At 35.9% G+C, this 230686-nt stretch carries 215 protein-coding genes, 3 tRNA genes, 1 other RNA gene, 15 pseudogenes, 1 CRISPR repeat array and 3 other annotated features (1 of these 238 cut by a window edge); of the genes and pseudogenes, 197 read left to right on the top strand and 37 right to left on the bottom strand.

Annotated elements, in window-relative coordinates:
- Positions 1-232: 232 nt before the first annotated feature.
- Positions 233-544: a phosphoribosyl-ATP diphosphatase gene (gene hisE, locus V192_RS0111860; RefSeq protein ID WP_025872008.1), complete on the top strand. Its 312-nt coding sequence runs from the start codon at positions 233-235 to the stop codon at positions 542-544.
- 53 nt (positions 545-597) lie between these two features.
- Here the strand turns inward: hisE and V192_RS0111865 are convergent, their stop codons facing one another.
- Positions 598-1002 (bottom strand): DUF4828 domain-containing protein, encoded by a 405-nt coding sequence (locus tag V192_RS0111865; RefSeq protein WP_025872010.1) that lies wholly within the window; start codon positions 1000-1002, stop codon positions 598-600.
- A gap of 219 nt (positions 1003-1221) precedes the next feature.
- Between V192_RS0111865 and sfsA the strand changes: the two genes are divergently transcribed.
- The 14 genes and pseudogenes from sfsA (at position 1222) to V192_RS0111935 (ending at position 14322) form a co-directional block, all read left to right on the top strand.
- The gene (sfsA, locus tag V192_RS0111870; protein ID WP_025872012.1) at positions 1222-1959 is read left to right on the top strand and encodes a DNA/RNA nuclease SfsA; all 738 of its coding nucleotides are present in this window, start codon (positions 1222-1224) and stop codon (positions 1957-1959) included.
- 8 nt (positions 1960-1967) lie between these two features.
- Positions 1968-2967 (top strand): annotated as a pseudogene (locus V192_RS20100) (Gfo/Idh/MocA family protein).
- 26 nt (positions 2968-2993) lie between these two features.
- Positions 2994-4277: a DEAD/DEAH box helicase gene (locus V192_RS0111880; protein ID WP_025872014.1), complete on the top strand. Its 1284-nt coding sequence runs from the start codon at positions 2994-2996 to the stop codon at positions 4275-4277.
- A 39-nt stretch (positions 4278-4316) separates the two neighbouring features.
- A complete protein-coding gene (locus V192_RS0111885; protein WP_025872016.1) occupies positions 4317-7031 on the top strand; it encodes a sigma-54-dependent transcriptional regulator in 2715 nt (904 codons plus the stop codon).
- A gap of 149 nt (positions 7032-7180) precedes the next feature.
- A complete protein-coding gene (locus V192_RS0111890) occupies positions 7181-7489 on the top strand; it encodes a PTS sugar transporter subunit IIB (protein ID WP_025872018.1) in 309 nt (102 codons plus the stop codon).
- A gap of 47 nt (positions 7490-7536) precedes the next feature.
- A complete protein-coding gene (locus tag V192_RS0111895; RefSeq protein ID WP_025872020.1) occupies positions 7537-7857 on the top strand; it encodes a PTS lactose/cellobiose transporter subunit IIA in 321 nt (106 codons plus the stop codon).
- A gap of 195 nt (positions 7858-8052) precedes the next feature.
- Entirely contained in the window at positions 8053-8373 is a 321-nt protein-coding gene (locus tag V192_RS0111900; RefSeq protein ID WP_010764085.1) for a PTS sugar transporter subunit IIB, read from the top strand.
- A 28-nt stretch (positions 8374-8401) separates the two neighbouring features.
- Positions 8402-8722, top strand: a complete 321-nt coding sequence (locus V192_RS0111905; protein WP_010764086.1) for a PTS lactose/cellobiose transporter subunit IIA — start codon at positions 8402-8404, stop codon at positions 8720-8722.
- 133 nt (positions 8723-8855) lie between these two features.
- Positions 8856-10309, top strand: a pseudogene (locus tag V192_RS20105) (PTS sugar transporter subunit IIC).
- Between the two features lie 75 nt (positions 10310-10384).
- Positions 10385-10603 (top strand): hypothetical protein, encoded by a 219-nt coding sequence (locus tag V192_RS0111915; RefSeq protein ID WP_025872029.1) that lies wholly within the window; start codon positions 10385-10387, stop codon positions 10601-10603.
- 20 nt (positions 10604-10623) lie between these two features.
- Positions 10624-10821 carry a DUF3188 domain-containing protein gene (locus V192_RS0111920; RefSeq protein WP_025872032.1) on the top strand — a complete coding sequence of 66 codons (198 nt, stop codon included), beginning with the start codon at positions 10624-10626 and terminating at the stop codon, positions 10819-10821.
- Entirely contained in the window at positions 10821-11234 is a 414-nt protein-coding gene (locus V192_RS0111925; RefSeq protein WP_025872033.1) for a DUF3284 domain-containing protein, read from the top strand. Before V192_RS0111920 ends, V192_RS0111925 begins: the two co-directional genes overlap by 1 nt.
- A 271-nt stretch (positions 11235-11505) precedes the next feature.
- Entirely contained in the window at positions 11506-12909 is a 1404-nt protein-coding gene (locus V192_RS0111930; protein ID WP_025872036.1) for a PTS sugar transporter subunit IIC, read from the top strand.
- Positions 12910-13125: 216 nt separating this feature from the next.
- A complete protein-coding gene (locus V192_RS0111935; protein ID WP_025872038.1) occupies positions 13126-14322 on the top strand; it encodes a GNAT family N-acetyltransferase in 1197 nt (398 codons plus the stop codon).
- A gap of 53 nt (positions 14323-14375) precedes the next feature.
- Here the strand turns inward: V192_RS0111935 and V192_RS21650 are convergent, their stop codons facing one another.
- A complete protein-coding gene (locus V192_RS21650; RefSeq protein ID WP_167331079.1) occupies positions 14376-14522 on the bottom strand; it encodes a hypothetical protein in 147 nt (48 codons plus the stop codon).
- A gap of 181 nt (positions 14523-14703) precedes the next feature.
- Here V192_RS21650 and V192_RS22600 point away from each other — a divergent pair, with 181 nt between their 5' ends.
- On the top strand, positions 14704-14826 hold the full coding sequence (locus V192_RS22600; RefSeq protein ID WP_086346240.1) for a hypothetical protein: 123 nt from the start codon (positions 14704-14706) through the stop codon (positions 14824-14826).
- A 100-nt stretch (positions 14827-14926) separates the two neighbouring features.
- A tRNA-Arg gene (locus V192_RS0111950) sits at positions 14927-15000 on the top strand.
- 270 nt (positions 15001-15270) lie between these two features.
- On the opposite strand, the gene V192_RS0111955 is transcribed toward V192_RS0111950, so the two are convergent.
- Together V192_RS0111955 and V192_RS0111960 are read right to left on the bottom strand one after the other, a co-directional pair.
- Complete coding sequence (locus V192_RS0111955; RefSeq protein WP_025872040.1) at positions 15271-15921, bottom strand: uracil-DNA glycosylase; 651 nt, start codon at positions 15919-15921, stop codon at positions 15271-15273.
- A 61-nt stretch (positions 15922-15982) separates the two neighbouring features.
- Entirely contained in the window at positions 15983-17221 is a 1239-nt protein-coding gene (locus tag V192_RS0111960; protein ID WP_025872041.1) for an aminopeptidase, read from the bottom strand.
- A gap of 254 nt (positions 17222-17475) precedes the next feature.
- On the opposite strand from V192_RS0111960, the gene V192_RS0111965 reads away from it, so the two are divergent.
- A complete protein-coding gene (locus V192_RS0111965; RefSeq protein ID WP_025872042.1) occupies positions 17476-18048 on the top strand; it encodes a TetR/AcrR family transcriptional regulator in 573 nt (190 codons plus the stop codon).
- 68 nt (positions 18049-18116) lie between these two features.
- Here the strand turns inward: V192_RS0111965 and V192_RS0111970 are convergent, their stop codons facing one another.
- On the bottom strand, positions 18117-18560 hold the full coding sequence (locus V192_RS0111970) for a flavodoxin (protein WP_025872043.1): 444 nt from the start codon (positions 18558-18560) through the stop codon (positions 18117-18119).
- A 419-nt stretch (positions 18561-18979) separates the two neighbouring features.
- On the opposite strand from V192_RS0111970, the gene map reads away from it, so the two are divergent.
- From map to glmS, 53 genes and pseudogenes are all read left to right on the top strand, one after another.
- Complete coding sequence (gene map / locus V192_RS0111975; protein ID WP_025872044.1) at positions 18980-19744, top strand: type I methionyl aminopeptidase; 765 nt, start codon at positions 18980-18982, stop codon at positions 19742-19744.
- A gap of 117 nt (positions 19745-19861) precedes the next feature.
- The gene (locus V192_RS0111980) at positions 19862-20776 is read left to right on the top strand and encodes a YihY/virulence factor BrkB family protein (RefSeq protein ID WP_025872046.1); all 915 of its coding nucleotides are present in this window, start codon (positions 19862-19864) and stop codon (positions 20774-20776) included.
- A gap of 130 nt (positions 20777-20906) precedes the next feature.
- Positions 20907-22043 carry a glycosyltransferase family 4 protein gene (locus tag V192_RS0111985; RefSeq protein WP_025872048.1) on the top strand — a complete coding sequence of 379 codons (1137 nt, stop codon included), beginning with the start codon at positions 20907-20909 and terminating at the stop codon, positions 22041-22043.
- Positions 22044-22313: 270 nt separating this feature from the next.
- The gene (locus V192_RS0111990) at positions 22314-23096 is read left to right on the top strand and encodes a glycosyltransferase family 2 protein (RefSeq protein ID WP_025872050.1); all 783 of its coding nucleotides are present in this window, start codon (positions 22314-22316) and stop codon (positions 23094-23096) included.
- On the top strand, positions 23096-23929 hold the full coding sequence (locus tag V192_RS0111995) for a glycosyltransferase (RefSeq protein ID WP_025872052.1): 834 nt from the start codon (positions 23096-23098) through the stop codon (positions 23927-23929). The genes V192_RS0111990 and V192_RS0111995 overlap by 1 nt, the downstream gene beginning before the upstream one ends.
- Positions 23930-24642, top strand: a pseudogene (locus V192_RS20110) (glycosyltransferase family 2 protein).
- Between the two features lie 127 nt (positions 24643-24769).
- Positions 24770-25653: pseudogene (rfbA, locus tag V192_RS20115) on the top strand (glucose-1-phosphate thymidylyltransferase RfbA).
- A complete protein-coding gene (gene rfbC, locus V192_RS0112010) occupies positions 25653-26225 on the top strand; it encodes a dTDP-4-dehydrorhamnose 3,5-epimerase (protein ID WP_025872055.1) in 573 nt (190 codons plus the stop codon). Before rfbA ends, rfbC begins: the two are co-directional and overlap by 1 nt.
- A gap of 22 nt (positions 26226-26247) precedes the next feature.
- A complete protein-coding gene (gene rfbB / locus V192_RS0112015; protein ID WP_025872057.1) occupies positions 26248-27276 on the top strand; it encodes a dTDP-glucose 4,6-dehydratase in 1029 nt (342 codons plus the stop codon).
- A gap of 117 nt (positions 27277-27393) precedes the next feature.
- Positions 27394-28305, top strand: coding sequence for a dTDP-4-dehydrorhamnose reductase (rfbD, locus tag V192_RS0112020; RefSeq protein WP_256926352.1), 912 nt, complete (start codon positions 27394-27396; stop codon positions 28303-28305).
- Between the two features lie 13 nt (positions 28306-28318).
- Positions 28319-29842, top strand: coding sequence for a DUF2142 domain-containing protein (locus V192_RS0112025; protein WP_025872061.1), 1524 nt, complete (start codon positions 28319-28321; stop codon positions 29840-29842).
- 20 nt (positions 29843-29862) lie between these two features.
- Positions 29863-30591, top strand: a complete 729-nt coding sequence (locus V192_RS0112030) for a glycosyltransferase family 2 protein (RefSeq protein WP_025872063.1) — start codon at positions 29863-29865, stop codon at positions 30589-30591.
- The gene (locus V192_RS0112035) at positions 30591-30932 is read left to right on the top strand and encodes a DUF2304 domain-containing protein (RefSeq protein WP_025872065.1); all 342 of its coding nucleotides are present in this window, start codon (positions 30591-30593) and stop codon (positions 30930-30932) included. Before V192_RS0112030 ends, V192_RS0112035 begins: the two co-directional genes overlap by 1 nt.
- Entirely contained in the window at positions 30932-31276 is a 345-nt protein-coding gene (locus tag V192_RS0112040; RefSeq protein WP_025872068.1) for a hypothetical protein, read from the top strand. Before V192_RS0112035 ends, V192_RS0112040 begins: the two co-directional genes overlap by 1 nt.
- Before the next feature lie 151 nt (positions 31277-31427).
- Positions 31428-32222 carry an ABC transporter permease gene (locus tag V192_RS0112045; RefSeq protein ID WP_025872070.1) on the top strand — a complete coding sequence of 265 codons (795 nt, stop codon included), beginning with the start codon at positions 31428-31430 and terminating at the stop codon, positions 32220-32222.
- Positions 32223-32240: 18 nt separating this feature from the next.
- Positions 32241-33458 (top strand): ABC transporter ATP-binding protein, encoded by a 1218-nt coding sequence (locus V192_RS0112050; RefSeq protein ID WP_025872072.1) that lies wholly within the window; start codon positions 32241-32243, stop codon positions 33456-33458.
- On the top strand, positions 33448-36591 hold the full coding sequence (locus V192_RS0112055; RefSeq protein ID WP_025872075.1) for a glycosyltransferase: 3144 nt from the start codon (positions 33448-33450) through the stop codon (positions 36589-36591). The genes V192_RS0112050 and V192_RS0112055 overlap by 11 nt, the downstream gene beginning before the upstream one ends.
- A gap of 105 nt (positions 36592-36696) precedes the next feature.
- Positions 36697-38840 (top strand): annotated as a pseudogene (locus V192_RS20120) (glycosyltransferase family 2 protein).
- A gap of 44 nt (positions 38841-38884) precedes the next feature.
- Positions 38885-39865, top strand: coding sequence for a DUF7657 domain-containing protein (locus V192_RS22265; protein WP_239644668.1), 981 nt, complete (start codon positions 38885-38887; stop codon positions 39863-39865).
- A gap of 11 nt (positions 39866-39876) precedes the next feature.
- Positions 39877-40851, top strand: a complete 975-nt coding sequence (locus tag V192_RS22270) for a DUF7654 domain-containing protein (RefSeq protein ID WP_239644669.1) — start codon at positions 39877-39879, stop codon at positions 40849-40851.
- A gap of 31 nt (positions 40852-40882) precedes the next feature.
- A complete protein-coding gene (locus V192_RS0112070) occupies positions 40883-42076 on the top strand; it encodes an EpaQ family protein (RefSeq protein WP_025872076.1) in 1194 nt (397 codons plus the stop codon).
- A 107-nt stretch (positions 42077-42183) separates the two neighbouring features.
- A pseudogene (locus V192_RS20130) lies at positions 42184-43577 on the top strand (sugar transferase).
- Positions 43578-43674: 97 nt separating this feature from the next.
- On the top strand, positions 43675-44799 hold the full coding sequence (locus V192_RS0112080) for a glycosyltransferase family 1 protein (protein ID WP_025872078.1): 1125 nt from the start codon (positions 43675-43677) through the stop codon (positions 44797-44799).
- Positions 44800-44820: 21 nt separating this feature from the next.
- Positions 44821-45645, top strand: coding sequence for a glycosyltransferase (locus V192_RS0112085; RefSeq protein WP_025872080.1), 825 nt, complete (start codon positions 44821-44823; stop codon positions 45643-45645).
- A 54-nt stretch (positions 45646-45699) separates the two neighbouring features.
- A complete protein-coding gene (locus V192_RS0112090) occupies positions 45700-46614 on the top strand; it encodes a hypothetical protein (RefSeq protein ID WP_025872082.1) in 915 nt (304 codons plus the stop codon).
- Positions 46615-46627: 13 nt separating this feature from the next.
- Entirely contained in the window at positions 46628-47182 is a 555-nt protein-coding gene (locus tag V192_RS22605) for an EpsG family protein (RefSeq protein ID WP_275574538.1), read from the top strand.
- Positions 47183-47205: 23 nt separating this feature from the next.
- Positions 47206-47691 carry an EpsG family protein gene (locus V192_RS22610; protein WP_275574539.1) on the top strand — a complete coding sequence of 162 codons (486 nt, stop codon included), beginning with the start codon at positions 47206-47208 and terminating at the stop codon, positions 47689-47691.
- Between the two features lie 16 nt (positions 47692-47707).
- Positions 47708-48193: a hypothetical protein gene (locus V192_RS20950; RefSeq protein WP_025872085.1), complete on the top strand. Its 486-nt coding sequence runs from the start codon at positions 47708-47710 to the stop codon at positions 48191-48193.
- 8 nt (positions 48194-48201) lie between these two features.
- Positions 48202-49986: a DUF5776 domain-containing protein gene (locus tag V192_RS20955; RefSeq protein ID WP_025872087.1), complete on the top strand. Its 1785-nt coding sequence runs from the start codon at positions 48202-48204 to the stop codon at positions 49984-49986.
- Complete coding sequence (locus V192_RS22850; protein WP_420834558.1) at positions 49929-50105, top strand: DUF5776 domain-containing protein; 177 nt, start codon at positions 49929-49931, stop codon at positions 50103-50105. The genes V192_RS20955 and V192_RS22850 overlap by 58 nt, the downstream gene beginning before the upstream one ends.
- A gap of 43 nt (positions 50106-50148) precedes the next feature.
- Entirely contained in the window at positions 50149-51585 is a 1437-nt protein-coding gene (locus V192_RS0112105) for an oligosaccharide flippase family protein (protein ID WP_025872089.1), read from the top strand.
- A gap of 25 nt (positions 51586-51610) precedes the next feature.
- Complete coding sequence (locus V192_RS0112110) at positions 51611-52471, top strand: LicD family protein (protein ID WP_025872092.1); 861 nt, start codon at positions 51611-51613, stop codon at positions 52469-52471.
- A 31-nt stretch (positions 52472-52502) separates the two neighbouring features.
- A complete protein-coding gene (locus V192_RS0112115) occupies positions 52503-54320 on the top strand; it encodes an aminotransferase class I/II-fold pyridoxal phosphate-dependent enzyme (RefSeq protein WP_025872094.1) in 1818 nt (605 codons plus the stop codon).
- A gap of 30 nt (positions 54321-54350) precedes the next feature.
- Entirely contained in the window at positions 54351-55403 is a 1053-nt protein-coding gene (locus V192_RS0112120; protein ID WP_025872096.1) for a DUF1015 family protein, read from the top strand.
- Between the two features lie 16 nt (positions 55404-55419).
- Positions 55420-56538 (top strand): NAD/NADP octopine/nopaline dehydrogenase family protein, encoded by a 1119-nt coding sequence (locus V192_RS20960; RefSeq protein ID WP_025872098.1) that lies wholly within the window; start codon positions 55420-55422, stop codon positions 56536-56538.
- 68 nt (positions 56539-56606) lie between these two features.
- Positions 56607-57566: an NAD-dependent epimerase/dehydratase family protein gene (locus V192_RS0112130; RefSeq protein WP_025872100.1), complete on the top strand. Its 960-nt coding sequence runs from the start codon at positions 56607-56609 to the stop codon at positions 57564-57566.
- Positions 57567-57800: 234 nt separating this feature from the next.
- Entirely contained in the window at positions 57801-58541 is a 741-nt protein-coding gene (locus tag V192_RS0112135; RefSeq protein WP_025872103.1) for a glycerophosphodiester phosphodiesterase, read from the top strand.
- 5 nt (positions 58542-58546) lie between these two features.
- Positions 58547-59458, top strand: a complete 912-nt coding sequence (miaA, locus tag V192_RS0112140) for a tRNA (adenosine(37)-N6)-dimethylallyltransferase MiaA (protein WP_025872105.1) — start codon at positions 58547-58549, stop codon at positions 59456-59458.
- Between the two features lie 12 nt (positions 59459-59470).
- Positions 59471-60712, top strand: a complete 1242-nt coding sequence (gene hflX / locus V192_RS0112145; protein WP_025872107.1) for a GTPase HflX — start codon at positions 59471-59473, stop codon at positions 60710-60712.
- A 176-nt stretch (positions 60713-60888) separates the two neighbouring features.
- Entirely contained in the window at positions 60889-62202 is a 1314-nt protein-coding gene (locus V192_RS0112150) for a DUF6056 family protein (protein ID WP_025872109.1), read from the top strand.
- 319 nt (positions 62203-62521) lie between these two features.
- The gene (locus V192_RS0112155) at positions 62522-62905 is read left to right on the top strand and encodes a MerR family transcriptional regulator (RefSeq protein ID WP_010764139.1); all 384 of its coding nucleotides are present in this window, start codon (positions 62522-62524) and stop codon (positions 62903-62905) included.
- Between the two features lie 40 nt (positions 62906-62945).
- Positions 62946-64286 carry a type I glutamate--ammonia ligase gene (gene glnA / locus V192_RS0112160; protein WP_025872114.1) on the top strand — a complete coding sequence of 447 codons (1341 nt, stop codon included), beginning with the start codon at positions 62946-62948 and terminating at the stop codon, positions 64284-64286.
- A 397-nt stretch (positions 64287-64683) separates the two neighbouring features.
- Positions 64684-64992, top strand: coding sequence for an antibiotic biosynthesis monooxygenase family protein (locus V192_RS0112165; RefSeq protein ID WP_025872116.1), 309 nt, complete (start codon positions 64684-64686; stop codon positions 64990-64992).
- A 98-nt stretch (positions 64993-65090) separates the two neighbouring features.
- Positions 65091-66206: a DUF3114 domain-containing protein gene (locus V192_RS0112170; RefSeq protein WP_025872119.1), complete on the top strand. Its 1116-nt coding sequence runs from the start codon at positions 65091-65093 to the stop codon at positions 66204-66206.
- 226 nt (positions 66207-66432) lie between these two features.
- Positions 66433-70107 (top strand): pyruvate:ferredoxin (flavodoxin) oxidoreductase, encoded by a 3675-nt coding sequence (gene nifJ, locus V192_RS0112175; RefSeq protein ID WP_025872120.1) that lies wholly within the window; start codon positions 66433-66435, stop codon positions 70105-70107.
- Positions 70108-70390: 283 nt separating this feature from the next.
- Entirely contained in the window at positions 70391-71278 is an 888-nt protein-coding gene (gene cdaA / locus V192_RS0112180) for a diadenylate cyclase CdaA (RefSeq protein ID WP_025872123.1), read from the top strand.
- A complete protein-coding gene (locus V192_RS0112185) occupies positions 71275-72420 on the top strand; it encodes a CdaR family protein (protein WP_025872126.1) in 1146 nt (381 codons plus the stop codon). The genes cdaA and V192_RS0112185 overlap by 4 nt, the downstream gene beginning before the upstream one ends.
- Positions 72421-72508: 88 nt before the next feature.
- Positions 72509-73864: a phosphoglucosamine mutase gene (gene glmM / locus V192_RS0112190; RefSeq protein ID WP_025872128.1), complete on the top strand. Its 1356-nt coding sequence runs from the start codon at positions 72509-72511 to the stop codon at positions 73862-73864.
- Positions 73865-74094: 230 nt separating this feature from the next.
- Positions 74095-74952, top strand: a complete 858-nt coding sequence (locus V192_RS0112195) for an SAM hydrolase/SAM-dependent halogenase family protein (RefSeq protein ID WP_025872130.1) — start codon at positions 74095-74097, stop codon at positions 74950-74952.
- A gap of 11 nt (positions 74953-74963) precedes the next feature.
- Entirely contained in the window at positions 74964-75515 is a 552-nt protein-coding gene (locus V192_RS0112200; RefSeq protein WP_025872132.1) for an ECF-type riboflavin transporter substrate-binding protein, read from the top strand.
- Between the two features lie 197 nt (positions 75516-75712).
- Positions 75713-77422: an ABC transporter ATP-binding protein gene (locus V192_RS0112205; RefSeq protein ID WP_025872134.1), complete on the top strand. Its 1710-nt coding sequence runs from the start codon at positions 75713-75715 to the stop codon at positions 77420-77422.
- Positions 77419-78252 (top strand): energy-coupling factor transporter transmembrane component T family protein, encoded by an 834-nt coding sequence (locus tag V192_RS0112210; RefSeq protein WP_025872136.1) that lies wholly within the window; start codon positions 77419-77421, stop codon positions 78250-78252. The genes V192_RS0112205 and V192_RS0112210 overlap by 4 nt, the downstream gene beginning before the upstream one ends.
- A 478-nt stretch (positions 78253-78730) precedes the next feature.
- Complete coding sequence (gene glmS, locus V192_RS0112215; RefSeq protein ID WP_025872138.1) at positions 78731-80542, top strand: glutamine--fructose-6-phosphate transaminase (isomerizing); 1812 nt, start codon at positions 78731-78733, stop codon at positions 80540-80542.
- A 174-nt stretch (positions 80543-80716) separates the two neighbouring features.
- Here glmS and V192_RS22275 read toward each other — a convergent pair whose 3' ends face one another.
- The 4 genes from V192_RS22275 to V192_RS0112225 are packed head-to-tail and all read right to left on the bottom strand — an operon-like array spanning position 80717 to position 82905.
- A complete protein-coding gene (locus V192_RS22275) occupies positions 80717-81172 on the bottom strand; it encodes a sensor histidine kinase (protein WP_239644670.1) in 456 nt (151 codons plus the stop codon).
- Positions 81173-81195: 23 nt separating this feature from the next.
- Positions 81196-81858: a histidine kinase dimerization/phospho-acceptor domain-containing protein gene (locus V192_RS22280; RefSeq protein WP_239644671.1), complete on the bottom strand. Its 663-nt coding sequence runs from the start codon at positions 81856-81858 to the stop codon at positions 81196-81198.
- Positions 81816-82217, bottom strand: coding sequence for a hypothetical protein (locus V192_RS22285; protein ID WP_239644672.1), 402 nt, complete (start codon positions 82215-82217; stop codon positions 81816-81818). Before V192_RS22285 ends, V192_RS22280 begins: the two co-directional genes overlap by 43 nt.
- The gene (locus V192_RS0112225) at positions 82207-82905 is read right to left on the bottom strand and encodes a response regulator transcription factor (RefSeq protein WP_025872140.1); all 699 of its coding nucleotides are present in this window, start codon (positions 82903-82905) and stop codon (positions 82207-82209) included. Before V192_RS0112225 ends, V192_RS22285 begins: the two co-directional genes overlap by 11 nt.
- Before the next feature lie 122 nt (positions 82906-83027).
- On the opposite strand from V192_RS0112225, the gene V192_RS21550 reads away from it, so the two are divergent.
- Positions 83028-83180: a hypothetical protein gene (locus tag V192_RS21550; RefSeq protein WP_158001105.1), complete on the top strand. Its 153-nt coding sequence runs from the start codon at positions 83028-83030 to the stop codon at positions 83178-83180.
- On the top strand, positions 83177-83368 hold the full coding sequence (locus tag V192_RS0112235) for a hypothetical protein (protein WP_025872142.1): 192 nt from the start codon (positions 83177-83179) through the stop codon (positions 83366-83368). Before V192_RS21550 ends, V192_RS0112235 begins: the two co-directional genes overlap by 4 nt.
- A gap of 265 nt (positions 83369-83633) precedes the next feature.
- On the opposite strand, the gene V192_RS0112240 is transcribed toward V192_RS0112235, so the two are convergent.
- On the bottom strand, positions 83634-84527 hold the full coding sequence (locus V192_RS0112240; protein ID WP_025872144.1) for a C40 family peptidase: 894 nt from the start codon (positions 84525-84527) through the stop codon (positions 83634-83636).
- Between the two features lie 379 nt (positions 84528-84906).
- On the opposite strand from V192_RS0112240, the gene V192_RS0112245 reads away from it, so the two are divergent.
- The 5 genes from V192_RS0112245 (at position 84907) to V192_RS0112265 (ending at position 88965) form a co-directional block, all read left to right on the top strand.
- Positions 84907-85488: a TetR/AcrR family transcriptional regulator gene (locus V192_RS0112245; RefSeq protein WP_051581956.1), complete on the top strand. Its 582-nt coding sequence runs from the start codon at positions 84907-84909 to the stop codon at positions 85486-85488.
- Positions 85489-85628: 140 nt separating this feature from the next.
- Positions 85629-86720: an ABC transporter permease gene (locus V192_RS0112250; protein WP_025872148.1), complete on the top strand. Its 1092-nt coding sequence runs from the start codon at positions 85629-85631 to the stop codon at positions 86718-86720.
- 4 nt (positions 86721-86724) lie between these two features.
- Entirely contained in the window at positions 86725-87396 is a 672-nt protein-coding gene (locus V192_RS0112255; RefSeq protein WP_025872150.1) for an ABC transporter ATP-binding protein, read from the top strand.
- 181 nt (positions 87397-87577) lie between these two features.
- Positions 87578-87868 (top strand): hypothetical protein, encoded by a 291-nt coding sequence (locus tag V192_RS0112260; RefSeq protein WP_025872152.1) that lies wholly within the window; start codon positions 87578-87580, stop codon positions 87866-87868.
- 119 nt (positions 87869-87987) lie between these two features.
- Complete coding sequence (locus V192_RS0112265) at positions 87988-88965, top strand: tetratricopeptide repeat protein (RefSeq protein WP_239644673.1); 978 nt, start codon at positions 87988-87990, stop codon at positions 88963-88965.
- An 886-nt stretch (positions 88966-89851) separates the two neighbouring features.
- Here V192_RS0112265 and V192_RS0112270 read toward each other — a convergent pair.
- Positions 89852-89923, bottom strand: a tRNA-Arg gene (locus V192_RS0112270).
- A 59-nt stretch (positions 89924-89982) separates the two neighbouring features.
- Here V192_RS0112270 and rpoN point away from each other — a divergent pair.
- Positions 89983-91305 (top strand): RNA polymerase factor sigma-54, encoded by a 1323-nt coding sequence (gene rpoN / locus V192_RS0112275; RefSeq protein WP_025872157.1) that lies wholly within the window; start codon positions 89983-89985, stop codon positions 91303-91305.
- Between the two features lie 148 nt (positions 91306-91453).
- On the opposite strand, the gene V192_RS0112280 is transcribed toward rpoN, so the two are convergent.
- Entirely contained in the window at positions 91454-91996 is a 543-nt protein-coding gene (locus V192_RS0112280; protein WP_239644674.1) for a GNAT family N-acetyltransferase, read from the bottom strand.
- 109 nt (positions 91997-92105) lie between these two features.
- Positions 92106-92178, bottom strand: a tRNA-Thr gene (locus V192_RS0112285).
- Positions 92179-92368: 190 nt separating this feature from the next.
- Between V192_RS0112285 and V192_RS0112290 the strand changes: the two genes are divergently transcribed.
- From V192_RS0112290 to V192_RS22860, 9 genes and pseudogenes are all read left to right on the top strand, one after another.
- A complete protein-coding gene (locus tag V192_RS0112290) occupies positions 92369-92629 on the top strand; it encodes a hypothetical protein (protein ID WP_025872161.1) in 261 nt (86 codons plus the stop codon).
- A 68-nt stretch (positions 92630-92697) separates the two neighbouring features.
- Positions 92698-92932: a binding site (T-box leader), on the top strand.
- 77 nt (positions 92933-93009) lie between these two features.
- Positions 93010-93261 (top strand) — a binding site (T-box leader).
- Positions 93262-93327: 66 nt separating this feature from the next.
- Entirely contained in the window at positions 93328-94176 is an 849-nt protein-coding gene (locus V192_RS0112295) for a MetQ/NlpA family ABC transporter substrate-binding protein (protein ID WP_025872163.1), read from the top strand.
- Positions 94173-95243 carry a methionine ABC transporter ATP-binding protein gene (locus V192_RS0112300; protein WP_025872166.1) on the top strand — a complete coding sequence of 357 codons (1071 nt, stop codon included), beginning with the start codon at positions 94173-94175 and terminating at the stop codon, positions 95241-95243. Before V192_RS0112295 ends, V192_RS0112300 begins: the two co-directional genes overlap by 4 nt.
- A gap of 24 nt (positions 95244-95267) precedes the next feature.
- Positions 95268-95948 carry a methionine ABC transporter permease gene (locus V192_RS0112305; protein WP_025872168.1) on the top strand — a complete coding sequence of 227 codons (681 nt, stop codon included), beginning with the start codon at positions 95268-95270 and terminating at the stop codon, positions 95946-95948.
- A gap of 26 nt (positions 95949-95974) precedes the next feature.
- Complete coding sequence (locus tag V192_RS0112310) at positions 95975-96808, top strand: MetQ/NlpA family ABC transporter substrate-binding protein (RefSeq protein WP_025872171.1); 834 nt, start codon at positions 95975-95977, stop codon at positions 96806-96808.
- A gap of 15 nt (positions 96809-96823) precedes the next feature.
- Positions 96824-98020: an amidohydrolase gene (locus V192_RS0112315; RefSeq protein WP_025872173.1), complete on the top strand. Its 1197-nt coding sequence runs from the start codon at positions 96824-96826 to the stop codon at positions 98018-98020.
- Between the two features lie 124 nt (positions 98021-98144).
- Positions 98145-98609 carry an NUDIX hydrolase gene (locus V192_RS0112320; RefSeq protein ID WP_025872175.1) on the top strand — a complete coding sequence of 155 codons (465 nt, stop codon included), beginning with the start codon at positions 98145-98147 and terminating at the stop codon, positions 98607-98609.
- A gap of 471 nt (positions 98610-99080) precedes the next feature.
- Positions 99081-99677, top strand: a pseudogene (locus V192_RS22855) (ATP-binding cassette domain-containing protein); the annotation flags it as partial.
- 66 nt (positions 99678-99743) lie between these two features.
- Entirely contained in the window at positions 99744-100619 is an 876-nt protein-coding gene (locus tag V192_RS22860; protein WP_420834559.1) for an ATP-binding cassette domain-containing protein, read from the top strand.
- Positions 100620-100723: 104 nt separating this feature from the next.
- Here V192_RS22860 and efaA read toward each other — a convergent pair whose 3' ends face one another.
- From efaA to V192_RS0112345, 4 genes are all read right to left on the bottom strand, one after another.
- On the bottom strand, positions 100724-101653 hold the full coding sequence (gene efaA / locus V192_RS0112330; protein ID WP_025872180.1) for an Mn/Fe ABC transporter substrate-binding lipoprotein EfaA: 930 nt from the start codon (positions 101651-101653) through the stop codon (positions 100724-100726).
- Positions 101650-102507, bottom strand: coding sequence for a metal ABC transporter permease (locus V192_RS0112335; protein WP_025872182.1), 858 nt, complete (start codon positions 102505-102507; stop codon positions 101650-101652). Before V192_RS0112335 ends, efaA begins: the two co-directional genes overlap by 4 nt.
- Positions 102504-103259 (bottom strand): metal ABC transporter ATP-binding protein, encoded by a 756-nt coding sequence (locus V192_RS0112340; RefSeq protein WP_025872184.1) that lies wholly within the window; start codon positions 103257-103259, stop codon positions 102504-102506. The genes V192_RS0112335 and V192_RS0112340 overlap by 4 nt, the downstream gene beginning before the upstream one ends.
- A 189-nt stretch (positions 103260-103448) precedes the next feature.
- Positions 103449-104645, bottom strand: a complete 1197-nt coding sequence (locus V192_RS0112345; protein ID WP_025872187.1) for a serine hydrolase domain-containing protein — start codon at positions 104643-104645, stop codon at positions 103449-103451.
- 243 nt (positions 104646-104888) lie between these two features.
- Between V192_RS0112345 and V192_RS0112350 the strand changes: the two genes are divergently transcribed.
- From V192_RS0112350 to V192_RS0112380, 7 genes are all read left to right on the top strand, one after another.
- On the top strand, positions 104889-105854 hold the full coding sequence (locus V192_RS0112350) for a ribose-phosphate diphosphokinase (RefSeq protein WP_025872188.1): 966 nt from the start codon (positions 104889-104891) through the stop codon (positions 105852-105854).
- Positions 105855-105986: 132 nt separating this feature from the next.
- Positions 105987-106883, top strand: a complete 897-nt coding sequence (gene rarD, locus V192_RS0112355; RefSeq protein ID WP_025872191.1) for an EamA family transporter RarD — start codon at positions 105987-105989, stop codon at positions 106881-106883.
- A gap of 84 nt (positions 106884-106967) precedes the next feature.
- A complete protein-coding gene (locus V192_RS0112360; RefSeq protein WP_025872192.1) occupies positions 106968-108113 on the top strand; it encodes a cysteine desulfurase family protein in 1146 nt (381 codons plus the stop codon).
- Between the two features lie 82 nt (positions 108114-108195).
- Positions 108196-108537, top strand: coding sequence for a DUF1831 domain-containing protein (locus tag V192_RS0112365; RefSeq protein WP_025872194.1), 342 nt, complete (start codon positions 108196-108198; stop codon positions 108535-108537).
- An 80-nt stretch (positions 108538-108617) separates the two neighbouring features.
- Positions 108618-108806, top strand: coding sequence for a hypothetical protein (locus V192_RS0112370; RefSeq protein WP_025872197.1), 189 nt, complete (start codon positions 108618-108620; stop codon positions 108804-108806).
- Between the two features lie 166 nt (positions 108807-108972).
- Positions 108973-110097 (top strand): tRNA 2-thiouridine(34) synthase MnmA, encoded by a 1125-nt coding sequence (gene mnmA, locus V192_RS0112375; protein WP_025872199.1) that lies wholly within the window; start codon positions 108973-108975, stop codon positions 110095-110097.
- Between the two features lie 637 nt (positions 110098-110734).
- On the top strand, positions 110735-111100 hold the full coding sequence (locus tag V192_RS0112380) for a DUF1033 family protein (RefSeq protein ID WP_025872201.1): 366 nt from the start codon (positions 110735-110737) through the stop codon (positions 111098-111100).
- A 63-nt stretch (positions 111101-111163) separates the two neighbouring features.
- Here the strand turns inward: V192_RS0112380 and V192_RS0112385 are convergent, their stop codons facing one another.
- The 3 genes from V192_RS0112385 to V192_RS0112395 form a co-directional block, all read right to left on the bottom strand.
- Positions 111164-111541, bottom strand: a complete 378-nt coding sequence (locus V192_RS0112385; RefSeq protein ID WP_025872203.1) for a hypothetical protein — start codon at positions 111539-111541, stop codon at positions 111164-111166.
- Between the two features lie 3 nt (positions 111542-111544).
- Positions 111545-111748 (bottom strand): helix-turn-helix transcriptional regulator, encoded by a 204-nt coding sequence (locus V192_RS0112390; RefSeq protein ID WP_025872204.1) that lies wholly within the window; start codon positions 111746-111748, stop codon positions 111545-111547.
- 145 nt (positions 111749-111893) lie between these two features.
- On the bottom strand, positions 111894-112607 hold the full coding sequence (locus V192_RS0112395; RefSeq protein WP_128080822.1) for a DsbA family oxidoreductase: 714 nt from the start codon (positions 112605-112607) through the stop codon (positions 111894-111896).
- 187 nt (positions 112608-112794) lie between these two features.
- Between V192_RS0112395 and V192_RS20150 the strand changes: the two are divergent.
- The 9 genes and pseudogenes from V192_RS20150 to cydC all read left to right on the top strand — a co-directional run bounded on the left by V192_RS20150 (position 112795) and on the right by cydC (position 123812).
- Positions 112795-114875 (top strand): annotated as a pseudogene (locus V192_RS20150) (DNA topoisomerase III).
- A gap of 263 nt (positions 114876-115138) precedes the next feature.
- Complete coding sequence (locus V192_RS0112405) at positions 115139-115936, top strand: leucine-rich repeat domain-containing protein (RefSeq protein WP_025872206.1); 798 nt, start codon at positions 115139-115141, stop codon at positions 115934-115936.
- A 201-nt stretch (positions 115937-116137) separates the two neighbouring features.
- The gene (locus V192_RS0112410) at positions 116138-116632 is read left to right on the top strand and encodes a nucleoside deaminase (protein ID WP_275574540.1); all 495 of its coding nucleotides are present in this window, start codon (positions 116138-116140) and stop codon (positions 116630-116632) included.
- A gap of 13 nt (positions 116633-116645) precedes the next feature.
- A complete protein-coding gene (locus V192_RS0112415; protein ID WP_025872209.1) occupies positions 116646-116945 on the top strand; it encodes a nucleoside triphosphate pyrophosphohydrolase family protein in 300 nt (99 codons plus the stop codon).
- An 86-nt stretch (positions 116946-117031) separates the two neighbouring features.
- A complete protein-coding gene (locus V192_RS0112420) occupies positions 117032-117478 on the top strand; it encodes a hypothetical protein (RefSeq protein ID WP_025872211.1) in 447 nt (148 codons plus the stop codon).
- Between the two features lie 406 nt (positions 117479-117884).
- Complete coding sequence (locus V192_RS0112425; protein WP_025872213.1) at positions 117885-119303, top strand: cytochrome ubiquinol oxidase subunit I; 1419 nt, start codon at positions 117885-117887, stop codon at positions 119301-119303.
- Positions 119300-120325 carry a cytochrome d ubiquinol oxidase subunit II gene (gene cydB, locus V192_RS0112430; protein WP_025872215.1) on the top strand — a complete coding sequence of 342 codons (1026 nt, stop codon included), beginning with the start codon at positions 119300-119302 and terminating at the stop codon, positions 120323-120325. Before V192_RS0112425 ends, cydB begins: the two co-directional genes overlap by 4 nt.
- Positions 120322-122052 carry a thiol reductant ABC exporter subunit CydD gene (gene cydD / locus V192_RS0112435; RefSeq protein ID WP_025872218.1) on the top strand — a complete coding sequence of 577 codons (1731 nt, stop codon included), beginning with the start codon at positions 120322-120324 and terminating at the stop codon, positions 122050-122052. Before cydB ends, cydD begins: the two co-directional genes overlap by 4 nt.
- Positions 122052-123812 carry a thiol reductant ABC exporter subunit CydC gene (gene cydC, locus V192_RS0112440; protein ID WP_035011374.1) on the top strand — a complete coding sequence of 587 codons (1761 nt, stop codon included), beginning with the start codon at positions 122052-122054 and terminating at the stop codon, positions 123810-123812. Before cydD ends, cydC begins: the two co-directional genes overlap by 1 nt.
- A 163-nt stretch (positions 123813-123975) precedes the next feature.
- Here the strand turns inward: cydC and V192_RS0112445 are convergent, their stop codons facing one another.
- Positions 123976-124956: a polyprenyl synthetase family protein gene (locus tag V192_RS0112445; RefSeq protein WP_025872222.1), complete on the bottom strand. Its 981-nt coding sequence runs from the start codon at positions 124954-124956 to the stop codon at positions 123976-123978.
- Positions 124957-125074: 118 nt separating this feature from the next.
- Between V192_RS0112445 and V192_RS0112450 the strand changes: the two genes are divergently transcribed.
- The 7 genes and pseudogenes from V192_RS0112450 (at position 125075) to V192_RS20160 (ending at position 135055) form a co-directional block, all read left to right on the top strand.
- Positions 125075-125980 carry a prenyltransferase gene (locus V192_RS0112450; RefSeq protein WP_025872225.1) on the top strand — a complete coding sequence of 302 codons (906 nt, stop codon included), beginning with the start codon at positions 125075-125077 and terminating at the stop codon, positions 125978-125980.
- A 31-nt stretch (positions 125981-126011) separates the two neighbouring features.
- A complete protein-coding gene (locus V192_RS0112455) occupies positions 126012-127223 on the top strand; it encodes an NAD(P)/FAD-dependent oxidoreductase (RefSeq protein ID WP_025872227.1) in 1212 nt (403 codons plus the stop codon).
- 330 nt (positions 127224-127553) lie between these two features.
- The gene (gene nhaC / locus V192_RS0112460; protein WP_025872229.1) at positions 127554-128933 is read left to right on the top strand and encodes a Na+/H+ antiporter NhaC; all 1380 of its coding nucleotides are present in this window, start codon (positions 127554-127556) and stop codon (positions 128931-128933) included.
- A gap of 106 nt (positions 128934-129039) precedes the next feature.
- Positions 129040-131408 (top strand): annotated as a pseudogene (locus tag V192_RS22615) (FtsK/SpoIIIE family DNA translocase).
- A gap of 275 nt (positions 131409-131683) precedes the next feature.
- Positions 131684-132385, top strand: coding sequence for a GntR family transcriptional regulator (locus V192_RS0112470; protein ID WP_025872231.1), 702 nt, complete (start codon positions 131684-131686; stop codon positions 132383-132385).
- 108 nt (positions 132386-132493) lie between these two features.
- Positions 132494-133243: an ABC transporter ATP-binding protein gene (locus V192_RS0112475; protein ID WP_025872234.1), complete on the top strand. Its 750-nt coding sequence runs from the start codon at positions 132494-132496 to the stop codon at positions 133241-133243.
- Positions 133233-135055 (top strand): annotated as a pseudogene (locus V192_RS20160) (FtsX-like permease family protein). Before V192_RS0112475 ends, V192_RS20160 begins: the two are co-directional and overlap by 11 nt.
- A 284-nt stretch (positions 135056-135339) precedes the next feature.
- Here the strand turns inward: V192_RS20160 and V192_RS0112485 are convergent.
- Positions 135340-135843 (bottom strand): hypothetical protein, encoded by a 504-nt coding sequence (locus V192_RS0112485; protein WP_025872236.1) that lies wholly within the window; start codon positions 135841-135843, stop codon positions 135340-135342.
- Positions 135844-136044: 201 nt separating this feature from the next.
- Here V192_RS0112485 and rlmN point away from each other — a divergent pair, with 201 nt between their 5' ends.
- Positions 136045-137112 (top strand): dual-specificity RNA methyltransferase RlmN, encoded by a 1068-nt coding sequence (gene rlmN, locus V192_RS0112490; RefSeq protein WP_025872238.1) that lies wholly within the window; start codon positions 136045-136047, stop codon positions 137110-137112.
- 61 nt (positions 137113-137173) lie between these two features.
- On the opposite strand, the pseudogene V192_RS20165 reads toward rlmN, so the two are convergent.
- From V192_RS20165 to V192_RS20170, 3 genes and pseudogenes are all read right to left on the bottom strand, one after another.
- A pseudogene (locus tag V192_RS20165) lies at positions 137174-138102 on the bottom strand (LysR family transcriptional regulator).
- Positions 138103-138143: 41 nt separating this feature from the next.
- Complete coding sequence (locus tag V192_RS0112500; protein ID WP_025872240.1) at positions 138144-138911, bottom strand: DeoR/GlpR family DNA-binding transcription regulator; 768 nt, start codon at positions 138909-138911, stop codon at positions 138144-138146.
- Between the two features lie 221 nt (positions 138912-139132).
- Positions 139133-139690, bottom strand: a complete 558-nt coding sequence (locus V192_RS20170) for a hypothetical protein (RefSeq protein WP_239644677.1) — start codon at positions 139688-139690, stop codon at positions 139133-139135.
- Between the two features lie 197 nt (positions 139691-139887).
- On the opposite strand from V192_RS20170, the gene ulaG reads away from it, so the two are divergent.
- The 17 genes from ulaG (at position 139888) to V192_RS0112590 (ending at position 154228) form a co-directional block, all read left to right on the top strand.
- Entirely contained in the window at positions 139888-140952 is a 1065-nt protein-coding gene (gene ulaG / locus V192_RS0112510; RefSeq protein ID WP_025872242.1) for an L-ascorbate 6-phosphate lactonase, read from the top strand.
- 15 nt (positions 140953-140967) lie between these two features.
- Positions 140968-141426, top strand: a complete 459-nt coding sequence (locus tag V192_RS0112515) for a PTS sugar transporter subunit IIA (RefSeq protein ID WP_025872244.1) — start codon at positions 140968-140970, stop codon at positions 141424-141426.
- 15 nt (positions 141427-141441) lie between these two features.
- Complete coding sequence (locus tag V192_RS0112520; protein ID WP_025872246.1) at positions 141442-142920, top strand: PTS ascorbate transporter subunit IIC; 1479 nt, start codon at positions 141442-141444, stop codon at positions 142918-142920.
- Between the two features lie 140 nt (positions 142921-143060).
- A complete protein-coding gene (locus V192_RS0112525; RefSeq protein ID WP_010764215.1) occupies positions 143061-143360 on the top strand; it encodes a PTS sugar transporter subunit IIB in 300 nt (99 codons plus the stop codon).
- Positions 143361-143476: 116 nt separating this feature from the next.
- Positions 143477-144115 carry a 3-keto-L-gulonate-6-phosphate decarboxylase UlaD gene (locus V192_RS0112530; RefSeq protein WP_025872251.1) on the top strand — a complete coding sequence of 213 codons (639 nt, stop codon included), beginning with the start codon at positions 143477-143479 and terminating at the stop codon, positions 144113-144115.
- 4 nt (positions 144116-144119) lie between these two features.
- On the top strand, positions 144120-144980 hold the full coding sequence (locus V192_RS0112535) for an L-ribulose-5-phosphate 3-epimerase (RefSeq protein WP_025872253.1): 861 nt from the start codon (positions 144120-144122) through the stop codon (positions 144978-144980).
- Complete coding sequence (locus V192_RS0112540; protein WP_025872254.1) at positions 144970-145683, top strand: L-ribulose-5-phosphate 4-epimerase; 714 nt, start codon at positions 144970-144972, stop codon at positions 145681-145683. The genes V192_RS0112535 and V192_RS0112540 overlap by 11 nt, the downstream gene beginning before the upstream one ends.
- A gap of 382 nt (positions 145684-146065) precedes the next feature.
- On the top strand, positions 146066-147397 hold the full coding sequence (locus V192_RS0112545; protein WP_025872255.1) for an APC family permease: 1332 nt from the start codon (positions 146066-146068) through the stop codon (positions 147395-147397).
- Positions 147398-147978: 581 nt separating this feature from the next.
- Positions 147979-148941, top strand: a complete 963-nt coding sequence (comGA, locus tag V192_RS0112550; protein ID WP_025872256.1) for a competence type IV pilus ATPase ComGA — start codon at positions 147979-147981, stop codon at positions 148939-148941.
- A complete protein-coding gene (comGB, locus tag V192_RS0112555; protein ID WP_029948256.1) occupies positions 148895-149941 on the top strand; it encodes a competence type IV pilus assembly protein ComGB in 1047 nt (348 codons plus the stop codon). Before comGA ends, comGB begins: the two co-directional genes overlap by 47 nt.
- Positions 149938-150228: a competence type IV pilus major pilin ComGC gene (gene comGC / locus V192_RS0112560; protein ID WP_025872258.1), complete on the top strand. Its 291-nt coding sequence runs from the start codon at positions 149938-149940 to the stop codon at positions 150226-150228. The genes comGB and comGC overlap by 4 nt, the downstream gene beginning before the upstream one ends.
- Before the next feature lie 2 nt (positions 150229-150230).
- Positions 150231-150680 carry a competence type IV pilus minor pilin ComGD gene (gene comGD / locus V192_RS0112565; RefSeq protein WP_025872259.1) on the top strand — a complete coding sequence of 150 codons (450 nt, stop codon included), beginning with the start codon at positions 150231-150233 and terminating at the stop codon, positions 150678-150680.
- Complete coding sequence (gene comGE / locus V192_RS0112570) at positions 150655-150978, top strand: competence type IV pilus minor pilin ComGE (RefSeq protein WP_025872261.1); 324 nt, start codon at positions 150655-150657, stop codon at positions 150976-150978. Before comGD ends, comGE begins: the two co-directional genes overlap by 26 nt.
- Entirely contained in the window at positions 150944-151417 is a 474-nt protein-coding gene (gene comGF, locus V192_RS0112575) for a competence type IV pilus minor pilin ComGF (protein ID WP_025872263.1), read from the top strand. The genes comGE and comGF overlap by 35 nt, the downstream gene beginning before the upstream one ends.
- Positions 151410-151811, top strand: a complete 402-nt coding sequence (gene comGG, locus V192_RS0112580; RefSeq protein ID WP_025872265.1) for a competence type IV pilus minor pilin ComGG — start codon at positions 151410-151412, stop codon at positions 151809-151811. Before comGF ends, comGG begins: the two co-directional genes overlap by 8 nt.
- Before the next feature lie 195 nt (positions 151812-152006).
- Positions 152007-153014: a class I SAM-dependent methyltransferase gene (locus tag V192_RS0112585; protein ID WP_025872267.1), complete on the top strand. Its 1008-nt coding sequence runs from the start codon at positions 152007-152009 to the stop codon at positions 153012-153014.
- A gap of 26 nt (positions 153015-153040) precedes the next feature.
- Entirely contained in the window at positions 153041-154228 is a 1188-nt protein-coding gene (locus V192_RS0112590) for an acetate kinase (RefSeq protein WP_025872269.1), read from the top strand.
- A 608-nt stretch (positions 154229-154836) separates the two neighbouring features.
- Here the strand turns inward: V192_RS0112590 and V192_RS0112595 are convergent.
- From V192_RS0112595 to V192_RS0112605, 4 genes are all read right to left on the bottom strand, one after another.
- Entirely contained in the window at positions 154837-155313 is a 477-nt protein-coding gene (locus V192_RS0112595) for a universal stress protein (RefSeq protein ID WP_025872271.1), read from the bottom strand.
- Between the two features lie 97 nt (positions 155314-155410).
- Entirely contained in the window at positions 155411-155689 is a 279-nt protein-coding gene (locus tag V192_RS0112600) for a hypothetical protein (RefSeq protein ID WP_025872273.1), read from the bottom strand.
- Between the two features lie 67 nt (positions 155690-155756).
- Positions 155757-155950: non-coding RNA, 6S RNA (ssrS, locus tag V192_RS21280), on the bottom strand.
- Between the two features lie 61 nt (positions 155951-156011).
- A complete protein-coding gene (locus V192_RS0112605) occupies positions 156012-157301 on the bottom strand; it encodes a replication-associated recombination protein A (protein ID WP_025872274.1) in 1290 nt (429 codons plus the stop codon).
- Positions 157302-157599: 298 nt separating this feature from the next.
- Between V192_RS0112605 and V192_RS0112610 the strand changes: the two genes are divergently transcribed.
- From V192_RS0112610 to V192_RS0112660, 10 genes and pseudogenes are all read left to right on the top strand, one after another.
- Entirely contained in the window at positions 157600-158238 is a 639-nt protein-coding gene (locus V192_RS0112610) for a DNA-3-methyladenine glycosylase (protein WP_025872277.1), read from the top strand.
- Positions 158235-158720: a DUF3013 family protein gene (locus V192_RS0112615; RefSeq protein ID WP_025872279.1), complete on the top strand. Its 486-nt coding sequence runs from the start codon at positions 158235-158237 to the stop codon at positions 158718-158720. Before V192_RS0112610 ends, V192_RS0112615 begins: the two co-directional genes overlap by 4 nt.
- A gap of 13 nt (positions 158721-158733) precedes the next feature.
- Positions 158734-159680 (top strand): annotated as a pseudogene (gene prmA, locus V192_RS0112625) (50S ribosomal protein L11 methyltransferase).
- Position 159681: 1 nt separating this feature from the next.
- A pseudogene (locus tag V192_RS20175) lies at positions 159682-160430 on the top strand (16S rRNA (uracil(1498)-N(3))-methyltransferase).
- 17 nt (positions 160431-160447) lie between these two features.
- A complete protein-coding gene (locus V192_RS0112635) occupies positions 160448-161095 on the top strand; it encodes a beta/alpha barrel domain-containing protein (protein WP_025872282.1) in 648 nt (215 codons plus the stop codon).
- 232 nt (positions 161096-161327) lie between these two features.
- Entirely contained in the window at positions 161328-163541 is a 2214-nt protein-coding gene (locus V192_RS0112640; RefSeq protein ID WP_025872284.1) for a RelA/SpoT family protein, read from the top strand.
- Positions 163542-163553: 12 nt separating this feature from the next.
- Complete coding sequence (dtd, locus tag V192_RS0112645; protein ID WP_025872286.1) at positions 163554-164000, top strand: D-aminoacyl-tRNA deacylase; 447 nt, start codon at positions 163554-163556, stop codon at positions 163998-164000.
- Between the two features lie 124 nt (positions 164001-164124).
- Positions 164125-164268 carry a choline/carnitine O-acyltransferase gene (locus V192_RS22300; RefSeq protein ID WP_239644678.1) on the top strand — a complete coding sequence of 48 codons (144 nt, stop codon included), beginning with the start codon at positions 164125-164127 and terminating at the stop codon, positions 164266-164268.
- Between the two features lie 8 nt (positions 164269-164276).
- Positions 164277-165884, top strand: coding sequence for a choline/carnitine O-acyltransferase (locus V192_RS0112655; protein ID WP_025872288.1), 1608 nt, complete (start codon positions 164277-164279; stop codon positions 165882-165884).
- A 199-nt stretch (positions 165885-166083) separates the two neighbouring features.
- Positions 166084-166788: a metal-binding protein ZinT gene (locus V192_RS0112660; protein ID WP_025872290.1), complete on the top strand. Its 705-nt coding sequence runs from the start codon at positions 166084-166086 to the stop codon at positions 166786-166788.
- Positions 166789-166889: 101 nt separating this feature from the next.
- Here V192_RS0112660 and V192_RS0112665 read toward each other — a convergent pair whose 3' ends face one another.
- On the bottom strand, positions 166890-167822 hold the full coding sequence (locus V192_RS0112665; protein WP_025872292.1) for an aldo/keto reductase: 933 nt from the start codon (positions 167820-167822) through the stop codon (positions 166890-166892).
- 309 nt (positions 167823-168131) lie between these two features.
- Here V192_RS0112665 and V192_RS21285 point away from each other — a divergent pair, with 309 nt between their 5' ends.
- From V192_RS21285 to V192_RS0112730, 12 genes are all read left to right on the top strand, one after another.
- Positions 168132-168476, top strand: coding sequence for a dihydropteroate synthase (locus tag V192_RS21285; protein ID WP_275574543.1), 345 nt, complete (start codon positions 168132-168134; stop codon positions 168474-168476).
- A gap of 81 nt (positions 168477-168557) precedes the next feature.
- Positions 168558-168765 (top strand) — a binding site (T-box leader).
- 393 nt (positions 168766-169158) lie between these two features.
- Entirely contained in the window at positions 169159-170457 is a 1299-nt protein-coding gene (gene hisS, locus V192_RS0112675; protein ID WP_025872296.1) for a histidine--tRNA ligase, read from the top strand.
- Between the two features lie 33 nt (positions 170458-170490).
- Positions 170491-172260, top strand: coding sequence for an aspartate--tRNA ligase (gene aspS, locus V192_RS0112680; RefSeq protein ID WP_025872298.1), 1770 nt, complete (start codon positions 170491-170493; stop codon positions 172258-172260).
- A 412-nt stretch (positions 172261-172672) separates the two neighbouring features.
- Positions 172673-173470 carry an ankyrin repeat domain-containing protein gene (locus V192_RS0112685; RefSeq protein WP_025872300.1) on the top strand — a complete coding sequence of 266 codons (798 nt, stop codon included), beginning with the start codon at positions 172673-172675 and terminating at the stop codon, positions 173468-173470.
- Between the two features lie 245 nt (positions 173471-173715).
- Positions 173716-174591: a YitT family protein gene (locus V192_RS0112690; protein ID WP_025872302.1), complete on the top strand. Its 876-nt coding sequence runs from the start codon at positions 173716-173718 to the stop codon at positions 174589-174591.
- A 319-nt stretch (positions 174592-174910) separates the two neighbouring features.
- Positions 174911-175948 (top strand): sugar-binding transcriptional regulator, encoded by a 1038-nt coding sequence (locus V192_RS0112695; RefSeq protein WP_025872304.1) that lies wholly within the window; start codon positions 174911-174913, stop codon positions 175946-175948.
- A 40-nt stretch (positions 175949-175988) separates the two neighbouring features.
- Positions 175989-176990 carry a type I glyceraldehyde-3-phosphate dehydrogenase gene (gene gap / locus V192_RS0112700; protein ID WP_025872307.1) on the top strand — a complete coding sequence of 334 codons (1002 nt, stop codon included), beginning with the start codon at positions 175989-175991 and terminating at the stop codon, positions 176988-176990.
- A 137-nt stretch (positions 176991-177127) separates the two neighbouring features.
- Positions 177128-178318 carry a phosphoglycerate kinase gene (locus V192_RS0112705; protein ID WP_025872309.1) on the top strand — a complete coding sequence of 397 codons (1191 nt, stop codon included), beginning with the start codon at positions 177128-177130 and terminating at the stop codon, positions 178316-178318.
- Positions 178319-178383: 65 nt separating this feature from the next.
- Positions 178384-179139, top strand: a complete 756-nt coding sequence (gene tpiA, locus V192_RS0112710; RefSeq protein WP_010763067.1) for a triose-phosphate isomerase — start codon at positions 178384-178386, stop codon at positions 179137-179139.
- 248 nt (positions 179140-179387) lie between these two features.
- Positions 179388-180686, top strand: coding sequence for a phosphopyruvate hydratase (gene eno / locus V192_RS0112720; RefSeq protein WP_010771434.1), 1299 nt, complete (start codon positions 179388-179390; stop codon positions 180684-180686).
- A gap of 211 nt (positions 180687-180897) precedes the next feature.
- Positions 180898-181611, top strand: coding sequence for a hypothetical protein (locus V192_RS0112725; RefSeq protein WP_025872315.1), 714 nt, complete (start codon positions 180898-180900; stop codon positions 181609-181611).
- 126 nt (positions 181612-181737) lie between these two features.
- Positions 181738-183123, top strand: coding sequence for an aldehyde dehydrogenase family protein (locus tag V192_RS0112730; protein WP_025872317.1), 1386 nt, complete (start codon positions 181738-181740; stop codon positions 183121-183123).
- A 127-nt stretch (positions 183124-183250) separates the two neighbouring features.
- On the opposite strand, the gene V192_RS0112735 is transcribed toward V192_RS0112730, so the two are convergent.
- Positions 183251-183733, bottom strand: coding sequence for a DUF3955 domain-containing protein (locus tag V192_RS0112735; protein ID WP_025872319.1), 483 nt, complete (start codon positions 183731-183733; stop codon positions 183251-183253).
- Between the two features lie 315 nt (positions 183734-184048).
- Between V192_RS0112735 and V192_RS0112740 the strand changes: the two genes are divergently transcribed.
- The 6 genes from V192_RS0112740 (at position 184049) to V192_RS0112765 (ending at position 189574) form a co-directional block, all read left to right on the top strand.
- Positions 184049-184756, top strand: a complete 708-nt coding sequence (locus V192_RS0112740) for a DUF975 family protein (protein ID WP_025872321.1) — start codon at positions 184049-184051, stop codon at positions 184754-184756.
- 188 nt (positions 184757-184944) lie between these two features.
- Positions 184945-185904: a DUF4822 domain-containing protein gene (locus V192_RS0112745; RefSeq protein WP_025872323.1), complete on the top strand. Its 960-nt coding sequence runs from the start codon at positions 184945-184947 to the stop codon at positions 185902-185904.
- Between the two features lie 54 nt (positions 185905-185958).
- Positions 185959-187422 carry a sensor histidine kinase gene (locus V192_RS0112750; protein ID WP_025872325.1) on the top strand — a complete coding sequence of 488 codons (1464 nt, stop codon included), beginning with the start codon at positions 185959-185961 and terminating at the stop codon, positions 187420-187422.
- A gap of 13 nt (positions 187423-187435) precedes the next feature.
- Positions 187436-188137 (top strand): response regulator transcription factor, encoded by a 702-nt coding sequence (locus V192_RS0112755; RefSeq protein WP_029948259.1) that lies wholly within the window; start codon positions 187436-187438, stop codon positions 188135-188137.
- A gap of 21 nt (positions 188138-188158) precedes the next feature.
- Positions 188159-189205, top strand: a complete 1047-nt coding sequence (locus V192_RS0112760; protein ID WP_025872329.1) for a hypothetical protein — start codon at positions 188159-188161, stop codon at positions 189203-189205.
- Positions 189206-189325: 120 nt separating this feature from the next.
- Positions 189326-189574, top strand: a complete 249-nt coding sequence (locus V192_RS0112765; RefSeq protein WP_239644679.1) for an SHOCT domain-containing protein — start codon at positions 189326-189328, stop codon at positions 189572-189574.
- A gap of 60 nt (positions 189575-189634) precedes the next feature.
- Here V192_RS0112765 and V192_RS21760 read toward each other — a convergent pair whose 3' ends face one another.
- Together V192_RS21760 and V192_RS21765 are read right to left on the bottom strand one after the other, a co-directional pair.
- Positions 189635-190795: an ATP-binding cassette domain-containing protein gene (locus V192_RS21760; protein ID WP_204367688.1), complete on the bottom strand. Its 1161-nt coding sequence runs from the start codon at positions 190793-190795 to the stop codon at positions 189635-189637.
- A 32-nt stretch (positions 190796-190827) separates the two neighbouring features.
- Complete coding sequence (locus tag V192_RS21765) at positions 190828-191859, bottom strand: excinuclease ABC subunit UvrA (RefSeq protein WP_204367689.1); 1032 nt, start codon at positions 191857-191859, stop codon at positions 190828-190830.
- Between the two features lie 76 nt (positions 191860-191935).
- Between V192_RS21765 and V192_RS0112775 the strand changes: the two genes are divergently transcribed.
- The 10 genes from V192_RS0112775 (at position 191936) to V192_RS0112825 (ending at position 199302) form a co-directional block, all read left to right on the top strand.
- Complete coding sequence (locus V192_RS0112775; RefSeq protein ID WP_025872333.1) at positions 191936-192868, top strand: helix-turn-helix transcriptional regulator; 933 nt, start codon at positions 191936-191938, stop codon at positions 192866-192868.
- Between the two features lie 136 nt (positions 192869-193004).
- Positions 193005-193313 (top strand): hypothetical protein, encoded by a 309-nt coding sequence (locus V192_RS0112780; protein WP_025872335.1) that lies wholly within the window; start codon positions 193005-193007, stop codon positions 193311-193313.
- 50 nt (positions 193314-193363) lie between these two features.
- Complete coding sequence (locus tag V192_RS0112785; protein ID WP_051581958.1) at positions 193364-193600, top strand: hypothetical protein; 237 nt, start codon at positions 193364-193366, stop codon at positions 193598-193600.
- A 314-nt stretch (positions 193601-193914) separates the two neighbouring features.
- A complete protein-coding gene (locus tag V192_RS0112790) occupies positions 193915-195114 on the top strand; it encodes an MFS transporter (RefSeq protein ID WP_025872337.1) in 1200 nt (399 codons plus the stop codon).
- Between the two features lie 56 nt (positions 195115-195170).
- The gene (locus V192_RS0112795; RefSeq protein WP_025872338.1) at positions 195171-196340 is read left to right on the top strand and encodes a M20 metallopeptidase family protein; all 1170 of its coding nucleotides are present in this window, start codon (positions 195171-195173) and stop codon (positions 196338-196340) included.
- A gap of 329 nt (positions 196341-196669) precedes the next feature.
- A complete protein-coding gene (locus V192_RS0112805) occupies positions 196670-196924 on the top strand; it encodes a hypothetical protein (RefSeq protein WP_025872339.1) in 255 nt (84 codons plus the stop codon).
- A gap of 88 nt (positions 196925-197012) precedes the next feature.
- Positions 197013-197369 (top strand): DUF2200 domain-containing protein, encoded by a 357-nt coding sequence (locus V192_RS0112810; protein ID WP_025872341.1) that lies wholly within the window; start codon positions 197013-197015, stop codon positions 197367-197369.
- Between the two features lie 339 nt (positions 197370-197708).
- The gene (locus V192_RS0112815; RefSeq protein ID WP_025872343.1) at positions 197709-198155 is read left to right on the top strand and encodes a hypothetical protein; all 447 of its coding nucleotides are present in this window, start codon (positions 197709-197711) and stop codon (positions 198153-198155) included.
- 1 nt (position 198156) lies between these two features.
- Complete coding sequence (locus V192_RS0112820) at positions 198157-198405, top strand: helix-turn-helix transcriptional regulator (protein WP_025872345.1); 249 nt, start codon at positions 198157-198159, stop codon at positions 198403-198405.
- Positions 198406-199302, top strand: coding sequence for an NAD(P)-dependent alcohol dehydrogenase (locus V192_RS0112825; RefSeq protein ID WP_025872348.1), 897 nt, complete (start codon positions 198406-198408; stop codon positions 199300-199302).
- Between the two features lie 127 nt (positions 199303-199429).
- On the opposite strand, the gene V192_RS0112830 is transcribed toward V192_RS0112825, so the two are convergent.
- A complete protein-coding gene (locus V192_RS0112830; RefSeq protein ID WP_035011395.1) occupies positions 199430-199837 on the bottom strand; it encodes a GDP-mannose 4,6-dehydratase in 408 nt (135 codons plus the stop codon).
- Positions 199838-199966: 129 nt separating this feature from the next.
- Here V192_RS0112830 and V192_RS0112835 point away from each other — a divergent pair, with 129 nt between their 5' ends.
- The gene (locus V192_RS0112835; protein WP_025872352.1) at positions 199967-200200 is read left to right on the top strand and encodes a helix-turn-helix transcriptional regulator; all 234 of its coding nucleotides are present in this window, start codon (positions 199967-199969) and stop codon (positions 200198-200200) included.
- Positions 200201-200363: 163 nt separating this feature from the next.
- Here the strand turns inward: V192_RS0112835 and V192_RS0112840 are convergent, their stop codons facing one another.
- A complete protein-coding gene (locus tag V192_RS0112840; RefSeq protein WP_025872354.1) occupies positions 200364-201983 on the bottom strand; it encodes a WG repeat-containing protein in 1620 nt (539 codons plus the stop codon).
- Complete coding sequence (locus V192_RS0112845; RefSeq protein WP_025872356.1) at positions 201980-202699, bottom strand: hypothetical protein; 720 nt, start codon at positions 202697-202699, stop codon at positions 201980-201982. Before V192_RS0112845 ends, V192_RS0112840 begins: the two co-directional genes overlap by 4 nt.
- Before the next feature lie 149 nt (positions 202700-202848).
- Here V192_RS0112845 and V192_RS0112850 point away from each other — a divergent pair, with 149 nt between their 5' ends.
- The 5 genes and pseudogenes from V192_RS0112850 to V192_RS0112870 all read left to right on the top strand — a co-directional run bounded on the left by V192_RS0112850 (position 202849) and on the right by V192_RS0112870 (position 208302).
- Positions 202849-204363: a HEAT repeat domain-containing protein gene (locus V192_RS0112850; RefSeq protein ID WP_025872358.1), complete on the top strand. Its 1515-nt coding sequence runs from the start codon at positions 202849-202851 to the stop codon at positions 204361-204363.
- A gap of 20 nt (positions 204364-204383) precedes the next feature.
- Positions 204384-204737 (top strand): hypothetical protein, encoded by a 354-nt coding sequence (locus tag V192_RS0112855; RefSeq protein ID WP_025872360.1) that lies wholly within the window; start codon positions 204384-204386, stop codon positions 204735-204737.
- 172 nt (positions 204738-204909) lie between these two features.
- Positions 204910-206642 (top strand): annotated as a pseudogene (locus V192_RS20190) (DNA/RNA helicase domain-containing protein).
- Complete coding sequence (locus V192_RS0112865; RefSeq protein WP_025872362.1) at positions 206630-206959, top strand: nucleotide pyrophosphohydrolase; 330 nt, start codon at positions 206630-206632, stop codon at positions 206957-206959. The pseudogene V192_RS20190 and the gene V192_RS0112865 overlap by 13 nt, the downstream one beginning before the upstream one ends.
- 23 nt (positions 206960-206982) lie before the next feature.
- Positions 206983-208302: a hypothetical protein gene (locus tag V192_RS0112870; protein ID WP_025872364.1), complete on the top strand. Its 1320-nt coding sequence runs from the start codon at positions 206983-206985 to the stop codon at positions 208300-208302.
- Between the two features lie 107 nt (positions 208303-208409).
- On the opposite strand, the gene V192_RS0112875 is transcribed toward V192_RS0112870, so the two are convergent.
- On the bottom strand, positions 208410-208703 hold the full coding sequence (locus V192_RS0112875; RefSeq protein WP_025872366.1) for a hypothetical protein: 294 nt from the start codon (positions 208701-208703) through the stop codon (positions 208410-208412).
- 1351 nt (positions 208704-210054) lie between these two features.
- Between V192_RS0112875 and pepG1 the strand changes: the two genes are divergently transcribed.
- The 24 genes and pseudogenes from pepG1 to V192_RS20200 all read left to right on the top strand — a co-directional run.
- Entirely contained in the window at positions 210055-210198 is a 144-nt protein-coding gene (pepG1, locus tag V192_RS21290; RefSeq protein ID WP_082266032.1) for a type I toxin-antitoxin system toxin PepG1, read from the top strand.
- 285 nt (positions 210199-210483) lie between these two features.
- A complete protein-coding gene (locus V192_RS0112900; protein ID WP_025872370.1) occupies positions 210484-210837 on the top strand; it encodes an MmcQ/YjbR family DNA-binding protein in 354 nt (117 codons plus the stop codon).
- A gap of 168 nt (positions 210838-211005) precedes the next feature.
- A complete protein-coding gene (locus V192_RS0112905) occupies positions 211006-211428 on the top strand; it encodes an SRPBCC family protein (protein WP_025872373.1) in 423 nt (140 codons plus the stop codon).
- Positions 211429-211473: 45 nt separating this feature from the next.
- Positions 211474-211647 carry a hypothetical protein gene (locus tag V192_RS21555; protein ID WP_158001106.1) on the top strand — a complete coding sequence of 58 codons (174 nt, stop codon included), beginning with the start codon at positions 211474-211476 and terminating at the stop codon, positions 211645-211647.
- 324 nt (positions 211648-211971) lie between these two features.
- Positions 211972-212541, top strand: coding sequence for a TetR/AcrR family transcriptional regulator (locus V192_RS0112915; RefSeq protein WP_025872377.1), 570 nt, complete (start codon positions 211972-211974; stop codon positions 212539-212541).
- Position 212542: 1 nt separating this feature from the next.
- Positions 212543-213478 (top strand): NAD-dependent epimerase/dehydratase family protein, encoded by a 936-nt coding sequence (locus V192_RS0112920; RefSeq protein WP_025872378.1) that lies wholly within the window; start codon positions 212543-212545, stop codon positions 213476-213478.
- A 151-nt stretch (positions 213479-213629) separates the two neighbouring features.
- On the top strand, positions 213630-214034 hold the full coding sequence (locus V192_RS0112925) for a GFA family protein (RefSeq protein ID WP_025872379.1): 405 nt from the start codon (positions 213630-213632) through the stop codon (positions 214032-214034).
- A 104-nt stretch (positions 214035-214138) separates the two neighbouring features.
- Positions 214139-214462: a hypothetical protein gene (locus V192_RS0112930; protein WP_025872380.1), complete on the top strand. Its 324-nt coding sequence runs from the start codon at positions 214139-214141 to the stop codon at positions 214460-214462.
- A 36-nt stretch (positions 214463-214498) separates the two neighbouring features.
- Positions 214499-215014 carry a GNAT family N-acetyltransferase gene (locus V192_RS0112935; protein WP_025872381.1) on the top strand — a complete coding sequence of 172 codons (516 nt, stop codon included), beginning with the start codon at positions 214499-214501 and terminating at the stop codon, positions 215012-215014.
- A gap of 90 nt (positions 215015-215104) precedes the next feature.
- A pseudogene (locus V192_RS20195) lies at positions 215105-216564 on the top strand (amidase).
- A gap of 35 nt (positions 216565-216599) precedes the next feature.
- Positions 216600-217418, top strand: a complete 819-nt coding sequence (locus V192_RS0112945) for a transporter substrate-binding domain-containing protein (RefSeq protein WP_029948261.1) — start codon at positions 216600-216602, stop codon at positions 217416-217418.
- On the top strand, positions 217419-218099 hold the full coding sequence (locus tag V192_RS0112950; RefSeq protein ID WP_025872386.1) for an amino acid ABC transporter permease: 681 nt from the start codon (positions 217419-217421) through the stop codon (positions 218097-218099).
- Positions 218100-218251: 152 nt separating this feature from the next.
- Positions 218252-218443, top strand: coding sequence for a hypothetical protein (locus V192_RS0112955; protein WP_239644680.1), 192 nt, complete (start codon positions 218252-218254; stop codon positions 218441-218443).
- A gap of 31 nt (positions 218444-218474) precedes the next feature.
- A complete protein-coding gene (locus V192_RS0112960; RefSeq protein WP_025872390.1) occupies positions 218475-218855 on the top strand; it encodes a PTS sugar transporter subunit IIB in 381 nt (126 codons plus the stop codon).
- A gap of 115 nt (positions 218856-218970) precedes the next feature.
- On the top strand, positions 218971-219399 hold the full coding sequence (locus V192_RS0112965) for a GNAT family N-acetyltransferase (RefSeq protein ID WP_204367690.1): 429 nt from the start codon (positions 218971-218973) through the stop codon (positions 219397-219399).
- Between the two features lie 119 nt (positions 219400-219518).
- Positions 219519-219941, top strand: coding sequence for a helix-turn-helix domain-containing protein (locus V192_RS0112970; protein WP_025872393.1), 423 nt, complete (start codon positions 219519-219521; stop codon positions 219939-219941).
- 102 nt (positions 219942-220043) lie between these two features.
- Positions 220044-221042 carry a LacI family DNA-binding transcriptional regulator gene (locus V192_RS0112975; protein WP_025872395.1) on the top strand — a complete coding sequence of 333 codons (999 nt, stop codon included), beginning with the start codon at positions 220044-220046 and terminating at the stop codon, positions 221040-221042.
- Positions 221043-221104: 62 nt separating this feature from the next.
- Positions 221105-222796, top strand: coding sequence for an alpha-glucosidase (locus V192_RS0112980; protein ID WP_025872397.1), 1692 nt, complete (start codon positions 221105-221107; stop codon positions 222794-222796).
- Positions 222786-224222, top strand: coding sequence for a PTS transporter subunit EIIC (locus tag V192_RS0112985; RefSeq protein WP_025872399.1), 1437 nt, complete (start codon positions 222786-222788; stop codon positions 224220-224222). The genes V192_RS0112980 and V192_RS0112985 overlap by 11 nt, the downstream gene beginning before the upstream one ends.
- Entirely contained in the window at positions 224219-225694 is a 1476-nt protein-coding gene (locus V192_RS0112990; protein WP_025872401.1) for a glycoside hydrolase family 32 protein, read from the top strand. Before V192_RS0112985 ends, V192_RS0112990 begins: the two co-directional genes overlap by 4 nt.
- A gap of 147 nt (positions 225695-225841) precedes the next feature.
- Positions 225842-226258: a GNAT family N-acetyltransferase gene (locus V192_RS0112995; protein WP_025872403.1), complete on the top strand. Its 417-nt coding sequence runs from the start codon at positions 225842-225844 to the stop codon at positions 226256-226258.
- Between the two features lie 152 nt (positions 226259-226410).
- Positions 226411-227670: a zinc ribbon domain-containing protein gene (locus V192_RS0113000; RefSeq protein ID WP_025872405.1), complete on the top strand. Its 1260-nt coding sequence runs from the start codon at positions 226411-226413 to the stop codon at positions 227668-227670.
- Between the two features lie 378 nt (positions 227671-228048).
- A CRISPR array of direct repeats spans positions 228049-229225; the repeat unit is 33 nt; unit sequence GTCTCACTCTGTTTAGAGTGAGTGGATTGAAAT.
- Positions 229226-229440: 215 nt separating this feature from the next.
- Positions 229441-230367 carry a hypothetical protein gene (locus V192_RS0113005; RefSeq protein WP_025872407.1) on the top strand — a complete coding sequence of 309 codons (927 nt, stop codon included), beginning with the start codon at positions 229441-229443 and terminating at the stop codon, positions 230365-230367.
- 183 nt (positions 230368-230550) lie between these two features.
- A protein-coding gene (locus V192_RS20200; protein WP_239644681.1) for a DUF975 family protein crosses the window boundary here: on the top strand, positions 230551-230686 show its 5' portion. It continues 608 nt past the right edge of the window; the window shows 136 of its 744 coding nt (coding positions 1-136); its start codon is at positions 230551-230553; the stop codon falls past the right edge of the window.

Genomic DNA, 230686 nt, shown 5'->3' on the forward strand with positions numbered 1-230686 from the left:
CTATTTTCCTATTTTTCAGACAAGGCTGACCGACCCTGTTTCGCTTTAAAAATTATCTAGCGCCACAGGCTAGCCTTTCGGAAAAAAGATAAACTATGATGTTGGCCCAAAGCGCCACCCTCCTATTTTCCTAATTTTCAGACAAGGCTGATCGATCCTGTTTCGCTTTAAAAATTATCTAGCGCCACAGGCTAGTCTTTCGGAATAAAAATAAACCAAGGAGGGAAAAGATATGATCGAGACACTCTATGAGGAAATACGCGCACGCAAAGAAGAGCCCAAAGAAGGTTCTTATACAAATTATCTATTCAACCAAGGATTAGATAAAATCTTAAAAAAGGTTGGGGAAGAGGCAACAGAAGTAATCATTGCAGCAAAAAATAATCAATCAGAGCTGATTTGTGAAACCTCTGATTTGGTTTATCACATGTTGGTTTTGCTCGTTGAAACAGGGGTTTCTCTAGAAGAAATCAAGAATGAACTAAAAAAGCGTGAAGGAAAATTAAGTGAAATCAAAGAACGTAAACAAATCGATGACCTTTAAAATAACAGAAAAAAAGAAGCGTCCCGCATAAAAAAATACGGGAATCGCTTCTTTTAATTTTCTGTTGGGCAATCTAAATCGAATGAATCAGTCGCTTCTAGCACATAAGTCGCATCATCTGCTTCATCATATAATGAGGCTGGTTTGTCATTTAGACATTGCACGATCAAATGATAGCCGTATTCATCTTGAGCGACCAACCGTTTACTCGTTAGCTCAACGAGCATGTAATTTAGCTTTTTACCATCAATAATGATTTGTAAATCATCTTCGATCGTCAAGGTATGCTGAGTGGCTTTTTGTTTATTGACAAACCACCAGCTACCTAAGTAACTTTTATATAAATTAGGAATATCTGTATCTATCGGCTGTTTCCCTTGCTGCTTTTTCAAAAACAAGGAACCAGCAATACCCGTAATAAGTGATGCACCTAAAAATAATGACCAATGTTTTTTCATAGTATCCTTCTCCTCCAAATTAATCATAGCACGAAATTAAAAAACAAACTATTCGAAAATCTCTTCCTATAAAAAATCTTAATGAACTCATAACTTTTTTTAGATTGAACCGCTTTTTTATTAAACCGATCAGTAAATACATGAAGCATTGTTTGAAAAGTTTGACGATGCTTTTTCGTTCGAAATATGGTATTGTTTTGAAGAAAGGGTGTTACAATGATTACATATCCTAACGTGCATTTAGCACATTTTATTGATAGACCAAATCGTTTTATTGCGGAGTGCCGCTTGCAAGAAACAGGTGAAATGGTAACGGTTCACGTAAAGAACACGGGACGCTGTAAAGAACTATTCCATCCAGAAGTTGAAGTTGCGTTATCCTATCAGCCTTCTCCAAAAAGAAAAACGGACTACGATTTGATTGCTGTGAAAAAAGCAGCAGCCTGGTTCAATATAGACAGCCAAGTGCCGAATGCACTAGCTGCTCAAGCAATTGAAGAGGGGACGATTGTCCTGCCAGAATTAAAAGGAGCAGTTGTTTCAGTCAAGAGAGAGAAGCGTTTTGCTCAGTCTCAGTTTGATATATTGGTAGAAACAGATACAGGAAATCAGGCATTTGTTGAAGTGAAAGGGGTGACCTTGGAAAATAAAGGCCTAGGTGCCTTTCCTGACGCACCGACACTTCGCGGACTGAAGCATGTAACGGAATTGATCGAAGCAATGGAAGCAGGTTATCAAAGCTATGTATTGTTTGTGGTCCAATTTGAAAAAATTACAGGTGCAACGATCCATACAGCGATGCAACCAGCTTTAGCACAAATGATTGGATCAGGTCAAAACAAAGGGCTAAGCGTCATTGCTTACAATTGTTCGGTCACTCCTGATACAATAGCAATAGAACATCAGGTGCCATTCGATGTCACAAAAACGTTTGAAGATCCAAATTCAGAAAGGTGAGGGTAAACATGATTCACTTAGGTATTATTGGAACAAACTGGATTAGTCATCAATTTGTCAACGCAGCATTGGAAACAAATCGCTACGATCTGACAGCAGTCTATTCACGAAAGCTGGAAACAGCACAAAAATTTGGTGAAGAGTATGGTGATGTTGAATATGCAACGGATTTAAAAACATTTTTTCCATCGCTCATATGGATACAGTCTATATCGCTTCACCTAATTCCTTACACTTTGAACAAGCCAAGCAAGGGATTTTGGCAGGAAAAAATATTATTGTCGAAAAACCAGCCTTCTCGACGCAAGAAGAAATGGCTGAAATCATTGAGTTAGCGAATCAGAAAAAAGTCTTCTTTTTGAAGCTGCCCGTAATATCCATGAGAAGAGCTTCAAAAAAATTGGCGATTTACTGCCGTTAAAAAATCAAATCATAGGGGCTAACTTTACCTATATGAAATATTCTTCACGCTATGATCAAGTACTCGATGGTCAAGAGCCAAACATCTTTTCTCCGCATTTTTCAGGAGGTGCTATGGCGGATCTTGGTGTATATTTAGTCTATGCCGCAGTGGGCTGGTTTGGCATGCCGAATGAAAGCCATTATTTTGCAAGAAAAATTCCAACAGATGTGGATGGGATCGGCACTGCGATTTTAAGATATGACTTGTTTGATGTAACATTACAGACAGGGAAAAATGCGGATTCTTTCTTAGATTCTGAAATTTACTTTGATGGTGGAACCTTGGTTTTAGATAGTGTGAATGCTATCTCTAAAGCAGAATTTCATGATCGAAACCATCAAGAACGTGATATTATTGAACTTGTGACTGAAGAAAATCCAATGATCGAAGAAGCCCATGATTTCGCCGATGTACTTGAAAATCCTAACGACCCAACTATGGGTGTACGCTATGAAGAATGGGTAGAGTTGTCACGCAATGTGAATAAAGTAGTAACGACCTTAAGAAAAAGTGCCGGCATTGTTTTTGATGCGGATAAAGAATAAACAGTTTTAATGAGGAAAGGATTATTATGACATTTATCAAAAATCTACCAGAAGCTTTGCAAGAACAGTGGCAAGCTTCTGGTTTTAGCGAGCCATCAATGATTCAAGAAAAAAGTTTCCAACCCTTAAAAGACAAAAAAAATGTGTTGGGCATTTCTCCAACAGGCTCCGGCAAAACCTTGGCTTATGTTTTACCCTTACTTTTAAATGTAGAAAAAGATCAAGGGAGCCAATTATTGATTTTAGCACCATCGCAAGAATTAGCAGTGCAGATCAGCCAAGTTGTACGTGATTGGGCAGCACCTCTTCAATTGAAAACACATAGCCTGATTGGTGGGGCCAATGTTGGCCGTCAAATCGAAAAATTAAAAAAGAAACCAGAAATTTTAGTAGGAACGCCGGGACGCGTATTAGAATTGGTCAAAACAAAGAAAATCAAAAGTCATTTACTACAGACTATTGTAATGGATGAAGTTGATCAATTGTTCCATGAAAAAGAATTGAATTTAACCAAACAAATTTTGGCTAGCGCGCCAACTGATTTTCAGTTAGTCTTTTATTCAGCAACTGCCGATCGAGTGGCAGAAGAAGCACAAAAATTAACAGACGAATTGACGATCATTGATGTAACAGATGAGGATCAGTCAGGTGGTGTTGTGAAACATTACTTTATGGCGTTGTCTCCCAGAAAGAAAAGCGACTATTTAAGAAGCTTAGCATATACATCAGATTTTAGGGCGATGGTATTTTTTAATCAAGTTGCTGATCTTGGTTCAGTAGAAGAAAAATTGATTTATGAAGGTCTGACAGTGGTCGGACTGGCTTCTGATCAGAATAAAACATTACGTAAATTAGCGATTGACCAATTTACTAAAAAGAGAGCAGTAATGCTTTTGACAACGGATATTGCTGCAAGAGGATTAGATTTTGAGGCGATTCCATTTGTTGTGAATGCTGAGGTTCCTTTGTCAGAAGAAAGCTATATCCACCGAGCTGGACGTGTGGGACGAATGGGTGCGGCAGGTTCTGTCATTACGTTTGTCAATGATGCAACCAAGCGAGATTATCAACGATTGCTGAAAAAAATCGAGCTTCCTTCACAGGAAATCTTTTTATACGATGGGGCCATCCACTTGAATAGAAAAGAAAAAGGCTCTTTGGAAGAAAAAAAAGTAAGTCAAAATGCACCAGTCAAAAAAGAACACGCGCCAAAAAAAGAATCAGAAAAACCAATTGTAAAACCTAAAAAACGTTTAAAAAACAATAAAAATAAAGGGGCTAGACGCAAAGCGTCTAATCCAGAAGCATAAAGAATAAGCAAAAGACGTCATGATTGGAGGAAGTTATCCATGAAATCTAGAAAAGACGAGATTTTAGCAGTTTTGGAATCAAAAAAACAAGGCATGACAGCTGCAGATGTTGCAAAAGAGTTAGTGATCGATCGAAGCAATGCCAGTCGCTACTTAAGCGAATTGTTCAAAGAACAAAAGATCATTAAGAGTGATGGCCGTCCAGTCATCTATTCCGTTGTGACCGAGGAAGAAAAAGTGCATGTGGATAATTCCAGTGAGGTAACATTTGATAACTTAGTAGGAGCGCAAGATTCTTTAAAAGTCAGCATCCAACAGGCCAAAGCAGCGATTTTATATCCGCCGCGCGGCTTACATACTATTATTTTTGGGGAAACCGGTACGGGAAAATCGCTGTTTGCGGAATGTATGTATCATTTTGCAGTGGATTCTCAAACACTAGTATCCAACGCTCCGTTTATTTCTTTTAACTGTGCCGACTATGCGCAAAATCCGCAATTGTTGTTTGGACATATCTTTGGTGTGAAAAAAGGGGCGTATACAGGAGCTAATGAAGACAGTCCTGGCTTGATGTCAAAAGCAGATGGAGGGATTCTTTTTCTGGATGAAATTCATCGTTTACCACCTGAAGGGCAAGAAATGCTTTTCACGTTTATTGATAAAGGCGTCTATCGACCTCTCGGTGAAAGCGGGCAAACGTATGAAGCATCAGTTCAAATCATTGGTGCGACTACAGAGTCTTCGGAAAGTTTCTTGACAACGTTTAATCGTAGAATTCCAATGGCAATCACATTACCCTCTTTAGATTCTCGCTCACTTGATGAACGATATGATATTATTTCTTTGTTTATCAAACAAGAAGCAAATCGGTTAAATCAACGGATCGACATTAAAAGAGAAGCAATTTTAGCTTTTATGCTCTATGATGCAGAAGGCAATATCGGACAAGTCAAACGGGATTTGAAACTTGTGTGTGCGAAATCTTTTCTACATTACCGTACCCATAATGAGTCTAGTTTAGTCATCCGAAAAAGAGATCTACCACTTCAAGTCCAAAAAGGCTTGTTAAAAATCAAAGAAGTTTCTGATCGTTTAGATCGTTTTGTTGATAGCAAAAGTAATTACTTAAGCTTTGAACCAGGTACCAATGAAGTAGTCTGGTCACAAGATCCGGCTCGAGATATGCAAGTCTATAATGAGATTGAAGAAAAAGTTGCAACATTATCAGCGAACGAATTGGAAAATGTCAACTTAGAACAATTGATTTCCAGTGATATGGACGCTTATTTCCAAACGTATGTGGATGAATTGACACAAAACCCAGTCCATAAAGAGCTCTTGCCAGAGCCTATCTGGAAATTAACAGATCGTTTATATGACATTGCAGAAAAGAGATTGGAACGCACCTATAACGAAAAAGCCCGATTTGCTTTTGCACTACATTTACAAAGTACGATCGATCGCGTGAGAGAAGGTCATGTGATCGTTCATCCAAACTTAAATAATGTTCGCAAGAAAATGAAAAAAGAATTTCAAGTAGCCATGGACTTATCTGCGATCATCGAAGAGGAAAATAATATCGAAATTCCCTTTGACGAAATTGGGTTTATCAGTATGTTTTTATCGATCAATGTTGGCAATAAAGAAAAGGTTCATGAAAATAATGTAGGTGTGGTTGTTTTGATGCATGGTGATTCTACTGCGTCAAGTATGCTGAAAACGGCTCAAGAACTACTTGGGACAGAAACTGGTGTTGCAATGAACATGCCGCTGACAATGGAAGTCCAGACGATGTATGAACAGTTGAAAAGTTTTGTACTGGAGCATCGTGAAAAGCTAGTCAATGGCATGCTGCTTTTAACGGATATGGGGTCGCTGAATTCATTTGGAAATTTGATTTTTGAAGAAACAGGTATTCGTACAAAAGCGATCACTATGACTAGTACAATGATTGTTTTAGAAGCGATTCGGATGGCGAGTGTTGGTAGAAGTTTAGAAGACATTTATCAAAATATCCAAATGTCATTTGAAAGCATCATTAGAGAGCAGTTTAGAACAAGTCCGCAAAATCGAGATGAAGTGAAGAAAGCTGTTGTTGTTACTTGTTTTACAGGTGAAGGCGTTGCAGCAAAATTATATCAGAGAATTTTGCCCGTGATTGATGAAAATAAAGTGGAAATCATTCAAATGCAGTTTTTAGAACGTGAAGCATTCAAAAAACACATCGATAGTTTAATGGAAGAATATGAAATCAAGGCCATTGCAGGAACAGTCGATGTTGAATATCAAAATATTCCTTTCTTTTCAGCCTATGATATTTTTGACGATGAAAAACTAAATGTGCTAAAACGAATTGCCGGCGATGAAGTTCCAACTGAAAAAATCGTCAAATCATTAGGCGGAACAATCACTGCAGTAGATTCATTGCAAAAACTGATCGTTATGCTGCAAAAAACAATCCATCAAATTCAATCAGATATGCATATTATTGTAGAACCTGGTGTAGATGCAGGTATTGTAATCCACCTAGCGTTCTTGGTAGATGCGATATTAAAGGGTGAAAAATCAAAAGAATTTGATAACCTTGCTGAATTTATGAAGAAGAATCGCTTGGAAACAGATGTTGCCAGAACCAACTTAATGGTGATCGAAAAAGCATATCGTATCGCCTTTACTGAATCAGATATCGCGCATCTTACACAACTATTTTTGGAAAATAGAATCGAAGCAATCACAGAATACAAGCAAAATTAAGTAGTGTGTATTCTTGGAAAATAAAGTGTGTACAGTATAAAAATAGTCCGAAACCTTTATATCAAAGGGTTTTGGACTGTATTTTTTTTGGCACGCTTTTTGCTTTATATAAAAGTGTAAATACAACCAAATTCGAAGGAGTGTCAAAAATGGCTAAAAAAACAATTATGCTAGTATGTTCGGCAGGAATGAGTACAAGTTTATTAGTAACAAAAATGCAAAAAGCAGCAGAAGATCGTGGAATGGAAGCAGATATTTTTGCAGTATCCGCATCAGATGCAGATAATAACTTAGAAGCCAAAGATGTAAACGTATTACTTTTAGGCCCACAAGTTCGTTTCATGAAATCACAGTTCGAACAAAAATTAGCACCAAAAGGAATTCCATTTGATGTAATCAATATGTCAGATTATGGCATGATGAATGGTGAAAAAGTATTAGATCAAGCGATTGCTTGATGGATAAATAATATATGTAAATAAAAAATGAATGGAGCGTTAAACGTATGGAAGAGCAACAAAATTTAGAAGCGGTTATGGGATTGATCATGTACGGAGGCAATGCTAAAAGTGATGCAATGGAAGCAATCGCTGCAGCAAAAGCAGGAAACTTCGAATTGGCAGATCAAAAAATCGTTGATGCAGAGGAATCTTTAGTTCAAGCACATCATTCTCAAACTGGGATGTTAACACAAGAAGCACAAGGAAATCATATCCAAGTGACGTTACTGACAGTTCACAGCCAAGATCACTTGATGACAGCAATCGCCTTTACAGATTTAGCAAAAGAGATCATTGATTTATACCGCCGTATGGATAACGAATAAGGCAGTAAAAAAGTAAGCATATATTTAAAGAAAGCGCACACAAATTACAGTGTGTAACAAAGCGGTTAGCAGTGTGTACACAATCTGTATAGACCAAAACGCTATTATTACTAGGTTTGGTCTATACATCTTTTTGGCACACTTCTTGCTTTATATAAAAGTGTAAATACAACTAATTAGAAGGAGTGTATAAGAATGGCTAAAAAAACAATTATGTTAGTATGTTCGGCAGGAATGAGTACAAGTTTATTAGTAACAAAAATGCAAAAAGCAGCAGAAGATCGTGGAATGGAAGCAGATATTTTTGCAGTATCCGCATCAGATGCAGATAATAACTTAGAAGCCAAAGATGTAAACGTATTACTTTTAGGCCCACAAGTTCGTTTCATGAAATCACAATTYGAGCAAAAATTAGCACCAAAAGGAATTCCATTTGACGTAATCAACATGTCAGATTATGGCATGATGAATGGTGAAAAAGTATTAGATCAAGCCATTGCTTTGATGGATAAGTAAAAATAAAAAATGAACGGAGTTACAAATCGTGGAAGATCAACAAAATTTAGAAGCAGTTATGGGATTAATCATGTACGGAGGAAATGCTAAAAGCGACGCTATGGAAGCAATCGCTGCAGCGAAAGCAGGAGACTTCGAATTAGCAGATCAAAAAATCGCTGATGCAGAGGAATCTTTAGTCCAAGCACATCATTCTCAAACTGGAATGTTAACACAAGAAGCACAAGGAAATCATATCCAAGTGACGTTATTGACAGTTCATAGCCAAGATCATTTAATGACATCGATCGCTTTTACAGATTTAGCAAAAGAGATCATTGATTTATATCGCCGTATGGACAACGAGTAAGCTGTATCATTTTCTTTTTTGAACGGAAGAAAAGAGAAGTTAAAGTTTTTTGAACGGAGCTTTAACAACTACATTGTTTTTAAGGAGTTTAATCGCTCTTTGAATAAATATTATTTATAGGAGGAATTAAAAAATGGATGGATTAACAGCCTGGATGGAGAAGTACATCTTGCCAGTAGCCGGTAAAATCGGTGCTCAGAAACACTTAGTAGCATTACGTGATGCATTTATCGGAACAATGCCGGCAACAATGGCAGGATCGATCGCCGTAATGATCAACGCGATGATTCGTGACCTGCCGCAGCAGTTTTTCTCTGATTATGCAGCAAATCTTGCCGCAGATAAAGGTATCTTTGCAGTTATTAATGTTATTATTGGAATCAACGGATTTGTTTGGAATGGAACTTTGGCGATTGCCGGTTTGATTTTTGCCTTTTCTTGGGGGTATAATCTAGCAAGAGCGTATAAAGTAAACGACTTAGCTGGTGGTATCGTTGGTTTAGCAACATTGATTCAAGGGATTGCTTTTGCTTATTCTAATACATTAGAAACAGCTGTTCCAAAAGAATTGATGAATACAATCAATGAAAACTCAGCAACAAGTGGTTGGTCAGCAACAGCTGAAGGCTTAACAGCAGGCGGTTGGGGTTGGTTAAAACTAGATCACTTAAACGGAAATGCATACTTCACGGTTATGATCATGGGAGCTATTTCTGTTATCATCTTCTGTAAATTAATGTTGGCGAATATTACAATCAAAATGCCTGATTCAGTTCCGCCAGCAGTATCAAAAGCTTTCGCTGCGATTTTACCTGCAACGATCGCATTATATGTTATTGCAATTATTAACTTTGTAGTAGGAAAATTAACTGACGGACAATTGATCATCGATCTAGTTCAAAAATATATTGCAGAACCATTCTTGGGTCTATCTCAAGGTTTGGGTGCCGTATTGATCGTAACGATCTTCGTTCAAATTTTCTGGTTCTTCGGAATTCATGGTCCAAACGTATTGGCACCAGTTTTAGAAGGTATCTGGGGACAAGCACAATTAATCAATATCGATATTTTCCAAAAAGGCTACAAAGGCTTACTGGTACGCCAGCTGTCTTGAAAGCCATTGATGATGGAAAAGCATATATGTGGGTTCGTGGTTCATTTGATGCATTTGCATGGTTTGGTGGTTCAGGTGGTACGATCGTCTTGATCATCGCTATCTTACTATTCTCGAAACGTGCAGATTACCTAACTGTTGGTAAATTATCATTAGGACCTGGTATCTTCAACATCAACGAACCAATCATGTTTGGTTTACCGATCGTATTAAATGCAATCATGTTTGTACCATTCTTAGTAGCACCAGTTGTAGCAACAACAATTGGTTGGTTAGCAACATACTTCGGTTTAGTAGCACCAGTATCACAACAAGTAACTTGGGTTGTACCTCCAATCTTGCTATCATTCTTAGCAACAGGAGCGGACTGGAGAGCACCGATCGTAACAATTGTATGTATGGTTGTTACATTCCTGATCTGGACACCGTTTGTAATTGCGGCTAACAGAATGGAACCAACTGATTTTGAATAAAAAAAACTAAATAGTTTGTTGCTTTCACTTCAATTGAGGTGAAAGCAACAGCTTTATTGTTAAGGAGAGGTTAAAATGATCACAATCGCAAGTGCAATGCAACAAGAAGAAATCAAAAACTTATTAGAAAACTATGACGGTGGCGACTTCACGTACACGTTCAAAGAAAAAAAAGGGATCAAATTGGCATTTGACGTAACTGGAGACAAAGAAGAAGCAGCTAAAAAAGCAAAAGAAATAATCAAAGCACAACCTTGGGGCGGTGTCTTGTTCTTCCAAGCAGCTGCAGTTTAAAAAGATTGGATGGATGAAAGATGGTAAGAAACGGTTTATTCGTATGCAGTATTGGCTTAATTGTAATTTTATATGCGCTTAATCCTGCATCAATGCAGTATGATTTGTTAAGTATGACAACAGGTATTTTCTTAGTGGTTGTTGGAGGATATTTTTTCTTCAAAGGCAGAAAGAAAGAAGAACAAAATAAGAAAAATAACAACGAGGTGAAAAGATAATGGAAATTATCAAAAAAATGAATATTCCTGCATCTGTTTTTTATGACCAAGTCATGGATTCTGTTTTGTTTGATATACGAAAGCATACGGGCAAAAGTTTAACAAGAAAACAATTAAACAACTTTGAATATGTCAAACAATTTTCCAAAAATAGTCGGGCTCGTATCAAAGTGGAAAAACTTGTTGAAAATACATCTTACCATTTTCGCACATCTACCACAAAAAATGACTTCTTGGTTCAATATGATATCAAACCATTAGATGAAAAATCGTGTGAGATTCGTTACAATGAGAAAATGGAATCGTATGGATTTTTACAGAAAATGAACGATGCCGTACTTGGTACGATCCTTATGTTTTTTAAAAAGCGCCAATTTACTAAAATGTTAAAAATGATGGAAGAGTCATATTGATGAGAGTGTCATAGAGGCACTCTTTTTTTTGTCCTTTTTTACACACAAATTACACTGTGTATTTTGTGTGTAGCTTAGTGTGTTTGAGAAAGCGCTTTATAATTGCTTGGTTTTGGTCTAGATCAATTTGGCATGATTATTGCTTATTATAAGAATGTAAGATTATATTGATACAATATTTAAAGAAGTAGGTTGTTATTGCTTTGGTTGCATAACTCTGATTTAAAAGGTGAGAGCTTTTTAAATAAATAATTTTGTGGGAGGACAAAAAATGAATGGATTAACTGCGTGGATGGAAAGGTATATTTTACCTGTAGCTGCGAAGATCGGGGCGCAAAAGCATTTAGTTGCGTTGAGAGATGCGTTTATTGGTATGATGCCGGTTACGATGGCAGGAGCGATTGCGGTTTTACTAAATGCGTTTATGCGTGATTTTCCTAACACGTACTTAGGTGAAGGGAATGGGATTACTAGTTTCTTTACACCAGTGATTGCGATAAACGGGTTGGTTTGGACGGGAACCTTAGCAATCATGGCCGTTGTTTTTGCAGCATCCTTAGGGTATAACGTTGCAAGAGCGTATGATGTGGACGCGTTGTCAGGGATGTTGGTTTCATTGGCGGCATTCTTTATTGGTTTGCCGCAAAGTGCAACAGCGACAGTTACTTTAGCCGAAAAATTACCAAAGAATATTGCTCAACTTTTTACGGATGCAGGTGCGACTGTTAATACGGTTGATGGTGTTTCGGCTGTTGATGCTGGCGCTTGGGGTTATTTCCCATTTAGTAAATATATGGGTGGTACTGGCTTATTTACAGCAATGATTTTTGGGTTTATTTCTGTTATTATATTTGCTAAATTGATCAAGAAAAATATTGTTATTAAAATGCCTGATTCTGTACCACCAGCAGTTTCAAAAGCATTTGCTGCAATTATTCCAGGTGTGACAGCTTTATATGTTTCAGGATTAATTTATCATGTATTTGAACAATTAACTGGGAAATTATTGATTGACTGGATCTCTGAATCGATTCAAACGCCATTGCTTGGCTTATCTCAGGGGTATGGGGCTGTGCTTTTAATTGTGTTGTTAGTGCATGTTTTGTGGTTCTTCGGACTTCACGGAACAAATATCATGTCACCAGTTTTACAATCGATTTACGGTGTGGCCATGGTTGATAATACCAATGCTTACCAACAAGGAAAAGAAATTCCTTATAAATGGGTTGCTGGTTCTTTTGAAGCCTTTGTTTGGCCTGGTGGGGCTGGTGTGACACTGGTCTTGATCATCTCGATCTTACTTTTATCTAAACGTGCGGATTATAAAACAGTCGGAAAGCTTGGCATCGGACCTGGACTATTCAATATCAATGAACCTGTGATGTTTGGGATGCCAGTCGTACTGAATCCAATTATGTTGATTCCATTCATCTTAGCACCAATAGCAACCGCTACAATCGCTTATTTCGCTACAATGGCTGGATTAGTGAATCCTGTTGTAGTGAATGTGATTTGGGTCATGCCGACAATTATTAGTGGCTTCCTAGCAACCGCTGGTGATTGGCGAGCGATTGTCTTAACGATCGTTAACTTGGCTGTGGCGTTTGTGATTTGGGCACCATTTGTTATTGCTGCAAATAAAATGGATCCAAATCTAGGTGAGCCAGAAGAATAAGAAAAAAACATTTAGATTTATTTAATGAAGTGAATATGGATCTATTAGTAGACCAAGATAAAAGCGTTTACTCGGGTTTAGAGCGTATACCAACTAACCTTTAGTTTTGGTATACGCTTTTTTTTGTTCATTATCAGATTTCGCTTTTTTCTGGACATCGTTTTGCATTGGAGTACAATGAAAAGTAAATAGTTACTTTTAGTTAGGGTGGTCACAGTGGAAAAAGAAGTACGTCTTATGGGTGAAGAAAAAATTGATGAGATGTTTGGTTTAGCTGCATATGCGTTCAATGCTGCGTCAACGCAAGAACGCAAAGAACGTTTTAAAGTCATTGTTGCTCATTCTTTAAATTATGGGTATTTTTTAGAAGATATTTTGACAAGTCAAGTGATTTCTACACCATTTAAAGTAGCATTTCACGGAACAAGTTATCAAATGGCTGGTATCGGTTGTGTTTCATCTTATCCTGAATATCGCGGCCAAGGCGGTATTTCAACAATTATGAAACAGGTGCTGAAAGAATTAGCTGAAAACAAGGTCGAACTTGCTTACTTAGCTCCATTTTCCTATCCTTTTTATCGAAAATATGGTTTTGAACAGGTATTTGAACAAATTAGTTATACAGTCCAAGCAGCAAATTGGCCAAATGTGAAGGCAACATCAGGCAAGATGAAAAGAGTGACTTTTGAAGAAGCCGAAAGTGTTTGTCAAAAAATTTATTCTGAGTTGCCAAATAGCCAAAAAGGAGCCGTGATTCGGGAAGAATGGTGGTTTGACTATACCTTTGGTTTGGATGATAAGAATCGATTTGCACTCTATGAAGATGAGTTGGGAAATCCTCAAGGATACTTAATTTATCAATCTAGTGCAGAGCGTTTTGAGATTAAAGAATGGGGTTATTTAACAAATCAAGCATTTCAATCAATCGTTCGTTTTATTGGTTCACATAACGGATCATCACGAGAATTCCATTTAGAAACAGGCTTTGATGGTACAAATTTAAGTTATTTAATGGCGTCTCCTTTAGTAGAAATGAAAATCACTCCTTTTATGATGGCCAGAATCGTTGACTTAGAAAGTTTTCTTGGTAAATATCCTTTTACAAAAGGAGAGGAAGAGACCTATTATTTTAAAGTTGAAGATGAGTGTGGTCTGTGGAATCAAGGAATTTGGGAGTTGCAAATAACTGAAATGGGACAGAGTGTTGTAAGAAAGCTTGACCAAATCCCAGACTCATTGAGAGAAGATCGAGTGATTACAAGTACGATACAAACCTTGACTCAACTTTTTATGGGATATCGTCCAGGGAATGAATTACAGTTTTACGGAAAAATCACAGGAAAAGAAAAGTGGGTTCAATCATTGGGGCAACGCTTAGTAAAAGGTGTGCCAGTTTTAGCGGATTACTTTTAAAAAATAGGCTAAGTGAGTTAGTTATTTCAGTACTCACTTGGCCTATTTGAATTTTATACCTTGTTTTTGTCATCTTGCGTTATTTCTACTGAGGGTTCTTCATGATAGTCTTTTAAAGCTTCTTTAAAAATCTCTTCTTTTTCCTGTTTGTAATTGTCTTGGCGTTCAGCAAAAATTTTTTCTTTCGTTTTATCAGTCATACACGTTACCTCTACTTTCTTTTTATTTACCGTAAGTGGTATAGTTCAACCTTAACATCGGTAAGTCGACTTTGCGAATTTTTTGACTGTAAGCAGATGATTAGCGGAACTAGTTGGAAGTCCTTATAATATAAGATAAAGGTACGTATAAAACGTTTAAAATTGAAAGGTAGTGAATAGCATGAGTAAAACAAAAGAAGAAAAAGTTGCAAGAAATGGTAAAATTGGTAAAACATTAGCTGTTGTTGTAGGTGGACTTTATTTGGTCAAAATGCTAAAAGGCAAAAAGGACGCTAAGAAATAAAGCGTGTTGGGAAAGTGATCTTGATTTTTGTATCAGGATTGCTTTCTTTTTATTTTTCATTGACACTGACTGAAAAGACTTCTAAAATAAGTAAGTAAATGTTCTCGTAGCTCAGTAGGATAGAGCAATCGCCTCCTAAGCGATAGGCCGCTGGTTCGATTCCAGTCGGGAACGTAAAAAGAGTCCGAGACAAAAGCGTTTAGCTCCGAGAACCAAGTAGGTACTGTGCAGCATCAACTCGTACCTCGTTGTGTTTTACAGCAATAAGAGGGAATTTACGAAAATTTTTGTGAATTTCAGCTTATTTCTCGGAGCTGCTTTTTTCTCGCCGTTTATTCGGTTTTAGAGCGCACATCAAAACTGATTTTTAGTTTTGCCCCACACCCTTTATTTGTGCCAAATAAGTTGTTGAAAAATTCTTCTTCAGAGATCAATAGCAAAAAATTAATGAAGAGTCATATTTCGTAAATGAGAGCCTAGAAATGCCCAATCATTTTCAATAGTGGATTCAAGTTGTTGATTATAAAAAACAGCTGCAGGGTGATAAATTGGGAACAATGTATAAATATCATTTGTTTCAGTAAGTTTATTCGTTTCATTTGAATAGGTTAGAATTGGTGAACGGAGTAATTTTCCATGATAGCTTGAAATCTTAAAGTCATTTCCCAAAAGCCGTTGTAAACCAATATTGCCCATCGGTACAAGAATTTTAGGTTGAATCGTTTGGATCTCATAATCTAATAGTGGTGCATAGGCTAAGACTTCTGTTTTATTAGGCGTTCGATTAGGATGTTTTATTTCTGTGACTCCAGTTCTTTTATTGAGTTGCTTTTTTATACTGAAGGGTCTGCTTCTAACGGCGCTAGTGATGTAGATAGACTCTCGGGTCAATCCTGCTTTGGACAACCAGCCATCTAGTTTTTTTCCTGATTTACCGCTAAAAGGGACATTTGTTTTTATTTCGGTTTCACCCGGAGCTTCACCGATCAGCATTAATGTTGCACCTTTGGGACCTTTACCAGAAAGAAAACCTTCTAAATGATGTCCGTGCATTTTTTGTTCGACGGTTTCAACTAATTTTTTGGGATAGTCCATGATGAATGCCTTCTTTCTAAAAAAACGTACTGATTTATATAATCAGCACGTCTTTTTCTTTTTAAGCCCAATCACCATTACGGAAAATTGGTACATGAGTTCCGTCTTCTCTGATACCATCAATAGCCATTTTATCTGATCCTACCATAAAATCAACATGAGTATGACTGCGATTTAAACCCGCTTCGATCAATTCGTCTTCACTCATCTCAGTTCCACCTTGTAAATTGAAAGCATAAGCAGAGCCAAAAGCTAAATGATTTGAAGCATTTTCATCAAATAATGTATTGTAGAAAATGATTCCTGATTGAGAAATTGGTGATGGATCTGGTACTAAAGCAACTTCGCCTAAATGACGTGCACCTTCGTCTGTTTCAAGTAATTTAGCTAATACTTCTTCACCTTGTTCAGCAGAAAAATCAATGACTTTCCCGTCTTTAAATGTAAATTTCATTCCAGAGATCGTTGTCCCAGCATAACTTAAAGGTTTGGTACTGGAAACAACGCCATCAACATGTCGTCGGTCAGGAGCTGTAAAGACTTCTTCAGTTGGCATATTGGCCATAAACTTCTCACCACGAGCATTGTCGCTACCAGCGCCTTCCCATAAGTGATTCTTAGGCAAGCCAATCACTAAATCTGTACCTGGTGCTGTGTAATGCAAGGCCTTAAATTGTTCCTTGTTTAGTTGCTCAGCTTTTGTTGCAAGTTTATTGTCATGGGCTTGCCAAGCGGCAATTGGATCTGCTTCATAGACACGGGTCGTTTTGAATATTTGATCCCAAAGGGCGTCCACTTGTTGGTCACTATCTTTTAAGTCAGGGAAAACTTTAGCAGCCCATTCTTTGCCGGCTGCGGCTACGACTGTCCAGCTGACTTTGTTGGCTTGTGTTACTTTTCTTAAGTTAGCCATGGCTTTGCCAGAAGCAGACTGAAAAGTAGCCACTCGATCTGCATCTACACCAGCCAATGCATCAGGATTAGCTGATACTACGCTGATTCGACTGGCACCTTTTGCAATCCAGTCATCCGTTTGATCTATTTTATGTTGAGGAACCTCTTTTAAATATTTTTCATCAGCATGCAATAAAAACTCACGTTGCACGATATCGTCATTCCATTGGACGATGACCTCGCCTGCTCCTAATTTATAAGCTTCTTCTGTAATCAATCGGGCCAAAGGTGCTTGGTCAACACTGATTTGTAAAACAATGCTTTGTCCTTTTTGAACGTTAACGCCAGTTTCAACGATCAAGCGTGCATATTTTTTTAATATCTCGTCAAAATTTGGTAATGTCATAGAATAACCTCCTGATTTTTAATCATATAATCTTCCATATCATAACATGTAAGGAGCATCAACTCAATTAATCAAGCAGGAACAACTTCTTATTTAATTCAATGAAAAACCTCTGGAAAGTCCCGTATAATCAAATAAACAAAATAATATAAAACGAAGGACTAGTATTTTGCAGAATAAACAAATCGTGTTACAATAACTGTAGTATTTATATGGAAGCGTTGTAAAGGATAGGTAGAGGGGATTGAAAGATTATGGCAAGAAAAAAAACAATTACTAAAGATCAGATTTTAAATGCTGCATACGAAGTAGTGGCCACTGAAGGCTTTTCGAAATTCACCGCACGAAACATTGCAACCAAAATGAAATGCTCAACACAACCTATTTATTTAGAATTCAAAAATATGGACGATTTAAAAGAAGAATTATTTGAAAAGATCCATCAATATTTAGCTAAAGAAGTATTTCCAGTGACACATACAGGGAACACGATAGTGGATTTAGCGTTAAATTACATTCACTTTGCTAAAAATGAAAGTAAATTATATCGTGCTTTGTACTTAGAAGAATACGGCGGTGGAAAAAGAATGCAGGAATTTTCGTATAGTTATTTTTCAAATGCCGTCAAACAAGATCAAGATTATAAGAAGTTAAATGATACTGAGATCAATTCTCTTCATATGGGAACGTGGATTGTTGCAACCGGGATTGCAGCCTTGATGACTTCCGGTATCATTCATCCAAGTGATCAACAAATCGAGCGCTTGATGAAAGAGGCAATTGAACAAATATTAGAACGAAATGAACCAATCGATATTGATAGCTAAAGGAATCAGAAGAAGAGGCGGTAACATTACTCAACGAGTGATGTTACCGCCTCTAGCTATTCAAGCCATTATTTTGCAGCTTCTGCTATTTTTTTAGCAAAGGCTTCTAGGTTTTGAATATCTTCTTCTTCTGCAGCGAGATCGACTTTTACGCTATCTGCTCCTTTTGAAGCACCGATTTTTGTAAAAGCAGCGTCAAAGTCATCAACTGACTTACAAAATTCATCGTAAAACGTATCACCAGAACCACAGACGCCGTAAGTTTTTCCTGATAGATCGATCTCTTGTAATTCTTCATAGAAATCTACAATTTCATCAGGCAATTCGCCGTCACCATATGTATACGTTGCAATAACACAGATGTCAGCATCTTCAAAATCTTCTGGATCGACTTGCGTACATTCGTTGATTTCAACTTCAATATCTAAATTTTCAAAAGCTTCAGCAACAATATCTGCGATTTCTTCTGTATTTCCAGTCATGCTTGCATAAACGATTTTAGCTAAGGTCATTAGAGTTCCTCCTTCAAATTGTACAATCTTGATTATATCAGAAGAACAAAGGTCATGTAAAACACAAAATGAAGAGTAGAAAAGAAGTACAACTTCTCTTTTATTGCTATTATATCAGTGTTTATTTGGAGGAACTAGGCGGAAAATAGCATGGAATATATTTTTAACAGCTACTTTTCAGTGAAATTTTCATAAATTATGATAAAATACTCTTAGATAAAGATTAACTGGCTCAATGAGCTAGTTACTACGCACTGTTCTGATCGCATCCATTTCTAAGAGCGTAAGCTCTTAGGAGTGAGGGTCTATAAAAAAGATAAATATGTCTATGACAAAAATCGTTACAAACATATTGACCTATTTTTCTATGAGACTGAACGAGCCCACTGTGCTTTTAAATTTTAGGAGGACGATATTGAATGATTACATTAAAATCACCAAGAGAAATTGAAATGATGGATGAATCTGGAGAATTATTGGCAGATGTGCATCGTCATTTACGTACGTTTATCAAACCAGGTGTTACAAGTTGGGACATTGAAGTATTTGTGAGAGACTTTATTGAAAGCCATGGCGGAATTGCCGCACAGATTGGTTTTGAAGACTATAAATATGCAACTTGCTGTAGTATCAACGATGAAATTTGTCATGGTTTTCCTCGAAAAAAACCGTTGAAAGACGGCGATTTGATCAAAGTTGATATGTGTATTGACTTAAAAGGTGCAGTATCAGATTCTTGTTGGGCATATGTAGTAGGTAAATCAACGCCTGAATTGGATCATTTGATGGAAGTAACAAGAAAGGCCTTGTATCTAGGAATCGAGCAAGCCCAAGTCGGCAATCGAATTGGGGATATTGGGCATGCCATTCAAACCTATGTTGAAAGTGAAAATTTATCTGTTGTAAGAGATTTTGTAGGTCATGGCATTGGTCCAACGATTCATGAAAGTCCAGTCATTCCTCATTATGGCGAAGCAGGTAAAGGCTTACGTTTGAAAGAAGGTATGGTCATTACCATTGAACCCATGGTCAATACTGGAACTTGGCGGATGAAGATGGATCCAAACGGCTGGACAGCTTATACTTTAGATGGCGGCATTAGTTGTCAATTTGAACACACCTTGGCGATCACAAAAGAAGGTCCAAAGATCTTGACTTCTCAAGGGGAAGAACTGACCTATTAATTAAAGGTAAAAAAGCAGCTAACAGATTTAAAAGAAAACAATGCGGTAATATGTACTAGATCGACTAAATTGAATAGAGTGAAAGACTTGTATTAACTAAAGTTAGAGGAGAATGTTATGAAACTGGTGGACAAAGTAAAAAGCAATGAAAAATTAATGCGTTTCATTGAAACAACCCAAAATCGAATGATTGATTCAGAGATTGGAAATACGTCAGTCGTTGTAGCTTATTATTTACTTTTGTCCCTTTTTCCTCTACTGATTGCGGTAGGTAATATTCTACCGTACCTACATATTGATCCAAATGATGTTCTGCCTTATATTGCTGAGGCAATTCCAAAGGCGATTTTTAACGACTTAAAACCAGCGATCCAATCATTGTTAACGCAACGCTCTGGCAGTTTACTTTCAATTTCTGCACTAGCTGCCTTATGGAGTGCTAGCCAAAGTATCAACGCCTTACAAACCGCAATGAATAAAGCCTTTGGTGTGGAGCAGCGTAAAAATTTTATTATTGTGCGGCTGATGTCCTTGTTTGTGATTCTCTTGTTTTTGACAGCGATTGTAGGTGTGGTCGGTGTTTTAGGGTTAGGTAAAACGATTTTAGATTTGCTGCAGCCGATTTTCCATTTTTCAACGGATTTTATTGATACCTTTCAAGCGTTAAAATGGCCGATCACGTCATTGGTATTGCTAGTGATCATGTGTTTGATTTATCGAGTTGTTCCAAATGCGAAACTGACTTTTCGTTCAATTATTCCTGGTGCTATCTTTGCAACCATAGGCTGGATGTTATTGTCACAGGTTTTTGGACTTTATATCAAGTACTTCAGCTCAAAGATTGCCAGCTATCAAATTATAGGAAGTTTTATTGTGCTGATGTTGTGGCTTAATTTTGCTGCAACGGTCATTATTTTAGGTGGTATCATCAATGCTGTTGTTAAAGAATATATTTCAAATGAAAAAATTCAGCATCGTTACGGATTGCTCAATCGGTTAGTTGATAAAATAAAAGAAAAATTAAAGAAATAAGACGAATACTTATAGTTTAGTAAATGAGCGGATCTATTGTTGTGCTCCTTTGGTGGAAACACCTGTTCCAACTTGTAAATATGGAATGATTCGGTATAATATACGATGTACATTAAGAAAGTAGGTCATCATGTCGATGTTTATTTATGAAATTTTTATTCGTCTATTTTTGACGTTTATTTTATCGCTGATCGTAACGCCAATTGTTAAATTATTGGCTTTTAGAATAGGAGCCTATGATGCACCAGGCGAAAGAAGAGTAAATACGAAAAACATGCCTACAGCTGGTGGATTGGGTATTTATTTTGTCTTTTCATTTTCTTGTTTAGTCATGTTTCAATCGATTATACCGATCGATTACATTTGGCCAATTATTCTAGCAGCAGGAATCGTCGTTGTAACCGGCTTGATTGATGATATTTATGAATTGTCACCAAAGAAAAAAACATTAGGCATTTTGCTTGGAGCGTTAGTTATTTATTTTGTGGCTGGCATTCGGATCGATATGGTAACATTGCCATTTTTTGGTCATATTGATTTACGCTGGCTTAGTTTGCCTTTAACGTTATTTTGGATATTGGCTATTACGAATGCTATTAATTTGATCGATGGTTTGGATGGACTAGCTTCAGGTGTTTCCATTATTAGTCTAACAACGATCGGTGTCATCGGTTATTTTTTTCTTCATGCCAAAACGGTTTTTATTCCTATTGTGATTTTTGTCTTGGTTGCAAGTATTGCAGGATTCTTTCCATATAATTTTTATCCAGCTAAGATTTTTTTAGGAGATACTGGTGCCTTATTCTTAGGGTTTATGATTGCAGTGATGTCGCTGCAAGGGCTTAAAAATGCTACATTTATTACAGTGATCACACCGATGATTATTTTGGGTGTGCCGATTACAGATACTGTTTATGCAATCATTCGGCGTGTGATGAACAAACGTCCGATTTCATCAGCTGATAAAATGCATCTGCATCATCGCCTGTTGTCTCTTGGATTCACGCATAAAGGTGCAGTGATGACGATTTATGGACTGGCATTGGTCTTTTCATTTGTTGCATTGTTGTTTAGTTATGCAAGCAATGTTGCGTCGATTTTACTGATCGTTTTCAGCGCAATCGGACTAGAGCTATTTATTGAAATGATCGGGTTGGTCGGAGAAAATCATCAGCCGTTGACCTACATTTTACGTATGTTTGGGAACCGTGAATTTCGTCATCAACAATTGGAAAAACGGTTAGGGAAACACTCTAAAAAAAAGTAAATAATCAATTGAGAATCTTTGCTGGAATTTTAAGCTGTGTTATAATCTATTGATTGAGTAAAATGAGAGAGCGGGACAAAACTCAGTTAGTTTTGCTCCGCTCTCCTAGAATTCAAAGGAATCAATGTTAGAATTATAGTGTATGTTTTTTTACATAATGAAAGACTACCTAACTGAAGCGATTTTGCTTTACTTTAGATGAGAATAAGTTAGTTCAGAGAACTGCTGACTTGATTCTTCTTATTTTTTATTTTAATGAGGTGCAAAAATATGAATGATAGAATAACGATTTCCATTGTTACTCACAATAGCCGTCATATTTTTGATGTGCTTGATAATTTAAAAACTGAATTAGGTCTGACCTCAAATTATGATATACATATATTTGACAATGCTTCACAGACGCAGTATATAAAACAACTTGAAAGTTATGACTCATTTATTACTTTGCATACTTCTGCTGAAAATAAAGGCTTTGGCTATGGACACAATCAAGTACTGACAAAGGTTAATGCACGTTATGCGGTCATTTTTAATCCTGATGTTTTGATTACAAAAGAAGCGCTAGACAATGTGGTTCAACGAATGAAAGAAGACGAGCAGTTAGCTGCGGTCTGTCCAAAAGTCTTGAATTCAGATGGAACCACACAATATTTAGTGCGCCAAAAACTGGATGTATTTGATTACATGCTACGTTTCGTCCCTTTTCAAGCGGTCAAAAAGTTATTTGATAAGCGCTTAAGCTATTATGAGTGTCGAGACTTGCCAGAGAATCAAACAACCTACATCAAAATGGGTTCGGGTTGCTTTATGGTGATCGATATCGACAAATTCAACCAAATTGGCGGTTTTGATGAACGCTTTTTCATGTATTTTGAAGATAATGATTTGTGCTTAAGATTTGGAAAAGCCGGCTACAAGATTTTATATACACCTTTTGAAACCGTGATTCATTTGTATGAAAAAGGAGCACATAAAAACAAGAAATTATTTAAAATCTTCCTACAATCAATGATCAAATTTTTTAATAAATGGGGCTGGAGGTTTTTCTAGTGGAGAATAAGTTGGTTATCACGATCGTTATGTATCAAACTGCATTCTCGCAAACCCCCAGTTACGATCATCTAAAAAAAATAATGATGGATCAGCAGTCTGTCTATTTACTTGTTTATGATAACAGCAAAATAGCTCAGGAGGATGCGTTGTTTCAGCGAGAGAATGTTCGCTATATTCACGATGAGACGAATCCTGGATTGGCTGAAGCTTATAATACAGGCAGTCGATATCTTCAAGAGCTACAAGGTGACTTACTGCTATTGTTGGATCAAGATACACTACTTGATGAAGCCTATCTTAAGACGTTATTAGCACTGGAAATTGAGGGGGGAATCGGTGCGTATGTGCCGATTATCAACTCTCATGGCCGACAAATTTCTCCAGTGTTTGCAGACCGATACATCGGAGGGAAATCAGCACTGCCGAAACCAGGTGTTTACTCACAAAGAATCATGAGCATTAATTCTGGTACCGCGATTCCTCAAGAAACGATCAAAAGTATTGGTCAATTCAATCCTGATTTTCCGTTGGACTTTTTAGATCATTGGGTGTTTTGGCAAATCCATCAGCTCAATAAAAAAATCTGCGTGTTGGATCATCACGTGATGCATGATTTGTCTGTTTTGGACTATCGAACAATCAATAGTAAAAGATATGACTCGATCATTCAGGGAGAAACGTTGTTTTATCAAAAATATGATCAGGATAAATTTTATACTCACAGAAGGCACCTGCTGCTAAGAACGCTCAAACAATTTTTACGTGTCAAGAACCGGAAAATTTGGCGCCGAACGTTTTTAGAATACCGATTACTAATGAAAGGAAAATAAATGATTTCAGTTTGTCTTGCTACTTATAATGGAGAAAAGTATTTAGAAGAACAACTTGCGAGTATTTTACCTCAGCTGGGATCTGATGATGAGTTGATTATATCGGATGATGGGTCAACAGACGGAACACTGGCGATTCTTGGAGGCTATACGGCCCAAGATCAGCGAGTAAAAATCTTTACAGGTCCAGGTCAAGGCGTGATCGCTAATTTTGAATTTGCGGTCAATCAAAGTCAAGGGGAATATATTTTTTTAGCAGATCAAGATGACGTCTGGCTTCCCGAAAAAGTTCAAACAACCTTAGATTTTTTCAAATGCATCCGAAAATAGAGCTAGTGATCAGCGATCTCGTGATTGTAAATGAACAGCTAGAAGTGATCGAGCCTTCTTATTTTGCCTATCGAAATGTAAAAATCGGTTTTTTTCATAACATAGTAAAAAATAAATATATCGGTGCTGGCATGGCCTTTCGTAGTAGCCTAAAAACACGGATATTGCCGATTCCATCAAAAGTTCCGATGCACGACATGTGGATCGGTTTGATTGCAGCCTATCGGAACAAAAGTGCATTGATTACACAACCACTCACACTATACCGGAGACATGGCAACAATGCGAGTGAGATCAATACAAAAGCCAGTTTTTTTCAACAGTTAAAATGGCGTTGTGCGATCAGTTATGTACTTTTCAAAAGAATATTTTTCAAGGCGTGAGAAACAGTTACTTTACAGTTTTGTAAAATATTCTTAAAATGAATGACAATCATTGCTAATAATGCAATAATAACATTTAGTGATGTTGCAAATAACAATAAAATAAATTAGTATAAGGAGTTTTTTCATGAAAGGGATCATCTTAGCTGGAGGAAGTGGAACCAGACTATATCCGTTAACGAAAGCCACATCAAAACAATTAATGCCTATCTACGACAAACCAATGATCTATTATCCAATGTCTACTTTGATGTTGGCAGGAATCAAAGAAATTTTGATTATTTCTACACCCGATGATACGCCGCGCTTTGAAAATTTATTTGGCGATGGAAAAGATCTAGGTATTCATATTGAATATGCAGTTCAAGAAAGTCCTGATGGTCTTGCGCAAGCCTTTATCATAGGAGAGAAGTTTATCGGTGATGATAGTGTTTGTCTTGTTTTAGGTGATAATATTTATTATGGCGGCGGACTATCTAACATGTTGCAGCGCGCAGCTACAAAGGAAAGCGGAGCGACTGTTTTCGGTTATCATGTGAACGATCCGGAGCGTTTGGTGTAGTTGAGTTTGATGATCAAATGCGTGCTCTTTCAATTGAAGAAAAACCTGAACAACCAAAATCAAATTATGCTGTTACTGGCCTATATTTTTACGATAATGATGTAATTGAGATTGCCAAAAATATTAAACCATCCGACCGTGGTGAATTAGAGATCACCGATGTCAATAAAGTCTATTTGGAAAAGAATAAATTATCTGTTGAATTGATGGGACGTGGCTATGCGTGGTTAGATACTGGAACGCATGAATCGCTTTTGGAAGCTTCAACATTTATTGAAACGATTGAAAAACGACAAAATTTAAAAGTAGCTTGTTTGGAAGAAATTGCGTATCGAATGGGTTATATCACAAAAAATCAATTAGTTGAGTTAGCACAGCCATTGAAGAAAAATGGGTACGGACAATACTTACTAAGATTAGCAGACACAGAAGTAGGGGCGAAGGATTAATGAAAGTTATTGAGACGAAACTACAAGATGTAAAAATCATTGAGATGGATGTTTTTGGCGACCATCGCGGCTTTTTTACAGAGAGCTATTCCAAAGAAAAATTTGCTGAACATGGTTTGGATTTTGACTTTGTTCAAGATAACCATTCGCTTTCAAGTGAAGCTGGCGTTTTACGTGGCTTGCATTTTCAAAAAGGTGAGGCGGCTCAAACAAAATTGATTCGTGTCGTAACCGGTGCAGTGCTAGATGTGATCGTGGATATTCGTAAAGGCAGCCCCACTTATGGACAATGGGAAGGCTATATTTTGTCAGAGCGCAATCATCGCCAACTATTGGTACCTAAAGGCTATGCACATGGATTTGTAACGTTGACACCAAATGTCAACTTTATGTATAAGTGCGATAATTATTATAATGCACCGGCAGATGGCGGTATTGCCTTTGATGATCCAGGTCTAGCAATCGATTGGCCAATTGATATCCAAAAAGCAATTACCTCTGAAAAAGATAAAAATCACCCAACGTTAAAAGAATTTGAAGCTGAAAATCCTTTTGTTTATGGTGAAATCTAAAAAACTAGGAGAGATCTAGAAGATGAAAAACATCATTGTTACTGGTGGAGCGGGCTTCATCGGATCAAACTTTGTTCATTATGTGGTGAACAATCATCCAGAAGTCCATGTCACTGTATTAGATAAATTGACTTATGCAGGAAATAAGAAAAATCTTGAGGGACTACCGACAGATCGTGTTGAGTTAGTTGTGGGCGATATTGCTGATGCTGAATTAGTGGATCGCTTAGTCCAAAAGACTGATGCCGTTGTTCATTACGCAGCGGAATCACATAATGATAATTCATTGAATGATCCATTTCCATTTGTTCAAACCAATATCATTGGCACGTATACATTGATCGAAGCTTGCCGCAAACACGATGTCCGTTACCATCATGTTTCAACCGATGAAGTTTATGGAGATTTGCCTCTACGCGAAGATTTACCAGGACATGGGGACGGTGTAGGCGAGAAATTTACAGCTGAAACGCCTTATAACCCATCAAGCCCATACTCTTCGACCAAGGCAGGTTCTGACTTGTTAGTAAAAGCTTGGGGACGTTCATTTGGACTAAAAGCAACAATTTCTAATTGTTCTAACAATTATGGTCCATATCAACATATTGAAAAATTTATCCCGCGCCAAATTACGAATGTATTGAGTGGGATTACGCCTAAATTATATGGTGCAGGTAAAAATGTTAGAGATTGGATTCATACAAATGATCACTCGTCAGCTGTTTGGACAATCTTGACTAAAGGAAAACTTGGCGAAACTTACCTAATCGGTGCTGACGGAGAAGAAGATAATAAAGCGGTAATGGAATTGATTCTAGAGCTGATGGGTCAGCCCAAAGATGCATACGAGCACGTAAATGATCGTCCTGGTCATGACTTACGTTATGCGATTGATTCAACGAAATTGCGTGAGGAACTAGGTTGGAAGCCAGAATTCACTAATTTCCGTGATGGTTTAGCAGATACGATTGAATGGTACACAGAAAACTCAGGTTGGTGGGAAGCGGATAAAGCCGCGGTAGAAGCCAATTATGCGAAAAACGGTCAATAAATCGATATCGTTTTAATGATATCTTACAGCAGATTTTAACTGAGTATGATTAAAATAGCGAGTTATTGAGCGTGGAACAAAACTAAAAATTGGTTTTGCTCCACGCTCTAAATACGAATCGGCAGCAAAGAGAAGAAGTATGATGAGCTTTATCTTAGCTTCTTTTTCTTAGAGGAGGAAAAAAGAATGATACTTTTAACTGGTGGTAATGGACAACTAGGCACAGAGTTACGTCATTTGTTAGACGAGCAGGGAGTGGCATACACGTCCACAGATTCAAAAGAATTAGATATTACTGATGCGCAAAAGACACTGTCTTTTATCACGAATTTGAAGCCTGATGTGATTTATCATTGTGCAGCTTATACAGCTGTGGATAAAGCAGAAGACGAGGGCAAAGAATTAGATGAGAAGATCAATGTGGACGGCACACGTAATGTAGCTGTTGCGGCTAAAGCTGTTGATGCAACGTTGGTTTATATTAGTACAGATTATGTATTTGACGGAACGAAAAAAGACGAGATGTACAAGACGGATGATCAAACAAACCCTCAAAACGAATATGGCCGTACAAAATTATTAGGCGAACAAATCGTTCAGGAAGTCATGGAAAAATATTACATCATTCGTACTTCATGGGTATTTGGACAATATGGTCATAACTTTGTCTTCACTATGCAAAAATTAGCTGAAACCCGTGATCAATTGACGATTGTTGATGATCAATTTGGCCGCCCAACTTGGACGAGAACATTGGCTGAGTTTATGGTTTTTGTTATAAAGGAAAAGGTTCCTTATGGTATTTACCACCTATCAAATGATAATAGCTGCAACTGGTATGAGTTTGCAAAAGAAATTTTGAAAAATACTAAAGTAGATGTTTTACCAGTAGATTCAAGTAAGTTTCCACAAAAAGCGACTCGACCTAAGTATTCTGTGATGGATCTTAGTAAGACAAAAGAGCTAGGTTTTGAAATTCCAACTTGGGAGAAAGCGTTGGAAGAGATGTTGAATAGTAACAAAAAATAGGGGGAAAATAGTTTTGGTTGGGAGAGAAAAATTTATAGGGTGGTTCAAGGTAGCGTTTAAGCAAAGATGGAAGTATTTGCTAGCGCTGTTAATAATCTTTATGGTATTTACACTGTACTTTTTCCAATTTTCTGCAATGCCTAAAAAAATCATTTTATTGACGGGGATACTTAGTGGACTAGGTATTTTATTGATTGGGAAGAACCTAGCAAAAAGTACATTTTGGATTATTGTGCTGATGGGGACCCTGTTCGCGTTTATCACACCAGTTTTAGATACGCCTGATGAACATGCGCATTTTTCACGAGCAGTCTACTTATCAGAAGGTCATTTTGGAATGAGCGATAAGGCTGACGAGCTGAAAATTTCTAAAGACTTCAAAGTGGTATTAGATCGTGTCCATCATAATTATCACAACGATTTAAAGAAACAGCGTCATACAAAGAAGCAAAATGAAGAAACGGTTATTTCACTAACGGCAACCTATTCGTTTATTAGTTACGTACCACAAGCTATTGGCTGGACGTTAGGTAAGGTTTTGAATATGAACCTGTATTGGAGCTTTTATCTGGGGAGATTGGTCAATTTGATTGCTTATGCGATCTTGTCTTATTTCGCTATAAAAAATGTGAAAAAATTCAAAGTTCCAATGGCAGTTGTAACGACTTTGCCAATGGGAGTTTATCTAGCTGCATCCTATAACCAAGATGGTGTATCATTAGGGTTGATTTTCTTGACAATGTCCTTATTCATTAATTTTATTACAGATGAGTCAAAAATAGAGGCAAAAGAAATTGGTTTGTTTGTGCTATTATGTGGTATATTAGCCACCTGTAAGTTACCTTATGTGATGCTGGCAGGAATCTTGGTTTTTATTAAGCCAAGTCAATACAAAAACAAAAAAACATATCTATTTGCCTTTGGTGCTGTGATTTTAGCTGCGGTGATAGCGTTGCTTTGGTATTATTACTACACAACCTTTACACCAGCAAATAGAATGCCAGAAAAAGACCCAACTGAACAATTGAAATTCATGGTTCACAATGTACCGACAGCAATTAAGTTGATGTTTTCTGGAATAATGGATTCAATCAGTAAGTATCTGGAATTGTTTACATTTGGCTGGTTTTCTTATGGGTCACCACACATTGCATTTATGTACTTAGCTTATATAGGTGGGCTGTTTGTTTTTTATCCATTAGAGATCAAGGCTAAGAATTACTTGAACTCTTTAGGCGCTGCAGTGGTGATGGTGGGGATTATTTTCGCAGTCAATTTAAGCCAATATTTGACTTGGACACCTGTGGGATTGGGAACAGTAGAAGGTGTGCAAGGAAGATATTTTATAGGATTGCTCGTTTTATTACCAATCTTTGTGAATAGTTCAAAGCTTTTTTATCCTCAAGCAGAATTAAGCGAACAAAGAGAGTTAATGAAAAAGTCAGAGTATGCGCAAAATATTTGGGTTTTATCTATAGCAACGTATTTCTTAATGACAATGATATTACTCACTTTAGGAAATTATTATAGAGGCTAATTATAAAGGAGTAAGATGAATTGAAAATATTATTGATTATACCTGCATACAATGAAGAAGAAAATATTTTAAATACAATAATGTCTATTGAAAATTTCAAAAAAGAGAATAGTCAGAACTATTCTTACATCATTGATTACGTTGTAATCAATGATGGTTCAACAGACAAAACGCAAGCTATTTTAGATGAGAATGGAATCAACTCTGTGCAGTTGATCATGAATTTGGGAATCGGTGGCGCTGTTCAAACAGGCTACAGATATGCGGAAGAAAATAATTACGATATTGCTGTTCAGTTTGATGGAGATGGTCAACACGATATCAACAGTTTAGATTTCGTCGTACAGCCGATAATAAAAAAAGAAGCTGATTTTGTCATCGGTTCTAGGTTTTTACCAGAGGAAAAAGCCGATTTTCAAACTACATTCATGCGTCGCGTTGGAATCAAGATCCTGTCCTTTTTGATTTATTTGTCATCTGGGAAAAAGGTTTACGATGTGACTTCTGGATATCGTGCTTGTAATAAAGATATCATCGCTTATTTTTCAAAAAAATACCCAACGAGTTATCCTGAACCAGAATCAACGGTTCATTTACTTAAAAAGAAATTCAATATCAAGGAAGTTGCTGTGAATATGATGGAGCGATCTGGTGGGCAATCATCGATTCGTTCATTTACGTCAGTTAAGTATATGATCGAGGTAAGTATTGCAATTATTGTTTCAGGTTTTATGCGGGAGGGAGACTAATGAGTCCGATTTTAAGAATTGAAGTGCTGATCTTCTCATTACTTTTTTTTGTTTATATTATTCGTTCGATCAATAAGAATATTTTCTTGTTAAAAAATGCCATTAGATGGTTGTTTATATCTGCCGGACTAGTAATTTTTGCTATTTTTCCTAAATTACCAGAGTGGTTAGCAGAACATTTAGGTTTTGAAACGACATCTAATTTCTTATTGATCGCAGCAATCTTTGTTTTGTTGTTTATTGAAATTAAAAATTCCGCCTTGTTGTCAAAACAACAAACGCAAATCAAATTGTTAATCCAAGAACTTTCAATATTGAAAGATAAAAAGGAGAAAAAATAATGTTCTTATTCTTAATATATGTCGTTTTATCAACTTCAGGTTTGATTTTGGTAAAGTTAGGTTCCCAAGCAAATTCAATTCAGATCACAAATGCTATTTTTTCTTTTTCGATGTCTTTTACAACGATTATTGGTTTTTTATGCTACATGTTTAGCTTTGTTTTATGGATGGTCATTATTAGTAAGTCTGAAGTTTCTTATATTGTTCCAATGGGTGTTGCTTTTACAAACATAGCTGTTCTAATAGGCTCTAAACTTATTTTACAAGAACAGGTTTCCCTAGGAACTGTGATCGGGACTGGTGTCATCATTCTGGGGATAGTCATTATCCAACTAGCTAAATAAAAGCCACTAAAATCAGCGTTTACTCTCTAAATCTTAAGAAAATACTTACATAACTTGAAAAAAATGCGTATATTCTTTAAACTAGTAATGTTATGCAGCTTATTTTAAGTAGCAATTTAAAAGCGATGGTAATAAGAAAGGAAACGAATCAATGATACGATCTACGCTATCCATTTTTAAAGACATTTTTAAAAATAGAAAACTGTTATTACAGTTTTCATTTAACGATTTTAAATCAAAATATGCAGGTTCTGCGTTAGGAATCATCTGGGCGTTTATAACTCCTTTAGTGACTGTACTAACTTACTGGTTTGTTTTCTCACAAATTCGTGAGCGAGGAGCGAATGAGGAATATCCGTTTATTGTTTATTTAGTTACTGGATTGATTCCATGGTTCTTTTTCTCAGACTCATTGATGTCTGCGACAAATGTTTTTAGAGAGTATAGCTATCTGGTAAAAAAAGTAGTCTTTAATGTACAGATATTGCCAACATCGAAAATTTTATCAAATCTATATACGCATCTTTTTTTTATTGCGATTGGTTTTGGAATTACTTCATTAACCGGCATTTATCCAACACTACATGCTTTACAATTGATTTATTATCTCTTCTGTCTGATTATTTTCTTAACAGGCATTACTTGGTTAACAGCTTCAACACAACCATTTTTACCTGATATCATGCAATTTATCAATGTGGCGATGCAAACGATTATGTGGACACTGCCCATTTTGTGGCAACCTACTGGATGGATCGAAAAAGTGTTGAAATTGAATCCACTTTACTACATTGTTCAAGGGTACCGTGATTCATTTACAGGGAAAGCGTGGTTCTGGGAACATTGGCAATATGGCTTGTATTTCTGGGGCTTTACAATTGTTCTTTTGTTAATTGGTTCAACTGTATTTAGACGTTTGAAACCTCATTTTTCAGATGTATTATAAAGTATAGGAGCGTAAAAAATGTCAGAATATGCAATCGATATACAGAATATAACAAAAACATATAATATGTATAAAAAACCTTCTGATCGTTTTAAAGAAGCACTTAATCCCATGAAAAAAACGTATCACGATCTCTTTTATGCGTTAAAAGATGTCACAATGCAAATTGAAAAAGGTGAAATGATCGGATTTGTTGGGGAAAATGGTTCTGGTAAATCAACGATTCTTAAAATAATTACAGGTGTCTTAACACCGACGTCTGGTTCCATGAAGATCGATGGAAAAATTTCTGCGTTGTTAGAATTAGGCTCAGGTTTTAATCCTGAGTATTCTGGTTATGAAAATATCTTCTTAAATGGAATGGTTCTTGGGTTTTCAAGAGAAGAAATGCAGGAACGAGTGGATGATGTCATCAAGTTTGCCGATATTGGTGATCACTTATATCAACCTGTAAAAACGTATTCCAGCGGGATGTTTGTCCGTTTAGCTTTCGCTGTGGCAATCAATGTAGATCCAGATATTTTGATCGTGGATGAAGCTTTGGCAGTTGGAGATTTGGAGTTCCAACTGAAGTGTATGGAGAAATTTACCGAAATAAAAAATTCCGGTAAGACAATTCTTTTTGTTTCTCACGATGTGAATTCCGTTCGTCGTTTTTGTGATCGAACATTCTGGTTGAAAAATGGTGAAGTTGTTGAATACGGGGATACGATGGACGTGACAACAAATTACGAAAACTTCTTAAAGAAAAAATCAATCAAAACCGTTGATCGTGAAAAAACAATTCAAAATGAAGAAACAGTTCCTGATATTATCGAAGTGGATAAAGCGACTTTGTTAAATTATGCTCTGGAACCTTTAGAAATCGTTACGCAAGATGAGAAGGTCATTGTAAAATTAGAGTATACGGTTAAAAACGATACGATCAAGTCACCAGTGTGTGGTGTTGCGATTCGAACAGTCGACAATAATTATGTATGTGGACTGAATACTTTATTAGATGGAGTCAAGATTCCTTGGAAAAAAGGTAAAAATGTTTTTTATCTAGAGTATGGGAAAATGTCTCTTTTGACTGGAGAATATTATTTCGACATTGCGTTTTTTGAAGAGCACGCTACAGTACCTTTGGTTTATAAAACGAAATACCTGAACATGTTTATTAGCGGACGCTATGCAGGCGAAGGAATTGTCATTTTAGATCATGAATGGAAGGACACTATTAAAGATGAAATATGATTTTGAGATGGAAGTTGACGAGAGTACTAGTGTTGGTAAAATCGTTGCTCAAATTAAAGAAAACAGCCGAGTATTAGAGTTTGGCCCAGGAAATGGTCGAATGACAAAATATTTGATGGAAGAAAAAAATTGTTATGTCGCAATCGTGGAGCTAGACAAAGAACTTTATGATCATGTCAGTGAATTTTCAAATGACGGATTTTATGGCAATATCGATGAAGAAGCCTGGACGAAACATTTTGAAGGTCAAACCTTTGATTATATTATTTTTGCAGATGTGTTAGAGCATTTAATGAATCCTAAAAATGCACTTATGAAAGTAAAACCCTTTTTAAGTGAAAACGGTCAAATCTTGATCACTTTCCCAAATATTGCGCATAATTCTGTATTGATCGATCTATTTAACAATAAATTAGATTGGCGTGAAACAGGATTATTAGACGCAACACACAAGTCTTTCTTCGTACAAAGCGGCTTTGAAAAACTTTTTGAAGAAATTGGTTTATTTATTGCCAAAGAAGATTTTACGATCAATGAAGTTGGCTATAATGAACTTGAATCTAACTATGAAGACTTGCCAGTGGAAGTTCGTGCTGCGTTTAAAGCACGTCCATTTGGGGAAGTCTATCAGTATTTTTACGCACTTTCTGCTCAAGCGGTAGACAATCCAATTCGCACAATACCAGAAAATTCAAGTTACAGAAAGAATATTCACTTTTTGTACGATTGCGGTGAGGAAGATCAAAAAGAATTTGATGTTCAACTTAATAATGTGTCAGGTGAAAATAAAACATTTACGATCGATATACCGGAAAACATCGAATTATTGAAAATTTTCCCTAGTTTGACAGGAGCGGTAGTCGATATAGAATTAGCTATTGCTGAAACGATCATAAAACCGAGCGCGACAAATGCAGTTTATAGCAAAGAAACAGAATACTTTTTCTCTGATAATCAGGTACCGGTAATGGAAGTAGACGATAAAAAGATTGCTGGAAAAACAATGACGATCACAGTTGACTACAAATACGAAGGCAATTTTTCTGACACGATTCACGGACTGATCGATTATGTAATTGATCAGAAATCGGAAAATAGTCAGTCAAAAAATACAGGATTAATGGTGAGTGAAAAACAAATGACAAATTATAAAAAAGTCTCCATCAGTAAATTTGATTCACTTATTTCACTAAATATTGATGATATCGTTCGTCATGTTGAAGAGAAAAAAACTGTGATTCGTGGTTGGGCCTATTCTAAAGAAGATAAGTTACCGATTGATTTTAAAGTATCTGCTGAAATAACTGTTGAATACTCTGTAACAAGAGAATATCGACGAGATGTTATTGATATGTTTGAATTAAAAGGCGATCAAGAGTATGGTTTTGTGATCGAAGTGATCGATTCAGATGATCAGCCGACGTATATATTGAATATTGCTGCTAACAACGGCCGTAAATTGCAATACCGTCTGGAAAAACCAAATATGGTTCAGCCTGGTAATAAAATCCAACGGGCGATGCGTTCTGTTCAAACAAGAGGACTTATCGGCTCGATGAAATGGTATTTTAAGCGTCAAGAACAACAAGAAGCACCAGTTGATCCATCAGCTATTTTAGAAGAAATCAAAACATTTACATTTCAGCCAAAAATTTCTGTAGCTGTTCCTGTTTATAATGTGGAAGAAAAATGGTTAGACGCCTGTGTCTCTTCTCTTCAAAATCAATATTATGAAAACTGGGAGTTATGTTTAGCTGATGATGCATCACCAAGTAGCTACATCAAGCCCTTACTTAAAAAGTATGCGGATGCCGATGATCGAATCAAAGTGATTTACCGCGAAGAAAATGGTCATATTTCAGAAGCGACAAATTCAGCATTAACGATAGCAACTGGGGATTATATTGGATTTATGGATAACGATGATGAATTAGCGCCGCAAGCGTTATATGAAGTGGTCAAAGCTTTAAATGAAGACCAAACAATCGATTTTATCTATACAGATGAAGACAAAGTTACGGAAAGTGGCAAACGTTTCAATGCGTTCTATAAATCAAAATGGAATTCTGAGCTGATTTTAAACCATAATTACATTACACATTTTGTTGTAGTGAAACGTTCTTTACTAGAAAAAACGGGCGGTTTAAAAACAGAATTTAATGGGGCTCAAGATTATGATTTTGTTTTACGTGCAACTGAAAATGCTGAAAATATCACACATATTCCAGGTATGATGTATCATTGGCGGGCGATTGAATCATCAACTGCTTTGAATCCGGAAAGTAAAGGCTATGCTTATGTTGCGGGACAACGTGCAGTGCAAGCTGCCATGGATCGCCGTAATATCAAAGCCAATGTTGAAATTGCTGAGTTTTATGGTTCCTATAAAATCAATTACGTTTATGAAACAGTGCCAAAAGTATCCATCGTAATTACTAATGATACAGCGGATATCAATGACTATTTGAAAAAATTGTTGGAAAAAACAATTTATGAAAATTATGAGATTGTGCTGCCAAATCAAATGAAAGAAAAAATCCATTCAACAAGTAATAAACTTGTGTACAGTGATGGACAAACAAGAGATGAGTTAGTCAACGCCAGTACAGGTGAATATATCATGTTTTTAGATGCTGGTTTAGTGCCAACGAAAAGCAATTGGCTTACTGAGATGATGAACATGGGACAACAAGCGCAATCCGGAATCGTTACAGGAAGAGTGGTCGATCCGCGTTATCGTATCGAAAATATCGGAATCTCTGTTGATGCAGAGAAAAAACGTCTACTTTACCCAGAACAAGGAACGCCAGGTAAGAGCCTAGGTTATTATTATCGTATTGCGTTACCAAGAAATGTTCAGGCAGTGACTGAAGCATGTATGATTTTCAGAAAAGCGGACTATCTTGCTGTTTCAGGTATCACAGAGGAATTAGGCAAAGACGTTATGGGTGTAGATTTATCCTTGAAGTTTGCTAAACAGCTGAATAAAACAATTATCTACTGTTCTTATGCTATTTTCAAAGCAGAAGAAAAAATGCAAAATCTCGATAAAAAAGCGAACATCAAAGCTTTAACCGATAAATGGTCTGAACAAGACTTAGTCGACAAATACAAAAATCCTAAACATCTATAGCAGAGTGTATATTTGTGTAGCCTTAGCCAGCTAGAAGGCTGGTTAGGGCTTCTTGTTTAATATAAGCGCTAAATGATAGACTCTTAAGCATAAGGAGAGCAAAAAATGAACGATGAGATAAAGGTCATTATTGATAGTATCTATCGAGAGAAACAAACAAATAACTTAACAATAACTGGTTGGGCTTTGGCAACACAGTCAAAATCCAGTCCGGAAATTTCGATCAACAATCAAGAGCAAGTATCATCTTATACTATTCAACGTGTTCTAAGAGAAGATGTCAACCAGATCTATGAGGTAGACGCAACAGTTTTAGCTGGATTTGAAATAAAATTAGAAGGTATCCAAAAGAAAAATAAATTGGACGTTTGTTTTGTTTCAGAAGAGCTACAAGCTAGTAAAACTGAATGGATCGACTTAGGGAAAAAACATCCTTTGATTCCAGGTACTGAAGATAAGATGGCAAGATTGATGATAAAAGTACATAAAGGTATCAGTTATTTAAAAAGAAATGGGATCAAAAATACGATCCAACGCGTAAAAATTGAAAAAATCAGAAATCAGTCGTCTTACCCAAGTTGGTTGGAAAGAAATGAGCATTTCGATTTTGAACAAATCAAAACTGAAATCGCTGAATTTCATTATCAACCTAAAATCTCGATCGCGATGCCGGTTTATAATGTGGAAGAAAAATGGCTGCGTCGTTGTATTGATTCTATTTTGATTCAAGATTATGCCAATTGGGAACTTTGTATGGCTGATGATGCATCGACCGATCCTAAAGTAAAAGAACTTTTAACAGATTATAGTCATTCAGATGAGCGGATCAAAGTTGTTTTTAGACCAGAAAACGGTCATATCAGTGAAGCAACAAACTCTGCCTTAGCTTTAGCGACTGGAGAATTTGTTGCATTATTAGATAATGATGATGAGCTGCCGAGGATTGCTTTTTATGAAGTTGTCAAAGCGTTGAATGAAAATCCTGAATTGGATTTAATTTATAGTGATGAAGATAAAATCGATATGGAAGGCAATCGTTCAGATCCATCATTTAAACCAGATTGGTCGCCTGATTTATTATTAGGTACGAACTATATCTCCCATCTAGGTGTTTATCGCAGAACGATCCTTGAAGAGATAGGCGGGTTTAGAAAAGGCTATGAAGGGTCTCAGGATTATGATCTGGTCCTTCGCTTTACTGAAAAAACTACAAGTGAACGCATCAAACATATTTCTAAAGTTTTATATCACTGGCGTATGTTGCGACATCAACGGCAGTTGATCAATCGTCAAAAGGGTACGCATTTGAAGCAGGCCTAAGAGCAGTTCAAGATGCTTTGGTTCGCCGCGGCATTAAAGGGCATGCTACTCATGGTCGGGCGAACGGGTTATATGATGTTTATTATGATATTGAATCGGAAGAGTTGGTTTCAATCATCATTCCAACTAAAAATGGTTATAAAGATGTTAAACGCTGCGTATCTTCGATCATTGAAAAAACAACCTATACAAACTATGAAATCATTATTGCAGATAATGGCAGTACAGATGAAAAAATGAAAGAATTATATGAGTCGTTTAAGCAACAGCTTACTGATCGTTTTCGTGTGACTGTGATCGATATTCCATTTAACTTTTCTAAAATCAATAATATTGCAGCAAAAGAAGCTAAAGGAAAATATCTCCTATTCTTAAATAATGATACCGAAGTGATCAATGCTGATTGGCTGAAATTAATGGTTTCATTTGGACAGCAAGAACGAATCGGTTGTGTAGGAGCAAAACTATTGTATCCCAATAACACGATCCAGCATGCTGGTGTGATCTTAGGATTGGGCGGCATTGCAGGGCACGGACATTATGGCTACCCACACGGAGATTTAGGCTATTTTGGGAAATTAGCTTTGAACGTTGATTATTTGGCTGTGACTGCAGCTTGTCTATTGATGAAAAAACAAGATTTTGAAGCTGTTTCTGGTTTTGATGAAGACTTCACTGTAGCGTTTAACGATGTCGATCTTTGTTTAAAAGTAAAAGAATTAGGTCGAGATAATGTATGGCTTCATGAAGCGGAACTTTATCATTTTGAATCTCAAACAAGAGGCTACGATGATAAAGGGAAAAAGAAAAAACGCTTTGAAAAAGAAAAAGCGATGATGGAACATAAATGGTCGACTTTGATCGAAGATGATCCCTTTTATAATCCTAATCTTACAAGAGAAATACCTAATTTTTCATATAGAGACTAGGCGTATAAAACGCGTCTTGTATGATACTTGAAATGGAGTAAATTATGGACAAATCAATAGCGATACACAGAGGAAGAAAGCAAAAAAATAGTATGAAGATAAAAATTATAGAAGGCCTAGATGGTCTAATCAAGGCAAGATTTATAATTGCATTCATTATTTTTGTACTTATGTTACTGTTTAAAGTTCATGGCAGTTCTATCAATCTGTGGGATCAATATGTTTCTGATTATAGTGAAGGGGCGGATTCAGGGTTAATCGTTGGAACGCCAAGACAAATCCGCTCGGATGAATGGCTAGTTCAAACACCGTATAGTTTATCGCAAACACAAACTGGTTTTAAAGCGCATAATGAAGTAATCACACTTAACGGCCAAGATATGACTGTAGGATATAATTCACCAGCATTTAATTTTGCTACGATTGCTAAACCTTTCACCTGGGGCTATGTATTGTTAGGGAAAGAATATGGACTTTCTTGGTATTGGGGAATCAAGCTGATCGGACTAGTTCTATTCTCTTTTGAAATCGGCTTAATTTTGTCTAGAAGAAATAAATACATCGCACTTTTGACAAGTTTGTGGATACCGTTTTCCTCAGCTATACAATGGTGGTTTGTTTCACCGGTGGGCGACTTGGTTTTCTTTATGTTAGGCTTTTTGACGGCAATCTATAACTATTTTTATTACCATGAAAATAAACCAAAAAGAATGGCATTTTCCATTCTATCCGCAATATGTGCATCTGGTTTTATTTTAGTTTTATATCCTGCTTTACAGGTACCTTTTGGGTATTTGATTTTATTATTCTTAGTGGGATTCTTTTTAGAGTTTAAATCAAAGCTTGTATTGGATAAATTTGATGGCCTATTTATTGGTTTAGCTGTTTTGATAACACTGATTCTTGTTGGTGGTTCGATTTTATTTTCCTGGGATTCAATTTATGCAGTTATGCACACAATCTATCCTGGAAATAGAATAAGCACGGGTGGCGACCTTGATAAAAAGATATCTTTTTATTCTTAACGAATTGGAAAATGAGTTTTACAGATGTTAGTTACAGTAATAATTCCGAATTAAGTGGTTTTTATCAATTCTTTTTTGTAATATTACCACTGGCACCCGTTCTTTTTTATAAAAAAATTAAAGATAATTATTACGGTTTTTTGCTATTTATTTATAGCTGTATTCAATTATTATGGGTTCTTGTTAAATTCCCAATGTCAGTTGCTAAAATCACTTTATGGTCATTTGTGCCAGAAGAGCGTGCATTACTTTCGTTTAGCTTCACTGCAACATTGTTGAGTGTGTGGTTCATCGCTTATATTTGGGAACGGAAGAGGATCAATAAAATTGCTATTATCGGAATAATAGCGCTGAATGCTGCTATCTATTTTTATGCTTTATACAGAGGTAACTTACGGTTATATCTAAGTAAAACAGAAATTATTGTTATCCTAGTAATGAGCATATTGATATTATCGAGCTTGCTTCTTAAGCAAAAAGGATTGTTTTCGATTTTATTTGTCAGTGTCTTATTATTTACAGGTTTAACGGTCAATCCTATTGTAAGAGGTGTTGCCCCTGTCTATGACAAAAAAATTGGGCATAAAATCACGGAAATAAATCAGACAGATCCTGATCAATTATGGGTAGGAGAACGATTGATGTATAGTTATTTGCCTATGTTTGGGGTTCATACATTCAATGGTGTTGCTTTTACTCCAGATATGACAATGTGGAAGGCATTGGATGAAGACGGTAAACAAGAAAAAATTTATAATCGATATGCTCATATTCATGCAGATATTACAAATGAAAAACCAGATCTAGAGTTATTGAATGCAGATGCTCTACTCGTTCGTTTAGATAGCGAGAGTATCAAGAAAATTGGAATCAAGTATTTGGTGACATATAAAGAAATTAATGATTTGGAAACAGATGATGTGAAGTTTGATAAACTTTATGGGCCTGATAAAGATGGAGCATATATCTATAAGGCTGTCTATTAGCAGACATTAAAATCATGAATGGAGGCATAAAATGGAAAAACTGCTTAGCAAAATAAGCAATCTAATTTTAATTGCCACAATTGCCAGTTCTTATTTATTGTGGACTGCAGGTCTGAATACAGCAACAATGATGAACTTTTACTCACACTACGAATATAGTTTATTGATCAGTTTGATGGTTATTCTTTTGCTTAATATAAAAAAACTAGATAAAATTGATTTTTTATTGATAGGTGCAAGTGGTAGTATCTTTATCTTTTATACGCTGACATCCTCAATTCGTCACAGTAATCGTTTTATCAATGCTAGTATTATGGTTATTGTGCTATTGATATTATGTTATAGAAAAACGAATTTTGATAAAATTGATTTTGGAATTTTAGGGGTGATTATCACTGCCTTTTTTGGAATCACTTTATATAGAATTTTTACTGAGCTTCCTAAAATTGTTGCGCCGCATTCTATTTGGCAACGTGGTAATGAGTTTGACTCTATTTGGATTAACAGTAATACAATTGGAGCATCAGTGCTATTTATGGTAATGATGCTATCTATTATTATAAAACAAGCATCAGGAAGCCTGATAAAATGGCTGGTAATACCAGTCTACGCTGCAGGAATAGCAGCAATTTGGGTATGTCAGGCAAAGACGGCTTTCGCGGTTCTAATTTTGTTTATTGTACTAGATAATCTACTGCCTAAACGATTCATTAAAAGTAACTGGCTGTGGTTGGGTCTATTTTCATTAGTGCTAATCGTATTTCCGTTCATTTTTTATTATTGTGCTAACCTATCAACAATTAAAATTTTTTCAGGTAGAGAAAATTTATGGAAAGAATTCTTTGATTTTTGGTTTGTAAATAAGCAAAATATCTTAATAGGGATGAAACCATATGTTTTCCATTGGAAAAACTTAGGCATGCACAATAGTTACCTAAGTATCTTAAATAATCTAGGTATTCTAGGATATACGCTATTCTCGTTCTTTATTTTTGGACAATTCTATTTTATGAGAAAAAAAGGAAGCTATTCAACTACTCAAATCAGTCTTGCCATAGCTTTTTTATGTGTGTTTGTTCTTTCTACTATGGAGGATATTTTGGTTTCTTATCATTGGATACCATTAGCGTTTAGTTTTTTTGGCATATTAATCCAAAATGGCTCATATTTAAATAATGAACAAGACTTATCTCGTAGAAATAAATCAAGAAAGCAACGGTCATAAGGGCAGTAACAGATTAAGGTGTTTTTTTTTAAGAGATATGATATTATTAGGGATGTAGCATTTATAAATAGCAATCTCAGTATTTTTAATGAGAAAGGAATAAAGTAATGGTAACTAAGAATGAATGGAACAATGCAAAGAGAATAATAATTATTATTTTTGATATTTTAGTATTTCATTTTTCCATTTTTGCAGGGTTTTGGCTAAAATTTGGAATGAATATCCCACAATATAATTTCGTGTCATATGAACATTCAGTAGTATATATCACAATTATTTTTGTGTTTTTAAACTTGTTGTTAGGAACATATGTATTTTATAATCGAACGGTCAATGACATCGTGTTTGTAACCGTGATAGGCCAAGTGCTGACTATCTTATCTATTATGATTGTCGGTTTTGTTGGGCGTTGGTTCTCATTTCCACGCTCAGTGTTGATTTATTCATTTATTGTTGGAATGATTTTGTTAAGTTTGTATAGAATGTTTATCTATTTTGTATACTTACGCATCAGTGAAGAAAAACGCGTTGTTATTATAGGATCAGCTAAAAGTACAATATCCGCAACGGCTAACTTTTTAACACATAAAAATAAAAAGCATAAAGTTGTTGATGTGATTCAGGCTAATTATTTTGATAATTTAAAAAAAATCTTATCGAATGTTGACATTGTTTATATAGCAAGTCATATTGATGAAAAAGAAAAGCTAGATATTTACGAATTGGTTATTGAACATGAAAAAAAACTATTTTTAAATACAAGCTTTGAAAATCTTGTTATGTTAAAACCTAATATGATGAATTTTGAAGATGAAAGCATCATTGAAGTATCTGATTTTAAAATTAAACCAGAGTATGATTTCATAAAACGTTTATTTGATCTTGTAATAGCATTGTTATTATTAGTAATAACGTCTCCTATTATTTTGATTACAGCAATTTTGGTAAAAGTAACTTCAGCCGGACCTGTTGTTTATAAACAAACAAGAATTACTTTAGGACAAAAAGAATTTTCTATATTAAAATTTAGAACAATGTCTGCTACGGCAGAAGTAAATACAGGGCCAGTCTTGTCTTCAAGTAATGATAGCCGTGTTACGACTGTTGGAAGATATCTGAGAGCTCTTAGAATAGATGAATTGCCTCAATTATTCAATGTATTGAAAGGTGATATGTCTATAGTTGGACCACGTCCAGAACGTCCTTTTTTTGTAGATCAGTTTAAAGAAGAAAATAAACACTATTACTTAAGACATAATGTACGAGCGGGCATTACTGGATATGCTCAAGTTTATGGGAAATATGCTTCTGACTATAATAGTAAATTAAATTTTGATTTACTGTACATCAAAAACTATTCAGTGTTATTAGATATGAAAATATTGTTGCAAACAATTAAGATTCTTTTGATAAGATCTCATCAAAAGGTGTGGATGAAGAAGAACAAAGAGAAATTGAAAAAAACTTATTTTCTAAAAATAACATAAAGGTTTGGAATTAGCTTGGGAAATGGAGAATAGAAATTATAATGTGTGGATAGATTTGTTTTTTGAATCTATCCATATTTCTAAATTAGGCTAATTTAAGTGGAGGAAAAAATGAGTAAAGTACATAATAATTCAGAAAAAACACCCAAAAAAAGAGTTTTGATTTTTGGAATGAGTAATCTTTTGGGCGGCGTAGAAACATACATGCTAAATTATTACAATCATTTAGACCGTTCAAAGATACAAGTAGATTTTGTCACAATGTATCCAACAATGTATTTCGAAAAAGAAGTAGAAGCTAAAGGGGCTAAAGTATACCATGTAACTGAAGTTAAAAAAAATCCCCAAAAATTCATTTCGGAAATAAAAACTATTTTATCAAATGGCAACTACGATATTGTTCATGTAAATATGCTTTCAGCAGCTAATATTTTACCCGTTACAATAGCTAAAAATATGGGCGTGAAAAGGATATTTGTTCATTCACATAATGCGAATACACCGAATGGTTTGTTAAGAAAAGTAATGCATCAATGGAACAAAAGAAAAATAGTGAGATTAGCAACTGATTATCTAGCATGTTCAAGGAAGGCAGGAACATGGTTATTTGGAGAGCAACTTGAAGACCAGTTAGTAATCATTCCAAATGCAGTAGAAATCGATCAATTCAAATTTGATTCAAACATTCGTTCTGAAGTTAGAAAAGAATTGAAAATAGATGAAGATCAGTTAGTTCTTGGGCATGTAGGAGCATTTAGAGAGCAAAAGAATCATGATTTTCTTATTGATATTTTTGCAGCAATTCATAAAAGGAATACTAAAGCTGTGTTAATCTTAGTCGGTCAAGGAGAGCTCCAAGAAAAAATTCAAAATAAAGTTAAACAGTTGAATTTAGAAGATAATATTAAGTTTTTAGGGGTTAGACAAGATTCTAATCGTTTATATCAAGCCATGGATATTTTCGTATTACCTTCATTATTTGAAGGGCTGCCAGTTGTAGGAGTTGAGGCACAAGCTGCAGGGTTACCACTTATTGTATCAGATCGAGTGACAACTGAGTTAGAAATAACAACTAATTGTCAATTTTTAACGATTGATGATCCTGAGCTATGGGCAGACGCTGTTTTAGCAATTGAACCTAGTGATAGAGATATGACAGAAGTTTTTTCAAAAAATGGCTATGATATTGATGTGGCTAGCAGAATTTTAAATGATTTATATTGTGAATCAAAATAATGAATATGGTGAGATGATAAAATGAAAGTTGAAAAAATCAGCGTTCTCATGTCTATCTATAAAAATGAGAGCGCAAGCTACTTTAAAGAAGCAATAAATAGCGTTTTTGAGCAGACATTACAGCCAGAAGAAATACTATTAGTGGAAGACGGGCCTCTGACAGACGAGTTGAATGCAATGATTTCTGAAATCAAATCAAAAGTCGGCAAACAATTAACAATTGTCCCTTTGGCAGAAAATGTGGGATTAGGAAAAGCATTAGCGGTTGGTGTTGAATCTTGTCGCAATGAATTGATTGCGCGTATGGATTGTGATGATATAATGATTCCAAGTCGTTTAGAAGAGCAGTATGAAGAAATGAAAAAGGATGCTTCATTAGCCATTGTAGGTTCTAACATCACAGAATTTCATGATGGAATCGATAATGTTTTAGGCTATAAAAAAATGCCTGCGAGTAATGAAGAAATTCGTGAATTTTCTAAAAAAAGAAATCCATTTAATCATATGACTGTTATGTTCAGAAAAGAGTTAGTAATGAGGGTAGGAAATTATCAGCCTTTAAAGGGATTTGAAGATTATTATTTATGGGTTCGATTGTTAAAAGCCGGCTATACTGCTAAAAATATCCAAAAAGACTTAGTATATGCTAGAACTGGATTAGATATGTATGCTCGTAGAGGAGGAGTTGGTTATTTGATGCCAGGTCTAAAAGCTAGAAAAAAAATTTATCAAGAAGGCTTAGGAAGTTTTAAAGATTATCTATTTGTTTCTTCAGTCCATGTATGTGTCAGTTTGATGCCTAATAAGATGCGTGGCTGGTTTTATGAGAAAAAATTACGAAATTGATTATTTAAAAAAAGATAAAATGATGAGGGACAACCTTCAGAGAAGGAGAAAAAGATGGAAGACAATTTATATGTAGTAGAAGGTCTTAATTTTTTTAAACGGAATTGGAAAAAATATGTACTTGCTTTTGTGCTAAGTTTATTATTGATTGTTGCATTATTTTTTTACAGCACACGTTCTAATAGGAATGAGCAAAGTGTAAACCAAGATAAGAATTATACATTTTCATTTATTTTAGAAAATAAGGACGGCTATATATTTTCTAAGAATGAAATGATCAAAGAAATATTTGCAAGTGAATATGTGAAAAACCATTCTGATATAAGCGCAGAAGAGGTTATAGATACATTGACGATTACTTATACAGATAATAATGGGAAAATGCTTGTTGAGACTCCTGATAAAGAGCTAGCTACGTCTTTGTACAAGTTCATTGAAGAGTCAAGTTCACGATTTTTCATTGATAAAAGAGCGTACGTATTATCTGATAAAGTTGATTTGAGTAAGGAAAAAGCCTTTGAAGGGATCAGTAAAAAGAAAATCATTCTTTACGTATTGCTTATTGTGATTCTTACTTTTATCATTGGAACAATTATTGCAAGTATATCTGAAAAAAGAAATAAAAAGATTTCTCAAAAGTTCACTTTAAAAGACAGCAATGAAATTATTGATGTAACGTCACTTAGAGAACAAAGAGATGAAGAAATTCAAGAGAAATTAACGAATATTATCAACAATCCACCATTGAATAAGATTGTTGTAATGAAAGATCAGAAATTTTTGAATGCTAGTGAGTTGAATAGTTCGGTTTATCTAATAGATAGTTTGGATCAAGTAGAAAACTTGCCATTTATTCCAGAATTAGTAGTTATTGTTTGTGAGAAAAACTCAACTGAAAAAGCATGGTTTGGCTACCAAAAAGAGTTAGCAAAGAATTATTCAGAGAAAGTAAATTGTATTTATATCTAGATGGAGTGAAGAGATGATACCTTATATATTATTATTTGTCAGCCTGATTATTCTTTCACTCCTTGAATTTTTTAGCAAAAAGAGAATTTTTTTCATAATTGCAATGATAGAAATCATTTTGTTTGCAGGATTTAGATATGAAACGGGTTATGATTATCTATCATATAAAGCATTTTTTGAAAGGGTTCGGAGTTTTGGGGATATATTATCGGGTGGTATTGATGCTGAACCGGGTTACTTATTAACAAATTATATTGTAAAAATGTTTGGAATGGATTTTAAAGTGTTCATTTTAATCTATTCTGTGGTGACTTTAGCATTATTAGGTTGGTTTGTTTACAAAAATGTTAGCTATCCAACAATGATTCTAGTCTATTATGTTTCTCGTTTTTATTTTGTGAGAGATATGGGGCAAATAAGAGCCTCTCTTGTAGCAATTATTTTTCTTTATTGTTTGCCAGCAATCAAAGAAAAGAATCTACCAAAAGTAATTCTCCTGTCACTTTTAGGAGCCTGCTTTCATATTGTTGCGCTATTTATTATACCTGCCTATTTTTTGTCGGAATAATAAAGAAATTAACCTTACAAAAAGTGTTGATTTTAACAATAATTTCCGCACTGATAGGAGTACTATTCTTTTTCCCAGACCTATTTTTATGGGCAATTCCATCAAGATATGCAGGTTATTTTGCAGGTAAGTATATTACTGGGAAGTGGATACTTAATCCTATATTTATTATGCAAATGGGGATTACGATCGCTTCAATACTATTTGTAAAAGGTAAAAATAAAGAATATAATGATAGTTTTAATACGTTATTGAGTTTATATTTTCTATCAACATTATTTTTAATTATTTTTGGTCCATTAGCAACTGTAGGTGGAAGGATCGGGACAATATTTGCTACTGCAGAAATATTAGTCGTACCTCAGCTTTTCCGTCATATGTTTAAAAATCAGTATTTGAATTTAGCTTGTTACTATATATTTTGTGCATTAGTCTTTTACTTGATATTTATTGTATCAAATACTTATCAAGATTTTATTCCGTATCAAACCGTGTACCATGCTTATTAAAAGAAAGGAAGTAACAATGAATAAAAAAACAAACAGTAAATATTTAAAAAGCGGCATTATTTTGTGTTCAATTGCTTTATTTTCAAGTATTGGGTTTATTGATGAAAGTTATAATGTCTCTGCAGAAGAATCGTCTGTCTTCAGTGAGAGTACAACTGCTGATGAAGGTTCAACAAGTCAATCTGAAGAGACCTCACAAAGCACTGTTGTCTCTGAAACTAGTTCGTCTTCTTCTGATAGCACAGTTGAGACTTCTGAAAGAAATATTACGGAAGAAAACAATAAAGAGTTAGGTAATGCTTCAAAAACAGAAGACGGGGAGTATATATTCAACCCTAATGATCGTTCTGATTTAGCAATAACATTACGTGCTGCAGCTGAACCCCGTTCACTGATTTCTGCAACAGAAAATAATCGTCCCTCAAAAGATTTTGTAGATATTTCATCTCATAACGGAGCATTATCAGTTGCTGCTTTTAATGAGATGAAAAATATGGGATAAGAGGTGTCGTGATTAAGTTAACAGAGTATACGACCTATTTAAATCCAGAAGCGAAAACACAAATTGAGAATGCTAAACGTGCAGGTCTAATTGTCTCTGCTTATCATTATAGTTGGTTTACAACAAAAGCGGGGGCTGAACAAGAGGCGGTGTATTTTGCGCAAAAGGCAAATCAACTTGGCTTGCCTAAAAATACATTAATGGTCAATGATGCGGAACAAACTGAGATGACAGCAGGTAATGTTACTGAAAATTCTATTGCATTTCAAAAAAAGTTAAATAGTTTAGGTTTTTCTCGTGTTGCACATTATTCAATGTTTGACTGGTTCAATCGTAAAATACTTGATGAAGATAAGTTGGGTCCTGGAAATAGTTGGGTAGCAAGTTATCCCTACAATCCATTAGCAACGAATCTCTTACATACAGGGAATGCAGCATGGCAGTGGAGTTCTGAGCTAACTTTTCCTGGAGTTTCTGGAAGATTTGACATAAATGTATCTTATAATAATTTGTTTTTACAACCAACTGGTGATAATGGTATAAATCTAGCAAATTATCATACTTCTGCTCCGTTACAAGTGTATACAACAGATAACATTTGGTATTATAATGATATTAATGAATTTTCTGTTAATACCCAAGCTGAAAGACTGCCTAAAGACACAATTTTAGACGTTATTTCAATAGAATATAGTAATAGCGGTTATCCAAGATTAGTGACAAATAAAGGCTATGTTTCGGCAAATAAAATGTATTCTAAACCAACTATCAGCAACATATCTAGTTATGTTACCAAACCAGGGAAATATGCTGCGCTAGGAAATATCTGGTATTACAATGATAAAGACAGTTTTACGCAAGAAACCCAAGCTGGGCAAATTGCTAAAAATACTGTTTTTGAAGTGACGGGCATTGTCTTTAGTAAAACTGGTTATCCAAGATTGGTGACGGATAAAGGCTATGTTTCTGCAAATAAAGCATATGTTAACCAACTTGTAGAAAACTATTCGGATTATCATATGACTTCTGGAAAATTAGTGACAACAACAAGCACTTGGCATTATAATAACAAGGATAGTTTTACACAGCAGACACAAGTAGAGCCAATAGCCAAAAATACTGTTTTAACAGTAAAAGATATTGCCTATAGTGAAACTGGGTACCCAAGGTTAGTAACGGATAAAGGCTATGTTTCAGCAAATAAAGGATATACAACACCTATTGTCAACAATCATTCGGATTATTTTTTAAAGACTGGTAAATTTTTGACGTCACAAAATATCTGGTATTACAATGATAAAGATCTTTTTGCTACTGAAACACAAGCAGAACCTTTGGCAAAAGGAACAATGATTGAAGTAAAGGATATTGTATATAGTGCGACAGGTTATCCAAGATTAGTAACGGATAAAGGCTATGTTTCAGCTAATAAAGGTTATCTTTCTGAAGCTATCAGCAATTTGGGCAACTATATTACAGAACCAATGAAAGTTGTTACGAGAGAAAATATCTGGTATTACAATAGTAAAGATGAGTTTTCCACTAAAACTCAGGCTGAAAAATTACCCAAATACACGCTGCTAGATGTTAAAGGGATTGTGTACAGTGAAACAGGTTATCCAAGGCTAGTAACGGATAAAGGCTATGTTTCAGCAAATAAAAGCTATGTTAATCCCGCAATCAGCAACATTGACAGCTATATAACTAAGCCAGGTAAAATGAAGCCAAAGCCAATATCTGGTACTATAACAATAAAGATAATTTCGCAGTTGAAACGCAAGTTCAACAAATAACAAAAGGTACGACATTTACTGTGAAAGAAATTGTGTACAGTGAAACTGGCTACCCGAGACTAGTTACAGATAAAGGGTATGTTTCAGCAAATAAAACATATGTGGAAGTCGTAAAATAAATCGTTTAACTATCAAAAAATCAAGACAAGTTGGTGTATCTAAGTGAAAAAAGTATTGAGTAATATATTTTTTACGGCTATGTATCAAGTAGTAATACTGATTGTTCCGTTAGTAACAATGCCGTATGTATCAAGAATATTCGGAACGGAATTGCTTGGTATTAATTCATTTGTTATTTCAATTGTTGGTTTTTTGAACATGATCATCTTAATGGGGATGAGCCAGTTAGGTACGAGAGAAATAGCTAAAGCGGATAAGAAGGATCGAGGCACAGTTTTTTTCCAATTATGGTTTATCCAATTGGCAAGTGGTTTGATTGTAACGAGTCTCTATTTATTGATTGTTTCAATATTTGTTGGGAACAAAGGCGTTTATTATATTCAAATTCCTTACTTGATTGCTTATGTTTTAGATATTTCTTGGTACTTCCTTGGTATTGGTGAGGTAAAAAAAGTAATTGTTAGGAACACGATCGTTAAATTCGGCTCTTTGATTTTGGTGTTTCTACTTGTAAAGAGCAGTTCTGATTTACTATTGTATATGGGAATCAATAGTATTAGTACTTTTTTAGCAAATATCTTCTTTTGGATCAGCTTACTTGCGGAATTTAAAACGTATGGAAAAGTCAAAAAATCATTTTCTTTTCCTTATTTGAAGCAAGCATTGTTTTTGCTTATTCCGTTATTTGCGATTCAAGTGTATAATACTTTTGATAAAACATTAGTAGGATTATTATCAACAAAGACAGAGCTTTCTTTTTACGATCAATCTCAGAAAATTGTTCGAATCGTGTTATCAATCGTTACATCAATCAGCTTAGTTATGATGCCTTTGATGGCTAAAGTGGACACAGGAGATAGTGAAGACAGTTCTAAGCTACAGTTATTACTGAAAAAATCTGTTGAGTATACAACATTAATCTCCCTATTACTGACAGTTTTACTAATGTGTAATTCTCGTGATTTTGTTCAATGGTTTTTTGGAAATGAATTTATTCCAATGACCTATAATATGATATTTGTTAGTTTGATTATTGCACCCAATGCATTTGGTGGTGTTTTAGCGAATCAATTTACTTTAGCAAAAGGCTTGTTGAAGCATTATTCGATACCTTTTATTGCTGGTGCTGTAATAGATGTTATCTTAAATCTTATACTGGTACCGAAATGGGGAGCAAATGGCGGTACTGTTGCGTTGATTGTTACCGAGTTTTGTGTTTGTATTTTCAGAGTCTATGTTATTCGCAAATGGTTAGATATTAAAGATATTTGTTCTGAGTTTTTTAAATATATGGTTATATTCGCGTTAGTTTTAGTATTAGGATTTTTAATTCCTAACTTTGTAGCATCGTTGTTCTTGAATATGCTTATTCGTTCAAGTATAGTGTTTATTGTATTTCTTATTTTGATTTTTCTTTTTCAGACCAATATATCTGAGGACTTCAAGGTTCTTTTAAATAAGGCGAAAAAGAAAACTTAAATAGACATAACTTGGAGGGTTACTTTTGAAATCAGATAGTGTTGTAAAACAACTGCAAAAAAAAGAATTGGAAATATTAAAATTTGTGGATAAATTTTGTCAAACACAAAACATTCCATACTTTTTATCAGCAGGAACGTTGTTAGGGGCGATTCGCCATAAGGGGTTCATTCCGTGGGATGATGATATTGATTTAGGCATGACGAGGGAAAATTATGAGCGTTTTGTAAAATTGATTCCGGAAGCTTTAGAAAATACGGAATATATGCTACAAACGTATCAAACAGATGCCGGTTATCCATTACCATTTTTAAAAATCATTAATTTGAATACTACTTTAGTTGAAAATAATGCTAAAAATGGAAATGCTCAAAATGGTGTTTTTATTGATATCTTTCCATTTGATATAGTACCGGATAACAAGTTTTTAAGATGGGTCCAAATTAAAAAATGCAAGATGCTAACATTTGTCATCCATACGAGAATGAATTATTATACTCGTGCTCAAACACCAGTAGGTGGCATAATTTATAGTATGCTAAATCTTTTATGGGGAAGGTATTCTGTAAGGGAGCTTCTTGACAAACGACAAAAAGAAATTGAGAAATATAACCATTCGAATAATCGAAATATGTCGATCGTCACTGCTACAACGGAATTTAGGACAGAAACCTTAGATAAAGTAGAGATAAATGATGTAATTAGAATACCCTTTGAGGATGGTATGTTTTTAGCGAATTCAAACTATGAACAGATGTTGAAACAAGCTTATGGAGATTATATGAAGCTTCCTCCTGTAGAAGAACGAGGAACAAGACATGATATCGTTTATTTAGAAATGGATGATTTTGAGTTTGGAGATCGAACATATAAAAAGAAAAAATAATCGTATTGAACAAGATCATAGGAGGGATAACATGCAAGGTCTCATTTTAGCTGCTGGATTAGGAAGCAGAATGAAAGAGTACACAAAAAGTACTACCAAAAGTATGGTTGAAGTAAATGGAAAGTCATTAATTGAAAGAATGTTACGTCAATTAGATAATCTGGATTTAGAAAGAATCGTGATTGTAGATGGCTATAAGTATGATGTTATGGAAGAGTATGTCAAATCAATCCAAATCAAGACACCAGTCGTATTTGTAACGAACCATGATTATGATAAAACAAACAATATTTATTCCGTTTATCTGGCTAAAGAATTAATGTGTCAGGAAGATACGATTTTACTAGAATCAGACTTGATTTTTGCAGATCAGCTTCTGGACGAAGTCTTAGCTTCTGATTTTAAAAATTTAGCGGTTGTATCAAAATTTGAATCTTGGATGGATGGTACTGTTGTAAAAATGGATGAAAACAGTAACATTACAGACTTTATTGATAAGAAACGTTTTAATTTTAACGAAACTAGAAGTTACTACAAAACGGTTAATATTTACAAATTTAGTAAAGAATTTTCAGAATCTATTTATTTTCCATTTTTAGAAGCTCAAATGAGTGCCTTTGGGAAAGACGAGTACTATGAGACAACATTAAAAACAATTACTCAGTTTGATGCTACTTTAGTCAAAGCATTAGACATTGAAGATGTTCCTTGGTATGAAATTGATGATTTACAAGATTTAGATGTTGCTAGCTCTCTTTTTAATACGACGCCATCGAAAAAATTAGATGCATTTCAACAAAGATATGGTGGTTACTGGAGATATCCTAAAGTAATTGATTTTTGTTATTTGGTTAATCCATTTTATCCGCCTAAAAGAATGGTTGACGAAATGAAATCAAATATGGAACGTTTAATTATTGATTATCCTTCTGGTCTTAAAGTGAACTCATCATTAGTAGCAAAATTTTACAACGTTCCAGAAAAGCATGTAGTAGTAGGAAATGGTGCTGCAGAATTGATTAAGTCTTTGATGGAAAAAAATGGCGGAAAATATGGGATTATTGCACCAACTTTTGAGGAATATCCAAATCGCTTAACGAAAGACCAAATTGTTAAATATTACCCTAAAGATAAAAATTTCCAATATACTGCAAATGATATCATGGCTTTTTATTCAGAAAATCCAATTGATTATTTAGTTTTAATCAATCCAGATAATCCTACTGGGAATTATATTCCGAAATCAGATGTCATCACACTACTAGAGTGGGCAAAGGCACATGAAATAACTATAATATTGGATGAATCGTTTAATGATTTTGTCGATTTTGAAGAGGTACCATCTTTAATTGATCGAGAAATTTTGATGCAACATCCTAATTTAATTATTATAAAAAGTATCTCCAAATCATTTGGCGTTCCAGGTGTACGTTTAGGTTTCTTGATGACGAGTGATGAATCATTAATCAGCTATATTAAATCAGATGTTTCTATTTGGAATATCAACTCATTTGGAGAGTTCTTCTTACAAATTTTTGAAAAATATAAAAAAGACTATCTATCAGCATTAGATTTATTTTATAAGATCCGTAAAGATTTTCATTCTGCAATGGCTGAAGTATCAGATTTTGAAGTAATTGATTCACAAGCTAACTATTTTACTTGCCGTCTTACAGGTAAAGTAAGTGCTCGAGAATTGGCTACAATTCTATTAGATAAAGACAAAATCTTTATCAAGGACTTATCTGGAAAAGATGGTTTTGAGGGAGAATACGTAAGAATTGCAGTGAAGAAAAGTGATGAAAATAAAAAAATTGTTGAAGCTTTAAAACGGATATTGAATTACTAGAAAGTAGATCTATAAAGGAGAACTGAAATCATGGTTTTATTGTTACCTATGCAAACTAGCTATTTGAATACTAGTGGACATATTTACGACTCAGAATTCATCAATTTAGTCCAACTCTCAGAGGGAAGTGTTAAATTTGATGAACGAACTTTATTTTTAAATCAAGAAGAGAAGGATTTTTTGAATGGTCAAAAAATTGTTGAGATCTCTGATTCTATTGTTGTTTTTAAAAACAAAGAGAAATGGGGATTAATCGCTAATCTACCAAAAGAGGAGTACATCAAAGGCAACGTTAAAAGTCATGAATTAGTTCTTCCTTCAACGGTTCAAGGAATGCTCAGTAATTTTCACGGTTATAACGGTGAAGCAGCTCCCGTTTTATTAGGACATGAAAGTTTAATTGATTTGGAGAGTTTTGTTAAAGTAAATGAACCAGATAAACGGCATGCTATTAACGATTATGAATTGTTTATTTATCAGGGAGAAAAGGCTGCAAAACTTCTTTCACAGTATCAGGATTTGGACCAGTTGTTTATTGGTGATGGGCATCATAGATTGTATACAACCTCCTTGTCAAACTTTAAACAAACTGTTTTTGCTTGTGTCATGAGTTTTGATTACTTAGATATCTTACCAATTCATCGTTTGTTGAAAGAGGTATCCGATGAAATGTATTTACATGCCTTAAATTTTTTAAGTAAGAAATTTGAATTAAAAAAAGTAGCGGCTGATTCAGTTTTGCCTAAAGGGCATGTTAGAATGTCAAGAGGGCGTGATCATTATTTGATTCGTTTAATTGATTTAGCATCAGATGCTTTTTGGAATAATGATATTTATCGATTAAACACTCAAATCATTTCCCAAGCTTTTCGTAGTTTTGACCAAGCAGAGATTCAATATATATCAGAAGAAATGCTAAAAAATTCCAAATCATTTTCTGAACAAGATGTTATACTTGAAACGCACGCACTTTCTAAAAAAGAATTTATTGAAGCTGCTAAAAATGATACAGTTTTACCACCAAAATCGACTTGGGTTTATCCAAAGTTTCCTTCTTTTTTACTTATGAACAAATATCAATAATCTTGGAGGTAAAATAATGAAAATTTGTATTGTTGGCTTTGGAAATATTGGAAGTGCACTAGCTGGGATGCTTTCTTTAGGAGGTCATGATGTTCGCGTATTTACTTCTGTCCATTTAGGGCAGGATCACCCGTTTACGTTAAATAAAATGGGTTCAACGAAAGAAATGAGTACGACAATTAATTTAGTTACGAATGATTTAGAAGTTGCCGTTAAAGATGTGGACATGATTATCGTTACTTATCCATCTTTTATGTTGGAGTCATTTGTTAAAAATGTTTCAGTTTTTCTAACAAAACCAATTCTTTTTGGTGTTGTTCCAGGAAGCGGTGGAGCTGAGTATATAACTAAACAAGTATTTACACAAAAACATGTGATTTTTGGTTTAGATAGGGTTCCTTATATTGCTCGATTAATTGAAAAAAATCATTCGGTCGAGTTTTCCAAAAAAGAGTCTGTTAATGTGGCTGTAATCCCTAAAAAAGAAACAGTTACTGTCGCAAAAACTTTAGAAGACCTTTTACAATTACCCGTTTATCCGTTGAAAAATTATTTAGAGGTTTCGTTGACGCCCTCTAATGCCATTTTACATACTTCTAGAATATATAGCATGTTTAAAGAATATCATTCAAACATCACTTATTCCAAGGTTCCCTATTTCTATAGAGATTGGACATTGGACTCTTCTGACAGTTTGATTGCTTTAGATAAAGAGTTAAGAACAATTATCTTGGCTATGCCCGAATTAGAATTATCGACTATCAAGACTATTCGTGAACATTATGAGGCACCGACTGTTGAGACAATGACCAATAAAATAAAAAGCATTTCAGCTTTTAAGAATATTTTGTCCCCAATGAAAAAAGTTTCAGATCAGACATTTGTCCCGGATTTTACATCTAGGTATTTTACAGAAGACCTTCCGTTTGGTTTATTAATCATTAAAGGGTTTGGTCTGATAACGGGAACTGCTACTCCAGAGGCGGATAAAATTATTTTATGGAGTCAAAAATGGCTTAATAAGGAATATCTGACTGAGCAAGGGGCACCAGGACCAGATTTTTTAGCTTCAGGTGTTCCTCAAGCTTATGGCATTAACACATTGGAAGAGACGTATCATTTTTATAAATCTTGATAATCAAATATTAATACTTATAAGAATTAGAATTCTTTGAGTAAGTGAATGGGAATGGAAGTGTGATTATGAGCAAGATACTTATTACAGGCGGTGCTGGATTCATTGGATCTACACTAGCTAATTATTACAGTGAAAACCATAACGTTCTTGTTGTGGATGACTTATCCATGGGAAATCAACAAAATTTGGCCAATTCTGAAAATATTGAATTTGTCAAAGGAAGTGTTACTGATAAACAGTTAATGCAAAAAATCCTTATAGACAATCAGTTTGATTATATTTTCCATTTAGCTGCAATTGCAAGTGTTGCGGATTCAGTAGAAAGACCATTAGAAACCCATGATGTTAATTTTGATAGCGTTCTACAATTATTAGAATTGGTAAGAAAATATCAAAAAGAACTAAAACGTTTGGTCTTCTCTTCATCTGCAGCAGTATATGGAGATGAACCAACCTTACCGAAACAAGAAGAATCCATTATTAGACCACTAACGCCCTATGCAATAGATAAATTTGCTGCAGAAAAATATGTGGTGGATTACTATCATTTGTACAATGTTCCGACAAGTGCGGTACGTTTCTTTAATGTTTATGGACCAAAGCAAAATCCTGAATCACCGTATTCGGGTGTTATATCGATTATGATGGATCGTTACAAGAAACTATTAAATAAAGAAAAATCGACATTCACCATGTTTGGCGATGGAACACAATCAAGAGATTTTGTTTTTATCGAAGATGTCGTTCAAGCACTAAACCTTGTTGCCACTTCACAAGATACATTAGGAGAAGTGTACAATATTGGGACTGGTGAAGCAATTGGGTTGAATGAATTAGTTTCTACTATAGATAGCTTTTTAGAAGTGAATTTACCGATTCAGTACGAAGACGAGCGTTCTGGTGATATCAAGCATTCTCTTGCCAATATTTCTAAAGTGAAAGCTGTTGGTTATCAACCAAATTACAATATTAAGTCTGGACTTGAAAAATACGTTTCTTATGAACTTAGTAACATCGATAAATAGGTTTTTGAAAGGTAAGTCTGATTAATCCAATAGACTATCGAAACGAGGGTGAGACAAAAGCGTTTATTTCCGAAGGAGTTGCTTTTGCTCCCACCGTTTATTCGGATTCCTTGAGGCTGAGATGTGACTCGTAGAGTTATGTCTCAGCCTCGTTTTTTGAACAAATAAAATCCTTTTAATTGTTTGATACTCGTTGTTAGGAATGATACAATGATTTCGATTGGAGGGAGAACTGTGACAAAAATAATCGCCCACCGCGGAAGTAAAGGGACCCATCCGGAGAATACCTTAGCCGCATTTAAAGAAGCTATTCGTGTTGGTTCCGATGGAATCGAGTTAGATGTTCAGTTATCAAAAGATAATCAGCTGATTGTGATACATGATGAAACGATCGATCGTACTACCGATAGTCATGGAGAAGTTGGCAGTCTAACATTAGCAGAATTAAAGCAATTAGATGCCGGTAGCTGGTTTGAAAAAAATCCAATGGTTCAAGAAATTCCTACTTTAGAAGAAGTGGTCATGTTACTTAAAAAAGAGAACTTTCAAGGAATATTGAATATTGAAATAAAAACAGACAAAATTCATTATAAAGGAATCGAACAGATTATTGTTCAGCTCATGAAGTCGCAGCCTTGGCCTTTTGAATATATGTATTCAAGTTTTTATTTTGAAAGTTTGGAGAAAATCTGGGAAATAGAAAAAAATAAAACTATTGCTTCAGTATTTTATATGTCAAAAGAAGATGAGAAACGAGCGCTTCAATCAGAATTTATTGAAGGGATTCATCCTAAAATCGATTGGGTGTTGGAGCATGTAGAGGATTTAGCGGAATTTCCCAAAGCAATTCGTCCTTGGACTGTCAATGAGGAAGAAAAGATGATACTTTGCTTTAGTCATCATTTGGCTGGAATTCATACAGACTATCCAGCTAAGGCATTGAAAATACGCGAATTGATACAAAATAAAGGATGAAAAGATTGAAAAAAGTATTAGTAATCGTGGGACCAACAGCAGTTGGCAAGACCTCTTTGAGTATTGAGTTAGCTAAAAAGTTGAATGGAGAAATCATTAGTGGAGATTCAATGCAAGTCTATAAAGATTTGGATATAGGCACAGCAAAAGTGACTGAAGAAGAACGTGCGGGCATAAGGCACTATTTGATAGATTGCCGAGACCTATCTGAGACTTATTCTGTAGCAGATTTTCAAAAAGAAGGACGTCAGGCAATCGACTCGATCACAGCAAAAGGGAAATTGCCAATTGTTGTGGGTGGAACAGGATTATATGTTCAAGCATTGCTTTATGACTTTGAATTAGGTGCCAAAGATGAATCAACTGAATTACGCGAGAAGTATGAGAAATTTGCTGAAACGCATGGAAACCAACGCTTATGGGCGTTATTACAAGAAAAAGATAATCAAGCAGCTGAAAGTATCCATTTCAATAACCGTAAAAAAGTGGTTCGGGCACTAGAAGTATTTGATAAAACAGGATTTAGTATTTTAACTCCTAAAGAAAAACCAAAAAAATTATATGATTATTTCTTGGTTGGATTAGAAACTGATCGAGCTGTACTTTATGATCGTATCAATATGCGTGTAGATATAATGATGACACAAGGTCTTTTAAAAGAAGCGGAACTACTTTATAAAAGGCAAACACAACAATCGATTCAAGGGATTGGATATAAAGAGTTCTTCCCTTATTTTGAAGGCAAAGAAACTTTAGATGAAGCAATTGAACAAGTAAAGCAAAATTCTAGAAGATACGCGAAAAGGCAATTGACCTGGTTTAGAAATCGCATGAATGCCAGCTGGTGGGATTTAGTACAAGCGCCTGAAACTCTTTTAACTTTAGAACAGGATATAGAGGATTGGCTGGAAACTTAGGAAGGACAAAAAATGGATAAAATAGCAGAAAAGGTTATCTTAGTCGGGGTAGAAACAGAGAGGAATTACACTCGATTTGAAGGTTCTATGAAAGAATTAAAAAACTTAACGAAGACTGCACAAGGAGAAGTTGTCTTTTCTTTAACCCAAAAGCGTCCTCGAGTAGATTCACAGACTGTGATTGGTAAGGGAAAAGTAGAAGAATTAGTTCAGTTAGTGGATGCTTATGAAGCAGATATCGTCATTTTCAACCATGAATTAACACCAAGACAAAATCAACTGATTGTTGAAGCTCTTGGTGTAAAAGTAATTGATCGAGTACAATTGATTTTAGATATTTTTGCGATGCGGGCACGCTCAAGGGAAGGGAAATTACAGGTTGAGCTGGCTCAGTTGAATTATTTGCTGCCTCGATTGGTTGGACAAGGTAAACAGTTATCTCGTTTAGGTGGGGGAATCGGAACTAGAGGTCCTGGAGAAACCAAGCTTGAATCAGACCGTCGTCATATTCGTGATAAGATTATCGCAATCAAGCGTGAGCTAAAGGAAGTGTCAGCTCATCGTGAGAGAAGCAGACAAAAACGTCAATCGTCAGATTTGTTTCAAATTGGTTTACTCGGCTACACGAACGCTGGAAAATCAACGATTTTAAATTTACTGACAACAGCTGGCACTTATTCAGAAGATCAATTATTTGCTACGCTTGATCCTTTAACTAAAAAATGGCAACTACCGCAAGGAATGATCGTAACGTTAACAGATACTGTAGGGTTTATTCAAGATTTACCGACACAGCTGATCGAAGCGTTTCAGTCAACTTTGGAAGAAAGCCGAGGTATGGACTTGTTGTTGCATGTGGTCGATGCAAGTGCAGAAGATCGTTTACAGCATGAACAAACAGTTGTCGACTTACTGAACGATCTAGATTTGGAGCAGATTCCGGTTTTAACAGTTTACAATAAAAGTGATCAAATCGATGAAGCTGATTTTGTCCCTACTCTGTTTCCTAATATTTTGGTTTCAGCTAAGAGTACACTTGGAAAAGAAGAACTAACAAAAGCTGTCAGAGAGAAAATGATGGAATTATTAGTTCCATATGAGCTTGATATTCCTTCAAACCAAGGACAGCAATTAAGTGAATTGAAACGTCATACCTTGCTTTTATCGGAAACCTTTGAAGAACTGGAAAATGTCTATCATGTTAAAGGGTTCGCTAAAAAGAACTCTAAGTGGACACGTGAATCAGATGAATAATAACAATATCAGTCGTTACAGTAGATGGAAATAAGATTATAATTTTTATATTATATAACTGAGTGAGAAAACCTTGTGTGTTTTTTTTCTCAGTTTTTTTATTTATTTCATGTAGTTATTTGACTTGTGTAATGATATACTAAATAAAAAATGAGAGGTTAGGGCGGTATTTAGAGTTGCAAAAATTTATTAAAAGTAATTATTTATTTTATGGTGGTTTGCTCGTTTTGGCAGTTTTATATCTTTCAAATTTTAACGTGGATATGAGCACAGATGACGGATGGTTTATGAATATTTCTCGAGAGTATAGCTTTGTTGGGTTTCTACAATGGCGTTATAATAATTGGTCGGCCCGTCTCTTTCCAGAAGTCATGCTCTATCTGATCTTTTTAGTTCCTTTATTTGTTCATCATCTAATCAGTGCCTGTGCCTGGTTATTATATAGTTATTCTTTAGTACGGATATTTGTAGGGACTGTTAGCCGCAAAAATTTTTTAGTCGCATTTTTATCACTTGGATTTATCAATGTCTGGGTTATGAAAGATTCGATTTTTTGGATCACTGGAGCGATTAATTATTTATGGCCACTAGCTTTAGGGCTGTTTGCGTTGATTCCTTATGCGGATCATTTTTTTAGAAACAAAAAAACGTCAGTTTGGTTATATTTGGTTCCTGCGCTTATTTTTTCATTTTCAAATGAGCAGTTGATTGCGTGTGTTATTGGTGTTGTCATAGTTTATCATGTTGCAATGCTGATCAAAAAGCGAAAAGAAAACTATTTCTTGTATATTCCAACTACATTTTTTGTTATTGGATTCACCTTTATGTTTTTAGCACCAGGAAACAAGATTAGAATGCAGCAGGAAATAGATATGTGGATGCCGGATTTTAATAAGTTATCGCCAATGGCAAGAGTATTAAGAGGAAGTTCATGGTTATTTGAAGGCTGGCAAACAAAATTATTGCTTCTGTTTATTGTTATTCTCGCCGTTTCTCTAGTTATTGGTTTTTCCAAACTATTGGCTAAAGTAGTAGCAGGATATACAGTATTTTTGTTTTTACTGCTCTATAATTTTCCCAATAGATTTACTAATTTTCGACTTATCAACGAAGGAAATTGGATCGATTCATTAAAAGCAGGCAACTTTTTAAGTGGGACAGTATTGAATGCTGTTTTGCCTTATATAGCGTGGGGATTGTTTTTTGGATTAGTTGCTGCCTTATCTATATCTGTTTCTAAACAAAAAATCTTTATTGGTCTAAGTTACAGCGCTGCCTTATTTTCTTCCATATTGATGTGGTTCTCACCGACAATGTATGCGTCTGGTGCTAGAGTGCTTATGTGTTCGTCCATTTTTCTGCTGGTTATTTTATTTATACTCTATCAGCAAGTTCAAGCAAGTGGAAGTCAAAACGAAAAAAAACGGTTGCTGTTTTATGGTTGTTTTATACCTGTGATCAATTTTATGTTTGTACTTTTTTTAAACTAAATATGAGAAGAACTATGTTTTCCACAAAGGTATCGTTAAAGATACCTTTTTTATTTAGCTATAAGTGATATAGAAATAACTTGATATAATAGCTTTTTACTGGATTATTTATTTTTATGTCAGAAAACCTAACATAAATCATTGACAAGAGAAAAAAGTATTGATATTCTATATCTAATCTATCTAGCTATGTAAGTTCGTTTCTCAGAAAAAAGATAAAAGTTGTCTGTGGTAAAAAATACACAAACGTATTTTCCTATTTTTCTGTCGAAATGGAATGAGCCTACTATGCGTTTAAATGAAGAGAGGAGGGGTGGAGATGAGAGAGAAGGAACTGAGAAGATCGATGTCTGTTTTCCCAATTGGTACAGTCATGAAATTGACCGACCTATCAGCACGTCAAATCCGATATTATGAAGAGCAGGATTTGATTCATCCGGAAAGAAGCGAAGGAAACCGGCGTATGTATTCACTAAATGACATTGATGTCTTGTTGGAAATCAAAGATTATTTGTCAGATGGTCTAAACATGGCGGGAATCAAACGCGTCTACGAAATGAAGCTGGAAGAACAAATGCATGCGCAAGAATCAAACAAACCGTTGACCGATGAAGACGTTCGGAAGATTTTATATGATGAACTTATTTCTCAAGGCGGACTTACTCAACAAAATCCATTCCAATCCAGAGGACCAAAATTGTAATTTGAGAGCCACATAAAAAATGAAGGACGTGAAGGATGCAATGACGAAAAAACAAAACACAGTAGAAGATATCAAACGAATAGCCGATGAAGAAAATGTTCGATTTTTACGTTTAATGTTTACTGACATTATGGGAACGATCAAGAATGTAGAAGTTCCAGTGAGCCAATTAGATAAAGTATTAAGTAACAAAATGATGTTTGATGGGTCTTCTATTGAAGGTTTTGTGAGAATCGAAGAAAGCGATATGTATTTATATCCAGACGTATCTACATGGATGATTTTTCCATGGGAGAGCACTCACGGGAAAGTTGCTCGTCTGATTTGTGATATTTATAATCCAGATGGAACGCCTTTTGCTGGAGATCCTCGTGGTAACTTAAAACGAGCACTAGCTGATATGGAAGCGTTAGGTTTTACTTCTTTCAATCTTGGACCTGAGCCGGAATTCTTCCTATTCAAATTGGATGAAGATGGTAAAATCACAACAGACCTAAATGATCGAGGCGGTTACTTTGATTTTGCACCAACCGATCTTGGAGAAAACTGCCGTCGGGATATCGTGCTTGAGTTGGAGAGTCTTGGCTTTGAGGTAGAAGCGTCTCATCATGAAGTAGCTCCCGGTCAACATGAAATCGACTTTAAATACGCAGATGTTATTGAAGCTTGTGATAATATCCAAACATTTAAATTAGTTGTTAAAACGATTGCTAGAAAACATGGATTGCACGCGACATTTATGCCTAAACCATTGTATGGTATTAGTGGATCAGGGATGCATTGTAATATGTCGCTATTCAAAGGAGACGAAAATGTCTTTTATGATGAAAAAGGTCCAATGCAGTTGAGCCAAACAGCCTATTATTTCCTTGGTGGTCTATTAAAACATGCTCGAGCGTATACAGCAGTTTGTAATCCAACCGTTAATTCATATAAACGTTTGGTTCCAGGTTACGAAGCACCCGTCTACGTGGCGTGGAGCGGACGCAACCGTTCGCCGTTGGTACGTGTTCCTGAATCACGAGGATTATCAACTCGTTTGGAATTACGTTCAGTGGACCCTTCTGCTAATCCGTACCTAACAATGGCTGTGCTTTTACAAGCTGGTTTAGATGGAATCAAAAATGAAATTGTTCCGCCAGAGGCAGTCGACCGTAATATTTATGTGATGAATGAAGAAGAACGAAAAGAAGCACAAATCCATGATTTACCTTCAACAATCCATAATGCGATCAAAGAATTGCGTAAAGATGATGTGATGATCGCGGCTTTAGGTGATCATATCTATGCAAACTTTGTTGAAGCTAAACGGATGGAATGGGCTGCTTTCCGTCAAACTGTTTCTGAATGGGAAAGAGAGCAATATTTAGAATTATATTAATTATTGTGTTTTACTGGGAATAAATTAGTTTTTCTGAAACAAACTGAATCGTTAAGATGAAAAAAATCCTATGAAATCAACATTTGAAAAAATGTGTTTCGTAGGATTTTTATTTATTTTTAAATAAATGATACTAAAAATTTTTTTCATGCGTTATAAGATTGACTCGTTTTTCTGTGGTGATAAACGCCCAATTGTCTGGCCTAATATATTTTGAGAGAGGTGAGAATACAAGGTTCTAAGAAATTAAAAATTTCGTTGAACTGTTCTGATAATGTGTGTTACACAGTGGATTGTCTGTCAATAGCAAAAATATAGTTCGGCCAGTGAGGAAGAAGTGTGTTATACTTCTAAGTGAGAATCATTATCAATTGGAAAGCGAAAGGGAGAGATAAATATGATCGTTCAAACTGTTACATTTAATGTAAAAAAAGAAGGCAAAGAAATATTTGAAGCTAAAACAAGTAAGGATGTTGCTTCTATGTTAGAATTTTCTGGGTGTTTATCGAGTGAGTGCTGGTTTTCAGAAGAAAAAGAAAGCTGTGAGTTTATGCTGGTTTCTAAATGGGAGAGTAAAAAAGATTTTCAAAACTGGTTGAAACGTCCAGAGCATTTACAAGAGCATCGAGAGGCACATAAAAATAAAGACACAAAACCATCATTTGTTTTAGAGAAAACTAGAAAAACTTATGAGATTCACGCGTAAAAAATATGCAGTTTGATTTTTTGATTCGTTCAAATTAGTGTGCATTTGATAAAAAAACAGGTATAGTAGAGTTCAAATGAACGCTAAGGAGAAACATCATGGAAGAGATACAAGTATGTTTAGCTATCCTTGAAAAAATCGAAAAACCAAAAAAGATGACTGAACTTCAATTTAAGTTGTATAAAGAAACTATTTTAGAGCAGATTCAAAAACTTCAGCAGCAAGGGTGGGATGAGGCCGCTCTTGTTGTATACATAAATCAGCTAAACGAATACAAAGATAACAGTATAGAAAGAGTGAGTGAAGAAACAAAGAACGTTTTCCAAGCTGTTTTTTTCATTGGTTCTGATATTTATACAAAAATGTTTATAAAAAGTCGGCTTTTAGATCAAGAAAAGGCAGTACTAGTGATCGATCATTTAGGCGGAGAATTAGATGAAAAGGGCGATTTATACTTTGCGCCATCAGAGTATCTATTTTGTCCTCAAATGCCGCCGGGAGCCCCATTTCTAGCAAGTTACTCAGAAACAGTACAACGTGCCTATCCAAATGGTTTGATCATAGCAAAGACAGATAAAAAACGAACAAAAACAGCTATCAAGAAAAAATATGCGACTGAAACAAAAATCCATCAATTCAGGAATCGATTAGATAAAAATAATATTGAATATATAGAAAATTATAAGCAAATCCATGGCTTAAAAAATGATGAAGCAGCAATCAAACTGATTCTCAGAAATAATTGGTTTTATGCGGATCCTCAATATCATAATCGGGCTTGCTTAGGTGTCGATATCTTGATGGATGACCTGTATAGAGCAACTAGAACACTTAGTAATCAAGGGCTTGTTAAGAAAATCAGAAAACGCGGTTTTTATCGCAAAATTCTATCTGGCGATTATCATAGTGAATTTATTTTAGATGAGCAAGGTCAACTGTTAAGTCAATGGAAAACGTCGAATGAATTTAGTGATTACTTAGAAAGTGCAATCGTAAATGGTGAATCTTTTAACTATGGCAAGCGACCTAGAGAGGATCGAGAGGGGACGCATCATAAATTAGACGGCAATCCGCCTAGATATTTTGATACAGACAAACGCAATGAACTAAAAAAAATTTGGCTTTCACCTACAGATCAATGGTTTTATCAGTTAGTGAGAAGGTTGTCGGAAAAAGGATTAAGATATAGAAAAAGAAGAAAGCCAAAGAAATAAAAATTAGATCAAAGGTTAAAAGGAACTGTTTAGTTTCCAACTTCCGGCTGATCTTTTTTTATTTTTCACAAAAAAGCATCGTTTTTCAAAGGAGAGAAAGAAAAATAATTAATAAGTTTGTGAAATTTTTTCACAAACTGTTTCAAATTTGACTAGCATCCGTTATAATGAAGAGGAATATGCGTGCAACTATTCTACTTTATATAGAAGGATGATGAATATTATAATGCGAAAAATGAAGACGATGGATGGAAATACAGCCGCTGCATACATTTCATATGCGTTTACTGAATTAGCCGCTATTTATCCAATTACACCAAGTTCAACAATGGCTGAACTAGTCGATCAATGGTCAGCTGAGGGCAAACAAAATATTTTTGGGCAACCTGTAAAAATCGTTGAAATGCAATCAGAAGCAGGTGCTGCGGGAGTTGTCCATGGCTCACTAAAAACTGGTGCATTAACTACTACATATACTGCTTCTCAAGGGCTATTATTGATGATTCCAAACATGTATAAAATTGCCGGAGAACTACTTCCGTCAGTATTTCATGTAGCCAGCCGTGCTGTGACAACCAATGCGTTGAATATTTTTGGTGACCACGGAGATGTGATGGCTGCGCGCCAGACTGGTTTTGCTATGCTTTGCGAAAGCAGTGTGCAAGAAGTGATGGATCTATCACCTGTCGCACATTTAGCTTCAATTGAATCAAGCGTTCCTTTTATCAACTTTTTTGATGGATTTCGGACAAGTCATGAAATTCAAAAAATTGAAGTATTGGATTATGAAGAACTAGCACCATTAGTAGATCACGAAAAATTAGATAGCTTCCGCAATAGAAGTATGAATCCAAACCATCCTTCTGTAAGTGGAACGAATCAAAATCCAGATATTCATTTCCAACAACGAGAAACGATCAATAGCTACTATGAACAAATTCCAGCTATTGTAAAAAAATATATGGATGAAATCAATTTGCTAAGAGGGACTCGCTATGATTTGGTTACATATTATGGTGCAGAAGACGCTGAAGAAGTGATCGTTTCAATGGGATCAGCGGCTCAAGCAATTGAACAAACGATTGATTATTTAACAAAACAAGGTAGAAAAGTCGGTTTTTTAAATATCCATTTATATCGTCCATTTCCGCTTGAAAACTTTTTAGAAAAAATGCCCAAAACAGTTAAAGCAATTGGCGTGATGGATCGTACGAAAGAACCGGGCGCTGGTGGTGAGCCGTTACTTTTAGATGTTCAAAGTGCAATGTACGAATCTGATTTGCGTCCAATGATCATTGGTGGACGTTATGGGTTAGGATCAAAAGATGTATTGCCAAATCAAATCGTCGCAATCTATGATGAATTGCTAAAAGATAAAAAAGCAGCAAAATCTCGCTTTACGATTGGGATCGTGGATGATGTGACCTATACTTCTCTTGAGTGTGGAGAAGCGTTGGATCTAACAAATCCCAAAACTTATCAAGCAAAATTTTGGGGCTTTGGTTCTGATGGCACAGTTGGAGCGAATAAATCAGCAATCAAGATCATTGGAGATCATACCGATAAATATGCTCAAGGCTTCTTTTACTATGATTCGAAAAAGTCGGGTGGGTTAACAGTCTCTCATTTACGTTTTGGTGAAACACCGATCCGCTCAACTTATTTGATCGAACATGCAGATTTTGTTGCTTGTCACACAGCGGCCTACTTAAACACCTATGATTTGGTTAAAGGCTTGAAAAAGGGCGGTACATTTTTACTTAATACGGTTTGGAATGATGAGCAACTAGAACGTTTCTTACCAAGTAAACTAAAACGTTATTTAGCTGAAAATGATATTCATTTTTATACGATCAATGCCGTTAAACTTGCCAGTGAAGTTGGTTTAGGCGGACGGATCAATACCGCGATGGAAACTGCCTTTTTCAAATTAGCGAATATCATGCCATTTGATGAAGTGTTGCCAATCTTAAAAGAGGAAGCTTTCAAAAGTTATGCTAGAAAATCGATGTCAGTGGTTGAAAAGAACGTTCAAGCAATTGATCGTACTGTCGAGCTTTTGCATAAAGTCGAAGTTCCAACTACTTGGAAGACAATTGAAATCAAACCCAAAGCGCGCCTTGCCAATGTGACAGACTATGTTCATGAAATCGTCGAACCAATCAACCGCCAAGAAGGAAATGATCTTGCCGTTAGCGCGTTTATCAAAAATGACATGACAGACGGTCGGATGCCGCTTGGAACTACTGCTGTGGAAAAACGAGGGATTGCAGTAGAAGTACCTGAATGGAATAGTGATCGTTGTACGATGTGTAATGAATGTGCGTTTGTTTGTCCGCATGCTGCGATTCGTCCATTTTTAGCTGATGATGAAGAAATGGAAGAAGCACCAGCAGGCTATATTGTAAGAGAAATGCGCGGAGCCGACGGACTAAAATACCGTATTCAAGTTTCTGTAGAAGATTGTACGGGTTGCGGTCTTTGTGTGGATGCGTGTCCTGCTAAAGGCAAAGCTTTAGTTATGAAACCTTATGAAGAACAAAAAGAACAAGCAATGAACTGGGCATTTTCTATGACCTTGAAACAAAAAGAAAATCCAGCTAAACCAAATACGGTTTTAGGTACACAATTTAACAAACCCCTACTAGAATTTTCAGGAGCCTGCTCTGGTTGTGGAGAAACACCTTATGTGAAATTATTGACTCAAATGTTTGGTGATCGCATGATGATTGCAAATGCTACTGGTTGTTCTTCCATCTGGGGTGGTGCAGCGCCGGTTGCACCTTACACAACTAATGACCAAGGTCAAGGACCTGCTTGGTCTAATTCGTTGCTAGAAGATAATGCTGAATTTGGTTATGGTATGCTTCTAGCTAGTCAAACACGTCGTGAACATTTAGCGATGAAGATGAGTGAAGCGATGAGTGTTGCTTCATCTGAATTAAAATTATTGATGGAAGACTGGATCGACCACATGCATACAGGGGAAGGCACACAGCAACGTGCAGCTAAACTAAAAGCTGCATTACTTGATGAAAAAATGAATCAGCCATTATTAGAAGCGGTTTATGCAGACAATGATTTATTTGTAAAAAATAGTCAGTGGATGATCGGTGGAGACGGTTGGGCCTATGATATCGGTTATGGCGGGATCGATCATGTTCTGGCCAGTGGTGCAGATGTCAATATGTTAGTGTTGGACAATGAGGTTTATTCTAATACTGGTGGCCAAACATCTAAAGCGACACCTGCTTCTGCCATTGCCAAATTTTCTGCAAGTGGGAAATATGTCTCTAAAAAAGATCTAGGGATGATGGCGATGACTTATGGTAATGTTTATGTGGCTCAAATCGCATCTGGTGCCAATCAAATGCAGACGATCAAAGCTTTTGAAGAAGCAGAACGTTTCCCAGGACCATCGATCATCATCGCATACACACCATGTATTACTCATGGATTGGCCGGTGGTATGAGCAAAACATTAGAAGAAGCGAAAGAAGCAGTTAATTCTGGTTACTGGTCATTGTATCGCTACAATCCAGAGTTGAAAGAAATAGGTAAAAATCCTATGACTTTAGATTACAAAAAACCGAATTTTGATGAGATGACTAACTTTATGCGCAAACAAGTTCGTTTTTCTTCATTAGAATCAACACAACCTGAATTTGCTGGTAAACTATTTGAAAAAACGGTGGATGATGCAAAAAATCGTTTTTATAATTATGCACGCATGGCAGGCCAAGAAGAAAAAATTCGAGCAAAATTAGAAAAAACAACAGACGAAGCAGTGGTTGAAAAAGCCCCCCGTGTGAAGAAAGAACGAATAGTTGATCCAGAGGCCGAAGCCAAAAGAGCGGCAAGAAGAGCTGAACGAGCAGCTAAACGCGAAAAGCCAGAATAGTAAATTTGCAAAGAGGATGGGATAGAAGTGTTTAATCCCGAGAAATAAGAAGGGATTGCTTATGCTCCCACTGTTTATCCAGATTCCACGTGAGTGGGATATGACTCGAAGAGTTATGTCCTACTCACGTTTCTTTTCTTATCTCACTCAGATTCTGACCAAACCTATTCTACTTTTTATTTTCATTTCCTAATTTTTTCTATCTTTCACTCGCCGTTCTGTAATCGAATAAAATATTATGGTATACTTATTAAGAAATCTTCAGAGAGAAGTGAGGTTTATTATGTCTTTTCAACTTAATCAGTTATTTGATTTGAATTATTGGCGGCAATTGATCTCATCCGATTTCTTGTCCCGTGATTATATTATCAATATTATAGATATTCTGGTCGTATGGTATCTTGTTTATAAATTGATTATGCTCATCAGAGGCACAAAGGCTGTCCAATTGCTAAAAGGGGTCGCTGTTTTCATTGTCATCCGAATATTGAGCGAGATCATTGGGTTACACACCTTGTCTTGGTTAATGAATCAGGTGATTATGTATGGTGTGATCGCAGCGGTCGTCATTTTCCAACCAGAAGTCCGGCGAGGGTTAGAACATCTTGGTAGAAGTTCCTTTTTCCGTACAACTAAGTCGGAACAGCAAGAAGATGAAAAAATGATTCTCGCCTTTGATAAAGCGATTCAATATATGTCTAAACGGAAAATCGGTGCTCTGATCACCGTGGAAAGAAATACTGGGTTGGATGAATATATCGAGACAGGAATTGCTTTAGATGCGGATATTTCAGGAGAACTGTTGATCAATATTTTTATTCCTAATACGCCACTGCATGATGGAGCTGTAATCGTGAAACAAGGAAAGATCGCTGTAGCAAGTGCCTATCTTCCTTTGTCAGAAAGCAACTTGATTCCAAAAGAATTCGGTACCCGACATAGAGCAGCGGTCGGAATTAGTGAAGTCAGTGACGCTGTAACGATCATTGTATCGGAAGAAACTGGGGATGTCAGTCTGACAGTAAGCAATGATCTGATTCCTAGGCTAACGCAGGAAGAATACCTGAAAATTCTTCGAGCAGAATTGGTACCCAAAGAAGATCGTAAGGATAAAAGGAACCTTTTACAGCACTTTATAGAAGGTGTTTCGAAAGGGGCGAAAAAGAAATGAAAAAGCCCTCTCAAAGTAATTGGGTTTCAGGATTACTAGCCTTGCTTTTTGCTGTATTGCTATTTTTCAATGCAAACTCTTCTGGAAACATGTCCAATCTGTCTGGTACAAACCAAGTTTATGACGAAATGCTTTATAATATTCCGGTTCAAGTAGAGTATGATCAAGCAAAGTATTTTGTTTCCGGTTATGAAGAAACAGTTAATGTTCATTTAAGTAGTGCCAATCGAATTCAGCTAAATTTAGAAGCAAATGAAGATACTAGAAATTTTCAAGTGGTTGCAGATTTGACTAAAACGCCGCTTGGTACGTCAGAAATTCAGTTAAGAGTTAAAGGATTGAGTACGGCTGTAACCGCTGAAATCGAACCTAAAACGATAACTGTGACCATCGAAAATAGAGTCACAAAAACATTTGACGTTGAGGCGCAATTACCGGAATCTATTGAGGCAGAAGGATATAAGGTCAAAAAAATTGATGTGAGTCCTAAAACCGTAAAAATTACAACGGGTGAAGAGACTGCTAAAGCAATTACACGTGTGATTGCACCACTGTCCAATGTCAAACAATCTGCGGATACGATTAAACAAGTTGTCAATGTTCAAGCGCTAGATGATAAAGGGCAAGTTTTAAGTATCGAAAATCCAGCGCCGCAAGTAAAAGTGGTGGTTGATTTAGTATTGCCTTCAAAAGAAGTTGGACTGACCATCAGCCCAACAGGATCACCGCCAGCGGAAATCGATCATTATACATTTGATCTTTCAACTCAAAAAGTTGAGATTAGAGGAACGAAATCAGTTTTGGATGCAATTGATTCAATAGAATTACCGATTGATGTAAGCAATATAAAGTCATCAACAAAACGTACTGTAAAAATTCCGACAAACACGGATTATATTGTTTCACCTGAGGAGATAGAAGTGACGATTAATCCAATTTTTGCAGGAACCAATACTAGTTTTTCTCAAACGAGTGGGCAAGGCGCAACAACGTCTGAATCGAGTCAAGTGTTGCCAAATCCTGAGCCTTCTAGTGAAAAAACGGCAAGTTCCTCAAGTACATCAAGTTCATCAAGCTCAGCTAGTAGTGAGAGTACGGTTGAAGATCAGATAGAAGAAAGCAGTTCAGTCCCTGCAAATTAAGTTGATTGACTAAGACGAACAGTTATTTCTTGTGAGTAACATGCAAGGAATAACTGTTGCAGTTTTGGTAAGTAGAAGGAGAGTTATAATGGGTAAATATTTTGGAACAGATGGTGTTAGAGGCATTGCCAATAAGGAGTTAACACCAGAATTAGCATTTAAATTGGGTCGCTTTGGCGGATATGTTTTAAGTCAACATGAAGATTCTACACGTCGTCCTCGAGTATTAGTAGGACGTGATACACGTATTTCTGGCCAATTATTGGAACAGGCGTTGATTTCAGGATTACTGTCTGTTGGGATCGAAGTTTTTCAGCTAGGTGTTATTTCAACGCCAGGAGTAGCTTATCTAACAAGACTGCAAAAAGCATCAGCTGGTGTAATGATTTCAGCTTCTCATAATCCAGCAGAGGATAACGGCATCAAATTCTTTGGCTCAGATGGTTTTAAATTAGTTGATGATCAAGAACTTGAGATCGAAGCGTTATTAGATGCAAAAGAAGATACATTACCTCGTCCTTCAGCTGAAGGCTTAGGTTCATTAGATGAGTTTCCAGAAGGGCTATTGAAATATTCACAGTTCTTGGTTCAAACGATTCCAGGAGATTTATCCGGTTTAACGGTCTGTATCGATGCGGCAAATGGTGCTACAGCAACGTCTGTTAATCGTTTGTTTGCAGATTTAGAGACAGATTTTTATACAATGGGGACTAGTCCAAATGGGTTGAATATCAATGATGGTGTAGGTTCTACCCATCCAGAGAAGTTAGCAGAGATGGTCGTTGAAAAAGGGGCCGATGTCGGTCTGGCTTTTGATGGAGACGGTGATCGTATTATTGCAGTCGATGAGTTAGGTAATATTGTTGACGGCGATAAGATCATGTTTATCTGTGCGAAATATCTTGCTGAAAAAAACCGTTTGAAAAAAGATACGATCGTAACTACAGTTATGAGTAATTTAGGTTTCCGCAAAGCTGTAGAAGCTGCGGGAATGAAAGATGTGATTACTCAAGTGGGTGACCGTTATGTTGTAGAAGAGATGCGTAAAAACGATTATAATTTTGGTGGAGAACAATCTGGCCATATGATTTTCTTAGATTATAATACCACTGGTGATGGCATGCTTTCAGGTATTCAACTATTGAATGTAATGAAACAAACTGGGAAAAAATTATCAGAATTAGCCTCTGAATTGACTGTTTATCCGCAAAAATTAGTAAACATTCGGGTGACAGACAAACATGGCGCAATGGATGTTCCTGCAATCAAAGAAGTAGTTGAATTGATGGAGACAGAAATGAATGGCGACGGTCGGATTTTAGTTCGTCCTTCTGGAACAGAACCATTATTGCGTGTAATGGCTGAAGCTCCAACACAAGAAAAAGTTGATTACTATGTAGATAAAATTGCTGATGTTGTAAAAGCTGAAATAGGCATAAACTAATAATAAAGATTTTTTGTAACCTGTGTACATAATGATGGCGCAGGTTATTTTTTTTTTTTATAAAAAACGAATGATTACTATATTATATAATGTAATGTTCGATAATTTCATTGACAGAATGGTGAGAAAAAGGTAATATGTTTGAGAATTGATAGGGAAAACGATGGATATTTGTCCTATTTTTTCATAAAATAACAAATTTATTGAACTGTTTAGAGAGGAGTAACAGGATGGGAAACTATTTAGTTTTACAAACTGATTTTGGGCTTGGCGATGGAGCAGTAAGCGCCATGTATGGCGTGGCACATATGGTAAGTGACAAGATCAGCATTGGCGATTTGACCCACGAAATTCCTCCCTATGATATTTGGGCTGCGTCTTATCGTTTGTATCAAACTGTAAAATATTGGCCGAAAGAAGCTGTTTTTGTATCGGTTGTCGATCCAGGAGTAGGTAGCGCTAGAAGAAGTATTGTTGCTAAGACAAGTTCAGGCCATTACATTATAACACCGGACAACGGTTCTTTGACGCATATTTTGCATTATCAAGGAATTGAAGAAATCCGCTCAATCGATGAGGTGACCAGTCGTTTACCACATTCGGAAGAAAGTCATACATTCCATGGTAGAGATATCTATGCCTATAATGGCGCTCGTTTAGCTAGTGGCGAAATTACTTTTGAAGAATTGGGGAGTATCGTTGCAATGGATTCAATTCAAACGTTGCCTTTAATTGAAGCAAAGCGGTATGGGCATATCTTAGAAGGGAGTATCGATGTTTTAGATATTCGTTTTGGCTCCTTGTGGACAAATATTCCCTTGGCTTTCATGAAAGAAGAAAAAATTGTTCATGATGATCAACTACAGGTAACGATCTATCATCAAGGAAAAAAAGTGTACCAAAATATTATGAAATTTGCTAAATCATTTGCAGATGTTAATATTGGGGAACCGTTAGTGTATGTTAATTCATTAGTCAATATTGGTGTGGCTGTCAATCAAGATTCGTTTTCTAAATTGTATCACATTGGAACAGGAACGGATTGGACGATCCAGTTAAGAAAGGCACCAAAGATCATTTTTGAATAGGAGTGGAAAGAATGAAAAAAGATTTTTCAGTTAAAACAATCGTAGCTATTGGTATCGGTTCAGCAGTATTTGTTATTTTAGGGCGCTTTGTCGTTATTCCGACAGGATTTCCTAATACCAATCTAGAAACAGCCTATCCATTTTTAGCCTTGATTTCAGTTATTTTTGGACCGATTGCTGGCGGCTTGATTGGCTTGATCGGTCATACGCTTAAAGATTTTACAACTTATGGCGGTGCCTGGTGGAGTTGGATCGTTTGCTCTGGGATTATCGGAGTAATTTATGGAATAGCAGGTAGAAAAATCGATCTTCAGCATGGCGAATTTAGTAAAAAAGACATTATTCATTTTAATATTTATCAAGTAATCGGTAATGCTGTAGTGTGGGGCTTGATTGCACCTACTTTAGATGTATTGATCTATAGTGAACCAGCTAGTAAAGTTTATACGCAAGGTGTAATTGCCGTTGTTCTAAACATTATTGCAGTGGGAATCATCGGGACGCTCTTGATGGCGGCGTATGCGGCAACACGCACCAAAAAAGGTAGTTTAACAAAAGATTGATTCTGTAGTAAAATGAGAGTATAAAATATAGTCTCATAAAATAAAAAATTAAGGGCGAGAAAAAGAGAGTGATATAACTCTAGGAGCTGTATCACTTTTCGTAGAGACTGGATAAAAGGGGAAAACAGTAGGATATCTTCTGTTCTAGCCACCAGCTTTTTCTTGCTCTTTTTTACATAGGGAAAAGGAGCGCATCAATGAAAAAACCACTGATAACTTTTGACAATGTTACGTTTCAGTACCATAGTCAGGCTGAACCTACGCTACATAATATTGATTTAACGATCTATGAAGGGGAAAAGATTTTGATTGTTGGTCCAAGCGGCAGTGGCAAGTCAACATTTGCCCAATGTATCAATGGTTTGATTCCTTATACTTATGAAGGAGAAATTACTGGACGTGTAAAAATTGGCGATAAAGATTTGATCGATACAAGTTTGTTTGAGTTATCTTTTGATGTCGGGACTGTTTTACAAGATACAGATGGTCAATTTATTGGTTTAACAGTCGGAGAAGATGTTGCATTTGCTTTAGAAAATGATGAAGTGCCTCAACGTAAAATGAAGGAAGAAGTTGATCATTGGACTAAAGTTGTTGGTGTGAATGATTTTTTACATCATCGTCCGCAGGATTTATCTGGCGGTCAAAAGCAGCGAGTATCTATGGCAGGCGTTTTGATCGATGAGGCACCCATTTTAGTATTTGATGAGCCGTTAGCTAATCTTGATCCTAATGCCGGAAAAGAAGCGATTGCAATGATCGATGAAATACACCAAAAGACAAAAACGACTATTTTGATTATTGAGCATCGCTTAGAAGATGTTTTGTATCGTTCGGTCGATCGTGTGATTGTTTTTAATGATGGACGAATTATTTCTGATTTACCTGCCGATGAATTATTAAAAACGAATATATTGACAGAGCAAGGTATTCGTGAACCTTTGTATATAACGGCGATGAAATATGCTGGCGTGGATTTAGGAACAGCTGCACATTTATCGGATATCGAAAAAGTTCAAGCGCCTAATCTGAAAGAACAAATGGAAAGCTGGATGAAAAAAAGAACACAGGTGCCAGAGTCAACAGTATTCCCACCATTACTGGAGTTAAAAGAGATTACCTATCAATATAAACGAAATGACCGCTATGTGTTAAAAGATATTTCTGTTTTGTTTAAAAGTGGAGAAATGCTTAGTATTGTAGGGGAAAACGGTGCGGGGAAATCGACATTAAGTAAAGCTATATGTGGATTTATTACACCACAGTCTGGTCAAATGTTATGGTCAGGAGAAGATTTTAGCCAGTTTTCTATCAAAGAACGTGCTGATAAAATCGGTTTTGTTATGCAAAATCCGAATCAAATGATTTCTAAGAAAATGATTTTTGAAGAAGTTGCGCTAGGCTTGACGTTGAAGGGGATTCCAGAAGAAGAAATCAAGGAGCGGGTCGAGAAGGTTTTGAAAATCTGCGGCTTGTATTCGTTTCGTCATTGGCCGATTTCAGCACTTAGCTTTGGGCAAAAAAAACGAGTGACGATTGCAGCAATTTTGGTGTTGGAACCTGAAATGATTATTTTGGATGAGCCCACTGCTGGGCAGGATTTCAAGCATTACACTGAAATGATGACATTTTTAGAGGATCTGAACAAAATGGGAATGACGATCGTAATGATCACTCACGATATGCATCTGATGCTGGAATACACAGACCGTGCATTTGTTTTATTTGATGGAGAGATCATTGCTGATACAACACCTGTCAACGTCTTGACTGACTCTGAATTAGTGAAAAAGGCATCACTAAAAGAAACCAGCTTATTTACTTTTGCGCAGCATTTAGGAATAGAGGATCCCTTTTTATTTACAGAAAATTTTATGACCTATGATCAGGAGGTACGCTTAAAATGAATGAACATCAAATGTTAGGTTATATCCCTGATGATACAGTTATCCATAGATTGAATGGGACGGCTAAATTAATCTTTTTGATTCTCCTGTCAGTTGCATGTATGACGACCTATGATACCCGTTTTTTGATCGGTATGACGGTATTTTCTTTGATTTTATTTAAATTATCGCATATTAAGTGGCATCAGATTTCTTTTGTTGTAAAATTTATTTTTGTGTTTTCATTGTTGAATATTCTTGCGGTCTATCTATTTGCACCAGAATATGGTGTTGAATTGTACCATTCAAGAACAGTAATCTGGGAAGGTATCGGTCGTTTTACACTTACGCAAGAGCAATTATTTTATGAATTAAATTTAGTTTTAAAATATTTTTGTACAATTCCGCTCGTTTTGATCTTTCTTTTAACAACGAATCCAAGTGAGTTTTCTTCTAGCTTAAATCGAATTGGCGTCAGTTATAAAATCAGTTATGCTGTAGCATTGGCGATTCGCTATATTCCAGATATTCAAGAGGATTTTGTAAATATTTCTCTTGCTCAACAAGCACGCGGCTTTGAAATGTCTAAAAAGGGTAAGCTGATGCAACGGTTGAAAGGAACTGCTCAAATTGTTTTTCCCTTGATTCTCTCTAGCTTGGACCGCATCGAAACAATCAGCACCGCTATGGAGTTGCGACGTTTTGGTGAAAAGAAGAAAAGGACTTGGTATGCACAACAGCCGTTTCATCGTTCTGATTTTTTTGTTATGGCTTTAGCTATTTTGCTAACAACTGTGAGTTTTGCGCTGTTTAAAGTCAATGGTGGGCGATTTTATAACCCATTTAATTAATACTTTTTAAGGGATTTGGGATATAACTCATAGAGTTGTATCCTATTTTTTTTGCACCGATTTAAGACTAGACCAATTTTAATTTTCATAAAGGTGTTGACAGTTATATTTTGTTTGTTGTATTATTAATGCAGTTTCTATTTGAAAACAAAGAAAGGATTGCGTATATACCAATAATGGAAAAGCGCCAGGCCTGAGTATTCAGGTGACGAGGAAAGAGCTTATCGAAAGATTCGGCGGATAGCTCTAGGGACTGCACTCTATAAGCTGGAAAGAAAAAATAATTGCGAAATTATAACAAAAAGCCAGCTATGCGGAATAGAAACGGATGACGAAAATTAAGAAAATTGAATAGGCGTACGCTAGATAATATACAGGAATTTTAACAGGAAAACTGGACTATCTATTTGGGGTATAGCCAGTTCAATTTTTTTAATCAATGAGCTAAAACAATTTAAGAAAGTAGGAAATCAATCGTATGTGTGGAATTGTAGGAATAGTTGGAAAAGAAAATGCAACGGATATTTTGGTACAAGGGTTGGAAAAATTAGAATATAGAGGATATGATTCAGCAGGAATCTTTGTAACAGGAAAAGACAAGCAAGATTATCTAGTGAAATCTATTGGACGAATCAGTAATCTTCAAACTAAGATCACTCCAGAAGTTCAAGGAACTGTGGGGATCGGGCACACACGTTGGGCAACACATGGTAAACCAAGTGAAAGAAACGCACATCCTCATACATCAAATAATCACCAATTTATTTTAGTTCACAATGGTGTAATCGAAAATTTTGAAGAGATAAAACAGGAGTTTCTTCAAAATCAGCGATTTGATGGCGAAACTGATACGGAGATTGCCGTTTACTTGATCGAGCATTTTTCAAAGATGGCAATGACAACGAAAGAGGCCTTCAAAAAAGCGTTAACTGTGATTAAAGGATCGTATGCATTTGCGTTGATCGATAAAAATGACCCGGATACGATTTATGTGGCAAAAAATAAAAGCCCTTTGCTGATCGGACTTGGTGATGATTTTAATGTGATTTGTAGTGATGCGATGGCAATGTTGAGCGAGACAAATCATTTTGTCGAAATAGCGGATGGCGAAATGGTCATCGTTAAGGCTGAAAAAATCGAAATCGAAGATGAAAAAGGGAATATGGTGTACCGTGAGTCTTATGAGGCACAATTAGATTTAAGTGATATTGAAAAAGGGACATACCCTTATTATATGTTAAAAGAAATTGATGATCAGCCTGCGGTTATGCGTCGAATTATTCAGGAATACACAAATTCAATCGGCAAAACTGTGATTGATCCTGAAATCATCGGAAAAATGACAACTAGCGATCGTATATATATTGTCGCTTGTGGAACTAGCTATAACGCTGGTTGGGTTGGCAAGGCGATTCTAGAGAAGATGACTAATATTCCAGTTGAAGTTCACCTTTCTAGCGAATTTGGCTACAATATGCCTTTATTATCAGAAAAACCATTTTTCATTTTCTTGAGTCAAAGTGGTGAGACTGCAGACAGCCGTCAAGTTCTAGTACAGACGAATGATCTTCATTTTCCTTCATTGACACTGACCAACATGGCCGGCTCTACTTTATCCAGAGAAGCAGATTACACATTATTGCTTCATGCGGGTCCAGAGATTGCTGTAGCTTCTACAAAAGCCTATACAGCACAAATCGCTGTTTTAGCAGTTCTTGCTAAAGCCGTAGGCGATCATAAAGGGCTTGCTGCTTCAAAAGAATTCGATATTGCTCATGAGTTAAGTGTGATTGCGGCTGTCATGGAAACGATCATTGATGAAAAAATGGTTATTAGCCAGTTAGTAGAAGAGTATTTATCAGATACGAGAAATGCATTTTATATTGGTCGAGGCGTGGATTATTATGTTTCGATGGAGGCATCGCTGAAGTTAAAAGAAATTTCATATATTCAAGCAGAGGGATTTGCTGCAGGAGAACTTAAACACGGCACAATCGCTTTAGTAGAAGAGGGGACACCCGTTTTCGGTGTAATCACAGATGAAAAAACGGCCGCACATACTCGTGGTAATTTAAAAGAAGTTGAAAGTCGAGGTGCCCATAACCTTGTGATTGCCTTAGCATCATTGGCGAAAGAAACGGATCAATTGATCATACCAGATGTGCATCCCTTACTAACGCCTTTAGTCAGCATTATCCCAACACAATTGATTGCCTATTTTGCAACATTGCAAAGAGGTTATGATGTGGATAAACCACGAAATTTGGCTAAAAGTGTAACTGTGGAATAAAAAAAAGCTGGATCAATCTGTCCAACTTCTATAAATAAAAAGGACCTCACAAAATTTGGTTTAAATTTTTGTGAGGTCCTTTTTTTATGTTTTTCGATTTTTAGAGGATGAAAGTTCCTTCATGATGTTCATTAATACATCACTTTGTCCTAAAAGACTTCAAGCTCTTATTTGTTATTGTAGTGGTATTTTGACATAGAAAGTTGTTCCAGTTTCTTTGTCACTGCTGACGGTCAATGAAAAATGATGACGATCAGCGATTTCTTTAGCAATTGCTAAACCAAGTCCCGTACCATCCACTTGTTCTTTTTTATGAGCCTGATGGAAGCGTTGAAAGATTTGGCTTTGCTCATTTGGAGAGATATAAGAACCAAAATTATGGATACTGATACTCATAGTAGCTGTTTTTATTTTAGTCTGAATAGTGATTGTTGCCTTAGGTGGGGAAAATTTAATCGCATTTTCAAGCAAAATAACAAAGAGCTGACGAATCCTACCATAATCTCCATTAATGATAACAGGCTGCTCCACTGAATTTTCAATTAGTAAATGTTGTTCTTTTTCTGCTGATTTTAGGCGGAGACTTCTTAAACTATCAGATAAAATATCAATGATCGACACAGGTTCCATCGTAATGATAAACTCGGGATTTTCTAGCTAGATAACTCGAGTAGATCATTGATTAAGCGTTCTAAAACAATCGATTCTGCTAAGAGCTGTTGATGATATTGTTCGATTTTTTCTGGCTGTTCGATCAAACCATCATTTAAAGATTCAAGAGAACCACGAATGACCGTTACAGGTGTTCGTAATTCATGAGAAATCGTGGATAAGAAATTTTTCTGGGCCTGTTCACGATTTTCCCGTTGGAATTTAGCTTCAGCCAGTCGATTTTTTAAAACGATCAGCTTTTCTCCAAGTTGTCCCATTTCATCATTTGTCGCAATAGTCAATGTTTCATCATAATTCTCTACAACAAGCTCTTCTGTGAAGGTACACATTTTATTGATAGGAGCGATGAATTTTTTGGATAATAGAATAGATAGGAAAAGACCGATGATCCAGGCAATCAAAATACTAATGAAAAGAAGCAAATAGCCTTGCTTTTCTTCTTTATGAACACTGGATATAGCAGAGTGAAGCAAGACAACAGCTAAAACTTCACCATTGTTGTCTTTAATGGGTGTTCCTACTGTAACAGTCGGTTCTCCAATAAAATTACTAAAAGCGTTACTAGTCGTTGTTTTACCTGCATAGACTTTTTTTATAACTTTTATAGCATCTGTCGGTAGCTCATTGTATTCTTTTGTATGCATGCCATGCCGACGGTGATCGTATCAGCATTTTCATCAACGATCCAAATATCGTCCATTGCTAGTTGATCCATAAAGCTGAGAAAAGAAGAATAGCCCATCCCCATCTTCATTGAAGAGCTGGAACCCATCATACCATGCCTAGAAGAACTACTATTTTCAGTTTCAGCATCGTTTGACTCAATAAAATACTCAGTGAGCGTATCTGCGATAACCGTTGCACGTCGACTCATTTCCTCTGTGTGGATAGTGACCGTTTGCTTGGAAAATAAGAATCCAAAAGCGACACCGATCACAAGTGAGAAAAGTAGTAAAGTAAGTGAAAAGTACAGAATAAGTTTTCTAGTCAATTTATTTTTCATTTTTACCCTCGAATTTGTAGCCTTGTCCCCAAACAGTCGCAATTTCCCAGTTTGGGTGATCGACTTCATCTAATTTTGCCCGTAGTCGCTTGATATGAGTATCAACAGTTCTAGCATCGCCATAATAGTCAATTCCCCATAAACTATCCAACAAATTATCTCTAGAAAAAACTTTTTCCTGGTTGGATAAAAGGAGCCACAGAATTTCCAACTCTCGTTTTGTTAACCAAATATCTTGTTGGGCGATCGTTACTTTTTTTTCATCTAAATAAACGATCAAATTATCGTATGTCAGCTGTTCCATGGTATGTTGGTTTTCTTCAGTTCGTTCAATACGTCTTAAAATTGCTCGTATACGGGCCATGACTTCACTTGGAGAGAATGGTTTAACAATGTAATCATCTGCGCCTATATCTAAGCCCATGATCCGATGGAAGTCTTCTCCTTTAGCGGTGATCATGATGATCGGCACGTTTGATGATTCACGTATTGTTTTACAAACATCGAATCCATCAAGTTTTGGCAGCATAACATCAAGTAAAATAAGCTCGATTGAGTGACTAAAAAAAGCCTCTAATGCTGCTTGCCCATCGGAAGCTATGATCGGATGAAATCCTTCTTTGATAACGTACTCTTTTAAAACCTCTGTAATTTGTAAATGATCATCGACGATCAAAATATTTTTCATAAAATTATCCTCCTACCTCCCTTTTATTATAGTCAAAAAATGTCTGTTTAGGAAATTTATTTTCGACACATATTTGTCACAATTGTTTATTAAACTAAAGAAAAGTTAGGAGGAATCACAAAATGAAAAAGAAATTGATCAGCGGGTTATTTGTCGTATTATTCATAGGAAATATTGGTTTTTTCACAGTAAGTGAAGCGATTGAAAATCAGGAGAATGACCTGATGAACCTGTTGAAATGGGTCGAGGATATAAGCACCATAGAGCAGGCATGAATGAAAAACGAAGCGAATCAAAGCAGAATGAAGGGGCGGTTGAATCAATGCCAGAAGAAGCAGAGGTTCAAAAAAAATGGCAAGAATCAAATGGTCATCGTCGTAGTGTAGGAGAAAATAGCTATCGAAATCATATGGATAACACAAATCGAAGACATAAGGACAGAATGACTGACTCTTGTTGGTAAGACAAAAAAAATATTCCCCCATCGGGAAGATGGAGGGAACACAAATCAAATTACACACAACCATAAAATACCATACTTTCTCATAATTCTCAACAATTTCGATCGTTAGTTAAATATATGAGAATTTTTTTAGATGAAAAATAATTTTTGTTAAATATATTATATTTTTTGTCTGGAAATCGATAAATTTTTTATAAAAATAGAGAAGCTAAGACTACCGAATTATGGTCGGTTGGACGTAGCTTCTTTTCATTCAAGAGGACTTTTATAAGACTCGTACAGCGAAATCAGGAGTATAAGAAGCAACCGTTGCAACTTGGACAACATCCCCTGGAACAGGAGCATGAATATAAGAACCGTCTCCAAGTGAGATTCCTACATGGTGTGTACCACCATGACTGCCCCAAAAAACTAAATCCCCAGCCTGGGCTTCTGAAACTGAGATAGTTGCTCCAGCGCTTTCCTGATCTACAGTTGTTCGGCCTACAGGATGTCCAGCAGCAGCGAAGGCCGTTTGAACTAAACCAGAGCAATCGAAAGCATCCGGACCAGCAGCACCATAAACATAGGGTTTGCCTAATTGTGTTTTGGCAGCTGCTACAACAGCTGATCGAGTATCTGTTTTTTTGACTTGTTCTACTTTTTGTTTTTTTGCTAGAGCAATTTTTTCAGCTAAATCTGTTTCTTGTTTTGCAACATCAGACTGTTGTTTCACTAGGGACTGATTTTCTTCTTCTAATTGTTCTTGTTTTTGCATCAATTCTGTTAACTGTTCTTTTTTCTCAGCTATTGGATCCACTTTGACAGAGATAGCTGGAATATCTGTGATCTGGGATATTATTTGCTCATTTTTTAGACTTACTGAGTCAGAAATAGATCCCGCAGTTCTAATTTTTTCAAGTTGCTCAAGATCGGTCTTGATTATTTTCATCTGTTTTTCGATAGCAGAAGATCGAGTGTCGTTCATGTCTTTTTGATCAGAAAATTCTTGTTTTGTTTCCTTCAGCTGTGATAGTTGCTGTGAAGATTTTGTAATGATAGTTTCTTGATTTTTAGCGCTTTCTACAGGTGTGGCAAAAACTTGACCACTTAATAATAAGCTGGTTGAAAATGCTAAACAGCTCAGAAATAAATTTGTGATAATAATATTTTTTTTCAAAAAAACTCTCCTTAAGTGTAGGAATTCTCTTCCGTGGTTTATTGGATATATTTAAGACAAAGTAATTGGTACTAGTTGTTTTAAGACCAGTTATCATTTAAACACAACTGTTTCTCAAAGTCTGTAAAAGGTAGGTTAAATGTTCATTTCAAGGTTTACAAAAAAAGATCATTTATTTCAAATGAGCACATAACTGTAATACAAGTACACTTAGATTTCAATAACGTTTGTTTTTGAAATTCAATAGATGCTTTTAATAAGACATAACAAAATGCCAAAAATCAAAATCAAGCATCAATTCCCTTTTTTATTCACTATCTTTTTTCTTGATTATGATTTAAAATAGTTCATACGATGAATGTCTGAGGAGGGAGAAGCCATGAAAAAGGAAAAAGTGTTTGAAGTTACGCATCAATCCATTTTAGAAACAGCCAAAGAACTTTTTTTAACAAATGGATACCGGAATACGTCTACTCGTGATATTGCAAAAGCTGCAAATATTACACAGCCGGCATTATACTATCATTTTTCTAATAAAGAAGTTTTGTTTATCGAAATTAATAAGCAAATCGGTAGCCAGCTGAAAGATGCGATCGAGCAAATCCAACAAGAGCCAGATTCACTTGAAAATCAATTGATCAAATGTACGCATGCGTTGTTGAACGTTTACCATAGAGATATTTTTTCGTTTATCCATCAAAGTGCAGCTGAAATGGAACCAGAAAATAAACAACAGTTGTTTTATATATTGAATGATTATTACTTAAAGCCATTGCAAGCATTATTTGAATCAAGTCAAAATCCTTTAGGCAGTGGCGTTTCTTCACAAAGAGCAGCTCAGTTTTATCTTATGAGTTTGTCTTTATTATTTTCGACCATTCACCAGCTTTCTACAGAAAAAGAGCGTTCTGAGCAAATCTCAGAGCTGATGAATATGGTCTTACATGGTGTTTTAGCTTAAAGAATTAAGTGTTTTTATCACCTGATAAAAAAACGTTGTTTAATTCTTTTTTTTGTGGTACTATTTTTATCAAGCGATAAAAAAACGTGCATTTATTTTTTTAAGCATTTTTATCAACTGATAAAAAAGAGGTGGAATCAATGTTTTTAGGATTAGAAGAGATGAAGTTTTTTAAGCTTAGATACACGTTAGTGATTGGTGTGATTGTCTTGGTTGCCTATGTGGCATTTATGCTGTCGGGTCTAGCAAATGGTCTGGCTCAAGGTGTAAGACAAGGTGTTGACAAGTGGGATGCAACAAGCATTGTGCTGTCTGACGATGCTAATAAAAGTTTGAATGCGTCAAGTTTGGTGATGGCTGATTTAAATCAAGTTGAAGCAAAACAGAAAGAGCCGCTTGGACAATATGCTGGTGCATTAAACAAAGTCGGTCAAAATAAAGAGAGCGATAAAATCAATATTTCTCTTTTTGGTGTAACTGAGAATAGTTCAATTAGACCAGAGTTAACTGAGGGACGATACTTTAAAGCATCGGGAGAAATCATCATTCCGCAAAATTTAGTGGATAAAGGCATTAAATTAGGAGATTCGGTGAAGATCGGCAAGCTTGATAAAGAGCTGAAAGTGGTCGGGATCACAAAGCAAAACAGCTTTAGTATCGTACCGCTGATTTATACATCGATTGCTCAATGGCAAGAACTTAAGTTTGGTAAGATTATTGAAGGAGAACAAGCCCCAATCAATGGAATTGTCGTTCGATCTACTAAAACAGACCGCATAAAATTAACGGATCAAGATGATCACTTAGCAAAATATGGAATCGAAGCGTTTATTCAAAAATTACCTGGTTACAGTGAGCAAAATCTTACGCTAAATGCCATGATCTATTTCTTATTTGTGATCACAGCAGCGATTATAGGGATTTTTATTTACGTGATGACCTTACAAAAAACAAGTCTGTTTGGGGTAATGAAAGCTCAAGGGATATCGAACGGTTATATCATCAAATCAATCATAGCTCAAACCTTTATTTTAGGCGTAATCGGCGTTTTGATCGGCGTAGTCTTGACTTTATTGACGAACCTTGTGTTGCCATCTGCTATGCCGTTTGAATTAGATAACGTGAATTTATTGATTTACAGTCTAGTACTGATTGTTGTTGCTGTCTTAGGCGGTGTCTTCTCGATTCGTACAGTAACACATGTTGACCCAATGAAAGCAATAGGAGGGTAAGAAAATGACTGATATTTTATTGATGGATGATATTCGTAAGACTTTTGGTAAAGGTCATGGAGAAGTCGAAGCGTTAAAAGGAATCGATTTGAAAGTTAAAGCTGGGGAATTTGTTAGTATTATTGGTCCTTCTGGATCAGGAAAAAGTACCTTTTTAACAATCGCAGGCGGTCTCCAAACACCAACTTCTGGAAAAATTATGATCAATGGCAAAGATTTTACACACTTAAATGAGAAGAAACGTTCAAGGCTACGCTTTGAAGAAATTGGGTTTATTTTACAAGCCTCTAATTTAATTCCATTTTTAACAGTAGAAAAGCAATTTACTCTGGTAGATAAAATCGAAAAGAAAAAAACAGAAAGTCAACGTATCGATGATTTATTATCTTCTTTAGATATAGCTGACTTGCTGCATAAATTTCCAAGGGATTTATCCGGTGGTGAACGACAACGAGTAGCGATTGCGCGTGCGTTATTCAATGAACCAAGTTTGATTTTAGCTGATGAACCAACCGCAAGTTTAGATACAGAGCATGCCTATGAAGTGGTAAAAATCTTAGCAAAAGAAGCACATGAAAAACAAAAAGCAACCATTATGGTTACTCATGATCCTAGAATGATTGAGTGGAGTGACAATGTTTACCGTATTGAAGATGGTGAATTGACAAAAGCTTAGTCAAAAGAGAAGAAAGGAAATAAACAAAAAAGTTTATTTCCTTTCTTTTTAATTTTAAGTGTTATAAAAATCGATTTTAGGTTATGATGAGAGTGGGGAAAAGTAATGGGTTGATTCAGTGTTTATCTAAATAGTTGGAAAATAAATCAAAAGATTGAGTAGTAGAAAGTGAGGCAGTACAATGGATAATCGAGTAGAAGTAATGACTTTTTCACAACTGAAGAAACTTGTGGAAGAGCTGGAAGTAAATGACGCGATCAATGATCATACAAAAGTATTTATTGATACTGGATGGGATAGTGTTCAAGAAGTTGAACCAAATGCTTTGCATGTTGAAGAAGTTGTAGAATTCAAAGTACAAGATGAGTTGACAAAAGAATTCTATGTAGGCTATACATTGCTAGAAAAGGCAGAACGAATGAAGGCTGAAGGGCAAACTGAAGCAGCGGTCATTATTAGAAATTTATATTAAAATTACTATAATGTATTTTAAGTAGCGATGTTTCCTTTTTAAAGTGTACACACTATTTCTTTTTTGATATCATTTATATAAATAAATGTTTATCAAGAGAAGTAATCATTAGGAAGGTGGTGTTTCTTTTGACAAATAAAATTCCATTTCCAAAGAACTATGAACGATTTATTGAGTTGGGGCAAGAAGCGCAGAAACAGAATAATCTGATTGAAGCTGTAGGCTATTATGAACAGGCTTATGCGATTCGACAAAATTTTCCTCTGAATGTGGTGCTAGTAAATACGTATTTAGAAACAGGAGAAAATGAGCAAGCACTATCTTTAGCTTCAGAAATGAAAGAAAAATATTTTGCTTACTTAGATTATTTGGAACTTTATATACAAGTCTTGATCCAAAATCATCTATTTATCCAAGCACATAGCATTATTAATGAACGAATTTTGATGGAGCAAAGTGGAGAAATGAGAAAATTGATTTCTTTGAAGAAAAAAATCCGTCATATTGAACTGATGTATCAGCAATTCGAAGTTGGGAAAATAAAGGAACTAAAAGAGGAATTAAATCATTTAAATCGGCATAATTACTATGAACAATTAGCAATAGTAAAAAAAGCTGGCCAGTTGCCGCAAGATGAATTTATTGTGATTGGGAAAAATATTTTGCTGGATGAGCAGGTACATAATTTGGTTCGGTCATGGATCCTTGAAGAATTTGTTAGTCTCCACGTCAAAGAAGAAGTTGAGTTTTTGTGGAGGAACAATAAAAAATATACGGTTGTTCCAGCAAGTGTAGGTGGGCCGTTGGATTGTGCTGCTTATCAAAGAATCCTCTTTTTTTTAGAAAAAGAATTGATCAATGATAATCCTATATTGTTGGTAGATATCATGGAAGAAATCCGGTTGCATTTTGCGTTGCTGTATCCTTTAGCAGATAAAATTATTGAAAATCCCAAGTTGTGGGCTGTGAGTTATATCATTTCGTATAATCATTCGATTGCACAAAAATATCAAGTGGATGAAGACAGTTTAGAGATTGAAAAAATCCAGCAACTTCAAAGTAAGATTCGTTTTGAACTGGAGATGATGGTTTTATAGAACTGAAAAGCAGTCAAGTTAAATGGAATCAATCTATTTATTTCTGAAACTATCTAATTCAAAAGCCTTACATTTTAGAAGCAAAGTAGAGCTCGGGACAAAACTAAAATCAGTTTTGTCCCGAGCTCTAAATCCGAATAAACGGTGGGATCAGATCCAACCTCATTGCGTATTAGCGAATCACTGGATTCTTCTTGAATTCATAAAAATTTAAAACAATATGATTGATAGGTGTGTAGCGATGAAGTTGTTTCTGCGCTTGCAGCCAATTATCCAGATTATATGTAAAATAGAGTGGTATAACTCAAAGCTTACCCCATTCTTTTTATATAAAGAGCCATTGCTTTTTATTTTTTAGACGTGAGATTCAGGAATAACAGCAGAAGAAATGAGAGAAGAAAATAGAGTAGAATACCTCCTTGAATAAAAGTGATGATCAAAAATAAGAACGGATAATCAATCGTCGTAAACTGATTAAAGTAACGACTAAAAAGGAATTCTGAGAGAGCTAAAAGGAGTGAAATAACTAATAGTCTCATGTGATGCTGACTCAATACTATCAACTACCTAACTAAAATATTTTCCAAAACATATAATAGCATAAAAAAATAATGGAATTTTATCAGTTTTTATATAAATTCGATAGATAAATGAGAATATGGAGGGAAAAGAGGCTTTGATATAACTCAGTAAGTCACATCAAAGCCTCTTGAAATCTGGGTAGACGTAGGGAACAAATCAACTCCTGAAGGTTTCTTTATCGGAGTTAAACACTATTGTTCAAACCTCAATCTTAAAATCGTCTGATTAATATAATGAATTATAACTACATCACTTTTGAATTATGCTATAATTCACTTGTAGTAGTGAGCTGGTGTAAAAAAAACGCGCCCTGAGGGAATCGAACCCCCGTCTCAAGAACCGGAATCTTACGTGATATCCACTACACTAAGGGCGCAAGCACGTTTACTAGTTTAGCTGATATTTTGATAAATTACAAGGGGGAGGACCAAAATAATGAAATTTGAACAACATTTATCACAACAACAAAAACAAGTCCAAAAACTTGCAATGACCCAACAGTTACAGCAGTCGATTCAAATCTTACAATACAATTCAGAAGAACTTTTCGCATACATAGAAGCAAAATCGTTGGAAAATCCTTTGATTGACGTTCAGGTCGAAACAAATTATAGCGATTTTTCAAGTTCAGGAAGTCGAACGTATACAAGTGAAGAAAACAATTACCTAAATCAGATTCCCGACAATCACACTTCACTTTTTGAGTACTTGATTGATCAAATTCATTTAAACTATCGCGATACCTATTTACGGACATTAGTCTTATTTCTAGTTGAATATATCGATTTAAATGGTTATTTGACGATTGATTTAGACGAAGCAACTGAAAAAACAGGTGCAAAATCCATCGAGATGCTGGATGCGCTGACATTGATTCAGCAATTAGATCCAGCTGGAGTTGGTGCAAGAGATTTGCGGGAATGCTTATTATTACAGATTGAACGAGATGATACAGCGCCAGAATTGGCCTATATTGTAATCGAAGAAGAATTTGATCATTTGGCTAATCGTAAATGGGGGTTGATTGCAAAAACATTCGATGTTGAATTATCGGAGATTCAAACGATCTTTGACTATATCCAAACCTTAACGCCCGCACCCGGTAGTATTTTTGAATCAACTTCGGGCTTGTATATCCGTCCAGATTTAACTTTGCGTATCAAAGAAAAGCAGTTAACCGTTCTTTCAAATAAAACAGGGACGCCAACCATTCAGTTTCAACAGGCGTATTTCAAACGGATGGAAGCAACTGATGACAAAGAAGTTCAAGCTTACATCAAAGAAAAGAAAAGTGAATTTGAGTGGCTTGAAAAAACAATTATTCAGCGTGGTGATACGATTTTAAGAGTAGGGACAGAAATCGTTCAACGCCAGCAAGAGTTCTTTTTTAATGAAGATAGACCACTAAAGCCAATGACTTTGAAAGAAATTGCGGAAGCATTGAGTATTCATGAATCAACCGTCAGTCGTACAGTCAATGGCAAATATTTAGAAACAGAATTTGGTGTTTTTGAACTACGCTCATTTTTCTCTCACGGCTTGGCCAATGACAACACTGGGGAAGAGACTTCAACAAGTAGCATCAAAAAACAACTGCAAGCTTTAGTTGATAAGGAAAATAAAGCAAAACCGCTCTCTGATCAGAAATTGGTTGATTTACTAAAAGAACAGGAAATCGAAATTTCCCGTCGTACTGTTACAAAGTATCGTGAGGCTTTGGGTATTCCATCGTCATCTAAACGAAAGAGGTATGATTGAATAAATAGTTAAGTATAGAAAAGGAGGCCGAGACAAAAGTGTTTAGCTCCGAGAACTAAGAGGGAATTTACGAAAATTGCTCTTCAAATTTTTGTGAATTCCAGCTTATTTCCGAAGGAGCTGCTTTTTTCTCGCCGTTTATTCGGTTTTAGAGTGCACACCAAAACTGATTTTTAGTTTTGTCCCATCCTCCTTTATTTTCTGATTGCCAGACTAAGTGTTCAGAAGGCAAGCCATCCTCGATCCCTTGCCAAACAGAAACAAAGTTATTTTTTTCTAATAAATGTTTTGATGCGCCATTTTTTGGATCGATAATAGCATAAACTGTCGCTTGAGATAATGTTTCGGACTGCGTTACTCGATCTAATAAAGCTGAAATCAATTGTGAAGCATGACCTTGGCCCCAGTGTTCCGGCAATAGCATATATCCAAGTTCAATTTTATTTTTATCGTCCCAAGACAATTTACCAAAACCAATATAAGTTTCTTCGTCAAAAATTTTGTAATAACCAGTTTGGTCAGTGTGAGTCATATTGTAAGCTAAAATTTTTTCAAAATTTTTAGTGGCTTCAACTTCGGACTCTGCCTTTTCAGTGATATAACGCATAACACGAATATCTTTAGTGAGCATAGAATAAAGCTGTTGGTCATTTTTTTGATAGAATTCAAAAGTTAAATTTTTATTAGACAATATATTTCACCTCTTAAAAAGTATGATTTCTCTTATTATATCTGTTTTTTACTAAAATAGAACAAAAAGCTATATCCTTTTACAATCTAAGGATATAGCTTTTTTGATAAGCCACCTGACGGATTCGAACCGTCGACCCCCACCTTACCATGGTGGTGCTCTACCAGCTGAGCTAAGGCGGCAATATGAACAATACAAATAACAGATTACCGTAGAAAGTCAGCTTTGTCAATCAATTTTTGTTTGCTATACAAGATCAAAAGAAATTGAAAGTGTTATATAATAAACGAACAATTTGATTTGATATCCAATTATTTTGTTGACATCAATTAGCGTATATTGTTAAACTGAAATAAAGGGGAGAGGATAGAAATGTTTATTGTTTGGGGTAGTTCAGGATTTGAGAGAGACCTAGGTGACACAGTGATCCAATGTGACTGTAGTCATTGTAACAACGAAGTGATCATGCAAGGAAGACAAATAGGGCGGAAATTTACGTTATTTTGGATTCCACTTTTTACCACATCATCTAGTCATTACTTGTTATGTCCAATTTGTGGATATGGCAAAGAATTATCTAAAGATGTCTTGGAGCAGTACTTAGTTAGCTCTGTAGAAACTATTACTGAGTAGAAAAATTTAAAAAAAGTTTGACAGGGAATTTATTTTCTAGTAATATACAACGTAACAACAAAAAGAATAACAGTCCGTTGAAGAGAAGAGTAAATTTGGACGTGCTTTATTAGAGAGTCTCGGTCGGTGAAAAGAGATAAGCGCATAAGAGTTGAAGATGGCCTCATGAGGACAAGCTGTTGATAGGTAAGCAGCTTCGGGAAGCACCCGTTATCAAAGCGACAAGTTATAAGACTTGGTCTAAGAAAAGTAATCATGAATTACTTTAAAACAAAGGTGGTACCGCGATTATTCGCCCTTTACTAGCATAAGCTGGTAGAGGGCTATTTTTATATTCATCACGAAATTAACGAAAGAAGAATTGAGCTTTCAACTAAATAAACAAAGCAATGAGATGGAAAGTACAGATGAAACGAGATCTAACAGAGAGCTTGGGTAGCTGAAAACAAGCGATAAACGAAATCTGGAAAATGGCCATTGAGCAGCGCTTCGAGTGAATGATTCATAAGACAGCGACGGATGCACCCGTTATAGTGCTAGAGTATAATCGATCTTTGATCAACGTACTTGACGAGGATACCTACGTGAGTAGGTATCAAATAGAGGTGGTAGCACGCAAAAGCGTCCTCAAATGTATAGATTTATACATTTGAGGACGCTTTTTTCTTTTTATAAATAACAAAATGGAGGGATGATACATGAAGAAAAGGTTTTTGAGTATAGCGTTGATTTTAATAGGGGTTGCTGTAATTACTGCTTGCGGTAAAAATGAAAAAACTGCATTAGATACAAAAAAAGAAGCAACAATAATCCGAGTCGGGACATCACCGGGACCATACAGTGAATTATTTTTAGATGCTGTTAAACCTATTTTGGAAAAAGAAGGCTATCAAATAAAAGAAACACAATTTACAGAATTGATCCAAGCAGATGTTGCATTGACAGAAGGTACAATTGATTTAAATGTCGACCAACATACCGCTTATCTAAATAATTTCAACGAGAATAAAGGCACTCAGTTAGTTGGAATCACAGCGATTCCAACGGTTCCAGCAGGATTATTTCCAGGAAAAAGAAGTACGTTAGATGAAGTAGAAAAAGGCGATAAAATAGGTATTCCAGATGACGCTTCAAATACTGCACGAGCCTTCAACCTTTTGCAAAAAGCTGGTTGGATCAAGTTGAAAGCAGGAATTGATCCAGTCAAAGCAACAAAGGAAGATATCGAGGATAATCCTAAAAATTTAGAATTAGTCCAAATGTCATCAGCCCAAATTCCTAGAAGTTTAGCTGACTTGGATTATGCAGTAATTCCGGGAAGTATCGTTTATAGTGCCAAACTTGATCCAAAAGATAGTTTACTTTCGGAAGATGTGTTAAAAAACTATGAGTTAGTCGCAACGGTTGATAAAAAAAATCAAGAAAGCGGTTGGGCAAAAGCTGTGGTGAACGCTTATCATTCAGACGAGTTTAAAAAATATTTGAAAGAACATAACCAGGGAAATTACTGGTTTATACCAAAAGAGTTACAGGAGGAGCAAAAATGATTGAATTAAAAAATATAGATGTCACCTTTTATCAGAAAAAACAACAAATTGATGCAGTAAAAAATGTTTCACTGAAGATTGAAAAAGAAGATGTCTTTGGCATCGTTGGGTATTCCGGCGCCGGAAAGAGCACTTTAGTTCGGGTAATCAACTTACTCCAACGGCCAACAGCTGGCGAAGTGATTATCAACAATAAAAATATTCTTGGTTTTTCTCCAAAAGAATTAAGAGCTCAGCGTAAGAAAATCGGAATGATTTTCCAACATTTCAATTTGATGAAAGAACGTACGATTTTCGCCAATGTTGATTTTTCACTAAAGTATTCTGGACTATCAAAAGAGCAACGGAAGGAAAAAATCGAACGGTTACTCGAACTAGTAGGACTTTCAGAAAAGAAAGATGCTTATCCTAGTCAATTATCTGGTGGGCAGAAACAGCGGGTAGCCATCGCCAGAGCACTAGCCAATGATCCAGAGATATTATTATGTGATGAAGCTACTAGCGCGCTGGACCCTAAAACAACAATTCAGATTTTAGACTTATTGAAGAAGTTAAATAAAGAGTTAGGTCTGACGATTGTTTTGATCACTCATGAGATGCAAGTTGTGAAAGAAATTTGTAACAAAGTCGCTGTGATGGAAGATGGACAAGTGATTGAAAAAAATGATATTGTATCGATTTTCAGTCAACCAAAAGAAGCCTTGACGAAGGACTTTATCCGAACAGCAACACATATCGATCAAGCGTTGGAAACAATTATTCAACATCCAAGTTTGACGAATTTGAGTGGAAATGAAGTGTTGGTAGAATTCTCTTATGTAGGGGAGCAAACAAGTGAACCACTGATTGCTCAGCTTTACAGCAAATATCATGTGGTGACAAATATTTTATATGGAAATGTAGAAATCCTGCAGCAAGTGCCAATCGGTAATTTGATCGTGATTCTTTCGGGAGAAGAAAATCAACGAGAAAAAGCCTTAGACTTTTTACAAACACAAGGTGTGAAAATCAAAATACTGAAAAAAAGTGAAGTAAAAGAAAGTGTTATCCCGTTACATGTTGTCTAAAACACACAAGAAGGAGTGACAGAGATGCAGTCATTATTACAACAATATTTTCCAAATGTTTTACAACTAAAACAAGAATTTATCACGAGTACGATCGAAACTTTATATATGGTCTTTTGGACAGCAATTATTGCCGGGATTCTAGGAACATTACTTGGTGTCGTTCTAGTTGCAACAGGACCAGAGGGTATTTTGAAAAATAGTGTTCTTTATAATATTTTAGAAAAAATCATCAACGTTTGTAGATCCATCCCTTTTATCATCATGCTGGCATTGATTCAGCCGATCACTCGTTTTTTAACAGGAACAACGATTGGGACAACGGCTGCTTTAGTGCCGCTGGTGATAGGAGTGATTCCATTTTTTGCTCGTCAGATTGAAAATGCCTTGTTAGAAGTTGATCCAGGCGTAATTGAAGCGGCTGAATCGATGGGAACTAGTCCTTTTGGAATTATTTTTAGAGTATATCTAATTGAAGGATTACCAAGTATCATCCGAGTGTCATCCGTTACAATCATCAACTTAATTGGCTTAACTGCAATGGCCGGTGCAATAGGCGCAGGAGGCCTAGGAAATCTGGCAATCACCAGAGGCTATAATCGCTTCCAAACGGACGTAACCATTGTTGCAACGCTGATTATCTTAGTTCTAGTTTTTGCTAGTCAGTTTATAAGTAACACATTGATCAAGAAAACATCACATTAAAAACTATTCGAAATGAGGAAAATAAAATGAAAAAAACAATTAAAATTATCGGATTAGCCTTAACAATTGGATTTATATTAGCAGGATGTTCTGCTGGAAGTGCTAAAAGTGAAAAGAATGAAGTTGTAAAATTAGGAGTAGTAGGCGCGAACAATGAAGTATTAGAATCGGTAAAGGAACGTTTGAAAGAGGACGGAATCGACCTTCAGCTTGTTGAATTTTCTGATTATACACAACCAAATGCTGCCTTAGCAGAAAAAGAAATTGATTTGAATTCGTTCCAACACCAGATTTTCCTAGATAACTATAACCAAGAACATAAAACAGATTTAGTTTCTATTGGTAATACAGTCAGCGCACCATTAGGGATTTACTCTTCTAAAATCAAAGATATTAAGGAATTGAAAAACGGTGCAGAAATCGCGATTCCAAATGACGCAACAAATGGCGGACGTGCGTTGCTACTTCTGCAAAGTGCCGGACTGATCAAAGTAGATCCTGCTAAAAAGCAAACGCCAACTGTAAGTGACATTACAGAAAACAAGCTAGACTTAAAAATCACAGAATTAGACGCTTCCCAAACAGCTAGAGCACTTCAAGATATTGATGCTTCTGTAATCAATAGCGGGATGGCTGTAGATGCTGGTTTTATTCCAGCAAAAGATGCAATTTTCTTAGAGCCTGTAGATGAAACCTCTAAACCTTATGTGAACATCATTGTTGCTCGTAAAGAGGACGAGGAGAATAAAACCTACAATAAAGTAGTTGACACGTATCAACAAGAAGAAACGAAAAAAGTTATTGAAGAAACATCAAAAGGTTCCAGCGTTCCAGCTTGGGAAACATTTGGTAGAAAATAAGAGGAGGACGATCAGATGACCACAGTAACAAAACAATCAATTAAAGACGAAATTCAGCAAAATACAGATGAGGTGATCGCACTAAGACGTCATTTTCATCAATACCCAGAAGCTAGTTTAAAGGAATTTGAAACAATACAACGAATCAAAGAAGAACTGAATAAGCTGGAGATCCCTTTTGAAGAAGTAGGAGAAACAGGCCTACTTGGCACAATCAATGGAGGAAAACCTGGTAAAACAATCATTTTAAGAGCAGATATCGATGCCTTAGAATTAGAAGATGCAACCGGAAAAGAATACCAATCTAAAAATCCTGGATTAAATCATGCATGTGGTCATGATGGGCACGCAGCAGCCTTGTTAGGTGCTGCCAGAGTGTTAAAAAAACATCAAGATGATTTTGCTGGGACCATTAAATTAGCCTTTCAACCAGCAGAAGAAATCGGAGCTGGAGCTTGCCAGTTTGTCGATGGTGGTTTTGTAGAAAATATCGATCAAGTTTTTGGTATTCACTTAGATTCAAGTGTTCCTGTGGGGAAATTAGTAGCAACAAAAGGGGCTACTAATGCCTCATGCGATATTTTTAAAATTGAAGTTGAAGGATTGAGCAGTCATGTAGCACAACCGAATGTCGGTCGGGATGCTGTACTAGCGGCAGCAAGTATTGTTGTTGAATTGCAGAAAATAGCCGCGCGAGAAGTCAGTCCGTTAGATCCCGTTGTTGTTGGAATTGGCGTCCTTGATGCTGGAACCAGATATAACATTGTGGCGAATCATGCTACAATCGAAGGAACAGTCCGAGCATTCAGTCATGAAACACGAGCATTCGTCTTAAAACGTGTAGAAGAAATAGCAAATCAAATCGCTGAAGCACATCGAACCACAATTTCGTCATTCCATATCCATGATGCGGCAGGACCTTTGATCAATGATGACACGGCAACTGAATTAGCGCAGAAAGTAGCAGCTGAAATTGTTGGAAGTGACAATGTCGTGACGGACCATACTAAGAGTTTAGGCGCAGATGATTTTGCTGATTTTTTACTCAAAGCACCTGGGGTTTATGGACGAGTGGGAACTCGAAATTTAGATAACCCAGATACACAATATGGTCATCACCATGAAAAATTTGATATCGATGAAGCGGGTCTGGCGTTGGCTACAGAGTTTCATGTTCGATATGCTCTGACGTATTTGAATTCAATTGAATAGTTGTTTGTAAAAGTATAAGGATGGAAGAATTAATTGTCTTCCGTCTTTATGCTTTTTTATTTCCATTTGGTAAGTGGAGAAAGGTTCGTTATAATAAAAGAAAAAAAGGTAAGGAGTTGGAAAAATGGATTGTACATTTCAAACGGAAGATGGCCGGTTCAATTATCGTGTCGGTGCAATCATTATGAGTGACTTAGGTTTATTAGTAGTATCAAATTCAAAAGAACCTTACTTTTATTCAGTCGGCGGCCGAGTGAAGATGCATGAAACATTAGAAGATGCTATTGAAAGAGAGGTCATGGAAGAAACCGCTAATAAAATTGAAAAGAAAACATTAGGTTTTATTCATGAAAATTTTTTTACGTCTGATATAACTGGAGAAAACTATCATGAAATCTCATTTTATTATTATGTAGAACTTAAAAATAATACAGTTTCATGTCAATCGTATAATGAATTGGACGAGCAAGAAAAGTTGAAGTGGGTCCCTTTTGAACAACTTTCTCAAGTGGATATCAGGCCAGCATTTTTAAAAGAGTTGACTAAAGATAAAAATAAAACAATGCAGCACATTGTACAAAGAGGTTAGAAAATATAGCAATATTCTTGCTTTTCAAATCAATTATGTTAAACTACTTTTTGTAAAGAAAGGTGATTAAGAATGTTTTTTCTTTCAGATAAATTTGTGAAAAGAAGCAGCTCCCGACAAATGAATGTGATGAAGCATTGTTGTGGAGCCTAATAAAATGAATGCTTCATCGTCTAAAACATTACTGAATTTTCAAGACTAAACGGTAGTCTTATTTAGTGTTGCTTTTTGATGATGAACTTGATTTTTATAGCGCTGATCAAAGGACAACGTGTTTCGTACGTTGTCCTTTGTTGATATGAGCAAGGGAGAAGATAGGTGGGCCTATTTGATCGCTTGTTTTTTGTCTTGATAAGCAAATGACCTTTCAACTAAACGTATGAAATCGTTGTTTAAGCAACTTTACGTTACTGAACAGACAAACAAGTACTTAATACAATTTACGATCAAACAATGAAAAGAGGAAGAAAAATGAGTTTATTAACAATCGAACACTTGACCCAACGTTTTGGGGAAAAAATTCTTTATGAAGATGCCTCTCTTCGCGTCAATAAAGGCGATCATATGGGATTAACAGGACAAAATGGCGTGGGAAAATCGACATTAGTCAAGATTTTAACAGGTGAGATTTTAGCGGATGACGGAACGATCACTTGGCAAAACAATACCAAAATCGGTTACTTAGATCAGTATGTTGAAATTATCGGAAACAGTACGATCAACGAGTTTTTACATCAAGCGTACAAACCGTTATACGAAATCGAAGGGAAAATCAGTGAATTATACGTTGAATATGGCGAAACTGGTGCAGACAAATTATTAGAACGAGCAGGAAACTTGCAAATGCAGCTAGATGAAAGTGATTTTTATCAAATCGATACGATCATCAACGATCTTGCCAATGGTCTAGGAATTGAAGCTATCGGATTAGAACGTCCGATGAAGGAATTGAGTGGTGGACAACGATCTAAAGTTATTTTAGCGAAGCTTCTTTTAGAAGAGCCTGATGTTTTACTACTGGATGAACCAACCAATTATTTAGACGACACCCATATTCAATGGCTGGTCAATTATTTAAATGATTTTGATGGTACCTTTATTTTAGTTTCTCATGATTATCATTTCTTAAATGCCGTGACTAATTGTATATGTGATATTGAATTTGGCAAATTAACGAAGTATACAGGAAATGTGGAAAAATCATTTGCCCAAAAAGAGCAAAATAAAGAAAGCTATTTAAAACAATATCATGCCCAACAAGCGAAAATCGAAAAGGCAGAGGCCTATATTCGTAAGTACAAGGCAGGAAATCGCGCGACTATGGCGAAAAGTCGCCAAAAACAATTAGATCGAGTGGAACGCATGGCGCCGCCAGGCAGTTTAGTAAAACCACAAATTCAATTTCCCTACCAACCAATCGTCGCAAGCTTAGCGTTGATCACAGATGAATTAGTGATCGGCTACAATCAACCACTTTTAGCACCGATCAATCTATCTGTCCATAGTGGTGAAAAGGTAGCAATCAAGGGATTTAATGGGATCGGTAAATCAACATTAATCAAAACATTAACGGGAAAAATTGAACCAATCAGTGGTGAATATCAGTATCCGGCAAATACAAAAATTGCTTATTTCTCACAAGATTTGACATGGGAAAATGATTATTTGACTCCGTTAGCCTATTTAAGTGATTGCTTTCCTAAAAAAACGGTAAAAGAAATTCGCACCTACTTAGCAAAGTGTGGATTGCCTGATAAGTTAGTTAATCAGCAACTGCGTTTATTAAGCGGGGGCGAGCAGACAAAGGTAAAACTCAGCGAATTGACGATGGACTCAAGTAATATTATTTTCTTAGATGAACCTACGAACCATATCGATGCAGCAGCGAAAGAGAGCTTGCGACAAGCAATTCAGCAGTTTCAAGGAACGATCGTCATAGTTTCACATGAGGAAGAGTTTTATACAGATATTACAGATCGTGTGATCAATATTGAAGAAATGATCCAATAAAAGAAAGAGATTGGAGCAGAAGGGGGTGCCTCTGGTCCAACCATTTATTCGGATTTAAAGCCCTGAACAAAACTGATTTTTAGTTTTGTTCAGGGCTCTTCTTTTTATTTCATCAATCCATCATGGATTTTATCTAAATTCCATTTCATCATGGCGTAGTAACTGTCGCCATCTTCCCCTTTTTTTGCAATTGAATCAGTAAAAATCGTACTGTAAATCGGCAAGTCTGTTTCTTTTGATACTCGTTCCATACTGCGTTTGTCTACACTTGTTTCGACAAATAGAGAAGGAACTTTAGTTTTGTGGATTTGATCGATGATTTGTTTCATTTGATCCGGTGTTCCTTGGCTTTCGGTGTTGATTTCCCAAATATAAGCTGCAGTTAATCCGTATGCCTTTGAGAAATATTTAAAGGCACCTTCACTGGTTACTAGTAATTTTTTATTATCTGGAATATCAGCGAATTTTTCCTTGGCTTCTTTGTCTAAAGTAGACAATTTTTCAATGTATTCTTTGGCATTTTTTTCATACGTTTCTTTATTTTTAGGATCTTTTTCACTGAGTGTATCTCTGATTGATTCTACATAGGAAATTCCGTTTTGGATATCCAACCAAGCGTGTGGGTCTTGTTCATTTTCTTGTCCAGCACTGGTTAAATACATGGGTTTGACCTTTTTACTAACAGAGAAAAAGTCTTGATCTTCTTTTTTCTTAGCGGTTTCCATTAGCTTGTTGAACCAACCATTTCCACCAGTCTCTAAGTTTAGTCCGTTGAAGAATAAAACGTCTGCTTCAGAGGCTTTGGCAACATCTTCTGGCAATGGTTCGTATTCATGTGGATCTGTTCCCACAGGCACAATACTGTGGAGGTTGACTAAATCCTTTCCAACATTATCGACCATATCGGCAAGAATCGAGTTTGTTGCAACAACATTGATCTTTTCTTTATCTGCGGCATCGTCGGTTTTAGACTGACAAGCGGCAAGTAAAAATAAACTGGCTAGTGCGGTGATAAAAAGTATTTTTTTTCTCATACAGTTGGTTCCTCCGGTTTCTGTTTATTGACAAAAAATAGTCCTTTTTTGGGTGAAAATAGAAAAGCTAAAATGAAAAATGCAGCGGCTGTTAAAACGATCGTAGCGCCTGATGCTAGATTATACGAATAGCTAAAGAATAAGCCGATGATCGAACTCATTATCCCAAAGAGGGAGGCTAAAGTAATCATTGTAGGCAAATGATTCGTCAACAAGTAAGCCGTAGCAGCTGGTGTGATCAACATAGCGATCACTAAAATCGTTCCCACTGTTTGTAAAGATGAAACAGCAACTAACGTTAATAAAAACATCAACGCATAATGGAAAAACTGAACATTTAAGCCATATGCTTGTGCCATTGTTGGATCAAAAGAGGTAATCTGTAATTCTTTATAGAATAATCCAACAAAGATCAAGACAATGATTCCAACGACTGCAGTAATTACAATATCAGAATCACGTACTGCTAAAACATTACCAAAGAGAATGTGGTAAAGGTCGGTTGAGCTTTTTGCAAAAGAAATCATGATGATCCCTAAGGCAAAAAATGAACTGAACACAACACCGATGGCGGTATCATTTTTTAACTGGCTTTTTTGCGTAATAAAGCCAATTAATAAAGCCGCTAGAATACCAAAGATCGAAGCGCCAAAGATATAATTGACGCCAAACATATAAGAAGCGGCCACTCCTGGTAGAACAGCGTGTGAAATGGCATCTCCCATTAAAGACATACCACGTAAAACAATAAATGAACCAATGATTCCTGAAACCAAACCAACGATGATCGAGGTGATCAAGGCGTTTTGTAAAAATTGGTAACGAACCAATCCGTCAATAAAATTTGCAATCATGCGTCAGCCACTCCTTTGATAATAATATCGCCCATTGTTTCACCATAGGCCAACTGGATATTTTTGTTTGTAAACGTAGTTGGAACAGGTCCACAGGCAATTAGCTTTTTCTTTAAGAGAATCACATCATCAAAATAATGAGCGACTTTATGAAGATCGTGATGGACGATCAAAATGGTTTTCCCTGCTTCTTTTAATTGCTTTAGAATATCCATAATGACTTTTTCACTGGTCATATCGATCCCGACAAAGGGTTCATCCAAGACAATGATGTCTGCTTCTTGTGCAAGAACGCGTGCAATAAAAACCCGCTGTAGCTGTCCGCCAGATAATTCACCAATTTGACGCTTTGCAAATTCTTCTAGTTGTACAGTTTTAAGAGCGGCTAACGCTTGTTCTTTTTCTTGCTTTTTAGGACGCTTCATCAATCCTAGCTTTGGGTATGTTCCTAAAAGGACGACCTCCATAACGTTGATCGGAAATGAAAGATCCAGCGCACTACGCTGTTCGACGTAAGCGATACGTTTCTTTTGACCATCGATAGGCTGACCACCTACAGATACAGTTCTAGAATCTGTTTTGATCAGACCGAGCATTCCTTTTAGAAATGTAGATTTTCCTGCACCATTAGGACCAATCACTCCTGTGATCTTTCCAGCAGGAACATGTAAAGAAATATCGCTTAAGGCTATAAGACCTTGATAACTAACAGTTAAATGTTCTATTGTAAGATTATTATTATTTATAGACATAAAAAAACCTCCTTTTTAGGTTTGCCTTAAAATAAGTATAAGGTAAAGTTGAATTAAAATCAATCCATTTTTTAGGTTTGCCTAAAAATAATAAAAAAACGATTGAGGCTTGGGCATAACTATCCGAGTTATGCCCAAGCCTCAATCAGAGGATATCTGTATAAACCTTATTATATCAACTTCACCAATCTAAATCTGACTGTTATAAGGTCCTAAAGAGTTGAAGATAGAACTAGCTAATAGTTGAAGAGTTTTATCCTCAGGTTTTTGATTTGAAAGAAGAATCACTGCATTTTGTCCGTCTTTTGAAACCCGTGCATTTGATTCAAAACCTGCTTCGGTTCCATGTCCTCTAATGTAATTTTCGAAACTATAAAGACCACCCATATATTTTGACCCAATTTCAGGAGTCCAAACTGCATCAATGGTCTTTTGATCGATAATCTTTCCTCCAAGCAGATTGGAATAAAATAAATAAAGATCGCCTACAGTCATACCGACATTTCCAGTTCCAACTTCTTGATCGAATCCCAAAGGATCATCTTTGATTTCAGAGGCAAAATTTTGATCTCCGATTTTTTTGTAAGCATATGTTCGATTAGAAGATTTTATAAAGTCATTATAAAAACACGTATGAGATAGATTCAGCCCTTTAACAAAAGTTTGATTAAATAAAGTTCTATAAGATGTGTTCGTTAGCTGTTCTAAAATACCAACCAATATGGAATAATTAACAGCTTCATATTTATACTGACCATATACGCCCATAGTCGCATTAGCAATCGAAAATTGGATAAAGTCATCATCTGTCATCATGATCTTAGGTTTTTCGGTTTGACGCAAGCCCGAAGTCATTGAGAGTAGCTGCCGAATCGTTATTTTTTGACTGTCTTGAATACTTGGGTAAAAACGGTCCAATGTATCATCTAATGAAAGGTTGTTAGCTTGAACCTGTTGTAAAATTAGTGAGGCAGTCATAGCTTTTTGAATTGAACCGATCTGATAGGTAGATTGATAAGTATTTGGCTGACTTTCAGAAAAATTTGCATAGCCAAACCCTTTTTGCAAGATGACTTGTCCATTGTGAATGATTAGAGCAGTACCGATAAATTGACCATCCTCCAGTTTTTTGTTTAATTCTTCAGCAAGATCTGTGGTTGGTTGAACTTCTTTATCGAATCGTGCAGTTTGCTGTTTGTCGTTAAGAAGATTGCTTGAAGATTGGATGGTTTCAGTACTTGTTTCGCTTGAACTTTTCGGAGCATGCGCAGAGGAATTTTGGAAAAATAAGAGATACGCTTCCAGCCCGATAAGGATGATTAACATGAATAGAATGAGTCTAGGTATCCAAGGGTTGGTTTTTTTATGATGTTTTTTATAGTGCATGAGTTTCAAACACCTCCGATGACAATAATTTTACTCATACAGCGGATAAATACAAGTTGATTGTAAGAGATTTGACGAACAGTTTTGTAAGCACTAATTTTCTTCGTTTAAAAGTCGTTGGAAATTCAATTATTCGTCACAATAAAGAAAAAGATCCATGATTTTTTAGCAAATCAATGTTAGAATGTAAAGTGAAGTTTTCAATTATTAGAATAGAAAAATATCTAGATCACGGAGGAAATCATGACCCAAAAATACCAGGATAAAACATTACGAATCTTTAGTTTGAATGCCAATCGTCCTTTAGCAGAAAAAATTGCTGAAGTTGTCGGTACCGAACTTGGAAAAAGCACGGTGCGCCAATTTAGTGATGGAGAGATTCAAATCAATATTGAAGAGAGTATTCGCGGGGACCATGTCTTTCTTGTTCAGTCGACCAACCTTCCTGTTAATGATAATTTAATGGAATTGTTGATCATGATTGATGCATTAAAACGAGCAAGTGCTAAAACAATTAATGTGGTATTGCCATATTATGGATACGCTAGACAAGATAGGACAGCTAAACCAAGAGAACCGATCACAGCAAAATTAGTTGCTAATTTATTAGAAGAAGCTGGCGCAACACGCGTATTGACACTGGATTTACATACCGTTCAAGTGCAAGGATTCTTTGATATTCCAGTAGATAATTTGTTTACAATGCCGCTATTTGCTCACAACTATCGTCAGCAACAGTTGACCGGAGAAGAGATTGTAGTGGTTTCACCTAAAAACAGTGGGGTCCAGCGAGCTAGAAGTTTATCTGAGTATTTAGATGCGACACTTGCAATCATTGACCAAGATGAAGTGGACGGTGTACGCTCAGGTTATGTTATTGGAGAGGTCAAAGGCAAGACGTGTATTTTAGTCGATGATATTTTAAATTCTGGCAGCACGATGGCAACAGCTGCTAAGATTCTAAAAGAAAATGGGGCAAAATGCATTTATGCTTGTGCTTCTCACGGGTTACTTTCTAAAGGCGCTAAAGAGATATTAGATGCTTCACCGATCGAACAGATTTGTGTGACAGACTCTGTTTTTATTTCTGAAGATCGTAAGCCAGGCTCGCTGAATATTGTTTCGTGTGCTGAGCTGATGGGTGAAGCTGTGAAACGGATTCATGAAAATACACCAATGAGTCCGCTGTTTCGTTTAGAAGAAAAATAATAACGATATTCTGTTTAAATCAAGAAAGAAGTTCAGCTATTGCTTTAGACTGGACTTCTTTTTAGTCTTTATTTTGGTCGAATAAAAAAAAATTAGGGAAAGTAGTGTAAGGAATAGAAAGGGGCTACACGAGTGAAAGAACAGAAAAAAGGTGTTTTATTAGGATTTATTGCGTATGTATTTTGGGGGATCATTCCGATTTATTGGAAGTTGTTGCCTTCCGTTGATCCATTGGACATATTGTGTTATCGCATTGTTTGGTCTTTTTTGTTTATGATCATTTATATTTTGGTTACAAAGAGATGGTCATTATTTTTGACGGAGGTTAAATCTGTCATACAAGATAAGAAAAAATTAGTTGCTATCATCTGTGCCGCTGTTTTGATTTCAATTAATTGGTTCACCTTTATTTATACAGTTAGTCAAGGTCATGTTACTCAAGCAAGTTTGGGTTATTATATGAATCCGTTAGTGAATGTCTTGTTAGCAACGTTGATTTTAAAAGAGAAATTAAGTCGTTCAGGGTTGATTGCATGCGGATTAGCCTTGCTGGGGGTTCTTTTATTAACGATTCAAACAGGAGAAATTCCTTTGGCGCCGCTTATTATGGCTGTGACATTTAGTTTCTATGGATTGATCAAAAAAGGGGTATCGGTCAGTTCATATACAGGTTTAACGATTGAAACGTTTGTTATTTTACCGATTGCTTTGGTTTATCTTGTATTTTTTTCAAAACAAGGATTTATGAATTACGAATTATCGACGAATCTATTGTTGATGGGTGCAGGTGTGGTAACTGCGATTCCTTTATTACTTTTCGCTCAAGCGGCAAAACAGATCTCTTATATTATTTTAGGCTTTATTCAATATGTAGGACCAACGTTAATGCTGATATCCGCGCTATTTTTATATCACGAACCTTATTCAGCAGATCAATTTATCGCCTTTGGTTTTATTTGGGCGGGGATCGCCGTTTTTACGTATGGCAATATTTATACGTATCGCAAGGAAAAACGCCTTATGAAATAACCAGTAAAAGAATCAATCTTTGAGGAACATTTCCAGTTATGTTAAACTAATTTCATTAAAAAGGATTCAGAAAGGACGAGTTCAGTGGAACCCATTTATTTAGATCACGCAGCAACAACGCCAACACACCCGGCAGTTATTGAGATAATGGCCAGTGAAATGGCCAATACATTTGGCAATCCGTCTAGCATCCATACATTTGGCAGACAAGCCCATCGTAAGTTAGAAGATATCCGCCAAGGAATTGCGGCAAGTCTTGGTGTAAAACCACACGAAATTATTTTTAATAGTGGCGGCACAGAAGGCGATAATACAGCAATCATTGAGACGGCTCTTTCTAGAAAAGACCAAGGCATGCATTTGATTACAACAACAATCGAGCATCCAGCTGTTTTAAAAACAATGAAGTATTTGGAAGAATTAGGGTTTGAAGTAACGTATTTACCTGTCGACACAGAGGGGAATCTTGCTATTACTGATTTTGAAAAAGCGTTAAGAGAAGATACAATTTTAGTTTCTGTGATGTATGGCAATAATGAAATCGGTAATTTAATGCCAATCAAGGAGATTGGGGAACTGTTAAAAGAACATCCAGCTATTTTTCATACAGATGCTGTACAAGCCTATGGTTCTGAGCGAATTTTACCACATGAGTTGGGCATTGACTTGCTGAGTATTTCTGCTCATAAAATCAATGGACCAAAAGGTGTAGGCTTCTTATTTAAAAGCGATGCTATTTCTTTACCTTCATTTTTACACGGAGGGGACCAGGAAGAAAAACGCCGGGCAGGAACAGAAAATTTAGCTGGGATTGCCGGAATGGGCAAAGCAGTTGCGCTTTTAACAGATCTTGAAAAAGAAAAACGACATAAAAAATACATTGAATTTGAGCAAATGATCTTGGCCGAACTAGATAAAGCGCAGATCGATTATCGGATCAATGGTAATCCTGAAAATAAACTAGCTCATATTTTAAACCTACAATTTAAAGGTGTAGCAAGCGATTTACTATTGATGCACTTAGATTTGCAAGGTGTGGCGATATCAACAGGTTCAGCTTGTACTGCAGGAACTGTAGATCCTTCTCATGTTTTACAAGCGATGTACGGGAAAAACGATCCAGCGATCAAAGAATCTGTCCGCATTAGCTTTGGATTAGGAAATGATGACACACAAATCCGCCGATTAACAGCTATATTGATTGATATAATCAGAAAAATAAAGCAGTAATTGAAGAAAAGTCGGATTAGAACTAGTAAAAAGAAAGCGTACCAATTATAATAAAAGAGACAATAAATAAAGAGGTGGAAAAATGGCATTTAAAGAAAAAGCAACAGTAGAAGGCTGTACGGTATTTTATAAAGTAAATGAACAAGCAAAAAAATACACATTGAAAGATAATGGTTTCACTGAAACGAATTCAGGCAATTTTCAGTTGATTCGTCCGTTGGATGGGACGCCCCAAAGTAAAGAAGGCTTTAAATTAAAAATCACGATTGCTGAAGATTTGAAAACACTAAAGATGTCAGTTACAACGGCTAATGGTTTGAAATCAATGAATATCTTCAAAAGTGACTCTCATGCAATGAGTCAAGAGAAGTTTTATTTCTTGATGGATGGTATGATCAGCCGCGGAGTTTTCGAGAAAGCTTAACTAATCACATTAAAAATAAAGTATGTCCTTTTAGGAGATGCTTTTTTTATTTTATAGAAAGTAAGACTGGTGCAATCATTATGAATGATATTCGCTGTAAAAATGAAGAAACCATTTGCTTGTCCATGAGTGCAAGTAGTGATGGGAACAATGTTCACTTTTTGAATAGTGTAATTGAGGATAACGCTAGAAAACGAAGGTTGTCTTATCCTCTTACTCTTGGGGTTACTCAGCTTGCAGATTATCAAAAACTTGAAGAGCATTTGTAACAAAAATATGGAATGAAGTATCAAGTACTATTTAGTAAGAATTAATGATTCCCATTTCTAAGAGCTTTACTTCTTCAAAAATACTAGTATAATAAGTATCACTGAAAAGTTACGACCTTCAAATCGTAGATGCATTCAGAATCTAAATTGAAATGATGGTGATCAAATGACAGATAACAGCAAAACTCGTGTCGTTGTGGGCATGAGCGGAGGTGTAGATTCTTCTGTTACAGCACTGCTTTTAAAAGAGCAAGGCTATGATGTCGTGGGCATCTTTATGAAAAACTGGGATGACACGGATGAAAATGGTGTCTGTACAGCCACCGAAGATTACAAAGATGTAGCGAAAGTTGCCGACCAAATCGGTATTCCTTACTATTCTGTAAACTTTGAAAAGGAATATTGGGACCGTGTATTTGAATATTTTCTTAAAGAATATCGCTTGGGACGGACGCCAAATCCTGATGTGATGTGTAATAAAGAAATCAAATTCAAAGCCTTTTTGGAGTACGCTATGCAACTAGGAGCAGATTATGTAGCAACTGGACATTACGCTCAAGTCGAACGAAAAGAAGATGGCACTGTGCGTATGTTACGAGGTGTGGATAACAATAAAGATCAAACGTATTTCTTGAGTCAATTGTCTCAAGCGCAATTAGCTAAAACGATGTTTCCTTTAGGAGGCATGGAAAAATCAGAAGTTCGAGCAATCGCAGAACGTGCTGATTTAGCAACTGCAAAGAAAAAAGATTCAACAGGTATCTGTTTTATTGGAGAAAAGAACTTCAAGCAATTTTTAAGTACCTATTTACCTGCTAACAAAGGGAATATGGTGACTTTAGATGGAGAAATCAAAGGGCAACATGATGGGTTGATGTATTATACGATCGGACAACGCCAAGGCTTAGGAATCGGCGGCGGCAAAGGCTCGCAAGACCCATGGTTTGTAGTGGGCAAAGATCTAGCAACGAACACATTATATGTTGGACAAGGATTTCATCATGAACAATTATATGCAACGCATTTAGATGCAAGTGACATTCATTTCACAGTTGATACAGAAATGCCAAGAGAATTTGAATGTAGCGCGAAATTCCGTTATCGCCAAGATGATATTCCAGTCAAAGTTGTGTTGACTGGCGACGGAACGACAGCCAAAGTGATTTTCTCTGAGCCTGTTCGTGCAATCACTCCAGGGCAAGCAGTCGTCTTTTATGATGGCATGGAATGTCTTGGTGGAGGCTTGATCGATCAAGCGTATCAAGAAGAAAAAGTCTTGCAATATATCTAAAAAACGAGTAGGAATTTTTCCTACTCGTTTTTTGATCATAGCTACGCAAATAAGTTCTCGACTCTGGTGAAACAACTAGATAAACCATTGAAACAAGTTCAACAACACGAAATGCCAACATGATCATTTTTGGAAACATGCTGACCATCATCGGTGGATAAAAGTACATTAAAAAAACAAATGGAATAAACAGCATAGAGGCGATATAGCCTTTTTTACCACCTGTCATCAACCCGGCAATTTCAATAATATAAATAAGAAATACAAATATCTGATACCAAACATCCGAGCCAAAGCTAGCATTTCCTCCAACGACAGTTTTCAACGCCAAGATCAACGATATGACAAGTAAAATATTATTATACAATAGTAAATAAATAGCAATTGAGTTCCAAAATACAGGTTTTTTCATAATCAAAGAGGTTCCTTTCTATTCTTTCCATATTTTAGCAAATGGTCTTTCCATTCGCAACGATAGAGAGAGAAAAACAAATTTATTCTTATGTTTATTCCAATTTATGGTAAAATTAAAACAATCAATGTTTAAGCAAAAAACTATTTCACAAGCACTTAAGTTGAAAGTTTCACTCTAAGTGACTAGAATAGCTCTTGTAGAAAGAATTGGAGTGATCGATCAATGTACCAAGTGGTTACCATGTATGGCGATAATGAGCCTTGGTGGTTTTTTGAAGACTGGCAGGAAGATATCGAGGAAAATAAAACCTTTGATTGTTTAGAAGATGCAGAACGTTATTACATAAAACAATGGCAAGAACTTTCTTCAACATATGAATACATAAATACAAAAGTCAATTACTTAGCGGCGTTCTGGAATGCTGGGGATGAGCGTTGGTGTGAAGAATGTGATGAGGATCTGCAGCAATATAAAGGGTTAGCTTTGCTAAAAGATCTACAAGCAGTGACATTTGAAAGTGGCGATGATTTTCATGAACGCCATAATGATTGTGCAAAGCCAAAATGTTGTAAATCAAGCCTTGTTTAAAAAACTAAGAAAAAGGTAAGAGGATGGGTAAAAAGCGTTTAAACGCTTTTCCCATCCTCTGTTCTATATTCTGTATTTTCGTTTTCTGAAAAAATAAATGATTGAAAAAATCAAAAAATCGAAAAAGAGTGCTTCGAAATGCCAAGGAGAATTTCCCATGACTTCCCTGAAAGGTAGTCCGCCAGAAATAATTGAGTAGTAATGGATTGGACTATTCGGCCTAAAATTGAAGATCATTCCTAAAATAAATTGAATTAAATGCAAGAACAATAGAACAAGCATCGTATAGACTAATGAATCTGAAACCGTTTTTTTCTCTAATTCATCTAATTCCCCTTTTTTTACCTGAAGTAATACATGAATGGCATTAAATACGGATGCCATTGCAAACACTGCGGTAAATATAAAAATAATCATTATAAGTATTTGTACAAAAATCATCTATTATTCCTCCTCTAACTGAAAAATCTCTTCAACATGCATATTAAAATACTTTGCTATTTTTAAAGATAACTCTAGGCTTGGGTTATACTTCGTTTTTTCAATAGCATTCATTGTTTGTCTAGAAACACCTAAATCAGAGGCCATCTGAATTTGAGGTATTTTTTTACTTTCACGTATTTCTTTGATCTTATTATGAACGTTCATGATTATAAGCTCCTAATTATCGTAAAGATATCTTTACTTTATTTTAGCACAGTCAAATCGGTGGGTAAAGATATCTTTACGTTCTTTTCAAAAAAAAAGCAACAATGGTTTTTTAGAAAGTTGCTTTTCTTCAAGATTGTTCCTTTTAGTCCTTACAAACCCATTTACCATCTTCCATAGTACAAGACCCATTTTCCGAGTCACTATTTTCGATTACTTCAAGAATCGGTGTTTCTTTTTCTTTGATCGTCTCAATTGTCTGCATGATTTGATCAATTGGCTGTGCACCGTTGATCAGATATTTTCCATTAACGATCAATGCTGGGACACCTGTAAGTTGATAGGCATTTGCTAAACGAAAATCGTCTTCAACTAACATTAAAGTAGCTGGATCATTGAAAGCATGCTGCCATTTTTCAAAATCAATCGAACTATTTTTAACGATCGATTCAATCACTGTAGTGTCTTCAATATTTTGACTATCGACAAATAACCCTGTTTGTAATGCGTCAAAAACCGCCCAATAGCTAATTTCGCCGCCTACAACTCCAGCTGCTTTTGCAGCAAGTAACCCATTCATAGAAGTGGGAAAAAGAAAATCTGCTTCTCTCATTCCTTCGATGTTAAATCGATGAAGGTCATCATTTTGATTCGCATGAACCCAGTGGGATAAAATTTCGTTCTTTGCATTTTCTCTTGAACCAAACATTTGCTCGTGAGCTTTTGTATCTCTAGCTAAGGCAAAAGAGCGGTGAATAATTTTTATTTCAGGCATTTCTTTTTGGACTTGCCTCATTCTATACGACATGGGAAAACAAAAACTGCAAATAACGTCGTGAAAAAATTCAATTGTGATCATAGTATCTCCTTGAGAATCATTATTTTTATACTTACAATTAGTAAGTATATAGTTCTTCTATTTACATTTCAATTAAAAAGCTTCAATAACAGGCGAAAAGAACAAGCCGAGTGTGGTAAAATCAACATATTAACATTTTAGAGATAAATTCAATTTATATAAGGAATGCAGAAAGTGAGTGAAAGAAGTGGCAAATAAACAACTAATTATTGCTGAAAAACCTAGTGTTGCTAAAGATTTAAGTAAAGTACTAGGCGCAAATCAAAAAAATAAAAGTTACTACGAAGGCCCAAATGTGATTGTGACTTGGGCGTTAGGACATCTATTAGGCTTAAAGATGCCTGAGGATATCAATAAAGAATGGCAGTCTTGGCAAATGGAGACTTTACCGATGGTGCCAAAAAATCTAGGAATCAAGCCATTACCCAAAACAGGGCATCAATTAAAAGCGATCAAACAATTAGCGAACCGCAAAGATGTTACCGAAGCGGTGATTGCAACAGATGCAGGACGTGAGGGAGAACTCGTTGCCCGTTGGATTCTAGAATATGTGCATTTTAACAAACCAGTTAAACGCCTATGGATCTCTTCTCAAACAGATAAAGCAATCAAAGACGGTTTTAAAAGATTACGACCAGCTAAAGAATATGACAACTTATATTATTCAGCATTAGCTCGTGCCAAAGCAGACTGGTTAGTCGGATTGAACGTGACTAGAGCATTAACAGTGAAATATCAAGACAGCTTATCCGCTGGACGAGTACAAACGCCAACATTATCGTTAGTCCGTCAACAAGAAAAGAAAATCGAAGGCTTTAGACCACAAACTTATTTTTCAGTCGAGCTGCAAGTTCAAAAAGAAAAAGCTAAACTGGTTCAAAGTAACCCCTATGCCTTTAAAGAACGCAATGATGTAGAAGCTTTTGTGAAAAAACTAAGCGAAGGAAAAGGCAAAGTAACCGATATCCAAGAAAAAACGAAAACAGAGCAAGCACCTTTACCTTATGATTTAACTGAAATTCAAAGAGAAGCCAACCAGCGTTATCAATTTTCAGCGAAGAAAACTTTGTCCCTAGTCCAAAGTCTCTACGAATTCCATAAAATCGTGACATACCCAAGAACAGATAGTAAATATTTAACCACAGATATGAAAGCAACGATGAAAGAGCGATTACAGGCAGTGAGTGATTTTGCGCCAGAAGTCAAAACGTATATTAAAGACGGCGGTCAAGTTAAATTGACTAAAGTATTCCAAAATGAAAAAGTGACCGATCACCATGCTTGATCCCAACAGAACAACGTCCACGTTATGAAAAGTTAAGCGCTGATGAACAAAAAATCTATAACATGATCGTCACTCGTTTCTTAGGAATGTTTGCTGAAGCCCATCGCACAAAACAAACAAAAGTAACTGTAAGCTTTGGCAAAGAGCAATTTATCTTCCGTCAAAGTAAAGTTGAAGTTGCCGGCTGGAAACAAGAAAAAGAAGACATTATTCCATCTGTTGATTGGAAACTAGGCATGGTGATTCCGCCGAATTTTACCATTAACAAAGAATTAACTGCGCCACCAAAACCATTGACTGAAGGAACGTTACTAGGTTTGATGGAAAAACACAGCTTAGGTACTCCGGCAACGCGTGCAGAAATCATTGAAAAACTGATCAAGTCAGAGTTGATGGAACGCAATACCAATGGGCTTAATGTTTCACCAAAAGGCAAGCAACTATTGGAACTAGTCAACCCATCATTAGTTACGCCTGAATTAACTGAAAAATGGGAAAAAACATTAGAAGCAATCGCCAAAGGCAAACAAAGTAGTACTGTTTTCCTAAAAGAAATCGAACAAGATACGAAAAAATTAGTCAACGAGATCAAACAAAGCGAAAGCAAATACCAGGATTTTTCAATCACACAAAAGAAATGCCCGGAATGTGGCTCAAACTTGCGTGAGAAGAATACTAAAGACGGCAAAATCTATACCTGTTCCAACCAAGATTGTAGCTATCGCCGTAGAAAAGATCCTAAAGTTTCCAACCACCGTTGTACACAATGCCATCGTAAAATGGAAATCATTGATGGTAAAAACGGTTCATACTTCAAATGTAAATACTGTTCGATCACGGAAAAAATGCAGGATAAAAAAGAACGTAGTAAAAAACTAAGTAAACATGAAGAACGTAAGTTAGTGAAGAAGTACTCGCAAAAAGAAGAACCAGAAGAAAGTGCATTAGCACAAGCGTTGAAAGCAGCGATGAAACAAGACTGATCCTCGTTAACTAAGGAACATATTTTAAACGTAATAAAAAAGCATTCTACTCGCCTGACTAAAGAGAGTATCTTCGGTTGGGATAAAGTGGAATGTTTTTTAATTATGTGAAAATAATCATAAATAATTGATTGAATAGTTCTTTTTAATCTGCGTTATATATGCAATTTATATCGAAAAACAAATAATTAATGCATAAATAGCTTGTTAAATCGTTTTGTTTTGTTATATAATGATATTGTTAACAAAAAGGAGGAATTTTTTTGAAAAAGAGTAAAATGAATTTGATAACAGGAGTTTTTGTTTTGGGCGTAATTATAAGTTTCGGTGTTTTCAGTCAAGGAACTTTAGCAAATGAGAAAAAAATATACGTCTCAGATGATTGGTTAAGAAAAAGTATGGTCGATCAAATTGAAGAACCGGTAGAAAATGAATTGCCGACAGCTCAACAAATGAGTGAAATTAAAGAGATAAGTGGCACTGATAATGGATCTATAGAAGGAGTTCAATATGCAATAAATGCTGAAAAAATACAAATTAGTGGTTTAGGAATCACTGATTTTCGTCCTATTTCTGGTATGAATAACTTGAAAGAATATCATGCGTATTCTTCATTGATACAAGGGGATGAAGAACAAGTACTAAATATTACCCCTTTTGGCGAATTACAAAATCTTGAAAATTTATATTTTGGTTATGCAAATATCCGCGATTTTAGTATGTTATCAGAATTACCTAAACTAAAATCTATTCAAGCATTTGGGGGGATGAATGTGAATTTGCCAACCGTTTATGTGGATAAATTAACTAAAAAATTCGTGATGGAGCATCCTGTGAAATACTCTAAACAATTTGATGGTGAAAGAACAGTTAGTGGCTCTACAGATAAACAAGGTGTAACGGTAGAACCAGTTATTGAAAATAATGCTGTTATTATAAATAATCTGGATGAAAGTATTTCTAAAGTATATTTATCTTTTGAAGCCTCATCTAAAGATAATGATATAAGTAATGGTTTTTTTGCTTCATTTAGTTGTGAGATACCAATTGTTTGGTATTAAAAAATAGAAGATTTATTAAATAACCAGAGAGTGCTCTCTGGTTATTTTTTTGAAAAAATGATTGGTATATAAGTTGTATATTGAATGTTTTTATGGATATCAGATTAAACACAACTAGTTGATAAATAGAATTAGATTTCATGTTACAATTTAATTGAGGATGAAAATAGATAACTAATTTTTGAGAGGAAGGTGTTCATCGTGAAGAATAATATAGAAGTAATACAACAGCAAGCTGAACTAGATGCTAAATTCATGAAACAAGCCCTAAAACTTGCTAAAGACGCTGGCAATAATGGAAATGAACCCTTTGGAGCGGTACTTGTCAAAAACGATAAAGTTGTTTTAACTGGTGAAAATCAGATTCACACAGAAAGCGATCCCACCTATCACGCAGAATTAGGCATTATTCGTGATTTTTGTACGAGTCAAAAAATAACAGATTTATCAGAATATACCCTATATACAAGTTGTGAACCCTGTTGTATGTGCGCCGGAGCTATGGTGTGGAGCAATTTAGGGAGAATGGTTTATAGTTTGGGGCATGATGAATTAGCTGAGATCGCCGGCTTTAATATTATGATCGGTAGTGAAGAGATTTTTTCAAAAAGTCCGAATAGACCTGAGGTTGCCAAAGGTGTTCTAAAAGAGGCGGCAGTGCCAGTGTATGTTGATTATTTCAAAGACAAAGTATGAGGAGAGTCAAAAGATGAGAAAAAATGAATATCTAGCTTTAGTTGCGATGGAAGAGTGTGCAGAGATCCAACAAGCATTGTCAAAGGCAATCAGATTCGGCTTTGATGATCATCACCCTTCAAGAGCTGATGAAACAAATGAAGAACAACTGTTGACAGAATTCTATCAATTGACTGCAATGATTGAAGAAATGCAGAATAAGGGGATTATTGCAGGCTTTACTCAGAAAAAAATAGAGAAAGTGAAGCACGATAAGATTGAGAAAGTTTATAAATATATGGATTATTCTGAAGAAAAAGGGTTGCTAAAATAAAGAATAAAGGGTTAACTCAAAATGATTTTAGGTTTGAAACTTAAAAACAATTCTATTGGAATAATAGATGTATTGGGGTGTTGTTGGTGAAAAAGAAGGTATGGATTGCTTTATTGTTGATTCTTATTATTGCTTATAGTGTGTCCATAAGTGGTAAAAAAGGATCAACAGAAAATGCTGTTATGACAGTGGATAAGTCTGAAAAATTTAAAACTACTGAAATTGAAACGGCGATTGCTCGTGTGAAGAAAGAGTTTAAAGGATTTACTAACTGTGAGATGACGAAACTGTACTATGATGAAGAAAAATCGAATATGGAAATCAACCATTATTTAACAGAAAATCAAGAAAATAAAAGTCTAAAAAATGCAGACAAAAAAGATTTCATTGTTTTGTATTCTGATTTTGAGGTTGGAGAAGAAAATGATCAAAATTCTGGTTTTATGCCAGGCTCTCATCACAAAGGTTGGATGTGGTTATTAAAAAAAGATGAATTTTGGAAGTCCTGGAAAGTCGTAACTTTTGGAGTTTAAGCTAATTTGCATTCGATACACAATGCTGATCTGTGCTGTAACGTATATATTTTTAATTCAGTCCTAAATTAAAATTGTAAAGTAAAAAAAATCACTTTAAGCAAAGTGTTTTTTTGTATTCTGTCATTTAAACTCAGTTTTCTTATTTTTCGCCTAGACTAAAGGAATAATTTAGTGAAAAAAGGGCAGAAAGATTTGTAATTTACAATAAAAGGAGTATACTCTAAATTGGAATCATTCTAAATTTAATAAAAAGAGTTTCCACACATATATTGTATTTAGGTTTATTTTATTCTAGGTTTTGATTCATTTTGACAGCACCAACCAACTGTACAAATGAATAATTACTTTGAATGAAATCAGCTTATTCTTTTTGTGGAGACAGTAAAAACAAGGGGGATTATTGATGTTTGATATTGTAACATTAGCAAGATTCCAGTTTGCAATGACGACCGTCTTTCATTACTTCTTCGTACCGTTTTCAATAGGATTAGCACTTGTAGTTGCAGTCATGGAAACAATGTATGTCGTAAAAAAAGATGAACGTTATCGCAAAATGGCGAAGTTTTGGGGCAACATTTTTCTATTAAGTTTTGCAGTCGGAGTTGTAACAGGAATTATTCAAGAATTCCAGTTTGGGATGAACTGGTCAGATTATTCTCGTTTTGTTGGAGATATTTTTGGTGCTCCACTTGCGATCGAAGCGTTACTTGCATTCTTTTTAGAATCAACATTTTTAGGTTTATGGATCTTTACTTGGGACAAAGTAAATCCTAAACTACATTTAACATTTATTTGGTTGGTGGTATTTGGTTCAATGATGTCAGCTTTCTGGATTCTAGCGGCAAACAGTTTCATGCAACATCCAGTTGGCTATACATTAAATAATGGTCGTGCAGAGTTGATCGACTTTGGGGCTGTTATCGGCAATCCAAAAGTTTGGTATGAGTTTACACACGTTCTGTCTGGTGCAATTGTGATGGGCGGAATGATCGTTGCAGGTCTTGCAGCGTTCCAAATTTTGAAAAAACGTGATATGAATTTCCACAAAACATCTATGCGTATTGGTTTATGGATTGCTTTATTTGGTTCACTTTCTGTTTTATTTACAGGTGACTTACAAATGAAAGCCTTGATCAATGATCAACCAATGAAATTTGCAGCAATGGAGGGGGATTACGAAGATTCTGGTGATCCGGCCGCTTGGACATTGATCGCATGGGCGGATGAAGCTCAACACAAACAAGTATTTGGGATTCAAATTCCTTATATGTTAAGTATCCTTTCTTACAATAGCTTATCTGGTTCTGTAGATGGGATGGAAACAGTCAATGAACGTTTGAAAGAACAATATGGGGATGATAAAAATTATTATCCACCAGTCAACACACTATTCTGGAGCTTTAGAGTCATGGCTGGATTTGGCGCATTGATGCTGTTAGTTTCAGCTTTAGGATTATTCTTTAGTCGTAAGAAAAAACCTTCACTTTATGAAAAACGCTGGATGGTTTGGATCGTGGCATTATGTACGTTTGCACCATTCTTAGCAAATACAACGGGTTGGTTGATCACTGAGCTTGGTCGTTATCCTTGGACTGTTTATGGTCTATTTACGATCGAAGATAGTGTCTCACCAAACGTATCAGTCGCTTCATTATTAACATCAAACATTATTTACTTTATTCTTTTTGCAGGTCTAGGTTCAGTGATGGTTTACTTGATCACAGTAGAACTTAAAAAAGGACCAGATTATGAAGAAAAGAAATTAGCAGAGGCGAACTCTACTGATGTAGATCCATTTGATAAGGAGGTCTTTGGCGAATGAGTACGTTGCAATTACTTTGGTTTGTACTGATCGGTATTTTATTCTCAGGCTTCTTCTTCTTAGAAGGGTTTGACTTTGGCGTGGGGATGTCGGTTCAAACATTAGCGCACGATGAAGAAGAAAAAGAACAGATCATCCAAACGATTGGACCGGTTTGGGATGGAAATGAAGTATGGTTATTAACAGCAGGTGGAGCGATGTTCGCGTCTTTCCCATACTGGTATGCTTCATTATTTAGCGGATTTTACTTGATTTTGTTTATTATTTTAGTTGGTTTGATCATTCGCGGAGTGTCATTTGAATTCCGTCACCGTATGCCGGATGGCAAACGTCGTAGAATGTGGAACTGGACATTATCGATCGGTAGCTTTATCGTCCCATTTTTCTTTGGGGTTTTATTCATTGATTTAGTTCAAGGAATGCCGCTTGATGCAGATGGAAATATGATGGCGTCATTTACAGATTATATTAATGTGTTTTCTGTGGTTGGTGGCGTTGCGTTGACTTTATTATGCTATTTACATGGTTTAAACTATATTGCTTTAAAAACAGAAGGACCAGTTAGAGAACGAGCACGTAACTATGCATCATTCTTCTATTGGGTTTTATATGTTGGTTTAGTTGTGTTTGCCGCATTGTTGTACTTTAAAACAGATTTCTTTGATAATAACTTCTTAGTGACTTTATTATTGGTTTTAGGAATCGTCGTATTAACAGTTGTTGCCAATGTAAGTGTCTTTAAGAAAAAAGAAATGTTGGCTTTTCTGGCGAGTGGCTTAACATTGATTCTTTTAGTGGCGTTATTATTCAGTGGTTTATTCCCACGTGTGATGGTTGGTAGTGAAGGGTACTATGATATCTTGATCAAAGATGCATCAAGTTCTCCTTATACATTGAAAACTATGACCTGGTTATCACTAACGATCTTACCATTTGTATTAGCCTATACAGGTTGGTCTTATTATGTCTTTAGAAAACGGATCAAACATCCAGCAATTGCTGCTGTGGGGTATGAAGGATGATCGATAAAGCCATCTTAAAAATGCCGAAAATCAAAAATATCATGATCTTGCTTGCAGGTTTTTCTTTCCTGCAAGCAGTATTTATTATAGGACAAGCATTTTATTTAGCGAAAGCCGTTGTTGGGTTATGGGAAGGTGGTCAATTACAAGATCAGCTGTTGAATATTTTGGTGTTCTTTTTGTTTTATACTGGCAGACATGTGGTAACGTATCTTCGTGAGAAAATGTTGGATACCTTTAGTTATGATCGCTCTCGTGAATTAAGAGAAGCCTTGTTGCAAAAAGTGTTTCGACTTGGACCGACTGTTGTTCAAAAGAATGGTACGGGAAATATGATCACAATGGCGCTGGAAGGAATCAGTCAGACAGAAAATTATTTGCATTTGATCTTGATGAAAATCATGAATATGATGATCATTCCGTGGATCATTTTGATTTTTGTGTTTACCTTAGATGTTCGTTCAGGAATCGTTTTATTGGTTGTATTTCCTATGATCATTATTTTTATGATCATTCTGGGTTATGCAGCACAAAGTAAAGCAGATAAACAATATAAGGCATTCCAGATTTTGTCGAATCACTTTATTGATTCATTAAGAGGATTAGACACGTTGAAGTTGTTTGGCTTGAGTAAAAAATATGCTGGCAGTATTTATAATACAAGTGAGCGTTTCAGAGAAGCAACGATGAGTACACTGAAAATCGCGATTCTATCAACGTTTGCTTTGGACTTTTTTACAACATTATCTGTAGCGGTTGTGGCGGTGTTTTTAGGCTTGAGTTTGTTAGAAGGCGGGATTTTATTATTTCCGGCTTTGACGACATTGATTCTAGCACCAGAGTTCTTCTTACCAGTTCGTGATTTTGCCAGTGATTATCATGCGACGTTAGATGGAAAAAATTCATTTCAAGCAATTCAAGCTGTCTTGGATTTACCAGAAATGACTGAAACGGACCGTCTTACTTTAGGGGATTGGACAGCGTTGAGTGAATTATCAGCTGATCAATTGACGTTCCAATATGAAGAGGCAACACTGCCTGCTTTAAAAAGCCTGGATTTTGCAGCAAAAGGATATCAAAAAATTGGGATCATCGGCGCTAGCGGTTCTGGGAAATCGACCTTGATCAATGTATTGAGTGGCTTTTTAGAACCAGATGCTGAAACAACAAAAATCAAAGTCGATGGACAAGTGATTCCACATTTTCTGCAAAAAGAATGGCAAAAGCAAGTACTTTACATTCCACAGTCTCCATATATATTCCAAGATACTTTAGCGAATAATGTCCGCTTTTACACGCCGGATGCCACAGATGAGCAAGTGTTAGCCGCAGTTCAATTAGTCGGATTAGAAACGCTTGTAACAGAGTTTACAGACGGTTTAAACACGGTGATCGGTGAAAGTGGGAGAATGTTAAGTGGCGGACAAGCACAGCGTGTGGCGCTTGCTAGAGCTTTTTTAGACAAAACACGTCGCGTTCTATTATTTGATGAACCAACTGCTCACTTAGATATCGAAACGGAAGTGGAATTAAAGGAAAGAATGTTGCCGCTAATGGAAGATCATCTTGTCTTTTTTGCCACCCATCGATTACATTGGATGGCGGAAATGGATTATATTTTAGTAATGGATAAAGGTCAACTGGTTGAAGCAGGAACGCTGGCTGAATTGACTGAGAAAAATGGTTACTATGTGAAATTAGTGAATCAAATGAGGGGGACAGAATAATGGAAAATACCCCAACAAATAAAGAATTATACGAAAAAGATCAATGGGTCAAACCGTTCTTGAAAAAATATAAAGGCTTATTATATCTAGCGTTGATTTTAGGCTTTTTGACTTTCTTTAGTGCAGGTGCTTTGATGTTTAATTCAGGTTATTTAATTAGCCGAGCAGCATCACTTCCGGAAAATATTTTGATGATTTATATTCCAATCGTATTAACACGAGCTTTTGGGATCAGCCGTCCAGTTTTCCGTTATATCGAGCGTTTAGTCAGTCATAATTGGGTCTTGAAAATGACGTCGGACTTACGCCTGAAGCTTTATATGGTTTTAGAGAAAGATGCAATTTTCTTTAAATCAAAATACCAAACGGGTGATATTTTAGGTTTGTTGTCTGAAGATATCAATCACTTGCAGAATTTATATTTACGCACGATTTTCCCTACAGTGATCGCTTGGTTGTTATATATCTTTATTATTATTGGACTGGGTTTGTTTTCATGGTGGTTTGGTTTATGTATGCTGTTGATGTTAGGTGTCGTGATTTTTCTATTGCCTTTGATCTCAGTGTTAGTGAACGGTGCCAGACAAGAAAAGCAGAAAGTGTCTAAAAATGAATTATACAAAACACTGACAGATAATATTTTAGGTGTGTCTGATTGGGTATTTAGCCAGCGTGGTCAGGAATTTGTTCATTCTTATGAAGCAGAAGAGGCAAAACTTCGTCAGTTGGATGAACAGATCAAACGATTTAATCGTTTTCGTGATTTTATTTTACAGGTTGCATTTGGTGTGATCACTGTTACGATTTTAGCTTGGACTAGTGTCCGTTTTCCTGGTGATCATGGTGGTGCGGCTAACTGGATTGCAGCGTTTACCTTGACGGTATTTCCGTTGATCGATGCATTTGCACCGCTACCTGATGCAGTGCAAGAAACAAATATCTATAAAGATTCAATCAAACGTTTGAACGATTTACCTGAACCAGAAGAAGTAAATGTTGTACCAAAAGATCTAACGATCACAGATACAGAAATCAAAATCAGTGATCTATCATTTTCTTATGAAGGAACATCAAAGCTTGTTTTAGAAGACTTGAATTTGACCATTCATTCAAAAGAGAAATTGGCGATTTTGGGACGTAGTGGTTCTGGGAAAAGTACGTTAGCAACGTTGATTCGTGGAGATTTACAGCCTGATACAGGAACGATTACATTAGGTGGAATTGATACAGCTGAGTTTGGGGATCAAATCACACAATCAATCGGAGTGATTCACCAAACGCCTTATCTTTTTAGAACGACGATTTTAAATAATGTCCGAATTGGACGAGAAGAAGCGTCAGAAGAAGAGGTTTGGCAAGTGTTGGATAAGGTTGGTCTAAAGGAAATGATCGAAGGGTTACCAGACGGCTTATTGACGATGGTAGACGAAGCTGGTTTGCGTTTTTCTGGTGGTGAACGTCACCGTTTAGCATTAGCTCGGATTTTACTTCAAGATACGCCTATTGTGTTGCTGGATGAACCAACGACAGGTCTGGATCCAATTACAGAGCAACAATTATTAGATACATTTTTTGATACGTTAAAAGATAAAACGATTATTTGGATCACCCATCACTTACAAGGTGTTCATATGATGGATCGAGTGGTATTTATTGAAGATGGGCAATTAGAAATGAGTGGTTCACCACAAGAATTGTTAGCGACGAATCTTCATTACCAACAATTGTATGCAATTGATCGAGGTATGAACAAGAATTGATTGGTTGACGAAAGTACTTATTTACGAATAAAATAAAAAGACGAGGCTGAGACATGACTCTACGAGTTACATCTCAGCCTCAATGAATCTGGATAAACGGTGGGAAAAAGCAACTATAAATACTTCTATCCTAATCTCAAACTTTTAAAAGCGTAGTAAGGAATTAGAATGACCGCTGTAGCAATAGTTCTGTTAGTAAAGTTAGTTGTTCTTTACCTAAACAATCAGGTAATTTTTGGATATCGGTCAATGCTTTTTCAGTGACACGTTTCGCAAATGCTTTAGCATCGTTAACTCCATCTAGTTCGTGAACGAGTTTAGCTGTTTCAATAGCCTGTATGTCTGTGATAGCAGCGCCTTTTTCTAAATAAACAGCAAAGTGTTCGGGAGCTTTTTGCATTGCAAAAATCAAGGGTAACGTGTAGACTCCTTGGGCTAAATCTTCTAAAACGGGTTTTTTCAAGGTTTTTACATCCGCTGTATAGTCTAAGATATCATCATAGACTTGAAACGCAATGCCGATATGGCGACCAATTCGTTTTGCTAAGCGTTGTACTTCTGCACTAGCATAACCAAAGTGAGCACCTTCTAGACAGCTTAAGGAGAATAATTCGGCTGTTTTTCCATTGACGCTACGTAAGTAATCAGAAATAGTCATATCTTTTTTATAGCGTGTATGCATTTGATCTAATTCACCAAGCAGTAATCGTTTCATCGCAGAAGCGTTTGTATGTAGGAAATCAGAACCATTCATCGTATCAGCAAGTAATTCAAAAAATTCGGTAAATAATAAATCTCCTGTATAAACGGCAATATCTTTCCCATAGCGGGATTGGATCGTAACGGCTCCTCTGCGAAGTGGTGAATCATCGATGATATCATCATGTATCAACGTTGCCATGTGCAGGATTTCGATGGAAGCAGCGATTTTGATCAATTGCTTGTGGTCTTGTTTTTCTTCATCACCGATTTGAGCAAATAAAAAAAAGAAGGCAGGGCGTAGTAATTTTCCGCCAGAATAAGTTAGTTCGATCAGGGCTGCTTCAATTTCTTTGTTTCGTATTTTAACTTGATGTTTGATCAGTTCACAAGTTTCATTTAATTGTTGTTGGATAATAGGAAATTCTTTCCAAAAATCATTCATAACCAATATTCCTTTCAGTAATTCAATACTATTGATTGTATACGATGTTGGTAAAGAAATACAAGCAAATTATTCTGTGAGCATAAAACTAAATATTATAAGGAGAGAAGAGTATAATTTGAATAGAGAAGTATTTTTTGAATTAGTTGAATTAAAAGCAAAGACAGCCAGTGTTTTACCCTTTCTTTTAGGGATTTGTTTTAGTTGGTACCATTATGGACGTTTACATTTAGGTTATGTTCTTATTTATTTTATTGCGATGTTTATTTTTAATATGGCTGTTGATATTTTAGATAACTATAATGATTACCATCATGCTAAAGAAGGGCATGATTATAAAGAAAAAACGAATATTATTGGGCGAGAGAATCTATCCTTGTCGATGATTCGTCGCTGGATCATTTGGATGATCGCAATTTCTGCATTGATGGGTATCGGCCTGTCTATGGTTGTCGGTTGGCCGTTGTTATGGCTAGGGCTTTATTGTTACTTGATCGGAATCTTTTATTCTTCTGGACCTAAACCATTATCAAGCTTGCCTTTGGGTGAATTCTTTTCAGGATTTACGATGGGCTTTATGATCATGTTGATTTGTGTCTATATCAATACATTCGATTCTTTTCAGTGGACAATGGGTAATATCGGCAGTATCTTTTTAGTGTCATTGCCTAATACTTGTTTAATCGCTAATTTAATGTTAGCAAATAATATTTGTGATTTAGAAGAGGATGAAATGAATCATCGCTTTACCTTAGTGCATTATTTAGGAAAGAAAGCGTCGATTGGTTTGTTTGTTGGATTGATCGTGATTGCATTTGCATCGATCGTATTGAGCGTTGTTTTAGGCTTAACACCGATCACGATGTTATTGACGTTACTCGTTTTGCCCTTTATTTGGAAGCAAACGAAGCTATTTTTAAACGAACAAGTAAAAACAAAAACATTTATTTGCGCTGTGAGAATTTTAGCAGTTGGCGCACTGGCACAAGTTGTATTTTTTGCCATAGGATTGTGGCTTAAATAATAAAATAAAAAGGTTAAGAGGGGATTTTAACATGAGTAAGCACGTCGTTATTTTAGGCGCTGGCTATGCCGGTTTAAGAGCGCTACATGAATTACAAAAAGGCAATAATGATCTAAAAATCACATTGGTCGATCAAAACGATTACCACTTTGAAGCAACTGATATTCATGAAGTTGCGGCAGGGATTCAGACATCTGAAAGAATTACCTATCCAATCAAAGATGTCGTAAAAGCAGCTTGTACAACATTTGTCCAAGGTCGAGTGGAAAAAATCGATAGTGAAAACCAACTGGTTCATTTGAAAGATCAAGAAGCTATTTCCTATGATTATTTGATCGTAGCATTAGGCTATGAATCAGAATCATTTGGCATTCCTGGTGTTGAAGAGTTTTCATTAAAAATGGTCGATATCCCAACATCAGAAAAAGTCTATCAACATCTAACCGAGCAAATGAACGCTTATAAAGAAACCAAAGACGAAGATTGCTTAAAAATTGTTGTCTGCGGTGCTGGTTTTACCGGAATTGAATTATTAGGTTCATTACATGAAGGAAAGAAAAAACTAGCTGAAATCGCTGGTGTTGAACCTGAAAAAATCCAATTATACTGTGTTGAAGCAGTTACTCGCTTATTGCCAATGTTTAGTGAAAAGCTTGGCGGCTACGGTATCGATCATTTGAAAAAATGGGGTGTCAACTTCTTAGTTGGAAAACCGATTAAAGAAATCAAACAAGATACGGTTGTTTATTTAGATAACCAAGAAACAAATGAGTTAAATGAGCTAAAAGCTAAAACGATCATCTGGACGACGGGTGTTAGTGGAAGTCACGTTGTTGGTGATTCCGGTTTTGCTGCTAAACGTGGCCGTGTGATGGTTAACCCTGATTTAACAGATGCAGATCACAGCAATGTTTATATCATTGGTGACTGTTCTGCTGTGATGGATAAAGAATCAAATCGTCCTTATCCAACAACTGCACAAATTTCACTTAAAATGGGTGAACATGCTGGGAAAAATATCAAAGCCCAATTAAAAGGGGAACCAACGAAAGAATTTACCTTTAAATCATTAGGTTCTGTTGCTTCTATCGGTAACAGTCATGCTTTTGGTGAAGTTGGAAAAATCGAAGTGAAAGGTTACCCAGCTTCTGTGATCAAAAAAGCGATCATGGATCGTTCATTATTTGAAACAGGTGGGATCAAAGAAATGTTGGCTAAAGGTCGTTTTGATTTTTACCGTTAAGAAGTTATAATAGTAATAAGTGCGATGAAAGATTCATAGTAGAGCGTTGTTTTGAAATGACAGAAAGTCAACGGTAGATGGAAGTTGACCAAAATAATGGCTTGAAATACAAATCTGGAGCGAAATGATAAATTCGGGTAAGATCCGTTAGCGTCTTTTGAGTGGAGATTATGTATAATTTCAACTATGGGTGGTACCGCGTGTATTTTGCGTAGGAGACAAAATAAAATTTTTGTTTCCAACGTTTATTCGTCCCTGACAGTCTATTTCAGATTGTCAGGGATTTTTTGTATGCAACAATTAAATTTATAAAAAGAATGAGGAACGTAGATGAAGAAAGAATTAAGTGTAAAAGAAGCATTACTTGTATTTTTGTCATTATTATTGATTATTAGTATTTGTGTGATTGGTGTGGGGATGAGTCCGATTTTTCCAGTCTTATGTGCATTAGGTTTACTGATTGCTTGGAGTAAATGGCGTGGCGCTTCATGGGATAAAATCCATGAAGGAATCATTGAAGGTGTGAAAACTGGGATCGTACCTATGGTCATTTTTATTTTGATTGGCGCTTTGATTGCAGTTTGGATCGCAAGCGGCGTCATTCCAACGATGATGTTCGCAGGTTTTTCAGTGATCAGTACAAAAATCTTTTTACCTTCCGCTTTTGTCAGTTGTGCTGTTGTGGGCATCTCGATCGGAAGTGCGTTTACAACCGTTTCAACAATTGGCTTAGCTTTGATGGGTATGGGGATTTCAATGGGATTCAATTCAGCTATCTTAGCAGGAGCAATCATTTCAGGGGCTGTTTTTGGTGATAAAATGTCACCACTTTCTGATACGACAAATTTAGCTTCAGCTGTGGCAGGAGCAGATCTATTTAAGCATATTAAAAACATGATGTGGACAACGGTCCCAGCTTTTATTATTTCATTTATTTTATACACAGTACTTGGATTTCAAACGAAGATTGGTCAAACAGAATTAGAAACAAAACAGTTTTTAGAAGTATTACAAGCTAATTTTGCGATTAGCTGGTGGGCGGTTTTACCTATTTTGTTACTAGTTGTTTGTTCGATCAAACGAGTTCCGGCTATCGCTTCATTGTTAGTAACGATTTTAGTTTCCAGTGTGATGTATATGATTCAAACACAAAATGTTGATTTAAAACAGCTAAGTACAATTATAGAAAATGGCTTTGTTTCAGAAACTGGGATGGAACAAATCGATGCTTTGTTGACTAGAGGTGGTATCCAAAGTATGATGTGGTCAGTTTCGTTGATACTCTTAACGTTGTCATTAGGTGGTTTATTAATGAAAATGGATGTAATTACGGTTCTAATGGCACCACTTGCTCATAAGTTAAAATCAACCGGCAGCTTGGTTGCGGCAACCGTGTTTAGTGGCGCTTTGGCCAATCTGATGATCGGAGAGCAGTACCTATCGATCATTCTTCCTGGTCGTGCATTTAAAGAAAGCTATGATAAAGCAGAACTTGCTCCAGAAGTGCTGTCTAGAGCGTTAGAGGATTCTGGAACTGTTTTAAATTCATTGATTCCTTGGGGGGTAAGTGGTGTGTTTATGGCAAGTACCTTACAAGTCTCCACATTAGACTATGCGCCGTTTAGCTTCTTCATCTTGCTATGCCCGATTCTATCGATTCTCTCAGGGATGACAGGAATTGGTATCCAAAGAAGAACGGCAAGTAAATAATGAATAATACTACAAATCATTAAAATTTTAAGAGAAACAATGGGGGTACTTTTGTTCGGCTCGATTTTTAGGTATAATGGATACTGATTGAAAAGAGGGATGTTACATGGCACAAAAACGGAAAAGTGCAAAAAAGAAAAAGACAAAAAAACAGCAACAGCAGCAAGAACATCTTAATTTCATTTTTCTCGGTATCTTTTTTATCTTCTTCGGATTATTTGGACTATTAAAATTAGGATTTCTTGGCACTTTAATTGCCAATGGATTACGTGTGGTGATAGGCAATACATTTTCAGTAGCGGCGATTTTGTTGATGCTATATGGTCTTTCTTTAGTTATTTTTGGAAAAGAATTTCCTATCAAAAAAAGCCGACCGATAATTGGCGGAGTATTTGTTTACTTAGGTGTTTTACTCTTGTTACATGCCTACATGTTTCGCAATGTCGGCACGCAAACACCAGATATCATGGGAACTACATGGGAATTTCTTCGGATGGATTTAAAGGCAAGCACAGTCACTCAAAATGTTGGTGGTGGTATGATCGGTGCCGCTCTTTATAGTCTGACGTTCTTTTTAGTTGCTCAATTTGGCAGCTATTTGATTGCAGGATTATTGATAGCAATCGGTGTCTTTCTAATGAGTATGCTTGATTTTCAACAAGTGATGAACGGGTTACAGAACGTTCGGGAAAAACTTAGCGGTTTAACGGCTAAAAGTGCGGAACGTCAAGCTGAAAGAGAAGCCAAACGAGCAGAAAAGCGCGCTGCTAAACAGGCTGCAATGGAAAAGCAAGCGCAAGAACGTTTGAAAAACGACGTAAGAGAATTAACGCCTGGTGAAAAATTAGCCAAGAAGCAAGGGAGCAAGAAGAAAGAGACCTGCAGGAACCAGAGCAGTTAACACTTGTTCCAATCGACAGTTTTCAAAGCCAAGCTGAAGCACAGCCGGCGCAACAAAAAGTAGTCGCAGAACCAGAAATGGATGAAGGTGGCGAATTAGATTTTGAAATTTCAGAAGAAGCAGAAGATCGTGATTACGAACTACCACCTTCAACGTTATTAGATTCGATTCCTTCAGCTGACCAAAGCGGAGAGTATCAAAAAATTGAAAAAAATATTGGGGTGTTAGAACAAACATTCAAAAGTTTCGGTGTTGATGCTAAAGTAGTCAAAGCAAGTCTTGGCCCAGCTGTTACAAAATTTGAAATTCAACCAGCAGTAGGCGTTAAAGTGAGCAAGGTCGTTAGTCTAACAGATGATATTGCTTTAGCACTGGCTGCTAAAGATGTGCGGATGGAAGCGCCGATTCCAGGGAAATCACTGATTGGGATCGAGGTGCCAAACAGCACTGTAAGTACAGTTTCATTTAGAGATATTATTGAAGCACAGCCAAGTCATCCAGATAAATTATTGGAAGTACCGCTTGGACGAGATATTTCTGGAATGGTCCAGTCAGCTGATTTAGCAAAAATGCCTCATTTATTGATTGCCGGATCAACTGGTAGTGGGAAATCTGTTGCAATCAATGGGATTATTTCTAGTATTTTAATGAGAGCAAAACCTCATGAAGTAAAACTAATGATGATCGATCCAAAGATGGTGGAATTAAATGTTTATAACGGCATTCCTCACCTTTTGACACCCGTGGTTACTAATCCACGTAAGGCAGCCCAAGCGTTGCAAAAAGTTGTACAAGAAATGGAATTCCGTTATGAAAAATTTGCAGCAACTGGCGTTCGTAATATTTCTGGTTACAATGAATTAGTGATTCAAAAGAACCTAGAGGATGGCGAAAATCGTCCGATTTTACCGTTTATTGTGGTGATTGTCGATGAGTTGGCTGATTTGATGATGGTTGCCAGTAATGAAGTAGAAGATGCGATCATTCGTTTGGCCCAAATGGCTCGTGCGGCCGGAATCCATATGATTTTAGCCACACAACGCCCAAGTGTGGATGTTATCACAGGAATCATCAAAGCTAATGTTCCTTCAAGAATGGCTTTTGCAGTTTCTAGTGGAACTGATTCACGAACGATAATTGATAGTAATGGCGCAGAAAAACTTTTAGGTCGGGGAGATATGTTATTCTTGCCGATGGGTGAGAACAAACCGATTCGTGTGCAAGGCGCTTTTATTTCTGATCATGAAGTGGAAAGAATCGTTTCTTTTGTAACAGAACAACAAGAAGCGGATTATCAGGAAAGTATGATGCCAACGGAAGAAACTACTGGCGGCAGTAATGAAGCTTCTCAAGATGAATTATATGAGGAAGCAAAAGCTTTAGTTGTAGAGATGCAGACAGCAAGTATTTCTTTACTGCAAAGACGATTTAGAATTGGCTATAATCGTGCGGCACGTTTAGTAGATGAATTAGAAGCACATGGTGTGATTGGGCCATCAGAAGGCAGTAAACCAAGAAAAGTGTTTCTTGAACCAGTAGCAGAAGATGAACCAATGGATCATGGTGTTGAGTAAGAACGATCAAAAAATGGAGTTAGCTTGAAGGCTGGCTCCATTTTTATTATCGATGTAACCAATTGTTGTTTGTATAAAAAACGTTGCTTGCAACACGTATCTAAAAAAGTTTTCCACAAATGTAAACTTTGGTATAATGTATGAAATAGTATTAGATCGTTAGATGAAAGGTTGAATTAAATCATAAATACGATTAGAATTAGGATAATCTAAATCAATAACGAATAATTAAAAATAAAAAGATAGACTAAATTAAAAATATAAGGATGGATAACATGAGAAGAAAAAGCGTATTATATCTAGATGTTGCAGAACAAATCAAAGCAGATATCATGAATGGTACATATCCTGTGGGTTCATTGCTACCGACAGAAGCAGAACTTGAGCAATTATTTGATGTCAGTAAAATCACTGTCCGCCGTGCAATCGAGTTATTATCATCAGAAGAATTAGTAGAGAAAAAAAGTGGTAAAGGGACAACGATCCTAAGTAATCGACCATATAATAAATTGTCCAAAGCAGGTACCTTTACAGAGTACTTGAATGATTCAGGACAAAAAGTTGCAAAGAAAATCTTAAAGCTGGAAACGGTTACGTTAGCATCAGATTCTCCTATTTATTCATGCCTTGGAGCCAAAGCGGTAAAAGTGTCGCGTTTGTATACATTAGAGGATCAACCTTATATCTATTTTAATTATTATCTACCAACGAGTTTGTCAGATGTTCCATTAGAAGATTTTGAGCAGGAATCCTTATATCGCATAATGGATCAGCATGGAATCGAAATCATGAAGTTTGAAGATAGTTTCCAAACGATTGAATTAACGTCTGAACAACAAGAAATTCTAGCTACCTCTGAAAAAAATGGGTTAAAACGAATTCGTAAATCGATTGGTCTTTCTGGTAAAATCGTTGAGTTTTCTGAAGCAATCTACAACACAGCTCTTTATCCCTATGTAATTGAATATGAAGCGTAAAAGAAATAACAGGCTGCTTACAAAAGTGTAAGCAATCTGTTATTTTTTCTATGGTGTGTTCGGTGTTATTGGATTAGACTAAGCAAATAGAGAAAAGGAGCGATATGAATGTTACAAGTCGAAAACGTATCTAAAATATATGGAGAAGAAATTAAATATGAAGCATTAAAAGGCCTGAACTTAACTGTTGAGGATAGCGAATTTATTGGGATCATGGGACCTTCTGGAAGCGGAAAGAGTACTTTCTTGAATCTTATAGCAACGATCGATCAACCCACATCTGGACATATTTTAATGAATGGAACAGATCCAAATCAGTTAAATCAAGAAGAAATTGCAAAATTTAGAAGAAGAGAACTAGGTTTCATTTTTCAAAGTTTCAATTTGATGCCAACGTTAACAGTAGAAGAGAATATTGTTTTGCCGCTAACTTTAGACGGAGAAAAAATTTCTGTTATGAAAAAACAATTGAATATTCTCGCTGATCGTTTAGGAATTGCTAGCTTGTTAAAAAAACGGATCGCAGAAATTTCTGGTGGACAAGCCCAACGTGTAGCAGTGGCTCGTGCAATGATTCATCAGCCGCAATTATTATTGGCAGATGAGCCAACTGGAAATTTAGATACAAAATCATCGAAAGATGTCATGCAATTATTACAGCAACTAAATGAAGAAGAAAGAGCAACGATTTTAATGGTGACTCATGATCCGCTAGCAGCAAGTTATTGCAAGCGTATCGTGTTCATCAAAGATGGTGAATTGATCGATGAAATTCACCAAAATGGAAATCAAAAGAGGTTTTACGATGAAATCATGGTGAAACTATCTGAGATTGAAGGTGTCGATAATGAGTTTTAGTCAATTTGTTATTCGAAATACCTTAAGAAATAAGCATCTTTATATGGCTTATTTCTTAAGTACACTGTTTTCTGTAATGGTATTTTTCACGTTTACAGTGTTTGCCTTTCATCCAGCATTGGCGAATGGATTAAACAAAAATGCACAAATTGGAATGTTGGCCTCAGCATCATTATTTATGGCTTTGCCTTTTTCTTTGTCCTCTACTCGATGGATGTTTTTATTCAATCTAGGAAAAAAGAATTTGGTCTGTTGATGATTCAAGGAATGAGTCCTAAGCAATTGAAAAAAATGGTTTTTATTGAAAACTTAGTCATTGGTTTTTTTGCAACGATTATCGGAAGCATTGCCGGAATTGGTTTTTCACAAGTGATTTTATGGTTAAGCAATAAATTGATGCATGTGAATTTTGGCTTTTATTTCCCAGCACAAGCACTTCTATTAACAGTCATTTCTTTTGCAGTCCTATTTTTAGCAATTTCATTTTTCATCCAATTCCGCTTGCCGAAGTTAAGCTTACAAGAACTATTGAAAGCAGGAGATTTAGGCAAAGGGACGATTAAAAGTTCGTATGTTAAAACTATTTTAGCAATCGTATTGATTGGTGTAGGTTATGCTATTGCATTGTTAGTTAAAGGAATGATAGTTCCACTAGTTATGATTCCTGTCATCTTCTTAGTTGTTGTGGGGACACGTTTTTTATTCAATCAACTAAGTGTTTCAGTAATTGAGCGTTTAAAAAAGAAACAATCGATCTTTTGGAAAAAAACGAATATGGTGGTGTTTTCTGATTTAGCTTTTCGAATGAAGGATAATGCGCGTTCGTTTTTCTTAGTATCAATTATTTCAACCGTTGCTTTTGCTGCGATCGGTACATTATATGGGTTTCAAAATATGATTTTAGAGAGTATGAATCAAGTGCCATACGAGTTTCAAATTACAGGGACAGCGGAAGAAACAGCGCCTGTCATACAGAACTTTAATCAAGTATTAGCAGATAACAGTATTCAAGTTGATGAAGGCGAACTAACGATATATACGAGTGCTGATCAAGTGAACTTTATTAAAGAGTCTGAGTATAATCATCTGGCAGAATTAGTTGAAAACCCAACGATTCAAACACAAGGAGAGGCTGTTCATTTATTGCCAGGCAATATTATGGGAATGAAAGAGGTAACGATAAATGAAGTGAAATTACCAGATGAGAGTACATTACCTGTGACTAAAACAGAAAAAACAAATGTTGTCTCAGCTTATGGAACGACCGTGGTTGTACCAGATGATACTAACTTGCAAAATTTAGAAAGTAGAATAACGACTGTTTGGCAACCTAAAAATGCGAGTTATGAGAAGCTAGTTTCCGTTGGTAAATTTCAAGAGAAAAATATGTCTCTAATGGCAAAAAGCTATACGCAACAAATGATTACGGATGAGTATGCGCCAATTTTATTTGTAGGAATCTTTATCGGAATCGTCTTCTTCGTCTCAGCTGGAAGCTTCCTATATTTCAGATTGTATAGTGATATGGATGTCGATGTTGAGAAATTTAAGATGATTTATAAAATGGGCTTAGCGAAAAAAGAATTGAAGAAGATGATTTATCAACAAGTGGGTATTCTCTTCTTTACGCCAATTGTTGTCTCAGTGATCCACGGGGCTGTTGCACTTACAGCGATGTATCATATGTTTGATCAAGGAATGCAACTGGCAGGCTGGCAAGTATTAGGTGTGTTTGTACTGATACAAATCGTTTACTACTTGATTGCGCGTGTATTTTATTTTAGAAAAGTTTATCGTTTGGTTCAAGCATAATAAAAAGAAGTGATTTGGACATAACTTCGTGAGTTACATCCCAGTCACTTGGCATCGAATAAACAGTTGGAGCAGAAGCAATCACTTCGATTACATCAATTCGAAGTGCCAAAGCACTAAGATTTGAAGGCTTCGGAAATAAGCTGATGTAGAAAAGTACCTACTTGGTCACAAGAATTTGAAGAGCATCAGTTAGGAATCATTCAACATCGGAATCAAACGCTGCTGTTCCATTATCAAAAAGAAGGGCCGATACAAAAATGTATCGGTCCTTCTTCATTTCATTAAGATTCCACGATTCCTTGATCATCAATCCGGCCAGAAATCTCAACATCATGTTCAGCGTAAAATGACAAGGGTGTTTTGCTGTTTGAAGGAGAGTTTATAGCTTCTAATAGGTCTTTTTTGAATTGGTTTATGCCGTCATCAGTTGTTGTATCATATAAAATAGTGGCATGACCTAAATCAAAAGGTAAAGAATCAAGATGTTTGTTTTGAATTTGGATCACTCGTTTTTTCAGTGCTTTAGCATAACCTAATTCATAATAGATAATTGGATCGTGACTTGATAAATCAGTAATAATCAAGTCCGCTTTTTCTAAACTATCATGAATCTTTTGCTCAGTTTGAGCGTGGTCTGTACCCAAACCAACTTTTACAAGTTCAAATCCTACTTGATTTTCAACAAAAGTGTCTTGAATGTAACCAAAAAGTAAATCGGTGTGACCATTAAAAGTATTGGCATCTTCATTGATCGGCGTTGCGAAAAAACATACGTCAGTTTTCATACAAAAACCTCTTTTCTTACCTTTGATTATAGCAACGATAGGAGAGTGAAACAAACAATAAGAACAAATATCATTGAAAGTGAAATCAAGGGGATGAAAAATGGCCAATTCTACTGACTAACCTAGATAACATATAGACAAATCAGGTACAATAAGTTATAGTATGAAGCGAATGTTTAGAAGAAATGAGGAAGAAAACTAGTGGAAAAAGCATCCATTTACGGTTTAACAAAAGAAGAACTGATCGCATGGTTTATCGAACATGACGAAAGAAAGTTCCGTGCCACCCAAGTGTGGGAATGGCTTTATATCAAACGTGTCATGAATTTTAGTGACATGACAAATTTATCAAAAGATGTCATCGAATTATTAGAAGAAAACTTTATCATCAATCCATTGCGCCAAGTGATCATCCAAGAAGCGAAAGATGGTACCGTAAAATATCTTTTTGAATTACCAGATAAAAATATGATCGAAACAGTCTTGATGCGTCAAGAATATGGGATGTCTGTCTGTGTAACAACTCAAGTTGGCTGTAATATCGGCTGTACTTTTTGTGCCAGTGGCTTACTTACAAAACAACGCGATTTAACAGCAGGAGAAATCGTCGCTCAAATCATGCTTGTACAACATTATTTCGATGAACGGGGACAAGGTGAACGTGTAAGCCATATTGTTGTCATGGGAATCGGTGAGCCGTTTGATAACTATGATAATCTAATGAATTTCCTACATACGATCAATGATCCAAAAGGATTAGCAATTGGAGCTCGCCACATTACTGTTTCAACAAGTGGTTTAGTACCTAAAATCAAAGAATTTGCGAATAATGGCTTACAAGTCAATTTAGCAATTTCTCTACATGCACCAAATAATGACGTTCGTACATCGATCATGCGTATCAACCGTAGCTTCCCGATTGAAAAATTAATGGATGCGGTCGATGAATACTTGGAAAAAACGAATCGTCGAATCACGTTTGAATATATCATGCTGAGTAATGTGAATGACCGTCCGGAACATGCCCAACAATTGGCTGATCTATTGAAAGACAAGAAGAAGTTAACATTTGTCAACTTGATTCCTTATAATCCAGTTAGTGAGCATGATCAATATAGTCGGAGTGAAAAAGCGGATGTATTGAAATTCTATGATGTTTTGAAGAAAAATGGTGTTAACTGTGTGATTAGAAAAGAGTATGGAACAGATATCGATGCCGCTTGCGGACAATTGAGAAGTAAGCAAATTAAAAAAGCTAAGAAAAGCTGAGAAAGCTCTTTAATACCAAAAGGTCATGATGCAACCCGATTCGGTTGTACCATGACCTTTTCTATTCTTCCATTAAAATATTAAAGCCATAATCAATAATATGTTCTTTTAAGTAATGCAAATATTCTTCTCCCATTGGTGACAGGGACATCTGGCAGGATGAATCCAGCCGATTTCCATTACTTCATCAACATCTAGTGGTAACGCAACAATATTTTCATCATTCAATTCTCGACTCAAAACGCCAGAACTGATCGTATAACCATCGAGTCCAATCAAGAAATTAAATAATGTTGCTCGATCACTGACACGAATGCTTTTTTTGTGGTAGCGCGTACTCAATATTTCTTCTGAAAAGTGAAAGGAATTAAATTGTCCTTGTTCAAATGAAAGATAGGGGAAATCTTCTAAATCCGCTAATGTTACTGATTTTTTTCCAACTAAAGGGTTTTTTTTACTAACAAAAACATGTGGATTTGCTGTAAATAACGGATGGAAAATCAGTTGTTTTTCTTTTAATAATCGCCGAATAACTTTTTCGTTGAACGTATTTAAGTATAAAATACCCAGTTCACTCTGAAACGTACTGACATCTTCAATGATATTATTTGTTTGCGTTTCGCGAAAGGTAAATTCATATTCATTTTTTTGGTAGGATTTGATTAATTGGACAAAAGCATGAACAGCAAAGGCATAATGTTGTGCCGAAACAGAAAATAATCTTCTTCGCGTCTCAGTTCCTTTGTACTTTTCTTCCATCAAGTCAACTTGTTCCAAAATTTGTCGTGCATAGGATAAAAATTCAGTTCCTTCAGTTGTAAGAACCATTCCTTTTTGAGTTCTCTGAAAGATTTGAATATTCATTTCTTGCTCTAATTCTTTAATAGCAGTAGATAGGCTAGGTTGAGTGATAAAGAGATGTTTGGCTGCTTCATTAACTGAACCTAATTCAACGACTTTTATAATATAATTCAATTGCTTGATCCGCATAATAAATCCCTCCTTCGAATTTAAAATAACAGTATTTTATCTTAGATCTCAACTTGGATCACTTGTACACCTTGTTTTTCGATCTCTCGAATCACTTCAGGTGAAGCAAATGTATCTGTGATTAAATAATTGATATCTTTGATATTTCCACTAGTAAAATTAGACGAAAAACCAATCTTACGATAATCTGCAACAACGATCACCAGACCATTCGTCCGTTCAATGATCAGCGAATTTATTTTAGATTCATGTAAGACAGGTGTAGTGATCCCATTCTCAATACTGAGTCCAGAACAGCCAATAATTGAAATATTTGAAGACATCTTTGAAAATGACTCGATTGCGATGTCACCAACTAAAGCTTCTTTTGGAAAACGAATTTCACCACCAGATAAAATAACTGTTGAATTTGGATTATGATCTAGATTGGCAACTTTAACATTATTTGTAACGATAGTCACTCGTTTATCCTCCAGATTTTTTAAAGAAGATAACGCAGTTGAGCCCGTATTGATAAATAACGTATTTCCATCTTTGACAAATTCCGCCGCTTTTTTGGCGATTGCATTTTTTAAGATTTCGATTTCCTCATTATAATCTTCTGTTCCTGTTTTTTGAACGATTTGCGCTTTTCCGTGAGCGCGTTGAACTAACCCCATTTTTTCTAAAGCGATCAAGTCACGACGAACAGTTATTTCTGAAACGTCTAGCTGACGACTAATTTCTTTCACTAATAGACTTGTATTGCTACTCAATAGTTCAAGTAATGTATCGCGACGATTTTTGATCGTTTTGTGTGAGCTTTTCATTTCAAATCCTCCTTTCTAGAGCAGTTTAGTGACTGCCAGTGTATTACCTAACGTTTTTGCTTCTTTTAATAATCGATAACCTTCGGATGTGTGATCTAGTTTAAGCAAACATTGACCTTTTAGATATAAAAGGTAGGTCAGTTCTCGATTATTCAAACGTTTTTTATCAATCAACTCTAATTCACTTAAGCATTTTTTGTTTCTATTTTGATGAAAATATCTCATTCCGGCAATTTCATGCATGAAAATAAGGCGTTGATTTGCTTTTTTTTAACATTTTTTAACTTAAATAAACTTACTAGACAATTATTTAAATTTTCTTCTTCTTTTAAAAAGGAATAACACTGCATTTGCGTATGATAATAAATGAACAGGTAGTCCAATGTAGCATGAAAAAAATGCTGATTCCGTTTTAAATGTGCTAAGCAACCTTGATAGTCTCCTGCGTCTAATAAAAGCAAGCCGTCAAAAATAATAATAGACTGTTTGAAGCCATTAAACAAATCTTTTCTACTTAGAAGCTCTTTTAAAGCTGTCGCTTTATTCAAGTCACAATCAATATTTAGGGCATAAATCATTTTTTCATAGATATTTTTTAGATACTCGAAAAGGATAACGATACTTAGGACAATACCTCCTAGACAGCCAAAAATAAGCTTTGTAGCTAAATCTTGAGAACGAGTGACTAGGTAATAGATATAGAGTGCAAATACTAAATACACGATCCATAACAACCCTTTTTTTCCAAAGTAAAAACTTTTCCAAATAAACGTTTTCATATTCCTCACCTCACCGAAACTATATCATAAAAAAAGCTATATGAACATAAAAAAAGATGTTATATTCTTTTTTATAGTTGTTTTAATCATAAACGTTCTTAAAATGATATAAACGATCGTATAAATAGATTGAAAACGGTTTAAAATATTGTAGAATGAAAAGTGTAATCGAGATTGAGAGACTATGGAGGGATCATATGGCAACAATTCATGATGTAACAAAAGAAAGTTGGATTTTAAGTACGTTTCCAGAATGGGGAACTTATTTGAATGAGGAAATCGAACAAGAAGAAGTCAAAGCGGGAACAGTCTCTATGTGGTGGCTAGGATGTACGGGAATTTGGTTGAAGTCACACGAGGGAACAAATATTTTATGTGACTTATGGTGTGGGACAGGAAAAAGAACGCATGGTAATGGAAAAATGAAAAAAGGACATCAAATGATGCGAATGAGTGGTTGTGAGAATATGCAGCCTAATCTTAGAACACAGCCTTTTGTGATCGATCCATTTGCAGTCAAAGACGTTGATGCGTTAGTTGTCACCCATATTCATTCGGATCATCTAGATATCAACACTGCAGCAGCAGTTCATCAAAATTGCCCGAATGCTCGTTTTATCGGACCAAAAGAAGTGGTCGATACGTGGTTGAAATGGGGAATTCCAAAAGAGAAAACAACAATCGTAAGACCCGGTGACCGTGTGGCAATCAAGGATGTGGAGATCGTTGCGTTGGAAGCCTTTGATAGAACGGCATTAGTGACTTGTGAAGATCCAGAGGTGACGTTAAAAGGGAAATTACCTCAAGATATGGATGAAATCGCTGTTAATTATTTATTTGAAACAAGCGGTGGGAACATTTATCATGCGGGTGATTCTCATTATTCCAATTTGTTTGCCAAGCATGGGAATGAACACAAAATCGATGTGTGCCTTGGAGCCTACGGTGAAAATCCAAGAGGAATCACTGATAAAGTAACCTCAGTTGATATGTTGCGAATGGCCGAATCATTGAATGCGAATGTGGTCATCCCAGTTCATTATGATATCTGGGCTAACTTTATGGCAGATCCAAAGGAAATCACTGAAATATGGAAGTTCAAAAAAGATCGATTGAACTATCAATTTAAACCATTTATTTGGCAAGTAGGTGGAAAATTTACGTATCCGAATGATAAAGACAAACTAGAATTTAACTTTTATCGCGGTTTCGATGATGTTTTTACAACAGACAACGATACTCCGTTTCCATCATTTTTATAAGAAAGGAGCAAGTGAATGCTAAAGTATTTTTATGATAATGAGTTGATTCGATTTTGCAATGAAACTCCTGATAATTGGGAGGATGCTGTGATTCTTAGTTGTCAGACCTTGTTGGAGAAAAACATTATTACACAACAATATATCGATGAAATCGTAGAATGTGTTCAAAAATACGGTCCTTATATCGTGATTGTTCCAGGAGTTGCTATGCCTCATTCCTCAGAAGATAGCCAAGGAGTTTTAGGGACAGCGATTTCTTTTACAAAAATGAGTCAAGATGTAGTCTTTGAGGAGGGCAATGATGAAAAAAATGCTCGTCTATTTTTTACTTTGGCCGCTAAAAATAGTGAAGAACATGTTGAGAATATTTCAAAATTATCAGAGATGTTGATGACAGATGGGTTGATCGAAGCATTGATGACGGTAGAGACAATGGAGGATTACCAAAACGTAATGACAACTTTTGAGCTATAGAAAGAAGGGGAGTAAATGACACAAGTATTAGATTTTCTGATGGGGATTTGGGATTATTTTGCAGCGAATATTTTGACACAACCGGCCTTTTTAATTGGGTTTATCGTTCTGCTGGGATATATTTTACTGAAAAAGCCACTCTATGAAAGCATTGCTGGTTTCTTGAAAGCAACTGTTGGTTACTTGATTTTGACTGTTGGTTCCGGCGGGTTAGTCAATAACTTTCGACCAATTCTAGTCGGATTGAAAGAACGTTTTGACTTGGATGCAATGGTGATCGATCCTTATTTTGGACAGAATGCGGTAACTGCGGGAATCGAAGAGACATTTGGACGAACATTTAGTGATACGATGATTTTATTATTGATTGCTTTTGTCATGAATATCTTATTGGTTCGCTTCAAAAAATATACGAAGCTACGCGCCGTTTTTACGACTGGAAATGTTCAAATCCAACAAGCCGCAACAGCATTTTGGATCTTGTTATTTTGCTTTCCTGATCTAGGTCAAATTCAAATATTATTGATCATGGGACTTATTTTAGGCTGTTATTGGGCAGTTGGATCGAATTTAACTGTTGATATTACACAAGACTTAACAGAAGGCGCAGGTTTTGCAATCGCTCACCAGCAAATGTTTGGTGTCTATATATTTGCTCGGCTAGCTGAAAAAATGAAAAAGGATAAGAATAATCGAAAACTTGAAGATGTCCAACTTCCCGGATTCTTGTCGATTTTCAATGAAAATATGGTTGCAACATCGATTTTGATGCTCTTTTTCTTTGGAATCATTTTAGTAGTATTAGGACCAGCTTATTTGATCGAAGCAGGTTTTATGACTGAAGGGCAAAGCTTCTTTTTCTATATTTTACAGACTGCTCTATATTTCGCTGTTTATCTAGCAATTTTGCAGTTAGGCGTTCGTACATTTGTTTCGGAATTGACAGAATCTTTCCAAGGAATCTCCAATACATTATTGCCAGGAGCAGTTCCGGGGATTGATGTAGCGGCAACATTTGGATTTGGTTCACCAAATGCTGTAACAATTGGGTTCTTGTTTGGTGCGTTAGGACAATTTATCACGATTGGTTTATTAATTCTATTTAAATCTCCAGTAATCGTCATAGCAGGATTTATTCCGTTATTCTTTGATAATGCTGTGATTGCTGTTTATGCGAATAATCGTGGTGGATTTAAAGCTGCGTGTATTTTCCCATTTATTTCCGGTGTGATTCAAGTTTTAGGATCGGCTTTGATAGCAGCGTTTATCGGTTTATCTCAATACGGCGGTTATATTGGTATGTTTGATTGGGCGACAGTTTGGCCAATTATGACGATAATGATGAAATATCTTGGTTATATTGGTGTTGGACTAGTAGTCATTTTGCTATTAGCAATTCCACAATTCCAATATCGAGCAAATCCAGAAGGCTATTTCTTGATTGCTGAAGATTATGATGAGTATGTCAAAAAAATGACAGCAAAAAATGCTTAGTTATTATCTAGCTACACGAGCTAGTCTCTCGGAAAAAAGATAAAAATGGATAGCGGCAAAGAGAGCCACTCTCAATTTTTACTATTTTTCATTCGAGACTGACGAGCTCGTTGCGCTTTTAAAATTAGGAGGAAATTAAAATGAGAGTATTAGTATCATGTGCGAATGGTTCTGGAACAAGTTTAATGATGAAAAAAAGTGTGGAAAAGGCGTTAAAAGAACTTGGGTTTAATATTACAAATATTCACCATTGTGCGATTTCAGAAGGAAAAAGTACGGCAGGACAATATGATGTTGTCTTTTGTCCAATGAATTTTTTGAATATGTTTGATGATGCCAAGAAAAAAGGAATCACCGTTGTGGGTGTAAAAAATGTAATGTCAGCAAAAGAGATCAGTGAGCGTGTTCAAGAAACAGAATTAGCAGCGAAATTCAAATAGTCCCCAATCCTATAATGGGTGGCAGATATTGTATAGAGGCGCACAAATAAAGCGCTGAAGCCTTGATCTGCGTTTTTCTTAGGGAAACGATTGAAAAAGTAAAAGGAGCGAAAAAAATGAGTAGACCTAATTTGCAAGTAGCATTGGATCATTCAGATTTACCTAGTGCGATCAAAGACGTAGCAGCAGTTGGGGAGATCGTTGATATTGTGGAGGTTGGAACGATTCTTTGTTTACAAGCCGGGGAACAAGCAGTTCGTTGTATTCGTGCCTTGTATCCGGATAAAAAAGTCGTTGCAGATACTAAATGTGCTGATGCAGGAGGAACTGTTGCAAAAAATTGCCGAGAAGCCGGTGCAGATTGGATGACGGTGATTTGTTGCGCAACAATACCTACGATGAAAGCTGCGGCCAAAGAGGTTGAAGAAGTTCAAGTAGAGCTCTATGGAGACTGGACCTATGAACAGGCACAAAAATGGCTGGATGCAGGAATCTCTCAAGCCATTTATCACCAAAGCCGTGATGCTCTTTTAGCTGGTGAAACTTGGGGCGAAAAGGATTTAGCTAAAGTCAAAAAACTGATTGAAATGGGATTTAGAGTATCTGTCACAGGTGGTTTGGATGTGGCAACGTTAAAATTATTTAAAAATCTCGATGTCTACACTTTTATTACTGGCAGAGGGATTACAGCATCTGCAGATCCTAAAAAAGCAGCGCAGGATTTTCAAGATGAAATAAAACGTATTTGGGGGTAAAGCTATGACTACATTAGGAATTTATGAAAAAGCGCTCCCTAAAAATATTAACTGGAAAGAACGTCTATTACTTGCAAAAAAATTAGGTTTTGATTTTGTTGAGATGTCAATTGACGAAACGGATGAGCGTCTTCAACGGCTAGATTGGACCTTGGAGGAACGAAAAACAGTAAGAGAAGCGATTCATGAGACTGGGATCAAAATATTATCGATTTGTCTAAGTGGACATAGACGATTTCCATTTGGATCAGAAGACCAGAATAAGCGAACAACAGCTTTACAGATTATGGAAAAAGCGATTGATTTAGCATCTGATTTAGGTATCCGTACCATTCAATTAGCCGGATATGATGTTTATTACGAGAAAAAAACGGTCGCATCCAGAGAATATTTTATCGAAAATTTAAAAAGAGCTGTAGCCCTAGCAGCAGCAAAAGAAATTGTTTTATCAATAGAGATCATGGATGATCCTTTTATTAATTCGATTTCCAAATTTTTAAAGATCAAAGAGCAAATCCGCTCCCCGTATTTACAGGTATACCCTGATCTAGGCAACCTGTCAGCATGGCCTGAAAATGATGTTGGTTACCAATTGGAAATTGGAATCGATCAAATATCTGCGATTCATTTAAAAGATACACTAGCTGTTACCAATCAGTTTGCCGGGAAATTTAAAGAAGTTCCTTTCGGTGCAGGATGTGTTGATTTTTTAGGAGGGCTAAAAACATTGAAACGCTTGGAGTACAATGGGCCTTTTCTAATTGAAATGTGGAGTGAAAATAGCCAAACACCTGAAAAAGAAATTGAACAAGCTAAAGCGTTTTTACTGCCATACTTAAAGGAGGCTGGATATGTTGACAAATAAAATGTTGATCGAAGAGATGAAAGCTCGCGTTTTTGCTGCTAATCTGGCTTTGCCAGAGGCTGGTTTGGTTAAACTTACTTGGGGGAATGTCAGTGAAATTAATCGAGAAGCAGGCATAATCGTTATTAAACCTAGTGGAGTTCCTTACAATGTGATGCAGGTTCAGGATATGGTCGTGACTGATCTGAATGGAAAACCATTAGAGGAGGCTGGATTAAGACCGTCCTCTGATTTAGCTACTCATGTTGAGCTATATAAGACGTTTAAAGAAATTAATTCAGTGGTACACACACATTCAAAAAATGCGGTAATGTGGGCGCAAGCTGGTCGAGAAATTCCAGCTTATGGTACTACTCATGCAGATACTTTTTACGGTGTGGTGCCATGTACGCGTCAGTTAACAGCAGCAGAAGTAGATTCAGAATACGAGTTGGAGACTGGGAAAGTAATTGTGGAAACATTCAAAGATCGAAGCATTAATCCATTAGCAGTTCCAGGCGTATTAGTTTATGGTCATGGACCTTTTACGTGGGGGCAAACCCCGCAAAAAGCGGTGGAAAATAGTGTTGTTTTAGATGAAATAGCGGAGATGGCGTGTATTACAGAAGTTGTGAATGACAGCATCCTTCCAATTCCACAGTATCTTTTAGACAAACATTTTTTTAGAAAACACGGCATAAACGCGTACTATGGACAAAAGTAAAGAGAGTTGAGGCTTCTTCATTGTGAGGCTGTGAAAGAAGGATAGACTATCGAAAGTCAAGTAGGGATTTTTCGTTATCTGTTTTGTTTAAAAATAGTGATTCTGAATAACCTCAAACTATTGCCAATGTATTTACTTTTGTTTCTACCTTTTATTCAGATTCGATGTGATTGAGCCCGGGACAAAACTAAAAATCAGTTTTGTTTTGGGCTCTAAATCCGAATAAACGGTGAGATCTGAAGGGGTTAGACACTTCTGCCCCAACCTCAATCACACTTTTTTATTTTTTAAGGAAATGCTTTTTACGAATAATAAGTACTTGAATTTAAATTCAGAAAAGCTATACTAGAAAAATAACTTAAAAGAGAGAAAGAGGATGATTATGGGGGAGAAACAATTAAAACGTGAAATTTCTTTGTTTGGTGCTTTTTCAACAGTTATGGGAACTGTTATTGGGGCGGGGGTGTTTTTTAAAACCGCGAGTGTGGTCAGTTATGCTCAATCGCCAAGTCTAACGATTTTTGCTTGGGTGTTAGGTGGAGTTTTGACTTTGTGTGCAGGCTTGACGAGTGCAGAACTCGCCACGGCTATTCCAAAAACGGGTGGAGCAGTCAAATATATTGAATATACGTACGGAAAGTTACCTGGCTTTTTATTGGGGTGGGCGCAGAGTGTGATTTATTTTCCAGCAAATATTGCTGCGTTATCGATTATTTTTAGTACACAGTTAGTACACTTGTTTCATTTATCTAATGACCTACTTGTGCCGATAGCACTAGCAACGGGATTAAGTGTGACAATAGTCAATTTACTAGGAACCAAAATAGCAGCAAATTTGCAATCATTTACATTGATTATAAAAATGGTCCCTATTGCTTTGATTGTGTTGGTCGGACTCTTTATGCCAGCAAATGTAGAAGTTTCACTATTTCCAGTTAAAGCAGGAGGAAATAGCAGCTTTATTCAGGCGCTCAGTGGCTCTTTATTGGCGACGATGTTTGCTTATGATGGCTGGTTGGGTGTTGGTGCTGTGGCAGGTGAAATGAAACAGCCAGAAAAAGATCTACCTAAGGCAATTTTTTTAGGGTTATCTTTTATCACTGTTGTTTATGTTTTAATCAATTTTGTTTTCCTTAAAACGTTACCGATCGAACAAATTTCAGGGAATTTAAATGCAGCTTCAGAAGCATCAAACCAAATTTTTGGCGCGATGGGAGGCAAATTAGTAACGATTGGGATTTTGATTTCTGTGTATGGCGCGCTGAATGGTTATACAATGACAGGAATTCGAGTTCCTTATGCTTTGGCACTTGAAGAGATGATTCCATTTAGTCAGCACTTTAAAAAATTGTCTGCAAGGTTTGTGGTTCCCTACATTGCAGGGCTATTTCAATTTAGTGTCGCTGCAATCATGATGCTTTTAGGCAGTTTTGATTTATTAACGGATATGCTTGTTTTTGTTATGTGGTTGTTTAGCATATTGATTTTTGGTGCAGTATTGATCCTACGCAAAAAAGAACCGGAACTGAATCGTCCATACAAAGTGCCCTTTTACCCTGTGATTCCTATAATCGCCATTCTTGGGGGACTATTTATTTTAATTACAACCTTATTTACACAAACCTTGTTAGCAAGTATCGGTATTGGAATTACCTTGTTGGGGATTCCAGTATATGTACTAAATACAAAAATAAATGCATTAAAAAGTAAATGATTTTTAATTATTGTCAAAAAGTTATTACTTTGCTCTAAGAGATTGAGAAAATAAACAAGAATTATTTGGTATAATTAGCTTGATCTAAGTCTTTGTCGTGAGATAGAGCACGGCTCTTGCTTAACCCTTTTAAGCAGGAGCTACTTTTTCTCAAAAATTTTAATAAAATTAACAATTTCTGAAAGTTATTCTGGTCTTTTTTTTAGTATAATGGATATATCAAAACGATAAACTATTTTGGGGAAGATAGTGCATCAGAACTCTTGGTAAAGCTGTAAGTGTTGATTTTTCAACATTTATGGCTTTATTTTTTTAAAGAAATGAAGTATTTTTGCGATATAAGAGCATCCTATAGGGGGGATATAGAAAAACAACCATCTATGGACTAGATCTCTAGTGAAAGTAGAGAAATCAGCAAGATAAGATTAACTAACTAAAAAAATTGAATATAATACAATAATTTAAACTTGAAATCTGAAACAAAACTTTTGCGGTTTTGTTTCAGATTTTTTGCATTTTTTTCTTCTCAATAATAATAATTTCTATTTTAACTGCGTATATTATTGTAAGGAGGGAAGAAAATGGATATTAAAGAACTTTCTCAGGAATTGATTGAATGGGGAATAGCAGAAGCTATACAGGATATCTATGTACTGCCTATTGAGGATAATGTTCGGATATTTGCTAGGAAAGGTGCAAGCCGAGTGATTTTTAAGGAAGTGAATAAAAGTGAAGGGGAGAAGTTGATTTTTCATTTTAAATTTATCGGCAGTATGGATATCGGTGAGAAAAGAAAAGCACAGGTGGGAGCAGTAACATACAAGCTTAAACAACAAGAGCTTCGTCTGAGGTTATCGACAGTTGGAGATTTTAGACAAAGAGAGAGTTTGGTTATTCGTTTTTTACATGTTTTTGGGAACAGCCATGAATATTACTTTTTACCGCGGCAATTGACTGTTGTTCGTAATCATATCAAGCATCGCGGGCTACACTTATTTTGTGGTCCTGTCGGATCAGGCAAAACCACATTGATGTATAAGTTAGCAAAAGAAACAGATCAGTTTCAGCAAGTAATCACGATAGAAGACCCAGTGGAGATTGAGGAAGCCTCCTTTTTACAGCTACAAACCAACCCGAAAATTGATTTGACCTATGATGTATTGATCAAAGCTTGCTTACGTCATCGACCAGATATTTTGATCATCGGAGAAATTCGGGATGGACTTACGGCACAAGCTGCAATCAGGGCTGCACTTACAGGGCACACGGTCTTTGCAACGATTCATGCGAGGAGTATCACGGGCGTATCTGAGCGTTTAATTGAACTAGGTGTTCAACAAAGGGAAATAGTTGAATGTGTGGCAGGTATTATCTACCAAAGACTATTACCCTTTCGAACGACTACTGATGAGATAATAAGCGGATTGCTTATGGATTATAACTTTTCTAGAGAAATGACTTCCAAGTGGTCAAAAGAATTAAGAAAGGTTTGGGCTTATGGTTTTATCGATAATCAAACATTTGAAAAAGAAAAAGAGTATTAAGCTATCAAAACAACAACAGCAACTACTTATTCAATTACTTGCTGACTTATTAAAAAATGGCTTTACGATTCAGGAAAGTCTCCTGTTTATGAAAAAATCGCGTTCGATTGCAGAGCCTGCGATTGACTACCTGATTGATTTTATGGAGCAAGGAGACTCACTTCATGGTGGACTGGCCCAGCTTGGGTTTAAGACAACGATCATTACACAAATCGAATTTGCTCAAACACATGGTGATCTGGCAGGGACACTAAAAAAAATCAAGCAGCATATGAAAATTTTAGATAAGCAACAGCAAAATTTTTATAAAGTAATTAGTTATCCTATCTTACTTTTACTATTTTTAACAGTTGTTTTGATTAGTATTCGTCAAGTTCTACTCCCTCAATTAATGACAAACGGAACGATTCAAGCGAATAATATAGGTGTTCAATTTATTCAGAAAAGTCCCTATTATATACTGTCAACTATTGTTGGTTTGTCTTCATTTGTTTTTTTGATTCGTTGGTATTTAAGAAAGAGAACCTTTTTACAAAGAGCAGTTTTTATAGCTAAAGTTCCTCTTTTAGGAAACCTTTATAAAGAATATAATTCGGCATTTTTTGCTCTTGAATGGGGCAAATTATTTTCTCAAGGATTAGAGATAAAAATGATTATTCAAGTGATGAAAGCAACGGATCACCAGTCGCTGATGAGTGAACTTGCTGAAACGTTAGAAGAGCAATCTATGTTAGGACAAACATTTTACGAGCAACTACCAAAGTTTTTAATTTTTTCTCCTGAGTTATCTTTGATTATTCAGCAAGGACAAGTCAAAGGGAATTTAGGCAAAGAATTGATTTTATACAGTGAACTTTGCTGGCAGCATTTTTTTAAGCGCATGGAAAAAATAATTCAATGGATTCAACCGATTGTTTTTTTAGTTGTTGCGTTGTTGGTCGTTAGTATTTATGCTGCGATGTTATTACCGATTTATGGGGGCATGGAGGAATTTTTATGAAAAAAAGTAAGAAAAAAAATCGAATGAATTATACCGGTTTTACATTGTTAGAAATGCTTGTAGTGCTGTTGATCATTTCTGTGTTGATTCTATTGTTTGTCCCGAACCTTTCAAAGCATAAAGAAAGTGTAGATAAAAAGGGGAGTGAAGCAATCGTTAAGATCGTTGAAACACAAATCGATCTGTATCAAATAGAGAAAAATCAAATGCCTACTGTAGAACAGCTATTAACAGAACAATATATTACGCAAGAACAATATGACAAGTATCAAGCGAGCAAGAAGTGATCATGAAGAACATGAAAGGTTTTACGTTAATAGAGTCTTTGACAGTATTATTTATCTGTACGACGTTTATGTTGCTTCCCATTCTTGCTATAAACAGGTGGAAACAGGTGTTAGATGTGGAACAATTTTTATCATCATTTGAAAAGAAGTTGTTGTTTACCCAACAGATGGCAATTGTTAATACATCAGACACACAGATCGTATTTTTCGAGGATAGCCAGCAGATCAGCTTTATAAGTTCAAAAAAGGAATCTGTAATGGGCAAAGAATCACTGCAGATTCCAGAAGCCTTGCATGCTACTGGACCAAGTAAGATTATTTTTAAAAGGGATTCAGGAAATAACGGAAATCTATCTAAATTTTCTTTTTCATGGACGGAAAAAAAGAAAGTGATTGAATTTCAATTTCAAATGGGAAGTGGTCGCTATGTTAAAAGAATTCAATCATTATAAAGGATATATTTTATTTGAAAGCTTACTTGCATTAGGTCTATTATGTTTAGTAATCGGCGGTTATGTTTCATTGAATACGTTTTTATTAAAAAAGAACAAGCAAGTGACTGAACAGTTGTCACTGCATAGAGTTTTATATGAAGAAGTGAAGCGTTATGAAAATCATGGCGGACCATTACTTAAAGAAGTGCAGGTGGAAAACAAGAACTACCAACTACGCTTTTATAAAGCTAGCGATAGGCTAGTGGAAGTGGAGATTACAGATGGAAAAGAGTCGTTTACACTCAAGAAAGAATGACAGACAAACTCATTTTTCTGGTTTTACTTTAATAGAGTGTTTATTTTCATTGCTACTATTATCGATTATCTGCCTACTCTTTTCGGCTTCAGTAAAGAATGCAGCTGTGGTAAGTAAACGGCTGCAAAGTGTGAGAGAAAAGGAGTGGCATATTTTTGTCATTCAATTGGAGAATGAATTAAAAAATTGTTATTACGAAAAAACACAAGCAAATAAAATCATTCTCAAAAATCAGAAAAATAACAAGCCGGTTTGGATCGAGTACAAGTTAGGCAAAATTGTAAAAGTAGAAAATGGTGGCTATCAACCGCTTCTAACGGAGGTTAAGCAAGCAGTTTTTATAGAGGAAGGGACAGCTATTTTGATGAAAGTAACTTTGGAGGAGAACCTGAATGTTGCAGCAAAATGGATTATCACACAAGAGCATGAAAATGAATAGACAATATAAAGGAGGGATTTTACTCACGACTTTACTGTTTGTTTTTTTATTTAGCTTTTTGTTTGTACTTGTTTTAGATGACTTTCAATTGACTCAACGCTTTACGCAAAAGACGAAAGAATACTATAGCGCTAAGATTATGGTAAGTATGTTCCTTTCTGATGTTAAAGAAGAACAGTATCCACTTGAGAAAACAGGACATCAACATTTTTCAACAGGGATGTTATATTACGAATATAGGCAGCCAATATTGAAATTGACAGTTCAGTTAAAGCAAACTACGTATACATTTCAAGAAAAATATCTTAAAAGAGAAAATGGACACTCCAAAACTCGAAAAGAACAAGTGAAAAATAGCAATTGTTTTAAATTTGTGAAACGTGTATCAAACTAACCCTGAAAAAACTAATACAGAGAGGTATTTTGAAAAATTTCTTGTTACACTCCTTTAATTTATTTTGTGAAGATAAGAGTTGTTTATTGATTTATAAATATTATTAGGAAATTGATTGATTATTGTCGCGTTTTTCGTTAAAATAGAACAGGTATGAAAATTGTTATATTATAGATGGAAATTGAGGTGTTTCTTTTGTTCCCTGAGAAAATAGAAAAGGCTTTCGGTTTAATGGAACAAGCCATCCAATTATTAAAACGTTCTTTAGATACTTCTTTTTTAGATGCGTACACTGAAAACGGTGAAAATATCATTGATAATTATCAAGTACGTGTGCTAGATGGGGTTCCGGATGAGCAAACTGTTCAAAAACTTAAAACCATTTATCAACAATTGCAAGCAATCGAATTAGAACCAGAAGAGATTAGACGTTTGTCTCAGTTGATTTTACTTAAAGGGAATAAAGTCGAGTCCTTACAAGCAAATCATCAGCTAACACCAGATAGTATCGGCTTTTTATTTGTTTATTTGATCGAACAGCTTTATAGTCCAAAACAGTCGCTTAAAATTTTAGATATTGCAACTGGTATGGGCAATCTCTTATTGACGATTATCCTTAACTTGAATTTAGCTCAGTACAACGTTCAAGGCTTTGGGGTCGATATTGATGATACACTGCTGTCTGTTTCAGCTACGAATAATGAATGGACAAAAGCTGCTATCCAATTATTCCATCAAGATGGATTACAAGACCTACTTGTTGATCCTGTGGATGTAGCAGTCAGTGACTTGCCGATCGGTTTTTATCCAAATGATGAAAAGGCCAAAGAGTTTGACTCAGCAGTCCAAGAAGGGCATAGCTATGCCCATCATTTATTGATGGAGCAAGCGATGAAATTTGTTAAACCTGACGGCTATGGATTGTTCTTGATACCGACTAATATTTTAGAAACAGAGCAAAGTTCTTTCTTTAAGAATTGGCTACAGAAAAATGTCTATCTACAAGGAATGATCCAACTACCAGATGAACTTTTCAAATCAGTTCAATCAAGAAAAAGCATTTTATTTGTACAAAATAAAGGGGAACATAGTGAACAAGCACAGGAAGTTCTTGTTGCAAAATTAGGTTCGTTGAAAGATCCTGCAAAAATCACACAATTTTTTCAACAATTTGAGGCTTGGAAGTCTTCAAATTTAAAATAAAACAACTGATAAAAGAGGAGAGTATTATGTCTAAAACAATTGCAATCAATGCTGGAAGTTCAAGTTTAAAATGGCAATTATATCAAATGCCAAAAGAAGAAGTAATCGCAAAAGGAATCGTTGAACGTATTGGTTTAAATGATTCTATTTTTACAATCAAATATGGCAATGACGAAAAATACGAAGAAATCGTTGATATCAATGATCACGATGTTGCTGTAAAAATGTTGTTGGACAAATTAACTGAATTGAATATCTTAGCTTCTTTCGATGAAATTACAGGTGTTGGCCACCGTGTAGTTGCAGGTGGTGAAGACTTTAAAGATTCAGTTGTCATTGATGATGAAGTTTTGGAAAAAATCGAAAAATTAGCGGATCTAGCACCATTACACAATCCTGCTAATGCAATGGGAATCAAAGCATTCAAAAAAATCTTACCTAATATTATCAGTGTTGCTGTGTTTGATACGGCTTTCCATACAACAATGCCAAAACATAATTTTTTATATAGTATTCCAACTGAGTACTATGACAAATATGCAGCTCGTAAATATGGTGCGCATGGAACAAGCCATAAATATGTTGCTGAGCGTGCAGCAGAAATGCTTGGTCGCCCAATCGAAGAACTAAAAATCATTACTTGTCACTTAGGTAATGGTGCATCTATCACAGCAGTTGATGGCGGCAAATCTGTAGATACATCAATGGGCTTTACACCACTTGCAGGTGTAACAATGGGAACTCGTTCTGGGGATATCGATCCTTCTTTGCTAGCTTACCTAATGGAAAAACTTGAATTGACTGATATCAAAGACATGATTGATATTTTAAATAAAAAATCAGGTCTACTAGGCTTGACTGGTATTTCTAGTGATATGCGCGATTTAGAAGCAAACATGGATAAAGAAGCAGTTCAAGTAGCTTACGATATCTTTACAGACCGTATCCGTAAATACATTGGTAGCTATGTCACTGTGTTAAATGGTGTAGATGCCATTGTCTTTACTGCTGGAATTGGTGAAAATGATGCACACGTTCGTAGCGAAGTAATCAAAGGCATGACTTGGTTTGGTTGTGAACTAGACGATGAGAAAAACAATGTTCGTGGAAAAGAATCAGTGATTTCTACAGAAGATTCTAAAGTTAAAGTATTATTGATTCCAACAGACGAAGAATTAATGATTGCTCGTGACGTTGAACGTCTAAGAAAATAATCAATATAAAAAGATGAGCTTGGATTATACAATTTAGAAATTAATAGAAAAGAAGACAGAAAATCATGAAAAAGATTTTCTGTCTTTTTTTGGGTAGACATCATACAGTTTGGAATAACTGTACCATCAAACTAAAATTCAAATACGATAGTACTCATCACTTTAATTCTAGATATGAAAGTTTGGATAAGCATAAACCTATTTAATTTTATATATGTTATATTGCACCCATAGAAGAATCATGTTTAAAAATAGAGAGTAGGTGACAAGAAATACAAAAGAGTTCTAATTATAAAGTGAAAATTATGGGATTTAAAAAAATGGAATATACTAAAAAGGTAAATGTACAATTCAGTCATTGTTTCATCATGGAATGAAGGAGATCAGTGATAACCAAAGTAATGCTCGTTGCTGATTACTACCGGGATGATTTTCAAAGTATATACAAAGTTGGAATGATATTGTCATAAAGAATGTTCTTACACTATCTAGTAAGTTAGCATAAAAATATACCCAGATTCGAGAATCGGCTCATCTATTGATAAGTTCACCTCTAAATCTGAGTATATTTTTTGTTATCGATCAAGATCTTTTATGATGGTTTGGTGTTATTCATCATCTTGGTGAACAGGGATTTTATTATCCAAGTCAGTTCTTACAACTAATACATCGCAAGCTGCATTGCGAATAACATATTCAGAAACAGATCCAATGAATAATCGTTCAACAGCATTTAAACCTGTTGCTCCTAACATGATCAAATCAACTTCTTGATCTTGAGGGATTTGTTTTGCAATCAACGGTTTAGGAGAACCATACTCAATAAGACTAGAGACTTTTTCACAACCATGTTCTTTTGCTTGTTTTTTGTATCCTTCAAGCGTTTGTTTTGCCATTTCTGTTGCCTGCTCTGCTAAAACGCCATCAAAAGAAGAAACGGATTGAAATGCTCGCGTGTCAATAACATGAGCCAAAAGTAATTCTGCATCATTTCTCATAGCAACATTCATTGCTTTTTGAAAAGCTAATTCTGCTTCAGATGACCCATCCACCGCAACCATGATTTTACGATAATTTTGTAACATTGTGACCACTCCTTTCAAATAGTTAAAAGTGCATAGTACTTGATACTTTAATTTTAAAACAAAATCGTCAAAAAGGAAAATAAAAAAGAAGAGACTATTATAGAATCTTCTTAGCAAACATAACACTGAATATGGCTGAAATGACAAGTAAACTAAAAATATAGAACAGAGAAAAAAACTTCAAATTAAAGATGCCAACTAAAATTCCAATAGCAGCTAAGATTAGATAAAAAATACCAAACTGATGTAAAAACTGCTTATTTTCATCAGGTTCTCCATTATGCATTATTGGTAAAAAAACGGATGCCTTTTTTAATAAATAAATACCAATAATCACTAATAATGCTACAGAAACAAAAATAAGTACACGAACCATTGAAAGAACCTCCATCAAATAAAAAACAATTTGCACTCCGCAAATTGTTAGGTAATCTAATAAAATGGTAAAATCCGTCGATGCCGTTATTCGTCCTATAGTATTGAACCCGCAAACAAAGCAGGTGGGTTCCACGACTGACAGCTTCGAACTACCAAATGAAAAGGCTTGTTACCAGCTTAGGTACCAGAAGGATCCCTAGATATCAATAAAATGTTCGGTCAACACACAAAAAAGACAACGCGTACATCACAGATTTACCATCTTTATAATAGCACAATATAGAGCAAACAGCAACGAGAGTGCCTAAAGTTGAAAGCGATTATTTTTTTGTTTTCTTTCCCTTTTTCCACTCTTGAATTCGTTGATATTGCTGATGCAGTGCTTGTTCATATTTCCCAGTATCAATCGGTTCGTAATAATGTGCATTTTTTATTTTATCTGGAAGATATTGTTGGTCGACCCAAGCATTCTCAAAATTATGCGGATACTGATAACCAATACCACGATTCAACTCTTTTGCACCTGAATAATGGCTATCTCGTAAATGATCCGGGACATCTCCTGCTTTTCCCTCACGAATATCAGATAAAGCAGCGTCGATGGCACTAATAGCAGAATTTGATTTTGGAGACAGGCACAAATCAATGACCACACTGGCAAGCGGAATACGAGCTTCTGGAAAACCGAGCTTTTCCGCAGCTTGTACAGCTGTGATCGTACGTGCGGCAGCTGGAGGATTTCCTAGACCGATATCTTCATAGGCAATCACCATTAAGCGGCGGCAAATAATCGGTAAGTCGCCAGCCTCAACAAGTCTGGCCAGATAATGAAGTGCTGCATCAACATCACTTCCGCGAATCGATTTTTGAAAAGCAGAAATTACATCGTAATGAGCATCGCCATTTTTATCATGAGTCAAAGCCTTACGTTGAACGCATTCTTCAATGATCGAAAGCGTAAGTTCAATTTTATTGTTTTCATTTTTAGGTGTCGATTTTACAGCTAATTCTAATCCATTTAAGGCACTGCGCAAGTCGCCATTTGTTGCACGGGATAAATGCAGTAGTGCTTTTTCTTCCAAAACAACAGGATATTCGCCTAAACCACGTTCTTTATCGGCTAAGGCTTCTTTGATTGCTTTTTGAATATCTAGCTCTGTTAATGGCTTTACTTCAAAAATTTGTGTTCGACTGCGAATGGCTGGATTGATCGTAATATACGGATTTTCAGTAGTAGCACCGATCATAATGATTCGGCCACTTTCAAGATGAGGCAGTAAAAAGTCTTGTTTTGTTTTGTCTAGACGGTGGACCTCATCCAGTAACAAGATTACAGTACCGCTCATTTTTGCTTCTTCTGCGACGATTTGCAGATCTTTCTTAGTATCAGTTGCGGCATTTAACAGGCGAAAGGCATAGTTTGTAGACCCTGCAATTGCGCTTGCGATACTGGTCTTACCCGTACCAGGGGGACCATATAAAATCATAGATGAAAGCATACGAGCTTCTACCATTCTGCGGATGATCTTCCCTGGTCCAACAAGTTGTTGCTGACCAACGACTTCATCTAAATTACGCGGCCGCATACGGTATGCTAATGGTTTTTGCATCAATGAACCTCCTAAATATAAAAGTGAATCGGGCTCGTTAGTCTCGACCGAAAAATAGGAAAATAGGAGCGTGGCGTTTTTTGCCACAAGCGTATTTTATCTTTTTTCCGAGAGACAAGCTCGAGTAGCTAGACAATAAGTTCTCTATCTATTTATTATACCACAAAGAACGTACGTTTGTGTTTAAGCTGGTTTTGGACATAAAAACTAAGAAAACAGTCATTTATAGCACTGATTGTCCATTATTTCAATGGATAATAGACATCGATTCGTGTATGATAGGAAGTGGTGAAAAATAATGAATGAAACGATAAATTTTTTTAATACAAAATCGACTGAAGAAATTGCTCAGTTTTTGCTTGGGATGTATTTAGAACATGAAACAAGTTCTGGTACACTTGCAGGCTATATTGTTGATACAGAAGCGTATTTAGGTCCAGAAGATGAAGCAGCCCACAGTTTTGGACTGCGGGATACTCCACGATTAAGAGCAATGTACGAGAAGCCAGGAACCATTTATCTATACACGATGCATACGCATCTAATTTTAAATATGGTGACTCAAGAAAAGGGAAAACCACAAGGAGTTATGATTCGAGCAATCGAACCTGTTGAAGGTGTTAAAAAGATGGAAGAAAATCGCAATGGTCGAAAGGGAATCGAGTTATCCAATGGTCCTGGAAAATTGGTGGCAGCATTAGGGATCGACAGAGATTTATATGGTCAATCAATTTTTGACAGCAGGCTTAGAATCGTTCCCGAAAAAAGAAAGAAACCGAAGAAAATCATTTCACTCCCTCGAATTGGCATCCCAAATAAAGGAATCTGGACAGAGCTGCCGTTAAGGTACGTTGTTTCAGGGAATCCATATATAACCAAGCAAAGAAGAAATGATATCGAACAAAAAACTTTTGGCTGGAAGGAAGAAAATAAATGAAAAAAGCAACGATGTTGACCTACTTAGATCAACAAATAACTAAAAAAATCACAGAATATGATGTAGCTCTTGATTGGAATACAAAAAATCATTCTATCGAAGTGGTCTTTCGGTTATTTGCTGAAAATAATGAACACGAACAAATCGATGATTTAGAAGGAACTGTCTCGCAAGAGGAGATTATTGAATTTGAAGATGGTGTTTTGTTTTACAATCCCGAAAAAACCTCTGTTGATGAAGAAGAATATTTAGCCATAATTCCTTACGAAGGTAAAAAAGGTATCAAGCAGTCAGTACTGGACGGTTTTGCGGACTACTTAAATGAAGTGCTAACTGAAGGACAAAGTGATTTATTAGATTTTTTAACAGATGAAAATCAAGAAGTATTTGAGTTGAAATGGTCGCAAGAGGCTTTTGAAGCAGCGGTTAAAAAATATCAACAGGCAGATGGCGACACATACATCGCCTATCCAAGCTATTGAAAGAGGTGATTGCATGAAGTGGACGGAAGTAAAAGTAGAAACAGCTAGTGAAGCGGTTGAAGCAATCTCAAACATCATGATGGAGCTGGAGCCAGCGGGGTTGCCATTGAAGATTCTTTAGACGTTGAAAATTTTCAAAGTGACCTGTACGGAGAATTATTGGATAAGGAACAATTTACTCATATCAAAGATGGTGCTTTAGTAATGGCTTATTTTCCTGAGACGACTTTTTTACCAGAAATACTCCCTTTTATTAAGGAAAGTATCACTCGTTTACCAGAATTTGGACTTGCAATCGGTAAAAATGAAGTGAGTGTTAGTGAAGTTGCTGAAAGTGATTGGGCCACTGCTTGGAAAAAATACTATCATCCAGTTCGCGTGACCCGTTTTCTAACGATCGTTCCTAGCTGGGAAAAGTATGAAGCACAAGATTCGTTTGAAAAAATCATTACCTTAGACCCTGGAATGGCTTTTGGAACAGGAACACATCCAACAACGCGTTTGACGCTGCAAGCGTTGGAAACAGTTTTACGTGGTGGTGAAACGTTGCTTGATGTTGGGACTGGTTCTGGTGTATTAAGTATTGCCAGTAAATATTTAGGGGCAAAAGAAGTGTATGCCTATGATTTAGATGAAGTGGCAGTAACAGCAGCAAAAGAAAATATGGATATGAATCCAATTGCTAGTGATGTACATGTTTCAGCTAATGACTTATTGAAAAATGTAAGCCTCGAAGCAGATGTTATCGTAGCGAATATTTTAGCGGATATCATTACTTTAATGATCGAGGACGCTTGGCGTTTATTAAAAAATGACGGGACGTTGATCGTTTCAGGAATCATTCATGAGAAAAAGGCGATGATCCTAGATAAAATGACGGAGATGGGTTTTCTTGTCGATCAGATTTTTCAGCAAGGTGATTGGTATGCGATTATTTTAAAGAAAACCGAGGAAGAGTAAGATGCAACGGTATTTTTTAACAGAACCTTACGAGCCTAAAGAATCTTATAAGATCACAGGAGAAAACTATCATCATATCGTTCGAGTGATGCGGATGGAACCAACGCAGAAGTTTTCTTGGCGTTTAGTGATCGTCTAGTCATCATTGCTGAAATAACTGATATTACAGAAGATGCCGTTCATTTAAAAGAAATCAGTAAAGAAAAAGCAGAAAAAGAGCTGCCCATCAATGTGACGATTGCATGTGGTTATCCTAAAGGAGACAAACTAGAATGGATCGTTCAAAAAGGGACCGAACTAGGCAGTCATAAATTTATCGGATTTCCAGCTAAAGCATCTGTCGTAAAATGGGATCACAAAAAGTTAGCGAAAAAAACAGAACGTTTGAAAAAAATAGCAACAGAAGCTGCTGAGCAATCTCATCGCCAGTTTGCGCCAGATATTGTATTATTAGAAAGAGAACAGGCGCTTATTGAGCTATTTTCCAGTTATGATAAAGTCTTGGTTGCTTACGAAGAATCAGCCAAAATTGGGGAGCGTAGCCGTTTTGCAACGGTACTTTCTGAGCTGTCTGCAGGTGACTCTCTTTTGATCATATTTGGACCAGAGGGTGGTTTTGCGCCAGGCGAAATCGCAGAATTTCAAGAGTACAAGGGGATTATTTGCGGGTTGGGTCCGCGAATTTTACGCGCAGAAACAGCACCATTGTATGCGTTGAGTGCTATTAGTTATCAATTTGAATTAGTGTAAGGTTTAGGGGGCTATTTATGGAGTTAGAGTTGCAAAAAATTTCAATTATGTTAGTAGATCCGTCATTTACAGATCAACAGTTTACAGAAGAGATTCTTTTCTTGAAGGAATTTCCTGTACGTTCAATTTTTGTTTTGCCTTATAATGTTGCTAGAGCAAAACAACTATTAAGTGGAACGATGATTCAAGTGGGCAGTTTCGTTGATTTTCCGCTTGGGAGTGGAACGTTAGCAAAAAAAGCATTTGAAACAGGACAATTGTATAAAGACGGTGCATCTGACGTTTTTGTAACTATGATGCCTGAAGAGTTGCCGCTGTATGGAAATCAAAATTTTCAAGCGTTAGAGCAATTATCATTTGGGCGAAATGCTCTTGGTTACTTTTTAGACAGTAGTCAATTAACAGACATTCAAAAACAAAAATTAACAATGGATATTACAACGTTAAATGTCAGTGCTATTTCTTTAGGACTAAATCTAACGATGGAACAGGCGATTCATGATATGAGTCTTCTTAGAACCGGCAGAAAAAAACAAATGACTTTTCAGGTAAATGTACAAGCACCAACCTTGCTTGAGATTGAACTTTTGTTTCAAGCTGGCGCGTCCTATATTGGGATCAGCAATGGCCGTGAGATATTGCCGTTGATTTCAAAATGGAATTAAAACGTGGGGAATTGAAAATTTGGTGAAATTTAGTATAATAAAAGATGTTGGAAGTGCTACTGTTTCAAGTGGTACTTTTCTTTTTTTAAACGGATATAACTGTTTGTAAAAAACTGTGTTGATTTAGATAAAATCAGGTGCTGCCAATACTTTTTACATAAATCTCTATTTTAAATGTTGAAGCGTCAACAACAGAAAAACATTACAGATTAGAGACAAAGGAGTGATAATAATGCCAAAAGAGGAAATCATGACTGGACCAGGAGTCATTAAACTGGTATCGAAATATATGGCACCACAACATGTTGCTTTTGTTCAAAAAGCGTGTGACTATGCAGAAAAAGCGCATGATGGTCAAGTGAGACAATCTGGGGAACCTTATTTTATTCATCCAATTCAGGTTGCAGGAATTTTAGCAGAATTACGGATGGACCCGCATACTGTTGCAACAGGTTTTTTGCATGACGTAGTAGAAGATACGGATGTAACGCTTGAAGATTTAGCCAACGAATTTGGCGCGGATGTTGCGATGTTAGTTGACGGCGTGACAAAGCTTGGGAAAATAAAATATAAATCTCATGAAGAGCAATTAGCAGAAAATCACCGAAAAATGTTATTAGCAATGGCTCAAGATTTACGTGTGATTATGGTGAAATTGGCTGACCGTTTACATAATATGCGGACATTAAAACATTTACGTGAAGATAAGCAGCGTAGAATCGCTCAAGAAACAATCGAAATTTATGCACCTCTTGCGCATCGTTTAGGGATCAGCCGTATCAAATGGGAGCTAGAGGATACAGCTTTGCGTTATATCAACCCGAATCAATACTATCGTATCGTGAATTTAATGCAAAGTAAAAGAGATGAGCGAGAAGCATATGTTGAAGAAGCTGTTGAAGACATTCGTTTAGCTACAGAAGATTTAGATATCTATGCTGAAATCTATGGACGGCCAAAACATATTTATTCGATCTATCGCAAAATGAAAGATCATAAAAAACAATTCAATGAAATTTATGACTTATTAGCAATTCGCGTGATTGTTGATTCAATCAAAGATTGTTATGCTGTGTTAGGAGCAATCCACACAAAATGGACACCGATGCCTGGGCGTTTTAAAGATTACATTGCGATGCCTAAAGCGAATATGTATCAATCGATCCATACAACAGTAATTGGACCAAAAGGAAATCCCGTAGAAGTGCAGATCCGAACACATGAAATGCATCAAATCGCTGAGTTTGGGGTAGCCGCTCACTGGGCTTATAAAGAAGGTAAGACGGAAAAAGTTGATGAAGATAACGATACAAAACAATTAAGCTGGTTCCGTGAGATACTTGAATTACAAGATGAAAGCTATGATGCTTCTGAGTTTATGGAAAGTGTTAAAGGAGATATTTTCAGTGATAAGGTCTATGTTTTTACGCCAACAGGTGAAGTGACGGAATTGCCTAAAGGTTCCGGACCACTAGATTTTGCGTATAGTGTGCATACCGAAATTGGTAATAAAACAACAGGTGCCAAGGTCAATGGAAAAATGGTTCAGTTGGATTATACATTGAAAAATGGCGACATCATTGAGGTACTGACTTCACCAAACTCGTTTGGACCAAGCCGTGACTGGCTCAAAATGGTGGCAACAAGTAAAGCACGAAATAAAATCAAGCGCTTCTTTAAAGTTCAAGATCGCGAAGTCAATATTATCAAAGGGCACGATGCCATCAGTAAATACTTGATCGAACATGGTTTTGCACCAAAAGAGTTCTTAGGAAAAGCAAAAATGGCGGAAGCTTTAGATCGTTTCAATTTTCAAACAGAAGATGATCTTTATGCAGCTGTCGGGTATGGTGAAATCAGTGCCCAAGTCGTCTTTAACCGTTTGACCGAAAAAGAACGTAAAGAACAAGAAATAGAACGCCAAAAACAAGAAGCCGAAGAATTGATGACGCAACCGGTCAAAAAGGAATCGGATAAAATGAAGGTCCGTCATGAAGGCGGAATCGTGATCCAAGGAGTTGAAAACTTACTTGTCCGTATCAGCCGTTGCTGTAATCCAGTTCCAGGAGATGAAATCGTCGGTTATATCACGAAAGGCCGTGGTGTGTCAATTCATAGAGCAGATTGTCCAAACGTTCAACATCAAGAAGAACTTGCCCAACGATTGATTGAAGTAGAATGGGAAGATACTGACAATTCAAATAAAGAATATGATGCTGATTTAGAGATTTATGGCTATAATCGAAGTGGATTATTGAATGATGTGCTACAAGTGATCAGTTCAATGACCAAAAATTTAGTTAGCGTAGAAGCCAAACCAACAAAAAATAAAATGGCGATGATCCATGTGACTGTAAAAATCCAAAATCTAGCCCATTTAAAAACAATCGTTGATAAAATCAAGAATATACCGGATGTTTATAACGTTCGTCGAACCAATGGCTAGGAGGTACAAAATATGAGAGCAGTCATTCAACGTGTGACACAAGCTGAAGTGAGGATCGAACAACAAAGTGTTGGAAGAATAGCGCAAGGCTTTATGATTTTACTTGGTATTCATCAATCAGATAGCGCAGAAGATGTTGCCTACTTAGCTCGTAAAATCAGTAAGTTGCGAGTATTTGAAGATGATGGCGGTAAAATGAATCTGAGTATTCAAGAAATTCAAGGGAGTATTTTGAGTGTGTCTCAATTTACCTTATATGCCGACACTAAAAAAGGCAATCGGCCTAGTTTTATAGAAGCTGCTCGACCTGAGGTGGCAGTTCCTTTATATGATTTGTTCAATAAACAGCTTAAAGAACTAGATATTCCTGTCGAAACAGGTGAATTTGGTGCAGACATGGCAGTTTCATTGATCAATGATGGTCCAGTCACGATCATTATTGATACAAAAGATAAATAATCAAAACATCATTCTTGCGAAGCTTAATAGTAAGAATGATGTTTTTTTTAATAAGTTACTAAAAAAGAACATCGAGAAACAAATGCTTGGTATAATAAGCATAAAGTGATTGTTGAGGTGTAAGATGGAAAAATATAAAGAAAAATTATTACCAAAATTAAAAAAGTTACCAGTACCAGAATTACATGAAACTCTCGTTGCATTAAGTGATTGGTTGAGGCCACTGGTTACATTAGAAGAATTAAAAGACTTTCAAAAAAAGCTATAGCGTTTAGTGTGTCTGATGGTCTACTATTACAAAAAGATTTAGTTGAGTATGCGGAAAATAGCGCTGGAAGTTGGTTAGCCCTGTTTTGGGAAGAAAGTTATTTAAAAAGTCGCGGCTATCTGCAAAGCGAATCAAACTTTGCTTTGATTATCGACGAACATTATTATAGCCAAATTGAATCGAAAGAAATGCGAGCTGCTCAGCTGATTTATCAAATGACCAACATTTATCTGAGTTTAGCGAACGGAACCTATCCAATCGAATATACAAAAAATAATCAAAATGTCGATATGTCATTTTATTTAAATTTCTTCAACAGCTGCAGAATACCCGGAAATGAGCGAGATTCTTTTTACAGAGGAGCCATAAATCCTACTAGAAATTATATTGTGATTTTTGTAAACGGTAGCTACTTCCGTCTAGAGGTGACAGATAACTTAGGGAAACTCCATTCTTTGGAGCAAATACTAGCAAATTTGAATTATATTCTTTCCCTTGAAATTAACCCAAAACAAGGAGAGGCCCTACTTCCTTATTTAACGGGAGTTGAAAGAGAACGGGCGAATTTGATGTATCAGCAGCTTCAAAAAAAAGAGCTGAACAGTCAGAATCTCAAGCAAATCGAAGACGCATTATTTGTTTTAAGTTTTTCAGACGGAGCAGATGAGTCAAAAGAGGAACGAATCACAGATGTTTTATTGAATACAAGTCATCAGTTTCTCACAAAAACGATGCAAGCAATTATCACAAAAAACGGTCATATTGGTTTTAATATGGAACATACAGCCATCGATGGAGTTCCAACCTTAAATTTACTAACGAAAGTTTTTGAGTCATTTAATGAGCTGAAGCAAGCAAAAACTACAAAATACTCTTCTGATTTAGTCCAAAAATTTGAATGGTCATTGGATGAGCAAATGTTCAAGGCTTTAGAAGAAGCCCAAAAGCTTGTAGAAATAGAGAATAGTTCATATACTCTGAACCATCAAGTTGTTTCAGAAATTGGCAAAGAACGGATGAAAAAAGCCAAAGTAAGTCCAGATGCGTTCTTCCATATTGCGTTGGCTATGGCGCAACAAACAGTTTTTGGCAAGCTAAGATCTGTTTATGAGCCAGTTGCAATGCGCATGTATTATGAAGGGCGGACGGAATCTGCTCGTTCGATAAGTCAAGAGAAAAAGCAGTTTGTAGAAGCATTTTATAACAAAATAGAGCCGACATCTAAGGAGAGGTTAATGGCATTATTCGTTGAGGCTGCAACAGCTCATTCAAGTCGGATCAACCAATGTCAAAATGGTAAGGGATTAGAACGGCATTTGTTTGGTTTACAGCAAATGGCACTTAATCCAGAGGAGGGGGCAAAATTTTTCCATACAAAAGCTCTTAAAATATTAAGCGAGGATTTTATCTCTACGACTGGAATCCCCTATGATATATTAGAGTCATTTAGCTTTGGACCGGTCAATAAATCAGGATTCGGAATGTATTACGGTATTCTAGATGAAAAAGTGATTTTGACACTCTCAGCTAAAAAAACAGATGAAGTACAAGCAACTCAACTGATTGGCGCGATTTCAGAAGCGTTGATTTCTTTAACAGAGCTTTTAGGTATCTAGTAAAAAATACTGCAAGTAAGGAGGAGAACGATTTTCGTGTTTTCTTGTTATTTGCAGTATTTTTTATTGCTATTGCTTTTTTATGAAAGATAGTATAAAATATCGTGATTAAATCGTAACGATTACGTTTTGTTCGGCGTAAAACAGAAAGAAACAATAAACTAGATTTAGTCGACAATATAAAAGTGGAGGTTTATTTATGAAAAAGAACAGCTTACTGTTATCTAAAGGATTGGGGATTCTTCTATTGGGGGTGCTAATGGTTAGTGGCTGTACGGAAAAGAAAAATACAAAAACAGCTGAATCAACATCTACAACAACTCAGAAGTCTGAAGCAAAACCTACACATGACCACAAACATAAGCATAGTCATGATGGAGAATTCAAAGATGAAGAGGTACAAAATCGAACACTAGAGGATTGGTCAGGTGATTGGCAATCTATTTATCCATTTTTATTAGACGGAACGTTGGATGAGGTTTTTGAGCATAAAGCTAAAGAAAAGAAAGACAAAAGTTTTGAGGAGTACAAACAGTATTATACAGTCGGTTATGAAACGGATACTACTCGGATTATTATCAATGGGAATACAATTGAATTTTTTAAAGGAGATACCTCTCTCAAAGCAGATTATCAATATGACGGATACAAAATTTTGACATATGATTCTGGTAAAAAAGGAGTGCGCTATTTATTTAGTAGGACTGATGACAATAGCGGAGCACCTAAGAACATTCAATTTAGTGATCATAATATTGAACCCACGAAGGCCGAACATTTTCATTTATATGTTGGAGATGAAAGCCAAGAAGTATTGCTGAAAGAATTAAATAATTGGCCAACATACTACAAGAGTGAGTTATCGGGTTCTGATATTTTACATGATATGCTTTATCATCATTAAAAAAAGTGAATGAGCCCGGGACAAAACTAAAAAAATTAGTTTTGTTTCGGGCTCTGAATCTGAATAAATGGTAGGAGCAAAAGCAATCCTACCCTATTAACTCAACGAAACAATTGATTGATTCGTTGATAATCTTCTTCGGTCAGATGTACCTCCAAAGCTTTCACATTATTGAGTACTTGTTCAGGCTTTTTTGCACCAGGGATGACAACCGCAACAAAAGGATTTTTGATGTACCAAGCAAGCACGATTGCTGCAACACTAGCATTATAATCAGCTGCAATCAATTTAAGCTGATTGACTTTTTCTATAATTGATTTGAAGCGTTCCCCTTGAAAGTCTGGTTTTTTACTACGTATGTCTTCAGGTGGAAATATTACATCACTTTCATATTTACCAGTCAATAAGCCAGATGCTAATGGGAAATAGGGCACAAAAGAAATTTCGTTATCTTTAAGATAAGGCAATAACTCCTTTTCAGCTTTACGATGGATCAAACTATACTCATCTTCAACAATATCTACGAAACCCTCTTGATTTGCTTCCTTGATCTGTTCTAAACTAAAATTAGAAACGCCGATTGCTTTGATTTTTCCAGCATTTTTTAGCTTTTGCAAGGCGGCAACTGCTTCATTTTTAGGTGTTGTTTCATCCGGAAAGTGGATATAAAAAATATCGATATAATCTGTTTGTAGTCGTTGTAATGCTTCTTCAACAGAATGTGTCAAAAATTCTGGTGTATTATTAAATGTGCCAGGGTTAGCTGGATCATGAGCGGCTTTTGTCGCAATGACAACTTTACTGCGGTCAAACGCCTTTAACACTTCACCGATCAATTCTTCTGAACGTCCCATTCCATATGCGAAAGCAGTATCTAATAGCGTAATCCCGTTTGTTAAAGCAGTTCGAACGATTTCTTTTCCAGTATCATCATTTAAGTTTGGAAATAAATTATGACCACCAACAGCATTTGTTCCTAAACCGAGAGGCGTTGAATAAACATCTGTTGTACCAATTTGAACATTTTCTGTCATTATGATTCCTCCTGACTTTCTATTTCTAGTGTAGTTGATTAAACGTAAAGAAGAAAGTTTTTTTGCTTATTACCAGAATCTTTATCACAAAATGTCTAAAAAAACAGAAAGCTAAAGTTTTCTTGTCTTTCTATAGTATAAAGACTACAACTGAACTTATCAGTGATTAAAATAGATGTCAGATGGTGGCATTTTAATGAGCTAGATAAAGCGATAGCACATTTTGAAGAGATGTTGGCGGCAAATGTTGAGGGGGAATAATCCACACAGCCAAATTATCAAGAAATTTCAGCTTAACAAGAAGAAAGAATCTTACCAATAGTAGAAGCTATCAGAAATAGAACAGATAAACCTATTTCGATCGATACGTATTTTCCAGAAGTTGCAGATGCAGCATTAGCAGAGGAAAAATTTGAGATTCTAAAATATCCAGAAGGTTTTCGTTACAAAGAATATCCTTTGCTGTATGGAGTATCAAGGAAAAGAACGATAGCTGCGTTGACAAACGAATCTGACCCTTTAGCGCGTGATTTCGGTTCGGTTACAGCTTCATTATTTGCTGCCAATAAAGGTGTCGAAATCGTTCGAGTGCATCATGTTAAAGGAATACGGGATGCGTTGAATGTTTGGGCAATATTGAATAGTAAGGAGTAACAGTTATTAACTGTTATTGTCAAGCAAACTGAAATTCTACTTGACTTTATTTCCAATCTCTAGTAATTTATAGATACTATAAAAAAATCGATGAAAGAACGAGTAGATTTCAAACTGATTGTACAAGAGAAAGTTGCCTTGGCTGAAAGCAACTTCGTTAGAGAAATCGAAAGACATTCTGGAGATGAACGGAGGAAAAGCCGTTCCGTTACGAGCGTTAATCGTTGGAGGAAAGAGCAATCTTTCGAACTTAGGTGGTACCGCGTGTGTCTATTCACTCGCCCTTGTATTTATACAAGGGCGAGTTTTTGTTGTGAATCACTACGATTGGCTCTGCCAGAGTAGATGATGAACAATACTTGGCGTTCAAAGTGAGAGAAGTTACTGTACTAGTGAATCACTCCACCTTGTTTCGATCCTATCAATTTCTAAGAGCTGAAGTACTAAGAATTGAAGGACTGTGACTGGCTCTGCCAGAGTAGATGATGAACAATACAAGACGTTCAAAGTGAGAGAAGTTACCGTACTAGTGAATCACCAAACGCGATGATCGAAACGAACAGTGGGGCAATCGTTTGAAAAATTCAACATGCTCTCACAACCAGCTCTATACTTATTTCAAACCAACCATTCTCTACCCAAATAAAGTACAAACAATGAACAATAAATAGGAGATGAAACAATGAGTTATCAAAAACCCAAAGGAACCAATGACTTATTACCAGGAACTTCAGAGAAGTGGCAATTTGTTGAAGAAACAGCTCGTTTGATTTTTCGAGATTATCAATATGAAGAAATCCGCACACCGATTTTTGAACATTATGAAGTAATTTCTCGTAGTGTAGGAGATACGACCGATATCGTTTCAAAAGAAATGTATGACTTTTACGATAAAGGAAATCGCCATGTGACTCTACGACCAGAAGGAACAGCGCCGATCGTTCGTTCATTTGTTGAAAATAAATTATTTGGACCAGAATTTGCAAAACCATATAAAACGTATTACATGGGACCAATGTTCCGCTATGAGCGTCCTCAAGCTGGACGTTTAAGACAATTTCACCAAATTGGGGCAGAAGCCTTTGGAAGTGTGAATCCTGCTGTAGATGTTGAAAGTATGGCGATGGCCCTAGACTTTTTCAAACAATTAGGAATCAATCAAATTCGATTAGTAATCAACTCTTTAGGTGATAAAGCAACTAGAATCGCTTATCGTCAAGCATTGATCGATTATTTAGAACCAAAAATGGCTGAACTAAGTGAAGATTCAAAACGTCGTTTACATGAAAATCCTTTACGAGTTCTAGATAGTAAAGATAAAAAAGACCAAGCAATCGTCTCCGAGGCACCATCGATTTTAGATTATCTAAGCGAGTCGTCAAAAGAACATTTTGAAACAGTTCAAACAATGTTGAATGAATTAAATATTCCCTTTGAAGTCGATAGTAACATGGTTCGTGGCTTAGATTATTATACGAATACGATTTTTGAAGTGATGAGTGAAGCACCAGGCATGGGCGCTCAAGCGACGATTTGTGCCGGCGGACGCTATGATGGCTTAGTCGAAGAATTAGGCGGGCCTGCAACTCCTGGTTTTGGTTTTGCTATGGGAATTGAGCGTGTTTTAATCACAATGGAAGCAGAAGAGGTTGTGGTTCCAGTAATCAATGAGATCGACGCTTACGTGGTTGGAATCGGTGAGCAAACAAATGTCGAAACACTAAAACTGGTTCAAGCCATTCGTAACTTTGGTTTTTCAGCCGATCGTGATTTTATGGATCGTAAAGCAAAAGCTCAATTCAAAACAGCGGCTAAATTAAATGCTAAGCTTGCACTGACTTTAGGTGAAACTGAATTGGCAGAAGGTATCGTCAATGTAAAAGCTATGGCAAATCGTAATGAAAAAGCATTTCCACTCTCAGATATCTATGAACGATTTGATGAAGTCTACGATGAAATGATGACAGTGATGTTTGATTAATAACTAGTAAAAAATGAAGAGGAGTAAAGATCAATGACAAAAAGAACAGTATACTGCGGAGAAGTCTCAGCAGATTTAGTAGGACAGGTAATTACATTAAAAGGGTGGGTCCAAAAGCGCCGTGACTTAGGCGGAGTTATTTTTATCGACCTACGTGACCGCGAAGGAATCGCACAAGTTGTGTTCAATCCGGCACATTCAAAAGAAGCTTGGGAAATTGCAGATAAATGCCGTAGTGAATATGTGATCGAAATTAAAGGTGAATTAACTTACCGCGACAAAGAAGCCATCAATCCTAAAATGAAGACTGGTGAATTTGAAGTGATGGCAACAGATATCACCATTTTAAATACGGCTAAAACACCACCATTTTTAATTGAAGATGAAAACAATGTCGGCGATGAAATTCGCATGAAATATCGTTATTTAGATTTACGCCGTCCACAAATGACAGCAAACTTGAAATTACGTCACGAAGTAACAAAATCGATCCGTCATTATTTAGATGACACTGATTTTCTAGACATTGAAACACCTTATTTAGCTAAATCAACACCAGAAGGCGCTCGTGATTATTTAGTTCCGTCACGTGTACATGCTGGACATTTCTATGCATTGCCGCAATCACCGCAAATTTTTAAACAGTTATTGATGAATGCCGGTTTCGATCGTTATTACCAAATCGTTCGTTGCTTCCGTGATGAAGATTTACGTGGGGATCGTCAACCAGAGTTTACCCAAGTGGATATGGAAACAACGTTCTTATCACCGGAAGAAATCCAAACAATGACTGAAGAAATGCTAGCAAAAGTGATGCGTGAGACAAAAGGAATCGAAATCACATTACCGTTTCCACGTATTAGTTATGATGAAGCAATGGCACGTTACGGAAGTGATAAACCAGATACACGTTTCGATATGGAACTGATCGATATCGCAGATGTAGTGAAAGATGTTGATTTCAAAGTCTTCCAAATGGCCTTAGAAAATGGTGGACAAGTCAAAGCGTTGAATGCCAAAGGTGCTGCAGATAAATATTCAAGGAAAGATATGGATAACCTAGGCACTTATGTAAGCCAATTTGGTGCGAAAGGACTTGCTTGGTTAAAAGTGGAAGAAGATGGTTTGAAAGGACCAATCGCAAAATTCTTAACAGAGGTTTCTGATGACTTGATCAAAGCAACAAATGCTGAGGTCGGTGATATTTTGATGTTTGGTGCTGATAAACCAGAAGTGGTTGCTGCCGCATTAGGCGCAATTCGTTCTCGTTTAGGGAAAGAATTAGGCTTGATCGATGAGTCGAAATTCAACTTCCTGTGGGTCGTTGACTGGCCATTGTTTGAATACGATGAAGAAGCAGGTCGTTACGTTTCTGCCCATCATCCATTCACACAGCCAAAAGAATCTGATATTGAATTACTTTCGACAGATCCGGCGAAAGTTTATGCGGAAGCATACGATATCGTTTTAAATGGCTACGAATTAGGTGGCGGCTCATTGCGTATCCATAAACGTGAGTTGCAAGAAAAAATGTTTGAAACACTAGGCTTCACGAAAGAATCAGCACAAGAACAATTTGGTTTCTTGTTAGATGCTTTAGATTATGGTTTCCCTCCACACGGCGGAATTGCTTTAGGCTTAGACCGTTTAGTAATGTTACTGGCAGGTGAAAATAATATTCGTGAAGTGATCGCCTTCCCTAAAAATGGGAAAGCTGCTGATCCAATGACAAGTGCACCAAGTGTAGTTTCGCCATTACAATTATTTGAATTGAACATTGATGTAACAGCGATAGATGAGTAAGAAGTAAAAAAATTAAGCACCCAAAATGAGTAATAACATTTTGGGCGCTTTTTTATTTTCCTTGCTGAATTATGAAATGTTCATAGATGCCAATTATGGGTGTATTAATTGAGAGATCATCTATATCTAAAAAAAGTTTTTTCATCAAGTATCGATGGTCTTAATTTCTAAGTTATGGAATATAAATTCACTTCTTTTACTTATAGCAACAGCTCCACTATAATATACACATAAATTTTTACCCAAGTAGGTTGAGCTGATCCTAAAAAAATCACATCAATCAAGCATCCATCTAAGCCTGATAAAGTGCTGTAAAATCATCTTTACAAAGTACTATGAGGTAAACCGCGTTTATAGTTTGTTTATATTTATGATTTATACTGAATCTAAACACCGCTAAGGAGGGATGATTGTGAATAAAAAGAAGTTTTTGCTAACGCTATCGTTGCTAGTTTCACTGATCTTTATTTTTTCAGCTTGCCACTTTAAAAAATCTGATCTAAAACAACCAGTAAAGGAGAGTACACAGATGTCTATTGAGAAAAATAGTAAAGAGAAATCAAGTGAGTCAAAAGAGGTAAATGAAATGAAAGCAACGGAATCGTCGAAACAAATATTTTCAACAGGCTCTTTGATTCAAGCGGTCAATGATAATGATTCAATCAAAGTTCAAGAAATACTGAAAGATGAAAATTATCCGATCAATGAAATCAACGCTCAAGGCGAAACCGCACTGTTGATCGCAACACATCAAAACTTGATTGAAATAGCTAAGATATTGATCGATGCAGGAGCCGACATTAATATCCAAGATCAAATTTCTGACAGTCCTTACCTATATGCCGGCGCACAAGGAAAAACAGAAATTCTAGCTTATATGTTAGAAAAACAAGTGCCCGACCAACAAAAGTTCAATCGTTTTGGGGGCAATGCCTTGATTCCAGCATCTGAAAAAGGTCATCTTGCAAACGTTGAACTGCTGTTAAAAGATGGACGAGCAGATATCGATCATCAAAATAATTATGGTTATACCGCTTTGATCGAAGCGGTTGCGTTGAGAGATGGATCTGAAATCTATCAAAAAATCGTCAAAGCATTGTTAGAAGGTGGGGCAGATAAAGCATTGAAGGACAACACTGGAAGAACCGCGGAAGATTATGCTAGAAGTCTTGGATATTCAGAAATGTTGAAGACATTAAATTCGTATTAAACAGCAGGAAAACAGCAAAGAATCAAACCTTTGCTGTTTTTGAATGTTTTGTTCTAACAAAAATATTTTCTCTTTATAAGCATTTTTTCAGTATGCACAATATATTGAAAAAAGTTGAAATCCTCAAGTGAAAATGAAAAATTAGCAATACTTTTCTTCTATTTTAAAAGATTGTGCTTTTTTTCTTACCACAAAGCACGTATAATGAGAACCAAATGAATCAAGTAAAGTGAGGCTACTTCTACATGAAAAAATTCTTTGAAAGTTTACCTGTCCATGATTACACGACAAAACTTTCAGTGTCGATCGTTTATGCGATTTTGGCATCTGTCGCGATGAACTTCTTTTACCAACCGGGAAACATTTATTCCAGTGGGATTACCGGACTAGCTCAAATTTTAACAACCTTGTCAACGAATGTTGTAGGATTTAAAGTGCCTGTTTCCATTACGTTATATGCATTAAATATTCCATTGTTTTTCGTAGCTTGGCGCAAAATCGGGAAAAAATTTACGATTTTTACCTTTTTGACGGTTACGTTGACGTCGATTTTTATGCAAATCGTACCGCAAACAAGTCTTTCCAACGATCCGATCATTTGTGCGATTTTTGGGGGAGCAGTGATGGGGTCTGGTATTGGCTTTGCGTTGAAGAATGGCCTTTCATCTGGCGGACTGGATATTTTTAGTATTACGATACGTAAGAAAACGGGGCGTTCTGTGGGTTCGATCTCCATGTATTTTAATGGATTGATTATTTTTGTAGCGGGTTATTTATTTGGATGGCAATATATGTTTTATAGTGCGTTGTCTATTTTTGTGAGTGGAAAAGTAACGGATGCAGTCTATACTAAGCAAAAGAAGATGCAGGTCATGATCATTACCAAAAATCCAGATGCTGTTATTGATGGCATCCAACAGAAAATGAGACGAGGGATTACGATCATTCATGAAGCAGAAGGTGCCTATCGACATGACAAGCAAACGTTATTATTGACGGTTGTGACTCGTTTTGAATTACCATCATTAGAAGCGGCAATGAAAGAATCTGATCCGTCTGCTTTTGTAAGTATTTCAGATAACGTCAAAATTCTTGGGCGTTTTTATGAAGAGGATTTATAAAATATATAGTAAATTAAGAAATCCAGATATTCGTCTGGATTTCTTTGATTACTTTGAAGTTTTTATAGTACAAATGACTCTAAAGAGCCAGAGTCAATAATTTATTTCAAAGAGGAGCTAGTTAATTTCAAAAAAATAATCTCTTTTTCTTGAAAAGACGAATGAAAACTGTTAAACTAAGTTTGTAAGATTGAGGGACGCTTTTAAGACTGTTAAAGAATTTAACAATGAGAAAGAAGAACATCAATCCTATTTTTTAAAGTTCATAGGTCGTTTTAAGTCTTACTTGGACGTTTTTAGACCAACGAAGGAGCGCATCATGCTAGATGAATTAAAAATGATTGAAGCAGTTGCTCCAGATTTGCTCGATGTAATGCAGGAAAGGTTTCATATTCTTCGTAATATTTACTGGATGCAGCCTATTGGACGTAGAAGCTTATCGGATAGTATGGGGATTACAGAAAGGGTCTTGAGAACTGAGACAGATTTTCTGAAAAACTTACAACTGATAGAGACTTCTAAAAGCGGAATGACCTTAACTGAAAAAGGCTTAGAAGTTTATCAAGGATTAGAAGCAGTAATGAATCAGTTACTTGGTATGCATCAAGTTGAAAAAGAAATCAGCCAATATTTTGGGATCAAGCGTTGTATCGTTGTAGCAGGCAACAGTGACAATCAGGAAAAGGTACTTTATGAGTTCGGCGATATTTTGACCGATTCCTTAGATTTACTCTTACCTGATGGTGATAATATCGTTGCCGTTATGGGTGGTACGACAATGGCCTTGACCGCAGAACATATGGGGACCCTAGAAACGGAAAAACGACATAATTTGTTTGTTCCAGCTAGAGGCGGGATCGGTGAAGCAATGACGGTTCAAGCCAATTCAGTAAGTGCTGTAATGGCAAGTAAAACTGGCGGTCACCATAGAGCACTATACGTACCAGAGCAATTGAGCTTAGAAACGTATAACTCACTACTGCAAGAACCATCGATTCAAGAAGTACTGACACTGATCGAACAAAGCAATTGTGTTGTTCACAGTATTGGACGCGCTTTGCATATGGCAGCACGTCGTAAAATGTCAGATGATGAAATGGTTATGTTAAAGCAAAACAATGCTGTAGCAGAATCTTTCGGATATTTCTTTGATGAAGAAGGGGAAGTTGTTTATAAAATTCCTCGCATTGGACTTCAGTTAAAGGATGTACAAAAAATTCCAAATGTTGTTGCGATAGCAGGCGGTAAGACAAAAGCCAAAGCAATCCGAGCATACATGAAAAATGCACCAAAACAAACGTGGCTCATCACAGATGAAGCTGCCGCAAATGAGATTTTAAAAGGGGCAACCCTTTAAAATAAAAAAATTTTTGATTTTCATAAGGAGGAAATCTTTAATGACAGTTAAAGTAGGTATTAATGGATTTGGACGTATCGGACGCTTAGCATTCCGTCGTATCCAAGATGTAGCAGGAATCGAAGTAGTAGCAATCAATGATTTAACAGATGCTAAAATGTTGGCTCACTTGTTAAAATATGACACAACTCAAGGACGTTTCAACGGAACTGTTGAAGTTCATGATGGATCTTTCAACGTAAACGGTAAAGAAGTTAAAGTTCTTGCTAACCGCAACCCAGAAGAATTACCATGGGGCGACTTAGGCGTAGATATCGTTCTTGAATGTACTGGATTCTTCACTTCAAAAGAAAAAGCTGAATTACACTTAAAAGCTGGTGCTAAACGTGTTGTTATCTCTGCTCCAGGCGGAAATGACGTACCAACAATCGTTTATAACACTAACCACGATATCTTAACAGGTAAAGAAACAGTTATCTCAGGTGCTTCATGTACGACTAACTGTTTAGCTCCTATGGCTAAAGCTTTACAAGATAACTTTGGTGTTGTTGAAGGTCTTATGACTACAATCCACGCTTACACAGGTGACCAAATGACTCTTGATGGACCACATCCTGGTGGAGACTTCCGTCGTGCACGTGCTGCAGCAGAAAACATCGTACCTAACACAACTGGTGCTGCTAAAGCAATCGGTCTAGTTATCCCTGAATTAAACGGTAAATTAGACGGAGCTGCTCAACGTGTTCCTGTAGCAACTGGTTCATTAACTGAATTAGTAACAGTTCTTGACAAAAAAGTAACTGTTGAAGAAGTAAACGAAGTGATGGCTAAAGCTGCTAACGAATCTTACGGATATAATGAAGATCAAATCGTATCTTCTGATATCGTAGGTATGACTTTCGGTTCATTATTCGATGCTACTCAAACTAAAGTAATGACTGTTGGCGACCAACAATTAGTGAAAACTGTTGCTTGGTATGACAACGAAATGTCTTATACTGCACAATTAGTTCGTACTTTAGAGTACTTCGCTAACTTATAAGAGTAACTCTTATCATTAGTGAAATTTGAACAACTGTGAAATAATAAGCGGGGAAGCAACGCGCTTCCCTGCTTTTTTTATAAGTTTAAGAAAAATCATTCTTTTCAAAATCAAAAAATAGTTAGGAGCAACTTTTAATGGCTAAAAAGACTATCAAAGATGTTGACTTAAAAGACAAAAAAGTTCTTGTACGTGTTGACTTTAACGTACCTTTGAAAGATGGCGTGATCACAAACGATAACCGTATCGTTGCAGCACTTCCAACAATCAAATACGTAATCGAAAATGGCGGGAAAGCAATTTTATTCTCTCATTTAGGTCGTGTGAAAACAGAAGAAGATAAAGCTGGCAAATCATTAAAACCAGTAGCAGAACGTTTAGGCGAATTATTGGGTAAACCAGTAACATTCGTTCCTGAAACTCGCGGAACTGAATTAGAAACAGCTGTTAACAACATGAAAGACGGCGACGTTTTAGTGTTTGAAAACACACGTTTTGAAGATATCGATGGTAAAAAAGAAAGCGGAAATGATGCTGAATTAGGTAAATACTGGGCTTCTTTAGGCGATGTATTTGTGAATGATGCATTTGGTACGGCTCACCGTGCGCACGCTTCTAACGTAGGAATTGCGTCAACTGGTATTCCAACAGTTGCAGGATTCTTAATGGAAAAAGAAATCAAATTCGTTGGTGAAGCAGTAACTGCACCAAAACGTCCATTCGTTGCTATCTTAGGTGGCGCAAAAGTTTCTGACAAAATTGGTGTTATCGAAAACTTGATCTCTAAAGCAGATAAGATTCTTATCGGTGGCGGAATGACTTATACATTCTACAAAGCTAAAGGGATGAACATTGGTAACTCTTTAGTTGAAGAAGATAAAGTTGCCTTAGCAAAAGAATTGATCGAAAAAGCAGGCGATAAATTAATCTTGCCAATCGACTCAATCACTGCTGCTGAATTCTCAAATGATGTCCCTACAGAAGAACATGCAGGTGATGTTCCTGATGGACAAATGGGTCTTGACATTGGACCTGAAACAATCGCTTTATTTGCCCAAGCATTAGAAGGTGCAAAAACAGTTGTTTGGAATGGACCAATGGGCGTATTTGAAATGAGTAACTTTGCTAAAGGTACGATCGGTGTTTGTGAAGCAATCGCTAACCTGGCAGATGCTACAACAATCATCGGTGGAGGAGACTCTGCTGCAGCTGCAATCCAATTAGGCTTTGCTGACAAATTCACTCACATCTCAACAGGTGGGGGCGCAAGCTTAGAATTATTAGAAGGTAAAGAATTACCTGGTTTAGCGGCAATTAACGATAAATAAAAAATTTGCCTTTTAAATACTGTTTAATCAATCCATACCATAATAAGAAAAGGATGTGCTTTTCCATGCGTAAACCAATCATCGCTGGTAACTGGAAAATGAACAAAACTGCTTCAGAAGCGAAAGCTTTTGCAGAAGCAGTAAAAACAAAAATTCCTGCTAATAGTGCTGTTGATTCAGTAATCGGTTCTCCTGCTTTATTCTTACAAGAATTAGTAGAGGCAGCTAAAGGAACTGAATTGAAAATCTCTGCACAAAACTGCTACTGGGAAAATTCAGGTGCATTCACTGGTGAAACGTCTCCAGCAGCACTTGCTGATTTAGGTGTTGACTATGTAATTATTGGTCACTCCGAACGTCGTGAGTACTTCCATGAAACAGATGAAGACATCAACAAAAAAGCCAAAGCAATCTTTGCAAACAACATGACACCGATCTTCTGTTGTGGCGAATCTTTAGAAACATATGAAGCAGGCAAAACTGCTGAATGGATCGAAGGACAAATCACAAACGGTTTAGTTGGTTTATCAAATGAGCAAGTATCTTCAATGGTTATTGCTTATGAACCAATCTGGGCAATCGGAACTGGTAAATCTGCGGATGCAAACATCGCTGATGAAATCTGTGGCGTTGTACGTTCAACAGTTGAAAAATTATACGGTAAAGAAGTTTCAGAAGCTGTACGTATCCAATACGGCGGTTCTGTAAAACCTGAAAACATTGCTGAATATATGGCGAAAGAAAACGTTGATGGAGCTTTAGTTGGCGGAGCAAGCCTTGAAGCAGATTCATTCTTAGCATTGTTAGACGCCGTTAAATAGTTTTGATAAACGGTGGGATCAGAAGCAACTCCTTCGGAAATAAGCTGAAACTCACAAAAATTTGAAGAACAATTTTCATGAATTTCTTCTTATTTCTCGGAGTTAAACACTTCTGCCCCAACCTCAATCATTGAATAATCTATGAATTATGCAAAAAATGTTTGCATAGCGCGCGTTTATTCACTACAATCATAATTAAGGGAATCGAATCCCCTTAGTATAAAACAAACTCAAAGGAGAGACAAAACATGTCAATTATTACTGATGTTTACGCACGCGAAGTCTTAGACTCACGCGGTAACCCAACAATCGAAGTAGAAGTATACACTGAAAGCGGTGCTTTTGGCCGTGGAATGGTTCCATCTGGAGCTTCAACTGGTGAATACGAAGCAGTTGAATTACGTGATGGCGACAAAGCTCGTTACTTAGGTAAAGGGGTTGTTAAAGCAGTTGACAACGTGAATAACATCATCGCTGAAGCAATCATTGGCTACGATGTACGTGACCAAATGGCAATTGATAAAGCAATGATCGATTTAGATGGAACTCCTAACAAAGGTAAATTAGGCGCAAACGCTATCCTTGGTGTTTCAATCGCTGTAGCTCGTGCTGCTGCTGATTACCTAGAAGTACCTTTATACCACTACTTAGGCGGATTCAATACAAAAGTATTGCCAACACCAATGATGAACATCATCAATGGCGGATCTCATGCTGATAACAGTATCGACTTCCAAGAATTCATGATCATGCCTGTAGGCGCTCCTACATTCAAAGAAGCTTTACGTTATGGTGCTGAAGTATTCCACGCATTAGCTGGAATCTTAAAAGCTCGTGGCTTAGCTACTTCTGTAGGTGACGAAGGTGGATTTGCTCCTAACCTTGGTTCAAACGAAGAAGGTTTTGAAGTAATCATCGAAGCAATCGAAAAAGCTGGTTATGTACCTGGTAAAGATATCGTTCTTGCTATGGATGCTGCTTCTTCTGAATTCTACGACAAAGAAAAAGGCGTTTACGTTTTAGCTGATTCAGGCGAAGGCGAAAAAACAACTGAAGAAATGATCGCATTCTACGAAGAATTATGCGCGAAATACCCAATCATCTCAATCGAAGATGGATTAGATGAAAATGACTGGGATGGTTTCAAAAAATTAACAGTTGCTTTAGGCGACAAAGTGCAATTAGTTGGTGATGATTTATTCGTTACAAACACAACTAAATTAGCTGAAGGTATTGAAAAAGGCATCGCTAACTCAATCCTTATCAAAGTGAACCAAATCGGTACTTTAACTGAAACATTTGAAGCTATCGAAATGGCTAAAGAAGCTGGCTACACTGCAGTTGTCTCTCACCGTTCTGGTGAAACAGAAGATTCAACAATCTCTGATATCGCTGTAGCAACAAACGCTGGTCAAATCAAAACTGGTTCTCTATCACGTACAGACCGTATCGCTAAATACAACCAATTATTAAGAATTGAAGACCAATTAGGCGAAGTTGCTGAATACAAAGGTTTGAAATCTTTCTACAACTTAAAAAACAAATAATTTTAGTTGATTATAAAGTAAAAAGGGACAACTGATTTTTGAATCTTTTCTCCTTATACCCATACGTAAAAACTCCTCTTGTTTAAACAAGAGGAGTTTTTTGCATCCACACAGTAGGAATGCGTATAGATATTTAATAAACGATTTTTTTCAGTTATACTTAGTTTAAGGCTGGAGTATAGCACAAGCATTTAAAGGGGAGGATAAAACGATGAAAAACTATTTAAAGGGTATGTTTTTGTTAGTTATTTTAATCATTTTAGCTTCATGTACTGCTCAAAAAGGAGCCACAGATAGTGCTAAAAAAGAGAGTGATAAAAACTTAATTCATACGTTAAAAGGCTTATGGTATGCAGATAGTTATGATTACGGCAAATATGAGATAACATACGATGATAAAATGCTAAATTTTAATGATATTACCTTAGAAATAGAGTATACAGAAGAGAATAAGATCTATACACATGAAGCAAAGAATCAAAAATCTCATTACGATTTTGAAGTGAAGGAGGATCTAGTTACCGTATACCCTAGCTATGAAGTTGAACAAAGTGGGGATGAACTGGCTGTAGGGGGTTCTTTAGCACCGATTGAACTGAAAAAGGAACGAATGATATCTAAAGAGAGTATTTTAGGACGGTGGAAGTCAACAGAATCGGATTATCCGGTATTTATTCAAATACAAGCCACGTTTGATTACAATAAGGTCAACTTGCTGATCGCTCAAAATGAAAATTCTGAGGAGAATGAAACAATTCCGTTAACATTTGAAAATGGAAAATCAGAGTTGAACTACTTAAATAATGATCAGACAATTAGATACACTTTTTCCAATTATGAAGAAACCAAAATGATCGTGTACTTTTCTACGACTAAAGAAGATGCAGAAGGTACGGCACGACCATGGATTTTAGAAAGGCTTTAAGTTTTCACAACGCTTTTTTTATACTCTAACCGCGTGTAACAGATACCAAACTTATAAAAGTAAGATTTCTATTATCCAAAAGAAAAAATCGGTGCTATACTAAAAAGAAAACAAGGAGGACATATCATGAATCAATTAGATCTCCAAGTGATAATGAAAAAGCAACGTACTTTTTTTAACTCAAACCAAACAAAATCAATTTCTTTCAGAAAAGAAAAGCTTGAACAACTATTATTAAATGTCCAAAAGCATGAAGAAGATTTTTACTGGGCCTTTGAAAAAGATCTTAAAAAGCCTAGGGCAGAGGTGTATGCCACTGAATTGGGGCTAGTTCTCTCTGCTATTAAAGATATGCTAAAAAATATTGATAAATGGACAAAACCTGTAAACAAGCCAAGAGCAGTTTCATCATTACTAAATAAAAATATGGTCTTCTTAGAACCCTTTGGAACAGTCTACATTATTGGTCCGTTTAATTACCCACTTCAATTGACCTTAGTTCCTTTGATCGGTGCACTTGCGGCCGGAAATTGCGCAATCGTGAAGCCATCGTCAAAAACACCAAATGTTGCGGCAGTGATTGGCGCTGTTTTGGGCGAAACGTTCGATGAAGAATATGTTAAAGTGCTTTCACCTCATTCAATTGATAATGCGTCTGTCTTAAAAGAGCGTATGGATTTCATCTTTTTTACAGGCAGTACGAAAGTCGGAAAGATTGTCATGGAAGCCGCAGCGAAACACTTGACGCCCGTTGTTTTAGAGCTTGGCGGTAAAAGTCCGGCAATTGTTACAGAACAAGCAGATATCGAGTTAGCTGCTGAACGAATTATTTGGAGTAAGTTATTAAATACAGGGCAAACATGCATTGCTACTGATTATGTATTGGTAGATGAAAAAGTTAAGACGCAACTGTTTGCCGCTTTAAAGAAAAAGACTATTGAATTTTATGGAGAAACGATTCAAGATAATACAGATTATGGCCGTATTGTTCAAGGAACAGCGATTGATAAATTTATTCAGTTAATCGATGAAAATCAGCAATATCTTATTTATGGTGGTGAGTATGATCAGAAAACTAGATTTGTCGCACCTAGCTTATTTGATATTGACTTAAGCCGAGAGAACAGTTTGATGAAAGAAGAATTATTCGGACCATTGCTGCCGATTTGTACGTATCAACGATTAGACGACGCAATTAGATTTGTTAAAGAAGGCGAAAAACCGTTAGCTGTTTATTTATTTTCAGATGATCGGGATGTTCAAAAACAAATTTTACATGATATTTCTTTCGGCGGAGGCGGGATCAATCAAACCATTCTTCATGTAGCAAATGATGATCTACCTTTTGGCGGAGTAGGGGCATCGGGAATGGGAAACTACCATGGTAAATACAGCATTGAGACTTTTTCTCATAAAAAAGCAATTGTGTATGGCAGAAAAGATTCGATGGCAAAATTGATTTATCCACCTTATAATCAAATAAAATTCGATTGGATAAAGCGTTTATTATAGAAACTAGCCAAATTGAAAATAACCTAATTACCTCAATGAGATTCTGAAATACGCTAAAAATAGAGGAGGTACAAAGCTTCTCCTCTATTTTTAGCGTTCAACTCAGACTAGACAAATCAAAATTATATTACTGTTTTTTTGAGCGAACGCTATCATTGATAAATTTGATCCCCGTGACTAAAAATACAATCATTCCAGCAAAAATAAATAGAAACCCTATGGGCAAAAGATAAAAATTTTCATGGAGAATACCTGATGCATCAACATACTCCACTGAATTCGCTTTGATAAAAAGACAAGCAAACCCGAATATTAGCAAAAAGGCGCCAACCAATGTTGTAATCAGATTCAATTTTGCCCGTCTTGTTTTACTACCATCTTTTATTAATTTTTCGGTCATATTGTTCACGTTGTTTCCTCCTAGAATTAATTCATCAAGCGAAATATGAAAAATACTAGAAATCAGGATCAATAATTCGAGATCTGGAAGGTTACGATTATTTTCCCAGTTAGATACTGCTTGTCTTGTTACATTTAAACGAATAGCAAATTTTTCCTGTGTCAGTTGATTTTTTGTTCTTAACTCTTTAATTTTTTGTCCAAATTCCATAGTAATTATTCCTTTCGTTGATGTCTCTTAAGCATAGAGAAACACATTGTTATATTCAAGAAAGTATAGCTTGCAAGCGAATAAATCAAAGGAAAGAGCTACTTGCTTCGTGCGTTTATCAATGTTAATAGTAGTTTTTGTCTTCAGAAGATTTATTTAGTAAAACAAACCTTTCCTATAAATAAATTATAGCATCCATTATTTATAAATAGAAATTTCAGTATTGACTCTAAAAAATGTCGAAAGGCGTAATTTTTTTTTTTAGCCGATATATTTGTTATACTAAATATATTGAAACGAAAGGAGGAAAATTTTATGAAAACAAGAGCTGAATTAAAAAGCGAAGCTAAAGATATTTTACGTGGACGCTGGAAAGATAGTTTGTTAATGTGTTTGGTACCAACGCTAGTATCGATTGCAATTGCACTTTTGCTATTCTTTTTAATGATCATACCTATTATTACGTTTGTACAAAGTAATCCAGATTTAATGAATGGTACCACAAACTATGAAGGCAATACTGGAGGTAGTGGTGGTGGTTTTCTCGGTGGAATCATAGGAGCAATTTTCAGTGCCGGAATCTCATGGACGTTCTTAGATATTTATAGAGGAAAAAGACAAGAAATTCGACCATTCTCAGATGCTTTTCGTGGGTTTGCAGGACCTGTCGTTTTAGGGATCATCGGTCTTTTTGTATTAATGTCTATTTTTATTACATTATGGTCATTACTGTTGATTATCCCAGGAATTATCAAAGGTTATTCTTATTCACAAACATATTTTGTTTACTACGATGCTTATGAAGAAACGGGCGTACGTCCAGGATTTCTGAATTCGATCACTCGTAGCAGAAAGCTAATGAACGGTTATAAAGGTCAGTTGTTCTTATTGGACTTGAGTTTTATTGGTTGGCATCTCTTAGCAATTTTAACGGCTGGGATCGGTTATCTATGGTTAACACCATATATCACAGCAACTAAAGCTGTATTCTATGATAATTTGCCAAAAACAACAACTGTTTAAAGTAATTGAGAGGCTGAGATGTGACTCGTAGAGTTATGTCGCAGCCTCTTTTTTGTATGTACTACTATGAACCAATTGAATTGTTTATAATTTGTTTATTTTCTTGTTAGCACCTGTTTACATCCACTTCTTATAATAAAGGTAAGCAATAAGAAGAGTTACCTAATTATAGGAGGGAGCAAGAAATCATGAACAACAAAAAAATCATCGTAGGTGTATCAAGTTTAGTTTTACTATTAGCAGGTTGCAGTGTTGGTGCACAAGAGTCTGTAGGGACAAAAGGAAGCAGTCCACAGCAAACGGAACAAGCAAAAAATAATAAGGAGAAAAACAAAGGGGACAAATTAACTAAAATTTTAGGCAAAACCGATTGGCAAGGGACAAAAGTCTATGACAAAGACAACAATGACTTAACTGCAGAAAATGCCAATTTTATTGGTTTGGCAAAATACGATGCTGAAACGGGACGCTACGAATTTTTTGATGCTAAAACAGGAGAGAGCCGTGGTGATCGTGGGACCTTCTTCATTACAAATGACGGAACCAAACGGATTTTGATTTCTGAAACAATGAATTATCAAGCTGTTGTCGGTTTAACGGAGCTGACAAATAAAAAATTCACCTACACAAGAAAAGGCAAAGACAAAGCTGGAAATGAAGTAGATGTATTTGTTGAACATATCCCGTATAATGAAACTAAGTTAGCATTTACAGAAAAAGAAAAACCGTTGGATACAACAACAGGAAAAATCGAGACGAAGAAACCAGGTGCTGAAATCTTAGGGCAAACGTTATGGAACGGTACAAAGGTTGTCGATGAGTCTGGCAATGATGTCACTGAATATAATAAAAACTTTATCAGTTTGGCTAAATTTGCGGCTAATACAAATAAATATGAATTTTTCAATTTAGAAACAGGTGTTAGTCGTGGCGATTTTGGCTACTTTGATGTATTGAATCATAATAAAATCCGAGCACACGTATCCATCGGTCAAAATAAATATGGCGCAGCTTTAGAATTAACGGAGCTGAACAACAAGAAATTTACTTATAAACGTATGGGGAAAGATCAAGCAGGCAATGATATCAACGTATTTGTAGAACATGATCCTTATACTGGGGACTATAACCCTGAATTCAGCTTTTAAGAAGTTTTGAGTAAAAGTAATTGCCCCCTAGTAAATGAAACAAAGGAGAAAAAAATGACAATAAAAAAACGATTTCTCATTTCATACATTGGGGGCATTGCGATTGCTTGTCTTTCACTCTTTTCAATCATTTGTATTGTATTTTATGTGACAACAGGAAGAATTCCTAGTCCAAGTAGCTTGTATAAAACCTTTACAGAACAGCGTTCGTTGAGTCCAGAAGAAGAATTAGCCTATATCAAATTGCGGGGAATAGCAAAATCCGATCCAGATCAGTTACTTGTTCCACAGGAAGAATTAAAAAAAATGATCACTCAATTTGAAAGTGAATCATTAGGTGTTGTTGTACGCAAACAAGAAGATATCGCTTATTATTCTCAGGATTTGGTAGAGAAATCACTGATTGCGCATTTTCCTAAATTCGATGACAATAATATCGAAACAAGAGGAACTATTGATAATGCTGGTCGTTTGTATCGCTATATGAAATTTGATTTTTATTTTAGTGATCAAGTTCCAGGTAGTCTATTAGTCTTGAAAAAAGAAAATAATTTTTTAGAGTTTATGACAAAATGGGGTGTCTGGATCATTGCAGCGATTCTACTGGTGGCACTTAGTGGATTACTTTTTCTCAATCATTTATTGAAAAAAACGATCATCAGTCCTTTGGAAAATCTAGGTGCAGGAATGTCTGAAATAAGCAATGGACAATTGGAAACGTCGATGACAAAACCTGTAAAACAAACGGCAATGGAAGTAAAACAGTTGACAGATGACTTTGAAAAAATGCGGGAAGCCTTGATTGAATCAACAGAAGAACAAGCAAAACTTGAAAATAATCGTAAAGAACTTGTTGCAAGTATTTCTCATGATCTTAAAACACCGATCACCTCAATCATTGGGTACGTGGAGGGGTTACTGGATGGTGTAGCTGATTCACCACAGAAACGAGATAAATATCTTCAAACGATCCATACCAAAGCTCTTTCATTGAATGAGCTGATCGAAGAACTATTTTTATATTCTAAATTAGATGCAGCAGCAATTCCTTTTGACTTTGAACGAATCAACATCAATGAATTCTTGAAACATATCATTGAGGAATTTCAGTTGCAAGACAACCAAGTTTCACTCCAATTATCTAATCAACAAACAACCGCAAGCTATGTGCTAGCAGATAGAATGCAGTTAAATCGAGTCTTTATCAATTTGATCGAAAATAGTCTAAAATTTAAAGCGACTGATCGTCCGCTTTTGATCCAAATCAACGTTTCTGAAAATTCGGAAATAGTGAAAGTCAGCGTATCTGACAACGGACAAGGAATTTCAGCAGAACAATTACCGTTTGTTTTTGATCATTTCTATCGAGGAGAAGAAGCACGACCAACGAATACTGGCGGTAGTGGTTTAGGTCTTGCTATCGTCAAACAAATTATTGATATGCATGATGGTCACGTCGAGATTGAAAGTACACTACATCATGGAACGACCGTCACGATCTTATTAAAAAAAGCCTGAGGAGGACAGCCCAATGTCAAATGAAATATCACGAGTTTTATTGATTGAAGACGATGCAAGTATTGCAGAACTGCAAAAGGATTATTTAGAAATCAATCATATGGAAGCCGAAATCGCAAGTGATGGACTGGTTGGTCTAAATCGGGCGTTGAATGAATCTTTTGATTTGATCGTGATCGATATCATGCTGCCGTCAATGGATGGCTTTGAGATTTGCCGCCGTATTAGGGAAAAGAAAAATATCCCGTTAATGATGGTTTCTGCTAAGAAAGAAGATGTCGATAAAGTCAGAGGTCTAGGCTTAGGTGCAGATGATTATATGACTAAACCGTTTAGTCCAAGTGAATTAGTCGCTCGGGTCCAAGCTCATATCAAACGTTATCAGTTACTAACTAGAACTGATCAAGTGAATGATACTGTAGAAATTGGTCAGATCATGGTCGATAAGAATGCACGGAGAGTATTTGTTTTAGGAGAAGAGATTATTTTTACGACGAAGGAATTTGATTTACTACTATTTTTTATGGAGCATCCCAATCGAGTTTGGATGAAAGAACAGCTATTTCGTCAAGTCTGGGAAATGGATGATCTTGATAGCGATATTTATACAGTGGTTGTTCATGTTGGGCGTATCAGAGAAAAATTAAAAAAAGGAAAATTATCAGAAATTCCCATAGAAACTATTTGGGGTAGCGGTTATCGTTTTAATGCCTGAGAAGTAAAAAGGAGAAAATCTATGAAAAGAAGCTATTTATTTGCTGTGTTCATTTTATGCAGTATCGTTGGACTTTCGGCTTGTAAACCAGATCAAAGAACAGACACAGAACAATCGAGTACGTCATCACGACCACCACTTGTTAACACTACCTCCTCAGAAACCGTTTCATCAAGTACGGAAACCAAGGATACAGGAGCGAATGAGCTGTCTTTTGAAAAGACTTCTTATAATTATGATGTAGTCACAGGTGCCACACAAACAACTTTTGGCTCAAATCCGAAACCTCTTTACACTTATGAAGAGAAACTCAAGAAAATGTTTTGGTCAAATCAGCCTCCACTAGGATTGATGACAGGTAATTATTTTACTAATGATGGTTATTTTGACGTTGGAAATAAAGGCATTGTTGAGATTGTCACGGATGACACAACTAAAATCATCAACGTTGAATTTAATGAATACGGTGCTGAAAATTATTACGCCTCAAAATATGCGGGAGCGAATAAACGTCTTTCCGATTATGCGTTCTTTCAAGCACAAAACCCAAGAACGGATACTACCTTAGTAACGGTCGTTAATGGGATCACGTTTGTAGAAAGACAAATGCGTGAGGAAAATCGTATAACGGGGAATTTTGAAACAGTTAGGGGCTCTTCAACTACTGCAAGAGAAGGCTTGATGGCGATTGCGGCTGAGTTATCAGAAGAAATCAAACAACCATCAAAAACAAAATATATCGGGTATGCTGAAGATTTTGGCAATGGCTTAATTGGAAGATTACAACTGACTGTAACGGATGGGAAAATCGACAGCGCGCGTTATGATGAATATTTTGCTGATCAGCCTGAAAAAATTACTGCGGATAACTTAAAAAAATATTATCGGCAGTCAAAATATTTCTCTTTAGAATATAAGGACGAAATCAACGATGATTTTGTAGCATTTTCTGATACGTTGACCAAAGCAATCGTTGAGCAACAGACATTAGTTTTCGAAAATAGTGAATTCACAAAGCATCCTTCATATGCTTCCTATCAAAAATTGATCAAGCATATTGAACTTTAAACGAACTCAATTCATTTTTCGACACACTTTTGACATATTTTCATTTTATACTAAATAAAAATAAGTTAGGAGCGATCATATATGGGTTATTGTTCAAATTTTTTTAGCGGAGGACGCGGCATGATGCGAGGAGGGATGTTTGGTATGGGATCATTATGGTGGCTCTTGCTAGTTGTTGTGGTTATTGGCGTTGTTTATTTTATGAAAAATAGAACGAATCAACAGACCAATATAAACAGTCAAGACCAATCTGAGACCACTTTTCCAACAGCTCATCCTTCAGCATTCGATGTGCTGGATGAAGAATTTGCTAAAGGAACTATCACGGAAGAAGAATATATGCATAAAAAAGAAGTATTGAAGAAATAAAAAAGAGACCGGAGCAAAACTGATTTTTAGTTTTGCCCCGGTCTCTAAATCTAAATTAGATTAGGTTAAAAACATTCCAGTAACAGAAACAGATGTATTCATAGCGTCGCTGGGTGTCCCTTCAAAAATCACTTGCCCGCCTTTTTTCCCCGATCCAGGACCAAACTCGATCATCCAATCCGCAAGTTGAATCAATTCTACATTATGCTCAATCACTAAAAGAGTATTTTCGTTTTGAAGCAATTCATCAAAAACGTGAAGCAATGCTTGGATATCTTGACTACTTAACCCAGTTGTCGGTTCGTCTAGGATGATCATTTTATTGTGGTACTCGAGATTACAAGCTAATTTTAAACGCTGTAGCTCTCCGCCAGAAAGTGTGTCAAGAGTTTGCCCTAAAGTGAGATAGCCTAATCCAATGGTATTTAACCAAAATAATTGTTTGGCGATTTTCGGCTGGTCTGCAAAAAAATCATTGCTTTCTTCCACAGACATAGCTAGTACCTCTACGATCGTTTTGTCAGCATACGTATAATGAAGGACCTCCTTTCGATACTTATTTCCTTGACAAGCTTCACAAACACTGCGAATCGGATCAAGAAAAGCGAGTTCGGTTTCAACAAAACCTTTCCCTTTACAAACTGGACAAGCTCCTTTGCCATTAAAACTAAACAAACTAGCTGCGACATGATTTTTGTGACTGAACAATTGTCTGACCTCATCAAATAAACCAATGAAGGAAAGGACTGTTGAACGACGACTTGTCCGTAAGCTTTTTTGCGTGACATAAAAAACATCTTCGCTATATTGTTCTTGTATCGCCTTAGCAAAAGAACTTTTTCCAGAACCAGCAACACCTGTGATCGCAATCAATCGTTGCTTTGGAAGCTGTACAGAGATGTTCTTGACATTATTTTTGGAAAGATTGTTTATTTGAAAGAAAGTATCTGGCAATGCTGGTCGAGTATTTAGCGATAGAGGTGCTTGCTCTTTTTGTCGAGTCGCCCACTGAGCATAACTTCCCACACTGATTAGCTCGCCGCCATGTACACCTGCTTTTGGTCCTAATTCAAAAACAGTATCTGCTAATTGAATGATATCCGGGTCGTGATCAATCAATAAAATCGTATTTCCTTTATCTTTGATTGTTTGAATCAATTGTCCAATCGCTTGAATATCTTGAGGATGCAAGCCGACACTAGGTTCATCAAAAATGTACATCAGGTCTGTTAGGCTGCTGCCTATGGAACGAATTAGCTTGATGCGCTGAGATTCCCCCCAGAGAGTGTTCCGGTTTCTCTTGCTAGATCAAGATAATCTAATCCTACCTGACAAAAATGATCCAATTGTTGTAAGACAGTGGCTATTATAGGTTGAACCCCAACTTGTGTTAAACTTCGTAAAAAATCACTTAATTCATTTAACTGCATTTCTAAACATTCCCCAATGTGTTTACCATTGATTTTACAAGATAGTGCCCGCTGATTTAAACGATACCCTTGGCAAGTAGGACATTTTTCTTGGGTCGTCACACGTTGGATGTCAGGTAAGTAACGCTGATAGGTTTTGGATGGATTCTGAATAAACGTCTGAGTAATGCGAGGAATCAGTCCTTCATAGGTGGCAGATTTATACCAACCAACATGAGGATTTGGCGGTTTGATTTCCTCTGAATAGAGTAAGAGTTTCATTTCTTTTGGCGTGAACTCTTTCAATAGTTTATCGTTATCAAACAAACCAGAATCTACATATCGTTTCCAACGATAGCTACCAGGCTCAAAGGTTGGAAAGCGGATAGCTCCTTGATTTAATGACCGCTGATAATCCAATAACTCATCTAAATGAAATTCAGTAATGATCCCTAATCCGTCACAGGTTTTACACATCCCATTTGGATTATTGAAGGAGAATAAATCCGAAAAGCCAACAAACGGTTGACCAAATCTTGAAAAAAGTAGTCGCAAGGTTGGATTGATATCGGTGACTGTTCCAACTGTTGAACGACGATTGTCCCCCAGTGCTTTTTGGTTGATGATCACAGCAGGTGACAGGTGTTCGATCGAATCGACGATCGGCGGTTCTAAATGGGGCATGCGATTTCGAATATAACTAGGGTAGGTTTCATTCATTTGACGCTGAGCTTCGGCGGCGATTGTGTTGAAAACCAAAGAAGATTTCCCTGATCCAGACACACCAACAAACGCATTGATTTGGTATTTTTCGATCGTCACATCGATATTCTTTAAATTGCCAGTACGGGCGCCACGAATAGTAATTTGACTCATAATCATTCCTCCTTTATCCTTAGTATAAGGATTAAATATGACAGTTTTTGTCAGTTTATAGAAAGAAGGGAAAAAAATGAAAAAAGAGACTCTCATATACGATATGCTCTGGTATATTCAGAATAAAAAAGAATTTACCGCCCAAGAATTGGCAGATCAGTTCCACGTATCGGTCCGCAGTGTGTACCGTTATATTTCAGATTTAGCCGATTTGGGTTTATACATTGAGTCAAAAAAAGGTAGGAGTGGTGGTTTTACTGTTTTACCGAATCAGATTTTACCTCCAGTCTTGTTTACAGAAGCAGAATTATTTTCATTGTATTTTGCGATCCAATCACTAACAGATTATGAAGATTTTCCTTTCAAGGTGAATACGGTCACAGCAAAAGAGAAGCTACTGGAAGTTGTACCACAAGAAGTTAAACGAAAACTAATGGAGTTGTCGAACCATTTTAAACTTTCCATACCAAAGCAGGCGGTTTCTGCACCATATTTGAATGAATTGATCACAGCTGCTCTAGACCACAAGCGACTTCATGTATGTTATCAATCAGTGAAACAAGTGTCTCAAAAAGTATTAGACCCGATTGGAATATACGCCAGTAATGGGTTCTGGTATTTATTTGCTCTTGATCAAAAGAAGCATGAGCCCCGACATTTTAGGATAGATCGAATCAAACAGTTAAGCGTAACTGATGAATCTTTTGAAACGTCCGTCAAACTAGATCGTATTGAAGCAGATTATGAACCGCAAGAAGCAGTGGCACTTTTTGCTTATCTGACGGATGCGGGCGTAAAACGATGCCTAGAAAATCAGTACTTATATAAAGGTGTCCAGCAACATAAAAATAATCGATCAGAACTCTCCTTATTAATTGATCGATCGGATATTTCTTTTACAGCAGATTTTTTTATACTGCTAGGAAAAGATGCCGAGGTCATAGCACCAAAAGAGTTAGTACAATTGCTTAAAGAAAAAACGAATGATTTAAGAGTGATTTATTCGTAAAAAAATAGATACATAGGAAGAGGTTAGGAGGTAAAAAAGATCCTAAACACGGAGGGTAAATCTACGTATATCCTTATAAAAAAGTAGCTCTTTTATTCATTCTTAGTGATATAATAGGTTAAAAGGAGTGATCTCTATGAAAAAATGGATAGATAGAATCGTATCTAAAAGACTGTTGACATATCTTACTTTTTTGACAATCTATTTGTATATCATTAATACATTTGAACAAACGTCATCGATTTTAATGTATTTATTTACCCTCTATATTCTCTTTTTTATTATTGAGACCACCTATACACAAAGTAAAGAAGACAGGAAATCTGGGAAAAAGAAACAGAGTCCTAGTGAATTTTTCCATAATGTGGATTGGTTTGTGGTACTAGCTACCGCCGTGGTTTGTATTATTATCTATGTCACTTTAGTTATTTTAGTGAATAGATAATAAGAATCTATCACTGTCTTAAGGCAAAAAGTGTGAAAGAAGGTGTTTTCTTGGATCAAACATTAAATATTATGATTTCTTTGATTTTACTGGTATATCCAATTTTTTCTATTCCTTCAATCGTAAGATCAAAACAAGAAAGTGGAAAATATTTTTCAGAGTCTCGTTTTTTTATCCCAAAACGTGTTGGGTATGGAATTGGGATCAATATGCACAATAGTTTTGGATTTTTTACATTACTTGCTATAGGCTTTCTATTTTTATTTTTAGGTTTATGGGGATTTTAAATATAATTTGGTTTCTAAAGCATCGATTAGTTTGTCTAACTGATGCTTTTTTATTATTAGATTTTTACCGATTTTTGTTAATGCTTAATCCATAAAATTCTCATTTTACTCTTCATTTTAGAAGGATTATAGATTATACTTGATTAATGGCAATTATTTTATATATATAAGATAAGCGGAGGGAGTAGTCAGCGCTACATGGCATCTCGGAAAAAAGATAAAATATAAATGAGGCAAAGACCTCCTCAGTTATATTTTCCTATTTTTCGGTCAAGGCTGGATGAGCCTGCTACGCTTTTAAATTAGGAGGTATTATGGAAAAAAATGGAACAAAGAAAACTGGGTTGTTGTTAATTGCACTGTTTTTAGGCTACACAATGGTATACATCGATAAGCTTTCTGTGGGGTATTCACTGATTCCAATTTCAGCTGAATTTGGATTGGAACCTGCAGCGAAGGGGATGATCATGAGTGCCTTTTTCTTAGGCTATGCAATCATGCAGATTCCAATGGGACTGGTCATCAATAAAGTAGGTTCACGAATTGTGTTGATTGGTTCAGTCATCGGAATGGGGCTGTTTTCATTCTTATTTGGTTTTGGAACATCGTTGATCATGTTTATGTCATTACGATTTTTAACTGGGTTGTTAGCACACTCAGGTTATGCATCATCGGCTAGTAAAGAAGTCACGATGAATTTCCCGCCTGAGAAGCGAACTTTCGCTCAGGGGATCTTGCTGTCATCTTCAGGGGTAGCAGGTTTTATTGGTCCGTTGGCGTTATCACCGATCATCACAAATGCTGGTTGGAAGAATGCGTATATGATTTTAACTGTATTGGCAGTTGTGATTGCTATTTTTCTGATTGTGGCTATTCCTAGAAATGAAAAAACGAAAGAGAAAGCAAATGCTATCGCAACGAAAACGGATAAAATCTCTATTTTTGTGATTTGGTCGGATATTCGAGTATGGATTTTATTTCTAAGTTCATTTTTCATCAACTGCTTGTTGTATGGACTTTCAAGTTGGGTACCTAGTTTCTTGACTGGGGAACGTGGCTTGGACCTAAATGGTGCAGCTGTGATCAGTAGTGTAGGTGGTTTGTTCATGTTGATTGGCTCGATTGGCGGAAGTTATGTTGTGGGAAAATTTTTCCAACATAAAGAAAAAGCTGTTGTTGCGATCACAGCTATTTTAGGGGCACTTTCTGCATTCGGTTCTTATTATATCGGTAATCTAGTTTTATTATCGATCGTGATGGGCTTAGCGAATTTCTTTTTGATCATCTCATTTGTTACGATGATGAGTATTCCATTGCGAATTTTTGAAGGAGCAAAATTTGCGCCAAGTTATGGAACACTTGCTACTGGAGGAATCCTAGGCGGTTTTGTTTCACCAACACTGATCGGAAAATTAGTGGAATTATCAAATGGACAGTACATTTCAACATTTATTTTCTTTCTAGTTGTTGGCTTATTAACGGCTGTGACGATCATGTTTATTAAACAAAAATAGAAAAAATCTAGAGTAAGTCATAAAAAAATAGCTTTAAACTAAAAGGAGGAAGCACAATGACAAACATTCAAGAACAAATGCCTCAAGCAGATATGGTGAAATGGAGAAGACATTTACATCGTCATCCAGAATTATCCTTTCATGAAGTAGAAACGGCTAAATATATTCAAAAAATACTAGCTGATTTTCCAAACTTAGAGGTCAGCTCGTTGACAGAAAATAGTGTGATCGCTATTTTAAAAGGCAATAAACCAGGTAAAACCATTGCGTTAAGAGCCGATATCGATGCATTGCCGATCATAGAAGAAGCAGATGTTGATTTTCCATCTGAAAATCCTGGTGTGATGCATGCTTGCGGACATGATACACACACTGCGATGCTCTTGGGCGCGGTCAAAGTCTTGAGCGAGATGCAGGATAAAATAGCAGGTACTGTAAAATTTATCTTTCAGCCAGCGGAAGAAGAGCCGCCAGGAGGAGCAAAATTATTAGTCGAAGCGGGCGTGATGGATGATGTCGATATGGTTTTTGGTTTACATATCGCACCCAATATTCCAGTTGGAATGGTGGGAACAAGAAAAGGTCCTGCCAGTGCAGCTTCTGATGTCTTTACCTTGAAAATCCAAGGAAAAGGCTCTCATGGATCAACACCTGATCTTTCTGTTGATCCAATCATGATCGGTGTAGAAATCATTAATAACTTGAACAACATCGTTTCAAGAAATATCAGCCCGTTCGATAATGCCGTTATTTCGATTGGTGAATTTAATGCTGGAAAAACAGCGAATGTCATTCCAGATACAGCGCAGATCCAAGGGACGGTTCGGACGAATAGTAAAGAGGTTCGAGTGTTTATTCAAAAACGGATCGAGGCAATCATTGCTGGAATTTGTAAAATGTACGATGCTACTTATGACTTACATTATTTACTAGGGTATAGTGAAGTCAATAATGACAGTGCTGCTACAGATATCGTTATGGCAGCGGCTGAAAAGGTTGTCGGTAAAGAGCGGATGTTTGAAGCCCCTAAAATGATGGGGGGCGAGGATTTCTCTGCCTATACAGATGTTAAGCCAGGCTCATTCTTTATTTTAGGTGGTGGAACAGCAGCAGAAGGTTGTGACTATATGAATCATCATCCAAAATTTAAAATTATGGAGGAATGTTTCCCTGTTGGATCAGGCATGCATGCCCAAATTATTTTAGATCTTTTAGGGCAAGAATAGAAAAATAAAGAGGGTGGAGATTTCTACTTCCACTGTTTATCTGAACTTTAAGTAACTGAGATATGACCTGCATGGTATGTCTCAGTTTTTTATTTACAATAAAACTAGTATTTTCTATAAAACTTTGGCAAAATGAATGTTAAGCAGTTGTGAAAATATAGGAAGATAAGCACAATGTTTGATGTTATCCTGATGTATAGTATCTGGGTCAGTCAACTTTTGGGAGGAAAATACTTATGGCTGATTGCTGTGGTGTTACTCATCTTAATTGAGAGTCTAATGACCATACCTATCAATCAAATGTAACAAAAATAAGGAGCTGTATCTGTATGATGATAGTAATAGTTGGTATTCTATTGTTCTTTTTTGCGTTCATAATAATAGATAAGAAACAGAACAAACAAACGAAACCAATCCCTAGAAAAAAAGAACCGCAAAAAAAGCTTACGCTTGACCAAAAAATAGCATTAGAAAAGACAGAAGGAATACAACAAGTGTTGTCATTAATAACACAAATTGAAAAGCAACGGATCGGTCAGCTTACAGCAACTTTGAGAAATATAAAAGAAAATAAGGAAATGTGAGAAAAAAATAGAAGTGAAGCATCAAAGTGTAACAATTGATCAAAATAAAGTTATAATGAAATCAAATATGGAATAAAGGATGAGAAAAATGGAAGCAAAAAAACCAAAAATATTTGCCATGTCTTTTGCCAGTGTTTACCCATTATATATCCAAAAAGTAGAGAAAAAAGGTCGTAACAAGACAGAAGTGGATGAAATCATCACTTGGCTAACAGGCTACGATGATGCCGCATTGCAAAAGCAGCTGGATACAAAAGTAGATTTTGAAACATTTTTTGCGGAAGCACCAGAATTAAATCCTAATGTGTCATTGATCAAAGGAGTGATTTGCGGGTATCGTGTGGAAGAGATCGAGGATCCATTGATGCAAAAAATTCGTTATCTAGATAAGTTGATTGATGAACTAGCGAAGGGGAGAGCGATGGAGAAGATACTGAGAAGCTGATTCTCAGATGTTATTCGTTTATCAAACACTGTTTCTATAATGAAATAAAGTTCATTTTTTAGCAGAAAAAGTGATAGCACGATTGGGTATAGTAGGACAAACTGAATGTTTACCTTTAGAAATAGAATAGATCATTTAAATAATGGACTCTGAAACAAGACGAGCTACTCTTGTTTTAGAGTCCATTTTTCATTAAAACTGATCAAGAAGATAGATCCTGTATCAATAAAATTTGATTCCGTGTCAAAGTTTATTGACATTGGCGACCTTCTTATGTTAATCTGTGTATACGTTGTTTGACACTGAATCAAACAACACATACTTGAAAGGAGTTTTAACATGACTTATTATTCTAAAAAGGCGTTAGTTTCCTTGATAACTAACATTGTTGTTTTTCTTTCTTTTTACCCAAATGTATTAAAACAAATGGATGATTTAAGCGTATCATCTCCAGAAATCCCAAAGGTGTGGGCTGAGTTTTTTGTCATTCTTTTAGTCGCAAATATTGTGATCAAAATTATTGTAATGATTCTCTTCAAACTTGTACATTCAATCTTTTCTAGCGAAAGAGAGCCTAAGATCGTTGATGAAAGAGATCAATTGATTGAACTAAAAGCCGTTCGAAATTTGTGTTTTACTTTTACAGCTGGTTTCTTTCTATCCTTAGTGCTAGTGATTTATAATCAGCCAATAGAGATGATGTTCAAAATACTAGCCTATACTTTCCTAGCATCTGGTATCATTTTAGAAGGATCCTATATATTCTATTATGAAAGAGAGGCATAATATGAAAAAAACCAATGTACACAATAACATACGGAAACTACGTTTTTTAAAAGATGAAATGACACAGCAGCAATTAGCCGATTTAGTTGGGGTATCAAGACAAACGATTGTTGCAATCGAAAAAGAAAAGTACTCACCGACTATCGAAATCGCCTTTTTAATTGCACGCGTTTTCGACTTGTCATTGGAGGAAGTATTCTCTTATGGTGAGAGTGATGAAGTTGATCAAACACAATCGGGGGATAAATAAATGAAAGCAATTGTTTGTGAAGGATATGGTTCGTCTGATTTATTGAAAATAAAAGAGAGTCCAATACCAACAGTAAAACCAAATGAACTTCTTATAAAAATCAAAGCAACTACTGTCGCTAGTGGTGATTGCGTAGTGAAAAATGCAGCAAATCCTTTTGTTAAAATAGCATTTGGGTTGACACGCCCTAGAAATCCCATTTTGGGAACTGATTTAGCTGGTGTTGTGGAGCAGGTGGGGAAAAATGTTGGAACATACAAAATTGGGGATCGAGTGATTGCTTCAACTGGAATGAAGTTTGGATGCCATGCGGAATATATTTCGCTGAACGAAAAAAAAGCAATCACGGTAATTCCAGAAAATTTATCTTATGAAGAGGCTGTAACACTTGCTTTTGGAGGAACAGCTGCCCTACATTTTCTAAAAAAAGTAGCAATCAATAAACAGACAAAAATTCTGATTTATGGGGCTTCGGGTGCAGTAGGTAGTTCAAGTATCCAACTCGCAAAATACTTTGGTGCAGAAGTGACAGGCGTTTGTAGCGCTAAAAATAGGAAAATGGTCATGTCACTAGGAGCAGATCATGTACTAGACTATACAACTGATGACTTGAAAATGAACTTAGAAAAATATGATTATGTATTTGATGCTGTTGGAAAAACTGCTAAAAAAGATTGGCAAAACGCGTTAAAAGACGAAGGTAATTTTGCAACAATTGCTAAAGGCCTTGTGAGAGCGAGTAGTTCAGATTTGAGCAGACTGGTAGAGCTAGCGGGAAATGGGCAAATAAAACCAGTTGTTGATAGAATTTATCAAATGAGTCAAATTAAAGAAGCTTATACCTATGTTGAGTCTGGTCGGAAAAAAGGAAATGTAGTGATAAAAATCAGTGAATAATCGCCTAATTTCTCATTTTTTGTGTATATTTAAATCAAGAAAAGGAGAGCAAAATAAAACTAAATAACCACTTTATTTTGCTCTCTAAATCTCTTGTTTCGATCTTATTTAATGGTTGAATGCTTGTTTAAGAAGTGTAGCCATCTAGATGGTTCTCATGCCATTTCCAAGCACTATCAATCATCGAATCCAAATCAGTATACTTAGGTTTCCAACCCAATAACGCTTCGATTTTTTTACTTGAAGCAATCAAAGAGTGGGGATCACCGGCCCTAGGTTGTCCATATTTTATTGGAATATTTTTCTGAGTATGCTCTTCGATTGTTTGAATAATCTCCAATGTTGAAAAGCCAACAGAACTGCCCATATTAAAAATAGTACGGTCATTGTCCTTTGATAGATAATCTATTGCCAACAAATGAACCTCAGCTAAATCTACCACATGTACATAATCAAGAACTGTAGTCCCATCTTTCGTATCATAATTATTCCCAAAGATAGTAATAAATTCCCTTTTTCCTAACGGTACTTCCAAAACGAAATGCACGAATAGGAAATGTAACATATAAATTGCTTTTTTAATCATTTAGAGTGTGTGATATTTAAGTTAACACGGAATCAGGACACTGGGCTGAAAAAAAGTTTTTAAGGATAGGATGTCTGTATGAAGATTGGGAAATTATTAAAAGAAAGCAGGGAAAGAAAAAAATTAACACAACAAGAATTAGCTGATACGTTCCATGTAACGAGACAAACCGTATCAAGATGGGAAAATGAACAATCTTATCCCAACTTAGATACATTAGTTGAGCTAAGCTTCTTTTTTGATTTTTCACTTGATGAAATTTTAAAAGGAGATGATCTAGAGGAAAACAAAGCGATTCAAAAGGATGAGTAGTCACCACAAGATGTGGGCTGAAAGAAACAGAAGTTCTATTCGATGATTACGTTAAAATGAATCATTCTAAATAGAGAAGACTTATTTTAAGATGAAAAAATTAGGCTTGGCGCTGTATGAGAGAAGAATCCATACAGCATCAAGCTATTTACTACGTGAAAAATTATTTTTCTATAATAACTCCTTTTTCATTGACCAAGCCTGCTTTTGTAATACCCTTTTCATCATAGAGAAATGAAGCAATCCCGTCTTCGTTGAACGTTTCTATTTTAGTTGCAAAAGGTTGTTGTAAAATTTTTCCATTCGGCGTAATCAAACCATGATTATTCGGTTCATTCCCTTCCGTATAGACCTTATAAGGCATTGCAGCAGAAGCAATCCGTTCCTTTGAAAAACCACCTTCATAAAGACCGATTGTCGCAGCAAAAGGTTCAGTTATAGGTTGTAACTGTTCATCCATGAGACCTTCTAAATGGGTTTCTTTTTCTTCATAAATATAGCGAAGAGGTTGATTTTTGTCGGAATTTAGTTCCTTGATAAATGTAAGGGAAGGCGGGCGAATAATAGTACCCTCTTGATCAATCAAACCAATTGGACCTTTTTCTTCCAAGCAAAAGCCGAGCACATTTTGAGTCCCTGCAAATGAAATTATTTTATAAGCAAAAGGCTCCTTAACGATCTGACCTTGATCATTGAGAATACCCCAAAGGCCATCTTCACTTTCAGTGAATGTAACTAACTTTTGTGATGCCTTTTGAGGCGTTTCAGATTCAATTTGGTAGGCAAAGGGTTCTTTGATGATCGTGCCTTGACTGTCGATCAAGCCGTACAAATCATTTTCGTTTTCTTTGTATTTATAAATCTCATAAGAGCGATTGATCGAGGCAAATTCAAAAGCAAACGGATTTTTTAAAATTTCACCTTCTGTATTGATGATCCCATTTTTACCGTTATCAGTTAATGAAAACGTCGCAATACCACTATCCGCAAATTGTGTTCCACCAAAGGCAAACGGTTTTCGGATGATCTGACCTTGTTTATTGATGAGTCCGCCTTTACCTGACGCCGGATCTTCAAACCAAGCCACCCCGTTATTGAAACTGGACATTGCCGTTGCGAAAGGCTCTTTGATGATGTTTCCATTTTTATCCATAAATCCATATAAAAATTGATCCGTCTCTTTATCCTCTTGTAAAAAAACGGCCAGACCATCAGAATAATGATTGATATATGCTGCAAAGGGTTCTTTAACAATCGTCCCATTTTTATCCATCAAACCGAGTAACGCCGTTTTTGGTTCTTCAAAACAGGTCAATCCATTTTCATCAAATAATTCTTCCTCTGAATCAGTTGATTCAGAATCAAGATTTTGTTCTTCTCGCCAGCCGAAAAAGCGAGTAAAGTTCTTTTTCAAAATCGTTCCATCTGCTGAAAGTAATCCCTTTTCGTTATTTTTTTCCGTCATGTAATAGGAGAGCTGATCGTTCATTTCTTCAATAGTAGTAGCAAACGCTTCTTGTTTGATATCGCCTGTCACCGTATCCACAGTACCATAAAGAGTATCTTTGCCTCGATCTATTGAGAATGTAGCGATTTTTTTGTCATCGTTTAGATGAATAGACTCAGCAAAAGGTTTCGTTAAAATCGTTCCATCCAATTTAGCTAAGCCATATAAACCGTTTTTCTCCTCCTTGTATTGAACGAGAGGTCTATTACTTAAATGACTAAAATCTATTTCAGCCGCAAAAGGTTTAGATAAAATTTTTCCTGTCCAATCGATCAATCCAAATTTCCATTTTTTTCTAGTTGGTAAGTAGCGATGTTCCGATCATCACTCCTAAATGGAAAATTAAGCGATGTGGCAAAGGGTTCTACAACCGTTTTTCCATGTTGGTCCATTAACCCATATAATACTTGCTTATCTTTTTTTACAGCATAAGAAAATACTAATCCATTTGTTGAGAATGTCTCGTAACTTTCCATTATTGGTTTTCTAAGAAGCTGACCATTGCCGTCGATCAACCCATATTTTTTGGATTGCTGATCTTTAAAAAAGTAAAGAGAGGGTGCTTTAGTAAAATGGAAATTTTTTGCTTCATAGAAACTAGCTGTTTCAGGTTGCCACACATAAACATCTTTCATAAATGCAGGCTGTAAAATTTCTCCGTGGTCATTCACAAAGCCCCAACGTTTGCTCAAATGATCTTGATACACAGCGATTCCTTGCTGATTAAACGCATAAAGCTCTTTCATAAAAGGTTTTTGAATGATCGTTTTTTTATCATCCATAAAACCGTAAGTTCCATGCACCTGATATAAACGCACAGGAGTAGTCTTTTCTTCCCATGAATAGACTTTTTCAACCTTTGCCATCTTTTTTACATACGCTTCACTATAAATTAAGTTAAAACGTAAGGCTAAACCGATTGCTACAAGTAGTAGCAAAATACTTGAGCCGATCATTATTCTTTTTTTATGCTTCCCAACAAATTTTTTCATTTCATTCTCCTTTTATGTAGCGATAATCTATCCCTTGGACATTATCTTATTTAGTAGATTGGTTTGTCAATGGGTGAAATAGCGTGTATATTAAAATAATATAAGAAGTACAAAAGTAATTTAGAAGTATAAATAGACGAGGAGATAAAATGAAGCAAACGTTGTTGGTATTACAAAGTGAAGATACACAAATCAAAAATGTAGCTGCAGCAATCAAGTATTGCTATAAAAAAATCATATTCAATCAGGAAAATCGCTCAAGCTACATACAGTACCTTGCCCAGTTTCTAGAAGAGCAAACACCAAAAGAATTTTTGAACACATGTAAACAATTAAGAGCGTTCTCTTATGGGCGAAGTGGTTGGAACTGGTTAGAAATTAATCAATCTGTTTTGCGTAATCAGATATCTAACGATTCAGCTGTATTTTGGTCGTGGCTAGTTTGTCATCCAAATGGCTATGTTAGAGAAGTGGCATTAAAGAAATTGGTTGCTGGAACTTTTACCGGTACATTCCCATTTTTACTCGTTACATTAAATGATCATGTTGGACAGTTAAGAGAATTGGCATTACAAGAAATAGATAAAAGAGTTGAGCAGGAAAATGAAGATACTATTATTTTCTCTCTGCCATTGATCAAACGTTTAAAGGCGTTAGAACAAAATGAAAATCTAGTAGTTTATGATCAACTCAACACCTATTTAATGAAGCAGCCTAATCTATTACTAAAAGCGCAAGAAAACAAGGACATCTACATTTCAAGGTATGCTTTTGAATTAAGTTTTAAGCTCAATGAACAATTAAGAACGCAAATGATAAACAATGGGCTGAAAAAAACAGATCGGCTTATTTTAAGTTGGACATTTCAAACTATACAAAAAGAAGCGCAATGGGAAATAGACTATCTCACTCAACTATTGCATCATCCGCAAATGATTATTCGGAAATTAGCCTGTGAGTGGTGTTATTGTAATCGAGTTCAAGAGGAACGAATGCTTCCAAAGTTATTAGACCAATCAACCGCAATCAAATATCTAGCACTAGAATATGTGAAAAAGCAATTTCCAGAAATCGATTGCAGAGAATATTATCTCCAGCATTTGACAGCTGATCCAAGCAATGCACTTCATGGATTAGCGATCGTACAAGATAAGAGAGATAAAAAACGGATGCTTCCGCTGATCAATTCAAACAAAAAGAGGATCAGAGTATCCGTGTTAAACTGGGCGGGCTGTTTGCCTTTGAAAGAACAACTTCCTATTTATATTGATTGTTTGTCAGATGTTTCCAGAGATGTGAGAAGTATAGCCGTAGACCAATTGATGCAACAATATTCATTATCGATCAAGAAGCAGTTAATGCCTTTATTTAAAGAAAAACAAGACACACGTTTTCAATTGAATGTCATTAAAATTCTTGGTGAAGAAAGCAGTAAGGATTATTTTTTTGATTTAGTGGCATTGTATGTGGATGCGACGAATGAATTAGTGAAAGCGGCGATTGAACAGCAGCTTACTGGTTGGTTGCTTAGTTGGAATCGGCGGTTCTTCTTTAGATTTAGCTTAAAAGATAAGGTAGAGTTGGCTTACATGTTGAGGAAAAATTATGAGAAGTACTCGATGGGTGTTCTGGTTGTGGTGGAGAAGGTTTTGGGATCAAAGTAAAATTATCAGTGGAGGAATAAATGAACCGACTAATTGAAGAACACGTGCTGCAAGCGGTTGAAGGATATCAAGAAGATTCGTTTATGTATTTACTGCATGAAAAAAACTATATTGATTTGAATGCGTTCAAACATTTGATTACTTTGTGTGAGCAGTTGATCGATTTTTATAAAGAGAACGGAAAAACAGAGAATTATGTAAAGGTTATTCGAATGGTTTTGGATCGGTTTGAGTATATCCTTATGAATTGGAGTTATCATCTTAGTGAGAATGATTTATTTTATATCAAGAATTTTCAGGAGATGGAAGAGAATGAAAATATATTGTTGATTAATGACGAGATAAGACGAATCACTGGATTGTTGATTTTTTAGATTAAACATGCAGAAAGTATTTTATAATTATTAGACTTTAGAGCTAATAGTTATAAGATGCTTTTTATTACATTAAATTAGTGCTTTTCAAGTTGCAAATTAAAATTTTATAGCATAAAAGATTCCTTATTTTGAAAATAATTGTTACAATGTGTGTGGGAGAGTGTCGTTTATGAATTATGAAGATGATAGTATAAAAATCCAGATTAAAGAATATGATTTTTGTGAAGAAGAGGTTGAAAAGTTAAAAGATCCTTTTGAAACAAACTATCCTATTTTGTATATCTTACATAATACAGATAAAAAGAAAAAACCAGAAATTTATGTAGGACAAAGTAGACGCTTTAATAAACGGATGTCAGAACATCTGAAAAGTAATAAAAAATCTATGATGAAGAAAATCGTTATGATCGGACACGATACATTAAATGTATCTGCAACGTTGAATATAGAGACCAATTTAATTAATTATTTGCTTGCAGATGAAAAATATAAGGTTGAAAATAGAAGCCAAATTAAAGGCAGTGAATCCCATAATTATTATAATAAGAGATATTATGACGAAGTATTATTTCCTAAAATATGGAGAAAGTTAACAAAGGAAATAGTTGTTGAACCTAGAGTTAATTATTTGAAAAACAAAGACACTTTCAAATTATCGCCATTTCGTGGATTATCACCTGAACAACAAGATTTAAAAGAAAAAGTGATTGATTTTTGTAAACGAAGTATGGATGATACTGAAAATGAACATCATGTCTTTTTTATTGCAGGTGAAGCGGGGACAGGCAAGAGTGTGGTTTTGAGTTCTATTTTTAAAACAATTCAAGATTTAGCTGAAAAAAAGGAAAATAATGCGTTTGCTAATTTTAATCAAGATAATAATTATCTTTTAGTGAATCACAATGAAATGTTGAAAACATATAAAAAGATAGCTGAAAGTTTACCAAATTTAAAAAAGAAAGACTTTATGAAACCAACAAGCTTTATCAATGCTGTTGATAAAGGAAAGCTAAAACATGCAGATATCGTGTTAGTGGATGAATCTCATTTACTACTTTCTACGAAAGATAAGTACAATAGTTTTGAATATGAGAACCAATTAGAAGAGGTTATCAAAAGAAGCAAAGTTACGATTGTTGTATTTGATGAAAAACAAGTGTTAAAGCTAAAAAGCCACTGGAATGCAGATAGTCTTGTTAAAATAAAAGATAAATATCCAATTCATGAAGAGTATCATTTAACGACTCAGTTAGAATGAAAGCAGCTCCTGAAATTGTACATTGGGTAGATTCATTTGTGGATCGAAAAATTTTGCCATTTCCTATAATTACTAGAAGAGAAAAGACTGAAGCAAAAAAAAGATATAGCGATGAAGAGTTTGATTTTCGTTTTTTCTCTAGTGCTGAAGATATGCGAATGGAAATAGAAGCAAGAAATCAAAAATCAGGATTAAGTAGAATAGTTTCAACTTTTGACTATATCCATAAAAAGGATGGCGGAGAGTATCTAGTTGAAGAAGGGGATTTTTCTGCACCATGGAACCGTACAGACTACAAAAAGAGCTGGGCAGAGGAAGAAGAAACAATCAACGAGGTTGGATCGATTTATACAATACAAGGGTTTGATTTAAACTATGTAGGGGTGATTTTAGGCCCTTCAATAGGATATGATGCTGAAAAGAATGAATTAAAAATCGACATTGAAAAATACAAAGATTCAGAAGCATTCAAAAGTCGTGATGGAATCGAAAATATCGATAAAGTGAAAGAACAAATCATTTTGAATTCGATCAATGTTTTGTTAAAAAGAGGGATCAATGGTTTATATATTTACGCAAGTGATGATAAACTCAGAGAGAAGTTAATGACGATTCAGAAGGAGAAATCAAAATGGACGAATTAATCAAGAAAGTTAATCAATTCAGAGATGACCGAGACTGGCGACAATTTCATAATCCAAAAGATTTAGCAATTTCGATTTCTTTAGAAGCTTCTGAATTACTGGAGAACTTTCAGTGGAAAACAAGTGAGGAAGCGAAAGAGAAGAATCAAGAAAATATTGAACAGGAATTAGCGGATGTGCTGATTTATAGTTTGATGTTGGCATCTGATTTGGAGTTGGATGTTGAAGGGATTATTGAAAAGAAACTGGAGTTGAATGATAAGAAGTATCCAGTTGAGAAGAGTAAAGGGAATAAAGAGAAGTATACAGAACTATAGTCGTTTTATTAAGGGGAATCAATATGAATGAATTGTATGATTATTTAATCAATGAACTAGGTTTTAGTTGTCCAGAGGATGTAGAAATTTATATTAAGCAAAATAGTATGGAAAACATTGAAGCAATAATAGAATTTATTATAAAGGTTTTTTCAATGACTGAATCATTAGGGACAGGAATCAATAATTCAATATTTAATTTCAAAGTTAACTCATCACTTTCAGGTGGAGGTTTTCCTTGTAGTGAACTAAGTTGCCGAATGAAAAATTTAGAATCATTGATACGTTTTTCGGTACTATACGCTGAAAAAGTTATTATTAAAAATCCTATGGATAAACATTATTCTAATTTACAAAATAACGAACTTTTTTTAGAGGAACTTTATATTGACATATGTATATTATTAGAGTTGAAGGAATTAGTTATAAATGAAATTGTTGTATTTGAGTCATCTTATGTATGTCTGTGTCAAAACTGTTTAACACAGGTTGAGAATAAAAAAAAGAAAATATTGTTTCAAATGGATAAAACATACGATTTAATGTCACAGAGGTTTGAAAATAATACTTTGTGTAAAGCAATTAGTTACAATAATATGCCAGAAATTGTTATTTCTGGTTCTGAGGAATTTGATTTACATGAAACCTTTGCTATTCCGAGTGGAAATCAATTAGAATATATTGAATCAATACTTAAAAAAACAAATAACGTAGGTAGAAATCTGAGTCCTACAGAAATTAAAAGTTTAGGTTTATCTAGTAAATTTATTTCACCATCATATGATGATGTTTTGTTAAATACGCTAGAAGTTGTTAAAAATCAGACTTCTTATCTTACAAACAGAAGACTAGATTATTCCTTTTTGGCTGATTTGAATCAGCAACAGAATACTCAAATGGACTTGCTAAATCATAGTCTAACAGTTGTTCCAGAAGTTAAAATATCTAAGATAATGGAATTGAGAAAGAAAGAAGGTGGGGCTTTTGAGAATTATAGAGTTACAGTTAGCAAAGAATTACAAGGAAGAAACTTTAATTCTTCCCAAGAATATGTTGATTTTAATAAGGATGTCATTGTTCCAGAAATAGAAAAAATGAACAGAGCTCTTGAAGTAAATAGAAAGTATTTGTTTAAAGACATTACTAAGGATATCATCTTTTATTCAGGAGTACTAGCTGTTGGTTCATTTGCTGGTGGTATCGTAGCAAGTGCTTCTCAGCTGCTTAGTGCTATTGGAGGCGTTAGTTCAATAAAAAAATTATACGATAAAAGCTTTTCAAATGACACTCAAAAAGAGATCGCAAAAAATCCATACTATTTTTTATGGAAATTAAAAGGATAGCAATTTAAATAAACTAAAATTTATGTGACAATTTTGGGATTTTGAATAATAGTACAAGTAAACTAGGGACACTCAAACCAGTGAACCTAGTTTATTTTTTACAAACATCACTTCGTCAAAGATTCACCTGCAATTTTCCTCTCCCCATCCAACTTCCTCACCTTCTCCTCCTCAATCGCCATCAACCTCAAAAACTCCTCAAAAAAAGCATGAAACAAATGCCCACAAGCATAATACTCCTTCACAACCTGCTTCTTATTAATCGGTCCTTTTCGAAACTGAAAAAAATGATCCAACACAGCAAGAGGCTCCTCCCAAGACTGCAACCGATCTAACGTATGCTGCAAATCCGTAATATCCTGATAAGGAATCACTTTTAAACTCTGACCTTCTTTTTTCACAACTCAGTTCCTCCCTTTTTAAAAGTACTCTTAAAACCAGTAACATGAAGCGTTGAACAACACCATCCAACGCCCCATATACGTAACTCATATATCTGCGCATTGACTCAGGCAACTATTAAACAAACCAGTGATAAAAACGACTTACGCATGATTTTTCTAAGCCTGTCCGTATTCTTATCACTTTCTTCTCAAAGCAAAACAAAAAACGCTATTGTAGTAATCAGTGAGAAAAAGCCAGCTTTTCAATAACTTCCCAAAAATGCTTCAATACGAAAAGCGTATTGCTTCATTTTTAGTCCAGTTGCTCAAATCTTAACGACTTTTTATCATCCTAACTTAACCACCAATACCGTCATCAATCCCCTAGATAAAGCCCAAACCCTCCCTAAAATACAAAATCCCAACCAAAAGTTTCCAGACAGACTAGAAAATCCCAGTAAAATTAGGTACAATAAAAGAGCTAGTGCTTTTGTGCTAGCAATTGGCAACTTGTATAGATAGTTTACGCTGTCTATGCAAGGCTTCATCATCTGATTGCTGTCAGAGGGTGAAGTGCCTTTTTGCTTTGCACCAACACAATTGACCAAAGAGCAGAGTGGTTGATGCAAAGTACAAGGTGAACGAAGTGAACGTTTTTTCCTTGTCTTATATCTATGATGAATCATTTGTTTTACTTTGAACGAAACCTCCTTTTACTAGATTTGTAGAATAGAAAAAAACGATATCAGGTAACATCACCCAATATCGTTCACAATAGTCCAAAGAATCATCTACCACTTTTTCAATGTAACCCAAAGAGAATCCAAGAAACCTATAGAAAAATAGGCAGACTTTAGGTACAATGAAAGAAGCTAGTACATGTTGCTAGCACTATTGGCAACTTGTTTGGGCAGTTTACGCTGTCTTTACAAGGCTTCAAATGCTTGGTTGCTGCCAGGCTTTGAAGTGCCAATTTATTTTTATATTCTGATTTGAACAGTTCATACCAATATGAGCTGTTTTTTTTATTGCACATCACAGCGATTAATTGAAGAGCTGATGATGCGCAATACTTGGCGACCGAAGATAGAGAAGTGTCCCTCGTTCTATTCTACCTCCTAAGTATATCCGAAAAGAATACGAACACGCAACATAATTTTTCTTACAAATACCATTAAATAACATAAAAATTTGCTCCCTTATATATAAGAAAAAATAACAAAAAATTTTTTTCAAAATCTTAATTTTTCCCCTCTAATGACGACCAAATAAAAATAAAATCGTTCATTCAAAAAGCTTAATTAGTATGATATACTTATCATTGTAGAGAAGTTATGACAGTGGCGACTTCCGAGAGGTGGTGGTGCTTATGAATGTAAGTGCTAAAATCTTTGAAAGGAGAAGCCTTTTGTCAGCATTGGATACAATTAAACTAATCCTAAGCTTTGGTATGTTTACCATCGCTTTAATTCGTTTAGTTGTAGAATTGCTTAAAAACGACAAAAAGAAATGACCGTTCATTAACTTTAGCCAGTTAAACGATCATTTCATAATGATATAAAATACTTGCTACCGTCTTAAACGGCTCTACATAGGAGAGGTATGTTAGCGCATATCTCTCTTATCATATATAATTATAGCATACAACAAATTTTTTGCCATATTCGTAGAAATAGTCTCAAAAAGATCAAACAACAGAATTCTTTTGCAAATGAAGCTAGAATGTAAAAGTAAAAAATCAGAAAGCAGTCATTTTTAAAATAAGAAGGTTTAGCTTGATGAAAGGAAAATCAAAGACATGATTGAACGTGAAGATATCATTGATTATATAGTTGAAAAGTACACGATTTATCCAGAATTTATTTTTGAAAAGTTCCCTAATTATTGTGTCTTTCGACATAAGCGAAAGAAAAAATGGTTTGGACTTATAATGACTATTCCTAGAAATAAACTTTATGGAGATGAAGAGATAAAAATTGATGTTATTAATTTAAAAATAAATCCAGAATTAAATGAGATATTAAGAAATAAAAATGGATACTACCAAGCGTATCATATGAATAAAGAGCATTGGATCACAATAGATCTTTCTGCTGTAGAGGGTCTTGATCAAATCGCTGGATTAATCGATGATAGCTTCAAACTAACTTGAAGGCTAAAAACGACTATTCTTAATTTCTTTAAGTAACATTCTAAAATATAGCAATTTATCAATCAGAAGTACGTGTATGACTATATTGAACTCGCTTACATGATATACTATATATAGAAAAAAATACTAAAAAAATCTCCACAAAAAAAGGCAAAAGGAGGATTTACAATGAAACATATCAAAAAAGAATTCTTACTTAATTGCACTCCCGCAAAGGCTTGGCAACTTGTCGTTGATCGTAGCAAATATGAAATATGGGCGGCTGCTTTTCAAGCCGGATCAACCTATTCTGGTGAGATGAAATTGAACGAAACGATTTCATTTGTTGATGAGACAGGGAATGGTTTAGTTTCTAAAGTGGTCATTTTTGAACCAGAAAAAGAAATAAAATTCGCATTCTTGGGAGAAATTACAGATGGTAAATATGTGGAAGTCCCTGAATTTACAGAGATGCTTGAGCACTATCTATTTGAGCCTGTGGGCAATCAAACCAAAATGCTCGTGGATGTTGCGATGGATGATGAGTATTATGAGATGATGAATGATTTATGGGATAAAGCAGGAACGGAACTGATAAGTATAAGCAATTGATGCATGAGCAGAGTGAAACAGATAGTTAAAACGATAAAAATTAAGATGAAAAAGAAGGTTTATTTAGTCAGATTTTCATTTGAAGAAGATGTATTGACATGGATGAATTTATCTTATGATGCGAAAGAATTACGTTTTAAATGGAGTGCGAGAGCTGATAACGCTGAACAACGTTTTTCTGTCAGAGGAGAATCGATCATTCCAATCGTATGGAAGTAATGCTACTGACTAAATAAATATCCTTATAATAAAAATTCAGCCAGAGCATTCAGTTCTGGCTTTTTTCTGCTGAGGTAAATTATCAAGTTGAGTCGTCAATTTAATTCATTAGTTGAATTTTCATAACAAAAGAAAGGGGTTAATAAGTAGTAAGTTACTTTTAGAATGATTGAAGACATTTTTGCTAAGAAGTTTTTTTGTTAATAAGATCATTCATTAATAAAAGTGTTAATTGACAAGTATGAAACTTTAATATATCATTCGATATATAACAATTGATATATATTGGTTATCTTTCAAATTAGTAATAAAGGAGATAGGAATATGCCGCCATCAGTTAGAATTGACAAAGCGACTATATTAAACGCAGCTATTGAGCTATTAAATGAAAAAGGCTTGGATGCGATAAATTCAAGAAGTGTTGCTAAGCGCATTGGTTGTTCTACACAGCCCATTTTTAGTACGTATGGAAGTATGTCAAATTTACTGGAGGATGTTATCGTATACGTTGAAGACTTCTTTTTTAATTATTTAAAAAGAGTAACGCTAGATGAGTCCTTTTTTTTGAATATAGGATTGTCTTACATTCAGTTTGCACAGGAATATAAAAACTATTTTGCGACGTTATTTCTTTTAAATAATTTTAAAAATATGACTTTTGAATCTTATATCAATTCTGACAACACACAGTTTGTGAGAGATGGAATCAGACAACTATTTACGATTGATGAAGCGAGAGCAACAGGCTTATTTCTTGATATGTGGATATACTCACATGGTATTGCGTGCATGATATCGACAAATAATATTAATATGAGCACGGATATAATTGAAGAAATGCTGACTAACTTACTTTATAGCCTTTTGAATGAAAAGAATCTATTGGAGGAATAAGATGAAAAAGAATAGGTATGTAATTTTTGGAACGGGTGCTTTAGGTATCCAATTTGCGAAAACTTTAGATTCAAGTGAGAATGAAATTATTATGGTAAATAGAAGTGGTATATGGCCAGATTCTAGTATAAAAGCAGTAGTTAAAAAAGTAGATTCTATGAATGGAAAAGAAGTTTCTGAGGTATTAAAGGATTGTACTGTAGCTATTAACTGTATAGGACTACCTTATCCTGAATGGGATCAACTGGTTCCTATAACAAAAAATATTATTCATGCTTGTAAAGAAAATAATACATTACTTGCGTACGTTGATAACATCTATGCTTATGGTGAGGTAGAGGGGGAATTATTTGAAAATACACCTTGCAATCCTAAAAGTAGAAAAGGAAAAATAAGAAAAGAAATAGCAGATATTCTATTAGAAGAAGCCACAAAGCAAAAGTTAAAAATGGTTATTGGACGCTCAAGTGATTTTTATGGTCCATATGAAGAAAAATCATCTGTTACAGGAGTTCAAGTTGTAGGTAATGTTCTAAAAAACAAAAAAGCAATGTATATTGGGCGTACAGATATGCTGAGATCAATATCGTACATTGAGGATGTTGTGAAAGCAATGAAAATCTTGATCGATGATTCTAGTTCTCACAATCAGATCTGGCATTTACCAAATAATTCACCATTAACTTTAGATGATACGATTGATATTATGTCAAAAATACTGAATAAAGAAATTAACTCTTCAAAATTACCTTATGGCTTACTTACTTTTCTTTCCTTATTCAATAGGGATATGAGAGAAATGAAAGAATTGTTCTATTTGAATAGTAAACCACTGATTGTCAATGATCAAAAATTTAAAAATAAATATCAAGATTTTAAAGTTACAGATTATTATAAAGGAATTGATTCTACAATTTCTTGGTATCAACATAAGTAACAATATTAATGGACGTGGGCTCTAGATTTTTTTGATTTGATTTTTTTATTTTCAAAAATGTCTTTTCTTGAAAGTGATGAATTTAAATTTATGTTCGCTAGACACATCAAATTTTTTCACCTAAACTTAATAGTACAAGGAGTGTGAGAAAATGAATCATTATAAAGGTGCTTGTTTTTGTGAATCTGTCCAATTTGAACTTGATTTGAAAAATTTCGACTTAACGGTTTGTCATTGTTCCATGTGCAGGAAATTAACTGGGTCTACTGGCTTTGCAAGTTTAGAGGCTGGGGGAAATGTTCATTTTACTATAACAGATGGACTATCGATTTTAAATTCTTCTGAGGTTGGTGAACGTGGTTTTTGTCATAAGTGTGGGACTAGCTTATTCTATCGCTTTAAACCTACGAACGAATATTTTGTACCACCTGCGATCATTTCTGATTTACCAGAAGAAAAAATTACTTTTATTGAAGAAATATTCTATGATAATAAACCGTGTTACTATGAATTTTCTAATGAAACCATAAAGAAAAATGAAGCAGATTTTCAATAATGAATTGTTGAAATAGATCCAAAAAAGAGTTTAGGGAATAAAACCTGAGCTCTTTTTCATACACATAAAAGCAATTTATGTATATAGTAGAGGAGAGTTCAGATATGAAAAATAAAAGCGTAAAAAAACAATTACTTATTTGTTCACTGTACATTCTTATCCCTTTAATACTCGGAGCAATAGCAAGTATTTGGATCAAACAATCAATTTTCGTCATCACAGCAATTATCTACGGCATCATGCTCGTTTTTATGATCCCGTCAGATGTTTTTTTCGGCAGTACGTTGGATTACACGGTTAAATCTGTTAATCCAAGTTATAAAAATGAGAAGCCAGATTATATTGGCGGGACCAGACAGCAATTGCTCAATTTTGCTATTGTTGCTCTTGGATTAGCCGTTTGTTTATTCCTTATTTTAATTGATTAATTCCGTTCTAAAAAAGACTAGAAAGAAGGAACAAAGATGATAGAAATCAAAAAAATCACCGTAGAGGACTTAGCCGCATTAAAAATGTTGAGTATCAAAACTTTCACAGATACCTTTGCGAAAGACAATACGCCAGAGAATTTGAAAAATTATCTTGACCAAGCCTATACGGACGAAAAACTAACCAATGAGCTTCAGAATGAACAGTCAGAGTTTTATTTTATTTATTCAGAGGATCAACTTGCTGGATATTTGAAAATCAATGTAAATGATGCACAGACTGAAACGATTGATGAAGATGCTTTAGAAATCGAACGTATTTATATTGATTCGGATTTTAAAAGACTAGGACTTGGGAAAATGCTTTATAATAAAGCGATGGAGCGAGGGAAAGAGTTGAGCAAGACCTCTATCTGGTTGGGTGTTTGGGAGAATAACTTTTCTGCCATGAAATTTTATCATAAGATGGGATTTACTCAGGTAGGAGAGCACTCTTTTTATATGGGTGAGGATGAACAGATAGATTTGATCATGAAGAAAGAACTAGTATGATCTTTTCCATGAGATTCCCTCAAGCAAAATAACCTAAAAATCCCCCGCAAACCTGTATAATAAAATCAGCGGTTGATAAGGGGGATGATCATGAAAGACGGCTTATACTACGCGACACAATTTCGCGAGAAAAAACGAAGCGTGACAGAGTGGATCGATGAACGTGCACAACAAGTAAAAAAGTTAAATCCTGAATTAAATGCATTTGTCGATTGGGATGCAAAAGCAGCGAAAAAACAATACGAGGCTAAAGGAGCAGAAACTGGTCCTTTTTTTGGCTTACCTATTCCTTTAAAGATGCTTGGACAAGAAAAAGCAGGAATGAAGTCAACATCTGCTTCTCGTTTATTTACAGAAAATCGTGCCACTTCTACGGATAATTTTGTAAAAGGTTTGGAACGATTAGGCTTCATCCTTTAGGGAAAACCAATGCACCTGAGTTTGGCTTTAAAAATATTTCTGATCCGACTATCTATGGGCCTGCTAGAAATCCGTGGAATCTTGATTATTCACCTGGTGGTTCTAGTGGTGGCGCGGCAGCAGCAGTTGCGAGCGGGCTGTTTCCAATTGCTGGGGCAAGTGATGGTGGTGGTTCGATTCGGATTCCAGCATCGTTTAGCGGTTTGATCGGATTAAAACCAACACGGGGCAGTATGCCAGTTGGCCCTGATGGCTGGCGTGGATGGCAAGGAGCTGCGATTGATTTTGCCTTGACTGTTTCGATGAGAGATACAGAAACGTTGTTTTATCATTTACGCGGAACGGAAAAAGCAGCACCGTATCACGCACCAAAAGCGGAGTGGGAACATCATTCAGCCGCAGAGAAAAAAGTTTTGAAAATCGCTTTTTTGACAGAGTCTCCAGTTGGGACACCTGTTTCAACAGAGGCGATAAAAGCAACACACAATGCTGCGAAGTTTTTAGAACAGCAAGGACACGAAGTGATAGAAATTCCATATCCAGTCAATGGTCGTCAATTGATCGACAGCTATTACTTGATGAATGGGGCGGAAACGGCTGCCATGTTCGATGGAATTCAACAAGCCATTCAGCGACCTGTCACGAAAGCAGATATGGAATCAATGACTTGGGGAATTTATCAATATGGGTTACAGATACCTGCAAGTCAGTATACAAGGTCTTTACAATTATGGGATCAAACGGCGTATAAAATGGAGCAATTATTTGAAGAATATGATGTATTGTTAACGCCAAGTACAGCGGATATCGCACCTAAAATCGATGCGGAGTTACAAAGTGATCAGATCCGTAAAGACTTAAGACAAGCAGAGTCACTGTCGATTTTACAATTAAAGGATTTAATTTATGATATGTTTGAAAAAAGTTTAACGATCTCACCCTTTACCCAGCTTGCGAATTTAACGGGGCAGCCAGCCATTAGTTTGCCCACCCATATAGCAGAATCTGGTTTACCGCTAGGCATTCAATTTATGGCATCAAAAGGGAGAGAAGATCTCCTGTTCCAAGTCGGGAAGCTATTTGAACGTGAACAGAAATTCTTATTACCAAACTATTATCGTGAATCATAGGAGGCTCAAATGAAGAAGTATTAGCTAGTTTTAGTATTGTTGCGTTGATTTTAGTGTTAGTTGCGTGTGGTGGACCAAATGATAAGTCAGCTAGTAAAGATGACAGCTGGAAAAAAGTAGAGGATGCAAAGAAGTTAACTGTAGCGACCTCAGGAACGTTATTCCCTTCTTCTTATTATAACGATGAAAATAAATTAACGGGTTATGATGTGGATGTGATCACAGAAGTTGCCAAGCGTTTAGATCTTGATGTTGCGTTTAAAGAATACAATGTCGATGGGCAAATCGCTTCAGTGGATAAAGGGGAATCGGATTTAGCGGCCAATGATTTTGGTTTATCAGGGGATAGAGGGAAAAAATTCATCCTATCGTCGCCAATCAAGTATTCGTTTGACAGTATGATCGTACGGAAAAGTGATGATTCTGGAATTGCTTCTCTTGAAGATCTAAAAGGCAAAAAAGCCGCTGGAGAGCCAAATACGAACTACATGAAAATCGCAGAAAAATATGGAGCAAAATTGGTAACGTATGACAATGCAACAAATGATCAATATTTGACAGATGTTGCCAATGGTCGGACGGATGTCATTTTGAATGATTATTATTTACAAAAAATGTCAGTTGGTGCATTGCCAGATATTCCTGTAAAAATTTTAGAGGATGTCTACTTTAATGCAAACTTTACTGGATTTTTAATGAAAAAAGACAGTGTGGCTTTAAACAAAAAAATTGATGGCGCATTAAAAGAGATGCAAGAGGATGGAACTATGAAAAAAATCTCTGAGAAGTATTTCCAAACAGATGTCTCTGTTGAGCCAAAAGAAAAAGTTGAAGAAAGTGTTTCAGTAGAGTAGATGTATATACCAAAAATCGATTTTCAGTTAATGATTGATTCTATTCCATTTCTTCTCACTGGCTTGCCTTATACGATTGGAATCAGTTTGGTGACGTTCTTGATGGGAAATGTTCTTGGTATTCTTTTGACTGTATTAGGGATGTTACCTTCGAAAGTGATCAAAGGATTTGTGCGTTTTTATATTTCCTTTTTGCGAGGGGTTCCAGGTTTGGTCTTGCTATTTCTTTTGTATTTTGGTTTGCCCTATCAATTGAGCGCGTTAACGGCAGCTTGTATTTGTTTTAGTTTAACAAGTAGTGCCTTTATTGCTGAAATCTATCGTGGATCGATTGCAGGTGTCGAAGCAGGGCAGTGGGATGCAGCTTATGCGTTAGGGTTACCTTTTGGAAAAGTGATGCGTAAAATTATTTTGCCGCAAGCCTTTCGGATTTCGATTCCAGCTTTAGGCAATGTGGCGATGGATTTGTTAAAGGGCACGTCGTTAGCCGCAATGATCACGATTCCTGATATTTTTCAAAAAGCAAAGATCGTTGGTGGAAGAACTTTTGATTATATGTCGATGTATATTTTAGTGGCAGTGATTTATTGGTTGCTTTGTGTAGCGATTGGTTGGGGGCAAGGTTGGTTAGAACGACATTATATCAATCGTTATAAGGGGAAGACAGAAGTACGAATATAAAATATTCTGTGTAAGTAGCTGAAACGAGAAGAGCTGCTTATACAGTTTTATTTTTTTTACGTGTACAATAGTAATATGATTTATTCCTATTTTATTCTCAAAAAACGAGTATAATTAACCTATAGAATAATTAAGAATAGAAAGTAGGAAGAATGATGGATATGAAAGAAATAAAAGAGACCAGTCAATTTTTAGTTACGGAATATAAAGACAGTCTCATGAATGGTTTTGTTGAAACGCCTAGTCAGTTTATGATGCGTATGAATGTAGAGCCAAAAGTTGAAGAATATGTCCGTCCATTATTAGACCAAGCAGAGCAAGAATTTAAAGAAAGCACTAAATAATAAGCCAATAATCTTTTAGAGGAGGATGAATATGCTTGTTTATATTTGCTGTGCTGGTGGCATGACCTCTAGTATGTTTTGCCAAAAAATAGCAAAAGCCGCAGATCCTAAAGAGGTTTACTTTGGTCATCTTCAGGATGTAATTGCTGATTTTCAGCACTTATCTGCAACATATCCAACACTGATTGCCTATGGTGGAGAAGGCGAAATCAATCAATTGACTCTAGAACCTACTTTTAAACCGTATGTGGATCGTGTGCTAGTTTGCCCACAAGTTCGCTATAAAACAGCAAGTTTACAGAAGCTTCTAGCACCAGTTAATATTCCTTGTACAGATATCGATATGAAGACATTTGGCAATATGAATGGCGAAAAAGCGCTAAGAGAGATTTTAGCATTTAAAGAAGAATAGATGAAGATGTTAAAGGAGTTAAAGTTTGAAGGAAGCCTTGATTCTTGCGATTCCTCCATTTGTTTTATGAGTGATTGTTTTACTTAAGGTTAGAAAAGGGGAGATAAAAATGCTAGTGAAATACTTAGAAAAGAAGGAAGTAAAAAGAGCGGCAGAACTTTATATCTCCGTATTTTCAAAGGAACCATGGAATGATGAATATGAGTCATTTGAAGAAGTAGAACACTTCATCCAAAATTTTATGATGAGTGATACATATATCAATTTCATTGCCGAAGAAGAGGGTGAAATGATTGGGCTCTGCTTAGGGTTGAAAAAGCCGTGGATAAAAGGAGTCGAATATTACATTGATGAATTCTGTATAAAAAGTGAACGACAAGGGACTGGGCTTGGGAGTGAATTCTTAGCAAAAATAGAACGCGAAATTTCTTTATTAGGGATGAATGCGTTGATCTTAAATACCGAAGCTAATTTTTCTTCAGCCGATTTTTATCTCAAAAATGGTTTTCATAAACTATCTGATTTAATTGTTTTAGGAAAGTAGCTTTGTATGGTTCAAATGCTCTACTTAAAGGTGCCAATTTATTTAGCTTGCTATAATGCAAGCTTTTTTTGCGTGATTTTTTCCTCTTTTTACGTGATAATAAATGTGAGGTGATCAAAATGACAATTGGTGAAATTTTAAAAGAAAAGAGAGAACAGCGTGGCTATACTCAAAAAGAAGTGGCTCAAAAATTATATGTTTCCAGACAAACGATCTCTAACTGGGAAATTGGAAAAACGTATCCAGATATAGAAAAATTATTAAATCTAAGTGATTTTTACGGCGTTTCTTTGGATGAATTGATTAAAGAAGATTATAAAATGGTCGATAAGTTAAAAAGAGATACATATGAGCAGAAAATTCGAGTATATGGCTTTGTATCAGAACAACTATCAGCTATGATTCTTGGTTCAATCCTTACTTGTGTCTTTTTCGGTGTTCATTTTTCAACAATGGTTCAACTTATTCTTATTATGACAACACTTGGGTGTTTGGTTTTTCTTTTATGGCGGACTGGACTTTTTGAAAAACTGCTAAAGTAAGAAGTTATTGAAATTAAAATGTTCGCCTTTCATTTTAACATTGACAAAAATAAGAATGTATTTTATATTTATGGTATCGATATCATAAGAAGGAGACAACAGATGGCCACAATCAAAGACGTTGCAAAAAAAGCTGGCTTATCCGTTTCGACAGTTTCTCGTTTTTTAAACAATCATCCCTATATTTCTGATGATAAAAAAGAACGAATCCAAAAAGCAATGGATGAATTAAACTATGCACCTAGTGCGATAGCGACACAGCTTCGCTCAAAAAAATGTACGACGATCGGTGTGCTGATTTCAAGAATCACTAATCCATTTTTTTCTTATTTAGTCGATGCGATCGAAAAGCAGGCCAAAGAACATGGCTACCAACTGCTGATCATGCAAACTTATGATGATCCAAAAGCAGAGCTGAAAATGCTAGAGTATCTAAAACAACAAGTTGTCGCAGGTGTGATCATGACATCTATTGAAAGCGATTCACAAGTGATTGAAAGCTATTCGAACTATGGTCCGATCGTATTGTGCAATGAAAAATTAGAAGGAACAGATATTCCCAATATCTCGACCAATCAAGAAGAGATCAGCTATGAAGCAACCAATTATCTCGTTCAAAAAGGCTACCGCAAAATCGCCTATTGTACTGGCGGAAATTTAACCATAGGCGGACATGGGCAGCAACGAACCCAAGGCTTTGAACGAGCACTGGCTGAACATGATCTATCCATAAAAAATAAGTGGATCTTCAAGCAAGTCCATAACATGGAAGATGGTCAAAAAGTAGCGAGAGAAATACTGGCTCTACCTAAAAATGATCGACCAGACGCTGTCTTTAGTGGTAGTGATGAGGTCGGTATCGGGATCATCCAAGAGGTGCTTCAGCAAGGATTACGGGTACCAGAAGATTTGGCGGTATTAGGTTTCGATAATCAACCGAGTACGAGTATTATCGCGGTTCCTCTGACAACGATTAATCAGCCAACAACAGCGCTGGGAATCGAAGCTACAAAATTAATGGTTGCTCTGCTTGAAGGAACAACCTATAAAGTAAATAAAAAAGAACTTATTTTATCGCTAATTGAGCGTAAATCCACTTAGGTGGATTTATTCTTATGAAAATATGATATCGATACCACAAATGATGAAAGGATGATTAAATAGTGAGTATAGAAAACAAGGACAAAAAATGGTGGGAAAAAGAAGTGATTTATCAGATCTATCCTAAAAGTTTTAAGGATTCAAATAATGATGGAATTGGGGATATTCAAGGCATTCGAGAAAAGCTATCTTATTTTAAAGAACTAGGGATCACGACGATTTGGATTTGTCCGATTTTTACTTCGCCTATGGTAGATAATGGTTATGATATTTCTGATTTTGAAGGAATCAATCCTGAATTTGGTACGATGGCTGACTTTGATCAATTACTAAATGATGCCACTAGATTAGGAATCAAAGTAATTTTAGATTTAGTCATCAATCATACCTCAGATGAACATCCTTGGTTCCAAGCAGCATTAAAAGACAAAGAAAGTCCTTATCGAGAGTATTATATTTTTAAAGAAGGAAAAACTGAACCAAATAACTGGCGCTCGATTTTTGGTGGTTCCGTTTGGGAAAAGCTTCCAGATGAAGATATGTATTATTTCCACGCCTTTGATAAAAAACAACCTGATTTAAACTGGGAGAATCCAGCGTTACGTCAAGAATTATATGGGATGATCAACCGTTGGTTAGACAAAGGGATCGCTGGTTTTCGGATCGATTCAATTACCTTTATCAAAAAAGATCAAGATTTTTCTAGCTTACCAGCTGATGGTGTAGATGGTTTAGCTTCATGTAAAAGTAAAACGCGAAACCGACCGGGAATCGAAGTGTTTTTAAATGAATTGAAAAAGGAAACGTTTGAAAAATATAATTGTGTGACCGTTGGTGAGGCGCCGGGTGTCCCTTATGAGGAATATGGTGATTTTATTGGTGACGATGGGTATTTTTCAATGATTTTTGATTTTAATTATTCAGATATCGATGTTGAATCTGGTTCTGATTGGTTTAAACGAACGAATTGGACGACCAAAGAATTCAAAGAGAAATTGAAACGCTCACAAGAAGTGCTGCAAGCCAATGGTTGGGGTGCTAATTTTATTGAAAACCACGATCAACCACGAGCAGTTTCTAAATTTATCAAGCCAGATTTTCGAACGGACGAAGCAGCGAAAGCATTAGCTATGCTCTATTTCTTTTTACGCGGAACACCATTTATTTACCAAGCGCAAGAATTAGGGATGCAAAATGCGGAACGTAAAACGATCGATCAATTCAATGATATTTCAAGTATCGATAATTACTATCGCTCAATTCAAGAAGGCTTTACGTCAGATGAAGCGATGGCGTTTGTCAATCAGCGGAGCCGAGATAATACCCGCACGCCATTTCCTTGGGATGATAGTCAGTATGGTGGTTTTTCAAATACAACGCCATGGTTAGCGATGACAAAAGAATTTCCAACGAGAAATACGCTACAAAATCCAGTGCTGGATCATTATAAACAAATGATCGAACTGAGACAAAGTGGAAACGTAAGTGAGGTTTTAACCCATGGGACAATTGTTTTCTTAGAGAATGTGCCAGAGAATGTAATTGCGTACAAACGTAGTTTAAAACATACAGATGTCTATTCTTATACCAATTTAAGTGATACTGAGGAATTAATTCTCTTAGAAATAGGAACCAATGACTTACTTTTAAATTCCCATGATGAGCTAGTCTTGGAAGCGAATAAATTAACGCTTCATCCTTATCAAAGTGTTTTGCTTAAAAAAATAAATGAGGTGAGTGACAATGGCAATTAATTACAAACAAATTGGGGAAGAGATCATAAACGTGGTGGGGGAAGAAAATATTACGGGAATTACCCACTGTGCTACACGTTTGCGTTTAGAAGTAAAAGACCGAGAAGCAATCGATGATAAAAAAATCGAGAAGATTGATCAAGTAAAGGGAGTTTTCTTCAATGCTGGTCAATATCAAATTATTCTAGGGACTGGTATCGTTAATAAAGTCTATGATTCACTGGTTCAAAATAATCACGAATTATTGGAAAAAGAGACGTCTTTAGAAGAAATGAAAAAGCCAAGTAATCCAATTAAACATGCGATTCGTACGCTTTCTGATATTTTTGTTCCAATTATTCCAGGAATCGTGGCAACAGGGCTATTTTTAGGGTTGAAAGGTGTCTTTTTAAATGAAAGTGTCCTAGAGTTTTTTGGGACCTCAACAGATAAAATCCCTGAGTTTGTTTTGGTTCTTTTGAGTGTGTTGACAGATACGGTCTTTGCTTTTTTACCAGCGCTTATTTGTTGGTCGGCTTTTAAGAAGTTTGGCGGCACACCGATCATAGGTTTTGTGATCGGGCTGATGTTAGTATCCCCTATGTTGCCGAATGCTTATTCTGTAGCAGATATCAATAGTGGGGTTGAACCGTTGATGGCTTTTGGATTTATTCCGATTGTTGGGTATCAAGGAAGTGTTTTGACTGCATTAGTAATTGGACTTTTAGGTGCAAAATTAGAGAAAGTCCTACGTAGAAAAATGCCAAATTCTTTGGATTTGATGTTTACGCCCTTTGTGGTTATTTTAGTGATGATGTTGACGGGGTTGTTAGTTTTAGGACCAATCTTACACTTTGTAGAAAATGGCTTGGTCTACTTGATTACAGGTCTGATCAAATTACCATTTGGGATTGGTGGTTTGCTGATTGGTTTCTTATATCCGTTAGCAGTTATGACGGGAATGCATCATCTTTTCATTATGATCGAAACCAGTTTATTGGCAACAACTGGTTTTAATCCGTTGATCACGCTTTGTGCGATGTATGGATTTGCCAATGCCGCAGTGAGTTTTGCAGTTAGTGTCAAGGCCAAAGATAAGAATGTGAAAGTAATCGGAACAAGTGCAGGGGTGACACAGCTGCTAGGTGTAAGTGAGCCAGCTTTATTTGGGATCACGATTCGTTATGGGATGAAACCATTAGGCATTATGTTAGGCTGTTCGGCATTAGGCGGGGCTATTTTATCATTGCTGAATGTGCAAGCGAATTCATATGGTTTAGCTGTTATTTTGTCGCCATTGATGTATATTTATAGTTCTTATCAATTGGTAACTTATATTGTGGTTGGGATTTGTATCTTTATTTTGGCATTTGTCTTGACGTATCTATTCGGTGTGCCAAAAGAAGTGATGATGCTAGAAGATGAATATCTAGGAGAGAAACAATGAGCTGGACAAATGAGCAGCGCTATCGGGTGATAACAGAGGCTGAGGATGGAGAGTTATTCCACTTAGAAGCTAAAGTAGCAACTAGCATTTGGCGGCAAAGATATCATATCCAGCCTAAGTATGGTTTACTTAATGACCCAAATGGATTTTGTTATTATAATGGAAAGTTTCATCTATTTTATCAATGGTTTCCTTTTGGCGCGGTTCATGGAATGAAACATTGGTATCATTTGACGAGTTCTGACTTGGTTGATTGGAAAGACGAAGGCGTTGCTTTAACACCAGAGTACGTGTATGAATCACATGGCATCTTTTCTGGAACTGGAATAGTAGAAAACGAACAACTTTATTTATTTTATACTGGGAATCATCGAGATGAAACTTGGCAACGGCGGTCTTCTCAGTGTTTAGCTATTCTTTCAAGCGATGGCAAAATAGAAAAATTACCGCAACCGATCATTAGCGAGCCACCTAAAAATTATACACATAATTTTAGAGACCCTAAAGTTTTTAAAAAAGGGGATCACTATTATATGCTGGTGGGCGGGCAAAGAGAGTCTTTAGAAGGGTGTTTATTGCTATATACGTCAGAAGATTTAAAAAAATGGCAATTTAAACAAGAACTAAAAACCAATCATGCGTCGTTTGGCTTTATGTGGGAATGTCCAGATTTCTTTTCGCTTCAAGGTCAAGAGGTGCTCTTACTTTCACCACAGGGCTTGAAAGCCAAAGGGAATGAGTTTCAAAATATTTATCATTCAGGCGTTTTTATTGGCAAATTGGATGAGCAGGCAGGATTTTTTGATACGCAAAAGTTTCAAGAATTAGACAAAGGGTTTGATTTTTATGCACCGCAAACAACACAGGCTCCTGATGGTCGTCAAATTTTGATTGGTTGGATGGGGCTGCCAGATACGACGTATCCATCTGATGCGGATGGTTGGGCAAATTGTTTGACGATACCAAGAGAATTATCTATCAAAAATGGACGAATCCAGCAAAATCCAATCCGTGAATTGAAGCAAAAACGAACGAGAGAAAAGCAAGAAAAAATTGCAGTAATACATGGGCGAGAGCGTTTGACCACGATCTTTTCTGAGCCGGGAGAATATCGGATCACACTTACTTTAGAAGATGCAGCGCAAGCGGGAGTTGCCTTTAGAGTTGGCGCAGGAGAAGAAACAGTGTGTCTATTGAATAAGCAGGACCAAGTTTTTTGCTTAGATCGTAGCTGTTCAGGAAAAGCTGTGGCGACTGATTATGGTACAGTCAGAAAAATGACGTATAATCAATCAACGATTCAATTAACTGTTTTTCTAGATCAATCGTCGATAGAAATTTTTGTAAACGATGGAGAGGCAGTCTTTTCTAGTCGGATTTTTCCAATGGAGGAGAGCCGTTTTATTGAAGTATTTGCAGAAAATGGCACAGCTCAGATCGAGATAATGCAATGGCTTTACCAAGAGGGATAAAATCGGAGTTAAGAAGCAACAAAGGAAAATGGAGTAGTTATAGATAATTAGGCTATAAAAATTTCGATAGGGCTAGTATTTTGTTGTTTGATAAGTTATTTTTATATTAAACAAGCAAGTATAGTTCGTCGAAAGGAGCCTGATTATATGAAAAAACTTACTATAATCGATACAGATATTAAAGAATTGCTCAGTCAGGCGACAACAAGTAGTAAGGTTGTCAGTGAACTGGAAAACTATTTAAACGTGAGCAATAGGGTGTTGTATTTAAATTACCATAACGATGTTTTAGTAGGATGTATCGGTATTAAAATATTAAAGAATAACGTAATAGAGATCACACATTTAGCAACGAAAGAAGCATACCGGTGTAAGCAAATTGGAAGTCGCATGATCGCGTATATAGAAAAAACATATGAGCCGTTCGAACTAGTTGCTGAAACAGATAATGATGCGGTTGGTTTTTATAAGAAGTACGGTTTTGAAATCGATTCTTTAGGTGAAAAATATCCGGGGGTAGAACGCTTTAATTGTTTGAAGAGTTGCTTCTGCCCACCGTTGTAATAATATGCCAATAATAATCGTTGTGAATTTTTTCAATCCTCCATTTCAATCCTTTCATTGTTTGATTATGGATAATCTTTTTTCCCATTTACCTTCTATCAAAACAATGAGATAATAATGATGGAAAAATTTTAGTTTTGGAGGGAAATAGGTTGGGAGATTCATTAGTTCAAAATCAGTGTTCAACTTGTGGGGGAGCAATCACTGATTTAAATGTAAAACATTGTCCTCATTGTGGGACATCACAAGATATCGTTCAAACAACGATCGATGAAAAAAATAAAAATGTGGAATTGTGCCCAAATTGCGGTTCACCAGTAACATTTAATATTGAGAAGCAACAGTTTGCTTGTGATTTTTGTCATTCAACATTTACAACAAAGGCTGAAAAAGAATTTGATAATCTAACGTTTGAGCCAGATAATTTGATTCCGTTTCAAGTACCAGAAGGGCTAGCGAAGAAACGATTTTTTGAGTGGTTGATCAAAGGGGAGAATGTTCCTTTGGATATCTTAGGAAAAATCACGAATCTTCAACTTGAGCAAGTTTTTATTCCATATATGGGGGCAAGTGTTGCCTATGAAGGAGCATGGGGCGCCGATATTGGCTATAATCGTTCTGAAAGCTATACGGAATATGTGACGAAAGAGGATAAAAAAGGCAATAAATATTCTGAACCAGTGACAAAAACACGAACAGTTGTCGACTGGAATCATTCTAGTGATATTTTTACAGGGACAGCGTTTAAGAGCTATCTAATCAATAATGAATTGACAGGCCCAGAGGCAGAATTTGCTAAAAGTGTGAGTCATCTGGCTTTTGTAAAAGATGTAAAGCCTTTTGATGAACATTATACGGCAGGTACTCGGCAATTGAAGATTTCATCTGATAGAGTATCAGAAGTTCTACGCTCGATCCGTGATTTTGCTAAGGAAGAAGCCGAGAAAACAATGCTTGGCATTTTGCCAGGTGATAAAAATAGAAATGCAAAAATTACAAAGTTCTCTTACGATTTAACATCCAAATACACATACGTCCCTTTTTGGAAAATCATGTATAAATACGAAGGAATCGATTATATTGTAATTGTCACAGCAGCTAAAAAAGAAAAAATTGAAATGAATGGCAGCAGACCGTTGAGCCAAGAAGATTCAACGGTTGAAAAAAAGCTGAAGACAAAAGGCCGCTATGGTCTGTTAGCTAGTGCGCTATTTTTCTTGATCAATATGTTTAATGTTCTTCCTGATGCTACAGGCCCATTTTTTGCCCTACTTTTTTTAGGAGGGATCGGTATTTGGATTTATTTTGCAATCAAGCGGCATAGTTTCTTAAACTCTAACAAAAAGCATCTTAAAAATAATTTACATGAATACCCGGAATATATGGATTTATTAAAACAATATCCAGAGTAACTTTCAGGTAATAGTTATTTTTTTATCAGAGGTTGTTTATTTGAAATTTATGGGGCTGAGATGTAACTCGAAAAGTTATATCTTAGCTCTATTTTTTTGTATAATGGATTTTTGTTTACTAAAAGTAATTAATTTTGTTCTGAAAAGAGTTGAATTATGCTATTATTATAATTGAACCTGTTCAGGAATATTTAGGGAGTAGTGACGGAAAATAATGTGGTGCGAACCCTAAGTGCACATGAAATCACTGAGGGACTCGCACCAGTTTTTGATGAATAAAGACATACTTTTAATGACTTTTATCATTATTTTCACATTTTATGACGTTATTTTAGGTGGGATTATTGTATTTTAGTAGAGGAATACTGTATTTTCACAGTCTCACTCTGTTTAGAGTGAGTGGATTGAAATATTTTCAGATTGACCTTCGCCTATTTTAATACCTAGGTCTCACTCTGTTTAGAGTGAGTGGATTGAAATATGGATATGAACATTACACGTATCTACGACTAGGTGTCTCACTCTGTTTAGAGTGAGTGGATTGAAATCAGCTAGAGACAAACTTTGCGTTCCGCCACCAAAGTCTCACTCTGTTTAGAGTGAGTGGATTGAAATAGGATTATCAGATATAAATAGTATGAGTTTATGTAGTCTCACTCTGTTTAGAGTGAGTGGATTGAAATTTATCAATTTACCTAGTCGAATAGCTAAAGAATTGTCTCACTCTGTTTAGAGTGAGTGGATTGAAATGTCGAACTTGTAATCGTTTAGCAACTGAAAAGCTGGTCTCACTCTGTTTAGAGTGAGTGGATTGAAATGTTAAATTCATAGCCAAAAAGTTTATAATATTTGTCTCACTCTGTTTAGAGTGAGTGGATTGAAATTTTTCTGAAAGTGACGTTTACCCAAAAAAACACGAGTCTCACTCTGTTTAGAGTGAGTGGATTGAAATCTGCTAAAAGTATGAAGCACAGGAACAAACTTGTTGTCTCACTCTGTTTAGAGTGAGTGGATTGAAATTATCCTCGACATCGCAAAAGGTGTCGGGGTTTTGTCTCACTCTGTTTAGAGTGAGTGGATTGAAATTTTAACGCTCCATGTTTTACCTTTAAGAGCATCTGGTCTCGCTCTGTTTAGAGTGAGTGGATTGAAATTCAGCATTAGGCAGCTTGGATTTTATTACCAAACGTCTCACTCTGTTTAGAGTGAGTGGATTGAAATAAGTGGAAACTAAGGTTACTATGTTATCGCTACCGTCTCACTCTGTTTAGAGTGAGTGGATTGAAATGATTAGTGATAGTGGTGCGGCCCAGTGGGAGTTTGTCTCACTCTGTTTAGAGTGAGTGGATTGAAATTTGAGCGTTAGCTCTTTTGTTAGCGCGGCTACCGTCTCACTCTGTTTAGAGTGAGTGGATTGAAATAAGGAATATCATGCCTGTTTTCAAAGAGCAGAGGTCTCACTCTGTTTAGAGTGAGTGGATTGAAATAAAGTAGCACGTACGAACAAGTTTTCACCTTTAGGGTCTCACTCTGTTTAGAGTGAGTGGATTGAAATTCACCATTACTAGCTAAGATAGCTTGTTGCTGATTAGTCTCACTCTGTTTAGAGTGAGACACACTAAAAACTTCCCATAATATCCAGTAATAATCGTTTTTCACCTAATTATTATGATCAATTTGTAAATAAACATAGACGTATCTTATATTTTTCGATAATATAAAACTATCTATCTTTGTATAGATAGTTTTTTTATCAAAGGAGAGCGAATAATGAAAAAATCAGTAAAATCGTCAATGGTTGTATTGGCGCTAAGCTTGGGTTTGTCGATTGGTCCATCTGAAGAAGTAGAAGCAATGTATGAGTCGCCATATACTTATTTTAATGAATATGGAATAAGACAAGAATTGTTTTCAGATATAGATGCTCTTCATTCTGATCGTTACAGAGCTGAAATGGATCAATTGATGGAGAATCATGAGAAGGGATTGCTTTCTGATGATGAATTTGATCGTTTATCGAAAACGTTAGCTGAGTCAGACGAAGAAGAGTTTCTCGAAAGAAAAACGTTATTTGACAATTATGGTTTATTAAAAAAAATAGATATCAAAAACATAACGCACTTTGATGCCGATTTTGAAGAATATTCTTCTCTTACCGGTCTTGAAGAAATGACAGCGTTAGAGCAAATTCAAGGTGAAGGTGGGAATTTTAACAGCTTTAGAGAACTTGGAAAGTTAAAAAAATTGAAGCGTGTCATGTTGGAAGCAAACAATCAATTAACCTTAAATAGCTTTAAAAATTTAAAAGACTTAGAAGAAATCCGCCTGTTGTTTGATGGCCATGAAAATAATGAAGAACAAGGGAGTCAAGAATATACACAAGCACTACCAACGGATATTTCTGCTTTATCTAATCTAGATAAATTAAAGAATATCCAAATCAGTGCCCGTGGCAGAATGGCTACGATCACCTTGAAAAAAGGTACGACCTCATATCAATTATTTGATCCTATCGTATCATCAAAACAATTTGATGGTGCTAAAATGAACTATTCTTCAGATAGCGAAAGCAATGAATGGTTGGAGTGGAATAATTTAAAAGGTGATGAGAAGTACTTAGGATTTAGTTGGCGCATAGAAAATGGACCGAATTTTTCCTACATTGGGGAAGGTCAAATTCCAATTCGCTGGAAATAATCAAAATAGATAAACGAAAACTCACCGAAAGCGTAGTGAGTTTTTTATTTATATTATTATTTCTCATAAATTTTAACAATGATCGAAGGAATTGAGTGACCGTAGTAATTGATTACAAGGTATAATTATAAGTGTATTAAAATAGATAGTAACCTCTATCCAAAGGTTAAAGGAGAATAAAAAATGATTCGAAGTGAGTTGAAAAAGAAAGCCCAGAGCCATCTGCATGGCTATTATGGAAATTGGAGTTTACTTGCTATTATTCCAAGTGCTGTTTTATTTATCTATTTCTTTTTTGTAATAGTGTTGTTTCAAGCGC

It is taken from the genome of Enterococcus crotali (assembly GCF_000633635.1).
Taxonomy (GTDB): Bacteria; Bacillota; Bacilli; order Lactobacillales; family Enterococcaceae; genus Enterococcus_L; species Enterococcus_L crotali.

Bases quoted from the DNA above. Each gene is read 5' to 3' on its own strand.
- hisE (WP_025872008.1), top strand. From the start codon at position 233: ATGATCGAGACACTCTATGAGGAAATACGCGCACGCAAAGAAGAGCCC.
- V192_RS0111865 (WP_025872010.1), bottom strand. From the start codon at position 1,002: ATGAAAAAACATTGGTCATTATTTTTAGGTGCATCACTTATTACGGGT.
- V192_RS0111880 (WP_025872014.1), top strand. From the start codon at position 2,994: ATGACATTTATCAAAAATCTACCAGAAGCTTTGCAAGAACAGTGGCAA.
- V192_RS0111885 (WP_025872016.1), top strand. From the start codon at position 4,317: ATGAAATCTAGAAAAGACGAGATTTTAGCAGTTTTGGAATCAAAAAAA.
- V192_RS0111890 (WP_025872018.1), top strand. From the start codon at position 7,181: ATGGCTAAAAAAACAATTATGCTAGTATGTTCGGCAGGAATGAGTACA.
- V192_RS0111895 (WP_025872020.1), top strand. From the start codon at position 7,537: ATGGAAGAGCAACAAAATTTAGAAGCGGTTATGGGATTGATCATGTAC.
- V192_RS0111915 (WP_025872029.1), top strand. From the start codon at position 10,385: ATGATCACAATCGCAAGTGCAATGCAACAAGAAGAAATCAAAAACTTA.
- V192_RS0111920 (WP_025872032.1), top strand. From the start codon at position 10,624: ATGGTAAGAAACGGTTTATTCGTATGCAGTATTGGCTTAATTGTAATT.
- V192_RS0111925 (WP_025872033.1), top strand. From the start codon at position 10,821: ATGGAAATTATCAAAAAAATGAATATTCCTGCATCTGTTTTTTATGAC.
- V192_RS0111930 (WP_025872036.1), top strand. From the start codon at position 11,506: ATGAATGGATTAACTGCGTGGATGGAAAGGTATATTTTACCTGTAGCT.
- V192_RS21650 (WP_167331079.1), bottom strand. From the start codon at position 14,522: ATGACTGATAAAACGAAAGAAAAAATTTTTGCTGAACGCCAAGACAAT.
- V192_RS22600 (WP_086346240.1), top strand. From the start codon at position 14,704: ATGAGTAAAACAAAAGAAGAAAAAGTTGCAAGAAATGGTAAAATTGGT.
- V192_RS0111955 (WP_025872040.1), bottom strand. From the start codon at position 15,921: ATGGACTATCCCAAAAAATTAGTTGAAACCGTCGAACAAAAAATGCAC.
- V192_RS0111960 (WP_025872041.1), bottom strand. From the start codon at position 17,221: ATGACATTACCAAATTTTGACGAGATATTAAAAAAATATGCACGCTTG.
- V192_RS0111965 (WP_025872042.1), top strand. From the start codon at position 17,476: ATGGCAAGAAAAAAAACAATTACTAAAGATCAGATTTTAAATGCTGCA.
- V192_RS0111970 (WP_025872043.1), bottom strand. From the start codon at position 18,560: ATGACCTTAGCTAAAATCGTTTATGCAAGCATGACTGGAAATACAGAA.
- map (WP_025872044.1), top strand. From the start codon at position 18,980: ATGATTACATTAAAATCACCAAGAGAAATTGAAATGATGGATGAATCT.
- V192_RS0111980 (WP_025872046.1), top strand. From the start codon at position 19,862: ATGAAACTGGTGGACAAAGTAAAAAGCAATGAAAAATTAATGCGTTTC.
- V192_RS0111985 (WP_025872048.1), top strand. From the start codon at position 20,907: ATGTCGATGTTTATTTATGAAATTTTTATTCGTCTATTTTTGACGTTT.
- V192_RS0111990 (WP_025872050.1), top strand. From the start codon at position 22,314: ATGAATGATAGAATAACGATTTCCATTGTTACTCACAATAGCCGTCAT.
- rfbC (WP_025872055.1), top strand. From the start codon at position 25,653: ATGAAAGTTATTGAGACGAAACTACAAGATGTAAAAATCATTGAGATG.
- rfbB (WP_025872057.1), top strand. From the start codon at position 26,248: ATGAAAAACATCATTGTTACTGGTGGAGCGGGCTTCATCGGATCAAAC.
- V192_RS0112035 (WP_025872065.1), top strand. From the start codon at position 30,591: ATGAGTCCGATTTTAAGAATTGAAGTGCTGATCTTCTCATTACTTTTT.
- V192_RS0112040 (WP_025872068.1), top strand. From the start codon at position 30,932: ATGTTCTTATTCTTAATATATGTCGTTTTATCAACTTCAGGTTTGATT.
- V192_RS0112045 (WP_025872070.1), top strand. From the start codon at position 31,428: ATGATACGATCTACGCTATCCATTTTTAAAGACATTTTTAAAAATAGA.
- V192_RS0112050 (WP_025872072.1), top strand. From the start codon at position 32,241: ATGTCAGAATATGCAATCGATATACAGAATATAACAAAAACATATAAT.
- V192_RS0112055 (WP_025872075.1), top strand. From the start codon at position 33,448: ATGAAATATGATTTTGAGATGGAAGTTGACGAGAGTACTAGTGTTGGT.
- V192_RS22265 (WP_239644668.1), top strand. From the start codon at position 38,885: ATGGACAAATCAATAGCGATACACAGAGGAAGAAAGCAAAAAAATAGT.
- V192_RS22270 (WP_239644669.1), top strand. From the start codon at position 39,877: ATGAGTTTTACAGATGTTAGTTACAGTAATAATTCCGAATTAAGTGGT.
- V192_RS0112070 (WP_025872076.1), top strand. From the start codon at position 40,883: ATGGAAAAACTGCTTAGCAAAATAAGCAATCTAATTTTAATTGCCACA.
- V192_RS0112080 (WP_025872078.1), top strand. From the start codon at position 43,675: ATGAGTAAAGTACATAATAATTCAGAAAAAACACCCAAAAAAAGAGTT.
- V192_RS0112085 (WP_025872080.1), top strand. From the start codon at position 44,821: ATGAAAGTTGAAAAAATCAGCGTTCTCATGTCTATCTATAAAAATGAG.
- V192_RS0112090 (WP_025872082.1), top strand. From the start codon at position 45,700: ATGGAAGACAATTTATATGTAGTAGAAGGTCTTAATTTTTTTAAACGG.
- V192_RS22605 (WP_275574538.1), top strand. From the start codon at position 46,628: ATGATACCTTATATATTATTATTTGTCAGCCTGATTATTCTTTCACTC.
- V192_RS20950 (WP_025872085.1), top strand. From the start codon at position 47,708: ATGAATAAAAAAACAAACAGTAAATATTTAAAAAGCGGCATTATTTTG.
- V192_RS0112115 (WP_025872094.1), top strand. From the start codon at position 52,503: ATGCAAGGTCTCATTTTAGCTGCTGGATTAGGAAGCAGAATGAAAGAG.
- V192_RS0112120 (WP_025872096.1), top strand. From the start codon at position 54,351: ATGGTTTTATTGTTACCTATGCAAACTAGCTATTTGAATACTAGTGGA.
- V192_RS20960 (WP_025872098.1), top strand. From the start codon at position 55,420: ATGAAAATTTGTATTGTTGGCTTTGGAAATATTGGAAGTGCACTAGCT.
- V192_RS0112130 (WP_025872100.1), top strand. From the start codon at position 56,607: ATGAGCAAGATACTTATTACAGGCGGTGCTGGATTCATTGGATCTACA.
- hflX (WP_025872107.1), top strand. From the start codon at position 59,471: ATGGATAAAATAGCAGAAAAGGTTATCTTAGTCGGGGTAGAAACAGAG.
- V192_RS0112155 (WP_010764139.1), top strand. From the start codon at position 62,522: ATGAGAGAGAAGGAACTGAGAAGATCGATGTCTGTTTTCCCAATTGGT.
- glnA (WP_025872114.1), top strand. From the start codon at position 62,946: ATGACGAAAAAACAAAACACAGTAGAAGATATCAAACGAATAGCCGAT.
- V192_RS0112165 (WP_025872116.1), top strand. From the start codon at position 64,684: ATGATCGTTCAAACTGTTACATTTAATGTAAAAAAAGAAGGCAAAGAA.
- V192_RS0112170 (WP_025872119.1), top strand. From the start codon at position 65,091: ATGGAAGAGATACAAGTATGTTTAGCTATCCTTGAAAAAATCGAAAAA.
- nifJ (WP_025872120.1), top strand. From the start codon at position 66,433: ATGCGAAAAATGAAGACGATGGATGGAAATACAGCCGCTGCATACATT.
- cdaA (WP_025872123.1), top strand. From the start codon at position 70,391: ATGTCTTTTCAACTTAATCAGTTATTTGATTTGAATTATTGGCGGCAA.
- V192_RS0112185 (WP_025872126.1), top strand. From the start codon at position 71,275: ATGAAAAAGCCCTCTCAAAGTAATTGGGTTTCAGGATTACTAGCCTTG.
- glmM (WP_025872128.1), top strand. From the start codon at position 72,509: ATGGGTAAATATTTTGGAACAGATGGTGTTAGAGGCATTGCCAATAAG.
- V192_RS0112195 (WP_025872130.1), top strand. From the start codon at position 74,095: ATGGGAAACTATTTAGTTTTACAAACTGATTTTGGGCTTGGCGATGGA.
- V192_RS0112200 (WP_025872132.1), top strand. From the start codon at position 74,964: ATGAAAAAAGATTTTTCAGTTAAAACAATCGTAGCTATTGGTATCGGT.
- V192_RS0112205 (WP_025872134.1), top strand. From the start codon at position 75,713: ATGAAAAAACCACTGATAACTTTTGACAATGTTACGTTTCAGTACCAT.
- V192_RS0112210 (WP_025872136.1), top strand. From the start codon at position 77,419: ATGAATGAACATCAAATGTTAGGTTATATCCCTGATGATACAGTTATC.
- glmS (WP_025872138.1), top strand. From the start codon at position 78,731: ATGTGTGGAATTGTAGGAATAGTTGGAAAAGAAAATGCAACGGATATT.
- V192_RS22275 (WP_239644670.1), bottom strand. From the start codon at position 81,172: ATGGAACCTGTGTCGATCATTGATATTTTATCTGATAGTTTAAGAAGT.
- V192_RS22280 (WP_239644671.1), bottom strand. From the start codon at position 81,858: ATGCATACAAAAGAATACAATGAGCTACCGACAGATGCTATAAAAGTT.
- V192_RS22285 (WP_239644672.1), bottom strand. From the start codon at position 82,217: ATGAAAAATAAATTGACTAGAAAACTTATTCTGTACTTTTCACTTACT.
- V192_RS0112225 (WP_025872140.1), bottom strand. From the start codon at position 82,905: ATGAAAAATATTTTGATCGTCGATGATCATTTACAAATTACAGAGGTT.
- V192_RS21550 (WP_158001105.1), top strand. From the start codon at position 83,028: ATGAAAAAGAAATTGATCAGCGGGTTATTTGTCGTATTATTCATAGGA.
- V192_RS0112235 (WP_025872142.1), top strand. From the start codon at position 83,177: ATGAATGAAAAACGAAGCGAATCAAAGCAGAATGAAGGGGCGGTTGAA.
- V192_RS0112245 (WP_051581956.1), top strand. From the start codon at position 84,907: ATGAAAAAGGAAAAAGTGTTTGAAGTTACGCATCAATCCATTTTAGAA.
- V192_RS0112250 (WP_025872148.1), top strand. From the start codon at position 85,629: ATGTTTTTAGGATTAGAAGAGATGAAGTTTTTTAAGCTTAGATACACG.
- V192_RS0112255 (WP_025872150.1), top strand. From the start codon at position 86,725: ATGACTGATATTTTATTGATGGATGATATTCGTAAGACTTTTGGTAAA.
- V192_RS0112260 (WP_025872152.1), top strand. From the start codon at position 87,578: ATGGATAATCGAGTAGAAGTAATGACTTTTTCACAACTGAAGAAACTT.
- rpoN (WP_025872157.1), top strand. From the start codon at position 89,983: ATGAAATTTGAACAACATTTATCACAACAACAAAAACAAGTCCAAAAA.
- V192_RS0112290 (WP_025872161.1), top strand. From the start codon at position 92,369: ATGTTTATTGTTTGGGGTAGTTCAGGATTTGAGAGAGACCTAGGTGAC.
- V192_RS0112295 (WP_025872163.1), top strand. From the start codon at position 93,328: ATGAAGAAAAGGTTTTTGAGTATAGCGTTGATTTTAATAGGGGTTGCT.
- V192_RS0112300 (WP_025872166.1), top strand. From the start codon at position 94,173: ATGATTGAATTAAAAAATATAGATGTCACCTTTTATCAGAAAAAACAA.
- V192_RS0112305 (WP_025872168.1), top strand. From the start codon at position 95,268: ATGCAGTCATTATTACAACAATATTTTCCAAATGTTTTACAACTAAAA.
- V192_RS0112310 (WP_025872171.1), top strand. From the start codon at position 95,975: ATGAAAAAAACAATTAAAATTATCGGATTAGCCTTAACAATTGGATTT.
- V192_RS0112315 (WP_025872173.1), top strand. From the start codon at position 96,824: ATGACCACAGTAACAAAACAATCAATTAAAGACGAAATTCAGCAAAAT.
- V192_RS0112320 (WP_025872175.1), top strand. From the start codon at position 98,145: ATGGATTGTACATTTCAAACGGAAGATGGCCGGTTCAATTATCGTGTC.
- efaA (WP_025872180.1), bottom strand. From the start codon at position 101,653: ATGAGAAAAAAAATACTTTTTATCACCGCACTAGCCAGTTTATTTTTA.
- V192_RS0112335 (WP_025872182.1), bottom strand. From the start codon at position 102,507: ATGATTGCAAATTTTATTGACGGATTGGTTCGTTACCAATTTTTACAA.
- V192_RS0112340 (WP_025872184.1), bottom strand. From the start codon at position 103,259: ATGTCTATAAATAATAATAATCTTACAATAGAACATTTAACTGTTAGT.
- V192_RS0112345 (WP_025872187.1), bottom strand. From the start codon at position 104,645: ATGCACTATAAAAAACATCATAAAAAAACCAACCCTTGGATACCTAGA.
- V192_RS0112350 (WP_025872188.1), top strand. From the start codon at position 104,889: ATGACCCAAAAATACCAGGATAAAACATTACGAATCTTTAGTTTGAAT.
- V192_RS0112365 (WP_025872194.1), top strand. From the start codon at position 108,196: ATGGCATTTAAAGAAAAAGCAACAGTAGAAGGCTGTACGGTATTTTAT.
- V192_RS0112370 (WP_025872197.1), top strand. From the start codon at position 108,618: ATGAATGATATTCGCTGTAAAAATGAAGAAACCATTTGCTTGTCCATG.
- mnmA (WP_025872199.1), top strand. From the start codon at position 108,973: ATGACAGATAACAGCAAAACTCGTGTCGTTGTGGGCATGAGCGGAGGT.
- V192_RS0112380 (WP_025872201.1), top strand. From the start codon at position 110,735: ATGTACCAAGTGGTTACCATGTATGGCGATAATGAGCCTTGGTGGTTT.
- V192_RS0112385 (WP_025872203.1), bottom strand. From the start codon at position 111,541: ATGATTTTTGTACAAATACTTATAATGATTATTTTTATATTTACCGCA.
- V192_RS0112390 (WP_025872204.1), bottom strand. From the start codon at position 111,748: ATGAACGTTCATAATAAGATCAAAGAAATACGTGAAAGTAAAAAAATA.
- V192_RS0112395 (WP_128080822.1), bottom strand. From the start codon at position 112,607: ATGATCACAATTGAATTTTTTCACGACGTTATTTGCAGTTTTTGTTTT.
- V192_RS0112415 (WP_025872209.1), top strand. From the start codon at position 116,646: ATGAGAAAAAATGAATATCTAGCTTTAGTTGCGATGGAAGAGTGTGCA.
- V192_RS0112425 (WP_025872213.1), top strand. From the start codon at position 117,885: ATGTTTGATATTGTAACATTAGCAAGATTCCAGTTTGCAATGACGACC.
- cydB (WP_025872215.1), top strand. From the start codon at position 119,300: ATGAGTACGTTGCAATTACTTTGGTTTGTACTGATCGGTATTTTATTC.
- cydD (WP_025872218.1), top strand. From the start codon at position 120,322: ATGATCGATAAAGCCATCTTAAAAATGCCGAAAATCAAAAATATCATG.
- cydC (WP_035011374.1), top strand. From the start codon at position 122,052: ATGGAAAATACCCCAACAAATAAAGAATTATACGAAAAAGATCAATGG.
- V192_RS0112445 (WP_025872222.1), bottom strand. From the start codon at position 124,956: ATGAATGATTTTTGGAAAGAATTTCCTATTATCCAACAACAATTAAAT.
- V192_RS0112455 (WP_025872227.1), top strand. From the start codon at position 126,012: ATGAGTAAGCACGTCGTTATTTTAGGCGCTGGCTATGCCGGTTTAAGA.
- nhaC (WP_025872229.1), top strand. From the start codon at position 127,554: ATGAAGAAAGAATTAAGTGTAAAAGAAGCATTACTTGTATTTTTGTCA.
- V192_RS0112470 (WP_025872231.1), top strand. From the start codon at position 131,684: ATGAGAAGAAAAAGCGTATTATATCTAGATGTTGCAGAACAAATCAAA.
- V192_RS0112475 (WP_025872234.1), top strand. From the start codon at position 132,494: ATGTTACAAGTCGAAAACGTATCTAAAATATATGGAGAAGAAATTAAA.
- V192_RS0112485 (WP_025872236.1), bottom strand. From the start codon at position 135,843: ATGAAAACTGACGTATGTTTTTTCGCAACGCCGATCAATGAAGATGCC.
- V192_RS0112500 (WP_025872240.1), bottom strand. From the start codon at position 138,911: ATGAAAAGCTCACACAAAACGATCAAAAATCGTCGCGATACATTACTT.
- V192_RS20170 (WP_239644677.1), bottom strand. From the start codon at position 139,690: ATGAAAACGTTTATTTGGAAAAGTTTTTACTTTGGAAAAAAAGGGTTG.
- ulaG (WP_025872242.1), top strand. From the start codon at position 139,888: ATGGCAACAATTCATGATGTAACAAAAGAAAGTTGGATTTTAAGTACG.
- V192_RS0112515 (WP_025872244.1), top strand. From the start codon at position 140,968: ATGCTAAAGTATTTTTATGATAATGAGTTGATTCGATTTTGCAATGAA.
- V192_RS0112520 (WP_025872246.1), top strand. From the start codon at position 141,442: ATGACACAAGTATTAGATTTTCTGATGGGGATTTGGGATTATTTTGCA.
- V192_RS0112525 (WP_010764215.1), top strand. From the start codon at position 143,061: ATGAGAGTATTAGTATCATGTGCGAATGGTTCTGGAACAAGTTTAATG.
- V192_RS0112530 (WP_025872251.1), top strand. From the start codon at position 143,477: ATGAGTAGACCTAATTTGCAAGTAGCATTGGATCATTCAGATTTACCT.
- V192_RS0112535 (WP_025872253.1), top strand. From the start codon at position 144,120: ATGACTACATTAGGAATTTATGAAAAAGCGCTCCCTAAAAATATTAAC.
- V192_RS0112545 (WP_025872255.1), top strand. From the start codon at position 146,066: ATGGGGGAGAAACAATTAAAACGTGAAATTTCTTTGTTTGGTGCTTTT.
- comGA (WP_025872256.1), top strand. From the start codon at position 147,979: ATGGATATTAAAGAACTTTCTCAGGAATTGATTGAATGGGGAATAGCA.
- comGB (WP_029948256.1), top strand. From the start codon at position 148,895: ATGGTTTTATCGATAATCAAACATTTGAAAAAGAAAAAGAGTATTAAG.
- comGC (WP_025872258.1), top strand. From the start codon at position 149,938: ATGAAAAAAAGTAAGAAAAAAAATCGAATGAATTATACCGGTTTTACA.
- comGD (WP_025872259.1), top strand. From the start codon at position 150,231: ATGAAGAACATGAAAGGTTTTACGTTAATAGAGTCTTTGACAGTATTA.
- comGE (WP_025872261.1), top strand. From the start codon at position 150,655: ATGTTAAAAGAATTCAATCATTATAAAGGATATATTTTATTTGAAAGC.
- comGF (WP_025872263.1), top strand. From the start codon at position 150,944: ATGGAAAAGAGTCGTTTACACTCAAGAAAGAATGACAGACAAACTCAT.
- comGG (WP_025872265.1), top strand. From the start codon at position 151,410: ATGAATAGACAATATAAAGGAGGGATTTTACTCACGACTTTACTGTTT.
- V192_RS0112590 (WP_025872269.1), top strand. From the start codon at position 153,041: ATGTCTAAAACAATTGCAATCAATGCTGGAAGTTCAAGTTTAAAATGG.
- V192_RS0112595 (WP_025872271.1), bottom strand. From the start codon at position 155,313: ATGTTACAAAATTATCGTAAAATCATGGTTGCGGTGGATGGGTCATCT.
- V192_RS0112600 (WP_025872273.1), bottom strand. From the start codon at position 155,689: ATGGTTCGTGTACTTATTTTTGTTTCTGTAGCATTATTAGTGATTATT.
- V192_RS0112605 (WP_025872274.1), bottom strand. From the start codon at position 157,301: ATGCAAAAACCATTAGCATACCGTATGCGGCCGCGTAATTTAGATGAA.
- V192_RS0112610 (WP_025872277.1), top strand. From the start codon at position 157,600: ATGAATGAAACGATAAATTTTTTTAATACAAAATCGACTGAAGAAATT.
- V192_RS0112615 (WP_025872279.1), top strand. From the start codon at position 158,235: ATGAAAAAAGCAACGATGTTGACCTACTTAGATCAACAAATAACTAAA.
- V192_RS0112635 (WP_025872282.1), top strand. From the start codon at position 160,448: ATGGAGTTAGAGTTGCAAAAAATTTCAATTATGTTAGTAGATCCGTCA.
- V192_RS0112640 (WP_025872284.1), top strand. From the start codon at position 161,328: ATGCCAAAAGAGGAAATCATGACTGGACCAGGAGTCATTAAACTGGTA.
- dtd (WP_025872286.1), top strand. From the start codon at position 163,554: ATGAGAGCAGTCATTCAACGTGTGACACAAGCTGAAGTGAGGATCGAA.
- V192_RS22300 (WP_239644678.1), top strand. From the start codon at position 164,125: ATGGAAAAATATAAAGAAAAATTATTACCAAAATTAAAAAAGTTACCA.
- V192_RS0112660 (WP_025872290.1), top strand. From the start codon at position 166,084: ATGAAAAAGAACAGCTTACTGTTATCTAAAGGATTGGGGATTCTTCTA.
- V192_RS0112665 (WP_025872292.1), bottom strand. From the start codon at position 167,822: ATGACAGAAAATGTTCAAATTGGTACAACAGATGTTTATTCAACGCCT.
- hisS (WP_025872296.1), top strand. From the start codon at position 169,159: ATGAGTTATCAAAAACCCAAAGGAACCAATGACTTATTACCAGGAACT.
- aspS (WP_025872298.1), top strand. From the start codon at position 170,491: ATGACAAAAAGAACAGTATACTGCGGAGAAGTCTCAGCAGATTTAGTA.
- V192_RS0112690 (WP_025872302.1), top strand. From the start codon at position 173,716: ATGAAAAAATTCTTTGAAAGTTTACCTGTCCATGATTACACGACAAAA.
- V192_RS0112695 (WP_025872304.1), top strand. From the start codon at position 174,911: ATGCTAGATGAATTAAAAATGATTGAAGCAGTTGCTCCAGATTTGCTC.
- gap (WP_025872307.1), top strand. From the start codon at position 175,989: ATGACAGTTAAAGTAGGTATTAATGGATTTGGACGTATCGGACGCTTA.
- V192_RS0112705 (WP_025872309.1), top strand. From the start codon at position 177,128: ATGGCTAAAAAGACTATCAAAGATGTTGACTTAAAAGACAAAAAAGTT.
- tpiA (WP_010763067.1), top strand. From the start codon at position 178,384: ATGCGTAAACCAATCATCGCTGGTAACTGGAAAATGAACAAAACTGCT.
- eno (WP_010771434.1), top strand. From the start codon at position 179,388: ATGTCAATTATTACTGATGTTTACGCACGCGAAGTCTTAGACTCACGC.
- V192_RS0112725 (WP_025872315.1), top strand. From the start codon at position 180,898: ATGAAAAACTATTTAAAGGGTATGTTTTTGTTAGTTATTTTAATCATT.
- V192_RS0112730 (WP_025872317.1), top strand. From the start codon at position 181,738: ATGAATCAATTAGATCTCCAAGTGATAATGAAAAAGCAACGTACTTTT.
- V192_RS0112735 (WP_025872319.1), bottom strand. From the start codon at position 183,733: ATGGAATTTGGACAAAAAATTAAAGAGTTAAGAACAAAAAATCAACTG.
- V192_RS0112740 (WP_025872321.1), top strand. From the start codon at position 184,049: ATGAAAACAAGAGCTGAATTAAAAAGCGAAGCTAAAGATATTTTACGT.
- V192_RS0112745 (WP_025872323.1), top strand. From the start codon at position 184,945: ATGAACAACAAAAAAATCATCGTAGGTGTATCAAGTTTAGTTTTACTA.
- V192_RS0112750 (WP_025872325.1), top strand. From the start codon at position 185,959: ATGACAATAAAAAAACGATTTCTCATTTCATACATTGGGGGCATTGCG.
- V192_RS0112755 (WP_029948259.1), top strand. From the start codon at position 187,436: ATGTCAAATGAAATATCACGAGTTTTATTGATTGAAGACGATGCAAGT.
- V192_RS0112760 (WP_025872329.1), top strand. From the start codon at position 188,159: ATGAAAAGAAGCTATTTATTTGCTGTGTTCATTTTATGCAGTATCGTT.
- V192_RS0112765 (WP_239644679.1), top strand. From the start codon at position 189,326: ATGATGCGAGGAGGGATGTTTGGTATGGGATCATTATGGTGGCTCTTG.
- V192_RS21760 (WP_204367688.1), bottom strand. From the start codon at position 190,795: ATGTACATTTTTGATGAACCTAGTGTCGGCTTGCATCCTCAAGATATT.
- V192_RS21765 (WP_204367689.1), bottom strand. From the start codon at position 191,859: ATGAGTCAAATTACTATTCGTGGCGCCCGTACTGGCAATTTAAAGAAT.
- V192_RS0112775 (WP_025872333.1), top strand. From the start codon at position 191,936: ATGAAAAAAGAGACTCTCATATACGATATGCTCTGGTATATTCAGAAT.
- V192_RS0112780 (WP_025872335.1), top strand. From the start codon at position 193,005: ATGAAAAAATGGATAGATAGAATCGTATCTAAAAGACTGTTGACATAT.
- V192_RS0112790 (WP_025872337.1), top strand. From the start codon at position 193,915: ATGGAAAAAAATGGAACAAAGAAAACTGGGTTGTTGTTAATTGCACTG.
- V192_RS0112795 (WP_025872338.1), top strand. From the start codon at position 195,171: ATGACAAACATTCAAGAACAAATGCCTCAAGCAGATATGGTGAAATGG.
- V192_RS0112805 (WP_025872339.1), top strand. From the start codon at position 196,670: ATGATGATAGTAATAGTTGGTATTCTATTGTTCTTTTTTGCGTTCATA.
- V192_RS0112810 (WP_025872341.1), top strand. From the start codon at position 197,013: ATGGAAGCAAAAAAACCAAAAATATTTGCCATGTCTTTTGCCAGTGTT.
- V192_RS0112815 (WP_025872343.1), top strand. From the start codon at position 197,709: ATGACTTATTATTCTAAAAAGGCGTTAGTTTCCTTGATAACTAACATT.
- V192_RS0112820 (WP_025872345.1), top strand. From the start codon at position 198,157: ATGAAAAAAACCAATGTACACAATAACATACGGAAACTACGTTTTTTA.
- V192_RS0112825 (WP_025872348.1), top strand. From the start codon at position 198,406: ATGAAAGCAATTGTTTGTGAAGGATATGGTTCGTCTGATTTATTGAAA.
- V192_RS0112835 (WP_025872352.1), top strand. From the start codon at position 199,967: ATGAAGATTGGGAAATTATTAAAAGAAAGCAGGGAAAGAAAAAAATTA.
- V192_RS0112845 (WP_025872356.1), bottom strand. From the start codon at position 202,699: ATGAAAAAATTTGTTGGGAAGCATAAAAAAAGAATAATGATCGGCTCA.
- V192_RS0112850 (WP_025872358.1), top strand. From the start codon at position 202,849: ATGAAGCAAACGTTGTTGGTATTACAAAGTGAAGATACACAAATCAAA.
- V192_RS0112855 (WP_025872360.1), top strand. From the start codon at position 204,384: ATGAACCGACTAATTGAAGAACACGTGCTGCAAGCGGTTGAAGGATAT.
- V192_RS0112865 (WP_025872362.1), top strand. From the start codon at position 206,630: ATGGACGAATTAATCAAGAAAGTTAATCAATTCAGAGATGACCGAGAC.
- V192_RS0112870 (WP_025872364.1), top strand. From the start codon at position 206,983: ATGAATGAATTGTATGATTATTTAATCAATGAACTAGGTTTTAGTTGT.
- pepG1 (WP_082266032.1), top strand. From the start codon at position 210,055: ATGAATGTAAGTGCTAAAATCTTTGAAAGGAGAAGCCTTTTGTCAGCA.
- V192_RS0112900 (WP_025872370.1), top strand. From the start codon at position 210,484: ATGATTGAACGTGAAGATATCATTGATTATATAGTTGAAAAGTACACG.
- V192_RS0112905 (WP_025872373.1), top strand. From the start codon at position 211,006: ATGAAACATATCAAAAAAGAATTCTTACTTAATTGCACTCCCGCAAAG.
- V192_RS21555 (WP_158001106.1), top strand. From the start codon at position 211,474: ATGAAAAAGAAGGTTTATTTAGTCAGATTTTCATTTGAAGAAGATGTA.
- V192_RS0112915 (WP_025872377.1), top strand. From the start codon at position 211,972: ATGCCGCCATCAGTTAGAATTGACAAAGCGACTATATTAAACGCAGCT.
- V192_RS0112920 (WP_025872378.1), top strand. From the start codon at position 212,543: ATGAAAAAGAATAGGTATGTAATTTTTGGAACGGGTGCTTTAGGTATC.
- V192_RS0112925 (WP_025872379.1), top strand. From the start codon at position 213,630: ATGAATCATTATAAAGGTGCTTGTTTTTGTGAATCTGTCCAATTTGAA.
- V192_RS0112930 (WP_025872380.1), top strand. From the start codon at position 214,139: ATGAAAAATAAAAGCGTAAAAAAACAATTACTTATTTGTTCACTGTAC.
- V192_RS0112935 (WP_025872381.1), top strand. From the start codon at position 214,499: ATGATAGAAATCAAAAAAATCACCGTAGAGGACTTAGCCGCATTAAAA.
- V192_RS0112950 (WP_025872386.1), top strand. From the start codon at position 217,419: ATGTATATACCAAAAATCGATTTTCAGTTAATGATTGATTCTATTCCA.
- V192_RS0112955 (WP_239644680.1), top strand. From the start codon at position 218,252: ATGATGGATATGAAAGAAATAAAAGAGACCAGTCAATTTTTAGTTACG.
- V192_RS0112960 (WP_025872390.1), top strand. From the start codon at position 218,475: ATGCTTGTTTATATTTGCTGTGCTGGTGGCATGACCTCTAGTATGTTT.
- V192_RS0112970 (WP_025872393.1), top strand. From the start codon at position 219,519: ATGACAATTGGTGAAATTTTAAAAGAAAAGAGAGAACAGCGTGGCTAT.
- V192_RS0112975 (WP_025872395.1), top strand. From the start codon at position 220,044: ATGGCCACAATCAAAGACGTTGCAAAAAAAGCTGGCTTATCCGTTTCG.
- V192_RS0112985 (WP_025872399.1), top strand. From the start codon at position 222,786: ATGGCAATTAATTACAAACAAATTGGGGAAGAGATCATAAACGTGGTG.
- V192_RS0112990 (WP_025872401.1), top strand. From the start codon at position 224,219: ATGAGCTGGACAAATGAGCAGCGCTATCGGGTGATAACAGAGGCTGAG.
- V192_RS0112995 (WP_025872403.1), top strand. From the start codon at position 225,842: ATGAAAAAACTTACTATAATCGATACAGATATTAAAGAATTGCTCAGT.
- V192_RS0113005 (WP_025872407.1), top strand. From the start codon at position 229,441: ATGAAAAAATCAGTAAAATCGTCAATGGTTGTATTGGCGCTAAGCTTG.